Genomic DNA, 230,686 nt, shown 5'->3' with positions numbered 1-230,686 from the left:
TCAGCTTCGTCTTTCGCACGAACAGACAGGCTGATTGCGCGGTTTTTACGATCAACGCCGGTGAATTTAGCTTCAACTTCGTCGCCAACGCTCAGAACCAGAGTTGCATCTTCAACGCGGTCACGGGATGCTTCAGAAGCACGCAGGTAACCTTCAACGCCGTCAGCCAGTTCTACGGTTGCGCCTTTAGCGTCAACTGCAGTTACTTTACCGGTTACGATAGCGCCTTTCTTGTTCAGAGCAACGTAGTTGTTGAACGGATCTTCCGCCAGCTGTTTAACGCCCAGGGAGATACGCTCACGTTCTGCGTCAACCTGCAGTACAACTGCAGCGATTTCGTCGCCTTTTTTGTATTCACGAACTGCTTCTTCGCCTGCAACGTTCCAGGAGATGTCAGACAGGTGAACCAGGCCGTCGATGCCGCCGTCCAGGCCGATGAAGATACCGAAGTCAGTGATAGACTTGATTTTACCTTCAACACGGTCGCCCTTGTTGTGGGTTTCCGCGAACTGCTGCCATGGGTTAGATTTGCACTGCTTCAGACCCAGGGAGATACGACGACGTTCTTCGTCGATATCCAGAACCATAACTTCCACTACATCGCCAACGTTAACAACTTTGGACGGGTGGATGTTTTTGTTGGTCCAATCCATTTCGGAAACGTGAACCAGGCCTTCAACGCCTTCTTCGATTTCAACGAAGCAGCCGTAGTCGGTCAGGTTGGTCACGCGACCGGTCAGTTTGGTACCTTCCGGATAACGCTTAGCGATAGCTACCCACGGATCTTCGCCCAGCTGTTTCAGGCCCAGAGATACACGGGTACGCTCGCGGTCGAACTTCAGCACTTTAACAGTGATTTCGTCGCCAACGTTTACGATTTCGCTCGGATGCTTAACGCGTTTCCAGGCCATATCGGTGATGTGCAGCAGGCCGTCAACGCCGCCCAGATCAACGAATGCACCGTAGTCAGTGAGGTTCTTAACGATACCTTTGACTTCCATGCCTTCCTGCAGGTTTTCCAGCAGCTGATCGCGCTCTGCGCTGTTTTCGGATTCGATAACGGCACGACGAGAAACAACGACGTTGTTACGTTTCTGGTCCAGCTTGATGACTTTGAATTCAAGCTCTTTGCCTTCCAGGTGCAGCGTGTCGCGCACCGGACGAACGTCTACCAGGGAGCCCGGCAGGAACGCACGAATACCATTCAGCTCAACAGTGAAGCCACCTTTAACTTTGCCGTTGATAACACCGACTACAGTTTCAGCGTCTTCGTAAGCTTTTTCCAGCGTGATCCAAGCTTCGTGACGTTTAGCTTTCTCACGGGACAGCAGGGTTTCACCGAAGCCGTCTTCTACTGCATCCAGAGCAACGTCAACTTCGTCACCAACCTGGATTTCCAGCTCGCCCTGGGCGTTTTTGAACTGCTCAGCCGGGATGGCGGACTCAGATTTCAGACCAGCGTCAACCAGTACGATATCTTTGTCGATAGCAACAACAACACCACGAACGATGGAACCCGGGCGGGTTTCGATTTCTTTTAAGGATTCTTCAAATAGTTGAGCAAAAGATTCAGTCATGTTTAATCTTCAGGTTTCATATTTAACGTCCACCTGGCTCCGTGCCGGATGGGGTTGTTTAACATACCCGCTAACACTCCGTTGCTGCGGGGGTACTGCTATAATTCGGAGGCTCGCAACGCTTTGCCGCTTAACGGTTAAGCGATAGCCAGTTTTTCGCGCGCATATTGTAGCGCTTTTTCAATTACTTGCTCAATGCTTAGTTCAGTTGAATCGAGAACTAATGCATCAGCGGCCGGGACAAGCGGCGCCACGGCACGATTACGATCGCGATCGTCACGCTCTTTTATCTCGGACAAAAGACGTTCAAAGTTAACACTAAAACCCTTTTCCTGCAACTGTAGCAGGCGGCGCTGCGCGCGTTCTTCCGCCGACGCATCGAGGAAAATTTTAACCGGCGCATCAGGGAAAACAACGGTGCCCATATCGCGGCCGTCGGCAATCAGGCCTGGCTGCTCGCGAAAGGCGCGTTGACGGCGCAGCAGCGCTTCGCGAACGCGCGGGAAGGCAGCGACTTTCGAGGCGGTATTGGCCACTTCCTGGGTGCGGATCTCCGCACTCACATCCTCACCTTCCAGCACCACTTCCAGGTTGCCGTCAGCAGAAATAAAACGTACATCGAGATGAGCGGCCAGCGGAACCAGCGCCTCTTCTGACTCGACGTCAACATGATGATGTAAGGCCGCCAGCGCCAAAACGCGATAGATAGCGCCGGAATCCAACAGATGCCAGCCAAGCGCTTCCGCCATTGCCTTGCACAACGTGCCCTTACCCGCACCGCCAGGTCCATCAATGGTGATTACCGGAACATTTGCCGTCATCTTTATTCTCCTTTAGCAAGGCGCATGAATATAAACGCCGCGCATTATACGCATCAATGCGCCAGAAAGTGAGCATTGTGTGCAAATTACGGAATAGTAGAAATTAAATGTAGAAGAATTGCGCAATTATAGCGGGCTGGCGGAATACCAGCCCGGAAGATGACAAAGCTTTACCTTATCGGACGAGACAGAATTTACGCCAGGGTACTAATTCGCGCTAACTGCTCGAAATAGTCCGGGAACGTTTTCGCCGTACATTTCGGGTCAAGGATAGTGACTGGCGTTGCCGACAGCGCCACCAGCGAGAAGCACATCGCCATGCGGTGATCGTTGTAGGTACCGATTTCAGCAAATTTCAGCGTCTCAGGCGGCGTGATGCGAATATAGTCTTCACCCTCTTCCACTTCGGCGCCGACTTTACGCAGTTCAGTTGCCATCGCAAACAGACGATCGGTCTCTTTCACCCGCCAGTTGTAAATATTACGCAGCACCGTGGTACCTTTCGCAAACAACGCCGCGGTAGCGATGGTCATGGCCGCATCCGGAATATGGTTCATATCCATATCAACGGCATTCAACTCGCCGCGTGTACAGGCGATAAAATCGTCGCCCCAGACAACTGTCGCGCCCATTTTTTCCAGCACGTCGGCGAATCGAATATCGCCCTGTACGCTATTGCGGCCAATACCGGTCACTTTCACCGTACCGCCCTTAATAGCGCCGGCAGCGAGGAAGTAAGAAGCTGAGGAGGCATCGCCTTCCACCAGATAATCGCCCGGCGACTGATATTGTTGCCCACCGCGCACGACAAAGCGCTGATAGTTGTGGTTTTCAACGTTAACGCCGAAGGTTTTCATCAGGTGCAGCGTGATGTCGATATAAGGTTTAGATACCAGCTCGCCTTTAATCGCGATCGTCGTGTCCTGCGGCGCCAGCGGCGCAGTCATCAGTAAAGCGGTAAGGAACTGGCTGGAGACGCTGCCATCAACTTCCACCTGGCCGCCGTTGAAACCACCGCGCAGGCGCAGGGGCGGATAGTTTTCCTGCTCCAGATACTCAATTTGCGCGCCCCCCTGGCGTAACGCATCGACCAGGTGCCCTATCGGTCGCTCTTTCATTCGCGGTTCGCCGGTCAGCACAATATCGTTGTGGCCGAGGCACAACGCCGCTGCCAGCGGGCGCATCGCCGTACCAGCATTACCGAGAAACAACTCCAGCGCGCCGCTGGCCTGAAGCGGACCACCGTTGCCGGTGACTTCACAACGAGTGCGATCGGCAGACAAGGTGTAGTGAACTCCCAGGGCGTTAAGCGCATTGAGCATATGGCGAACATCATCGCTGTCCAGCAAGTTGGTCAGCACGGTGGTGCCGTGGGCTAATGCCGCCAGCAGCAAAGCGCGGTTAGAGACACTTTTTGACCCGGGTAGGTTTACGGTGCCATCAACGCGCGCAATGGGTTGTAACGTCAGGGATTCCATGAAACTCGACTCTCAAAAAAACAGAATAAAAACCCCGCAGACCGGCCGCGGGGATGAAAATAAGCGCTCAGCAATTAGCCGCGACGACGTTCGAAGTCCTGCATGAAGTCGGTGAGCGCCTTGACGCCGGCCAGCGGCATCGCATTGTAGATAGAAGCACGCATACCGCCCACCACGCGGTGGCCTTTCAGCGCATGCAAACCGGCCGCAAAAGACTCTTCAAGGAACAGTTTGTCCAGCGCGCTATCCGCCAGCTGGAACGGCACGTTCATCCGCGAGCGGTTGGCAGCGGCAACATCGTTACGATAAAAATCACTGTTATCAATCACGCCATACAGCAGGTCCGCTTTTTGGCGGTTGATTTTATCCATCGCGGCCACGCCACCCTGCTCTTTCAGCCATTTGAATACCAGCCCCGCCAGATACCAGGCGAAGGTCGGAGGCGTGTTAAACATTGAGTCATTGGCGTTCAGCACGGTGTAATCAAGAATTGATGGGCAGGCGACGCTGGCTTTACCCAGCAGGTCTTCACGCACGATAACCAGCGTCAACCCTGCCGGGCCGATATTCTTCTGCGCGCCAGCGTAAATCACGCCATAACGGCTGACGTCGATTTCATGGGACAGAATACTGGAGGAGTAATCCGCGGTGACGACGACATCTTTGTCAAAATTCGGCGTTTCGTGAATAGCGATACCATCGATGGTTTCATTTGGGCAGAAGTGCAAATAGGCCGCGCCCGGCGTCAACTGCCATTCGCTCATCGGTTTAACGGCTCGCAGGCCGTCAACGGTAGTTTTCGCATCGATAACGTTCGGCGTGCAGTATTTTTGCGCTTCTTTCACCGCACTTGCCGCCCAGTAACCGGCGTCCACATAATCTGCTGTCGTTTTATCACCCAGCAGATTTAACGGGATCCCGGCAAACTGTCCGCGACCGCCGCCATGACAGAACAACACTTTATAGTTGGAAGGGATATTAAGCAGATCGCGGAAATCCTGTTCTGCCGTTTCAGCCACCTGGATAAACTCCTTACCACGGTGGCTGATTTCCATTACCGACGTCCCCAGACCGTGCCAGTCGCACAGTTCCTGTTGCGCCAGTTTGAGAACTTCTGCCGGCAGCATTGCCGGGCCCGAACTAAAGTTATAGACCTGAGCCATTTCCCCTCACCACGTTGCTATATTGTCTGCACGCGAACCGTCGCGGGCATAAGTTATTCCTGTGGCTATCGGTTTTATCATTCAGTGACACACACCGCAACGAGTAAAACTAAGCGGCCCACAAACGAGGCCACCGTCACACAAAAGAATCAACCAGCTTGACGTCATTAAACCGACATAATCGCTGCGAGCAGATCGCTTTTTCCTCCCTCTTCCGCCGTCCATTCCGGATTTGGACTGACGGCATAAATAATTATCATCTACGTTCACAGGAAACGATCTCGCCGTAGCTCCCCCCGTCAACTCATTTAATACTTGAATATTATCTTAATTCTTCATGAATTATGTTTCCGCGAGAGCACCGTCATTTACCGTCGTATTTCCAGATCATTAAAATTTTCGAACCAGCCGATGAAGACTGGTATTAATCACTTTTAAAGGAATATTTATGCGTGAATTAACCTATAACGAAATGTCTGATGTGAGCGGCGGCTTTGGCCTGTTGTCCATTCCTGCGGCAGTTGGTTTACTGGTCAGCATTCCGACGATTGTCATCGGAGCGATAACCGGGCCCTTTACGCTGGGCGCAGGCTTCGCGGTAATGGCGGCAGGCATCGTCGGTACCAGTCTTGCCGGCGCGGCAATGATCGTTAGCATTTGTACGCCGATTCTGTAACTTGCTATGGCATGTGGAGTTTCTCCGCATGCCATTTACTTTTATGCATTGCCGCGGCTAACGACATAGCCACTTACCGGTAAAACCCGTATCATTGCGCATCCTGCCAACAATAAACGAATTGCTATGACCCAGACATTTATCCCCGGCAAAGATGCCGCCCTGGAAGATTCCATCGCTCGCTTCCAGCAGAAACTGCTCGACCTCGGATTTGATATCGAAGAGGCCTCGTGGCTGAATCCGGTACCACACGTGTGGTCCGTTCACATTCGCGATAAAGAGTGCGCGCTGTGTTTTACCAATGGTAAAGGCGCAACTAAAAAGGCGGCGCTGGCTTCCGCGCTGGGCGAATATTTCGAACGTCTGTCTACCAACTACTTCTTCGCGGACTTCTGGTTAGGCGATACCATCGCCAACGGTCCCTTCGTTCATTATCCGAACGAAAAGTGGTTCCCGCTGACGGAAGATGATGAAGTACCGGAAGGCCTGCTGGATGCCCGCCTGCGCGCCTTTTACGATCCGGACGATCAACTGACCGCCAGCATGCTCGTGGATCTGCAATCCGGCAACGACGAGCGCGGCGTCTGCGGCCTGCCGTTTACCCGTCAATCAGACGGCGAAACCGTCTATATTCCGATGAACATTGTCGGCAACTTGTACGTTTCCAACGGCATGTCAGCGGGTAATACCCCGAATGAAGCGCGCGTGCAGGGCTTGTCTGAAGTCTTTGAGCGTCATATCAAAAACCGTATCATCGCAGAGAGCATCAGCCTGCCGGAGATCCCGGCTGAAGTAATGGCGCGCTATCCGGGCGTCGTTGAATCTATCGCCAAACTGGAAGCCGAAGGTTTCCCGATCTTCGCCTACGATGGCTCTCTTGGTGGTAAATATCCGGTTATCTGCGTAGTCCTGTTTAACCCGGCTAACGGCACCTGCTTCGCCTCTTTCGGCGCCCATCCGGATTTCGGCGTGGCGCTGGAGCGTACTGTTACCGAACTGCTACAAGGCCGCAGTCTGAAAGATCTCGACGTCTTTACCCCTCCGACCTTTGATGACGAAGAAGTTGCCGAGCACGCCAACCTGGAAACTCACTTCATTGATTCCAGCGGCCTGATCTCCTGGGATATGTTTAAACAGGATGCCGACTATCCGTTCGTTGACTGGAATTTCTCCGGCACCACTGAAGAAGAGTTCGCCACCCTGATGGCTATCTTCAAAGCTGAAGATAAAGAAGTCTATATCGCCGACTACGAACATCTGAGCGTCTACGCCTGCCGGATCATCGTTCCGGGGATGTCCGATATTTATCCGGCGGAAGACCTGTGGCTCGCTAATAACAGCATGGGCGCACACCTGCGCGACACTATTCTCTCCCTGCCGGGTAGCGAGTGGGAAAAAGAAGATTATCTGGCGCTCATCGAGCAAATGGACGATGAAGGACTTGATGATTTCACGCGCGTCCGCGAACTATTAGGCCTGGCAACCGGCAAAGACAATGGCTGGTATACCCTGCGTATCGGCGAGCTGAAAGCGATGCTGGCCTTGGCCGGCGGCGACCTTGAACAGGCGTTGATTTGGACAGAGTGGACCATGGAATTCAATGCCTCCATCTTCAGCCCTGAGCGCGCCAACTATTATCGCTGCCTGCAAACGCTGCTGTTGCTTAGCCAGGAAGAAGAGCGCCAGCCGCTGCAGTACCTGAATGCCTTCATCCGTATGTATGGCGCGGATGCAGTAGAAGCCGCGAGCGCCGCTCTGAGCGGCGAAGCGCCGTTCTATGGCCTGCAGGCGGTCGATAGCGATCTGCACGCTTTCCCGGCGCATCAATCTTTACTGAAGGCCTACGAAAAGCTACAACGTGCAAAAGCGGCCTTCTGGGCCAAATAACCCTTTATAGGTAAAAAATAACGTACGGAGCCGACAGCGGCTCCGTTTTCTTATGATTTGTGCCAAAACCATGCCATTTTGTAGCCCATGAGTTAACTTTAAGTAAAAAACAATATTTGGTGATATTTAGATTGTTAATTTTAATAAAAATACTCCATTTTAATTAACCGTAAACAATGGTCACTCATGGAAATTTTCAACATTATTTGCAAATATTAAAATTTAGTTTTCCATTAAAAATCAAAAAGATAAGGCCACAACAGGCTAATTCCACACGCAAAATGGGCCTATGACTCCGGTAGGATATGATCTACATCAAATTCCCTTCTATAATGCTTTGTTAGTATCACACCGCCAACTTATATAAAGAGAGAGTTAGTGTGAAAGCTGACAACCCTTTTGATCTTTTACTCCCTGCCGCGATGGCGAAAGTCGCCGAAGAAGCAGGTGTCTATAAAGCGACGAAACATCCGCTGAAGACGTTTTATCTGGCGATTACCGCAGGTGTCTTCATCTCCATCGCTTTTGTGTTTTATATCACGGCGACCACCGGTACTGCCGCAATGCCTTTCGGGATTGCCAAACTTATCGGCGGGGTATGCTTCTCACTAGGTCTGATTCTTTGCGTTATCTGCGGTGCTGACCTTTTCACCTCTACCGTACTGATCGTCGTGGCGAAAGCCAGCGGGCGTATTACCTGGGGTCAGCTGGCAAAAAACTGGCTTAACGTCTATGTTGGAAACCTCATCGGCGCACTGCTATTCGTATTATTAATGTGGTTATCCGGCGAGTATATGACGGCCAACGGCGGCTGGGGCTTAAATGTTCTGCAAACTGCAGACCACAAAATGCACCATACGTTTATTGAAGCCGTCTGCCTGGGTATCCTGGCGAACCTGATGGTTTGTCTGGCTGTCTGGATGAGTTACTCCGGCCGCAGCCTGATGGACAAAGCGATGATCATGGTGTTGCCGGTTGCGATGTTTGTCGCCAGCGGCTTTGAACACAGCATCGCTAATATGTTTATGATCCCGATGGGTATCGTAATTCGCAACTTTGCAAGCCCGGAATTCTGGACCGCTATCGGTTCAACTCCGGAGAGTTTTTCTCACTTAACCGTTATGAACTTCATCACTGATAACCTGATTCCAGTCACTATCGGAAACATCATCGGCGGTGGTTTGTTGGTTGGGTTGACATACTGGGTCATTTACCTGCGTGGCGACGATCATCATTAATGGTTGTCTCAGGCAGTAAATAAAAAATCCACTTAAGAAGGTAGGTGTTACATGTCCGAGCTTAATGAAAAGTTAGCCACAGCCTGGGAAGGTTTTGCGAAAGGTGACTGGCAGAACGAAGTCAACGTACGTGACTTTATCCAGAAAAACTACACCCCATATGAAGGTGACGAATCCTTCCTGGCTGGCGCAACTGATGCGACCACCAAGCTGTGGGACAGCGTAATGGAAGGCGTTAAACAGGAAAACCGCACTCACGCGCCTGTTGATTTCGACACTTCCCTCGCATCCACCATCACTTCTCACGACGCGGGCTACATCGAGAAAGCGCTCGAGAAAATCGTTGGTCTGCAAACTGAAGCCCCGCTGAAACGTGCGATTATCCCGTTCGGCGGTATCAAAATGGTTGAAGGTTCCTGCAAAGCGTACAATCGCGAACTGGACCCGATGCTGAAAAAAATCTTCACCGAGTACCGTAAAACTCACAACCAGGGCGTTTTCGACGTATATACCCCGGACATCCTGCGCTGCCGTAAATCCGGCGTACTGACCGGTCTGCCGGATGCTTACGGCCGTGGTCGTATCATCGGTGACTATCGTCGCGTTGCGCTGTACGGTATCGACTTCCTGATGAAAGACAAATTCGCCCAGTTCAACTCGCTGCAGGCGAAACTGGAAAGCGGCGAAGATCTGGAAGCAACCATCCGTCTGCGTGAAGAAATTGCTGAACAGCATCGCGCGCTGGGTCAGATCAAAGAGATGGCGGCTAAATATGGCTACGACATCTCCGGTCCGGCGACTACCGCTCAGGAAGCTATTCAGTGGACCTACTTCGGTTACCTGGCCGCCGTTAAATCTCAGAACGGCGCGGCAATGTCCTTCGGTCGTACTTCCAGCTTCCTGGATATCTACATCGAACGTGACCTGCAGGCGGGTAAAATCACCGAGCAAGACGCGCAGGAAATGGTTGACCACCTGGTCATGAAACTGCGTATGGTTCGCTTCCTGCGTACCCCGGAATATGATGAACTGTTCTCCGGCGACCCGATTTGGGCAACGGAATCTATCGGTGGTATGGGCGTTGACGGCCGTACTCTGGTAACCAAAAACAGCTTCCGCTTCCTGAACACCCTGTACACCATGGGGCCGTCTCCGGAGCCGAACATCACCATCCTGTGGTCTGAAAAACTGCCGCTGAGCTTTAAGAAATTCGCCGCTAAAGTATCCATCGATACCTCTTCTCTGCAGTACGAGAACGATGACCTGATGCGCCCGGACTTCAACAACGACGATTACGCTATCGCATGCTGCGTAAGCCCGATGATTGTTGGTAAACAAATGCAGTTCTTCGGCGCTCGCGCTAACCTCGCGAAAACCATGCTGTATGCTATCAACGGCGGCGTTGATGAAAAACTGAAAATGCAGGTTGGTCCGAAATCTGAACCGATCAAAGGCGACGTCCTGAACTTCGACGAAGTTATGGAGCGCATGGATCACTTCATGGACTGGCTGGCTAAACAGTACGTCACCGCGCTGAACATCATTCATTACATGCACGACAAGTACAGCTACGAAGCCTCTCTGATGGCGCTGCACGACCGTGACGTTATCCGCACCATGGCGTGTGGTATCGCAGGTCTGTCCGTTGCTGCTGACTCCCTGTCTGCTATCAAATATGCGAAAGTTAAACCGATTCGTGACGAAGACGGTCTGGCTGTTGACTTCGAAATCGAAGGCGAATATCCGCAGTTTGGTAACAACGATGCTCGCGTCGATGACATGGCCGTTGACCTGGTTGAACGTTTCATGAAGAAAATTCAGAAACTGCATACCTACCGCAACGCTATCCCGACTCAGTCCGTTCTGACCATCACTTCTAACGTCGTGTATGGTAAGAAAACCGGTAACACCCCAGACGGTCGTCGCGCTGGCGCGCCGTTCGGACCAGGTGCTAACCCGATGCACGGCCGCGACCAGAAAGGTGCTGTTGCTTCTCTGACCTCCGTTGCTAAACTGCCGTTTGCTTACGCTAAAGATGGTATCTCTTACACCTTCTCTATCGTACCGAACGCGCTGGGTAAAGATGACGAAGTTCGTAAGACTAACCTGGCTGGTCTGATGGATGGTTACTTCCACCACGAAGCGTCCATCGAAGGTGGTCAGCACCTGAACGTGAACGTCATGAACCGCGAAATGCTGCTCGACGCGATGGAAAACCCGGAAAAATATCCGCAGCTGACCATTCGCGTATCTGGCTACGCGGTACGTTTTAACTCCCTGACTAAAGAACAGCAGCAGGACGTTATTACCCGTACCTTCACTCAGACCATGTAATTCCCTGTCTGACTGAAAAAGCGTACAATAAAGGCCCCACATCAGTGGGGCCTTTTTAACAAGTGATACCCTGCCCCAGCCTGCTTTGCCAGTTATCTATACTTTGGGTACCTGTCAAAACAGACTTAACACAGCCGGTTTGAGCTGTGCATCATAGGCCCTGGAGGGCCGAATCCGGAGATATCACCGCAATGTCAACTATTGGTCGTATTCACTCCTTTGAATCCTGTGGCACCGTCGATGGCCCAGGTATCCGCTTTATTACCTTCTTCCAGGGCTGCCTGATGCGCTGCCTTTACTGCCATAACCGCGACACCTGGGATACCCATGGCGGTAAAGAAATCACCGTTGAAGAATTGATGAAAGAAGTGGTGACCTATCGCCACTTTATGAATGCCTCCGGCGGCGGCGTCACCGCATCCGGCGGCGAGGCAATCCTGCAGGCGGAATTTGTTCGCGACTGGTTCCGCGCCTGTAAAAAAGAAGGCATCCACACCTGCCTCGATACCAACGGCTTCGTACGTCGCTACGATCCGGTGATTGACGAACTGCTGGAGGTCACCGATCTGGTGATGCTTGACCTCAAGCAGATGAACGATGAAATCCACCAGAACCTGGTGGGCGTCTCTAACCATCGTACGCTGGAGTTCGCGCAGTATCTGTCGAAGAAAGGGATTAACGTGTGGATCCGCTACGTGGTGGTTCCCGGCTGGTCTGATGATGACGATTCCGCGCATCGCCTGGGTGAATTTACCCGCGATATGGGCAACGTCGAGAAAATCGAACTCCTGCCCTACCACGAGCTGGGTAAACACAAATGGGTCGCGATGGGCGAAGAGTACAAGCTTGACGGCGTACATCCGCCGAAGAAAGAGACCATGGAGCGGGTGAAGGGTATCCTTGAGCAGTATGGTCATAAGGTGATGTACTAAACCGACAGCGGGCCGGAGGTGCTCTCACGACGGCCCGCAACTATAATAGAACCAATCCCGTCGATAACGCCACACTATGAACGCGATACCGTCTGCCCGCAGAAATATTCATTAATCAAAACGGACTACGCGCGGCCTTCGCCGCGCGCCAGATTGGTTACGCGTGTGCCACCGGCGTCGGGTGATGTCCGGCTTTGCGCAGCAGGGTCAGCAGATAGATAAACGATACGCTGGCGATCATGATAAACAGCAGATTATCCGAGAAGTTCTGCATCAACATCGCCGTCAGGGTCGGCCCCAGCAGGCTGCCGATGGTATAGCTCATCAGCAGCGCCTGGTTCATCGCTACCAGTTGATGGTGTTCAACCTTCTCGCAGGCCCAGGCCATCGCCACCGGATACAGGGTAAAACCCGAAGCGCCAAGCACAAAAAGCGCGGGAGCCATAGCAGCCTGGCTGAGCATCGCCAGACAGCCCAGAATGACCACAAAGACCTGCACGCGCAGCACCAGCAGACGGCCATAGCGGTCCGCCAGACGCCCTATTGGCCACTGCCCGAGGATCCCGGCGCTCACCATGACCGCCATCCAGAAACCAATACCGGAATCGCTGACGCCCTGGTGGTTCAGCCACAGCGGCATCAGGCCGTATAGTGAACCAAGCACGATACCGGAGATAATGCAGCCATTCACACCGTGGCGCGCCTGACGCAGTTTCAGCATCGGCCAGATACGTACCGTTTCATGCGGTTCGTCCGCCTGGCTCATAATACGCGTAAACAGCAGCGGCAATATTGCCGCCAGCGCCAGACCGGTAACCCACGGCAGCACGCTCATTAAATCGGTCGGTAATTTGCTGACCATCAGTTGACCCAACACGGTACCGACGTAATAGACCATCATGTATGCCGCCAGCAGTCGACCGCGGCTGCGGGAAGTACCGCTGCACACCAGGGCGCTTTCCACCACCACCCAGATCATCGCGCAGCCCACCCCGGCAATAAAACGCCAGCTCAGCCATGTCCAGAAGCCGAGCGTAATACCCAGGCCAACGCAGCCAACGGCAAAAATTAATGACGCCAGGTAATAGCTACGGTTAAACCCCAGACGTTTAATGACCCAACCGGCAAATAACGTGCCCACCAGGTTGCCGGTAAAATAAGAGGAGCCGACCATCCCAACCTGCCAGGTTGGCATATTTTCATGGGCGAGCCAGAGCGGGACAAGCGTATTTAAAACCGCGATTGCCAGCGTCAACAGAAGCAGGCCACAGAGCAACATTTGCACTGGGCGAGTGTAGATGGTCATGGGTGTTAACCGTGAGGAAGTTCAGATTTCGTGCGCATCATGACACCGCTGTAAACATTGTCAATCCGCCAGAATTCAGGCCTGACGCGGTTTTCAGGGCAACGATAGAAGTTTTTTATCCAGCGGAACGGTAACGGAATTATTCTTTATATTATTCCATTGTTTTTATTAATTTATTGGAAAACGAAGAAGGAAATATCAGTAGAAAAATTTCATCAATCAACCGCATTTTTTAATCACGCCGGAATAAACTTCCGGCGTGATTACTCGCGATTAACTGGCGATTGCCATACCGACGGTCATATGCAGACCATAGAATACGCCGCGACCAATCATCTCACCAACCAGCACCAGCGCAAACGCCAGGCCCAACAGCGGCAATGCGGGCTGATAACCTTTAAGCTGCGGTACAATCCAGCAGACCAGCGCCAGCACTAATGCGACCGTCCGCCATGCCATCAATGAACCATAATCCGGCACCAGCGCGGAAGCCTGTTGAATCGAACTATGGATAGTCGCCAACTCGCTGCCCTGGATTAGCGCGACGGTCACGCTAATCACCAACGCCACTAGCATAATCACCGGCAATAAACGCATCGCCCAACCATCTACGCCCGCGACACGCAGCAGCAGATAACCCAACAGCGGCCCGCCGAGAAACAGGGTCAGGAAGAAGTTGAGCGGCGTCCAGATGGTATACCAGGTGGGCACGGTATCGATGGTGTTATATACGCGGATCATCATCCAGACGAAGATGACGCCGAGGATCATGGTGACGACCAGCCACAGACTACGCAGCCCAGACGACAGTTTATTTACCACCGCCAGCAGCCAGCCAATACCACCGACGGCAAAGAAAAGCGCGCCGCTGGCTATTTCATTGCTTAACGATGATGCGCCAACGCGGTTCAGCGAATTGAACGCGCGCATAGGTGAACCAAGGTGCATGGTGGAGGCAATAAAGCCGATCCCCATCAGCACCCACAGCCCAAACATGCTCATTATCACCCGCTGCTGCTGCTCGCGCGAAAGTTCGCCCTTCATCAACGCCAGCGCGAGAACGATAAAGCCCCCGGCGACGCATTGGCCAAAGACCGTGAAAATCATCAACGGCCATTCATGCCATCCATTTCCCATTTCAGACCTCCTTCGGATTGGCCAGATAGCCGGTGGTATCCCCACACGGACGGCTGTTGGCGTTAGGTTTTATCACAATGCTCGGCCTGGTGAAGTGCGCTGAAGGCAGCGGCGCCACGGCGGCCAGCTGGCCGTGTTTTTCCCGCAGTTCGGCAATCGGCCCGAAGTCCAGCGCGCGTAGCGGGCAGGACTCGACGCAAATCGGTTTCTTGCCTTGTGCGACACGCTCGTGACAGCCGTCGCATTTGGTCATATGCCCTTCGGCGGCGTTGTACTGCGGCGCGCCATACGGGCAGGCCATATGGCAGTAGCGACAGCCGATGCACACCTCTTCATTGACCACCACAAAACCGTCTTCGCGCTTGTGCATCGCCCCGCTCGGGCAGACCTTGGTGCACGCCGGGTCTTCGCAGTGGTTACAGGCGATAGAGAGGTAATAGGCGAAAACGTTCTGATTCCAGACGCCGTTGTCCTCCTGCCAGTCGCCGCCGGCATACTCATAGATACGACGGAAGCTGACGTCCGGCGTCAGGTTCTTGTAGTCTTTACAGGCCAGCTCGCAGGTTTTGCAACCGGTGCAACGGGCGGAATCGATAAAAAATCCATACTGAGTTGTCATCGGTTACTCCTTACAGCTTTTCAACCTGGACGAGGTTGGTATGCGATGGGTTGCCTTTCGCCAACGGCGACGGACGTTGAGTCGTCAGCACGTTAATGCTGCCGGCCTGATCCACGCGTGAAGCGTCCGGGTTATACCAGGCGCCCTCGCCCAGCGCGACAACGCCCGGCATCATACGCGGCGTCACTTTCGCTTCGATATGCACTTCGCCGCGATCGTTGAAAATGCGAATGCGATCGCCGTTGGCGATGCCGCGTTTGTGCGCATCGATCGGGTTAATCCACATCTCCTGGCGGCAGGCTGCCTGCAGGACATCAACGTTGCCATAAGTTGAGTGGACGCGAGACTTGTAGTGGAAGCCCGTCAGCTGTAGCGGATATTTGGCGGACAACGGATCGTTGTAGTTTTCAAACCCCGGGGTGTAGATCGGCAGCGGATCGATCACATCGCCTTCCGGCAGTTCCCAGGTCGCGGCAATTTTGGCAAGCTCCTGGGAATAGATTTCGATTTTGCCCGATGGCGTAGTCAGCGGATTGGCCTGCGGATCTTCACGGAAGGCTTTATACGCCACATGATGCCCCTGCGGGTCACGCTGCTTGAAGATCCCCTGCTGGCGGAAAGTATCGAAATCCGGCAGTTCGGGAATCGCTTTACGCGACTGCTCATACAAATAGCGCATCCAGCCTTCCTGAGTGCGGCCTTCGGTAAACTTCTCCGCCACCCCCATGCGTTTCGCCAACTCGGTGGTCATCTCATAGATGGTTTTGCATTCGAAACGCGGTTTAATCGCCTGGTCGGCAAAGATGACGTAAGACATATTGCCGCAGGAGGCATCCAGCGCGAAGTCCATCTGCTCCGAGGCGGTACAGTCCGGCAGCAGAATATCGGCGTATTTCGCAGACGACGTCATGTGGCAGTCGATTACCACAATCATTTCGCACTTCTTATCGTCCTGCAGGATTTCGTGGGTGCGGTTGATCTCGGAGTGTTGGTTGATCAGGCAGTTACCCGCGTAGTTCCAGATCATCTTGATCGGTACATCGAGCTTATCTTTGCCGCGTACGCCATCACGCAGCGCGGTCATTTCCGGACCACGTTCAATCGCGTCGGTCCACATAAACATGGAGATGCTGGTCTCTACCGGGTTATCCAGCGTCGGCATGCGCTCGAAAGGCAGGCTATATGATCCTTCACGCGCGCCGCTATTACCGCCATTGATCCCAACGTTACCGGTCAGAATGGCGAGCATGGAGATGGCGCGGGTGGCGATTTCGCCGTTGGCGTGACGCTGCGGTCCCCATCCCTGGCTGATATACGCCGGCTTCGCCGTCGCAATCTCGCGAGCCAGTTTCACAATGCGCTCACGCGGGATCCCGGTAATGGTGGATGCCCACTCCGGCGTTTTAGCGATACCGTCGGAGCCCTGACCAAGGATGTAAGCTTTATAATGTCCATTAGCCGGCGCATCGGCAGGCAACGTTTTCTCGTCGTAGCCGACGCAGTATTTATCGAGGAAGGGCTGATCGACCAGATTTTCAGTAATCATCACCCACGCCAGCGCTGAAATGAGCGCCGCGTCGGTTCCCGGACGAATTGGGATCCATTCATCTTCACGCCCGGCTCCGGTGTCGGTATAGCGCGGATCGATAATGATCATGCGGGCATTGGATTTCTGCCGCGCCTGCTCAAGGTAGTAAGTGACCCCGCCGCCGCTCATGCGCGTTTCGCCAGGGTTATTGCCGAACAGCACCACTAACTGACTATTTTCGATATCCGACGGGCTATTGCCATCGGCCCAACCACCATAGGTGTAATTCAAACCAGCCGCAATCTGCGCCGATGAATAGTCGCCATAATGATTGAGATAGCCGCCGCAGCAGTTCATCAGACGAGCAATCAGGGTTTTACCCGGCGGCCAGGAACGAGTCAGAGTCCCGCCGAGCGTACCGGTTCCGTAGTTCAGATAGATAGATTCGTTGCCATAATCTTTAATCAGGCGCTGCATATTGCTGGCAATAGTGTCGAACGCCTCTTCCCAGCTAATTTGTTCGAATTTTCCTTCACCGCGTTTGCCGACGCGCTTCATCGGATATTTCAGCCGGTCGGGGTTATAGACGCGGCGGCGCATAGAGCGGCCGCGCAGACAGGCGCGAACCTGATGCAGACCGTCATAGTTATCGTCGCCGGTATTATCGGTTTCTACATACTTAATCGCGCCGTCAACCACGTGCATACGCAGCGGGCAACGGCTGCCGCAGTTAACGGTACAGGCGCTCCAGACCACTTTCTCACTGACTGGCGCCAGCGTATCAGCGGCGTGCGCAATACGCGTGAAGGGTAAGGTCAATGCGTTGCTGGCCATCGCCAGACCGCCTATCGCCGTGGTTTTCATCAAACCACGTCGGCTAACTTCGGCAGCCAGTAAAGCATCGGGGGCTTTGATTTTCATAGATACTCGCTTTGGTTGCTCACAATAAGCTGACAATCGTTATATAATTTTATATATATCGGATTTTATTGGCTTTTTATGCTGTATTAATCCAAAGGGAGTATCACCGGATTTACTGAGGGGATTATTGCCCGGTATCAATAAGGATATAAAAAAAGCGCCCGCAGGCGCTTTTAAGGAAAGAGCAGAAAAGATTACCCGATATACTCGAGGCCGCGCATATACGGGCGCAGGACTTCCGGGATCTCGATACGGCCATCGGCCTGCTGATAGTTTTCCATCACCGCAACCAGCGTACGGCCAACCGCCAGACCAGAACCATTCAGGGTGTGAACGAGACGAGTCTTTTTGTCGGACTTGCTGCGGCAACGCGCCTGCATACGACGCGCCTGGAAATCCCAGACGTTGGAGCAGGAAGAAATTTCGCGATAGGTATCCTGCGCCGGAACCCACACTTCGAGGTCATAGGTTTTACAGGCGCTAAAGCCCATATCACCGGAACACAGCGCTACCTTACGGTACGGCAGACCCAGCAGTTGCAGAACCTTCTCAGCGTGGCCGGTCATCTCTTCCAGCGCCGCCATAGAGTCTTCCGGACGTACGATCTGCACCATTTCAACTTTGTCGAACTGGTGCATACGGATCAGACCGCGAGTATCACGACCATAGGAACCCGCTTCAGAACGGAAGCACGGCGTATGGGCGGTCATTTTGATCGGCAGATCGTCTTCGTCGATGATTTCGTCGCGGACCAGGTTGGTCAGCGGCACTTCGGCGGTCGGAATCAACGCATAGTTGCTGCTATCGGCTTCTTCTTCCAGCGGACGAGTATGGAACAGGTCGCCGGCGAATTTCGGCAACTGGCCAGTTCCATACAGCGTGTCCTGGTTCACCAGATAAGGAACATAGTTCTCGCTATAGCCGTGCTGTTCGGTGTGCAGATCCAGCATAAACTGCGCCAGCGCGCGGTGCAGGCGGGCCAGTTGGCCTTTCATCACTACGAAACGGGAACCGGTTAGCTTAACGGCGGCGGCGAAGTCCAGCCCCCCGTGCATTTCACCCAGCGTAACATGGTCGCGCACCTCGAAATCGAACTGGCGCGGCGTACCCCAGCGGCTGACTTCAACGTTGTCGTTTTCGTCGCGGCCAACCGGCACGTCATCGTGAGGAATGTTCGGGATCGCCAACGCGATATCGCGAATTTCCGCCAACAGCGTTTCCAGCTCGGACTTTGCGGCATCCAGCTGTTCGCCAAGCTTGTTCACTTCCAGGCGTAATGGCTCGATATCTTCCCCGCGCGCTTTCGCCTGGCCAATGGATTTCGATCGGGAGTTACGCTCCGCCTGCAGGTTTTCGGTTTGAACCTGCAGAACTTTACGACGCTCTTCAAGAGCGCGCAGTTTATCTACATCCAGCTTAAAGCCCCGGCGTGCCAGTTTTTCTGCGACTGCGTCTGGCTCGGTACGCAGCAGATTGGGATCGAGCATGCTTATCCTGTGCTTATCGAATTTAAATAGGAAAAATGGCCGCAAACTACGGCCACGGAAATATAGGTAATAACCTTACCGCAACGCCACAATTAGCGGTAGCGTTTTATCTGGCTATTTTGATCCAGTTCGGCAAGCCAGGCGAGCTTTTCAGCGATTTTGCCCTCGAGCCCCCTGTTTGTTGGCTGATAATAGCGCGTTTGCGCCATTTCCTGCGGGAAATACTGCTCGCCGGCGGCGTAGGCGTTAGGTTCATCGTGCGCGTAGCGGTATTCCTGACCATAGCCCATCTCTTTCATGAGTTTGGTCGGCGCATTGCGTAAATGAACCGGCACGTCGTAATCAGGGCGATCGCGGGCGTCGGCCAGCGCAGCCTTAAAGGCGGTGTACACCGCATTACTCTTCGGCGCGCAGGCCAGATAAACAATAGCCTGAGCAATAGCCCGTTCGCCTTCTGCCGGCCCGACGCGGGTAAAACAATCCCACGCGGAAATGGCCACCTGCATAGCCCGGGGATCGGCGTTGCCGACATCCTCTGACGCGATAGCCAGACAACGGCGCGCAACATACAGCGGGTCGCCGCCCGCGGTAATGATCCGTGCGTACCAGTATAATGCCGCATCCGGGGCGCTACCGCGCACCGACTTATGTAACGCGGAAATAAGATCGTAAAAACGGTCGCCTTTATTATCAAAACGCGCGCTACGCTCGCCGGCAATTTCAGTAAGCAGTTCGGCTTTCAGCACTCGCTTGCCCGAATCGTCGCTTTCAGCCATATCGGCCATCATTTCTAACGTGTTCAACGCCCGACGCGCGTCGCCGTTGACCAGTTCGGCAATCGCCTTGCGAGTTTCATCTGGCAGGACAATATCTTGCCCGCCGTAGCCGCGCGCTTTATCGCCCATCGCCTGGTTAAGCACCTGCTCGATATCATCCGTGGTCAGCGACTTAAGTAAATAGACGCGGGCGCGGGAAAGCAAAGCGGAATTAAGTTCGAATGACGGGTTTTCGGTCGTCGCGCCAATAAAAGTAATGGTGCCATCTTCGATGTGCGGCAGAAAGGCGTCCTGCTGACTTTTATTGAAACGATGCACTTCGTCTACAAACAGGATAGTGCGCCGACCGGCGTTGCGGTTTTGCCGCGCGCGCTCGATAGCTTCGCGGATCTCTTTGACGCCAGAGGTGACGGCCGAGATACGTTCGACATCGGCATTGGCGTAGCGTGCAATCACTTCCGCAAGGGTAGTTTTACCGGTGCCCGGCGGCCCCCACAGGATCATCGAGTGCAGATGCCCGGCCTCAATCGCCCGCGGTAGCGGTTTACCCGGCGCCAGCAGGTGCTGCTGGCCAATGTACTGCGCTAAATTTTCTGGCCGCATACGGGCGGCCAGAGGTTGAAACGCGTTATCGGAAAAATCGAGCGAAAAGTTGCTCACATTCGCCTCTACTTACGTTGATCGTCCACCGTCACCCCTTGCGGCGGTGTAAAAGTGAACTTAGATGCGTCGACGGCGCCATTCTGCTGCGACTTCAGCTGGTAGCTGCTGCGCTGATCGTCTTGCTCAACAGCGCTGAACTGATGGATAGTGCCGTCACGGCCCACATTGATTGTGAACTGCTTCAGGTTGCCGTTACCGCTTTTCGGCGTCAGCACAAAATCATCGCCGTTTTGCTTGATGTTGTATTGCTGCCAGTCCGCTGACTGGTTGCGGGCGATCAGCATGAACGGCGTGTTGCTGGTCGCGTTTTTCAGCCAGGTCGCGGTTGCCTGCTCGACAAACGGGTTGTAGAACCACAGCGTTTTCCCATCCGATACCAGAATACTTTCATCCGGCTGGGTCATATGCCAGTTGAACAGATTCGGGCGTTTCACCCACAAATCGCCCTGCCCGTCCTGCACGGCATTGCCGCTTGCGTCGGTCACTTTCTGAGTGAAGCTGGCATGGAAGCTGCTAACTTTATCCAGACGGCTTTTTAAGTCGCCGGCAGCGTCTGCCCAAACCTGGCTTACCACGAAGCCAGACAATAATGCACAGGTGATGGCAAGTTTCTTCATTGTTGATCCTTATTGTGCGTCACTCCCGACGCGGGAGCCTGTTCTGTCTCTACTGTAGAGCCGTTGATAACAACGGAATAGCAGAACAGGCTGATTTTGCGCTTATTTACCGAACTTTGCACTTACTCGAAGGGCGGCGGCGCCAGGACTTCACGGTTACCATTATGGCCCTGCTCACTGACGATCCCCTGGGCTTCCATCTGCTCAATGATACGCGCCGCGCGGTTATAGCCGATGCGGAACTGACGCTGTACTCCGGAGATCGAGGCTTTGCGTTTCTCGGTCACGAAGTTGACCGCCTGGTCGAACAGCGGATCCAGCTCTTCGCCGCCATCAAAGCCGCCACTACCGCCTTCGCTTTCACTGTCGGAGGTAATGCCGTCAACATACTGCGGACGACCGCGCGCTTTCCAGTCCTGAACCACGGCGTGTACTTCCTGGTCACGGACAAACGCGCCATGCACGCGAACCGGCATCGTGGAGTTAGGCCCGGAATAGAGCATATCACCCATACCCAGCAGCGATTCTGCGCCGCCCTGGTCAAGGATGGTGCGCGAGTCAATCTTGCTTGATACGGTAAAGGCGATACGCGTCGGGATGTTGGCCTTGATAAGACCGGTAATCACGTCAACTGACGGACGCTGGGTCGCCAGCACCAGGTGAATACCCGCCGCGCGCGCTTTCTGCGCCAGACGCGCAATAAGCTCTTCTACCTTCTTACCGACGGTCATCATCAGATCGGCGAATTCATCCACCAGTACCACGATATACGGCAGTTTTTCCAGCACCGGATGTACGGCATCCATGCTGTCGCCCGGTTTCCAGTAAGGATCCGGGATCGGACGTCCCATACGCGCGGCTTCAGCGATCTTCTCGTTGTAGCCCGCCAGATTACGCACGCCCAGCGCCGACATCAGCTTATAACGGCGTTCCATTTCGTTGACGCTCCAGCGCAGCGCATTAGCGGCGTCTTTCATGTCGGTGACCACTTCCGTCAGCAGATGCGGGATACCTTCGTACACCGACAGCTCAAGCATTTTCGGGTCGATCATGATGAAACGCACGTCTTCCGGCTGCGCCTTGTAGAGCATGCTGAGGATCATGGCGTTCACGCCAACCGATTTACCAGAACCAGTGGTACCGGCAACCAGCAGATGCGGCATTTTCGCCAGATCGGCCACCACCGGATCGCCGGCGATATCTTTACCCAGCACCACGGTAAGCGGCGATGGGTTCTCGCGGAATTTCGGACAATCGAGCACTTCGCGCAGGTATACGGTCTGGCGTTTTTTGTTCGGTAATTCCAGGCCGACGTAAGGTTTACCCGGAATGACTTCCACCACACGCACCGCCACGGTCGACAGCGAACGCGCAAGGTCGCGCGACAGGTTAGAGATTCGCGCGGCCTTCACCCCAGGCGCGAGGTTCAGCTCGAAGCGGGTGATCACCGGGCCAGGCGAGTAGTTCACCACATCCGCTTTGATGCGGAAATCGGCGAGACGCGCTTCGACCAGGCGCGCCATCTGCTCAAGCGCAAAGGTATCAACAGGTTCAACTTCGCTCGGCGGCGGCGTCAGGAGATCCAGCGACGGCAGCGGAGTCGTCGGTCTTTGCAGCGGACGGCTGTCGCCGTTACGCATCAGCAATGGATGAATAAGGCTATCCTGTGGCTGCGGCGCGGGCGGCTGATAACCCTGCGGAGCAACCGGCTGTTGCTGCTGCACTGGCTGTTGAGCAGTCTGATAAGCCTGCGGCTGCGGCGCTACCGGCTGATGGTGTACGGGCGGCTGCGCAGGTTGATAACCCTGCTGCGGCGCGGCTGCCGGTTGTTGGTAGTGCTGAGCCGGTTGCTGGGGCTGCACTTCCGGCGTCGGCATAAACAGCGGCTCGCTCGGACCATCATTGACCAGCGTTTTCATCGGCGAGAACTCATAGTCCGCCGGTGAGAAAGGATTGGCTCCCGGCGGCTGCTCGCTGGCATAGCGCTGCTGCTGGGTCGCGGCAAACTGGCGAGCCAGTTCCGCTTCAGCGGCTGCGTCTTCGTCCTGCTCATCGCTTTCTGACTCCCAGGACTCGCCATAGCGCTGTTGCTGGGTTGCGGCAAACTGGCGCGCCAGCTCGTCTTGTTCCAGCGCATCGGCTTCTTCGTCGCTCAACGGCTCGTTATCGTAATGCTGTTCCAGCTCGGCCCGACGCGCGCGCTCTTCAGCAATACGCTGAGACGGCAGCTTAATGCCATAGGAAGCAAGCTCCCGACGCGTCGGCACGCGAACGCGATTCGGGCGCGGCAATTTCGGACCGATGCCTTCTTTAACCTGTACCCGCGGGCCGCTGGATGCCGGGCTGAAAACTGGCGCTGCGTCGGCGGCGGCTGACGCCGCTGAAGCGGCTGCGGCTGCGCTGCCAGACGTCGTGGCCTGATGAACGCCAGCGGCGACGGCGGTCACAGCGGCGGCATCGACGGACGGCACGGATGGGGCAGCCGGGGCGGTTATCGGTTTGGTTGCTACCGGGCTCGCCGGTTCAGGGATTGGCTGATACCAGGACTCCAGCAACTCACGCTCGCGCGCACGTTTCTCTTCGACTTCCTCGAAGTAGTACATCGGCGGGCGTTTAGTTTCTTCCTGAGGCGCTTCAGGCTCAGCGGCAGGCGCCGGTTCCTGATGGTAAACAGGCTGTTGAACAGCCGGTTCAGGCTGATAAACCGGCGGCTGCTGCGGCGCGTACTCAGGCTGATACACCGGTTGCTGCGGATGCGCAGTTTCCGGCTGGTAAACCGGCGGCTGCTGCGGCGCGTATTCCGGCTGGTACACCGGCTGCTGCGGATGCGCGGCTTCCGGCGGGTAAACCGGCGGCTGCTGCGGCGCGTATTCCGGCTGGTACACCGGTTGCTGCGGATGCGCGGCTTCCGGCGGGTAAACCGGCGGCTGCTGCGGCGCGTATTCAGGTTGATACACCGGCTGCTGCGGATGGGCGGCTTCCGGCTGGTAAACCGGCGGCTGCTGCGGCGCGTATTCAGGTTGATACACCGGCTGCTGCGGATGGGCGGCTTCCGGTTGATAAACCGGTGGCTGCTGCGGCGCGTATTCCGGTTGATACACCGGCTGCTGCGGATGGGCGGCTTCCGGTTGATAAACCGGTGGCTGCTGCGGCGCGTATTCCGGCTGATACACTGGTGGTTGCAGGTGGGCAGCCTCCGGTTGATATGCCTGCCCTGTCCCCTGCTCCGCCCATGCCTGCGGCACAGCTGCAGCGGCGGAAGCCGCGCCGATCGGGTCGGCAACCGTATGGCCATTCAGTAGTGGATCGTAAGGGTCTAAATCGCCAGGACGCGCAGCGCTGGCGCCTGAGAACAGGACATCATCGGCCGCGACAGGCGCGCCGCTGGCGCTATATTGTACGGCTTCCGCATCATCCATACGTTTACCGGAGAACAGTGCGGCATCCGTTTTACGCCCCATCGGGTTGGCGAATTTTTCCGCCAGACGCTTACGACGCGCTAACGCGCTACGCAAAATGCGGGCACGACGCGATTCCCGCGGCTGCGCGGTATCGTCGTCGTCTTCATCTTCATATTCTTCATCTTCATATTCGCCTTCATCAACCCAGGTATCGTCCCGACGGGTACGATTACTGGCAAAGGTCAAAATAGAAAGGATAGCGCCGCCGAGTTTCTCGGCAATGCTGACCCATGACCAGCCGGTGAACAGCGTTAAACCTGCGGCCCAGATGCATAGCAGAGCGATTGTACCGCCGCTGCTGTGCAGCAAAGGTTGCAATGTGGTGCTAAGCAGGCTGCCAATGACGCCGCCGGAGGCAAAGTACCAGATATCATCGGCGTTGATCGCCGCCAGACCGCAGGAGGTGAGAATGAGCGCCAGCGCGCCGATCAGGCGCAGCGAAACAGCAAAGTAATCGACGTATTCGTCATTTTCCTGATGACGCCATGCAAACCAGCAGCCGCCGATGATAATCACGGGGATGGTGTACGCCATTACGCCAAAGATGAAAAATAGCGTGTCCGCCAGCCACGCTCCGGGCATGCCGCCCAGATTATGGATAGGCTCATGCCAGGCGGTCTGTGACCAACTGGGATCGGATGGATTAAAGCTCAGTAATGCCGCCATCAGCCAGATGGCAAAAAGAGAGCAAAGGATGAGTAACGCCTCAAGAACGCGGCGCCCGCTGCTTAGCTTCGTTAGTTTGACTTCTTTGTCTTCGGTGTATTCCTGGCTCAAGAAAGGCTCTCCAGGTATCAGGCAATTTCCTGCCTGCTGCTAAAACGGACAACAGCGCCGGGTCTCCCCGGCACTGTTGCTGTATGGATTAACAGGAGTGTAATCAAACTACGTCGATTTTGCACCTGTTCCGTGTTAGCGCGTCTTGATTACCAGACGATTACTCTGCTTGACTTCTTCCATAACCACGTAGGTACGGGTGTCGTTTACGCCCGGCAGGCGCAGCAGGGTTTCGCCCAGCAATTTACGATACGCTGACATGTCCGGTACGCGGGTTTTCAACAGATAGTCAAAATCACCGGATACCAGATGACACTCTTGAATTTCTTCAAGTTTTTGCACTGCGGCGTTAAATTGCTCAAACACATCCGGCGCACCACGATTCAGAGTAATCTCAACAAATACCAGAAGTGATGCATCCAGATAATGCGGGTTGAGCAGCGCCGTATAGCCCTGAATAAAACCCTGTCTTTCCAGTCGACGCACGCGCTCAAGGCAAGGCGTCGGAGAAAGTCCCACCCGTTTGGAAAGCTCGACGTTGGAAATACGCCCGTCTTTTTGCAGTTCATTCAGAATGTTACGATCGATGCGGTCGAGATCTTTGCCAGGGCGTTTCTTGCTATCTACCATTATTATTGTCTCTCTGTATTCCTTCCCTACTCCTGTTCTGACTCTGCGCCTTCACTGCCAGAGCCCATCCCGTTATTACCCGTACGACGTTGAGTAACCCAGGGGTACGTGAGAAGCCCGTTGCCTGATGGCAGTCACCGACATCACGCATGGCGTCTGTCCACACCATGCGTAGATTTCGCTGACCCGGATAAAAATGGCATTTGCGTGCATGAACATTCGCCACACGCTAAACACTGCTTTTCTTCTTCCATGAATGTTTTCGCAAAAGCACAGGGGATTGTCAAAGCAAAACATCGATTTTTAGTACAAGATGCCAGATATTCATCATCAACCCCCTCTGAATCTCATGTTTTCATCTTATAATCAGGGCGCTAACAGTAGAATTAATTATATTTTCCGCTCGTTAAATCGCCAATTCATCGGCGGGTTCTATTGCACATATCGTTAACAAAATCGCTACGCTCTTTTTTTACGCCCGCAAATTCCCTACAATCCAGCGCAATGTATGCCAATAAAATATGGGGATCTCATGGGCACAGCCAAACACAGTAAACTGCTTATTCTAGGTTCTGGACCTGCAGGATATACCGCGGCGGTCTATGCTGCGCGCGCAAACCTGCAGCCGGTGCTGATCACCGGCATGGAAAAAGGCGGTCAGCTGACCACCACCACTGAAGTGGAAAACTGGCCAGGCGACCCAAACGATCTGACCGGTCCGCTGCTCATGGAACGTATGCACGAGCATGCCACCAAGTTCGAAACTGAAATTATTTTCGATCACATCAGCAGCGTCGATCTGCAGAACCGTCCGTTCCGCCTGGTCGGCGACAGCGGCGAGTACACCTGTGACGCGCTGATTATCGCTACCGGCGCTTCCGCCCGCTATCTGGGTCTGCCTTCTGAAGAAGCGTTTAAAGGCCGCGGCGTCTCTGCCTGCGCCACCTGCGACGGTTTCTTCTATCGCAACCAGAAAGTCGCGGTTATCGGCGGCGGCAACACGGCGGTTGAAGAAGCGCTGTATCTGTCCAACATTGCTGCTGAAGTGCATCTGATCCACCGTCGCGACTCCTTCCGCGCGGAAAAAATCCTCATCAAACGCCTGATGGATAAAGTGGAAAGCGGCAACATTGTCCTGCACACCGATCGCACACTGGAAGAGGTCACAGGCGACCAGATGGGCGTCAGCGGCCTGCGTCTGCGCGATACCAAAAACAGCGATAACGTTGAGACTCTGGAAGTTGCCGGCCTGTTCGTCGCCATTGGACACAGCCCGAACACCGCTATCTTTGAAGGTCAGTTAGCGCTGGAAAACGGTTATATCAAAGTACAGTCCGGCATCCACGGCAACGCCACGCAGACCAGTATCCCTGGCGTCTTCGCGGCAGGCGACGTGATGGACCATATCTACCGTCAGGCGATTACCTCCGCCGGTACCGGCTGTATGGCCGCACTGGACGCGGAACGCTACCTGGATGGTTTAGCTGACGCTTGCAAATAATCTTTACAAGTCAGTAACAAAGGTAAAGAAGGCGACGAAAAGTCGCCTTTATTTTTGCCTCGTTGTAACATTGCCGTGCCCAAAAATCTCATAACGACACCTGCTAAGCGCGCAATGAATAAAACCCGTCAACAAGAGTTAACCCGCTGGTTAAAAGAAAAAAGCATTATCTCCCGTCGCTGGTTGATGATTTCTCGCCTGCTGGGCGTCGTGAGCGGTCTGTTGATCGTCGCTCAGGCGTGGTTCCTGGCGCGAATACTTCACCGAATGATTATGGAAAATATCCCGGCGACGGCGCTGCTGCTGCCGTTTACCTTGCTGGCGCTGGTGCTGATCCTGCGCGCCTGGGTGGTGTGGCTACGCGAACGCGTCGGCTTCCACGCCGGCCAGCATATCCGTTATGAAATTCGCCGCCAGGTGCTGGACCGCCTTCAGCAGGCGGGCCCGGCCTGGATTCAGGGAAAACCCGCCGGCAGTTGGGCGACGCTCATCCTTGAGCAAATCGATGATATGCATGATTACTACGCGCGCTATCTGCCGCAGATGACGCTGGCCGCCTGCGTGCCGCTGCTAATTGTTATCACTATCTTCCCCAGCAACTGGGCTGCCGCGCTAATTTTGCTCGGCACCGCCCCGCTGATCCCGCTCTTTATGGCGCTGGTAGGGATGGGCGCCGCCGATGCTAACCGGCGTAACTTCCTCGCCCTCGGTCGCCTTAGCGGCCACTTCCTTGACCGCCTGCGCGGCATGGAAACGCTGCGCCTGTTCAACCGCGGCGAAGCGGAAATCAATAATATTCGCGACGCATCGCAGGATTTCCGCCAGCGGACGATGGAAGTCCTGCGTCTGGCCTTTCTTTCCTCCGGCGTGCTGGAGTTCTTTACCTCGCTTTCCATCGCGCTGGTGGCAGTCTATTTCGGTTTTTCCTACCTCGGCGAGCTCGACTTCGGACACTACGGCGTCGGCGTCACGCTGATGTCCGGTTTTTTAACCCTGATTCTGGCGCCGGAGTTTTTCCAGCCGCTGCGTGATTTAGGTACATTTTACCATGCCAAGGCGCAGGCCATTGGCGCCGCGGATAGCCTGAAGACCTTTATGGAAACTCCGCTGGCGCAGGCTCAAAGGGGCGAGAAAACGCTGAGCGATCATGAACTGATTCGCCTTGAAGCCCGCGATCTGATAGTCAAATCACCGGATGGCAAAACGCTGGCAGGCCCGCTTACTTTCACCCTGAACGCCGGAGAACGTGTGGTACTGGTTGGCCAGAGCGGCTCCGGTAAAAGCTCGCTGCTGAATACGCTGACCGGCTTTCTTCCCTATGAAGGTTCGCTACAGGTCAACGGCGTCGAGTTGCGCGATCTCGATGCTGAACGCTGGCGTCGGCTAATTAGCTGGGTCGGACAGAACCCGCAGCTGCCCGCCGCCACTCTGCGGGAAAACGTGCTGCTGGCGTGGCCAGAAGCCACGGAAGCGCAGCTACAGCTGGCCCTGGATAAGGCCTGGGTTAGCGAGTTTATCTCCCAACTGCCGCAAGGTATTAATACCCCGGTTGGCGATCAGGCTGGTGGCCTTTCGGTCGGCCAGGCCCAGCGAGTTGCCGTTGCACGCGCGCTGCTGGTACCGTGCCGCCTGTTGCTACTGGATGAACCAGCAGCCAGCCTTGATGCCCATAGCGAACAGCGTGTCATGCAGGCGCTATCTAACGCGTCGACCGAGCAGACCACGCTGATGGTCACTCACCAACTGGCAGGACTGGTCGACTGGGATGCTATCTGGGTAATGCAGAATGGTCAGATTGTCGAGCAAGGCGACTATGCGCAGCTTTCTGCCGCCGGCGGCGCGTTTGCCTCACTGTTAGCCCATCGCCAGGAGGAAATTTAAATGCGCGCACTATTACCCTATCTGGCGCTATACAAACGCCACAAATGGCTGCTGACTCTCGGCGTGGTGCTGGCTATCGTCACTCTTTTGGCAAGTATCGGGCTGTTGACGCTTTCCGGCTGGTTCCTGTCTGCCTCCGCCGTGGTCGGGGTCGCCGGCATTTACAGTTTTAACTATATGCTGCCCGCCGCGGGCGTTCGCGGCGCGGCGATTATTCGTACCGCCGGCCGCTACTTTGAGCGTCTGGTAAGCCACGACGCCACTTTCCGGGTATTGCAGCATCTGCGCGTCGCCACGTTTAGCAAACTACTGCCGCTCTCTCCCGCCGGGCTGGCGCGTTTTCGCCAGGGCGAGTTACTCAACCGCATCGTGGCTGATGTCGACACGCTGGATCATCTCTATCTGCGCGTGATTTCGCCGCTGGTTGGCGCGCTGGTGGTCATCCTGGTGGTAACCATCGGCTTAAGCGTACTTGACGTCACCCTGGCGCTGACGCTTGGCGGCATTATGCTGGCGACGCTACTCCTGCTGCCGCCGCTGTTTTACCGTGCCGGTAAACCGACCGGGGAGCAGATCACCCAGCTCCGCGGGCAGTATCGCCAGCAACTCACCTCCTGGCTACAGGGGCAAGCCGAGTTAATGCTGTTTAATGCCAGCGATCGCTACCGTAAACAGATGGAAAAAACGGAACAGCGCTGGCAAGAGGCGCAGCGCCGCCAGGCTGAGCTCACCGCCCTATCGCAGGCGCTGATGCTGCTGATTGGCGGCATCGCGGTGATCGCCATGCTGTGGATGGCATCCGACGGCGTTGGCGGTAATAGCCAGCCGGGGGCGCTCATCGCCCTCTTCGTTTTCTGCGCCTTAGCGGCATTTGAAGCGCTGGCACCGGTCACCGGCGCCTTCCAGCATCTCGGCCAGGTCATCGCGTCAGCGCGTCGCATTACGCAGATCACCGAGCAGCAGCCCGAAGTGACGTTCAGCCAGCAGGCGCCGCAAAGCATCTCCCGGGTAGCGCTTACCCTGGACGAGGTAACCTTCCGCTATCCGCAACAGTCGACACCGGCGCTGAACGATATTTCGCTACAGGTCGCGGCGGGTGAGCATATCGCCATTCTTGGCCGTACCGGCTGCGGTAAATCGACTCTGCTACAGTTATTGACCCGCGCCTGGGATCCGGCCAGCGGCCAGATTCAGCTAAATGGTCAGCCTCTTAGCGATCTGTCGGAAACGACTCTGCGCCAGGCGATGAGCGTCGTACCGCAGCGAGTACATCTCTTCAGCGCGACGCTGCGCGATAATCTGCTGCTTGCCGCGCCGCAGGCCAGCGACGGCGAGCTCAGCGATACGCTCAAGCGCGTCGGTCTCGACAAACTGCTGGAAGATGGCGGCCTGAATAGCTGGCTCGGCGAGGGCGGTCGTCAGCTTTCCGGCGGCGAGCTACGTCGACTGGCTATCGCCCGCGCGCTATTGCACAATGCGCCGCTAATGCTGCTTGATGAGCCTACCGAAGGCCTCGATGCGACAACGGAAAGCCAGATCCTTGATTTACTTAGCGAAGTGATGCGCGATAAAACCGTGTTGATGGTCACCCACCGCCTGCGTGGACTGGCGCGGTTTAATCAGATAATAGTCATGGACAACGGACAAATTATTGAGCAAGGTAGTCACGCAGAGCTGCTGGCGAAACAGGGCCGCTATTACCAGTTTAAGCAACGTCTGTAAGCTATTATTGTCAACAATTGCTGGTGCGTATTGAGGTCAAAAATGCGTCTGGTTCAGCTCTCTCGTGACTCTATCGCCTTCCCTTCCCCGGAAGGCGCCCTGCGTGAACCAAATGGCCTGCTGGCGCTGGGCGGCGATCTGAGTCCCGCTCGCCTGCTCATGGCCTATCAGCGCGGTATTTTTCCATGGTTTTCTCCCGGCGACCCTATTTTATGGTGGTCGCCCGACCCACGTGCCGTGCTGTGGCCGGAGCAATTCCACTTTAGCCGCAGCATGAAGCGCTTTCATCAACGCTCTCCCTATCGGGTGACGCTTAACCACGCCTTCGGCCAGGTTATCGAGGGCTGCGCCAGCCATCGTGATGAAGGCACCTGGATCACTCCCAGCATCGTTCAGGCCTATCACCAGTTACATGAACTCGGTCATGCTCATTCAATAGAAGTGTGGGATGAGGAGACGCTGGTCGGCGGCATGTACGGCGTGGCGCAGGGGGCGCTGTTTTGCGGCGAATCGATGTTCAGCCGGGCGGAAAATGCCTCTAAAACCGCGCTGATGATCTTCTGTCAGGCTTTTGCCCAGGATGGCGGTAGATTAATTGACTGTCAGGTACTTAACGCGCACACCGCCTCTTTAGGGGCGATTGAAATTCCGCGCCGCGATTATCTCGATTACCTTTCCGTATTACGCACCTACCGCTTACCGGAGCGATTTTGGGTACCACGGGTGCTATTTACCGGTAATGGATAAATGTTTTCAGCACATTTCTTAGCGTGGTGGTATAATTGCGCGGTAGAGTAGCTTCTGCCTGTTGCCCCGCCGCCGTTTGGGAATAATAAGAGTCAGATAACGCCCATCGTTCTGTCACTGCCCTTTACGTTTGCGCCTGTCATGTGGTTTCACCGCGTGTATTCCGGGCAATGCGCCAAAACTACTTCGGCGATTTATACCCGTCATGTTTTAAGCTACAGGCGCTGGCTGCGCGTAATTATTTATCGCCAGCCTGCGACGCGAACTGTTTTGGGTATACGTAAAACTTTACATACTTGATGAACTTCGGCATTATCTTGCCGGTTCAAAACTACGGTAGTGATACCCCAGAGGACTAGATGGCCAAAGAAGACAATATTGAAATGCAGGGCACCGTACTTGAAACGTTGCCTAACACTATGTTCCGCGTAGAACTGGAAAACGGTCACGTGGTAACTGCGCATATTTCCGGTAAAATGCGTAAAAACTACATCCGCATTCTGACGGGCGACAAAGTGACTGTTGAGCTGACCCCGTACGACCTGAGCAAAGGCCGCATTGTCTTCCGTAGTCGCTAATTGTTTCCGCCGCTAAGGCGTCAGATGCTGAAGGCCGGGCAATGCCCGGTCTTTTCATTTCTGCCTACCGCGCCGATTTACTCAGCCATCTCTTTAGCTATCGGTAGGGTATTGTTTAGCGCTTCTTTCGGCACATGGGCACTCAGTTTATCGACACCGATAAAGTCTGAGGCAAAGCCGGAATACACCATTAAGCCATAATCGGTAGTAATAGTTTTCTCCGTCATATAGTTTTGTGACTGGCTCATGGTGTTAATTTTCTTTCCCTTCTCCATTTTTACCAGCATTCCTGCCCCTTTGAGCAACAGGGCGCACGCGGGAATTTGCTCCTCTTTGCGTTTTTCCGCAGGCACATCGACGCTGCGAGAGTGCACATATTTATCCGAACCGGCGGGAAAATAAGCGTGATAGGTTGACTGCCCCGAGATTTTGACCAGGTAAAACGGGCTATCAGCACCGCTAAAGCGGTAGCTACCCGTCATATCCGGACATTGCGCCAGAGCATTAAAAGAAAGCAGCACCAGCGAGGCGCAGCACGACATTTTTGCACATTTCATCATTTCGTCCTTGTGGTTACATCCATCCGTTTTAACGCTAATAAAAAAAGACCGGGCTGTCACCAGCCCGGTCTTTATCACTGAACAATTCAGAATTTATTTAATGCGCCGCTTCCGGTTTGTGCTTTTGCGCGCTGTGGAAGCCGTAAGTCAGCACGTTATTAGCTTTATCCAGCTCAACGGTGACCTGACCGCCGTCCACCAGCGAACCAAACAGCAGCTCATTCGCCAATGGTTTCTTCAGGTTGTCCTGAATCACCCGCGCCATTGGACGCGCACCCATTGCCCGGTCATAGCCTTTCTCAGCCAGCCAGTCACGCGCTTCCTGACTCACTTCCAGCGACACGCCTTTCTGATCCAGCTGTACCTGCAGCTCGACGATAAACTTATCGACCACCTGATGGATCACGGTCGTAGAGAGGTGATCGAACCAGATGATGTTGTCGAGACGGTTACGGAACTCCGGCGTAAAGATCTTTTTGATCTCTTCCATCGCATCGGTACTGTTATCCTGCTGGATAAGACCAATCGATTTACGCTCGGTTTCACGCACCCCGGCGTTGGTGGTCATCACCAGCACCACGTTGCGGAAGTCCGCTTTACGGCCGTTGTTATCGGTCAGCGTACCGTTATCCATCACCTGCAGCAGGATATTGAAGACATCCGGATGCGCTTTTTCGATCTCATCAAGCAGCAGCACCGCGTGCGGATGTTTGATCACCGCATCGGTCAACAGCCCGCCCTGATCGAAACCGACGTATCCCGGAGGCGCGCCAATCAAGCGGCTAACGGTATGACGTTCCATATACTCAGACATATCAAACCGCAACAGCTCAATGCCCAGCGCTTTCGCCAGCTGCACGGTGACTTCGGTTTTCCCTACCCCGGTCGGCCCGGCGAACAAGAAAGAACCAACCGGTTTATGCTCATGGCCAAGCCCGGCACGCGCCATCTTGATCGCTTCAGTCAGCGCTTCAATCGCCTTATCCTGACCGAAGACCAGCATTTTCAGGCGATCGCCAAGGTTCTTCAGCGTATCGCGATCGCTGCGGGAGACGCTCTTCTCCGGAATACGCGCGATGCGCGCAACCACGGACTCGATATCCGCCACATTGACCGTTTTCTTGCGTTTGCTGACCGGCATCAGCCGCGCCCGTGCGCCCGCTTCGTCAATCACGTCAATCGCCTTATCCGGCAAATGACGATCGTTGATGTATTTCACCGCCAGCTCGACCGCCGCACGTACCGCTTTGGCGGTATAACGCACATCGTGGTGCGCTTCGTACTTCGGTTTCAAGCCGTTGATGATCTGCACCGTCTCTTCGACAGAAGGTTCGGTCACGTCGATTTTCTGGAAACGACGCGCCAGCGCGCGATCTTTTTCAAAGATGTTGCTGAACTCCTGGTAAGTCGTGGAGCCAATCACCCTGATCTTGCCGCCGGACAGCAACGGTTTGATAAGGTTAGCCGCATCAACCTGACCGCCCGAGGCTGCGCCTGCGCCGATGATGGTATGGATCTCATCGATAAACAGGATGCTATTGGTATCCTGCTCAAGCTGTTTCAGCAGCGCTTTAAAGCGTTTTTCAAAATCGCCGCGATATTTGGTCCCAGCCAGCAGCGAACCGATATCCAACGAGTAAATGGTGCAATCCGCCATCACTTCCGGTACGTCGCCCTGGACGATACGCCAGGCGAGCCCTTCCGCAATCGCGGTCTTGCCGACGCCGGATTCACCCACCAGTAGCGGGTTGTTCTTACGGCGGCGGCACAATACCTGTATGGCACGCTCCAGCTCTTTATCGCGGCCAATCAGCGGATCGATGCCGCCCACGCGCGCAAGCTGGTTAAGATTGGTGGTGAAGTTTTCCATACGATCCTCCCCGCCTGCTTGCTCTTCGTTACCCGGCTGGCTCGCGTTGTTTTCCGAAGGCTGGCTGGGCTCGTCTTTACGCGTGCCGTGAGAGATGAAATTCACCACATCAAGGCGGCTGACTTCATGTTTACGCAGCAGATAGGCGGCCTGCGACTCCTGCTCGCTGAAAATCGCGACCAGTACGTTGGCGCCGGTCACTTCGCTGCGACCGGAGGATTGGACGTGAAAAACCGCACGCTGCAGCACGCGCTGGAAGCTTAGCGTCGGCTGGGTGTCTCGCTCTTCTTCCGTTGCCGGAAGGACGGGAGTGGTCTGTTCGATGAAGGCTTCAAGTTCCTGACGCAAAGCGACCAGGTCCACGGAACAGGCTTCCAGCGCTTCGCGTGCCGAGGGGTTGCTGAGTAAAGCCAGCAACAAGTGCTCGACGGTCATAAATTCATGACGGTGCTCGCGCGCTCTGGCGAAAGCCATGTTTAAACTGAGTTCCAGTTCTTGATTGAGCATAGGCACCTCCCCCAATTTTCATGCCTGTAATCAGGCTTTCTCTAGCGTACACAGCAATGGATGCTCGTTCTCCTTGGCGTACTGGTTCACCATAGCGACTTTGGTTTCCGCAACTTCGGCGGTGAAAACGCCGCAAATCGCCTTACCTTCATAGTGAACCGTGAGCATCAGTTGCGTTGCACGTTCTACATCATAAGAAAAGAATTTTTGTAACACGTCAATAACAAACTCCATTGGAGTGTAGTCATCATTGACTAATATCACTTTATACATAGATGGTGGTTTAAGCGCATCACGAACTTCGTCTTCTACCAGTTGATCGAAGTCCAGCCAATCTCTCTTACTCATCGTCAATGTTCGTCATCGGTTGCTGTTGCCAACAGGCCGCGGCCTGTCGATGATCTGAGGTTATGCACGTTACAAATCTACAATAGATCATAGATAACTATCATCTATTGCTTCCATCCGCGACGCCTGTCACATTCCCCAGCAATAGCGTTAACTGCTTCAAATTTTGACGCATTTTTCACCGTCCACCCTCGTCAATTGCTTGACGCATTTCCGTATTTCTCTAAATTGTACTGGCGAGAGTTGGCGAGCAATTGTACAACTCGTGACTCCCCTACCGGTTCATTCCATCTTACTTATAAAGATTTACGAAGGATGTCGAAGTATGGAAATGGGTACTGTTAAGTGGTTCAACAATGCCAAAGGGTTCGGTTTTATTTGCCCTGAGGGCGGCGGCGAAGACATTTTCGCCCATTACTCCACCATCCAGATGGATGGTTACAGAACGCTAAAAGCCGGGCAATCCGTTCGGTTTGATGTTCACCAGGGGCCGAAAGGCAATCACGCCAGCGTGATTGTTCCTGTGGAAGCAGAAACGGCTGCATAACTCTTTTGCTTCATTGTGTACATCCTGCTAATAAAATGCCAGTCCTTCTGACTGGCATTTTTATCTCATTACTCCCGCGCCAACGCATCCACCGGGTCTAATCGCGCCGCATTACGCGCCGGCAACCAGCCAAACAGCACCCCGGTTAACGTCGAACACAAAAATGCGGTCAACAGCGCCAGCGGCGAAAAACCGATTTCCCAACCGGGTAAGAACAGTTGCAGAATGAACGCGATCATCAACGACAAACTCACTCCGATGGCGCCGCCCACCAGGCAAACCAGTACCGCTTCAATAAGAAACTGCTGCAGTACATCCCGGGCCCGGGCGCCAACCGCCATGCGGATACCGATTTCACGGGTGCGTTCCGTGACTGACACCAGCATGATATTCATTACCCCAATCCCGCCGACGACCAGCGCGATCACCGCCACCAGGGTCAGGAACAGCTGTAAAGTATGTGTGGTCCTTTCCGCCGTTTTCAAGATGCTGTCCATATTCCAGGTGAAAACATCTTTTTTGCCATGGCGGAGTTCCAGCAACCGCACCAGCTGCTGCTCAGCGGCGGCGCTATCGTAGCCCTCCTGCACGCGGACGGTTATCGAGTTAAGCCACGATTGCCCCATCACCCGTCCGGCCATAGTGGAATAAGGCAGCCAGACGCGGAGAATTTTGCTGCTGCCGAACATCGATTGTTTCTCATCGGCCACGCCGACAATCGTCGCCGGCATATTACCGACCAAAATCACCTCGCCGACCACTTTTGCTTTATGGGGGAATAACTGGCGACGGGCGTTGCTATCCAGCACCACCACCTGCGCCCGGCTATTCAGCTGCAGCTCATTGAACGTATTTCCCTCGCTGAACGTCATGCCGTAAACGTTGAAATATTGCGCGCCAACGCCTTCGGCGCTGGCAGCCACGTCGATGTTATTGGCGCGCAGGCGCAGGCTTTTCGATACCGCCGGCGTTGCGGAGCTCACCCACGGCTGTTTTTGAATCGCCAGCAGATCGTCATATTTTAACGCCTGCTGATAACGCGGATCGTCGTCGCCGAAATCTTTGCCGGGATAAACATCGATGGTATTGGTGCCAATGGCGCGAATATCGGCTAAGACCAACTGTTTCGCGGCATCGCCGACGACTACGATAGAGACTACCGAAGCGATACCAATGATGATGCCAAGCATGGTGAGCAGCGTACGCATTTTATTCGCCGCCATCGCCCGCCAGGCCATCACCAGCGCCTCGCGAAAACCACCGCTGAACTGACGCCAGATGGAAGGCTCCGCACGGTTTTCGGCGCGAAGCACGCCGCCTTTCTCCAGCGATAACGGCGGTGGGTTACGCACAATTTCACCGTCGCGCAGTTCGATGATTCTTTCGGCCTGCGCCGCGACCTGCGGGTCGTGGGTGACGATAATCACCGTATGCCCTTGCGCCTTAAGCTGATGCAGGATGGCCATGACCTCTTCGCCTGAGCGGCTATCCAGCGCCCCGGTCGGTTCATCGGCGAGAATCACCTCGCCGCCGTTCATCAGGGCGCGGGCGATACTCACGCGCTGCTGCTGGCCGCCGGAGAGCTGCGAAGGGAAGTATTCCGCCCGCTCGCCCAGCCCCAAACGAGAGAGCAAATCGCGCGCGCGTTCAAGGCGAACCCGTCGTTCTTTACCGGCATAGATGGCAGGAACCTCGACGTTTTGCGCCGCCGTCAGATGCGACAACAGATGGTAACGCTGGAAAATAAAACCGAAGTGCTCACGGCGTAGCCTGGCCAGTTCATCGCCGCTCAAATGCGCCACGTCGACCCCGGCAACCTGATAGGTGCCGCTGGTGGGCTTATCAAGGCAGCCAAGGATGTTCATCAGCGTTGATTTACCGGAACCGGAAGCCCCAACGATTGCCACCATTTCCCCGGCGGCAATACTGAGGGTGATGCCCTTTAGCACTTCAACTTCGCCGTCGCCCGAGGGGTAACTGCGGCGAATATCACGCAGTTCGAGCAGCGTCGTCATTTTGCCGCTCCGGGCGTGCTTTCGCTGATAATGACCTCATCGCCCTCTTCCAGCCCTTTCGCCACCGCCACATCGGTATCGTTACGCGCGCCGATAACAATTTCACGCTCTTTCACTTCCCCGTTGCGCAGCAGACGCACGTTGTAGCGGTTATCGCCGATGGCGTCGCCCAGCGCGCTGAGCGGAATAGTAATCACATTTTTCACTTCCGCCAGTTGGATATGCACCTGCGCGGTCATCTCAAGACGCAGGATCCCCTGCGGGTTAGGGACTTCAAAACGCGCATAATAAAATATGGCATCATTGACCTTTTCCGGCGTCGGCAGAATATCCTTCAGCGTACCTTCGTAACGGGTCAGGGGGTCGCCGAGTACCGTAAACCACGCCTTTTGCCCCGGCTTAAGATGGATTACGTCCGCTTCCGAAACCTGGGCCTTCACCAGCATGGTACTGAGGTCAGCCAGGGTCAGAATATTCGGCGCCTGCTGGGCGGCAATCACCGTTTGCCCCTGCAGGGTGGTAATTTGTGTCACTTCGCCGGACATCGGCGCCAGGATGCGCGTATAGTCGAGGTTGGTTTTCGCGGTGTCGAGGGTCGCCTGGTTGCGCTTGATCTGCGCCTCGATGGTGCCGATTTGCGCCTCTTTCACCGCCACATCGGTGGCGGCGGTATCCAGATCCTGGCGTGATACCAGCTGGCGCTGCGCCAACTGTTGCTGGCGCGCTAAGGTTACCTGCGCAAGCTTACGTTCGGCCTGCGCCTGTTTAAGCTGCGCCCGCAGCTCCATGAGCGTCGCTTCGACTTCTTTAATCTGGTTTTCAGCCTGCTCCGGGTCGATAACCCCCAGTAACTGGTCCTTCTGTACTTTATCGCCAATATTGACGCGCAGCGTCTTCAACTGGCCGCTGACCTGCGCGCCGACGTCGACTTTACGCAGCGCATCTAACTTGCCCGTCGCCAGTACGCTCTGCTGCAGATCGCTTTTACGCGCCACCAGCGTTTGATACTGCGGCAACGGCGCGTTCAGAATCCGCCACCCCCAGATAGCCGCAATAACCACCACCAGCGCCAACAGCCACCAGACTTTCCTGCGTTTTCCATTCAATGTCATAAAAAATTCCTGATCTATTCCCCGCAGCCCGGAGGATGATTCTAACGGAAGCGGCGGCGAACAGAAGCCAGAATTTTAGCAATGCTTAATGTTTATTGATGTTGGGCTGCGGCTTTGTCTTGCGGCGTAACATGGCACGGTTTTCGCCGCTGGGCTAATCAGCGCGCCCGCGCGCCAGCCACAGCACGCGGGAAAACATCTTTTTCAGCAACGTCGGGACGGCGTCAATTCCCCGCCGCCCAGCCTCCATCGCGACCTCTATCGCCAGATCGGGTTTCGATGAACGATGTATAGCTTTAGTGATCACCCGGCGCATGTTCATCGGCATATTATCCGGGATCTGCGCCACCCGATGATAAACATCGTCGAACCCCTGACGATACATAAAGTGTTCCATATCCATCGCCGGAAGCATGGTTAAGTGCACGCGTTCCAGTTCGTTATCGTTGTTGAGTAGCCCGCGCACCGTAGCGGCATACTTCTTACCGGCCTCATCGCCGTCAACCAGCACATGCCATTCAATCCCCATCCGGCGGGCGAATTTAATCAGCGGCTTAAGTCCGGACTGGGCAAACTCGATAACCTTCACCCCTTCAGCGTCGAAATGATGCCCGCACTGGCGCGCCAGTTCGTTGATAACCCAGGTTTCCGTTTCGCCTTCCACCAGCAACCAGCAGCGGGCGAACAGCGATGACGCGCGGTTGAAGCGAATGTGAAACGCAATGCGGCGACTATCTTCCGCATTCATCCCGCCGGGACCGAGCCGCCACGCCGAGACGCGGGACGATTCACGTACCAGCCGACACACCTGTTCAACCGGCGTTAACGACAAAAGTTCGCCGGAATTGGTTGTGGTGACTCGCTGCAACGGCAACAGATTCAGTAAATGCCAGGCGACCGAAAGCATGATCGGATGCAGACGCGTTTCCGGGTCCTCAATCAGCAGCAGCGGCCGCGCATCGCGATCGAGGCGGACGGTCCCCTTCGCCTGCAATAAAGTGGAGAACAACCCAAGCAGGATCACCCGGTGACTACGACCGCCGGGTTTATCAATCATTCGGTTAATAATATCGAGATAGCGCCAGCTGCGTTGTTCATCATGAGAACGTCGGCGCATCAGGCGATTGCGGCTTTGCGCGCTGCTCTGCTCGGCGAAATAATGTTCTAGCAGTTGCACCATCGCCGACAGCCCTTCGCGGATTTGCCCATCGGTGAGATTTTGCGGGTGATTGACCAGCTCGCGGGAGAGAAAATCCAGCTGCCGGGCGGTAATTTCAATTTGCGGTGAATGCGGCACGGTACCGTTGTGAATTCGGCGCATAAAGCGGGCGTCGCGCAGGCGCAGCACCGGCATCAGGCGTACCAGGTGGCGCGCCAGATCGTCAATATCATGCAGCTCCAGCGCCTCTCCCTGGCAGTTAATAAAACTACGCAGGGTCATCACGCTGCCGTCATCCGCCAGCTCGCCCTCAAGGCGATAGAAAATACGCTGATAGCCGTCATCGCACGGCACCCAGCAATCGCTAAGCGGACGAAAGCGGCGCACGCGATGGCGCCCGGGTTCATTCTCGCGGAAAGTTAAAATGATATGTAGATGATGCTCCCGCCCCTGAATATCGCCGGGGGGAAACCAGAAGTCATCGCGCACGAAATGGTACAGGTCAAACTCAGGCGATAAAAGCAGCGTCAGAGCGTCCAGCAGGCTGGATTTACCCCATGCGTTTTCGCCGATTAGCACATTGTTTTGCTCGAGCATCAACGATAAACGGTTGATACCGCGAAATCCGACGATCTCTACACGCTCAAGATGCATATCCCCTCCGCCTGGCCCACATTCTCCTTCAGTAATCAGCAGTATAGCGAGGCGCAGACGACATGGCACCCCCTGCTTCCCACGCCGACAATGGAATCCAGAAGCAAATGAGTTTGTAAGGTATCGGCTCTTGATTTCATATAATTAATAAATTAATTCATCTTCGGTAGTAGTTTATTTTTCAGCGTTGTGTTCTACACTTGCATAAATCATGCATGGTGAAAGGAAAATCATCTCATTGCTCTAAATCAAATTACATCAATTTATTTAACTAGTCCGAGGGTGGCGTTCGTCCCTAAAATAGCGACGCTTTATTTTTATCGTCATCCTTTGCGTCGATAAATAAAGACCGGCACGTCATAACGTGTTCGTTTACATTATTATTTGAGGTGGTTATGTTCAGAAAATTAGCAGCAGAGTGCTTCGGCACATTCTGGCTCGTATTCGGCGGCTGCGGCAGCGCAGTGCTGGCAGCAGCGTTCCCGGAATTGGGAATTGGTTTTGCCGGCGTCGCCCTGGCCTTCGGTTTAACCGTATTAACCATGGCTTTTGCCGTGGGTCATATTTCCGGCGGTCACTTTAACCCGGCGGTAACTTTAGGTCTGTGGGCCGGCGGTCGTTTCCCGGCTAAAGACGTCATCGGTTATATTATCGCCCAGGTGGTCGGCGGTATTATTGCCGCCGCGGTGCTGTACGTTGTCGCCAGCGGTAAAGCCGGTTTTGACGCTGCCGCGAGCGGCTTCGCTTCAAACGGTTTCGGCGAACACTCCCCGGGCGGCTACTCGATGCTGTCCGCTATCGTTATCGAAATCGTGCTGACCTGCGGATTCCTGCTGGTTATCCACGGTGCGACCGATAAAAACGCCCCGGCGGGCTTTGCGCCGATCGCCATCGGCCTGGCGCTGACCCTCATTCACCTGATTAGCATTCCGGTCACCAACACGTCCGTAAACCCGGCGCGTAGCACCGCGGTCGCTATCTTCCAGGGCGGCTGGGCGCTGCAGCAGCTGTGGCTGTTCTGGGTGATGCCAATCATCGGTGGTATCCTCGGCGGCGTGCTGTACCGCACCCTGCTCGAAAAACGCGACTAATCCTCGCAAGAAGCCCGGCGATGCCGGGCTTTTTCTTTTTGCCGACAGCTTTACTCGGCCTGGCGAATTGGGTAGTGTCATTGGCGCTATTCTTAATTTGCAAGGACCTTGCCGTTCATGTTTTCGGGACTATTAATCATTCTGCTGCCGTTGATTGTCGGCTATCTGATTCCTCTGCGTCACCCTTCCGCACTGAAACTGATTACCCGGCTGCTTAGCTGGATTGTTTACGTCATCCTCTTTTTCATGGGGATTAGCCTTGCCTTCCTCGATAATCTCAGCAGCAATCTGTTATCAATACTGCATTACTCCGCGGTTAGCATTGTGGTAATTATTCTGTGCAATATTGCAGCACTGCTATGGCTGGATAAAAAAATGCCGTGGCGGGTTAAGCATCGTCCTGAAAAATTACCCTCGCGCCTGGCGATGGCTCTCGAGTCGCTGCAGCTGCTTGGCGTCGTGCTAATTGGTTTTCTGCTGGGGTTAAGCGGCCTCTCTTTTTTACAACATGCGACCGAAGCCAGCGAATATACTTTAATTTTCTTATTATTCCTTATCGGTATTCAGCTACGTAATAATGGAATGACATTACGGCAAATAGTCCTTAATCGTCGTGGCATGATTGTCGCGGTAGTGGTCGCAGCCAGTTCATTATTTGGCGGAGTGATTAATGCCCTTATTCTTGGTCTGCCCATTAAAACCGGTCTGGCGATGGCGTCCGGATTCGGCTGGTACTCCCTTTCGGGGATCCTGATGACCGAATCCTACGGCCCGGTCATAGGCAGCGCCACATTCTTTAACGATCTGGCCCGTGAGCTGCTGGCTATTATGCTGATCCCGGGCATGGTAATGCGTAGCCGCTCCACCGCGCTTGGGCTGTGCGGCGCAACCTCGATGGACTTTACTCTGCCGGTGCTACAGCGCTCCGGCGGCGTGGAAATCGTGCCTGCAGCCATCGTACACGGTTTTATCCTCAGCCTGCTGGTGCCGGTGCTGATGGCGTTCTTCTCAGCCTGATCCCCCTGTGGCGGTAGATCCCTACCGCCAAAATTGCGCTAAATCAATCTCCCTTTAAGTTGTATCAGAAATACCTTTTCTCCGTACAGACACAGGCATAACCTTAAACATGTATCTAAAATATAACTTTAAAGGGTGTGATCATGTTTTGTGTGCAATGTGAACAAACTATCCGTACGCCGGCAGGAAATGGCTGTTCTTACGCGCAGGGTATGTGCGGTAAAACCGCTGAAACCTCCGATTTGCAGGATCTGCTGATTGCTTCGCTGCAGGGGCTCTCCGCATGGGCCGTTAAGGCACGTGAATATGGCATCATCGATCATGAGGTGGATAATTTCGCCCCGCGCGCGTTCTTCTCTACTCTGACCAACGTGAACTTCGACTCGCCGCGTATCGTCGGCTACGCCCGTCAGGCGATCGCGATGCGCGAGGCGTTGAAAGCGCAATGCCTGAATATTGACGCCAACGCCGCCGTCGACAGCCCGGTCGCCGATCTGCAGCTGGTTAGCGATGATCTGGGCGATCTGCAACGTCAGGCGGCGGACTATACGCCAAATAAAGACAAGGCCGCGATCGGTGAAAATATCCTCGGCCTGCGCCTGCTGTGCCTGTACGGCCTGAAAGGCGCTGCGGCCTATATGGAACACGCGCACGTGCTCGGCCAGTACGACAACGACATTTACGCCCAGTACCATAAAATCATGGCGTGGCTGGGGACCTGGCCTGCCGATATGAACGCTCTGCTGGAATGTTCGATGGAAATCGGCCAGATGAACTTCAAAGTGATGAGCATCCTCGACGCCGGTGAAACCACGAAATATGGCCACCCGACGCCGACTCAGGTCAACGTTAAAGCCACCGAAGGTAAGTGCATCCTGATCTCCGGCCACGATCTGAAAGATCTTTATAACCTGCTGGAGCAGACCGAAGGTACCGGCGTTAACGTCTATACCCACGGCGAAATGTTGCCGGCGCACGGTTATCCGGAACTGCGTAAGTTCAAACACCTGATCGGCAACTACGGCAGCGGCTGGCAGAACCAGCAGGTTGAATTCGCCCGCTTCCCGGGCCCCATCGTAATGACCTCCAACTGCATCATCGACCCGACCGTCGGCGCTTACGACGATCGCATCTGGACCCGCAGCATCGTCGGCTGGCCGGGCGTCAACCATCTGGAAGGCGAAGATTTCTCCCCGGTTATCACCCAGGCGCAGCAAATGGCCGGCTTCCCGTATAGCGAAATCCCGCATCTGATCACCGTCGGCTTCGGCCGCCAGACGCTGCTCGGCGCGGCGGATACGCTGATTGATCTGGTCAGCCGTGAAAAACTGCGCCACATCTTCCTCGTCGGCGGCTGCGACGGCGCGCGCGGCGAACGTAACTACTTCACTGATTTCGCCACCAGCGTACCGGACGACTGCCTGATTTTAACCCTCGCATGCGGTAAATATCGCTTCAACAAACTGGATTTCGGCGATATCGAAGGCTTGCCACGTCTGGTCGATGCCGGTCAGTGTAACGATGCCTACTCGGCGATTATTCTCGCGGTAACGCTGGCGGAAAAACTGGGCTGTGGCGTAAACGATCTGCCGCTGTCGTTGGTGCTCTCCTGGTTCGAACAAAAAGCCATCGTCATCCTGCTGACGCTGCTGTCGCTCGGGGTGAAAAACATCGTCACCGGCCCAACCGCGCCTGGCTTCTTCACCCCGGACCTGCTGGCTGTCCTCAACGAGAAGTTCGGTCTGCGTTCCGTCACTACCGTAGAACAAGATATGCAGCAGTTGCTGAGCGCATAAGGAGTCACCGCATGACAATGCCAACTCAACAGTGCCCGTGGCGAATGCAGGTTCATCATATTCAGCAGGAAACGCCGGACGTATGGACGATTTCGTTGCTGTGCCACGACTATTATCCCTATCGTGCCGGGCAGTACGCGCTGGTTAGCGTGCGCCATTCGGCGGATACGCTGCGCGCCTATACGCTCTCCTCAACGCCCGGGGTCAGTGAATACATTACGCTGACCGTTCGTCGTATTGACGATGGCGCAGGCTCACAGTGGTTAACCCGCGATGTGAAACGCGGCGACTATATCTGGCTGTCGGATGCGATGGGCGAATTTACCTGTGAAGATAAAACAAGCGATCGTTTTCTGATGCTGGCCGCCGGCTGCGGCGTGACGCCGATTATGTCGATGCGCCGCTGGTTGGCGAAGTACCGCCCGCAGGCGGATGTGCAGGTTATCTTTAACGTGCGTTCGCCGAAGGATGTGATTTTTGCCGAAGAGTGGCGTCAATACCCGGTCACGCTGGTGGCGGAAAACGACGCGACGCCGGGCTTTATCGCCGGGCGCCTCACTCGCGAGCTGTTGCAAAGCGTGCCGGATTTAGCCAGCCGTACCGTGATGACCTGCGGCCCGGCGCCTTATATGGAGATGGTGGAACAGGAAGTGACGGCGCTTGGCGTGACGCGTTTCTTTAAAGAGAAGTTCTTTACCCCGGTGGCGGAAGCCGCTTCCGACGGATTGAAATTCACTAAGCTGCAGCCGGCGAAAACGTTCTACGCGCCGGTCGGCACCACGTTGCTGGAAGCGCTGGAAAGCAATAAGGTACCGGTGACCGTCGCCTGCCGCGCTGGCGTCTGCGGCTGCTGCAAAACCAAAGTGGTTGCCGGCGAATACAGCGTTACCAGCACCATGACGCTGACCGATGCGGAAATCGCCGACGGCTACGTGCTGGCCTGTTCCTGCCACCCGCAGAGCGATCTGGTTCTCGCCTGAGGTCAAAATCCCCGGTGGCGCTAGCGCTTGCCGGGGCTACAGGGCCGTAGATACTGTTATCGGTTTGCAACGGTTTTGGTCGGGGAAAACATGTGCTTTGTGTTAATTCTGAGCACATTGCGCTCCGATATTTCTTCTGCGTTATGCCCCTCATGGCGCAGGGAGCGTACAGGGGGCGGCCAGTCGCCCCCGCCCCCTGTACCCCCGGGCTCTGGCCGCCAAAATCGCCACTTCGTGGTACCTTCGACTTATCCCTGCAGGCTTCGGGTCGGGCCGAGGCAGCGTCCTTGCAAAACACGGCCCTCAGCCCGCATCCATGCGGGCTGCCCCGGCCTTCCGGGAACGTCTCAGCGATTTTGAGGCCGCCAACACCGACAGTTTCAGCCAGCATGGTGAATAAATTAAAGGCAGGCCGCACTGTTATCGGTTTGCAACTTTTTTAAGGGTTTTCCCGGACGCGGCGCGTTGCGCCTTCTCCGGGCTACCAAATCGCATCGTGCTGTAGCCCCGGTAAGCGCTAGCGCCACCGGGGGATTTTGAGATCACCAGCACCAATAGTGTCAGCCAGCGTGGTGAATAAATTAAAGGCAGGCCGCACGGACCGTAGGCCGGATAAGGCATTAATGCCGCCATCCGGCACTTTTTTACCGCCAGGCCGACTGACCGGCCAACGAATACCGCCCAGCCCCTAATAGCGCAATCGCCAACGCGGCGATAAAGAAATAGACCAGGCTTTCAATCGCCCATGCGCCGACGGCATCCAGCGCGAAAGTTTTACCCGTCCCGACCATCAACCAGGCGACCGCCATGGTGAACGCCAGCACCAGCGCCGCCGGGCGCGTCAAGACGCCAAGAATAAGTAAACAAGGCGCGACGACTTCCCCCACCAGCACGCCGTAGGCAATGAACCCCGGTAGCCCTTTCGCGACCAGCATCCCGCTAATGCCATCCACGCCGTCGATTAGCTTATGCAGACCGTGAAACAACATTAAGCCGCCAACGGCAAGTCGTAACAAGAGTTTACCGGCATCTTCATGCGATAGCGTTTTATTTACTGTGTTTAACAATCCCTTAACCATTTGATGTGCTTCCTGTTTTACACCCTATGTGTTCCCAGAGTATGCGCAATATTCCGCCAATAAAACCAGCGAAAAACAAGGGGCAATCGGCAACGCGACCTGTAGTTTCATCTAAGCTTGATAGCGTTATCACAAAAAGGAGATGGAAAACCATGAAACAGACCGTGGCGTCATATATTGCAAAAACCCTTGAACAAGCTGGCGTGAAACGTATTTGGGGCGTAACCGGGGATTCCCTCAACGGCTTGAGCGACAGTTTAAACCGCATGGGGACCATCGAATGGATGCCGACCCGGCATGAAGAGGTTGCCGCCTTTGCCGCCGGTGCCGAAGCCCAACTCACCGGCGAGCTGGCGGTCTGCGCCGGTTCCTGCGGGCCGGGCAACCTTCATCTGATTAACGGTTTGTTCGATTGCCATCGCAACCACGTACCGGTGCTGGCCATCGCCGCCCATATTCCCTCGAGCGAAATCGGCAGCGGTTATTTCCAGGAAACCCATCCACAAGAGCTGTTCCGCGAATGCAGCCACTACTGCGAGCTGGTCTCCACTCCGGAGCAAATTCCGCAGGTGTTGGCTATCGCCATGCGTAAGGCGGTCATTAACCGCGGCGTTTCGGTAGTTGTGTTGCCCGGCGACGTAGCGCTGAAACCGGCTCCGGAAAGCGCCAGCAGCCACTGGTATCATGCGCCGCAGCCCACGGTCACCCCGGCGGACGAAGAGCTGCACAAGCTGGCGCAGCTTATCCGTTACTCGAGTAATATTGCCCTGATGTGCGGCAGCGGCTGCGCCGGCGCGCACCAGGAGCTGGTGGAGTTTGCGGCGAAAATTAAGGCCCCTATCGTCCATGCTCTGCGCGGCAAAGAGCACGTCGAATACGATAATCCTTACGATGTTGGCATGACCGGGCTTATCGGCTTCTCTTCCGGTTTCCATACCATGATGAACGCCGACACGCTGATCCTGCTCGGCACCCAGTTCCCCTATCGCGCGTTCTATCCCACCGACGCCAAAATTATCCAGATCGACATCAACCCCGGTAGCATCGGCGCGCACAGTAAGGTGGATATGGCGCTGGTGGGCGATATCAAATCGACCCTGAAAGCGCTGCTGCCGCTGCTGGAAGAGAAAACCGATCGCCGCTTTCTCGATAAAGCGCTGGAGGACTATCGCGAAGCGCGTAAAGGGCTTGACGATCTCGCCAAACCCAGCGAGAAAGCGCTCCATCCCCAGTATCTGGCGCAGCAGATTAGCCGCTTTGCCGACGACGACGCGATCTTTACCTGCGACGTCGGTACCCCTACCGTCTGGGCGGCGCGCTATCTGAAAATGAACGGCAAACGCCGCCTGCTGGGTTCGTTTAATCACGGCTCGATGGCCAACGCCATGCCGCAGGCTATTGGCGCCAAGGCGACCGCGCCGCATCGCCAGGTCATCGCGATGTGCGGTGATGGCGGCTTCAGCATGCTGATGGGTGACTTTTTATCGCTGGCGCAGATGAAGCTGCCGGTAAAAATCGTCATTTTTAATAACAGCATTCTCGGCTTCGTGGCGATGGAGATGAAAGCCGGCGGCTATCTGACCGATGGAACCGAACTGCACGACACCAACTTCGCCCGCATTGCCGAAGCCTGCGGGATCAAAGGGATACGCGTCGAGAAAGCCTCTGAGGTTGATGAGGCGCTGCAGACCGCCTTTAGCACCGACGGTCCGGTATTAGTCGATGTAGTTGTCGCTAAGGAAGAGCTGGCGATCCCGCCGCAAATTAAGCTGGAGCAGGCTAAAGGCTTTAGCCTGTATATGCTGCGCGCGATCATCAGCGGACGCGGAGACGAAGTCATTGAACTAGCGAAAACCAACTGGCTCAGGTAAAACAATGCTATCACCCTGAATCAGAACAAGGATATGCCGTGATAGATCTTCGCAGTGATACCGTAACCCGCCCCGGGCGCGCCATGCTGGAGGCCATGATGGCCGCCCCGGTCGGGGACGATGTGTATGGCGACGACCCGACCGTCAATGAACTCCAGCGCTATGCCGCTGAGCTCGCAGGTAAAGAGGCGGCGCTGTTTCTGCCTACCGGCACCCAGGCCAACCTCGTTGGCCTGCTTAGCCACTGTCAGCGCGGCGAAGAGTACATCGTCGGCCAGGGCGCGCATAACTATCTGTATGAAGCCGGCGGCGCTGCGGTGCTGGGCAGCATTCAGCCGCAGCCGATCGATGCCGCGGCGGACGGTTCGCTACCGTTGGATAAAGTGGCGGCCAAAATAAAGCCCGACGATATCCATTTCGCCCCCACCCGCCTGTTAAGCCTGGAGAACACGCACAACGGTAAGGTGCTGCCACGCGGCTATCTGCAAGAGGCCTGGGCGTTCACCCGCCAGCGCAATCTGGCGCTACACGTCGATGGCGCGCGTATCTTCAACGCCGTTGTAGAGTACGGCTGCGAGCTGCGCGATATCGCGCAGTACTGCGATTCGTTCACCATTTGCCTGTCAAAAGGGCTCGGTACGCCGGTCGGTTCTCTGCTGCTGGGCAACGAAGCGTACATCCGCCGCGCCATTCGCTGGCGTAAAATGGTCGGCGGCGGGATGCGTCAGGCAGGCATTCTGGCCGCCGCCGGTCTGTATGCTCTGCAGAATAACGTTTCCCGTCTGCAGGAGGATCACGACAACGCCGCGTGGATGGCGGAACAGCTTCGCGCCGTCGGCGCTGACGTGATGCGCCACGACACCAACATGCTGTTCGTGCGCGTCGGTGAGGAGCAGGCTCGGGCGCTCGGCGAATTCATGCAGGCCCGCGGCGTGTTGATCAACGCCTCGCCTGTCGTGCGTCTGGTCATGCATCTCGATGTTAACCGCCAGCAGTTGACGGAAGTGGTCGGTCACTGGCAAGCCTTTTTACAACGCTAAGGAGTCAGGCGTGTCGCAATCTATTCTGGTGCTTGGCGCCAGCGGCTATATTGGCCAGCATCTGGTGCGCGAATTAAGCGCGCGAGGTTATCCGGTGTTGGCGGCGGCACGCCATATCGACAGGCTGCAGAAGCTCGATCTTCCCGGCGTCACCTGCCACGCTATCGACCTCAATCAGCCGCAGGATCTCCCTGCTCTGCTTCGCGGGGTCGATACCCTTTACTACCTGGTGCATGGCATGGGCGAAGGCGGTGATTTCATCGCTCATGAACGCCGGGTCGCCGTTAACGTGCGCGATGCTTTGCGTCAGACGCCGGTGCGCCAGGTGATATTTCTCAGCTCGCTGCAGGCTCCGGCGCAGGAGCAGTCCGACCATCTGCGCGCCCGCCAGGTGACGGCCGATGTTCTACGCGAGTCAGGGATCCCCGTCACCGAGTTACGGGCGGGTATCATCGTCGGCGCCGGATCCGCCGCTTTTGAAGTAATGCGCGACATGGTTTACAACCTGCCGGTGCTGACGCCGCCGCGCTGGGTTCGATCGCGCACCACGCCCATCGCGCTGGAAAACCTGCTCTACTATCTGGTGGAGTTACTCAACCATCCGGCCCGTGAACACCGCGTTTTCGAGGCCGCCGGCCCGGATGTTCTCAGCTATCAGCAGCAGTTCACCCATTTTATGGCGGTCAGCGGTAGGCATCGCCTGTTGATCCCTATCCCCTTTCCGACCCGCTGGATTTCGGTGTGGTTCCTGAACGTTATCACCTCGGTGCCCCCCACCATCGCTAAAGCACTAATTCAGGGGCTCAAGCACGATCTGATCGCCGACGATCGTTCGCTACGCGCGCTGATCCCGCAAACCTTGATTCCCTTCGATCAGGCGGTGCGTCGTACCCTGAAAGAGGAAGAACAGCTGGTGAACTCCAGCGACTGGGGCTACGACGCCCAGGCTTTCGCCCGCTGGCGGCCGGAGTATGGCTATTACCCCAAGCAGGCAGGCTGCACCGTTAGCACCCGGGCGAGCCGTAAGGCGCTGTGGCGAGTGGTGAACCAAATCGGCGGCAAAGAGGGGTACTTCTTCGGCAATATCCTGTGGAAAATCCGCGGCGCCATGGATCTGCTGGTCGGCCACCGCCTGGCCAAGGGGCGACCGCGGCATGACTATCTGCAAACCGGCGATACGGTCGACAGTTGGAAAGTGATTATTGTGGAAGAAGAACAACAGTTAACCCTATTGTTTGGCATGAAAGCTCCCGGTCTTGGTCGTTTAAGCTTTACCATTCGCGATAAAGGCGACCATCGCGAGCTCGACGTTCGCGCCTGGTGGCATCCACACGGCATGCCTGGCCTGTTCTACTGGCTGCTGATGATCCCGGCGCATCTGTTTATTTTTCGCGGCATGGCGCGACGCATCGCCCGCCAGGCCGAGCAAATCACAGGCAAAAACGAAGATTAAGCGTTATTCTTTCATGATTCTCATTGCATACTCGGGAGAATCACGGAAAAATGCGCACGAAATTCTTTTCTGGGACAGTAGATTGATATGAAGGTACTGGTTACCGGTGCGACCAGCGGATTAGGCCGTAATGCGGTGGAATATCTGCGCAACAAGGGCATCAGCGTGCGAGCAACCGGGCGCAACGAAGCGATGGGTAAGCTTCTGAGCAAAATGGGCGCGGAATTTATTCCTGCTGATCTAACCGAACTGGTCTCTTCGCAGGCTAAAGTGATGCTCGCCGGTATCGATACGCTATGGCACTGTTCCAGCTTTACCTCGCCGTGGGGAACCCAGCAAGCCTTCGATTTAGCCAACGTTCGCGCAACGCGCCGCCTTGGCGAATGGTCCGTGGCCTGGGGCGTACGCAATTTCGTCCATATTTCATCACCTTCGCTCTATTTCGATTATCACCACCATCGCGATATTCAGGAAGATTTCCGCCCGCACCGCTTCGCCAATGAATTCGCCCGCAGCAAGGCGGCCAGCGAAGAGGTTATCAATCTGTTGGCGCAGGCGAACCCGCATACCCGCTTTACGATATTGCGCCCGCAAAGCCTGTTCGGGCCGCATGATAAGGTCTTTATTCCGCGAATGGTGCAGATGATGCGCCACTACGGCAGCGTGCTCCTGCCGCGCGGCGGTAACGCGCTGGTGGATATGACCTACTACGAAAATGCGGTGCATGCGATGTGGCTGGCCAGTCAGCCGCAGTGCGACCACTTACCTTCCGCGCGGGCGTGGAATATCAGCAACGGCGAGCCGCGGACGCTGCGTAGCATTGTGCAGAAGCTTATTGACGAGCTGAGCATCAAGTGCAGAATCCGTTCGGTGCCCTATCCGATGCTGGATATTATCGCCCGTAGCATGGAGCATTTCGGTAATAAATCGGCAAAAGAACCGGCCTTCACCCATTACGGCGTCTCAAAGCTCAATTTCGACTTTACCCTCGATATCTCCCGCGCCCAGCAGGAACTTGGTTATCAGCCGATCGTTACCCTGGATGAGGGCGTTTCGCGCACCGCAGCGTGGTTAAAAGACCACGGTAAACTGCACGATTAAAACCGTCGATTACGGCAGCAAACCATCCTGTTTGCTGCCAAATGTTCACCCCTGCCCATATTTTTCCAGCAACGCCTCGGCGATGGCCTGCGTTTGCGCATCGGCCACGCCGTCCCAGCGTGATGGCCTGAAGTGCATCTGGAAAGCCATGATCACCCGTTTTTGCTGCGCCGGGGTCATCTCCGGAGTGACCTGATAGCCGTAGCGCGACAGCAGGTCTAACAATTCGCCGCGATCGACCGGCTGCCAGCTCGGGCGCCCTTGCAGATAAAAGGCGACACGCGCATCATCGGGCCAGGCACCAATCCCCTGCTGCGCCAGCGCTCGCCACGGGAACAGCGGGCCGGGGTCGTCCTTACGCTGCGGCGCGATATCAGCATGGGCGACGACGTTCTGCGGCTGAATGTGATAGCGGGCGATGATATCTTTCGCCAGCGGGATAAGCGCTGCAATTTGCGCTGGATTAAATGGGGTAAAACTTTTTATATCGCCGTTTTTTTGCCAGCCGCGATTTTCCAGCTCAATACCAATCGACGTATCGTTGATCCGCGTACTGCCGCGCCAGAAGCTGATGCCGGCGTGCCAGGCTAAATCTTCCTCCGGCACCAGTTGCCAGATACGCGGTTTACCGTGGCGCAGCGGCGGCTGCTCGGGAATTAAATAGTGCGAACTGACCTCTTTATCGGTCAGGGTCGCCAACGAGACATCAAAGTTATCGGCGGTATAGTGAATGACCAGGACCTTAATACGAGGATAAGCCGCCTGCGCCGGATGACGGGTATCCAGCTGATAACCCTGTTTGTCGACAATGCCCTGCTCCTGCGCACAGCCTGCCAGCAGCAACGCGGCAAGCGCAAGCTGGATAATGCGCTTTCCTAATAAGACCATCGATTACGCCCTTCTTGCTTGGCTTTATACAGCGCCGCATCCGCCTGCGCGATCAACTCTGAAGGCGGGGTGCCTCCCTCTGAAGCGACAATCCCCATACTGACCGTCACCAGCGGCCCAACATCGGATTTGGCATGCGGCAGCGCCGCTTCGCGAATTTTCTGTTGGATCCGCTGCGCCACCGCCGTAGCGCTATCTAATGATTGCAGCGGCAGGACAATCACAAACTCCTCGCCGCCATAGCGCGCCACCATATCATCCTGCGCGCGCACCGACATCTTCAGCACTGAGGCGATGCAGGAGAGGCAGTAATCACCGGCCTGGTGACCGTAGTGGTCGTTATAACGTTTAAAAAAGTCGACATCGAGAATGATCAGCGCCAGCGGCTCTTTCCGTTCCCAGGCCTGAGCCAAAAAATTGTCCAGCGCCCGACGGTTAGCCGTCGCCGTCAACGCATCCTGATTAGCCATGTTTTCCAGCCGGTTAATCAGTTGCATATTCTCCTGATGGGTATTCCAGGCTTCATCATACCAGCGCTGTAATATCTGACGGCCGTATACCATAATAGCGGTACAAATTACCCAAAGAATTAAAAAACGTAAATCGACGCCGTGATGTATTTGCACCCCAGCGAGTAATGAAGTACCCCATAAAGGAACAAGGTAAGCTACAAGGCCCACCGGGAAATAATAGAGCGCGGCAAGACCGGTGGTCATTAAAATAACCAGCAGCGGCCAGGCGAACGGCAGCGACCATAAAATGATGAAACAGTAACTACTCATCGCCCAACATAAGCTGAGGATCAATAAGATAGCAGAAATCACTTTAGTGGCATAAATACCACTTAATATTCGCCCGGAGATAACCATCACGCAAAGCGCCAGCGAGAAAACGATAATGACCCCAAGCGCCATCTCCAGATAAGGGATAATATCTGGATTAGTCAATCTTTGATGATTGAACTCGGTGAACAGAACGTTGCGGAAGATGACCATCAAGGCAAAGGCAATATTGACGAACGCCAGCCACGGCATGCTGCGCGACAGCGCGTGTTTTTGCACATTTTCGCGACTGGCCCACAGCATCGTTCGATTTTCGCGCGGATCCAGCCGTTGTTCTGTCGGCATAGCTACTCCTTTTTCAGCATCTGGACAATGCGTTAAGCTGCCCGCGGTAACTTTTCTATATGATAAACCATCAATCCGGGAATGTCTGTTGCCGGCCGCTTCAGCCACTCGCCGCTTAACGTCATTTTCAGCTAACGACAGATGAAAAAGATCTTACGCCCCGATACAGTCTATTGCGCAATAAAAAGCAAGCGTTATCAATGAGAACCACGTCATCTTTTCTTTAAAAAATCGTTAATTAAAGGTCATAAAAATGCAGCATTTCGCTTGAAAAAAAGACGGGCTTGATTCAATCTGATGGCGCTCATTGGTTAGTTAAAACAAGGGCATGATGATAGCAAGATAAACAATGGAGATTAATAATATGAAATATGCAGCTTTAGTGGCAGGTGCAGCATTGTTTTTAACCGCGAACGCATTTTCTGCAGAAATTCTGAGCAAAGAAGATTTCGCTAAAGTACAGGGTCAATACCACAAAATTGGTACCATCTCCTCTACCGGTCAAACTGCGCCAAGCGATGCGCGCGAAGAACTGATCAAAAAAGCCGATGAAAAAGGCGCTGACGTTGTGGTTCTCTCTTCCGGCAATACCGATAAGAAACTGCACGTATCCGCGAATATCTATAAGAAGAAATAATTAGTTTTTCCCATTATAAGAGCATTATCATCTGAGGATGATAATGCTTCTTTTTAATTTTCCTGCGAACATTTATTTTTATACGCCTTTCTCATTTACCATCCGCGACTAGTCATATCAAATATGCGCCTTCATCAGGATGCTAATCCGGATAACGTCTAAAATAGTTAATCCACTCCGTTATCGGACTCGCAATATATCCCCCTGGACTATCAGTATAAATTCGACGCCAAAAAGAGATGTCCTCTATACTTTTGGGCATAAGAAGATGCTCGCGTTTAAATTACCGCAGGTGGCAAATGAAAAAAATCGCATTTCTTATTTCTGGGTTGCTCTGCTCTGGCTTTACCCATGCCAGCGCGCTCTATTTTTATGAAATCGGCACCGAAGACGTCGGCCTGGCAGGCGCAGGCCAGGCCGCCCGCGCGCAGGATGCCTCCACCATCGTCACCAACCCTGCCGGCATGACCCGGCTGCCGGATCATATGTTTACCGGCGGCGCACAGGTCATGGGCGGCGATGTCCCGTACCAGATGAATAATGACCACGGCGGTAATAGTCCTGGTAACGTGATGAATCTGTTCCCTAACGCCAGCGGCTTTTATGCGCAGAAAATCAATGATGAGGTGTATGCCGGGATCGGTCTGTACGGCAACTACGGTTTAGGCATTGATTTTGGCAACTGGGCCGGCGACCGGCTGATCAAAAAAAGCACCATGGTGGCGATGACGCTGAGCCCATCGCTGGCATGGAAACTTAACGATCGGCTCTCTGTCGGCGCCTCCGCCAACCTGAACTACGGTTATTTGTCGCTAACGCGCAACGTCGACGGCAATGACGAGAAAGATAAAGATTATGATTGGGCGATGAGTTACCGCCTGGGTTTGCTGATGCAGTTGACCGACCAGACCCGCGCCGGCATCACCTGGAACAGTAAAACCGATTATGACTTTAACGTTAAGGGGAAAGCGCGTTTCCCTAATTTACCGAACGTCTCATATGATCTACCGATTTCCGCCCAGGTCCGCGCGCCGCAGCAGATTATGCTCAGCCTGGTGCATGACATCAATAAACAGTGGTCGGTCATGGGCGATCTCGGCTGGCAGGACTGGAGCCAGTTCGGCAGCCCGCAAATCACCGTTGCCGGTCACGAAAGTAGTAAAAATAACCGCCTGAAGGACTCCTGGCATACCGCCGTCGGCGTACAGTACCGGCCGACCGAGCAGTGGCGTCTGAACGCCGGCGTCGGGTTCGACAGCACGGTTTATGATTCACAAAGCGACACCGCGCTCTCGCTGCCGACCGGCGATGAGTGGCGCTTCGCCACCGGCGCGCAATACCAGATAACCCCGGCCAGCAATATCGGCGTCGCAGTCTCTTATCTGCACATGCAATCTTCCCACGTAAAATCACCGGAACTCATTGCCGGCAGCTACGATCGCCCTTATCTGTGGTTCGCCAGCGTCAACTATAGTTATCAGTTCTGATACGCCGGCTGCCCGCACAAGAGGCGCGGGCAGCCGATGGTCGTTGTCACATCAAGGTCTTAGCTCTTTGCGTCAAGTACAATTGGCGCGCTTACGCTATGCTTTAGCAGAATCTAACAACGTAGTGAGTTCATAAGGAAATCATCATGCGCTACAACATTCTTGCACTTGTTTTGCCTTGCGCACTGGCGCTGAGCGCCTGTACCACCGTGACCCCGGCTTATAAAGACAACGGCACCCGCAGCGGTTCCTGCATCGAGGGCGGCCCGGACGAGGTAGCGCAGCAGTTCTATGATTATCAAATCCAGCACCGAAATAACGATCTCACCGCGCTGCGCCCGTATCTGAGCGACGATCTGGCTAAACTGCTGAACGACGCCCGTCAGGATCCATCGCGTAACGCGCTGCTGCAATCAAATCCATTCTCGAGTAGTTCCACCCCGGCGGATAGCGCCGACGTCGCCAGCGCCTCGACCATCCCGAACCGCGATGCGCGCAATATTCCGCTGCGCGTCGAATTGAAACAGGGTACGCAGAGCTGGAAAGATGAAGTGCTGATGATTCAGGAAGGCCAGTGCTGGGCGGTTGACGATGTCCGCTACCTTGGCATAAACAGCCACGCTCCGGCGGGTACGCTGCGTCAGAGTCTTGAGAAACGCTGATTTCGGCGTTAAAGCCACCCCGCTGAAACGATAACCCCGGTAAAATGTCGGTATTCCGTGCGGTAATGCCGACATTTGTTCCCCCCTACCACACGAACCCATATTTTGTGCTAACTTTAGTGATAAATGTGGTTTACATTTAACTTTTAACGCATAAATATTGCATAACTATTCTGTCAAAGGTACTATTTGCGGCCTCAATAGCTATTCGTATCAGACTGCCCAGATGAGTATTAAACTAAACGGCATTAATTGCTTCTACGGCGCGCACCAGGCGCTGTTCGACATCACGCTGGATTGCCCGCAGGGGGAAACGCTGGTGCTCCTCGGCCCAAGCGGCGCCGGTAAAAGCTCGCTGCTTCGCGTACTCAACCTGCTGGAGATGCCGCGTTCCGGTACCTTAAACATCGCCGGTAATCAATTCGACTTCACCAAAGCGCCGTCTGACAAAGCTATTCGCGAGCTGCGCCAGAATGTCGGGATGGTCTTCCAGCAGTACAACCTGTGGCCACACCTGACCGTGGTGCAAAACCTGATCGAAGCCCCGTGCCGCGTGCTGGGATTAACCAAAGATCAGGCGCTGGCGCGCGCCGAAAAACTGCTCGAGCGTTTACGCCTTAAACCTTACAGCGACCGCTATCCGCTGCATCTGTCAGGCGGTCAACAGCAGCGCGTAGCGATTGCCCGCGCGCTGATGATGGAGCCTCAGGTGCTGCTATTTGATGAACCCACCGCCGCGTTGGATCCGGAAATCACTGCCCAGATCGTCAGCATCATTCGCGAACTGGCGGAGACCGGAATCACCCAGGTTATCGTTACCCACGAAGTGGAAGTGGCGCGTAAAACCGCCAGCCGCGTGGTGTATATGGAAAACGGGCATATCGTTGAGCAAGGGGATGCTAACTGCTTCACGCATCCGCAAACCGACGCCTTTAAAAACTATCTTTCACATTGATGTTTTCGGGGAAATAACGATGAAAAAAGTACTGATTGCCGCTCTGCTCGCGGGCATGAGCCTTTCCGCTACCGCAGCCCAGACCATCCGTTTCGCCACCGAGGCCTCCTACCCTCCGTTTGAGCTGGTAGACGCCAACAACAAAATCGTCGGCTTTGACGTCGATCTGGCTAACGCGCTGTGCAAAGAGATGGACGCGACCTGCACCTTTACTAACCAGGCTTTCGATAGTCTGATCCCAGGGCTGAAATTCCGCCGCTTCGACGCCGTCATGGCCGGTATGGATATCACCCCTGAGCGTGAAAAACAGGTGCTGTTCAGCACCCCGTATTATGAAAACTCGGCGCTGTTCGTCGGCCAGCAGGGCAAGTTCACCGGCATTGACCAGCTTAAAGGCAAAAAAGTTGGCGTGCAGAACGGCACTACCCACCAGAAATTCATCACTGATAAGCATCCGGAAATCACCACCGTTCCTTACGACAGCTACCAGAATGCCAAACTGGATCTGCAAAACGGCCGCATTGACGCCGTCTTCGGCGACACGGCGGTAGTGACCGAATGGCTGAAGAGCAATCCGAAGCTGGCGCCAGTGGGTGATAAAGTGACGGATAAAGACTACTTCGGTACCGGCCTCGGCATTGCGGTTCGTCAGGGCAATACCGAGCTGCAGCAGAAATTTAATGCTGCGCTGGAAAAAGTGAAGAAAGATGGGACGTACCAGACCATCTATAGCAAATGGTTCCAGAAGTAACGCTGAATGAACGAATTTTTTCCATTAGCAAGCGCCGCCGGGATGACCGTCGGCCTTGCCGTTTGCGCGCTGGTCATCGGCCTGGTGCTGGCGATGCTTTTCGCCGTGCTGGAGTCGGTGAAATGGCGTCCTGTGGCATGGCTGGCGACCGGCATCGTCACGATTTTACGCGGCCTACCGGAAATTCTGGTGGTGCTGTTTATCTACTTTGGTTCCTCACAGCTGCTGCTGACGCTGTCTGACGGTTTTACTCTCAATCTTGGGTTTGTGCAGATTCCGGTACAGATGCAAATTGAGAATTTCGACGTCAGCCCGTTCCTCTGCGGCGCCATTGCGCTTTCCCTACTGTATGCAGCCTATGCCTCGCAGACCCTGCGCGGCGCCTTGAAAGCGGTGCCGCAGGGGCAGTGGGAATCCGGACAAGCGCTGGGTTTGTCGAAGGCGGCGATATTCTTTCGCCTGGTGATGCCGCAGATGTGGCGCCATGCTCTGCCGGGTCTGGGCAACCAGTGGCTGGTGCTGCTGAAGGATACCGCGCTGGTCAGCCTTATCAGCGTCAACGACCTGATGCTGCAAACCAAAAGTATTGCTACCCGTACTCAGGAGCCGTTTAACTGGTACATCATTGCGGCAGCGATTTATCTCGTCATCACCCTGTTGAGTCAATACATCCTCAAGCGTATTGACCAGCGTGCGACGCGCTTCGAACGGAGACCAGGTTGATGCTCGATTACTTACCCGAACTGCTGAAAGGGCTGCATACCAGCCTGACGCTGACCGCGGCATCGATCGTCGTGGCGCTGATCCTGGCGCTGATCTTTACCATCGTCCTGACGTTAAAAACGCCGGTGGTGGTGTGGATCGTCCGCGGCTATATCACCCTGTTTACCGGGACGCCGCTGCTGGTGCAGATCTTCCTGATCTACTACGGGCCAGGACAGTTCCCGTCATTGCAGAATTACCCGGTGCTGTGGCATCTGATTTCTGAGCCCTGGCTGTGCGCGCTGATCGCCTTATCGTTAAACAGCGCGGCTTATACTACCCAGCTGTTCTACGGCGCCATCCGCGCCATTCCGGACGGCCAGTGGCAGTCCTGCAGCGCGCTGGGGATGAGCAAGAAGGATACGCTGGCGATTCTGCTACCGTATGCTTTTAAACGCGCCCTCTCCTCGTACTCTAACGAAGTGGTACTGGTCTTTAAGAGCACCTCGCTGGCTTACACCATCACCCTGATGGAAGTGATGGGTCATGGCCAACTGCTGTACGGGCGCACCTATGACGTGATGGTCTTCGGCGCAGCCGGTATCATTTATCTGGTGGTGAACGGCCTGCTGACGCTGCTGATGCGTCTGGTGGAAAGAAAAGCGCTGGCCTTCGAGCGTCGTAACTAACATTACGAAATGCATAAACAGTAAATAATGAAACGGGTAAGTGCCAATGCTTACCCGTTTTTTTTATAACCAATAAAATAAACATACAACTTTATTGCATATAAATTCATTTAATGGCATTGTGAACTTCAGCCGTAAACCGGCACAACATCATAAGATTGACCGACGGGAGTCCCACTATGAAAAAGTTAGTTCTGGCCGCTCTGCTTAGCTCTTTCGCCTTTGGCGCCGCTGCCGCGGAAAAAATCAGCTTTGGCGTTTCCGCGACCTATCCGCCATTTGAATCCATGGATGCGAATAACCAGATTGTCGGTTTCGATCTCGATCTGGCTAAAGCGCTGTGTAAGCAAATGCAGGCCGACTGTACTTTTACCAACCACGCTTTCGACAGCCTGATCCCGGCGCTAAAATTTAAAAAGTATGATGCGGTAATTTCCGGCATGGACATCACGCCTGAGCGTAGCAAACAGGTTGCGTTTACCGACCCGTACTATGCCAACTCGGCGCTGGTGATCGCCAAAAAAGACGCGTACCACTCTTTTGATGACCTGAAGGGTAAGCGTATCGGCATGGAAAACGGCACCACGCACCAGAAATACCTGCAGGATAAGCACCCGGAAGTCAAAACCGTCGCTTACGATAGCTATCAGAATGCCATTATCGACCTGAAAAACGGCCGTATCGATGGCGTCTTCGGCGATACCGCGGTGGTCAACGAATGGCTGAAGACCAACCCGCAGTTAGGCGCGGCGACGCCGAAAGTGACCGACCCGCAGTACTTCGGTACCGGTCTCGGCATTGCGGTGCGCCCGGATAATAAAGCGCTGCTGGAAAAACTCAACGCCGCGCTGAAAGCGATTAAAGCTGACGGAACCTACCAGAAAATTAGCAACCAGTGGTTCCCGGAGTAAGACCTGCGCTTCCCGGCTTACGGCGCAACCGCCTGAGCCGGGTCAAACGGCAACGCTCCCCCTTACAGCGGCAGGGTAAACTGGAAACAGGCCCCTGCCGGTACTTCCAGCAGGCGAATATCGCCCCCGTGCAGTTGCAGCATCCGCCGAACAATCATCAACCCCAGCCCGCCTCGTGAGGCGCTCTGCTGCCCCGGTTCCAGTACCGATGGCCGCTCAAACAGATTGGCCCGTAATTCACCGGCGACGCCCGGGCCGCTATCGGCCACCTCAACCACCACCTGCGTCCCCTGCAGGCGCGACGACAGACGAATTTCACCCCCGTGCGGAGTATGGCGAATGGCGTTATCCAGCAGATTGGTTAATACCCGCTCCATCATCGAAAGATCCGCCTCAACCAACGGCAAACCTGACGCCAATTCCAGGCGCAGACGGATTTCGCGGGTGGCAATCGCCAGATCGAATTTTTGCGCCACGTCCTGAATCAGCTCGGCAAGGATAAACTTTTCCGGCTGCGGCTTAATACCGCCATGTTCAAGGCGCGCCAGCTCAAATAGCTGTTGTGAGAGATGACGAACTTTATTTCCCTGGCGTAGCGCGATATTCAGATACTGCTTGCGCTCCTGCGCCGTCAGGCGATCATCCTTAAGCGATAGCGTCTCCAGATACCCCAGCAGCGAAGTCAGCGGCGTACGCAGGTCATGCGAAATATTGGCAATAAACTCCCGGCGCTGACGATCGCTATCGGCCAGCCGATCCCACTGCCCGGCGATCTGCTGCGCCAGTTCGATAAAACGGTTATGCAGCAGCGCCACTTCATTTCCGGGATACGGGTCCGGCGCCTGCGCCGCCAGCGCTTTGATTGCGCGAATGCTGTCGCTATCCCCCGCCGCCACCAGCGCCGTCAGCTGGCGTACCGGGCGCGTTACCCAGTACCACGCCAGGCCGCCGGCCAACAGGCCAAATAGCACCACCAGCAGCAGGGTCCATAGCAGCAAGCTCCACAGCGTCTTCTGCCAGGCGCTCTGCGCCAGTTCATTAAACGTTTCGCCCTGCAGAATAATATAAAGATAGCCACGTAGCTGGCCGTCAAGGCGTAGCGGCGCGGCGCTAAACACTTTTTGCTGGTCCATGCTGCGGGGATCGTCGCCATAAATCGGCCACGCGCCGCCGGAGAGAAACGCCTGCACCGGTGCCATGGCAATGCGCTGGCGTTTAATGTGCCCCGGCGGCGCGGCATCCGCCAGCAGCTCGCCATCCGGCGAAACGAGGTACAGCTCGACGCTTGGGTTAAACACCATCAGACGGTCAAATAGTGGTTTCAATGCCGCGCGATCGACCTCGCCGCGGGCGTTGAGCAGCGGCTCGCGAGCGGCAATCTGCTGCGCCAGCCCGGCGGAAAGCCGCTGCACCATGACGTTACCGTACTGCGCGCTGCTATAGAGCTGGAGCAGGCAGACGGAGAGCGCGCACAGCAGCAGCAAGCCGATAAACACCAACGACAGCCGTTGGCTGAGGCTGAGTCGGCGGATCATGACTGCGCCCCGGCGCTGTAGGGGGCAAATTTATAGCCCTTCCCCCAGACGGTAAGAATAATGTCCGGCTCTGCCGGGTCGCGCTCTATTTTCGTGCGCAGACGATTAATATGCGTGTTGACCGTATGTTCATAGCCTTCATGCTGATAGCCCCAGACGCTATCCAGCAGCGCCAGGCGCGAAAAAACTTCGCCGGGATGGCGGGCAAAGTAATAGAGCAGATCGAATTCGCGCGGCGTGAGATCCACCAGTTCACCGCGTAGCCTGACTTCCCTGGACAGCGGGTCGATATTCAGGCCGTGGCAGGCGATACGTCCAGCATCCATCAAGAGATTTTGTCCCATCGCTTCCTGACGGCGGAACACCGCCTTCACCCGGGCAATCAGCTCCAGTAGGGAAAAAGGTTTCGCCAGATAATCATCGGCGCCCATCTCCAGCCCCTGCACGCGTTGGGTTTCGCTGGAACGGGCGCTAATAATAATCACCGGCAGATAGCGCGTTTGCTGGCGGATGCGGCGGCAAATCTCCAGCCCGTCGACGTTGGGCAACATCAGGTCAAGAATCACCGCGTCCCAGACGCCGTTATCCAACTGGCGCAGCGCCTGCGCGCCGTCCGCTTCATGCACGATTTGATACCCTTCATCCTGCAGATTCAGGCGCAACAAAGCCGCGATATCATCATCATCTTCCACCAGCAGGATTTTTTTACTCATCAGATTCGCTCCACGAATTTCACGCTCGTTTCATAAAGCTTACCCGATTTCAGCCGCTTAAAGAGTTCACATTTTGTTTAAACTTCACGAACCAGCAGCGTCAGCACTTCATAATGCGCGGTATGTGGGAACATATCGAACAACTGTACACGCTCAACGCGATAGCCCTGCAGACGGTCAATATCTGCGGCCATTGTCCGGGCGTTACAGCTCGAGTAAATGATATACGGCGGCGCCATGCGGCTTAGATAATCGCACAGTTCGGCGCCGATGCCGCGCCGCGGCGGGTTGACCAGCACCAGCTGTGGAATATCGTCTTCATGCGTCGCGAATTGCGTGGAATCCAGCGCCTGAAAATGGAGATTGCTTAACCCCAACTGGGCCGCGGATTGCTTCGCGCAGGCGATGGCTTCCGGAGCGATTTCGATACCGGTAAGGCGCATCTGCGGGGTGGCGCAGTGCAGACCAAAACCGCCGACGCCGCAAAACAGATCCCACATGTGGTTGACCGGCAGCGCGCGCACCCAGTCGCGGGCGGTAGCGTAGAGCTGGCTCGCCACCGTCGGGTTGGTCTGGAAAAAGCTTTGCGGGCGGATCCACAGCGGTACGCCGTTAAAGTTCTCCGCCAGCGCCGGTTGATCGCTGAGGAAAATCTCCTGCTCCCCTTCCATGATAGCCATGTGCACGGGCTGAATATTGGCGGTAATCACCTTAAGCTGCGGCAACTGCTGCTGCAGCCACGGCAGCGCGGCGCGCAGTTGTGCAAGCTTATCCGCAGAGCGCAGGACGAAACGCAACATCATGCCGCCCTGCTGGCTTTCGGTCAGCAGCAAATACTTCAGCTCGCCGCGCTTGCGGGCAACGTTATAGGGGGTGAGTCCGGCGCGGGCGATAAACGGCTTCAGCGCGGCGAAAACCGGCGCGAAACTCGGCGGGTACAGCGGGCAATCGGTGAGATCTTCCGGCGTGCCATCGCGATGCAGCATGCCGAGCAGCGGGCGCTCTACGCTACCGCTTACGACCATTTTCGCTTTGTTGCGAAACGCCGTCTCCGGACCTGAGACCGGAGCAAGCCATGTCATCACCGGCTGACCCGCCAGCAGTTCGCGCAGGTTCGCCATTTTATCGGCGAGCTGTTGCGTCAATGGCAATTCCAGCCACTGACAGGAACGGCAGCGGCCCGCGTCGTAAAGTGCGCAGTGCATAAGAAGACCTTCAAAAAAACCGGGGCGGGGATTGTATCACCGTTATTGCAAGCGGAAAAACCGTCGGCACGACGCCGGGATAAACAATAGCGCCAGCACCAGCAGATCCGGCAGCTTCTGCAGAAACAGCGCATGGAGAATTTCCCGCTTTGACTCCCCGGCCACGCTGAACAGTTCCGGATAGCCATAGCCAATCGAAGCCGCCCACAGATAAGAGATGACGATAATTTGCGTCAGCAGGTAGAGCCAGCGCGCCCAGTTACGGCCTTTCACCAGCGAAAAGGCGCACCAGATCTCGATAAACACCAACGCCAGACTCGCCAGAAACACCAGCGTCAGGGCCCAGGTTTGCACGCTACGATGGATAAAATCGGCAATTCCCTGCACGCCAAGCTGATTGAGGATCATTAACAGGTCGAGACCGCGAATTAAGATAATAGCAAAGGCCGCCACCTGTACCAGCACAGGGACGTTAAGACGAGCATGAGACGATCGAGTTTTTGTAAACAATCCCAACGTAAAGTCATCCATGAAAACGGCGCCACGTGTGCGGCGCCGATAATAGGCTCTGTTAGCGATTTTAGTGGGTTCAGCCCCTTCTTGCACGCTGGATATCGCGCACGCGCTGCTTTTCTGCGCGAGCCATTAAATACCAGGCGATAAAACCGACAATTCCCACCACGCCGAGGATTAAGGTCGCCAGGGCGTTAATTTCCGGGTTAACGCCCATCCGCACGCTGGAGAAGACCAGCATCGGCAGCGTTGTCGCCCCCGGCCCGGAAACGAAGCTGGCAATCACCAGATCATCAAGCGACAAGGTAAAGGCCAGCAACCAGCCGGAAATGACCGCCGGCATAATCATCGGCAAGGTTATCACGAAGAACACCTTCAGCGGCGCGGCGCCGAGATCCATCGCCGCCTCTTCGATTGACCTGTCCAGCTCGCGCAGACGTGAAGAGATCACCACCGACACGTAGGCGGTACAGAAGGTGACGTGCGCCAGCCATATCGTCAACATGCCGCGATCCGATGGCCAGCCGATGGAATGCCCCAACGCGACGAACAGCAGCAGCAGCGACAGCCCGGTAATCACATCGGGCATCACCAGCGGCGCGGTGATCATAAAAGCAAAACCGTTGGAACCGCGAAAACGGCCAAAACGCACCAGCACCACCGCGGCAATCGTACCGAGGATCGCCGCCGCCGTCGCCGCACAGGCGGCAATGGTCAGGCTTAACCCCACCGCGCTCATCATCGCGTCATCATGAAACAGCTCGCTATACCAGCGCGTCGACCACCCCGCCCATACCGTCACCAGCTTCGAACTGTTAAATGAATAGATAACCAGCATCAGCATCGGCGCATACAGAAAGGTAAAACCGAGCACGAGGATCAGAATTCGCCATGGCGAACGTACTACCGGTAAGTCATTCATCCATGATCCCCCATCTGTTTTTGCTGATGTTTGTGGAACCACATGATCGGCACGATCAACAGCAGCAGCATCACAATCGCCACCGCCGATGCTACCGGCCAGTCGCGGTTATTAAAGAACTCCTGCCACAGCACGCGGCCAATCATAATGCTGTCAGGTCCGCCGAGCAGCTCCGGGATGACGAACTCGCCCACCGCCGGAATAAACACCAGCATCGAGCCGGCGATAATGCCGCCTTTCGTTAACGGAACAATCACCTGGAAGAAGGTCTTTAACGGCCGGGCGCCGAGATCCAGCGACGCTTCCACCAGCGAATAGTCGATACGCGTCAGCGCGGTATAAATCGGCAGCACCATGAACGGCAGGTAGGCGTAAACGATACCGATGTACACCGCCAGGTTGGTATGCAAAATCTCCAGCGGTTGATCGATAACTCCAAGCCATAACAGGAAGTTATTGAGCACCCCGTTGCTTTTCAGCAGCCCCATCCAGGCGTAAACGCGAATGAGGAATGAGGTCCACGAAGGTAATATCACCAATAGCAGCAGGATATTGCGCGTCGAGGGCTTGCTATGCGCCACCGCCCACGCCAGCGGATAGCCCAATAGCAGACAGCAAAAGGTGGAAATTGCCGCCACCTGCAGCGACTGCAGATAAGCCTCAAAGTACAGCGGATCGTCGGTCAGCTGCAGGAAGTTGCCGAGATTAAGCGTCAACGTCAATTGACCGTCGGCCCACGACAGTAACTCGGTATAGGGCGGGATCGCCCGCGCCATTTCGGCCAGGCTGATTTTAAAAACGATCAGGAATGGCAGTAAAAACAGCAGGATTAACCACAGATACGGCAGCGCAATCACCAGCTTACGCCCGTGGGCCATCTGCTGGCGCGCCAGCCACAGGGCAAAACCGCCGGGCTTTTTGCCGCCGGCTGGAGGTTCTAATGTGCTCATCGCCCTCTCCTTACACCGTCAGAACAACGCAGCTATCGGCGTCCCAGCACAAACGAACTTCATCACCCCAGGTCGGCATGCCTTTGCGATGGCGATGTTCGTTTTGCAGCTGGGCGCTAATCATCTGCCCGCTTTTCAGACGGACATGATAGATAGACAGATCGCCGAGGTAGGCAATATGGATAACCTCGCCTACCGCAAAGTTAAAGCCGTCCGCTGGCGGTTCGTCGCAGAGCATGATTTTCTCCGGACGCAGCGCCACCCAGACCGGCACGTTATCCACCACCGAGGCATCCGGATCGACTTTCAGCGGATGCACCAGCCCCGGCGCATTCAGTACCAGACCATCTTCCAGTCGCTCTTTGACCAGCCCTTCGAAGACGTTTACCGAACCGATAAACTCGGCGCTATAGCGGGTCGTCGGATGTTCATAGATCTCCTCCGGCTCGCCTATCTGCACGAACTTTCCGCGGTTCATGATGGCGATACGGCCCGCCATGGTCATCGCCTCTTCCTGGTCATGGGTGACCATCACGCAGGTGACGCCGACGCGCTCAAGAATATCCACCACCTCAAGCTGCATCCGGTCGCGCAGTTTTTTATCCAACGCGCCCATCGGTTCATCAAGCAGCAGCAGTTTCGGCCGCTTCGCCAGGCTTCGCGCCAGCGCCACGCGCTGGCGCTGGCCACCGGAAAGCTGGTGCGGCTTGCGTTTGGCGAACTCCTGCATATGCACCAACGCCAGCATCTCCTGGACGCGGGCGTTAATCTCCGCCTTCGGCAGCTTGTCCTGCTTGAGACCAAAGGCGATATTTTGCTCAACAGTCATGTGGGGAAACAGCGCGTAAGACTGGAACATCATATTGATCGGCCGCTGATACGGCGGCACGCGCGCCAGGTCGACGCCATCCAGCACAATCTGCCCGGCGGTGGGCAACTCAAAACCTGCCAGCATGCGTAGCAACGTCGATTTACCGCAGCCGGACGCGCCCAGTAAGGCAAATATTTCACCTTTATAAATAGTGAGATTGACATCATCGACGGCGTGTTGCCCATCGAAGGATTTGGTTAAATTACGGATTTCCAGCAGCGGGGTCAGCGCTTTGGGGGCTTTCGCCTGTGGGCGGGGCATTGCGTCATTCACTCGGGTGCTCTCCGGCAAATACAATCACCGTATGGCCCGGTTGCCATACATTCTTCAGTTCTATGTTCACCAGCGAACAGTCGGTCAGGCCTTTACAGGCCCGGCGTACCGGCCTGATGGCGTTATTTTCCGCTTTTCACTTTGGTCCACGCGCGGGTGCGCACGCGGTCAATCTTCGGATCCTGCACCTTGAGGGTGAACAGCTTGGCGAAGACATCCTCCGGCGGGTAAATCGCCGGATTGTTGCGGATGTCGGCGCTGACCAGCGGCGTCGCTTCTTTGTTGCCGTTAGCGTAGTAGACGTGATCGCTGATGTGGGCGATGACCTCCGGGCGCAGCAGATAGTTCAGGAACTGATAGGCTTCGTCTTTATTTTTGGCATCCGCCGGCATGGCGAAGACATCAAAGAAGGCCAGCGCCCCCTCTTTCGGAATAAAGTAGGAGATATTGACGCCGTTCTTCGCCTCTTTCGCCCGGTTCGCCGCCTGCCAGACATCGCCCGCCCAGCCGATAGCGACGCAGATATCGCCGTTTGCCAGGTCATTAATATATTGCGAAGAGTGGAAGTAACGGATATTGGGCCGCAGCTTCAACAGCAGATCGGTTGCCGGTCCGGTGTAATCATCGGCTTTGGTGCTGTTTGGATCTTTGCCGAGATAGTTCAGCACCGTCGAGAAAATCTCTTCGGGGGCATCAAGGAAGGAGACGCCGCAGCTTTTCAGCTTCTCAAGGTTTTCCGGTTTGAGCACCAGATCCCAGCTGTTCAACGGTACGTCTTTACCCAGCGCCGCTTTCACTTTATCGACGTTATAGCCGATGCCGGTAGTCGCCCACATGTACGGCATCGCATATTTGTTATCGGGATCGTGACGCGCCACCAGTTGTAAAACTTTCGGGTCGAGGTTTTTCCAGTTCGGGAGTTTACTTTTATCCAGCGGCTGGAACACTCCGGCCGCCAGCTGGCGTTCAAGGAAGCTTGCCGATGGCACCACCAGATCGAACCCGGTGCTGCCGGCCATTAATTTACCTTCCAGCACCTCGTTGGAATCAAATACGTCATACACCACTTTAATACCGGTCTCTTTTTCAAAATTGGCGACCGTGTCCGGCGCAATATAATCAGACCAGTTATAGACGTGCAGCGTTTTTTGTTCCGCTGCGAGCGAGCCGGCAGAAACGGCCATCAGCGCACCCGTAATCACACCTGTTAACCATTTTTTACCCAAGGCGGTCATATCTGTATTTCCTTCTCAAGGCCCGTTAATTCACGGACGCAATAGACGAACCTGAACGCATGCAAGAATCATGCATATTTTTCATTGCCTGAGATAAGGAGAGGAAACCTCTCCCTGATTGGCTGCCCGCAAATGGACGCCTCGCCAGAATAACTGTAGCCAGAATAAGAGGATATAGCCCAGGCAAAAAAACGCCCTGGATCATATTTCCAGCCAATAAAGGTCTACGAGATAAAAGCGAAGCGCTAAAACAGCAGTGAATAATTCTTTAAATGAGGGTTTGTGACAGAATAAATAAGCAACCGCCGTCGCAGCGGCTGCTTTTATTAGTTAGTGCAGAAAATGGTATTGCACTTCTTCGGCTGCGGCCTCTTCTTCCTGCTCTTCCGCTTTATATAGCAGCTGATTGGCGCCGGCTTCCAGAATGACCATCGAGACCTGCTCTTCGCTCTGGCGGAAGAACCAGGCAAACTGTTCGAGAGTGACGCCCGCGCCAACGGGCAGCGCCTGGCAGACCACCAGCTTCGGCAGGTTATCATCCTGAATATCAAGGAACGCTTTTACGGTCAGCGAACTGGCGTTGATCGCCGACAGGTCCGCCGACAGCGGCAGCAGCGCAGAAGGCTTCACTTCCGCCAGCGCCGAAAACAGCACCACGTTGTCCAGCAGGTCGATTTTGGCATCGAAAATACCGTCGAAATTCTGCATATGCGGCAGGTGCAACGCCTGGCAGGAGTCGCACTCAAAAAAACTGATGCCTAACTCGTCGAGCCAATGACGTAACGTATCAAGACCCGGAACGACCAGTGAATCCATAGTGCCTGTGACCTCTTGCTGGATAAAAAACGACGCATAGCTTACGCAAAAAATGCGTCGCATTCCATGAAAGGATAACGAAGTGACGCTACCCTCCCATTTTTAGACAATATCCAGGCGTGGCCTGGCGCTCGATCCACGCGATCATTCGCCCGGCAATATCGACGTGAGTGGTGGTTTCAATCCCTTCCAGCCCCGGCGAGGCGTTAACTTCCATCACCAGCGGGCCGCGGTGGGCGCGCAGAATATCCACGCCTGCCACGTCCAGACCCAGCGTTTGCGCCGCTTTAATCGCCATCTCCCGCTCCTGATCGCTAAGCGTGGCCGTAGTGGCGACGCCGCCGCGGTGCAGGTTAGAGCGAAAATCGCCCTCCTTCGCCCGCCGTTCAATCGCCGCCACCACCTCATCGCCAACCACCAGGCAGCGGATATCGCACCCTTTTGCCTCAGCGATATATTCTTGCACCAGAATGTGCGCATTGAGACCCCGGAAGGCGTCAATCACGCTTTCCGCCGCCTGTCGCGTTTCCGCCAGCACCACGCCGATCCCCTGCGTCCCCTCGACTAACTTCACCACCAGCGGCGCGCCGCCGACCATCGCGATCAGATCGCTGGTGTCGTCCGGCGAGTGGGCAATACCGGTGACCGGTAGATCGATTCCCTGACGCGCCAGCAGCTGCAACGAGCGCAGCTTATCGCGGGCGCGGGTAATCGCCACCGACTCGTTTAGCGGATAACTGCCCAGCAGCTCGAACTGCCGCAGCGCGGCGGTGCCGTAATAGGTGATGGCCGTGCCGATACGCGGAATGACTGCATCAAAATGGGGCAACTGTCGCCCTTTGTAGTGAATTGAGGAGGCAACCGGGCTGACGCTCATATAGCAGGAGAGCGGATCGAGGATCTCGACCTGATGCCCGCGTTTTTGCGCGGCTTCACGCAAGCGGCGGCAAGAATAAAGCGTTCCATCCCGGGATAATATAGCGATTTTCACCCAACACCTCTTAGAAAATAACTGGCAACCAGCACTCTGCGTTTGCAGGGTGAAGTGTATAGGGAATCAGCGCGTTGCCCAGCCCTGTTTATGCAAATAGTCGAGAATAAACGGCCGGCTCTCTTTGATGATGGTGCGGCGGATATGGTCGCTCCAGGTATCGCGGCGGGTATTACTGCCGCGCGACAGATAATAATCCGCCAGCTGTTCGTCATACTGCGCCAGCACCTGTTGATCAAGCGGCTGGTAGTGATTCTCATGCACCAGCATCGCAGGCGGAATACGCGGCTTAACCTGCGGGTCGTCAGCAGGCCAGCCAAGGCACAGGCCAAACAGCGGTAAAACGTGTTTCGGCAGCTGCAGCAGCTCGGTTACCGCGTCAATGTTATTGCGCAGGCCGCCAATATAAACGCCGCCTAATCCCAGGGATTCCGCGGCGATTAAGGCATTCTGCGCCATTAGCGCGGTGTCGACGACGCCCAGCAGCAGCTGTTCAGCCAGCCCCAACTGCGCTTGTGGGCAAATTTGCAGGTGGCGGTTGAAATCGGCGCAGAACACCCAAAACTCCGCCGCCTGCGCCACGTGCTGCTGGCCGCCGGTCAACGGAACCAGCTGCTCACGCAGCTGCGGGTCGGTAATGCGAATAATCGAGGTACATTGTAAAAAACTGGAGCTGGACGCCCCTTGCGCCCCGGCGATGATCGCCTCACGCTGTTGGTCGCTAATCGGCGCGTCGGTAAAATGGCGGATGGAACGGTGGTGGCGCAGCAGATCAATGGTCGGCGTCATGGCGTTTTTCTCTTTCGGACGGGGTAGAAGATGAGGTCTTATTATCGGTCAACTGCGGCGCGACAATTTTCGCTATTCGCCACATTAAGGCTATCGCCGCCGGGATCATCAGCAGGATCCCGGCAAAGATCATGATAAGCGCCGCCGTCGGGCTGGCAAACGGCGCCGGCAGCTGAACATAGTGGTTCAACGACAGCCAGGCCAGCGTCAGCAGCGCCATGCCGACGAGCTCAACAATCAGAATGCTTTTGGGTAATGCGGCAGGCGATCGCATAACGCTCCTCAATATACTCATGCCACGCGCATCGCTGGCGCGTCTGTGTAGGGTCTTGCAGCAGATGATATTTATCAAGCATAACCCGCAACCATCGCTATAAAAGGTAAAACCTGCTTTCCCTTGTTAACGGAACGCGGCATCATAGCCACATTCGCCATCCGGCTGAGATTTAAGGAGAGAAGCATGTTTACCGTTATTTTTGGTCGCCCAGGTTGCCCGTATTGCGTTCGCGCCAAAGAGCTGGCCGAGAAACTGAGCAACGAGCGCGATGACTTCAGCTATCGCTACATTGATATCCACGCGGAAGGCATCAGCAAAGCCGATCTGGAAAAAACCGTCGGTAAGCCGGTAGAAACCGTACCGCAGATTTTCGTCGATCAGAAACACATCGGCGGCTGCACGGATTTCGAAGCCTGGGCGAAAGAGAATCTCGGCCTGTTCGCTTGAGAATTTTTACTCTTCCGTTGAGTGCCTGCGTCTGGCGTCCAGCCAGACGCAAATAAATAAAAAGCATAGCGCCCCAAGCGCGCACCAGAACACCGCGCTAAATAACCACGCCAGTTCTTGCCAGAACGATCGATGAGTAATAAAGAACATCCGCATCACCACCAAACAAACCGGTGCCGCCAGCATGGCGCCAATCAGCGGACGTATGACGCGCCGGCCGGGGGATAAGCAGCTCGCCACCGCCCCAGGCAGCACAAAGAAAAGCAGCCCAAGCTCGGGGTTGCCCGTTTGCCGAAAAGCCCCTTTCATATGCAGCAACAGCGATAAACAGACCACAATAAACAGAAAGAACCCACAAATTATACCGGCCCACGCGCGCTCAGATTTCACGACATCCTCCTGATTTCGCCTCTAACTATCTTTCACTTCATCCAGTCAGAAATAGCATTCTGGCAGTCCATGCTTATAACGCTCCCGTCAGAGTAAAACGATTGTGACTAGCCGCAGCAACCAGGAAAGATTAAACTAGCGGCACTGTTTTATCGGTATTAACGGGATGCCAGAATAACGTTCGGCATAGTGCGAACGCTTGAGCAACCTTAGACCAAAAAACCATTTCCTTCAACAACTTACTAGTAAACGAGAAGTTGGCTTTCGTGAATATAAACGTCGCAGATTTGTTAAACGGGAATTACATCCTGTTATTGTTTGTTGTACTCGCACTGGGTCTTTGCCTGGGGAAACTTCGCCTCGGGTCAGTACAACTTGGTAATTCCATTGGCGTTTTAGTCGTTTCTTTATTATTAGGTCAGCAGCACTTCGCCATTAACACTGATGCGCTAAATCTTGGCTTTATGCTGTTTATTTTCTGCGTCGGCGTCGAAGCGGGCCCCAACTTTTTTTCGATTTTTTTCCGCGACGGCAAAAACTATCTGATGCTGGCGCTGGTGATGGTGGCCAGCGCGATGTTAATCGCTATGGGGCTGGGCAAATTGTTTGGCTGGGACATCGGCCTGACCGCCGGGATGCTGGCGGGCGCTATGACCTCCACCCCGGTGCTGGTGGGCGCTGGCGATACCCTACGCCACTTTGGCCTGCCCAGCGATCAGCTGGCGCAGTCGCTTGACCACCTGAGCCTCGGCTACGCCCTGACCTACCTGGTTGGCCTGGTGAGCCTGATCGTCGGCGCGCGCTATATGCCGAAGCTGCAGCATCAGGATCTGCAGACCAGCGCCCAGCAGATCGCCCGCGAGCGCGGTCTGGATACCGACTCCAAGCGTAAAGTCTATCTGCCGGTTATCCGCGCCTACCGCGTCGGCCCGGAATTGGTCGCGTGGGCGGACGGCAAAAATCTTCGTGAGCTGGGGATTTACCGCCAGACCGGCTGCTATATCGAGCGTATTCGTCGTAACGGTATCCTGGCGAACCCGGATGGCGACGCGGTACTGCAGATGGGCGACGATATCGCGCTGGTTGGCTACCCGGACGCCCATGCCCGCCTCGACCCAAGCTTCCGTAACGGTAAAGAGGTGTTTGACCGCGACCTGCTCGATATGCGTATCGTCACCGAAGAGATTGTGGTTAAGAATCATAACGCCGTCGGCCGCCGCCTGGCGCAGCTGAAGCTGACCGATCACGGCTGTTTCTTAAACCGGGTGATCCGCAGCCAGATTGAGATGCCAATCGACGATAACGTGGTGCTCAATAAAGGCGACGTGCTGCAGGTGAGCGGCGACGCCCGCCGCGTAAAAACCGTCGCTGACCGCATCGGCTTTATTTCGATTCATAGCCAGGTGACCGATCTGCTGGCTTTCTGCGCCTTCTTTATCGTCGGCCTGATGATCGGCATGATCACCTTCCAGTTCAGCTCGTTCAGCTTCGGCATCGGTAACGCCGCCGGCCTGCTGTTCGCCGGCATTATGCTTGGCTTCCTGCGTGCCAACCATCCGACCTTCGGCTATATCCCGCAGGGCGCATTGAACATGGTTAAGGAGTTCGGTCTGATGGTGTTTATGGCCGGGGTCGGCCTGAGCGCCGGCGCGGGTATTAATAACGGTCTGGGCGCCATTGGCGGGCAAATGCTGGCCGCCGGCCTTATCGTCAGCCTGGTGCCGGTGGTGATCTGCTTCCTGTTCGGCGCCTATGTGCTACGCATGAACCGCGCGATGCTGTTCGGCGCGATGATGGGCGCGCGTACCTGCGCCCCGGCGATGGAAATTATCAGCGATACCGCACGGAGCAATATTCCCGCGCTCGGCTACGCTGGCACCTACGCTATCGCCAACGTGCTGCTCACCCTTGCCGGTACGTTGATCGTCATCATCTGGCCGGGCCTTGGCTAGCCCCGGCCGAAAATTTTTAACTTTTTCGCAAAAAAATCGGTGATGAACAGAACTTTTTCCCAGGACGTCAGTCATAACTAGTGCCACTGCTTTTCTTTGATGTCCCCATTTTGTGGAGCCCATCAACCCCGCCGTTTAGGTTCAAGGTTGATGGGTTTTTTGTTGCCTGAAGTTCAGCTTCCTTAGAATCAACCTCTTAGCAGACAACTCGTTCCTGAATGGCGATGACCTTCCCGTGAAAACCGCACACGTCTTAACAGCAGTATCTGGTCTTGCTTTCTCCTCGCAGAAAAGCGCTTCCTCAACGTCCGATAGTTACTGCTATTGAATTGACGTACTTATCCTGCTATGTAAAAACGTAGTGTTGATACTTTACTTCTACTGATAAGGAATTCAGATGTTAACTCAAAGTCTTATTAATATATTCAGTAAAGAAATGATAGGGACGATTATTGCCGCCCTGCCCATCATAAAAGCCATTTTAAATTACTTAAACAAACCTTTAGATGACATCGATGATATATATATAAAAGCCAAATTAAGCACATGGAGAATTCGCTTTTTCATGATCAAAATATCGACAAAGGAGATACCCAGACTGACTCGCGCAAATGTGATATTGTTTTCTGTCGTGTTATTATTTCTTTTAGCCAGTTTCGCAACCAGTTCATATTATGGCGTCAAGCTATTACAAATACGTCCGGGCTGGACATCTTTAATTCTTAAAGAAACGGATGAATGGTTTTTAATCTCGGAAACAGAAGCATCAGAACACGCATTCCATCCCTCGTGGCATCTCACAGAAAAAAGCTGTATCTCTGGCGAGGCCACGCAACTGGCAAATGAAAAAACTATAACACCACAACTAGGGAAATTTATTTGTGAATCCTTCACCAATACAGATGACAAAAACAAAATAAAGAAATCCATTAAAGATACCACTCACAATAAACCTATCATCACCTTTCTCATCTCGATCATTACCGTTGGCTGCATATGGTTCATAATTAGCTTAATATTGACGTTAATATATACTCTCAGACTTAAAAAATTCATTATCCGGGAGCATGAAAAAGCCTATGACTATCTAACATAGCACTCCAACCTTTAGCTTAGGGGGTGAGAACTCTGTTACATTTGTCATTTGCACGATGTATATTACCAGTTCCGGTAATATTGTTACTGGAACTGCAGAGCCTATCATCCTGTGATAATTGTTGATATTATTATCCGCAACGATTAACAGGTATATCGGTTGAAGGTAAAACATGATTGATGTACAGCAGGAACAAAAACTTCAGGAGCACGGTTTTACCAGCAAAGAGATCAATGTGCTGCGTAAAGGACTTGAGAGTCCACAACGTAAAGATCAAAGCCTGCAGGCCTTGTTGGAAGAACTGAGGCGTCGTTTTTACATGTCCTGTATCATCATCATTGCCCTGCTTATCTTTTGCAGCTACGCGACGCTGACTAATAATACCGGTAATGGGCTGGCTTACTTTACTGTGACTGCAGTTTGCTGCGCCTTTGCACTATTAGCAACACCTTACCCGCTTTCATGGAAAGCGATAACATTCTTAAGAAAGAAACTCTACCCAAATTAATTTAACAAGCAGTTTTTTCATTAGTACGATACGTTCTCCCTATGTTGTATAACTGATATGTCCTCAACATGCCACTTAAATATCCCCTCTTAAATAATCGGCGATAAAGCTTATCAAGCACACCAGCGTAAAACAGATGGCGAAACCACCCAGCTTGAATAACCAGCCATCCAGAGCAACAAAACAAACAAAAGCGGCGATAGAGAAGCTGCCCGTTCCGACAGCTTCAAACATATTGATTGCATGAATGCAGATCTTTTTACAAACATAGCTTGAAGAGAATCTTTTCGGTTTCATTGGCTCTCTCTTATCCCTGCATCAGGTAACCCAAGGCTAATCGAAAGCATGCTCATCATCCAGTAATAATTTAATTTTTTTCACCATTAAATCAACATGTTAAATAAACCACTAATAAAAAAATCAATCGTTAAATGTCAGCTTTTCACCCTTGCGAAGTCTATTTTTTCACCCATACTTTGCTGATCCACTCCCACATAAGGCGCTCTCCATGTTGCTTAAAGATAAGACCGTGGTAATTTTCGGCGGCAGCGGCGCGATTGGCCGCGCGGCGGCGCTCGCCATGGCGAAAGAAGGCGCACAGATCTTTCTGGCCGCCCGGCAGGCGGATAAGCTGGAAAAGGCAGCGGCTGAGGTTCGCGCAGCTGGAGGTATCGTCGAGACTCTGCAACTGGATGTGCTGGATGGCGGGCAAACCGCCGGGCAGGTGGCCAACCTGGCCGGGCGAACCGGCGGGATTGATATCGTAGTTAATGCCACCGGCTTTCTCCACGATCAGGGAAAAACGCTGGCACAATTATCCCTTGCCGAGTATCGCCAGGGTTTTGTCCCCTTTCTTGATGCCCAATTTACTATTGCTAAGGCTGTAGCGCCGTGGATGGGTGGCGAACGCGAGGGCGTCATAATTACCACTATTCCTCCTTCCGCGACGATGGCCGTTCCTGGACACCTTGGCCATATCGTCGGCTGCGCCGCAATGGAAGCCTTTATCAAAGCGCTGGCCAGCGAACTGGGGGCGAAAAATATCCGCGTGCTCGGCGTGCGGTCACACGCGATAGCGGATGCGGTGCTGGCGGGTTCTTATACTGCCGAGGTGTTTGCGCCTAAAGCGCAGGCGCTGGGCTTGAGCGTCGAACAGTGGCTGGGTGGTGCGGCGCACGGCACGATGCTACAGCGGTTGCCGACGCTCGCGCAGATAGCCGGGGTCATCACCTTTCTCGCCTCACCGTCGGCGGCGGCGATGACCGCCACGGTGGTTAACGTCACCGCGGGGGCGACGCTTAGCTAGCGCTATTCTCCCCCGCCAGCCGCCCGACCATCAGGCGAATGGCCGCTTTCGACAGCGGCGCGCTATCGGTCACGAAGTGTAGCGTCATCCCCTCGATAAACGCATCCAGCCCGCGCGCCGTCGCCGGTTCGAACCACTGCTCCAGCGTCTGCTGGCTGCGCAGCATCCAGCTCTGCATGACCGCTTTCAGCGCCGGTCGGCTGCTGCAAAACGCGTATAGCTGGTACATTAACTCCATATTGCGCGCGGTGGTCACCTGGGCGCTGAAGATAAGTTCGGCGATAGCGTCGCAGGCCTGCTCGCGGCTCCCTACGCCGTTGAAGAATTGCTGATACTGCGCCGACATTTCGACGGTGAAGTTACGAAACGCTTCCTCAATCAGCGCCTCAATACCGCTAAAATAATAGGTCAGCGAGCCCAGCGGTACCCCGGCGCAGCTGGCGATTTTACGGTGCGTCACCGCGTGAATACCGTGCGCGGCGATGGTATCCAGCGTCGCCTGCAGGATGCGCTCGCGCCGCTGCGGATCGTTCGGTCTGCGGGTCATCGGTGTGTTTTTTCCCCTCTGTGCGCTATGCAGGTCAAGCGATAGCGGAATGTGTACAAATGTACACAACCTTGCTACTGTTGTCTGCAACTCTTCTTTCTCGGGCGTTTATGGATGACGGCGCAAACTTCTCGCAAAGCCCTCCAGCTTCGGCTGTGGGCGCTATTTATGTTCTTTTTTATCCCCGGCTTATTGATGGCCTCCTGGGCCACCCGTACGCCCGCGATTCGCGATTTACTAACCCTTTCCACTGCTGAGATGGGGATGGTGCTGTTTGGCCTGTCGATCGGTTCGATGAGCGGCATTCTCTGTTCTGCATGGCTGGTTAAACGCTTCGGCACCCGTAAAGTTATCCGCACCACCATGTTATGCGCCGTGGCGGGCATGCTGGTGCTAAGCCTCGCGCTGTGGCTCGCCTCCGCGCCGCTGTTCGCCTTCGGGCTGGCTATCTTCGGCGCCAGCTTCGGCTCGGCGGAAGTGGCGATTAACGTCGAAGGCGCCGCCGTTGAACGGGAAATGAATAAAACTGTGCTGCCGATGATGCACGGTTTTTATAGCTTCGGCACCCTGGTGGGCGCCGGCATCGGTATGGCGGTGACCGGTTTTGGCCTGCCCGCCGCGCCGCATATTCTGATCGCCGCGCTGGTAGCGATTGCTCCTATCCTTATCGCCATTCGCGCCATCCCCGACGGTACCGGCAAAAACGCCGCCGAATCCGCCCATAGCGAGGCCAAAGGCCTACCGGTCTGGCGCGACGCGCAGCTATTGCTGATCGGCGTAATCGTTCTGGCGATGGCCTTTGCCGAAGGTTCCGCCAACGACTGGCTGCCCCTGCTGATGGTCGACGGCCATGGCTTTAGCCCCACTTCCGGTTCGCTGATTTACGCCGGTTTCACCCTCGGCATGACCCTCGGCCGCTTCACCGGCGGCTGGTTTATCGACCGCTACAGCCGCGTCGCCGTGGTACGCGCCAGCGCGGTAATGGGCGCGCTGGGCATCGGGCTGATTATTTTTGTCGACAGCACCTGGGTCGCTGGGGTATCGGTACTGCTGTGGGGGCTCGGCGCGTCGCTTGGTTTTCCGCTCACCATTTCCGCCGCCAGCGATACCGGCCCGGATGCGCCTAAACGCGTGAGCGTCGTGGCGATTACCGGCTATCTGGCTTTTCTCGTCGGGCCGCCGCTGCTGGGCTTCCTTGGCGAACACTTTGGCCTGCGTAGCGCCATGATGGTAGTACTGGGACTAGTCATGGTGGCGGCGCTGGTAGCCCGCGCGGTAGCTAAACCGCAGCCCGAACCTGTGATGGAGAATAGCTAATGAGCATCAAACTGATTGCGGTAGACATGGACGGCACCTTTTTAAGCGATGCCAAAACCTATAATCGCCCACGTTTTCTGGCGCAGTATCAGCGCATGCGCGAACAGGGCATTCGCTTCGTGGTCGCCAGCGGCAACCAGTATTACCAGCTGATATCGTTCTTCCCGGAGCTGGTCGATGAAATCGCCTTCGTCGCCGAAAACGGCGGTTGGGTTGTAAGCGGTAAAGAGGATATCTTTAACTGCCAGCTGCCGACGACGCATTTCAACGCCGTCGTCGACCACCTGCAAACGCTGCCGCATATCGAAATTATCGCCTGCGGCAAACGCAGCGCCTATACGCTCAATAGCTATAACGACGAGCTAAAAGCGGTGGCGGCGAAGTACTATCACCGTCTCGAACTGGTGGATGATTTTAACCATCTCGATGACGCGATCCTCAAATTCGGCCTGAACGTGCCGGATCATCTGATTCCGCAAATTCAGCCGAAGCTACACGCGGCGCTGGGCGATATGGTTACCGCCGTCGCCACCGGTTACGGCAGTATCGATTTAATCATCCCTGGCGTGCATAAAGCCAACGGCCTGCGCATTTTGCAGGAGCGCTGGGGTATTGATAATCATGAAGTGGTGGCCTTCGGCGATAGCGGCAATGATATTGAAATGTTGCAGCATGCCGGCTTTGGCTTCGCCATGGCGAATGCCAAAGCGGAGGTCAAAACCGTCGCCAGCCATCATGCGCCGCATAATAACGAAGAAGGCGTATTGCAGATTATCGATAAGGTATTGAATCGCGAAGCGCCGTTCGCCTGATGAATCCCCGGATGCCTTTGGGCATCCGGGTTTGCTACGTATCACGCCTGCTGCGAACTGCCGACGCTTTTATCTTTCAGGAAGTAAATAATCAGCCCCAGCCATAGCACCCCGCCCAGCAGGTTAAACAGGCTGAACAGGCCGTTACCGCCAAGCTCATAAGCATGCTTGCTAAGCTCAATGCCCACGGTAAAGATCAGCATCTGCAGCATGCCCATCGCCGCCGAAACCGTTCCTTTACTCATCTCGCTGGCGAACAGCGTTAAGCGCACCAGCCCGGCGTTAGCCAGACCAATCCCGAAAGCGTAGAAGCTCAGACCGGCGGTCATCCACAGATAAGCATGGGACGAGACGACCGTGGCCGCCGCCGACAGAAGCAGGCCAAACATTATCGGCCAGCCGCCCATAATAATCAGCGAGCGTACCGAACGGCGTGAAGTCAGACGCGCCAGTACCAGGTTGCCGGCGATCAGCGCGCCGAAAATCGGCACCTGCAGCATACCGTACTCATAGCTGGTGGCCTGCTCGCCGCTAATAATAATGACCGGCGATTGCGCAATCCACGCCAGCAGCGGCAGGCTAACAAAACCGGTCGCCAGCGCCCCGGCGACAAAGCGCAGGTTTTTCAACACCAGACGATAGTCGCGCCCCAGCTCTTTTACCGACAGTTTTTCCCCCATCCGCGTCGCCGTTTCCGGCATCGCCCGCTGTAGCCCGACAAAGGAGATGGCCGCCAGCACGGCGAACAGCACGAACATCATCTCCCACGGCAGCATATGCACCCAGGCGGCGCCGACCAGCGGCCCGAGCAGCGGCGCAATCAGCGCGACGTTAGCCATCAGGGCGGTGATTTTGATACACACCGCCTCCTCAAACGACTCCTGGATAGCCGCATATCCCACCGCGCCGATAAAGCACAGGCTGATGCCCTGCAGGAAACGCAGCAGGGTAAATTGCTCAATGGTTTGCGCCAGCAGCGTCGCCAGACAGGTGACGATAAACCACACCACCCCGGTCAGCATCACCGGGCGGCGGCCAATACGATCCGACAGCGGCCCCAGCAGCCACTGCAAAAACATCCCCCCCGCCAGATAGGCGGTCATAGAGGTGGGGACCCACTCATTGCCGACCTGAAACTCCTGCACCACCGCGAGCATACCCGGTTGGATCATATCGTTGCCGATATAGGTGGAGAATTCATATAACACAAGGCACAGCGGGAACAGCAACGCCTGACGACCGAGGCGTTTACCTGATAGCGAATAATTCTGCATGCAATCTCTTAATTAAAAAAAAATCGCGCAAAGTTTAATGAAAGTCGACCCGTGGAGATAGTGAATTGTGAGTGACAATGAAAAATATCGCCAGCCCGCAGTCCGGCATGAAACGAATATTTATATTTCGTTTATGTTTCAATGAGATTACAGCCGATATACTTGCTATGGCGAAATACCGGCAAGGGCATCTCACGGCTATATTTCGTAACAAACTGATAATTAAGACAATGCTGCTTTACCCCATCGTTACCTTTCAATAAGGTGAGCGGCTTATTGCTATCGTAACCAGAGACTGGAAGCATGCTGGAAAATATCAACTACGCGCTGTTTGCCCTGATTAACGCCACCCCGGCCTCCTCGTGGTGGGCAATTGAGGTCGCCACGTTTATTGCCAAAGACTTAATTATCATTGTGCCGCTGCTGGTGGTGGCGCTGTGGCTGTGGGGGCCAAACCAGCGTCAACTGGTATTCAAGGTCATGCTGGCCCTGGCCCTGGGCCTGTCTATTTCGTGGGTTATCGGTCATCTGTTTCCGCATGACCGGCCGTTTGTTGACGGCGTCGGCTACAATTTCCTGCATCATGCGGCGGATGACTCATTCCCAAGCGATCACGGCACCGTCATCTTTACCTTCGCGCTGGCGTTTTTGTTCTGGCACCGCGTGTGGTCCGGCGTGCTGCTGCTGGTCATCGCTTCGGCGATTGCATGGTCACGCGTCTATCTGGGAGTACACTGGCCGCTGGATATGTTGGGCGGGCTGCTGGCCGGCATGTGCGGCTGCCTTGGCGCGCAACTGCTGTGGCAGAGCGGCGGTCATGGCCTCTACCAATGGCTGCAGCGCCTGTATCGTCTCTGCTTCTCGCTGCCGATTCGTAAAGGCTGGGTACGCGGCTAACGTCTGACAGGTGACGAACCCCTCGCCGCCGGGTAAAATCAAGCTGACGCCCTGCCCTTGCAGGGCGATTTTAGCTCAGAGGGTATATGGAAACTCGTCGTGACGAACGCATTAACCAGCTCATTCAGGCACTCAAGCGCAGCGATAAACTTCACCTGAAAGAAGCAGCTTCGCTGCTTGGCGTATCAGAAATGACCATTCGTCGCGATTTGAACGGCCACAGCGGCCCTGTGGTGCTGTTGGGCGGTTACATCGTGCTGGAACCGCGTAGCGCCACGCACTACCTGCTGAGCGATCAGAAAACCCGTCTGGTGGATGAAAAGCGCCGCGCTGCGCGCCATGCCGCCGGGCTGCTTGAAGCGCATCAGATGGCCTTTTTTGACTGCGGCACCACCACGCCATGGATAATCGACGCCATCGATAACGAGCTGCCGTTTACCGGCGTGTGCTACTCGTTAAATACCTTTCTCGCCCTGCAGGAAAAACCGCTGTGCCGCGCTATTCTGTGCGGCGGCGAATTCCACGCCAGCAATGCCATCTTTTTGCCGCTCAGTCTGCAGGATACCCTGAGCCACCTCAGCCCGGATATCGCCTACTATTCTGCCGCCGGTATCGACTGCGAGCAGGGAGCGACCTGCTATAACCTGGAAGAGCTGCCGGTGAAACACTGGGCCATGAATAATGCTCGCTACCATGTGCTGGTGGTCGATCATAGCAAGTTTGGCAAAGTGCGGCCGGCGCGGATGGGGGAGTTATCGCGTTTTGACGTCATCGCCAGCGACGTTCGTCCGGATGACGACCTGCTAGCGATGGCAAAAGAAAAGCAAATATCACTGCTGTACTAACCGCGCCCCGTCGGGCGCGGTCTGTCTGTTAAGAGAACCAGCTGCCGAACCAGCCGTGCAGTTTCATCAGCACGAAGTCGACCATGCGGCTGAAGAAGCCGCCCTCTTTCACTTCTTCCATAACGATCAGCGGGCGCTGTTCGATGGTTTTGTCATTGAGCTTAAAGTCGATGGTGCCCACCACCTGCCCTTTCGCCAGCGGCGCGGTGAGCTGCGGTTCCGTCAGGCTGTAGCTCGCTTTCAGGTTTTTCAACTGTCCGCGAGGAATGGTCACCGAACCGGCTTCGCCGGCGCCCAGTTTGACTTCATTACTGTCGCCGAACCATACGCGCTGGGAAATAAAGGTGGCATCCGGTTTGATTGGGGTGACGGTTTCATAGAAACGGAAGCCCCAGGTCAGCAGTTTTTCGGACTCGTTAAAGCGGATACGGTCGGTTTTAGTGCCCAGCACCACCGCGATAAGGCGCATATCGCCCTGCGTTGCGGAAGAGACCAGGTTGTAACCCGCGCCGGCGGTGGTGCCGGTTTTCACGCCATCGGCATTGAGGTTGGTGCTCCACAGCAGACGGTTGCGGTTGGGCTGGCGGATTTTATTGAAGGTGAACTCTTTTTCTTTGTGTACCGCGTACTCTTCCGGCACATCATGAATCATTGCTTTGGTCAGCAGCGCCATGTCGCGAGCGGTGCTGAACTGCCCCGGCGCATCCAGGCCGTGGACGGTTTTAAAGGTGGTGTTAGTCAGGCCGATTTTCTGCGCGTAGCCGTTCATCAGGTTGACAAACGAATCCTGGCTGCCGGCGACATAATCCGCAATGGCGATGCTGGCATCGTTACCAGACTGGATTATCACGCCCTTATTGAGGTCTTCAACCGATACCTGCATGCCTGGCTTCAGGAACATCACCGAGGAGCCGCGCAGCGCCGGGTTGCCCGTGGCCCACGCATCGCGACCGACGGTGACCGTATCGGTCAGTTTGATTTTGCCTGCTTTCAGCGCCTGGCCTACCACGTAGCTGGTCATGATTTTGGTCAGGCTGGCCGGGTCGAGTTTCTCGTCGGCGTTGCCTTCACTCAATACTTTGCCGCTGGCATAGTCCATCAGGATCCAGGCTCGCGCATCAATCGATGGCGCATCCGGAAGTTGATCCGCCGCCTGCACCGCAGGGGCCACGAGAAGTAAAAGCGCGCAGCCTGCCGCGAGGCCGCGAAGGGAAAAAGCATCATGCGTCATAAGAGCCACCCAAGTATCCTTTCCAAACAAAATATGCCGCAACACTCTTGCCGCACAGCACAAGGCGGTGAGTAAAGCGTACAAATGACCTTAAAGAAACAGCGAGTTGGTAAAGTTTTTAAAGTTTACGCAATAACGCCGCTGCCTGCTGAAAACAAGGCAATTTTTTTGATCGTGATTGCCTTAATATTAACTTTATTCCAACATGATTGCTCACCATGTTGCAACGGCGATTAAATAACATGCAGGAGCGGATATGATTACGTTATGGGGCAGAAATAACTCGACCAACGTGAAGAAAGTACGCTGGGTGCTGGCGGAACTGGATCTTCCTTATCAGCAGATTCTGGCGGGGCTGGAGTATGGTCTCAATCACGACCCGGAGTATCTGGCGATGAACCCGAACGGCCTGGTGCCGCTACTCAAAGACGATACCAATGGGCTGGTGCTGTGGGAATCCAACGCCATTATTCGCTATCTTGCCGCTCAATACGGGCAAAACCGGCTGTGGGTAGAGTCGCCTGCGCAGCGCGCGCAGGGGGAAAAATGGATGGACTGGGCCAATGCCACGCTGTCGCCGGCGCACCGTCCGGTATTAATGGGGCTGGTCAGAACGCCGCCGGCCCAGCGCGATCCGGCAGCAATCGACGCGGGGATTAACGCCTGCGAAGGGCTGTTCGCCATGCTCGACGATGAACTGGCGAAGCATGCCTGGCTCTCCGGCGATGAGTTCGGCCTTGGCGATGTTGCGGTGGCGCCGTTCGTTTATAACCTGCTGTCCATCGTCGACAGCTGGCAGCCGCGGCCCCATCTACAGCGCTGGTACCAGCAAATCCAGCAGCGTCAGGCCTTCCGCGATGTGGTCATGATCCCGGTTACCTGAGGGCTCACTCCGGGCTGACCTTGAGCAGTTCACCGTCAGGCTCGTCGGTTAACAGGTACAGGTAACCGTCGGGCCCGACGCGCACATCACGAATGCGTTTGCCGCGATCTTTTAATAGCCGCGTCTCCTCGCTGAGAGTATTGCCGTCAACCGAGAGCACAATCAAAGATTCATCCTTCAGCGCGCCGATAAACAACTTATGTCGCCACTGCGGGAAAGTCGGCGCGTTGTAAAACGCCATGCCGCTCAGCGCCGGGGAAACGGGCCAGACATGCAGCGGCGCCTCGGTATTCGGCGCGCTCTTTCCTTTAGCTTCCGGGATAGGTTGGCCGCTATAGTTAATGCCGTGCGTCGCCAGCGGCCAGCCGTAGTTTTTCCCGGCCTGGGGAATATTGATCTCATCGCCGCCGCGCGGGCCGTGCTCGTTCAGCCACAGCGTATCGCTCCACGGATTCATCGCCATTCCCTGCGGGTTGCGAACACCGTAAGCCCAAATCTCCGGTCTGATGCCTGTACGGCCGACGAAAGGATTATCTTTGGGTATTGTCCCCTGGTCAGTCAGGCGCACGACTTTTCCCTGCAGTTTATCGAGATCCTGCGCCGTCGGGCGCTGATTGTTTTCACCTAAACCAATAAACAGATGCCCTTTGCCATCAAAGACCATCCGCCCGCCAAAATGATTGCCAGTGGAGAGCTTCGGCTGCTGGCGGAAAACGGTTTTAAAATCTTCCAGGGTTTGCAGGTCGGCGCTGAGGCGGCCGTACCCCACCGCGGTACCCGCTTTGCCGTCCTCGCCCGCTTCGGCATAGCTCAGCCATACCCGGCGCGACTGAGCAAAGTCCGGCGCCAGCACCACATCCAGCAGGCCGCCCTGACCGTTGGCCCACACCTTCGGCACGCCGCGAATGGGCGCCGATAATCCTTTATCGAGATGCCAGCGTTTAAGTTCGCCGCCGCGCAGGGTAATCAGCACGCCTTCATTGTCCGGCAGAAATGCCAGTGACCAGGGGTGGTCGAGGTTATCCTGCAGCACCTCAACGCGCGGGGCGGCCATCGCCGCCATGGGCAGCAGCACAGTCATGAGAGTTATTTTGAGATATCGACGCATGGCGCACTCCTTTCGTCAGCATTGCTGATAAGGGTAGCCAGCGTGGCCAGCCAGGCAGGGATTTTTACATAAACTTTAACAGGGGGAGTCGCCTCCCCCTGGATTCAGGCGTGGGCAATTGGCGCGGATTTATTCAGAATGTGAATATTCATCGTCAATCCCGACAGACAGCGTTCTAGCTTCTCTACGTTAACGGCAATATAAGCCGGGCAATCATGATGCCCGCTCATCAGGCAAACCGCCGCCGAAGCGACGGACTCGCCGGCAAGGCGGAAGGCTTCCATCTCTTCCGGCGCGATGGCGTGCTGCAAACGCGGCGCGTGTACGCGCAGTTCATGGCATAGCTCAAACAAGTTATCACGCAGATGGTCATTTTCGCTGACTGACATATAGCCTTTCGCTTTACGAAGCTGGAGATAAGCCGCCAGATCGATATTGGTATTAATCAGCTTATTCAAAAGGTTAGTGTAACGTCTGTCAACGCTCATCACGGTCCTCCTCTGTCGTCCATTACCATAATCATAGTATGGTCATTTTTTGCGCGGAATTATGAGCAAGGTCAATAATCCCACAGCAATTAACATTATTTACAATGTTACAACTTCAGAGGCCACGCCGCGTTGTTCATCTCACCAGCGGCTGGTTCATCAACTTTTCCAGCACCTTCAGCGGTGAATACTGCGGATTATGCATCGCGCTCACCGGCAGTTGGAAAGTCTGTTCCAGCATAAACTGGCCGCCCATCGCCGCGTGCGGCGTTTGATCGGAAAAGCAGATCCAGGTACTCCCGGCGGCAAACTCTACCGCCTGCTGTACGCCGTGCTGTTGATATTCCGGCGTACTTTTCATTTTGTCGTGCAACGCCAGCATCAGATGATCGTAATGGCTACGTTTGCTTTTGGTGATCCCCACCGCCGACTGCAGCCAGCTGGCGAACGGCGACCACGGTTTCAGCGTCGGCAGGAAGCGCGCAGCGAGCGTTTCAAAATGTTCGCCGGTGCGCCACAAACGCGGCTCACCGTGCGGATTGATGTTGCAAAATACGCGCAGAATGCGATCGCCATAAACCGGGCGCGACGGGAAAGCGTCGACGTGCAGGCGGGTATCATCTTTACGCCACGAGGTCGTGTCGCGCCAGGCGGTTATCGGATGCAGCCGCAGGCTGGTTTGCGGGCGATAAAGCGCTTCGCGATATCCGGGCAGTAGCGCATCAATCAGGCGCAACGTGGATTGATAGTAACGTTCGGTCAGCTGCAGTACCGCCGGGGCTTTCGCCGCGTCCGCTACGCCTTTAATTTCACGCTTTTGCGGCTGGTAGCTAATGTTCTTACGCTTCGGCGATACTAAATCGGTATTGAGTAATTCGCGCTCTTCGGCAGTCAGCGAAAAATCCAGATTCGGTAAATAGAGGACGTTGCCCTCTTCCAGCGAATGCTGAATTGACGATGGCTGCGGCGGAATATCCAGATGGGTAAAGGGTAATGTCGTGAGGGCCAGCGGACTGCTCGTGGTCATTGTTATGCTCCTTGCCGCATGGGTTTTATCAGTTTTGGCTCCGGCCATCGGCAAGGTTAACAGAATGTTATTAAACGTAAGGTCAATGTAAATGAGATAATGGTTTTGAATACCATGGCCGAGTTTTTTTGCCGTAAAGCTTTTTCATCATTCATCGCCCCCTGGCTATACTCTTTTTCGCAAAGATCTGTAGAATTCCTGCCCTGACCATTCCAATAAATGAACATTTTTTAAGCTATGAGCAATGTCACGCACCAGCCGAAAATCGGCTTCGTCTCCCTGGGCTGCCCGAAAAACCTGGTAGACTCAGAACGTATCCTCACCGAACTGCGTACCGAAGGGTATGACGTGGTTCCCAGCTACGACAACGCCGATATGGTTATCGTCAACACCTGCGGCTTTATCGACAGCGCCGTGCAGGAGTCGCTTGAAGCGATCGGCGAAGCCTTAAAAGAAAACGGCAAAGTGATCGTTACCGGCTGCCTCGGCGCGAAAGAAGATCAAATCCGCGAAGTGCATCCGAAGGTGCTGGAAATTACCGGTCCGCATAGCTACGAGCAGGTGCTGGAGCACGTTCACCACTATACGCCGAAGCCGAAGCATAACCCGTTCCTCAGCCTGGTGCCGGAACAGGGCGTCAAGCTGACGCCGCGCCACTACGCGTACTTGAAAATCTCGGAAGGCTGCAACCATCGCTGCACCTTCTGCATTATCCCGTCAATGCGCGGCGATCTGGTGAGCCGTCCGATTGGCGAAGTGCTGGCGGAAGCCAAACGCCTGGCGGACGCCGGGGTGAAAGAGCTGCTGGTCATTTCGCAGGACACCTCCGCCTATGGCGTTGATGTCAAGCACCGTACCGGTTTCCACAACGGCATGCCGGTGAAAACCAGTATGGTCAGCCTGTGTGAAGAGCTGGCGAAACTCGGCATTTGGGTGCGTCTGCACTACGTCTATCCGTACCCGCACGTTGACGATGTGATCCCGCTGATGGCGGAAGGCAAGATCCTGCCGTATCTCGACATTCCGCTGCAGCACGCCAGCCCGCGCATTCTGAAACTGATGAAGCGCCCGGGTTCCGCAGATCGTCAGCTGGCGCGTATTAAACAGTGGCGCGAGATCTGCCCGGATCTGACCCTGCGTTCCACCTTTATCGTCGGTTTCCCGGGCGAAACGGAAGAAGATTTCCAGATGCTGCTCGACTTCCTGAAAGAAGCTCGCCTCGATCGCGTGGGCTGCTTTAAGTACAGCCCGGTTGAAGGCGCCACCGCCAACGAACTGGCGGATCAGGTACCGGAAGAGGTGAAAGAAGAGCGCTGGAACCGCTTTATGCAGCTGCAACAGCAGATTTCCGCCGAGCGTCTGCAGGAAAAAGTGGGCCGCGAAATTATGGTGCTGGTCGATGAAGTCGATGAAGAAGGCGCGATTGGCCGCAGCATGGCCGATGCCCCGGAAATCGACGGCGCGGTCTATCTGAACGGTGAAACCAACGTTAAACCGGGCGACGTACTGCGGGTGAAAGTCGAGCACGCCGACGAATACGACCTGTGGGGTACCCGGGTCTAATCCCGCTTCCCGGATAGCGGCTTGCGCCTTATCCGGGCTACCTCTTTCCCCATGGCTGCTGAAACTGCCGCCGTTGGTGGCCTCAAAATCGCTGAGACGTTCCCGGAAGGTCGGGGCAGCACGCATGGATGCGGGCTGAGGGCCGTGTTTTGCACGGACGCTGCCTCGGCCCGACCCGAAGCCTGCCGGGATAAGTCGAAGGTACCACGAAGTGGCGATTTTGGCGGCCAGAGCCCGGGAGTACAGAGGGCGGCGGCGACTGGCCGCCCTCTGTGCGCTCCCTGCGCCATGAGAGCCATAACGCAGAAGAAATATCGGGAGCGCAATGTTCTCGGAAACAGCACAGGACAACCCTTTGTCCTGGAGCGAAACAGCTGCAAGCCGATAACAGTATCTACCAACTTTGCTACCGCCGTGCTCGTCCCCTACCCCTTTATCTTCGGATCCAACGCATCGCGCAGGCCGTCGCCCAATAGATTAAACGCCAGCACCGTCAGGAAAATGGCGATCGCCGGGAATAACGCCACATGCGGCGCCATCACCATATCCGCGCGCGCTTCATTCAGCATCGCCCCCCACTCCGGCGTCGGCGGCTGCGCGCCAAGGCCAAGGAACGACAGGCTGGCGGCGGAGATAATCGACACGCCGATGCGCATGGTAAAATAGACCACTATCGACGATACCGTACCGGGCAAAATATGGTTGAACAGAATAGTCGTGTCGCTGGCGCCAATACTGCGCGCCGACTCAATAAACGTCTGCTGCTTCAGCACCAGCGTATTGCCGCGCACCAGGCGGGCGAACGCCGGAATTGAGAATATCGCCACCGCGATAATCACGTTGGCCATCCCACTGCCCATCACCGCCACCACCGCAATCGCCAGCAGAATGCCGGGGAAGGCAAACAGCACGTCGCAGATGCGCATGGTGATGCGGTCCCACCAGCCTTCGTAGTACCCGGCCAGCAGGCCGAGCACGGTGCCAATCAGCGCGCCAATCAGCACCGCCAGTACCCCGGCGGCCAGCGAAATCTGCGCGCCGACCAGCACCCGGCTGAAAATATCGCGCCCCAGCGAATCGACGCCGAACCAGTGCACCATTGATGGCCCTTCGTTCAGGCGGTCGTAATCGAAATAGTTTTCCGCGTCATACGGCGCTATCCACGGCGCGATAATCGCGACGACAATCAGCAGCAACACAAATATCCCCGCCGTCATCGCCACCGGCTGGCGACGAAAACGCCGCCAGAACTCATGCCACGGCGTGCGGATCTGTCCGGGCTTAACGCCCGGCATGGCGTTGATAACCGCTTCCCTTCTCCAGTTGAGCAATCGCACCTTACTTGTACCTGATAGCCGGGTTAATGGCGGCATACAACACGTCCACCACTAAGTTGATAAGAATGAACTCCAGCGAAAATAGCAGCACTTCCGCTTGAATCACCGGGTAGTCGCGCATCTCCACGGAATCGACCAGCAGTCGCCCAAGCCCCGGCCAGTTGAAGACCTTCTCCACCACAATGGAGCCGCCGAGCAGAAAACCGAACTGCAGACCCATCATGGTCACTACCGGGATCATCGCGTTGCGCAGACCATGCTTCAACACCACCAGCGTTTCGCTCACCCCTTTAGCCCGTGCGGTACGCATGTAATCCTCATGCAGCACGTCAACGAACGACGCGCGGGTAAAGCGCGCCATCACCGATGCCACCGCGGCGCCCAGGGTCAACGACGGTAGAATATAGTGCCGCCAGCTGTCGGCGCCGACCGTCGGCAACCAGCCCAGCTCAACGGAAAAGACCTGCATCAGCAGCATGCCGAGAGCGAACGCCGGGAAGGAGATACCGGTTACCGCCAGCGCCATCCCCAGCCGATCCGGCCAGCGATTGCGCCACACCGCCGCGGCGATGCCCGCCGCCATGCCGAACAGCACCGCCCAGCTCATGCTGGCAAGCGTCAGCCACAGCGTCGGCATGAAGCGGCTGGCGATTTCGCTGGTCACCGGGCGGCGCGAAGCCATCGAGATACCGAAATCACCCTGCAATACATTGGTGATGTAGTGCCAGAACTGCACGTGCAACGGCTGATCGAGCCCCAGCTGTTGGCGTACCATCGCCACCACCTGCGCATCGGCTTCCGGCCCGGCGATCAGCCGCGCCGGATCGCCCGGCAGCATATGCACAAACAGGAACACCAGCACGGCGACGATAAACAGCGTCGGAATGAGCCCCAGCAGGCGCTTCAGAACGTAATTCAGCATCGTCCCCTCCCATTTCGGCAGAGGGAACGCGTGAGCATAAGCACTATCACTGCGTCAGATCCGCCTGCTCGAAGCTAAAACCGGTATCCGGCTGAATATAAAACCCGGTCAGGTTTTTGCTATGCGCCGACACCAGCTTTTCCACCACCAGCGGCACCCACGGCGACTCTTTCCAGATAATGTCCTGCGCATCTTTATAGAGTTTGGTCTTCTGTTGCGCATCGGTCGTTTTCAGCGCCTCGCTCAGGTCTTTATCGACCTGCGGATTGCTGTAAAACGCGGTGTTAAACAGGGTCGGCGGCCAGTTTTGTGAGGCGAAAAGCGGCGACAGCGCCCAGTCGGCTTCGCCAGTCGACGCTGACCAGCCGGTGTAGAACATCCGCACCCCGCTCTCTTTCTGCCCCTTGCCTTCAACCTGCGCCGCACGCTGTCCGGCATCCATCGCCGTCACCTGCGCTTTAATACCCACCTGCGCCAGCTGCTGCTGGGTAAACTGCAGTACCTTCTGCGCGGTGCTGTGATTATGCGATGACCACAGCGTGGTGCTGAAGCCGTTAGGGAAACCGGCTTCTTTCAGCAACTGACGGGCTTTCGCCGGGTCGTAAGGCCATGCGGTGTAAGTCTGAGCGTAGGCAATAGAAGGCGGCACGACGCCGGTCGCCGGGGTGGCGTATCCGGCAAACGCGACCTTAACCAGCGCCTGACGGTTAATCGCATAGTTAATGGCTTCCCGCACCTTCGGATTATCGAACGGCTTCTGCGTTACGTTCATGCTGATATAGCGCTGCATAATCGACGGGCTGGCCACCAGCTCCAGCTTGCTGTTTTTCGCCAGCAGCGGCGCCTGCTCGTAAGGGATCGGGAAGGCGAACTGCGCCTCGCCGGTCTGCAGCATCGCCGCACGGGTGTTATTATCGACTACCGGGCGCCAGGTAATGGAATCCAGCTTCGGCAGCCCCGGCTGCCAGTAACCGTCAAACTTGCTGACCTTGACGAAATCGGTCTGATTCCAGGTGTCGAGCTTATACGGCCCGGTACCTACCGGGTGGAAGCCGATCTCCTTGCCATATTTTTTCAGCGCCGCTGGCGAAATCATCGCCGTCGCCGGATGGGCAAGGATATTGATAAACGCCGAGAACGGTTGTTTGAGCGTGATTTTGACCGTCGTCGGATCCACCGCCTCGGTGCTGGCGATATTCTTGTACAGGTTATAGCGTTTGAGATGGTTATCCGGATTGCTGGCGCGGTCGAGATTCGCTTTCACCGCCTCGGCGTTAAAATCGGTGCCATCCTGGAATTTCACCCCGCTGTGCAGCTTGATGGTATACACCAGCCCATCCGCCGAAACGGTATAACTTTCCGCCAGCACGTTTTGCAGCTTCATCTCTTTATCAAGGCCGAACAGGCCTTGATAAAACGACTTCGCCACCGCCTGCGATAAGGTATCGTTCGCGTCATAGGGATCGAGGGTCGTGAAGTTGGAACCGACTGCCACTACCACATCTTTCGCGGCGAAGGCCGGCGTCGCCGCCAGCGCCGAGGTGATGCCAAGCGCCAGTAGCCATTTGCGTGTAACAGGTTGAGTCATGTTGTTATGCTCCTGCAAGAGTGCGTTAGGTTGTTATCGGCTCAGTACATCGGCGGGCTCGCGGGCGACATAATGTCCCGGCGCTACCAGCTGTAACGGCGCGCTGTCGATTTCTTCTCCCGGTTTATAGATATTCCTCGGCAACTCGTCAGAGAGCAATACGCGCTGCGGTTGACGATGCGCCGGGTCGGCGACCGGCACCGCCGCCATCAGTTTACGGGTGTAAGGATGCTGCGGGTTCTCAAACACGGCGCGACGCGGGCCAATCTCCACAACCCGCCCGCGATACATCACCGCTACGCGGTGGCTGATGCGCTCCACCACCGCCATGTCATGGGAAATAAACAGAAATGCGATGCCCATTTCACGCTGTAAATCGAGCAGCAGATTAATAATCTGCGCGCGAATCGACACGTCCAGCGCCGACACCGACTCATCGGCGATCACCACTTTCGGATTGAGCGCCAGCGCACGGGCGATACAGATACGCTGCCGCTGGCCGCCGGAAAACTCATGCGGATAACGCCACGCGTGTTCCGCCTCCAGCCCCACGCGCTGCAGCAGCCAGCCGACGCGTTCGCGAGCCGCGTCTCCCTCCAGCAGACCATGCACGCGCAGCGGCTCCATAATGGAATACCCGACCGTCTGCCGCGGATCGAGCGAGGCGTAAGGATCCTGAAAAATAAACTGAATATCGCGGCGCAGCGTCTGCAGTTTGCCGCCGGACAGCGCATCAATACGCTGGCCGTTAAAGGTGATGCTGCCGCCCTGCGCTTCCACCAGCCGCAGCAGCGCCCGCCCGGTAGTCGATTTACCGCAGCCTGATTCGCCGACCAGCGACAGCGTTTCGCCCGGCCACAGATCGAAACTCACTTTTTCCACCGCGTGTACTTCGCGGGTGACGCGGTTGAGAATACCGCCGCGGATCGGGAAACGCGCGACCAAATCGCGCACCTGTAAAATCGGTTTGCCGGCGACCACGGTATTCTGTTCCGGCTGCTGGGTCACACCGTCGTTGAGCAGCGGGAAGCGCCGCGGTAAATCGCTGCCGCGCATTGAGCCGAGCTTCGGCACCGCCGCCAGTAGCGCCCGGGTATAAGGGTGCTGCGGGGCGCGAAAAATATCGTCGACGCGCCCGCTTTCTACGGCTTCGCCGCGATACATCACCAGCACGCGATCGGCGATCTCCGCCACCACGCCCATATCGTGAGTGATAAACATCACCCCCATCGCCATCTCTTTTTGCAGCGCGGCGATAAGCTGTAGGATCTGCGCCTGAATCGTGACGTCCAGCGCGGTGGTGGGTTCATCGGCAATCAGTACCGCTGGGCGACACGATAACGCCATGGCGATCATCACCCGCTGGCGCATGCCGCCGGAAAGCTGATGCGGATAGCGTGAAAGCATCGCTGCCGCTTCCGGAATGCGCACCCGCTCGAGCATCTTTTTGGCTTCCCGCAGCGCCTCGTCACGCCGTAGCCCCTGATGGAGACGGATAGATTCGGCAATCTGTTCGCCGATGGTGAATACCGGGTTCAGCGAGGTCATCGGCTCCTGAAAAATCATCGCCACGTCCGCGCCGCGAACCTGACGCATCTGCCCCGCCGTTTGTGCATTAATATCAATCACCTGACGGTTGCGTCGACGTAGCAGCAACGCCTCGCTGCTGACCTCGCTGACCGCCTCGTCGAGCAGGCGCATCAGCGCCAGGGCGGTCACTGATTTTCCGGAACCGGACTCGCCGACGATAGCCAGCGTCTCGCCGCGGCGAAGGCTGAACGACAGGTTACGCACCGCGGAAACGCGCTGCCGCTGCTGGCTAAAGGCGACGTTAAGATCGCGTACCACCAGCACATCGTCTTCATCAATTTCATGACTTTGCGGCAAGCTCGCTTCTCCTTTTATTCGCGATAAATTCCAATCGTCGGCGTATCGCCCGCATAACACCACGCCCGGTACATACCTTCGCTATTGAAAGGCAGCACGACATTCCCCTCGCGGTCGATGGCGATAAGGCCCCCGCTGCCGCCCAGCGCCGGCAGTTTTTCCTGCACCACCCGCTCGCAGGCCTCAAATAGGCTGAGGTTGCCGTACTCCATCAACGCTGAAATGTCGTAAGCGGCGAGCGTGCGCATGAAGACTTCGCCGGTGCCGGTGCAGGAGACCGCGACGCTGGCATTATTGGCATAGCAGCCCGCGCCCGGCAGCGGGCTGTCGCCGACGCGACCGGGCAGTTTATTGGTCATTCCGCCGGTGGAGGTCGCTGCCGCCAGATTACCCGCCAGGTCCAGCGCCACCGCGCCAACGGTCCCCATTTTGTGGCGTTCGTCGAGCGGCGCGGCATGGTGGTCGAGAATAATCTCGCCGCCCTCTTTCGCCTGCTGCAACTGCAGAAGCCGCTCGGTGGTAGAAAATAACTCGTTTTCAACCAGCGCCATCCCGCGCGAGGCGACAAACTTTTCCGCCCCTTCGCCGATAAGCAGCACGTGCGGACTTTCTTCCAGCACCATACGCGCCGCCAGCACCGGGTTACGCAGATGCTTTACGCCCGCGACCGCGCCGGCCTGCAGGCTATAGCCATCCATCACGCAGGCATCCAGTTCGTGCGTTTGATCGTGGGTAAACACGGAACCTATTCCAGCGTTAAATAGCGGGCACTCTTCCAGCAGACGTACCGCTTCGGTCACCGCATCCAGTGCGCTGGCGCCTGCTGCCAGCATTTTTTGTCCGCTATCGACGATGGCCGACAGCGCGGCTACATACTCGCGTTCGCGCTCCGGCGACATCTGCGCTCGGCTAATTGCGCCGGCGCCGCCGTGGATTGCTATTACCGCCTTACCCATTCGATCTTTCCTTTGCCATAAACTCTATAGATATCATTATACTGACTAACCTTTTATACATTTTTTGAATATAGAAAGAGCATCCGGTGATGTAAAGCCTCGTACCGCAGCGGCATACAGTCGCCGGCGCTTTTCTGCCATAATAGGCGTTTTCGACGTTTTGCCAGCAGGAGTAACCCATGGATTTTACCGCCGGACTGATGCCGCTCGACACAGCCCTGACTCAGATGCTCGACCGTATTTCGCCGCTGCAGGCCACGGAGACCCTGCCGCTGCTGCAGGCCTTTTCGCGCGTAACCGCCCATGATGTCGTTTCGCCGCTGGACGTACCCGGTTTTGATAATTCGGCGATGGACGGCTATGCCGTGCGCCTGGCCGATGTCGCCGACGGCGCGGCGCTGCCGGTTGCCGGTAAGGCCTTTGCCGGCCAACCGTTCCACGATGCCTGGCCGGCGGGCACCTGTATCCGCATCATGACCGGCGCGCCGGTGCCTGAAGGCTGCGACGCCGTGGTTATGCAGGAAGAAACGGAACAAAGCGATGCGGGCGTGCGCTTCATTGCGCCGGTGAAAGCCGGGCAAAATATACGCCGTCGCGGCGAAGATATCGCCAACGGCGCGGTAGTATTCCCGGCAGGGACTCGTCTTACCGTTGCGGAACTGCCGGTGCTGGCGTCGCTGGGCATAGCTGAAGTTGAGGTGCTGCGTAAAGTGCGCGTCGCGGTCTTCTCGACCGGCGATGAGCTCCAGCTGCCAGGCCAACCGCTCGGCGACGGCCAGATCTATGATACCAACCGCCTGGCGGTACATTTGATGCTCGAACAGCTGGGCTGCGAGGTGATCAACCTCGGTATTATTCCTGACGATCCGGCGAAGCTGCGCGACGCCTTTATCGCTGCCGACCAGCAGGCAGATGTAGTGATCAGTTCCGGCGGCGTCTCCGTGGGCGAAGCCGATTACACCAAAACCATCCTCGAAGAACTGGGCGAGATCGGCTTCTGGAAGCTGGCGATTAAGCCGGGTAAACCGTTCGCCTTCGGCAAGCTCAGCAACAGCTGGTTCTGCGGCCTGCCGGGCAACCCGGTTTCCGCCACCTTAACCTTCTATCAACTGGTTCAGCCGCTGCTGGCCAAGCTCTCCGGCAATCGCGGCCAAACCCAGCCGATGCGTCTGCGCGTGCGCGCCGCCAGCCGGTTGAAAAAATCGCCGGGCCGCCTCGACTTCCAGCGCGGCGTGCTGCAGCGCAATCCGGAAGGCGAACTGGTGGTGAGCACCACCGGGCATCAGGGTTCGCACATTTTCAGCTCATTCAGCCTCGGTAACTGCTTTATCGTACTGGAGCGCGAACGCGGCAACGTCGAAGCGGGCGAATGGGTCGAAGTCGAGCCCTTTAATCATCTGTTTGGGGGGCTGTAATGGCCGTTGAGCTGAGCGACGAGGAGATGCTGCGCTATAACCGGCAGATCGTGCTGCGGGGGTTTGATTTCGACGGTCAGGAGCGGCTAAAAGCCGCTCGCGTACTGGTCGTCGGCCTCGGCGGGCTCGGCTGTGCCGCCGCTCAATATCTGGCGGCGGCCGGGGTGGGTCAGCTCACGCTCGTCGATTTCGATACCGTTTCGTTATCCAATCTACAACGCCAGACGCTGCACAGCGACGCGACCATCGGCCAGCCGAAGGTCGATTCCGCCCGCGATGCGCTGGCGCGCATTAACCCGCACGTTCGACTGGTCGCCATCAATGCAATGCTGGATGACGCGGCGCTGGCAACGCAGATTGCCGATCACCATCTGGTACTGGACTGTACCGACAACGTTGCTATTCGCAATCAGCTTAACGCCGGCTGCTTCCAGCACAAAACCCCGCTGGTCTCCGGCGCGGCGATTCGTATGGAAGGGCAAATCAGCGTCTTTACCTATCAGGACGGCGAGCCATGCTATCGCTGCCTGAGCCGCCTGTTCGGCGAAAACGCCCTCACCTGCGTCGAAGCCGGGGTGATGGCGCCGCTGGTCGGCACTATCGGTTCGCTGCAGGCCATGGAGGCGATTAAACTGTTGACCGGTTACGGCACCCCCGCCAGGGGAAAAATCGTGATGTATGACGCGATGACCTGCCAGTTTCGCGAAATGAAGCTGATGCGCCACCCCCAATGCGAGGTGTGTGGTTCACGCTAATTCCAGCCGCCGGCGAGGCAGGTCGCCGGTTATTTTGTGAACCACGCCGTTCTTTTTCTCCCCCTCTCTACTACCCACTCTGATTGTTGATTTGCGTCAATACAGCTTTCATTCGAAAGTTATTTAATCTTCATATGCAAATAAGAGGGTAAATCATGATCTTCAACATCCAGCGCTACTCCACCCATGACGGCCCGGGGATCCGTACCGTCGTATTCCTTAAAGGCTGTTCGCTGGGCTGCCGTTGGTGTCAGAACCCGGAAAGCCGCGCCCGCAGCGAAGACCTGCTGTACGACGCGCGGCTGTGTCTTGCCGGCTGCGAGCTGTGTCAGCAGGCGGCGCCGGAGGTGATTACCCGTACTCTGGACGGCCTGATTATCCATCGGCAAAACGTCAACGACGACCATATCGCCGCGCTACGCGACTGCTGCCCCACTACCGCGCTGACGGTCTGCGGCGAGGAAAAAAGCGTGACGGAAATTATGGCGACGGTGCTGCGCGATAAACCGTTTTACGATCGCAGCGGTGGCGGCATCACCCTTTCCGGCGGCGAGCCCTTTATGAACCCGACGCTGGCGCAGGCGCTGTTCGAAGCCAGCCATCAGGCGGGCATTCACACCGCCGTGGAAACCTGCCTGCACGTACCGTGGAAGTACATTGAACCCTCTTTACCGTTTGTCGATCTGTTTCTGGCCGACCTGAAGCACGTCGATGACGCCGTCTTCCAGCAGTGGACCGACGGCAGCGCCCGCCGGGTGCTGGATAACCTGCAGCGCCTGGCGCAGGCAGGGAAAAAAATCATCATTCGCGTCCCATTAATTCAGGGATTTAACGCCAGCGAAGCCGACATTACCGCGATTACCGATTTTGCCGCCGACCGTCTTCAGGTCAGCGAAATCCATTTCCTGCCGTACCACACGCTGGGAATGAATAAATACCAACTACTCAGTCAGCCCTATACCGCACCGGACAAACCGCTGGCCGCTCCAGAGCTGCTGGCCTTTGCGCAGCAGTACGCGCAAAGCAAAGGTTTAACGGCGACCCTACGAGGATAACTTATGACCACCTTAAAACTGGATACTCTGAGCGCCCGCATTCAGGCGCATAAAATGGCGCTGGTGCATATCGTTAAGCCGCCGGTTTGTACCGAGCGCGCCCAACACTATACCGCCGCCTATCAGCAACATCTCGATAAACCGATCCCGGTACGTCGCGCGCTGGCGCTGGCCCATCACCTGGCGGAACGCACTATCTGGATCAAGCACGATGAGCTGATCGTCGGCAACCAGGCCAGCGAAGTTCGCGCCGCGCCGATTTTCCCGGAATATACCGTCAGTTGGATTGAGAAAGAGATCGACGATCTCGCCGACCGTCCGGGCGCCGGCTTCTCGGTCAGCGAAGAGAATAAGCGCGTATTACATGAAGTCTGCCCATGGTGGCGCGGGCAGACCGTTCAGGACCGCTGCTACGGCATGTTTACCGATGAACAAAAAGCGCTGCTCGCTACCGGCATTATCAAAGCCGAAGGCAACATGACTTCCGGCGACGCCCACCTGGCGGTCAACTATCCGCTGCTGCTGGAAAAAGGGCTCGACGGCATGCGCGCGAAGGTCGCTGAGCGCCGCTCGCGTATTAATCTGACGGTGCTGGAAGATCTGCACGGCGAACAGTTCCTGAAGGCGATCGATATCGTGCTCGCGGCAGTGAGCGAACACTGCAAACGCTTCGCTACGCTGGCGCGCGACATGGCGGCGCAGGAGCCGCGTGAATTGCGCCGCGACGAGCTGCTGGCGATCGCCGAAAACTGTGAAATTATCGCCCACGAGCCGCCGAAAACCTTCTGGCAGGCGCTGCAGCTCTGCTACTTCATTCAGTTGATCCTGCAGATTGAATCCAACGGCCACTCGGTCTCTTTTGGCCGCATGGACCAGTACCTCTATCCATACTACCGCCGCGACGTTGAACTGCAGCAATCGTTGGATCGCGAACAGGCCATTGAGCTGCTGCATTGCTGCTGGCTGAAGCTGCTGGAGGTCAACAAAATTCGCTCCGGATCGCATTCCAAAGCTTCTGCCGGTAGCCCGCTGTACCAGAACGTCACCATCGGCGGGCAAAATCTGGTCGACGGTCAACCGCAGGACGCCGTCAACCCGCTGTCGTATGCGATCCTCGAATCCTGCGGCCGCCTGCGCTCGACCCAGCCGAACCTCAGCGTGCGTTACCACGCCGGGATGAGCAACGACTTCCTCGACGCCTGCGTGCAGGTGATCCGCTGCGGTTTCGGCATGCCGGCGTTTAATAACGATGAAATCGTCATCCCGGAATTTATCAAGCTCGGCATTGAGCCGCAGGACGCCTACGATTACGCCGCTATCGGCTGTATCGAAACCGCGGTCGGCGGCAAATGGGGCTATCGCTGCACCGGCATGAGCTTTATTAACTTCGCGCGGGTGATGCTGGCGACGCTGGAAGGCGGCCGCGATGCCACCAGCGGCCAGGTGTTCCTTGCCCAGCAACATGCGCTATCGAAAGGTAACTTCGCTAACTTCGACCAGGTGCTGGAAGACTGGGATACTCAGATCCGCTACTACACCCGTAAATCCATCGAGATTGAGTACGTTGTCGATACCATGCTGGAAGAGAACGTCCACGATATTCTCTGCTCGGCGCTGGTCGATGACTGCATCGAACGGGCGAAAAGCATCAAGCAAGGCGGCGCGAAGTATGACTGGGTTTCCGGTCTGCAGGTCGGGATTGCCAACCTCGGCAACAGCCTGGCGGCGGTGAAAAAACTGGTCTTCGATCAGGGCGTCATCGGCCAGCAGGAGCTGGCGAAGGCGCTGGCGGAAGATTTTGCCGGCCTGACCCATGAGCAGTTACGTCAGCGCTTGATCAACGGCGCGCCGAAGTACGGTAACGATGACGACAGCGTCGACATTCTGCTGGCCCGCGCCTATCAGACCTATATCGACGAGCTGAAGCAGTACCATAACCCGCGTTACGGCCGCGGCCCGATTGGCGGTAACTATTACGCCGGTACGTCGTCTATCTCCGCTAACGTCCCGTTCGGCGCGCAGACCATGGCGACGCCGGATGGCCGTAAAGCGCACGCGCCGCTAGCGGAAGGGGCCAGCCCGGCCTCCGGTACCGATCACCTGGGGCCAACGGCGGTTATCAGTTCGGTAGGTAAATTGCCGACCGGCGCGATCCTCGGCGGCGTGCTGCTCAACCAGAAGCTGAATCCTTCCACGCTGGAGAACGAGTCTGATAAGCAAAAGCTGATGGTGCTGCTGCGCACCTTCTTCGAGGTGCATAAAGGCTGGCATATCCAGTACAACATCGTGTCACGCGAAACGCTGCTGGAAGCCAAGAAACACCCTGACCAGTACCGCGATTTAGTGGTCCGCGTCGCCGGATACTCGGCGTTCTTCACCGCCCTGTCGCCGGATACCCAGGACGACATCATCGCCCGTACCGAGCATACGCTGTAAGGAAAATACCCGGCCGGCGCTGCGCTGAGCCGGGTTACTGCTTCCATGCCCGGTAGCTACGCTGACGGGCATGCTGATGAATAGGTAACTTTCATTCGAAATAAATTTGTGCTCCCCATCACATTGTAATTAGAATGTTACTGGTCGAAGTTAAGCCAGGAGCACCTCTTATGACCGTTAAAGTTATCGTCACCGATATGGACGGAACTTTTCTCAATGACGCCAAGCAGTATGACCGCCCGCGTTTCCTCGCGCAGTTTGCGCAGCTTAAACAGCAAGGTATTGAATTTGTTGTCGCCAGCGGCAACCAGTACTATCAGCTGATCTCATTTTTCCCGGAAATTCGCGAGCAGATTTCATTCGTCGCAGAAAACGGCGCTCTGGTTTACGAGCATGGCAAACAGTTGTTCCACGGCGAACTGACCCGTCACGAGTCGCAGGTGGTGATTGGCGAACTGCTGAAAGATCCGCAGCTCAACTTTGTCGCCTGCGGCCTGCAAAGCGCATACGTGAGCGATAAAGCCCCGGACGCTTTTGTTGAGCTGATGTCGAAGCACTACCATCGTCTGCAGCGGGTAAGCGATTACCATCGCATCGACGATACGCTATTCAAATTCTCCCTCAACCTGCCTGATAGCGATATCCCGCAGCTTATCGATAAATTGCACGTCTCGCTGGATGGGATCATGAAGCCGGTCACCAGCGGCTTTGGCTTTGTCGATTTGATTATCCCCGGCCTGCATAAAGCCAACGGCATCAGCCGTCTGCTCAAACGCTGGAACCTTTCGCCGCAGCAATGCGTAGCAATTGGCGACAGCGGCAATGACGCCGAAATGTTAAAACTGGTGAAATATGCTTTTGCTATGGCCAACGCTGCCGACAGCATCAAAGCCATCGCCGGTTTCACCACCGATGACAATAACCACGACGGCGCGTTGAAGGTGATTCAGGCCGTTCTCGATAAGACCTCCCCTTTCAACGACTGATCCTGTGCCGGGGTATCCGCCCCGGCTTTTCCATTTTTGCGCCGCTGCATAATTTTAAACTTGCATTAACTCTAATTTAACTTAAATTAACGTTTGTAAGATTTAATACTTTCGAATGAAAGATACAGCGAGGTGATTATGGCTGCTCTCCCTACCCACGAAACATTACCTGCCGACCATAAAGCGGCGATTCGCCAGATGAAACAGGCCCTACGCGCGCAAATCGGCGATGTTCAGTCAGTGTTCGATAAACTCTCGGCGCGTATCAGCGAGCGTCTGGACGAGATTAACGCCCTGAAAGCCGCAGGCCAGGAGGTCTGGCCGACGATCCCGTTTAGCGATATCGCCCAGGGGAAAGTGAGCGATGCGCAGCGTGAGGCGATTAAGCGCCGCGGTTGCGCGGTTATCAAAGGCCACTACCCGCGCGAACAGGCGCTGGCCTGGGATAACGCGATGCTGGAATACCTGGATCTGAACCATTTCGACGACGTTTACAAAGGGCCTGGCGACAGCTTCTTCGGCTCGCTGGAGGCTTCGCGCCCGGAGATCTATCCGATCTACTGGTCGCCCTCGCAAATGCAGGCGCGCCAGAGCGATGAAATGGCGGCGGTACAATCCTTCCTTAATCGCCTGTGGCGCTTCGAACAGGACGGCAAACGCTGGTTCGATCCGGATGTCAGCGTGATTTACCCTGACCGCATCCGCCGCCGCCCGCCGGGAACCACGTCAAAGGGGCTGGGCGCGCATACCGATTCCGGGGCGCTCGAGCGCTGGCTGCTTCCCGCCTATCAGCAGGTTTTCGCCAACGTCTTTAATGGCAATATCGACGCCTACGATCCGTGGGACGCGGCTCACCGTACCGAAGTGGAAGAGTACACCGTCGATAACACCACCAAATGTTCGGTGTTCCGCACCTTCCAGGGCTGGACGGCGCTGTCGGACATGATCCCCGGTCAAGGGCTACTGCACGTGGTGCCGATCCCGGAGGCGATGGCTTACGTACTGCTGCGTCCGCTGCTGGATGATGTGCCGGAAGATGAACTGTGCGGCGTCGCGCCGGGCAAGGTGTTGCCTATCTCTGAGCAATGGCATCCTTTGCTCATCAAAGCGCTAAGCTCGATTCCCGCTCTAAATGCCGGTGATTCCGTCTGGTGGCACTGCGATGTCATTCACTCGGTCGCGCCGGTGGAAAATCAACAGGGCTGGGGCAACGTCATGTACATCCCAGCCGCGCCGATGTGCGAGAAGAATCTTGCCTATGCGCAGAAGGTAAAAATCGCCCTGGAAAAAGGCGCCTCGCCGGGGGATTTCCCGCGTGAAGATTACGAATGCGACTGGCAGGCGCGCTTCACCGTGGCCGATCTTAACGATCACGGCAAACGCGCATTGGGCATGAAGATCTAATCATCATACAGACCTTGCTGTTCTACGGCGGTATGGCTCTTGCCTGGCCGGATCCGCCGCACCGAATCGCGTACCACCAGGGCGCCGTGCAGCAGCAGCGAGCCGTGCGGCGCTTCCGGGCGCAGCAGACGCTGCTGCAAAAGATGCACCGCCTCGCTGCCGAGCTCATCCCGCGGCACATGAATCGCCGTTAGCGGCACGTCCTGAATCGCCGCCAGATTAAAACCGTCGATACTCATCACCGAGACATCCTGCGGCACCCGCAGGCCTCGTTTTTGCAGCGCGCTGACGGTACCGGCGGCCATAAAATCGCCGCCCACCAGAAACGCCGTCGGCATCGGGCGCCCCTGTAAAGCATCGAGCCAGGCCCCGACCTGCTCTTCCGTTTCTCGGGCGCTAAAGTTGGCGACGCTAATCAGGTCGCGGCTACCGGTAAACCGCAGGTTGCGCGCGCGCCATGCCTCTTTAATACCCACCAGCCGTAGCTCCATGGTATAGCGGCGCAGGCACATCACGTTCATTACCGCCTGATGGCCCATATCAAACAGATAACGAGCGGCGCACTGGCCAATCAGCCGATGGTCAGGCGCAATGGAGGGGAGACGCATTCCCTCATCCCGGCAGTTGATTAATACACAAGGTTTGCCAAGATCCGCCACCAGCGCGTGGATATGCCGATCGTCGATCCCCAGCAACACCGCCGCCTGGGTATCGGTCTCGTTCATGCGGGCCAGAAACAGATTGGCGTCGCTGTCGTTTTCTTCCAGCGCGCAATAGCGCAGACGCACTTCATGCGGCGCCAGCGCGTTATTGATACTCTGGATGACGCGGTAGTAGAAGATATCTGAGCGTTCGTCGAAGGCCCGCTGCGGCGCAAAAATCAGCAGATTATTCAACAGTAGCCGCCCGGCGGCCAATCCCTGCATCACCCCCAGCTCGCGGGCGCAGGCCAATACCGCCTGACGGGCCTTTTCGCTGGTATTCGCTTTTCCGGCTAAGACGCGCGAAACCGTACTGGCTGACAGCCCGGTGCGGGCGGCAATTTCGGCGACTCGCAGCTTTTTATCCATTCTGTGATCCAGCTCCAATTCAAAAATGAAAGAATTTTCATAGTCGCCAAACCCTGACCAACAAGCAAATACTCCGGCAAATTATGAGAACTCCGTCATCTCATGAAAAATTTTGCATAAATAGCGCTACTGCCCGCCGCCTTTCTCCCTTATTTTGAATTGGTCCAATATCTTCCATACTAGTTATACCAATAGATATTGAAATAAAAACAAATAATTCAAATGGTTAGAACTATTACGTGACGACTCCGCGGCTGAAGCGTCACTTCCCCCTACAACGTCTTGTGGAGAGTTCTATGAGTCAAGGCCTCAACAATGATATGGCAGTCAGCAAAACGCGTCGGGTGGTGAAAAACCTGCGCTGGTGGGTGCTGGTGCTGTTTTTACTTGGCGTCACCGTCAACTACATCACACGCAACTCGCTGGGGATTATTGCCCCGGAACTGAAAGCCACTCTCGGTATTACCACCGAGCAATATTCGTGGATCGTCGGCGCATTTCAGCTGGCTTATACCATCTTTCAACCGCTGTGCGGCTGGCTTATCGACGTCATCGGGCTCAAGCTGGGCTTTATGGTTTGCGCCACATTGTGGGCAGTAGCCTGTATCGCGCACGCCGGAGCAGGCAGCTGGCTGCATCTGGCTATTTTACGCTTCTTTATGGGCGGCGCGGAGGCGGCCGCCACCCCGGCTAACGCTAAAACCATCGGCGAGTGGTTCCCGAAATCCGAACGGCCGATCGCCGCCGGCTGGGCTGGCGTCGGCTTCTCTATCGGCGCAATGCTGGCGCCGCCTATCATCTACTTCGCCCACGCTTCCTTCGGCTGGCAGGGCGCGTTTATGTTTACCGGCGTGCTGGCGCTGCTGTGGGTCGTGCTGTGGTGGGCGTTCTACCAGAGCCCGGAAAAACACCCGAATCTCAGCCAAAGCGAGCTGGAGTACATCAAGCAGGACAACGAAGCGCCGCCGGTGAAGCTGCCCTTTTTTACCGCGCTAAAAACCGTCTCGAAGAACAAACGTTTCTACGGTATCGCCATCCCCGCTTTTATGGCCGAGCCCGCCTGGGCGGTGCTGAGCTTCTGGGTGCCGCTGTACCTGGCGAAAGAGCACGGTATGGATCTTAAGCAGATAGCGATGTTCGCCTGGCTGCCGTTCCTCGCCGCCGATCTTGGCAGCGTGGTCAGCGGCTACCTCACCCGCCTGTACGTCCGTTGGTTCGGCTGTACGCGAGTCAACTCGGTCATCGCCAGTTCCGTTACCGGCGCGTTTCTGATGATCTCGCTGGCGCTGGTCGCTATTACCCGCGATCCCTATATCACCATCATCCTGATCTCCATTGGCGGTTTCGGCCACCAGATCATCTCCTGCATGCTCAGCGCGCTGGTGGTGGAGTCTTTCGACAAGGGACAAATGGCGACGGTCAACGGTATGCGCGGTTCCGCGGCATGGATCGCCAGCTTCCTGTTCTCATTATTAATCGGGGTGACCGCCGACAAAATCGGCTTCAACCCGCTGTTTATCGCCATGGGGTTCTTTGACCTGATTGGCGCCGTTTTCCTGGTGGCATTTATTGCTGAACGTCGCGCCAAGCGCGCCTGAGAGTGGATGTAAAATATGAAGACGTTGAAACACTGGAGTTTGCACCAACAGCTGGAGCATCACGTTGAATTGACCGTTGATGGTCAGCACACTTTGTGTCTGTACGTGCTGGAAGAGAATTTATTCCGCGTCCTGCTGAAGCGCCAGGGCCAACTGGCGCTGGATCGCACCTGGAGTATCGCCCCGCAGCAGGATGTGCCGTGGGAAGGCCGCGCGCGGGATGACCTCAGCGGTTTTAGCCTCCCGGCCTGGCAGATGACCAAAGAAGATGACGCGCTGACCATCGCCACCAGCCAGCTGCGCGTCACCGTCCACCAGCCGCTTTGGCTGGAGTGGAGCTATCGCGACGACGCCGGCGAGTGGCAGACGCTCGCCAATGACCGCCCAACCAGCGCCTATCTGGCAAATGCCCACGGGGATGGCGTCGCCCATTATCTCAGCCGTCGTAAAGATGAGCGTTTCTATGGTCTGGGTGAAAAGGCCGGCGACCTGCAGCGTAACGGTAAGCGCTACGAAATGCGTAACCTCGATGCCATGGGCTACAACGCCGTCAGCACAGACCCGCTGTATAAACATATTCCGTTTACCATCACGCAGCGCAGCGATATCAGCTACGGCCTGTTCTATGACAACCTGAGCAGCTGCTGGCTGGATCTGGGTAACGAAATCGACAACTACCACACCGCCTATCGCCGCTGGCAGGCGGAAGCCGGCGACATCGATTATTACCTGTTTACCGGTAAGCAGGTGCTGGATGTGACCAAGGCGTTCGTCCGTCTGACCGGTAAAACCCTCTTTGGGCCAAAATGGAGCCTCGGCTACAGCGGCTCGACGATGCACTATACTGACGCGCCGGATGCGCAAAATCAGCTGATGAATTTTATCCGCCTGTGCGAGCAGCATGCGATCCCCTGTGATTCGTTCCAGCTCTCTTCCGGCTATACCTCAATCAACGGCAAGCGCTACGTCTTTAACTGGAACTACGACAAGGTGCCGCAGCCAAAAGTGATGAGCCAGTCGTTCCACGATGCCGGGCTGAAACTGGCTGCCAATATCAAACCGTGCCTGCTGCAGGATCACCCGCGCTATGGCGAAGTGGCGGAACGCGGCCTGTTTATTCGCGATTCGCAAACCGATGCGCCGGAGCGCTCCAGCTTCTGGGACGATGAAGGTTCGCATCTCGACTTCACCAACCCGCACACCGTGGCCTGGTGGCAGGAAGGCGTAACCACCCAGCTACTGGAGATGGGTATCGATTCGACCTGGAACGATAACAACGAATATGAGGTATGGGACGGCGAAGCCCGCTGCTACGGCTTTGGCCGCGAAATCGCCATTAAGCATATTCGTCCGGTGATGCCGCTATTGATGATGCGCGCCTCGCTGGAAGCGCAGCAGCGCTTTGCGCCGCAAAAGCGCCCGTATCTGATCTCCCGCTCCGGCTGCGCCGGGATGCAGCGCTACGTACAGACCTGGAGCGGCGACAACCGCACCAACTGGGATACGCTGCGCTATAACACCCGAATGGGATTAGGGATGAGTCTCTCCGGGTTGTTTAACGTCGGCCATGACGTCGGCGGTTTCTCCGGCGATAAACCCGAGCCAGAACTGTTCGTTCGCTGGGTGCAAAACGGCGTGATGCATCCGCGCTTTACCATTCACTCGTGGAATGACGACCAGACGGTCAATGAACCCTGGATGTATCCGGAAATCACCCCGGCGATCCGCTCAGCCATCGAGCTGCGCTACCGTCTACTGCCCTATTTGTACACCCTGTTATGGCAGGCGCATGCCGATGACGAACCCATGCTGCGCCCGACCTTCCTCGATCACCAGCACGATACCCAGACCTTCGCCGAGTGTGATGACTTCATGCTGGGGCGCGATCTACTGGTAGCAAGCGTGGTCGAGCCCGGCGCCCGTCAGCGCCAGCTGTGGCTGCCCGATAATCAGGACGGCTGGTACGATTTTTACAGCCACCAGTGGTTTGCCGGCGGTCAGTGGGTAACGCTGGACGCGCCGCTGGAAAAACTGCCGCTGCTGGTCCGTGCCGGCGCCGGTCTGCCGCTCAGTGAACGTATCAGCCACGTCGATGCGCAAAAAGACGATCGTCGCGAACTGCAGTTGTTCCCGCTGAAAGGTACCGGCTCAACCCGCGGTCTGTTGTTTGAAGACGACGGTGAAAGCTGGGGCTATAAAGAAGGTGATGCGCTATGGCTGGAGTGGGAAATGACCTGCAGCGCCAACAGCATAAACCTGAATATCAATGCTCGCGGCAACTATCGCCCGGCGTGGAAAGCCTTGAAGCTGTCATTACCGGCGGGAGAAAAACGGCAACTGCTGGTGAATGGCGTCGAAGGAACGGAGTGGATGCTCTGACCAAGGCCCGCTGAAACCGCCGGTATTGGTGGTCTCAAAATCCCCGGTGGCGCTACCGCTTACCGGGGCTACAACACTGTGCGGTTTGGTCGCCCCGTAGGTCGGGTAAGGCGTTAGCCGCCACCCGACAAAAAACGGCACCGCGGGTAGATACTGCTATCGGTTTGCAACGGTTTTGGTCCGGGAAAAACAGTTGTTTTGTATTAATTCAGAGCCTATTGCGCTCCCGAAATGTCTTCTGCGTTATGGCTCGCATGGCGCAGGGAGCGCACAGAGGGCGGCCAGTCGCCGCCGCCCTCTGTACTCCCGGGCTCTGGCCGCCAAAATCGCCACTTCGTGGTTCCTTCGACTTATCCCTTCAGGCTTCGGGTCGGGCCGAGGCAGCGTCCGTGCAAAACACGGCCCTCAGCCCGCATCCATGCGGGCTGCCCCGGCCTTCCGGGAACGTCTCAGCGATTTTGAGGCCACCAACACCGGCAGTTTCAGCCAGCGCGGTGAAGACATTAAAGGCTGGTCGCAAGGACCGTAGGTCGGGTAAGGCGTTAGCCGCCACCCGACAAAAAAACGGTACCTCGGATTACCCGGGTAAGGCGCAGCCGCTACCCGGGTAACGGAGAGGGATTACTCGATACCTTTACTGCGCAGGTAATCTTCGTAGTTGCCGCTGAAATCGATTACGCGTTCCGGAGTAATCTCCAGTACGCGAGTCGCCAGAGAACTCACGAACTCACGGTCGTGAGAAACGAAAATCAGGGTGCCCTGATACATTTCCAGCGCCATGTTCAGCGATTCGATCGATTCCATATCCAGGTGGTTAGTCGGTTCATCCATCACCAGGATATTCGGTTTCTGCATCATCAGCTTACCGAACAGCATGCGACCTTTCTCGCCACCGGAAAGTACTTTCGCCGGCTTTTTAATATCGTCCTGGCTAAACAACAGACGACCAAGGATACTGCGTACCGCCTGCTCGTCATCGCCTTCCTGTTTCCACTGACTCATCCAGTCAAAGACCGTCAGGTCATTCTCGAAATCTTCGGCATGATCCTGCGCGTAGTAGCCGATACGGGCGTTTTCGGACCACTTAACGGTACCGTTGTCCGCTTCCAGTTCGCCAACCAGCGTTTTCAGCATCGTTGATTTACCGACGCCGTTGGTCCCCAGTACCGCCAGCTTTTCGCCGACTTCCAGCAGCAGATTAACCCCTTTGAACAGCGGGCCGTTATCAAAACCTTTCGCCAGCGCTTCCACTTCCAGCGCGTTACGGAACAGTTTCTTATCCTGTTCGAAGCGAATGAACGGGTTCTGACGGCTGGAGGCTTTCACTTCATCCAGTTTAATTTTATCAATCTGACGAGCGCGAGAGGTCGCCTGACGCGATTTTGAAGCGTTGGCGCTAAAGCGGCTAACAAAGGCCTGCAGGTCGGCAATTTGCGCTTTCTTCTTGGCGTTATCGGCCAGCAGACGCTCACGCGCCTGGGTCGCCGCGGTCATATATTCGTCATAGTTGCCCGGATACACGCGCAGTTCGCCGTAATCGAGATCCGCCATATGGGTGCAGACCATGTTCAGGAAGTGACGGTCGTGCGAAATGATGATCATGGTGCTGTCACGTTCGTTCAGCACCTGCTCCAGCCAGCGAATAGTATCGATGTCGAGGTTGTTCGTCGGTTCATCGAGCAGCAGGATATCCGGATTGGAGAACAGCGCCTGCGCCAGCAGGACACGCAGTTTCCAGCCCGGCGCGACTTCGCTCATCGGGCCGTAATGTTGCTCCACGGGAATACCGACGCCGAGCAGCAGTTCGCCGGCGCGCGCTTCGGCGGAGTAACCGTCCATCTCGCCGTATTTTACTTCCAGGTCGGCCACTTTATAGCCGTCTTCCTCGCTCATTTCCGGCAGCGCGTAGATGCGATCGCGCTCTTGCTTCACTTCCCACAGCTCGCCGTGGCCCATGATAACCGTATCCAGCACGGTGAACTCTTCGAAGGCAAACTGATCCTGGCGCAGCTTACCGATGCGCTCGTTCGGGTCGAGAGACACGTTGCCCAGCGTCGGCTCAAGATCGCCGCCGAGGATCTTCATAAACGTGGATTTGCCGCTGCCGTTGGCGCCAATCAGGCCGTAGCGGTTGCCGCCGCCAAATTTGACGGAGATGTTTTCAAACAGCGGCTTACTGCCAAACTGCATGGTGACGTTGCTGGATACTAGCACGAGGATATCCTGAAAATAGAGAATTAGGGATGTGATGAACCAGACATTATGCCAGCAAATGGTTCACTTTTCACGGACTGCGGTAAAAAGCCCGCCAATAACTATGCTATGGTCAGGGTTTTACCGCAAAATGACCGATTGCTAAGACATAATAATTATCCGCAATTCAGAGGGAATTTATGACCACCCGCACCAGCCATCCTGCATTTATCTCGCTTCAAGGCGGCATCAACTTTCGCGATCTCGGCGGTCAACGCGCGGCCGATGGCCGGCGCGTACGTTCTGGCAAACTGCTGCGCTCGGGTTCGCTGCACAACATGACGCCGGAGGATCTCAATCATCTCAGCGCTATTCCGCTGAGCCGGGTGCTGGATTATCGCGATCCGACAGAGGTCAATCGCAGCCCGGACCGGCTAAATCGCGAAGCCTTCTACCTCAACGCTCCGGCCAATCCGCTTTCCAGCAGCGTCAATGCGAAAGTCACCGAGTTTAACGCCGCGACCCTCAACACCATGGACGGCGAGCAGTTTATGCTACAGCTCTACCGTCAGTTGCCGTTTGATAACGCCGCCTATCGCCAGTTGACTCAGTGGTTGATGGAACCTTTCGACGGCGCGCTACTGCAGCACTGCGCGGTTGGTAAAGACCGTACCGGCGTCGGCTGCGCCCTAACGTTGTTCGCGCTCGGCTGCGATAGCAATACGGTCATGGAAGAGTATCTGCTGACCCAGGGGATGCTGGCGCAGGTCGAAGGATTCCTGCTCGACACCTTCGGCGAAGGCCTTAATGATAACGGACGTAAAAATCTCGCCGCCATCATGACCGTCCAGGAGTCGTATCTGGCGACCGCGTTGTCCAGCATTGAACAACGTTACGGTCATGTCGACCGCTGGCTGGAGCAGGAATATCGCCTGACGCCGCAGGCGCGCGAAGCGTTACAGTCGCGGCTGCTGGAAGATTAATCCGCGTTTCGATAACCAGACAATTCGCCGTGAAAGCGGCGCGTAGCGCACTACACTAGTAGCAACAGGAAAAAATTGTGATTTCGTACACATCTGATTTACCTGTTTATCGGAAAGCACATATAATGCGCTCCCATCTACTATCTGAATATCTAACAAGGCCCGTGTGGCGTTGACACCGCGCACGACATGAAGAATATGAAATTATCGACACTCTTAGCGGCAGCCTTCGCCATCGTGGGCTTTTGCAACACAGCTTCAGCTGTTACCTATCCTCTGCCGACCGACGGCAGCCGTCTGATTGGCCAGAACCAGGTCATTACTATTCCAGACGATAATAAACAGCCGTTGGAATATTTCGCTGCCAAATACCAGATGGGTCTGTCCAACATGCTGGAAGCGAACCCGGGCGTGGATACCTACCTGCCGAAAGGCGGCACCGTGCTGAATATTCCGCAACAGCTGATTCTGCCGGACACCGTGCATGAAGGTATCGTCATCAACAGCGCCGAGATGCGTCTGTACTACTACCCGAAAGGCACCAATACCGTGATCGTACTGCCGATCGGTATCGGCCAGTTGGGCAAAGATACGCCGATCAACTGGACGACCAAAGTTGAACGTAAGAAAGCGGGCCCGACCTGGACCCCGACGGCGAAAATGCACGCCGAATACGCCGCGGAAGGCAACCCGCTGCCGGCAGTCGTGCCAGCAGGCCCGGATAACCCGATGGGCCTGTACGCGCTGTATATCGGTCGTCTTTACGCCATCCACGGTACCAACGCCAACTTTGGTATCGGCCTGCGCGTGAGCCACGGCTGCGTGCGTCTGCGTAACGAAGACATCAAATTCCTGTTTGAGAACGTGCCGGTCGGCACCCGCGTGCAGTTTATCGATGAGCCAGTGAAAGCCACGACCGAACCGGATGGCAGCCGCTACGTCGAAGTACACAACCCGCTGTCGACCACCGAAGCGCAGTTCAAAGGCGGCGAAATCGTGCCTATCAGCCTGACTCAGGCCGTGCAGTCGGTGACCAGCCAGCCTGACGTTGACCAGAGCGTAATGGATCAGGCGATCCAGAACCGTTCAGGGATGCCGGTGCGCCTGAACTAATTTCAGCTAGCACATGAAAACGGCGGGCCAGGTGCCCGCCGTTTTTTTATCTGCTCAACCGTAACCTTGCTAAGTGCAGCGCCAGCAGGGCAAATCTTCCCGCTAGCCGTTATTGACCAGAATGACCCCGCCATGATCGTAGCGGTAGTGGCAGTGCGCGTACTCCAGCGGCGTACCATCTTCCAGATAAATCACCTGCTCAACCTCCAGCACCGGATCGGTCGGCTCGCAGTTAAGATGTAATTTATCCAGATCATCCGGCTTCTTCGCCCGCACCACCCGATAAGACCCCATCAGCTTCAGCCCCAGCGTCTCCTGCACGTAACGAAACACCGAACTCTGCAGATGGCTTTTATTGAGCCCCGGCACCAGCGCCACCGGCATTACCGTAAGATCCAGCGAGACCGGCTCGCCGTTAAGCAACCGCAGGCGGACGAAGTCATACACCGGCGCATCGGCGTCGATCAGCAGCGAACTTTGCTCCTTCTCGCTGGGAAAACGCAGCTCAAAGCGCAGCACTTCGCTTTGCACCTCGCCAAGATGCTCCCAGGTTTTAGTGGCGCCAAAATAGTCGCTGCCGGGCAGTTCCCACTGCGATAGCTGGAGGAAATTTTTCCGTACAAAGGTACCCTGACCTTTGCGGGTGTAGATAAGACCCTCGACAATCAGCTGACGCATTGCCTGCTGGATGGTCATCCGGCTGGTATTGAACTCTGCCGCCAGCGCAAACTGGTCGGGTAACGGCGCGCTGGCAGGATACTGCTGGCTAATGATCCGCTTTTTTATTTCCCGCGCGATATTAAGATACTTCGCCGTCATTCTCCGATCCTTTAACATTTTGTGAATGGCTGGCGGGCGGCATACACCGCCCGCTCGCCGTTACATCTCTTCGCCATTACTGTGGATAACCCGCTTCAGCCACGCGTAGCTTTTCTTAGGTACCCGCTTGAGATCCTTAAGATCGTGGTTTTCACGATTGACGTACACCACGCCGTAGCGTTTACGCATGTCGCCCTGCGAGCTAAGAATATCGATTAATCCCCAGCCGAGATAGCCTATTACCTGCGCCCCGTCTTCAAACATTGCCGCTTTCATGGCGTTAATATGATCACGGTGATAGGCAATACGATAATCATCGGCGACCGGGTTTTCGCCGTCCCAGGATTCGATTACCCCGATACCGTTTTCAATCGGGAAGACCGGCAGCCGCCAGTCATTGTAATAGCGGGTAATGATCATGCGGAATCCCAGCGGATCGATCTGCCAGTTCCATTCCGTCGCTTTCAGGTACGGATTGTCCTGGTTGCCGAATAACATGTAGTTGTTCACCGCCGTACCCGGCGGAATCGCGTCGCTATTGAGCGCGCGGCTGGCGTAGTAGCTGAATGCCAGATAGTCGACCTTCACCGTCGCCATCAGCGCGATATCTTCAGGGCGATAGATATCGTCAAAGCCTTCACGGGCGACAAAATGCATCACTTCCGGGCTATAACCCTCGCCCGCGTAGGCGCGCAGCAGGTTCTGGTTTAAAAACTCGTCCAGTTGCTGGGCGCACAGAATATCGCGCGGCTTACAGGTCGCCGGATAGACCAGCGCATGGGCCAGCATTCCGCCCATCAGACACTGCGGTTTGGCCTGATGGAGATAGTCGGTGAGATGGACGTGGGCCATCATCACGTGGTGCTGGATCTGGTAAAGCTCGCGCAGCGTTTTATCGCCACGCAGATAGCCGGTGATCAGAAAAGCCTCCGGCGAATGGTAAAGATTCTGTTCGTTGAAGGTCAGCCAGTACTTCACCTTATCGCCGTAGCAGTCGATCATCTTCTGACCGTAGCGGATAAAGGCGTCCATTACCCGGCGGTCGGTAAAACCGTTGTAGCGCTCCGCCAGCGACAAGGGCATATCGAAGTGATAGAGGCAGATCATTGGTTCAATACCGCGGGCAATGAGCTCATCAATAAACTGATGGTAGAACGCAATCCCCTCTTCATTGAACTCGCCATCACCCTGCGGGCAGACGCGGCTCCAGGCTATCTGGAAGCGATAGCAGTTCATGCCAAGATCCTGCATTAAATCGAAATCTTCGCGGAAGCGATGGTAAGAGTCGGTCGCCACCTTCCAGTCCGAGGCGAACTCCGACGGTTCACGGATATCGTACACCGACATCCCTTTCCCCCCTTCATTCCACGCTCCTTCGGTCTGCATGCTGGAGACCGAATTGCCCCATAAAAAATCGGCCGGTAGTTTGTCTTTCATGGTTCGCCTCTGTATATGACTAGTCATTTAAAAGTTATGACTAGTCATATACAGAAAAACCACCGCCGAAGCAAAAGCAGGATCGTTTTCTGTGAGCCATACAAACAAAAAAGATCGCCGCAAGCGGCGATCTTTATAAGCACGGAAAAAACGGCGTTACTGCGCGTCAAGCTGCTTACGGCGATATTCCCCCTGGCGCTCCAGCATCCAACCCGGATACTCGCGCGGCAGCGCGCTGACCGCGTCAAGCTGGCGTAACTCATCTTCACTCAGGCGAATAGCGGTGGCCGCAATATTATCCTGCAACTGTTCGGCCCGTTTGGCGCCAATAATAACGCTGGTAACCGCCGGCTGATGCAGCAGCCACGCCAGCGCAATCTGCGCCACCGACACCCCTTTCGCTTCGGCTATCACCTGCATGACATCAATGCAGTCAAAGGCGCGATCTTTATTCACCGGCGGGAAGTCAAACTCCAGGCGACGACCGCCCGCTTCCGCCTGCCCATCGCGGCGATATTTACCGCTCAGCAGACCGCCCGCCAGCGGGCTCCAGACCATCAGGCCGAGACCTTCGCTTTGCATCATCGGCACCAGTTCGCGCTCCAGGTCACGCCCGGCAATCGTGTAGTAAGCCTGCAGAGAAGCAAAGCGCGAGAGCCCAAGGCGTTCCGCGATGCCCAGCGCTTTGGCGATTTGCCAGGCCGCCCAGTTAGAAACGCCGATGTAGCGCACGTGCCCCTGCTGCACCAGCGTATCCAGCGCCGACAGCGTCTCTTCGATAGGCGTCGCCGGATCGAAGCCGTGCAATTGGTAGAGATCGATATGATCGAGCTGCAGGCGGCGCAGGCTCTCTTTCACGCTGCCCATGATGTGATAGCGGGAGCTGCCGCGCGAGTTCACCCCGGCGGTGCCGGTTTCGCCGAACACTTTAGTCGCCACCACCACGTTTTCACGCGGTATCTTCAGGTTCTTTAACGCCTGGCCGGTGATCTCCTCCGAGCGTCCTTCTGAATAGACGTTGGCGGTATCGATGAAGTTGATGCCCGCATCCAGCGCGCTCCCCACCAGCTGTTCGGCTTCCGCCTGGCGCAACTGGCCGATTTTTCCCCACATCCCCTCTTCGCCGCCGAAGGTCATGGTGCCAAGGCACAGCTCAGAGACAAACAGGCCGGTATTTCCCAGTTTTTGATAACGCATAGCAGTGTCCTCATTCGGATGATTAACGTCAGCCAGATAGTTATAGCCCGAGCGTCGTCATCGCGAATGGGGTGTTCCTGCCCGTTTCTTGCCCAATCCTCTGAAAATCAGCGCCACAGCGCGAGCAAGGCGTAACCGGTGAGCGCCGCCCAGATCAGCAGCGGAATGGAATAAAGATGAAAGCGCCACCAGATCCGGCGGTCGCCGGCCATCCGCAGCGCAATCAGATTCGCCAGCGATCCGGGCAGCAGGCCAAAGCCGCCGACGTTCACCGCCCAGGCTAATAACATCGTTGGCGGCACGTAGTTGAGCAGCAAAATAGTCGACGGCACGTTGCTGATAAACTGCGACAGTCCGATTGCCGTCAGCCACAGCCCGCCGGGAGAGAGCTGGCCGACGCCGTTCAGCCACTGCTGCAGCACCGGCAGCTGCGTCAGCAGGTGAACGTCGATAAACATCGCCATAAACACCAGCAGCAGCGACCAATCGACGTTGATAATCACCGCTCGCGCCAGCAACAGGAATCCGACGGCAATGAGCGCCAGCCCCCACAGCTCCTGTTTCATCTCCAGCGCCGCCAGAAAGACAAGGTAGAAAGCAAGACAGCTCCACACCAGCTTCGGCCGCCACTCCGGCGCTTTGTCGCTACTTTGATAATTGAGCCGCGCGGCGGGGAAACAGCACCAGCATAGCACCAGCAGGGTAAGCATCATCGCCGCCGCCAGCGGCAGCATCTGGCCGATAAAAGCGAGGAAAGACAGCCCGGAGCGCCCCCACAGTAAGATATTCTGCGGATTGCCGATGGGTGTTAATAAAGAGCCGGCGTTAACCGCCAGCGCTTCAAAAATTATCAGCCGGTTGACCGGGATGGCGCACCATTTTTTTAGCGTCAAGGTGAGCGGAACGACAATGAACAGGGCGACGTCGTTGGTCAGAAAGGTGGAAAGTAGCGCGGCAGCCAGCACCATAAAGATGGCCAGCTGGCGTTCGGTGACGAAACGGCGCGCCATTTTGCGCCCCAGCACATCAAAATAGCCGCTCAGTTCAATCCCTTTGGTCAGCAGCATTAGCCCGCTGAGAGTAATAATAGTGTGCCAGTCGATAGCCTGTCCCCAGCGCTGAGGCGCGAAAGGAACGAACAGGCTAAGGATAACGGCGATAAGTAACAAAAGATGCAGGAAACGGTCACGGGCAAGCGACTGCACAAAAGGGAGATTCATTCTGCGTGTAATCTCTGGGTAAACAGCTTGAATTGCGCCAGCGTTTCTTCGCTAACGTGGTGTTCCATTCCTTCCGCATCGCGGCGGGCAATCTCCGGACTCACGCCAATCGCCAGCAGAAAGTTTTCCACAATCTGATGACGCTCGCGGCTTTCATGGGCCAGCTTCTCCCCCTCCGGGGTTAAGAAGATCCCGCGCCAGGGGATCTGTTCGATCAAGCCGACGCTCGCCAGACGTTTAAGCATTTTCGCCACCGTCGGCTGCGAAACGCCAAGACGCGCAGCCATATCCACCTGGCGCGCCTCGCCCACTTCGTTAATCAGATCGGAAATCAGCTCCACATAGTCATCAATCAGCTCGCGGCGATGCGCTTCGCGCACCTGACGGAACCCCTCTACGTGTTCTTCGACATTAACCAGCTGCGTCACTTTTTTAGTTATGGGCTTACCTGCGCGACGGTTCATTGTGCTTCCTCGTTGGTGTGACGCATCAAGCATCATATAAAAGGATCCACATTGTAATGGATTGCGCTCATAGCACAAAAAATTAACGTTTTAGCCATAGCTATAAAATATAGCCTGTGCTATATCTGTATGTAATGCAAACAGCCATCACGGATTTGACGGCGCGAAAAGGCAGGAGGAATAACCATGAACGAATTCAAGAGGTGCTTAAACGTGTTTAGCCATTCACCCTTCAAAGTACGCTTAATGCTGATCGGCATGCTGTGCGACATGATCAACGGCAAACCGCAGCAGGACAAACCTAAACATTAACGCGGCGTCGCGGTACGCCGCTTCATTTTTTTGTCATCTTTCCCCGCTAACCTATCTGGTTACCTCGCCTTTCAGCGCTTTTTTCAAGTTTTGTAAGCTTTCTCGCAAAACAATCTGTTATGAACAGTTGACCTTACCATTCGCAGGCCCTATCGTTTGTCAGCCCTGCCACTACTGCGGCTCGCAGAGACCCTCTTCACGCACTGTCCAGCAGGTTTTACCCCCTTGATGCCAGGGGACGAACATGGCGTCTTGTTGATTACGAATTATGAATGTCACTCTGAAAGAAACGCTGGCCGCCCGCAGACTGGCCCTGAACCCGTGGACAGGATTCTACTTTTTACAGTCGCTGTTGATTAATCTGGCGCTTGGGTATGAATTTAGCTTGCTCTATACCGTTGCGTTTACCTGCGTACTCCATCTGCTTTGGCGCACCTTCCCGCGCGTTCAAAAAGGGGTAGTTGGCCTCTTTTCCCTGCTGGCCGCGATGTACTATCCCTTCGGCCAGGCTTACGGCGCGCCAAACTTCAATACGCTGCTGGCGCTGCACGCCACGAATGTTGAAGAGTCGACGGAAATTCTCACTATTTTCCCGTGGTACAACTATTTGCTGGCGGTATTCATCTTCGCTCTCGGCGTCATTGCCGTACGGCGCAAACCGCAGCCGCCCGCGCGCCTTGGCAAAGTGGAATATCTGGGACTGCTGTTTAGCATCGGCATCTTTTTCCTGCAGCCTGTGCAGAATCTGGCCTGGGGCGGCGTCTTTAAAGTCATTGATAGCGGTTATCCCGCCGTGCGCTTCATAAAAGACGTGATCGTTAATAACAACGAAGTGCTGGATGAACAGGCGCGGATGGCGCAGTTGGCTAACATGAAAGATAGCTGGCACGTGCTGGCGGTGAAGCCGAAGTACCATCTCTATGTCGTGGTGATTGGCGAGAGCGCGCGCCGCGATGCGCTTGGCGCGTTCGGTGGCCACTGGGACAACACGCCGTTCGCCAGCTCGGTCAACGGCTATCTGTTTAAAAACTACGTGGCCGCCAGCGGCTCCACGCAGAAATCGCTTGGCCTGACCCTCAACCGGGTGGTTGACGGTAAACCCCAGTATCAGGACAACTTCGTCACCCTCGCCAACCGCGCGGGCTTCCAGACCTGGTGGTTCTCCAATCAGGGACAAATTGGTGAATACGACACCGCTATCGCTAGCATCGCCAAACGTGCCGATGAGGTGCAGTTCCTGAAAAACGGTGATTTTGAAGCCAATAAAAATACTCAGGATGAGCAACTGCTGAAACTGACCGAGCAAGTCTTATCAGTCGAGCGCAGCCAGCCGCAGCTGATCGTATTGCATATCATGGGCTCGCACCCGCAGGCCTGCGATCGTACCAAAGGCAAATACACCACCTTTGTGCAGTCAAAGGAGACCTCATGCTATCTCTACAGCGTGACGCAAACCGACGCGCTGTTGGCGAAGCTCTACGGTCAGCTGCAGAATTCCGGCAGCACTTTCTCGCTCACCTATTTTTCCGATCACGGTCTGGCGTTTAAAGAGCGCGGTAAAGCGGTGCAATATCTCGCCCATGATGACAAATATCAACAGAACTTCCAGGTGCCGTTTATGGTGCTCTCCAGCGACGATAAAGCGCATAAGATGATTAAAGCCCGCCGCTCGGCGAATGATTTTCTCAGCTTCTTCGCGCAGTGGACCGGGATCAGCGCGCAGGAAATTACCCCGCGCTATCGCTTTATCTCAGAACAGAAAGCCGGACCGGTGTATATCACCAATTTCCAGTTACAGAAGGTGGACTACAACCATCTGGGCAGCGACGAGTTTACCGTCAACTAAACGGCATCGCCGAATCACAGGCAAAAAAAATCCGCCCCTTGAGGCGGATTTTTTATATCACCGAAGTGATTAGAAGCGGTAACCTACACCGGCAATCCAGGTGCCGACGTCAACGTTACGAATACGAGACTGCTCGTAGGAGAAGTCCAGGGCAACGTTTTCGATCGGGTTGAACTGCATACCAGCGCCGTAAGAGAAACCGTAGTCGCTCATGTCGGATTTCTGGTTCGGGAAGTTGTTGTTCTGGAATTTACCGTAGCCAACACCGATTACGCCGTAGATGCTCGCCCAGTCGTTCAGACGGTAAGCCGGACCAGCGGTGATGCCGTAGTACTGACCTTTGTTGTAAGTACCGTTGCTGGTGTTGTCTTTTTCGGTGTAGGTGAAGGAACCGATAACGCCCAGCGGGTTGTTATCTTGCTCGTAACGGTACTTAAGGTTGAAACCGCCTGCTTTGTTGGCTTTACCCTGCATGTCGCTCTGAGCGTAACCACCGGTAACGGTAGAAGTTGCAGCGAAAGCAGTAGTACCTACGGATGCAGCCAGAACAACGGCCAGTGCTGAAAGACGTGCAATTTTATTCATAACCACCTCAAATGTGTTTCTAATAAGTCCTAAGTCTTAAATATATCAAAAACTTTTGGGAAACTCTTTTGACTTTACATTGTCTAACATACTTTTTCATGTAAGCAAAAGTTTCCACGATTTCGTAACAATCTGGAAATCAAACACTTTTCGCGCAAAAAGTGCTTAACGATTACCAGCAGCAAACGCTGCGCATCCAGATTATTCTTAGCCGTGAAGGCATTCCCCTACGTATTTTACGCCATTGTACTGTTTTTCCACCCTCTTTTTTCAACAATCGCTAAACCGTTAAGCGGTTATTCCAGTACACTGGAACCTTTACCTCTTTTGACAAACCCTGACAGGAGAAAGGATGCCCGGCTCGTCCCGTAAAGTTCCGGCGTGGTTGCCGATACTGGTTATTTTGATCGCCATGGTCTCGATTCAGAGCGGTGCATCGCTGGCGAAATCGCTCTTCCCGTTGATTGGCGCACCGGGCGTCACCGCTTTGCGCCTGACGCTCGGCACTTTAATTTTAGTCGTTATTTTTAAGCCGTGGCGACTACGTTTTGCCCCGCAGCAGCGGCTGCCGCTGTTCTTTTACGGCGTGGCGCTAGGGGCGATGAACTATCTCTTCTATTTATCGCTGCAGCGGATCCCGCTCGGCGTCGCGGTCGCGCTGGAGTTCACCGGGCCGCTGGCGGTGGCGCTCTTCGGTTCACGCCGCCCGCTTGATTTCGTCTGGGTGGCGCTGGCGGTGCTCGGGCTGTGGTTCCTGCTGCCGCTTGGGCAAAACGTAGGGGAAGTGGATTTAGTCGGCGCGCTGTTCGCGCTCGGCGCCGGCGCATTCTGGGCGGTCTATATTCTTACCGGCCAGCGCGCGGGCGAAGAACACGGCCCGGCGACGGTGGCCATGGGCTCGCTCATCGCGGCGGTGATTTTTGTGCCCATCGGTATCGTCCAGGCCAGCGATACGCTGCTGCAATGGTCGCTGCTGCCGCTGGGGCTTGGCATCGCCATTCTCTCCACCGCCCTGCCCTACTCGCTGGAAATGATCGCCCTGACGCGGATGCCCACCCGCACTTTCGGCACGCTGATGAGCATGGAGCCGGCGCTGGCGGCGCTGTCGGGAATGGTGTTCCTCGGCGAGACGCTGACCCTGACGCAAACTCTGGCGTTAGGGGCGATTATCATCGCCTCAATGGGTTCGACGCTGACCATGCAGCGGCAAAGCAAAATCGAGAAAGTCGATATAAATTAAGATTTTGTTACCGCACTGGCTCGCGTTCATAGCGAGCCAGCTATTTACTTTTAATTATCTGATTTTATAAATCTTTTTAAATAGCCAACAACTCTGCGCTATCGGACTGATATGGACAGCCGATGCCTCATATCCAATATCCCTTGCTATAATTAGTCCCGAAGTCATTTGGGACAAACGCTCTACATAATTCAAATTTGAAGTATGACGAGTATCAATATCAAGAGGATATGAAACTATGAGTACCGCAAAACTGGTTAAAACTAAAGCGTCTAACCTGCTCTATACCCGTAACGATGTCGCAGACAACGAGAAGAAAGCTACCGTTGAGCTGCTGAATCGCCAGGTGATCCAGTTCATCGACCTGTCGCTGATTACCAAGCAGGCCCACTGGAATATGCGCGGTGCCAACTTTATTGCCGTTCATGAAATGCTGGATGGTTTCCGCACTGCGCTCACCGATCACCTTGATACGATGGCTGAACGTGCCGTTCAACTGGGCGGCGTCGCTCTGGGCACCACTCAGGTCATCAACAGCAAAAGCCCGCTGAAAAGCTACCCGCTGGATATTCACACCGTTCAGGAACATCTGAAAGAACTGGCCGACCGTTATGCCATCGTGGCCAATGATGTGCGTAAAGCGATCAGCGAAGCGAAGGATGAAGACACCGCCGATATCTTTACCGCGGCTTCCCGTGACCTGGATAAATTCCTGTGGTTCATCGAAGCGAATATCGAATAAATGTCCGCAGCCGTCAGCGCCCGCTGGCGGCATTTTCCATTTCTCCCACGCTTCCCCCCGTAATCGCTTAGCTCGCCCTCTTTTGGTGCACCACCTTGTACACAATACGTACTAAAGTAAAACAATTGTAATAATCACCTCACACAATCGTTACAGCAAGATTGTTTTCCCATCAGGGTTTGCGTTAAAAATGCTCTGGTTATTCGCTACGTTTATATTGCACCAAAATGACGCCCTGTTACGGTGCATTTGCCTTATCGGATAACCGAAATTGTGCAAGTGATATGAAAGCTCCTGTTGAAAAACAATGGCTTGTAAAACTGGCACGATTTTTTCATTAGGCTACACGTTCTCGCAGGGGCTCGTCCCGTGGATAAAAAAGGAAATACTATGAAGTCTGTATTAAAAGTGTCACTGGCTGCACTGACCCTGGCTTTTGCGGTTTCGTCTCACGCCGCAGATAAAAAACTGGTAGTCGCCACCGATACGGCGTTTGTTCCGTTTGAATTTAAGCAAGGTGATAAATACGTCGGCTTCGATATTGACCTGTGGGCCGCGGTCGCCAAAGAGCTGAAACTGGACTACACCCTGAAACCAATGGACTTCAGCGGCATCATTCCCGCGCTGCAGACCAAAAACATCGATCTGGCGCTGGCGGGGATCACCATCACCGACGAGCGTAAAAAAGCAATCGACTTCTCCGACGGCTACTACAAAAGCGGCCTGCTGGTGATGGTGAACGCGAAAAACAATGACATCAAAGACGTGAAAGATCTGAACGGCAAAGTGGTCGCCGTGAAGAGCGGCACCGGCTCCGTTGATTATGCGAAAGCCAACATCAAAACCAAAGATCTGCGCCAGTTCCCGAACATTGATAACGCCTATATGGAACTGGGCACCGGCCGCGCTGACGCGGTACTGCACGACACGCCAAACATCCTGTACTTCATTAAAACCGCCGGTCAGGGCAAGTTCAAAGCGGTAGGCGAATCGCTGGAAGCGCAAAGCTACGGTATCGCCTTCCCGAAAGGCAGCGACGAACTGCGCGAAAAAGTGAACGGCGCGCTGAAAACGCTGCGTGAAAACGGCACCTACAACGAAATTTACAAAAAATGGTTCGGTACTGAACCAAAATAATAATTAGGCCTACTTCTCGCGGCCAATCCGCCGCGGGCTCCACGGCGCCAGGGTTTCATTCCCCGGCGCCGTATTCGCAGAGGCTTTCTCTGCTTTCGACACGGTAACAGTAACAGGAACACATTATGCAGTTTGACTGGAGTGCCATCTGGCCCGCCATTCCTATTTTGCTGGAAGGCGCCAAAATGACGCTGTGGATTTCGGTCCTCGGCCTGGTTGGCGGCCTTATCATCGGTCTGGTGGCCGGTTTCGCCCGCTGTTTCGGCGGTTGGATAGCCAACCACGTCGCGCTGGTATTTATTGAAATCATCCGCGGCACGCCAATTGTGGTGCAGGTGATGTTCATCTACTTCGCGCTACCGATGGCGTTTAGCGACTTACGCATCGACCCATTCACCGCCGCGGTGGTGACCATCATGATCAACTCCGGCGCCTATATCGCGGAAATCACCCGCGGCGCGGTGCTGTCCATCCACAAAGGCTTCCGCGAAGCGGGTCTGGCGCTGGGGCTCTCCCGTCGCGAAACTATCCGCCACGTGATCCTGCCGCTGGCGCTGCGTCGTATGCTGCCGCCGCTCGGTAACCAATGGATTATCAGTATCAAAGATACGTCGCTGTTCATCGTTATCGGCGTCGCCGAACTGACCCGTCAGGGCCAGGAAATTATTGCCGGCAACTTCCGCGCGCTGGAAATCTGGAGCGCCGTCGCCGTCATTTATCTGATCATCACCCTGGTGTTGAGCTTCATTCTGCGTCGTCTTGAAAGAAGGATGAAAATCCTGTGATTGAATTTAAAAACGTTTCCAAACACTTTGGCCCGACTAAAGTGCTGCACGATATCGATCTGAAGATCGACAAAGGTGAAGTGGTCGTGATCATCGGGCCGTCCGGATCCGGTAAATCCACGCTGCTGCGCTGCATCAACAAACTGGAAGAGATCACCAGCGGCGATCTTATCGTCGATGGCCTGAAGGTGAACGACCCGAAAGTTGACGAGCGCTTAATTCGCCAGGAAGCCGGAATGGTATTCCAGCAGTTCTATCTGTTCCCGCACCTGACGGCGCTGGAGAACGTGATGTTCGGCCCGCAGCGCGTGCGCGGCGCGTCGAAGGCGGCGGCGGAAACGCTGGCGAAAGAGCTGCTGGCGAAGGTGGGTCTCGCGGAACGCGCGCACCACTATCCATCCGAACTTTCCGGCGGTCAGCAGCAGCGCGTCGCCATTGCCCGCGCGCTGGCGGTGAAACCGAAAATGATGCTGTTTGATGAGCCGACGTCGGCGCTTGACCCGGAACTGCGCCATGAAGTGCTGAAAGTCATGCAGGACCTGGCCGAAGAAGGCATGACGATGGTCATCGTAACCCACGAAATCGGCTTTGCTGAAAAAGTGGCGTCGCGGCTGATCTTCATCGATAAAGGCCGCATCGCCGAAGACGGCGACCCGCAGGTTCTGGTTAAGAACCCGCCAAGCCCGCGTCTGCGCGAGTTTTTACAGCACGTAGCCTGATGCGCCCGGCTCTCCCCGGCAAGGGGAGAGCCGCTTTCCAGATTCATCCCAACGCTCCTCCTCGTCTGACCCCTTCTATACTTAGCAGTTTGAGATGCAATGGAGGCGCCCATGCCGTGGATCCTACTGTTGCTCGCTGCGCTGTGGATTTCTCCGCTGTCGGCGGCGTCATTGCCCGGCATACCGGCGGCGACAACCGACAAAAGCACAGCCAGCGAGCCTGACCTCGAACAGAAAAAAGCCGCCTGGGCGGCATTAGCTGACGTGCTGGATAATCCGCAGTCGCGGCAGGAGTTAATCGATGAGCTGCGTAAAGCCGCCGCCACCCAGCCGCCTGCCGCCGCCCCCACGCTGACCCCGCCAGAAGTTAAAGACGAGCAAACCGTTCTGGAAAGCGTGACGGAAGTAAGTCGTCAGTATAGCGAGCGCCTGTCGTCGCGGTTTTCTCAGCTATGGCGCAATATCACCGGCTCACCCCATAAGCCTTTCCATGCCGATGCGTTTCGCAATGCCGCTGGCGACTTCCTGCTGCTGGCCGGGCTGGTATTTGCCTTCTGGTGGTTAGTACGCCTGGCGGCGCTGCCGCTTTATCGCAAAATGGGCCATTGGGGAAGGCACAAAAACCGTGAGCGCAATAACTGGCTGCAGTTACCGGCCACCATTGCTGGCGCTTTCATCATCGACCTGCTGCTGCTGGCGCTAACGCTGTTTATCGGGCAGCTGTTAAGCGATCGTTTAAACGGCGGCAACCGCACCATTGCTTTTCAACAAAGCCTGTTTCTTAACGCCTTCGCGCTGATCGAGTTTTTTAAAGCCATCCTGCGAGTGATTTTTTGCCCACGGATTGCCGATTTACGCCCCTTCAATATCAGCAACGAACACGCAACGTACTGGAACTTACGCCTCAGCGCCTTGAGTAGCCTGATTGGTTACGGGCTGATCGTAGCGGTGCCGATTATCTCCAATCAGGTTAACGTGCAGATTGGCGCGCTGGCCAACGTCATCATAATGTTGTGCATTACGGTGTGGGCGCTGTATCTGATTTTCCACAACAAAAGCGCCATCACTCAGGGGCTTATCCATCTTGCCGACCGCTCGCTGCCCTTCTTCAGCCTGTTTATTCGCGCTTTTGCGCTGGTCTGGCACTGGCTGGCCTGCGCTTACTTTATCGTGCTGTTCTTCTTTTCGCTCTTTGACCCCGGCAACAGCCTCAAATTTATGATGGGCGCGACGCTACGTAGCCTGGCTATTGTCGGCGCCGCGGCGCTGGTATCCGGTATTTTGTCACGCTGGATAGCCAAAACCATCACCCTGTCGCCAGAAACGCAACGCCACTACCCGGAGCTGCAAAAGCGGCTCAACGGCTGGATCTCCGCCTCGCTGAAAGCCGCGCGGATCCTGACGGTATGCGTGGCGGTGATGCTGTTGCTGAGCGCTTGGGGACTGTTTGATTTTCAGCAATGGCTACACAATGATGCCGGGCAAAAAACGGTAGATGTCCTGATTCGTATCGCGCTAATCCTGTTCTTCTCCGCCGTCGGCTGGACCCTACTGGCAAGCCTGATTGAGAACCGCCTGTCATCGGACATTCATGGACGCCCGCTGCCCAGCGCTCGCGCCAGAACGCTGCTGACGCTGTTTCGCAACGCGCTGGCGGTGGTCATTACCACCATAACGATAATGATCTTATTGTCGGAAGTCGGGGTGAACATCGCGCCGCTGCTGGCGGGCGCCGGGGCGTTAGGGTTGGCCATCTCTTTCGGCGCCCAAACGCTGGTCAAAGATATTATTACCGGCATCTTTATCCAGTTTGAGAACGGGATGAACACCGGCGATCTGGTGACCATCGGGCCATTAACCGGCACGGTGGAACGGATGTCGATCCGCTCGGTGGGCGTGCGCCAGGATACCGGGGCGTACCATATTATTCCCTGGTCTTCGATAACCACCTTCGCCAACTTTGTGCGCGGGATCGGTTCGGTGGTCGCCAACTATGATGTCGACAGGCAGGAGGACCTGGATAAAGCCAATCAGGCGCTGAAGGCGGCGGTAGACGATCTGATGGCGCAGGAGGAGATCCGCGGGCTGATTATTGGCGAACCGTCGTTCGCCGGGCTGGTAGGGCTGAGCAATACCGCGTTTACCTTACGCGTCAGCTTTACGACGCTGCCGCTGAAGCAGTGGACGGTACGCTTTGCCCTCGATACCCAGGTGAAGCAGCATTTCGACCGCGCCGGCGTGCGCGCGCCGGTACAAACCTGGCAGGTATTGCCGCCGCCGGGCAACACAAACCCGGCGGCAGAGACTTAAAATGGACGGCGGCGCTTTGCGTCGTCCATAAAACTCCAGGCGATAAAGCGGCTCTGTTTCTGCCCCTGCGCCATCTCTTTTTTCACCACTTTCACCGCGCCGACTTCGGTCAGCAGGCGATACAGCGGCGGCAAATTATCGCCGCGGGAGACCAGCGAGGTAAACCATTTAACCTGGCGGCCGAACTGCTGGCTTTCGCGGATCATTTGCGAAATAAAGGCCACTTCGCCGCCTTCACACCATAGTTCCTGCTGCTGGCCGCCAAAGTTCAGTACGCTATCTTCCCCCAGCCCCAGATTACGGCGTTTACGCTCGCCGCCGGCACGCGCGCTGGCGGCGGAGTCGTGGAATGGCGGGTTGCAGAGGGTCGCATCATAGGTTTCATTCTTATGAATAATCCCGGTAAAGATTGCCTGACCCTCTTTCTGACGACGCAGACGAATTTGCCGCGTCAGTCCTGGGTTGCCGTTAATAATCGCCTGGGCGCTGACAAAGGCCTGCGGATTCACTTCACTACCGGTGAAGCGCCAGCCGTATTCATGCGCGCCAATCAGCGGATAGATGCAGTTCGCGCCGGTACCGATATCGAGAATGGTGGCATTTTTCGGGATCTCGCCGCTATCCTGCGCCAGCAGGTCGGCCAGATGGTGGATGTAGTCCGCGCGTCCCGGCACCGGCGGGCACAAGAAGCCGTCAGGAATATCCCAGTGTTTTACCGCGTAAAAGTGCGCCAGCAGCGCCTTATTCAGCGCCTTCACCGCCAATGGGTTAGCAAAATCAATGGTTTGTTCACCGGCCGGATTCAGGGTGATGTAGCTTTGTAGCTCGGGATGAGTCTGGCACAACGCTGGCAAATCATAGCGTTGGTGATGGCGGTTACGCGGGTGCAACCCCGGCTTTTCGGCTTTCATGGCAATCTCCTTTCAACAGCCGCGTAAGATACCCGTTGACGGCGGCGCGGTAAATAAGGGAGTCTGGATATCTTCTTATTTCGCTTTCTGGTGCTCTATGTACTTCTATCAACCTGCCGAAGGCCACGGCCTACCGCACGACCCGCTGAATGCCATCGTCGGGCCGCGCCCCATCGGCTGGATCGCTTCGCTCGATAGCGCAGGGCAACGTAATCTCGCCCCCTACAGCTTCTTCAACTGCTTTAACTATCGGCCGCCGATCATCGGTTTCGCCAGCGGCGGCTGGAAAGACAGCGTGCAGAACATTGTTGAAACAAAAGAGTTTGTCTGGAATCTGGCTACCCGGCCACTCGCCGAAGCGATGAATGAAACCTCCGCCTCCATTCCGCGTCATGAAGATGAATTCCTGCGCGCCGGATTAACCGCCGCGCCGAGCCGGATCGTCCGCGCCCCGCGCGTGGCGGAAAGCCCGGTCCACTTCGAATGCCGCCTGTCGCAGTGTATTCAGTTGACGCGCGCCAGCGGCGAAGCCATTGATAGCTGGCTGGTACTGGGAGAAGTGGTCGCCGTACATATTGATGAGTCGCTGCTGGAAGACGGGATCTATCAAACCGCGAAAGCGCAGCCGATTTTACGCGCCGGCGGGCCAACCGCCTACTACAGCATTGATGAAAGCCAGCGCTTCGATCTAACCCGTCCGGACGCTCGCTGACCGCGAATCCCGACGCGCCGTACCTCACCGCACCGGGTTCGCATCAACAGGTGCGGTGAGACAAAAAGCCATTGTTTGCCCGCCGGTTATACCCTGATTCTCTTCGCGAAACGGCCTATACTTGAGGTATGTCCCATGCTGTTAATGAGGATATACCCATGAAAACATCTCTGCTCTCGCTGCTCTTTATCGCGCTTGCCGCCCCCTCCTCCTATGCCCTGGCCGACACGCCTGAATCTGCGCTTACCCAGACCGGTCCGCTTCGCCCGTCCGGCACCGTATCCGCCTCCGGCGCCAGCACCCTTGACGATTTGCAGGCCCAGTTGGCGCAAAAAGCCCACCAGCAGGGCGCGCTCGCCTGGAGAATTAACGCCGCCGGCGGCGGTAATAAATTGGCGGGAAGCGCGATAATTTATAAATAGCGCGCTTGATGCACTAAGCCTGACGGGGCGAAAAACACCCACTTCGACCCGTGGAATATCATGCTTTCTGCCCTTTATGTATAAATAATGCAGCCCATGTAAACAAATGTATTTATTTTTTTATAAATGAGTGATAAAAATCCGCTGTTGTTTGATAATGGTTATCAAAATCATTATCAAACGCATTGCTATTGTTAAGAACACCTGCAGTGGTCGAAACGAGACAGACTCCGTTTACGGTCGCATCGGCAAAGCGCCCCACCCTGGCAGACGTTAATTGGCGCATCTCATTTCCGCCAATACAACGATGTTGGGAAACAGGGCCAAATTAAAACTATAAGTTGCTCATGGATATGGAAAAAAATAACAATCTCCCTTTTAGCAGTTTCCGTTCACTGACGATTTTCACCGGTTTATGCCTGAGCCTCTCCCCGACGGGTCAGGTACTGGCGGCAGACAGCAATGAACAGAAAGGCGGCGAAACCCTGGTCGTTGAAGCGCAAACGCCATCGCTGTATGCGCCAACGCATTCCGCTGACCCAAAATTCTCCCGCCCCATCGCCGACACCACCCGCACCGTCACGGTGGTATCAGAGCAGGTCATGAAGGACCAGGGCGTCACTAACCTGACCGATGCGTTGAAAAACGTGCCGGGCGTGGGCGCCTTCTTCGCCGGCGAAAACGGTAACTCCACCACCGGCGACACCATCTATATGCGCGGCGCCGATACCTCCAACAGTATCTATGTCGACGGCATTCGCGATATCGGCAGCGTCACTCGCGATACCTTTAATACCGAGCAGGTTGAAGTGATTAAAGGGCCATCGGGTTCCGACTACGGCCGCAGCGCGCCAACCGGATCGATCAACATGATCAGCAAACAGCCGCGTCTGGATTCCGGGATCGATGCTTCCGCCAGCGTCGGCAGCGCGTGGATGCGCCGCGGCACCCTCGATATCAATGAAGCCATTGGCGATACCAGCGCCGTGCGCCTGAACCTGATGGGAGAGAAAACCCACGATGCCGGCCGCGATAAAGTTAAAAATGAACGTTACGGCATCGCGCCATCCGTCGCCTTTGGTCTCGGCACTGAGAATCGCCTGTACCTGAACTATCTGCACGTCACCCAGCACAATACACCGGACGGCGGTATTCCAACCATCGGCCTGCCGGGCTACTCGGCGCCAAACACCGCCACCGATGCGCTGAACCACTCTGGTAAAGTCGCAACCAGCAACTTCTACGGTACGGACTCTGATTACGACGACTCGACCACCGATACCGTGACCATGCGTTTCGAACACGATATCAATGACAACGCGACGATCCGCAACATCACGCGCTGGTCGCGGGTGAAACAGGATTACCTGATGACCGCGGTCATGGGCGGCGCGTCAAACATTACTCAACCGGATCCCAATAACGTCAATACCTGGACCTGGTCACGTCTGGCAAACACCAAAGACACCAGCAACAAGATCCTAACCAACCAGACCAATCTGACGAGCAAATTTTTCACCGGATCCGTCGGCCATGACGTCAGCGCCGGGGTAGAATTTACCCGCGAAACGCAGACTAACTACGGCGTCTATCCGATCACCCCGCCGGCGGTGAATATCTATCATCCGAATAGCGATATTTCGATCGGCGGCCTGAACCGCAGCGGCGCTAACGCCAACGGTCAGACCGATACCTTCGGCCTGTACGCTTTCGATACTCTGCAGATCACCCGCGATTTTGAGCTGAACGGCGGTATCCGCCTCGATACCTATCAAACCAAATACGATAGCGCCAGCCTGTGCGGCGGCAGCGGTCGTGGAGCCATCGCCTGCCCGACCGGCGTCGCTAAAGATACGCCGGTCACCACCGTGGACACCTCTACCAGCGGCAACCTGGTCAACTGGAAAGCCGGCGCGCTGTATCATCTGACTGATAACGGCAATGTGTACGTTAACTACGCAATCTCGCAACAACCGCCGGGCGGTAGCAACTTCACCCTCGCCCAAAGCGGCAGCGGCAATAGCGCCAACCGCACCGACTTCCAGCCGCAAAAAGCGAAGACCAGCGAACTGGGCACCAAGTGGGAACTGATGGATAAGCGCCTGCTGCTGACCGCGGCGCTGTTCCGCACCGATATAGAAAACGAGGTCGAACAAAACGACGACGGTACTTACTCGCAGTATGGTAAGAAGCGGGTCGAAGGCTATGAGATTTCACTGGCCGGTAATATTACCCCGGACTGGCAGGTTATTGGCGGTTACACCCAGCAGCATGCGACGATCCGTGAAGGCGCCGATGCCGCTCAGGATGGCACCAGCTCAATGCCGTATACGCCGGAACACGCCTTTACCGTCTGGAGCCAGTACCAGGCCACCGATGCCCTCTCCGTCGGAGCCGGCGCCCGCTACATTGGCAGCATGCACCGTGGCAAAGATGGCGCGGTTGGCACGCCGTCCTACACCGAAGGCTATTGGGTAGCGGATGCGAAAATGGGCTATCGGGTTAATCGCAATCTCGACCTGCAACTGAACGTGTATAACCTGTTTGATACCAATTACGTCGCGTCTATTAACAAGAGCGGCTATCGTTATCACCCGGGCGAGCCACGCACTTTCCTGTTAACTGCTAACGTGCATTTCTAATCGATGCGGGGCGGAAACGCCCCGTTTTCTCAGGAGCTTGAGCCATGATGTACCATATCCCCGCCGTCCTGACGCCTCAGGAAGTCGCCGAATTCGCCGCTCAGCTACAGCAGGCCGAGTGGGTTGACGGCCGCGTGACCACCGGCGCCCAGGGGGCGCAGGTAAAAAACAATCAGCAGGTCGATACGCGCAGCGCGTTATACGGCGAGCTACAGGCTAAGGTCCAGGCGGCGCTGAACCGCAGTTCGCTGTTCTTCGCCGCGGCGTTACCCAAAACGCTCTCCACCCCGCTGTTTAACCGCTACCAGCAGCAAGAAACCTACGGTTTTCACGTCGATGGCGCGGTACGCAGCCACGGTCAGGGCGGCTGGATGCGCACCGACCTCTCCGCCACCCTGTTCCTTAACGATCCGCAAAGCTACGACGGCGGCGAACTGGTGGTCAATGATACCTATGGCCAGCACAAGGTAAAATTGCCGGCCGGCGATCTGGTGCTCTATCCTTCAAGCAGCCTGCACTGCGTAACTCCAGTCACCTCCGGCGAACGCATCGCCTCTTTTCTATGGATCCAGTCGATGATCCGCGACGATAAGCGTCGCGCAATGCTGTTCGAGCTCGATGGTAATATTCAGAAGTTAAAGAGCCGCCACGGCGAGAGCGATGAGGTGCTGTCGCTTCTCAACCTGTACCACAACCTGCTGCGGGAATGGTCGGAAATCTAAGCAACCTAAACCTTGTCTGGTCATTTTTTGCCCCCATCTTTTCTATACTTTAAACAGATATTGAGATGAGGAGCACATCATGGCGTCAGGTTGGGCAAACGATGGGGCCGTACAGGATCAAATCGACAGCACGGTAAACGATGCCGTTGCCCGCGCCCGTAGCGAGCTGCCAAGCGGTGAGAGCAACAAATTTTGTGAAGAATGCGCAGAGCCGATTCCCGAGGCCCGGCGCAAGGCAATTCCCGGGGTCAGATACTGCGTGAAGTGCCAACAGGATAAAGATTTACATAACAATACATATTCAGGATATAATCGCCGTGGTTCCAAAGATAGCCAGCTACGCTGACCTTCCTTTACCGTTCATTACCGCCGATCGCGTTATCTTTTCGCGCACGTTTTTTGGCGAAAAAAGTGGCAAAATGTGCCTTTAGTTGCCATGGCAATTAGTTTACCCCTCGCCCGCGGCAATAGCGGAAAATAATTTATTAATATTCAATAAATTATTCATTATTCAAAAAATTCGATGAAGACTGTGAATTTCCTTCGATTTTATCTCGCGGCAAAAAACGTGATACTTATCACATCGACGGAACATCGTCCTCTACAGAACATAATGCGAGAAATTAATCATGAAAAATATCAAATACGCTGCCGCTGCTATCGCCCTTTCCGCTCTGTCCTTCGGCGCATTCGCCGCTCAGCCGGTAACCCCGTCACAGGCAGAAAGCATGAATAAAATCGGTGTTGTTTCCGCTGAAGGCGCAACGACGCTGGATGGTCTGGAAGCCAAACTGGCTGCTAAAGCAGATGCCGCTGGCGCAACCGGCTACAGCATCACCTCCGCTAACACCAACAACAAAGTTAGCGGTACCGCGGTTATCTACAAATAATCGCAGCAACACTCTGAAATGCCACTGAATTAACCCTGAAAAGACCTTTTAAATACCCTTGTTTGCCCGTCCGAGCCACCGGACGGGCTTTTTTTTGTCCGTTTACCAGCGTTCGGCAACCTGCGCCAGACCATGGGCGAGCGAAGTCGCCTGACCGGTGGCGACCAGGCAGCAGGCGAGCTGAATTTTCAGCGACTGCGGAACCGGCTCGCTACCGCTCACGCAGCGCTCAATCCAGCGCGCGGTAACTTCGGGATCTTTAGATTCCGGCAGCGCCACCTTGTCCTGCTGGCTTTCATCGGCTCGCTCATGCAGCGCTCGCGTCCCCGCCGCATCAATGAGATTGATTTGCGGACAACGCTGCGGATTGGCGTAAACCTCACCTTCGGTACCGTGCATCAATAGCGCGCGTCCGCCGATTTCAGTAAAGAACTTCGCGACCTTATCGACGTATTCCGGATGCGAGACGCTCGACAGACGCAGCGCGGCATCTTCGGCAAATGGCGTCGCCAGCTTAGCCAGGGTATGTGCGCTGTTACGCACCCCCATCCGCCAGCGCAGCGCCAGCTGCTTTTCCAGCGGCGGACACAGTGCGCCAATCGGAATATAGACGGGTTCATGGCCGTCGAGACGCGCCTGAGCCTGCCCGGCATGGGTCGTCGCCGGGATCCCCATGAGCTCAAAGATGGTTTCCGTCAGGACGCGAGTAGGGTCATGGCTGACGCCGTGCACCACTACCGGAAAGCCCATTTTATGCAACAGCACCGCCAGCAGCGGCGTCAGGTTGGCCTGTTTGCGCGCGCCGTTATAGCTGGGAATGACGATAGGCATCGGTTTAGCAACCGGCGGCGTCAGGCGGATAGTCTGTAGCTGCATCGCCTCATAGAAGCCCTGCATTTCCGCTTCGCCTTCGCCCTTGATGCGCAGCGCGATGAGGATCGCCCCCAGCTCCAGTTCGCCGACTTCGCCGTTTAACATCCGCGTATACAGCGCGCGGGCCGTTTCCCGATCCAGATCGCGAGCGTGATTCTTTCCACGCCCGACTTCTTTGATGATTTTGGTGTAATCCATCGACTTGCTCCCTCCAGCGGTATGCTTTGCCGACCGGACCGCTTAGCGGCGTCGGCGACGCGTCTGTTTTGCTTTGCTTTTTACTATAACCTCGGGAACGCCCGGCTGCTCTATAGGAAATACCGGTAGCGCATTTAACAAGCGCGCGCCGTAGTTTTTGGTCAGCAGCCGCTTGTCGTAAATAACGACTTCGCCCCAGCACTGATGGCTACGGATCAGGCGCCCAACCTGCTGAATCAGGTTGAAAGAAGCGCTTGGCAGGCTTTGCACCTCAAAGGGATAGCGGTTCAGGCTTTTCAGCCACTCGCCTTCGGTAATCACCACCGGGCTGTCGATTGGCGGGAAGGCGATTTTATGGATATGGACCTGGCTTAGCAGCTCGCCTTTTAAATCCAGCCCTTCGGCGAAGGACTGCAGGCCGACCAGCACGCTGCGCTCGCCGCCTTCAATGCGCTTACGATGCAGCTCCACCAGCCGATAACGCGGTTGGTCGCCCTGAACCAGCAGCAGTAAGCGCAGATCGGTAACATGCTCAAGGAATCGCTGCATCGCCCGTCCGCTGGCAAACAGCACCAGCATCCCCGGATGCTTTTTGCTCTCGACCTGCTCGCGGAAAAAGGCCGCCATTTCGGCAATATGCTGCTCTTCGTTATCAATCGTCGGTTCATAGCGCATCTGGGGAATAATAATTTTCCCCTGCTCGACGTGATTAAACGGGGAATCCAGCGCCACAAAACGATCGCCAGCTTTCTCTTTCAGCCCGCTCATCTCCTGCAGACGCGAGAAGCTGTTCAACGAACGCAGGGTCGCCGAGGTAACGACAATATGCGGCACGCTGCGCCACAGCAGGCGTTCGAGCTGATCGCTGACGCGGATACCGACGCAGTGGAACCAGACATGTATCTGGCCGTCGCGGACATCGCGGGTCGCCCATTTGGTTACCGGCGCGCCGGAGGACTGCGCCAGCGACGCCAGCCGCCACAACTTGCTCTGGCTTTCAAACATACCGAGCGCCCGGTTCATCTGCAGCAGAATACGATGCAAACGCACCACATCGTGGCTGCCGGTCTTTTCGCTGAGGTCGTTCAGGAACAGCTCCGCCAGCCCGCGTAGCATTTCGGTGAGCTTCGCCAGCCGCTGGCAAATTTCCATCACCTCCTGCGGTAGTTCGCCCATCGGGAAACGATGTTCCGCCTCCTGAGCTGCAGGCATATAGAGATTGAGAATATTGTTCAGCGAGGCGATAAGCTCATAGAGCTCTTCACAGTGTTCGTTGAGACGCTCGGGGTTAGCCAGCGGCGGCGTCGTCTTCGGACGAAACTGCTCCATGCAGGTCGCCACCAGTTTGCTGAACAGATCCAGCTGCAGCCGGTACCAGGGAGCGGTTATCTCAGCGCTCATCTCTAAGGCGTCGCGGGCGACATCCGGCAGATGATGGCCTTCGTCGAGCACCAGCAGCAGGTTTTTCGGCTCCGGCAGCACCGCTTCGCTCTCCATCGCCGCCATCACCAACGCATGGTTGGCCACCACCACTTCCGCCTCCTGAATTTCCCGTCGCGCGACGAAGAATGGGCATTCACGATAATAGTGGCAGTTACGGTTAAGACAGCTGGCTTTATCGGTGCTCAAACGCCCCCATAGGGCATCATCAATGGGCTTATCGGTATGGTCGCGCAGGCCATCCCATTTATAGCCGTCGAGATCGGTTTTCAGCGTCGCGCACAGCTTTTGTTCGGCCTGGTTTTTTGGCGTCAGATCGTCATCAAGGAACGCCAGCAGGTCCTGCTGCGTCGCCTCGGTGCTGGCCAGCGCCGTCAGATTACGCGGGCAAACGTAGCGCCCGCGGCCAAAGGCGGCGGTAAAGCGCAGGTCGGGAATGATCTTACGCAGCAGCGGCAGATCTTTACTGTAGATTTGATCCTGCAAAGCGACGTTGGCGGTGCTGACCACCAGCGTTTTTTGTTCTTCTCGAGCGATGGCGATCCCGGGGATAAGGTATGACAGCGTTTTACCGACGCCGGTCGGGGCTTCGATAGCCAGATGCCGCCCCTCTTCCCCCGCGAGCGTTTTCGCCACATCGGCAATCATCTGCCGCTGCGGGGCTCGGGGGATAAAGTCCGGGATCTGTTCCTGAAGCGCCTTATACCAGGCGGCGATTTGCGCTTTTAGCGCAGCGGTCAAAGCCATGAGAAAACCTGAATACTGTATAAACAGCCACTATTGTGCCATTTTTAGCGGCCCGGAGGTATTGCTTTCTACTGAGTGTGGAAGCGTGCTCGATAAAACGCGATGCAAAAAGCAAAAAGAACGGCCCGCCGCCGCGCAAGCGGACAGACGGGCCGTTTTGAGCCTGGACGCGCTGCCGCAGCCCAGGTATCAGCGTATTACTCGCCGGCAGGTTTACGCGGGCGACGACGGCGCGGCGGTTTACCGTCCTGGGCGCGCGCCTTCGGCGCTTCGCCATCCTGACGGCGCGGCGCAGCCTGCTGGCTACGACCCTGGTTTTGGCCCTGACCGCTGCGGCCCTGACCCTGACCACGGCCACCGCCGCTACGCTGCTGACGGCCGTTTTGAATCGGCTCCGCTTTAATTGACGGATCCGGCTCATAACCGGCAATAGCAATACGCGGGATCTCTTTTTTCAGCAGACGCTCGATATCACGCAGCAGCTTGTGCTCATCAACGCATACCAGCGACAGCGCTTCGCCGGTCGCCGCCGCGCGGCCGGTACGACCGATACGGTGGACATAATCTTCCGGCACGTTCGGCAGCTCGTAGTTCACCACGTGCGGCAGCTCTTCAATATCAAGGCCGCGGGCGGCGATATCGGTCGCTACCAGCACGCGAATGCCGCCGGATTTAAAGTCGGCCAGCGCGCGGGTACGCGCGCCCTGGCTCTTATTTCCGTGGATAGCGGCGCTGCGGATACCGTCTTTATTCAGTTGCTCGGCTAAATGGTTGGCGCCGTGCTTGGTACGAGTAAAGACCAGCACCTGCTGCCAGTTGCCTTCGCCAATCAGCTGCGAGAGCAGTTCACGCTTACGTTTCTTATCCACAAAGTGAACGTGCTGGGTGATCTGCTCAGAGGCGGTGTTGCGGCGCGCCACTTCAACTTCCAGCGGGTTATGCAGCAGTTTTTCCGCCAGGGCTTTGATCTCGTCGGAGAAGGTAGCGGAGAACAGCAGGTTTTGACGACGCGGCGGCAGTTTAGCCAGCACGCGGCGGATGTCGTGGATAAAGCCCATGTCCAGCATGCGGTCGGCTTCATCCAGAATCAGCACTTCAACTTTATCGAGGCTAACCGCATTCTGATGTTCGAGATCCAGCAGACGGCCCGGGGTGGCGACGAGGATATCGACGCCGCCGCGCAGTTTCATCATCTGCGGATTAATGCTTACGCCGCCGAAAACAACCAGCGAGCGGATATTCAGATACTTGCTGTAGTCGCGGACGTTCTCGCCCACCTGCGCCGCCAGCTCGCGGGTCGGCGTCAGGATCAGCGCGCGAACCGGGCGACGGCCCTTCGCGTGCGGCTCGTTCTGAATCAGACGTTGCAGCAGCGGCAGCGTAAAACCAGCGGTCTTACCGGTACCGGTCTGGGCGCTGGCCATCAGGTCGCGACCCTGCAGTACAGCCGGGATCGCCTTCTGCTGGATAGGGGTCGGCTCAACGTAGCCCTGCTCGGCGACGGCGCGCAGGATATCGGGATTCAGGCCAAGGGAATCAAAAGACATAACAACTCCGAACCGCCCCGGCCCGTTTAAGGGCGTAGTTTTCAGGGAGATTATTGCGATAGAGATGGCAAAAACCACAATGCCATGAAGGGGCGCAGTTTAGCAGATTTTGTGACGAACCGCATAAAATATCCCCGGAGGATTTAGCGGCAAAATAATGCTCGCCCGCGCGGCGTTATCTTCAGTATTCATCATTCTGGACAGATATGCGAATCACCTCTATTCTTAATCAATCGATTGATTAATTTTTTAGAGTGCGATGAACAGTACTTCCGTCACCAGTAAAGGCGAACAAGCCAAAAGCCAGCTTATCGCCGCCGCCATCGCGCAATTCGGCGAATATGGCCTCCATGCGACGACCCGCGATATCGCCGCGCAGGCCGGGCAAAATATCGCCGCTATCACCTATTATTTCGGTTCGAAAGACGACCTGTATCTCGCCTGCGCGCAGTGGATCGCCGACTGTATCGGCGAGAATTTCCGCCCGCATGCCGAAGCGGCCGAAGCCCTGCTCGCCCAGACGCCCCCCGACAAACCGGCGCTGCGGGAATTGATTCTGCGCAGCTGCCGCGATATGAGTCTGCTGCTGACCCAGGACGACACGGTCAACCTCAGCAAATTTATCTCTCGCGAGCAGCTCTCCCCTACGGCGGCTTACCAGCTTATCCACCAGCAGGTTATCGCCCCGCTACATAGCTATTTGACGCGGCTTATCGCCGCCTGGACCGGGCGCGATGCCAACGATACGCAAATGATTCTGCACACCCACGCCCTGCTTGGCGAGGTGCTGGCCTTCCGCCTCGGGCGGGAAACCATTTTACTGCGTACCGGCTGGGCGCAGTTCGATCAACAAAAGGCTGAACAAATTTTTCAGGTGATTACCTGTCATATCGATTTCATTCTGCAAGGGTTAGCGCAAAGGAGCCTGGGATCATGAAAAAACCCGTCGTCGTTCTACTGGTCGTCATCGTGCTCGCCGCGATCGGCGGCGCCTGGTGGTGGTATCAAAGCAGCCAGGCGAAAGATCTCACTCTCTATGGCAATGTCGATATTCGCACTGTGAATATGAGCTTCCGCGTCGGCGGACGGCTGGCAACCCTGAACGTCGATGAAGGCGATGAAATTCGCCGCGGGCAAACCCTCGGCGAACTTGACCGCGCGCCGTATGAGAACGCGCTGCAGCAGGCGCAGGCCAACGTCTCCACCGCCCAGGCGCAGTACGATTTGATGATGGCGGGCTACCGTGCCGAAGAGATTGCGCAGGCGGCGGCCGCGGTTAATCAGGCGCAGGCCGCCTGGGTCTATGCGCAGAATTTTTATCAACGTCAGCTCGGCCTGCGCGCCAGCAGCGCGATTTCAGCCAACGACCTCGAAAACGCCCGTTCTTCACGCGATCAGGCGCAGGCGACCCTAAAATCGGCGCAGGACAAACTGCGTCAATATCGCGCCGGTAACCGCCCGCAGGAAATTGCCCAGGCCAAAGCCAGCCTTGAACAGGCGCAGGCGGCCCTGGCGCAGGCCAAACTGGACCTGCACGATACCGTACTGACCGCGCCATCCGACGGTACCCTGATGACCCGAGCCGTAGAGCCCGGCACCATGTTGAACGCCGGCGGCACGGTGTTGACGCTATCGTTAACCCATCCGGTTTGGGTACGCGCCTACGTTGACGAGAAAAACCTTGGCCAGGCGCAGCCGGGGCGCGAAGTACTGCTGTATACCGATAGCCGGCCGAACAAGCCCTATCATGGTAAAATCGGCTTTGTCTCCCCCAGCGCCGAATTCACGCCGAAGACCGTGGAAACACCGGATTTGCGTACCGATCTCGTCTACCGCCTACGCATCGTGGTGAACGACGCCGACGGCGCGCTGCGTCAGGGCATGCCGGTCACCGTCTCCTTCAGCAACGGAAACGGGCATGAGTAAGGACGCGATAACTTTAACCGGACTGACACGCGGTTTTCCCGGTATGGACCGACCCGCGGTCGCGCCGCTGAACTGTACGATTCACTCAGGCTACGTCACAGGGCTCGTCGGCCCCGATGGCGCGGGTAAAACCACCCTGATGCGAATGCTGGCCGGTTTACTTAAGCCTGATGAGGGCAGCGCCAGCGTTATCGGCTTCGATCCGCTCAAGGACGACAGCGCGCTGCACGCGGCGCTCGGCTATATGCCGCAGAAATTCGGCCTGTATGAAGATCTGACGGTGATGGAAAACCTGAACCTGTACGCCGATCTGCGCAGCGTCACCGGCGAGGCGCGGAAGAAAATATTCGAGCGCCTGCTGGAATTCACTTCTCTTGGCCCTTTCACCGGGCGATTAGCCGGCAAACTCTCCGGCGGCATGAAGCAAAAACTGGGGCTCGCCTGTACGCTGGTAGGCGATCCGAAAGTGCTACTGTTAGATGAGCCCGGCGTCGGAGTCGATCCTATCTCGCGCCGCGAGCTGTGGCAGATGGTCCACGAACTGGCCGGCGACGGCATGCTTATTTTGTGGAGCACCTCTTATCTCGATGAAGCCGAGCAGTGCCGCGATGTGCTGCTGATGAACGAAGGTAAATTGCTTTACCAGGGCGAACCGAAGGCGCTGACGCAAACCATGGCCGGGCGCAGCTTTCTGGTCTCCAGCCCGCAGGAAAACAACCGCCGTCTGCTGCAGCGAGCGCTGAAACTCCCGCAAATTAGCGATGGCGTGATTCAGGGCAAATCGGTGCGTTTGATTCTGAAAAAGGAAGCCCGCATTGATGAAGTTCAGCAACATAACGACATGCCGCCGCTACAGGTGGCCGAAACCGCGCCGCGTTTTGAAGACGCCTTTATCGACCTGTTAGGCGGCGCCGGAACCGCCGAGTCGCCGCTGGGAGAGATTATTCATCACGTGGACGGCAGCAAAGACGAAACGGTCATTGAAGCACGGTCGTTAACGAAAAAGTTTGGTGATTTCGCCGCCACCGATCACGTCGATTTCCAGGTTAAGCGCGGTGAGATTTTCGGCCTGCTCGGGCCCAACGGCGCCGGTAAATCCACGACCTTCAAAATGATGTGCGGCCTGCTGGTGCCGACCGACGGAAAAGCGCTGGTGCTGGGGATGGATCTCAAGGTTAGCTCCGGTAAAGCGCGCCAGCATCTGGGCTACATGGCGCAAAAATTCTCGCTGTATGGCAACCTCAGCGTCGAGCAGAACCTGCGTTTTTTCTCCGGCGTTTACGGCCTACGCGGCCGGGCGCAAAATGAAAAAATCGCGCGCATGAGCGATGCCTTCGGCCTGAAAAGTATCGCCAGCCACGCCGCCGATGAGCTACCGCTCGGCTACAAGCAGCGGCTGGCGCTGGCCTGCTCGCTGATGCATGAACCCGACATCCTGTTTCTCGATGAACCCACCTCCGGCGTCGACCCGCTTACTCGCCGCGAATTCTGGCTGCATATCAACAGCATGGTCGATAAAGGGGTTACGGTGATGGTGACTACCCACTTTATGGATGAGGCGGAATACTGCGACCGCATCGGGCTGGTCTACCACGGTAAGCTTATCGCCAGCGGCACGCCGGACGCGCTGAAGGCGCAGGCGGCGAATGACAGTCAGGCGGATCCCACCATGGAACAGGCGTTTATTACCCTGATTAACCAATGGGACAAGGAAAACGGTCATGAGCAATAGCATTCTCTCCTGGCGACGGGTTCGCGCGCTGTGCGTCAAAGAGACCCGGCAGATCGTCCGCGATCCCAGCAGTTGGCTGATTGCGGTGGTGATCCCGCTACTCCTGCTGTTTATCTTCGGCTACGGCATTAACCTCGACTCCAGTAAACTGCGGGTCGGCGTATTGCTGGAACAGCAGAGCGAAGAGGCGCTGGACTTTGTCCATACCATGACCGGCTCGCCCTACATCGACGCCACCGTCAGCGATAATCGCCAGCAGTTGATTGAGCTGATGCAGGCCGGGCGCATTCGCGCGATGGTCGTCATTCCCGTCGATTTTGACCGTCAGATGGCCCGCGCCGGCGCCAATGCGCCGATTCAGTTGATTACCGACGGCAGCGAGCCTAACACCGCTAACTTCGCGCAGGGCTACGTCGAAGGTATCTGGCAGATCTGGCAACAGCAGCGGGCGGAAGACCGCGGTGAAACCTTTGAACCGCTTATTGACGTGCAGATGCGCTACTGGTTTAACCCAGCGGCCATCAGTCAGCACTTTATTATCCCCGGCGCAATTACCATCATCATGACCGTGGTCGGCGCGATATTGACCTCGCTGGTGGTAGCGCGCGAATGGGAACGCGGCACCATGGAAGCGCTGCTATCCACCGAAATCACCCGCGCCGAACTGCTGCTGTGCAAGATAATTCCCTACTATTTCCTTGGCATGCTGGCGATGTTGCTGTGTATGCTGGTATCGGTATTTATTCTCGGCGTGCCCTATCGCGGCTCGCTGCTAATTTTGTTTGTCATCACCAGCCTGTTTTTGCTCAGTACGCTGGGAATGGGGCTACTGATCTCGACCATTACCCGCAACCAATTTAACGCCGCGCAGGTCGCGTTGAACGCCGCTTTTTTACCGTCGATTATGTTGTCGGGGTTTATTTTCCAGATAGACAGTATGCCGGCGGTGATCCGCGCGGTGACCTACGTGATCCCGGCGCGTTATTTCGTTAACACCCTGCAAAGCCTGTTTCTGGCGGGCAATATTCCAGTGGTGCTGCTGGTGAACGTGCTGTTTTTGATTGCTTCGGCGGTGATGTTTATCGGCCTGACGTGGCTTAAAACCAAACGGCGTCTGGATTAACCCTGGCGCTCGAATTTTGCCCGGTGGCGCTACGCTTAACGGGCCTACGATAGGTTTCGGTCGCCCGGGTCCGACATGAGGAAGGTTCTATGTTTCATCGTTTATGGACATTAATCCGCAAAGAGCTGCAGTCGCTGCTGCGCGAACCGCAAACGCGGATGATTTTAATCATGCCGGTGCTGATTCAGGTACTGCTGTTTCCCTTTGCTGCCACGCTTGAGGTGACCAACGCTACCATCGCTATCTATAACGAAGATAGCGGCCGCCATGCGGTGGAGCTCACCCAGCGCTTTGCCCGCGCAAAGGCCTTTACCCACGTCCTGCTGCTGAAAAGCCCGCAGGCGATCCAGCCGACCATCGATGAACAAAAAGCCCTGCTCGTGGTGCGCTTCCCGGCAGATTTCTCGCGTAATCTCGACAACTACCAAACCGCCCCGCTACAGATACTGCTCGACGGGCGTAACTCCAACAGCGCGCAAATCGCCGCTAACTATCTACAGCAGATTGTTAAAAACTATCAGCAGGATCTGCTGCAGGACAAAGCGAAACCGAACAACAGCGAACTGGTGGTGCGCAACTGGTACAACCCGAATCTCGACTATAAATGGTTCGTGGTGCCGTCGCTAATCGCCATGATCACCACCATCGGGGTGATGATCGTCACCTCGCTGTCGGTGGCACGCGAGCGCGAACAGGGTACCCTCGATCAGCTGCTGGTTTCACCGCTCGCCACCTGGCAAATCTTCGTTGGCAAAGCGGTACCGGCGCTGATAGTCGCCACGATGCAGGCGACTATCGTGCTGGCAATCGGCATCTGGGCCTATCAGATCCCATTTGCCGGCTCGCTGCTGCTGTTCTATTTCACTATGCTGATTTACGGACTCTCGCTGGTGGGTTTTGGCTTATTGATTTCTTCGCTGTGTTCAACTCAGCAGCAGGCATTTATCGGCGTGTTCGTCTTTATGATGCCGGCGATTCTGCTTTCCGGCTACGTTTCACCGGTAGAAAACATGCCGCAGTGGCTGCAGGACATCACCTGGATCAACCCTATCCGGCACTTTACCGATATCACCAAACAAATTTATCTGAAGGATGCGAGTCTGAAGATTGTATGGGGAAGTTTGTGGCCGCTATTGGTGATAGCGGCCACCACCGGCTCAGCGGCGTATGCGATGTTCCGAAGAAAGATTGCCTAGTTTTTTATCTTTCGCCAGCAGCGATACCACCGCCGGGCCTGCCAGTATGACCAGCCCGGCGAGGGCCAGCAGCAGGTTGTTGTGCAGCACGCGCGACAACAACCAGAGCACTATCATGGCGGCGCCGAAGTACCAGGTTGTGGTGAGCTCCTCAAGGAAGTCCCCCACGTCGCGCCAGCGCGCTTCATGGTGACGCTGTAAAAACAGCATCGCCAGCAGGGTGACGCCGTACAGTACGCACAGCCCTAATCCGACGCGCACCAGCGCGCCGCTCATCCAACCCATCACCAGTACTGCCACGACCAGTAGATGCAACATAATCTGCCAGCAACTAAGACCTGTTGCGACGCGTACACGTTGTTGCCACTTCATGGCTTCTCTCCTGAAGGATTTTTCTCTGCTACTCAGAGTACCGCACTTTACGGAAAATTCCGTATCACCGCATCTTTTTGTGACGTCTACTACACTATTTTATTCAGGAAAGTGACATTAACTGGAGAATTATGGCTGAGCCAACGTCGCGAATTTCGGTGAACGTGCTGACAATTAACACTCATAAAGGCTTTACGGCGTTTAATCGGCGTTTTATTTTGCCCGAACTGCGCGAGGCCGTTCGCAGCGTCAGCGCCGACATAGTTTGCCTACAGGAAGTGATGGGCGCGCACGAAGTGCACCCTTTGCATATCGAAAACTGGCCTGACACCACCCATTACGAGTTTCTTGCCGACACCATGTGGAGCGATTACGCCTACGGGCGCAACGCGGTCTACCCCGAAGGCCATCACGGCAATGCGGTACTGTCGCGCTTTCCCATTGAATACTATGAAAATCGCGATATCTCAGTCGGCAATGGCGAAAAACGCGGCCTGCTTTACTGTCGCATCGTACCTCCGCGCAGCGGCGTGACGATCCACGTCATCTGCGTGCATCTCGGTCTTCGCGCGCACCAGCGGCAGGCACAGCTAACGATGCTGGCGGAGTGGGTCAATACGCTACCGGCAGACGATCCGGTGGTAGTAGCTGGTGATTTCAACGACTGGCGCCAGCAGGCTAATCAGCCCTTAAAAGCGCAGGCGGGGCTTGAAGAGATTTTTACTCGCGCCCGCGGGCGGCCGGTGCGCACCTTTCCGGTCGCTTTTCCGCTGCTGCGCCTCGATCGTATTTACGTTAAGAATGCTCATGCCAGCCATCCGAAGGCGCTGGCTCTTAAACACTGGCGGCATCTGTCCGATCATGCGCCCCTGAGCGTGGAGATACATCTGTGAAATGTCGCTGGCAGGAAGGCAATCGTATTACCCTACTGGAGAATGGCGACCAGTATTATCCGGCGTTATTCGCCGCCATTGGCCGCGCGCAGCGCAAGGTGATCCTCGAATCCTTTATCTGGTTTGAAGATGAGGTGGGCTGGCGCCTGCATGCGGTGCTGCTGAAAGCCGCCCGCCGCGGTATTCAGGTGGAAGTGCTGCTCGACGGCTACGGCTCGCCTGATCTCAGCGATGAGTTTGTTGGCGAACTCACCGCCGCTGGCGTGGTCTTCCGCTACTACGATCCGCGCCCCCGGCTAATGGGTATGCGTACCAATTTATTCCGCCGCATGCATCGAAAAATCGTGGTGATTGACGACACAACGGCGTTTGTCGGCGGCATCAACTACTCTGCCGAGCACATGAGCGATTACGGTCCGGAGGCGAAACAAGATTATGCCGTGCAGGTTGAGGGGCCGGTGGTGCTCGATATTCTACAATTCGAGCTGGAGAACCTGCCCACCAGCGAGGCAGCCCGCCGCTGGTGGCGTCGCCGTCGCCATCAGCCGGAAATTAACCAAACCCCTGGCGAAGCGCAGGCGCTATTTATCTGGCGCGATAATCACGAACATCGTGACGATATTGAACGTCACTATCTGAAGATGCTGACCAGCGCCCGCCGCGAGGTCATCATCGCCAACGCCTATTTCTTTCCCGGCTACCGTCTGCTGCACGCCATGCGCAATGCCGCCCGGCGCGGCGTACGGGTCAAGCTGATTGTCCAGGGCGAGCCGGATATTCCGATTGTTAAGTTTGGCGCCCATCTGCTGTACCACTACCTGATTAAAGGCGGCGTTCAGGTGTATGAATACCGCCGCCGTCCGCTGCATGGCAAGGTAGCGCTGGCGGACGACCACTGGGCCACCGTCGGTTCCAGTAACCTCGACCCGCTGAGCCTGTCGTTGAATCTGGAGGCCAACCTGATTATCCACGACCGCGAGTTCAACCAGACCCTGCGCGATAACCTCAACGGCCTTATCGCCAGAGATTGCCAGCAGATAGATAAGTCTATGCTGCCAAAACGCAACTGGTGGCGGCTCGGCGTCAGCGTGCTGGCCTTCCACTTTCTGCGCCACTTCCCCGCCTGGGTCGGTTGGCTGCCGGCGCATACCCCGCAGTTGGCCAGGGTCAGCCCGCCGGTGCAGCCGGAAATCGAAACCCAGGACCGGGTAGAAACGCAAACCAGAGACAATCCGCTATGAGCAAATCGCATCCCCGCTGGCGGATGGTGAAAAGAGTGCTGACCGTGCTCTTTTTTATCGCCGTTATCGTATTGCTGGTGATTTACGCGCAAAAGGTCGACTGGCAGGATGTATGGAAGGTTATCCGCGGCTACGATCGTCTGGCGCTATTTAGCGCCGTTGGGTTGGTTATCGTCAGCTACCTGATTTATGGCTGCTACGATCTGCTCGGGCGAGCCTGGTGCGGCCATAAGCTGGCAAAAAAACAGGTGATGCTGGTGTCGTTTATCTGCTACGCCTTTAACCTGACGCTGAGTACCTGGGTCGGCGGGATCGGAATGCGCTATCGGCTATACTCGCGGCTGGGGCTGAACGGCAGCACCATTACCCGTATTTTCTCGCTTAGCATTACCACTAACTGGCTGGGCTATATTCTGCTGGGCGGCGTCATATTCACCGCGAATCTGGTGACGCTGCCGCCGCACTGGTACATTAGCCAAACCACGCTACGTATTATTGGCGGCGTTCTGCTGCTTTTTACCCTGCTCTATCTTTTCGCTTGCGCCTTCGCTAAACGCCGCCACATGACGATTAAGGGGCAGCGGCTGGTGCTGCCCTCTTTTCGTTTCGCTCTACTACAGATAGGGATTTCGGCGGCGAACTGGATGGTGATGGGGGCGATTATCTGGCTGCTCCTGGGCAGCGAGATTAACTATTTTCTGGTGCTGGGCGTGCTGCTGGTGAGCAGTATCGCCGGCGTTATCGTTCATATTCCCGCCGGAATTGGCGTGCTGGAGGCGGTGTTTATCGCCATGCTCTCCGGCGAGTCGATTTCGAAGGGGGCGATAATCGCCGCTCTGCTGGCGTGGCGCGCGCTGTACTATTTTCTGCCGTTGCTGCTGGCGACCGTCGCCTATCTGGTGCTGGAGAGTCGGGCGAAAAAGCTGCGGCAGAAGAACGAACGCAAGCTGGCCCGCGGATGAAACGGCCCGGTTGCGCTTACCGGGCGACATTTTTGCGGATTGCCTGGATTGGTAGCCCGGATAAGGCGCATCGCGCCGCTATCCGGGATAACATTAACGGCGGTTGCCGAAGATACGCAGCAGCATCAGGAACAGGTTGATGAAGTCCAGATACAGCGTTAAAGCGCCGAGAATCGAATATTTACGCAGCGTGGCGCTATCGCGGGTATCAATCTGCTCGCCGATGTTTTTCAGCTTCTGGGTGTCGTAGGCGGTCAGGCCGACAAACACCACCACACCAATGTAAGTCACCGCCCACATCAGCGCTTCGCTCTTCAGCCACAGGTTAACCAACGACGCCAGCACGATACCAATCAGCCCCATAAACAGCATGCTGCCGAAGCCGCTCAGATCGCGCTTGGTGGTGTAACCATACAGGCTCATCGCGCCGAACATCCCGCCGGTCACCACAAAAGTGCTGGCGATAGACGAATAGGTATAAACGATAAAGATGCTCGCTAACGTTAGTCCGGTCAGCGCCGAATAAAGCATAAATAGCGTTGTCGCCATGCCCGCGCTTAAGCGCTGCACCATCCCCGAGAGCACAAACACCAGCGCCAGTTGGGCGATAATCAGCCCGAAGAAAGTGATTTTGCTTGAAAAGACGAACATCATGACCGCCGGGGTATTCGCCGCAAACCACGCGATAAACGCGGTTAACAACAATCCGACCGTCATCCAGCCGTAAACCTGCGCCATATAGGTCTGCAGGCCGCTGCGGCTCTGAACAATTGAATCGGAACGAGGGAATCTGTCCATGACTATCTCCTGATTAACAAGTTTCTCTCAGTAAGCGTATCACACTACCAGCGCTCTGCCGCCTGATGATCGCTGTCGCGGGCATCGACCCAGCGTTCGCCTTCCGGCGTCGCCTCGCGTTTCCAGAACGGCGCGCGGGTTTTCAGGTAATCCATAATGAACTCGCCGGCGGCGAAGGCGCTGCCGCGGTGGGCGCTGGTCACGCCAACGAAAACAATCTCTTCGCCCGGCCACATTTCGCCAATGCGATGGATAACCGTCACCCGGCCAAGCGGCCAACGCTCCCGCGCCTGTTCGACGATTTCCGCCAGCGATTTCTCGGTCATGCCCGGATAGTGCTCCAGCGTCAGCGCTTTCACGCTGTCGCCGAGATTGTGATTACGCACTTTGCCGGTGAAGGTGACCACCGCGCCGTCTTCATCGCGCTCGGCCAGCCACGGATACTCATCACCGACGCAAAAGCGCGCCGGGCTAACCACGATACGAGTTTGCGTCATCTTAGCCCCCGGTCACCGGCGGGAAAAACGCCACTTCGTCGCCGCTCGCGACCGGATGGTCAAACGAGGTCAGCGTCTGGTTGACTGCCGCCAGCAATTTTCCCTCTTCCAGCGCCAGCGCCCAGCGGTCTCCGCGCGCGGCAAGCTGCTGACGCACGGCTTCAACGGTCGGCAATTCGCTGGCGTCGAGAGTCAGGGTATCGGTGCCAACCAGTTCGCGCACCTGGGCAAAAAACAGGACGTTAATCATGGGCTTCCTCCACCTTAAAATCGCCGGACTTACCGCCGCTTTTCGCCAGCAGACGTACCGGGCCAATCACCATATCTTTCTGTACCGCTTTACACATATCGTAGATGGTCAGCGCGGCAACCGAGGCCGCGGTCAGCGCTTCCATTTCTACGCCGGTTTTACCGGTCAGGCGGCAGAGTGACTCAATGCGCACGCGGTTATGTTCCGGCTGCGCCTGCAGGTTCACTTCTACTTTGCTGAGCATCAGCGGATGACACAGCGGGATCAGCTCCCAGGTACGTTTCGCTGCCTGGATCCCGGCGATACGCGCGGTGGCGAACACATCGCCTTTATGGTGGCTGCCGTCAATGATCATCGCAAGCGTTGCGGCCTGCATTTCAACGTAAGCCTCAGCGCGCGCCTCGCGCACCGTTTCCGCTTTGGCGGAAACGTCAACCATGTGGGCTTCGCCCGCGGCGTTAATGTGGGTCAGTTGTGACATAAACTATTTCTTTAAATGAGGAATGAAGTTGCACGGGCGAGTGCGCGCATCCAGCTGCGGCGCGATAATATTGTCCCACGCGGTGGCGCAGGCCTTAGTCGAGCCCGGCATGGCGAAAATCAGCGTGCGGTTGGCAACGCCGGCAACGGCGCGGGACTGCAGCGTCGAGGTGCCAATCTCTTCAAACGAAAGCATACGGAACACTTCGCCAAAACCTTCGACCTCGCGGTCAAACAGCGGCAGCAGCGCTTCCGGCGCCTGATCGCCGTCGGTAAAACCGGTACCACCGGTGATCAGCACCACCTGCACCTCATCGCTGGCAATCCACGCCGAGACCTGGGCGCGAATCGCGTAGCGGTTCTCTTTCACAATCGCCTTATCGACGAGGGTATGTCCCGCTTCGTGCAGCGCATCGCGCAGCCAGTGGCCGGAGGTATCGTCCTCTTCGCCGCGGCGGTTGGAAACGGTAAGAATAGCAATACGGGTCGGGATAAACTCAGCGCTAGCCTGGCTCATCTGAATGCTCCTTTCGAAAACGATTATCCGCCAATATACGATAGATTCTGCGTAATACCGGTGTTGCCCTGGTGCAGGAAATGGGTCTGCTTTTTATGGGTTAAGGCTTCGGCTATCCGCGCTTCCAGCTCGGCCTGCTGCTCGTCCTCGGCCATCAGGTCGCGCAGATCTACGCCGCCTTCGCCAAACAGACACAGGTGCAGTTTGCCAACGGATGAGACGCGAAGACGGTTACAGGTGGCGCAGAAGTCTTTTTCATAGGGCATGATCAAGCCGATTTCGCCGGCGTAATCCGGATGGCAAAAGACCTGGGCCGGGCCATCGCTTCGCTGACGGATCTGGTGGATCCAGCCGCGACGCAGCAGTTCATCGCGCAGCACCATGCCGGAAATGTGGTGACGGCGGAACAGGTCGCTGCCCTCGCCGGTTTCCATTAACTCAATAAAACGCAGCTGAATACGACGTGGTTTGATCCACGCGAGGAAGGTGTCGAGCTGGTGATGGTTGACATCACGCATCAGCACGGTGTTGACCTTAACCTTTTCAAAACCGGCGGCAAAGGCGGCGTCAATACCGTCCATCACCTGCTGGAATTTATCCTGACCGGTAATGGCATGGAACTGGCGAGCGTCGAGGCTATCGACGCTGACGTTTATCGCCGTCAGCCCGGCATCGCGCCAGCGTTCGACATCGCGAGCCAGACGGTAACCATTGGTGGTCACCGCGATCTGACGAATCGCGCTGTTTTCACGCACGGCGGCAATAATCTCGGTAAAGTCGCGACGTAAAGAGGGTTCGCCGCCGGTAAGGCGGACTTTTTCCGTGCCAAGGGCGGAAAAAGCGCGCGTCACGCGGCGCACTTCGTCTACGCTAAGAAAGCCCTTGTTGGTCACGGCGCCGGGCTTGTAGCCATCCGGCAGGCAGTAGGTGCAACGAAAGTTACACACGTCGGTAATCGACAGGCGCAAGTAATAAAACTTACGCGCAAATGCATCAGTAAGCTGTGAGGCCATATACACCTTTCCAAGTACGGGAGGCGTGGTCATTTCTTTCCACGCCCTGGCGACAGCGCGGCTGCCGCGGCCAGAGCACCATATCTTGCGACACAGGTACTAAGGCTAGAGTGTTAGTTGGTTATGCCGATAGTAGCGCTTTCACGATGGTTTCGCCATTTTCATTTTCGCTATATAATCATCTATATATCGCTAATATCTTGCATTTTCAGTACAGAATAGCCAAAAATCACACTTTAACATTGATATCGGTCAGTTTGACGGAAACCGGGCATTATCTTTTAGGGGTAGATCGGATACGCTAAACCCGAACATTGAACAGAAGGAATTCGTATGCGCAATCGCACTTTCGCCGATCTGGACCGCGTCGTCGCCCTTGGCGGAGGCCATGGTCTGGGGCGGGTGATGTCGTCGCTCTCGTCGCTCGGCTCGCGCCTGACCGGCATCGTGACCACCACCGATAACGGCGGATCAACGGGGCGAATTCGCCGCTCGGAAGGGGGGATCGCCTGGGGCGATATGCGCAACTGCATTAATCAATTAATCGCCGAACCCAGCGTCGCTTCAGCAATGTTTGAGTACCGTTTTGGCGGCAATGGCGAGCTTTCCGGACATAACCTCGGAAATTTGATGTTAAAGGCGCTGGATCACCTGAGCGTACGGCCTTTAGAGGCCATCAATTTGATCAGAAATCTGCTTAAAGTAGATGCTTTCCTGATCCCGATGTCGGAACAACCGGTCGATCTGGTGGCGCTCGATCATGAAGGCCATGAAGTTTATGGTGAAGTGAATATCGATCAGTTGGATCACGTGCCTCAGGAACTGATGCTCAGCCCACCGGTGCCGGCGACTCGCGAAGCGGTTGAGGCCATCGCCGAGGCCGATCTGATCCTGATTGGGCCCGGAAGCTTCTACACCAGCCTGCTGCCCATTTTACTGCTCGACGAAATGGCCCAGGCGCTGCGGCGGACCCCGGCGCCCATGGTGTTTATCGATAACCTGGGTAAGGAACATAGCCCAGCCGCCAATCTGACGCTGGCGGACAGAATTACTATTCTGGAACATTACGTCGGCAAAAAAGTGATTGATGCCGCCATCGTCGGGCCGAAAGCCGATGTTAAGGGTATGGAAGAACGACTGGTGATTCAAACCGCGCTGGATGCCAGCGATGTCACCTATCGGCATGACCGCGTACTGCTTCGCCAGGCGCTGGAGCAGGCTATTCAGGCATTAGGTTAATCCTCAAGCGGCACTATTTTAAACAAGACTACGCCTCAGATTAAAATCTTAAGGTTGTCTTAAAATATCGCTGTCAACATAACGAGCATCTCCTACTACGGGTATTCGTTATGTCGTTTATTTCTTTACGTCGGCCGGTACTCGGCCGCACGGCTTATTTGATTCTCTTTGCCTGTTATATCGGTATCTTTCTTAACCTGGCCTTTTATCGCCAGGTTTTCCCGCTACTGCCGGTAAACAATCTCCATAACTGGCTGGTTTTCCTCAGTATGCCGATCGTGGCGATTAGCGTGATGAACATCATCACCACCCTCGCCTCGTTCTTAAAACTCGACCGGGTGGTCATCAGCCTGTTTATTCTGCTGAGCGCCTCGGCGCAGTACTTTATCTGGACCTTCGGCGTGGTGATCGATCGTTCGATGATCGCCAATATCTTCGATACGACACCTGCGGAAAGCTTTGCTCTGCTGTCGACGAAAATGGTCATCATACTGGGCCTCTCCGGGCTATTGATGGTTCTGGTCGCCTGGTGGATTAAAGTTCGTAAACCGGCCTCTTTCTGGCGCGGCGCGGCGATGCGCCTGCTCAATATCGCCGTTTCAGCACTGCTGATTGTGCTGGTGGCGGCGCTGTTCTACAAAGATTACGCCTCGGTGTTCCGTAACAATAAAGAGCTGGTGAAATCGTTAAGTCCCTCCAACAGCATTGTGGCGCTGAACTCATGGTATGCGCATAACCGGATGGACAACCTGCCGCTGGTGAAGATCGGCGAAGATGCCAAACAGAAAGCGGTGATGCATAACGGCGCGCGTAAAAATCTGACCATCGTGGTGCTGGGAGAAACCTCGCGCGCCGAGAATTTCTCGCTGGGCGGTTACGATCGCGAAACTAACCCACGCCTGAAGCAGGACGACGTGGTGTACTTCCCGAAAACCACCTCCTGCGGCACCGCGACCGCGGTTTCCGTCCCCTGCATGTTCTCCAATATGCCGCGCGCGCATTACGATGAAGAACTGGCGCACCATCAGGAAGGCGTTCTGGATATTCTTCAGCGCGCCGGTGTACAGGTGCTGTGGAACGACAACGATGGCGGCTGTAAGGGCGCCTGTGACCGCGTACCGCACCAAAACGTCACCAACCTGAACCTTAGCGGCCAGTGCATTGATGGCGAGTGCTACGATGACGTGCTGTTCCATAATCTTGATAGCTATATCGATAATTTACAGCAGGATGGCATTATCGTTCTGCACACCATTGGTAGTCATGGCCCGACCTATTACAACCGCTACCCGGCTGAATTCAAAAAATTCACCCCAACCTGCAATACCAATGAAATCCAAAGTTGTACGCAACAACAGTTGACCAATACCTATGACAACACCATTTTGTATGTCGACTATGTGGTTGATAAAGCGATAAAATTGCTGCAATCAAAACAAGATAGATTTACCACCAGTCTGGTGTATTTATCTGACCACGGCGAATCGCTGGGTGAAGATGGCGTGTATCTGCATGGCCTGCCTTACTCAATTGCGCCGGACACGCAAAAACACGTGCCGATGCTGCTGTGGCTGTCGCCGGATTACCAGCAACGCTATGGCGTATCCAGCCAGTGTTTGCAACAACAGGCGAAGACGAACGATTATTCACAAGATAATCTGTTTTCTACCCTGCTTGGCCTGCTCGGGGTAGACACCCGCGAGTATCAGGCAAAAGACGACCTTTTAACGCCATGTAGAGAGACCGGCAGATGAAAATCTTAGTCATTGAAGACGATGCGCTCCTGTTACAAGGGTTAATCCTGGCCATGCAAAGCGAAGGCTATGTCTGCGATGGCGTCGCCACCGCGCACGAAGCCGCGCTGTCGCTAGCCAGCAACCATTACAGTCTGGTGGTGCTCGACCTGGGCCTGCCGGATGAAGACGGTCTGCATTTCCTGGCGCGTATGCGCCGGGAGAAATTCACCCAGCCGGTGCTCATCCTCACCGCCCGCGATACCGTGGGCGACCGCATCAGCGGGCTGGATACCGGCGCAGATGATTACCTGGTGAAACCTTTCGCGCTGGAAGAGCTCAACGCCCGCATTCGCGCGCTGCTGCGTCGTCATAATAATCAGGGCGATAATGAGCTGACCGTCGGCAACCTGCGCCTTAATGTTACCCGTCGTCAGGTGTGGCTGGCCGGCGAATCGCTGGAGCTGACGCCAAAAGAGTATGCCCTGCTCTCGCGCCTGATGATGAAGGCCGGCAGCCCGGTGCATCGCGAAATTCTCTACAATGATATCTACAGCTGGGATAACGAACCGGCCACCAATACCCTCGAAGTGCATATTCATAATCTGCGCGACAAGATTGGTAAAGCGCGGATCCGCACCGTCCGCGGCTTTGGCTACATGCTGGTGAATAATACGGAGTCAGAATAACGCTATGGCACTGTTTGCGACCGAAACCTGGACCATGCGCCACCGCCTGCTGCTGACCATCGGCGCGATTCTGGTGGTCTGCCAGCTGATCAGCGTATTTTGGCTATGGCATGAAAGCAAAGAGCAAATCCAGCTGCTGGTTGCCAGCGCCATTGAGGGTCATAACAATCAAAGGCACGTCGAGCATGAGGTACGCGAGGCGGTCGCCAGCCTGCTGGTACCCAGCCTGCTGATCATCGGGCTGGCGCTGTATATCAGCCTGGTGGCGGTGAAGAAAATCACCCGCCCGCTATCAAATCTGCAGAGCGAGCTGGAAAGCCGGACGCCGGATAATCTGCAACCCATTATTCTGCAGGAGTCGGTGCCGGAAGTGACCGCAGTGACTATGGCGATTAACCAACTGGTGTCGCGGCTGACCATGACGCTCGATCGCGAGCGTCTGTTTACCGCCGACGTCGCCCACGAACTGCGTACCCCTCTTGCCGGGCTGCGCCTGCATCTGGAACTGCTGGCGAAGGTTCACGGCGTCAGCGTTGATCCCTTAATTCAACGTCTCGATCAGATGACCAACAGCATTTCTCAGCTGCTACAACTGGCGCGCGTTGGGCAGTCGTTTTCCGCCGGCAGTTACCAGCAGGTTCATTTGCACGAAGATGTGGTGGAGCCTCTACAGGATGAGCTGAAAACAATGCTCGAAGCGCGCCAGCAGACGCTGGAGATAGAAAGCGGCGCAGGCGAGGATCTCATTTCCGGAGATGCGACGCTGGCGCGGGTGATTTTACGCAATCTGGTGGAGAATGCGCACCGTTATAGCCCCGCGGGATCGAAGATTAAGATTTCGGTAAAACCGGGAAATACGCCGATTCTGGCAGTAGAAGATGAAGGGCCGGGCATTGATGAGGCCAAGAGCGGCGAACTGAGTAAAGCGTTTGTCCGCATGGACAGCCGCTATGGCGGAATAGGCCTCGGTTTAAGCATTGTCACCCGCATCGCTCAACTTCACGATGCGCAATTCTTTTTACATAACCGCCAGCCCGGGCCGGGCGTCCGCGCCTGGGTGCTGTTCCCACGCAGTTCGCGTCAGAAGGTTAATACCCATTGATGTAAGAAGGCGATCACAATCACAAAGGCGGTCGCAATGGCCAGATATTCACGGTTGGTCAGTTTTTGCATGGCGCTATCCTCATTAAACTGAGGATAGTTTGGCTGAAGAAAATTAAGCCAACATTAAGACCCTAAGATAATAGCGTGACGGCAATTGCAAATTACGCATTGCCGTCATTTTTTAACCGTTCCTCGTATCGCCCTTACGATGCCGCAATAAACAGTTCGCGTAGCTGATGCAATTGATCGCGAATCTGTGCCGCTTCCTCAAACTCAAGGTTCTGCGCGTGCTGCATCATTTGCCCTTCCAGCTCGTGGATCTTCTGCTGCAGCGCTTTCGGCGTCAGTTCGACGCTATCGGCTTCCACCGGAGAACGGGCTTTACCGCGGCCTTTGGCTTTGGTCTTCGCGATGTTCTGACCCAGCGCCAGAATATCGACCACTTTCTTATTAAGCCCCTGCGGCACAATACCGTGCTCTTCGTTATAACGCTGCTGCTTCTCGCGGCGGCGTTCGGTTTCACCGATCGCCTTCGCCATCGATGGCGTGATTTTATCGCCGTAAAGGATCGCCTTGCCGTTAACGTTACGCGCCGCGCGGCCGATGGTCTGGATAAGCGATCGCTCGGAACGCAGGAAGCCCTCTTTATCGGCATCAAGTATCGCCACCAGCGATACTTCCGGCATATCCAGCCCTTCGCGCAGCAGGTTGATACCCACCAGCACGTCGAACTCGCCAAGACGCAGATCGCGAATAATTTCCATGCGCTCGACGGTATCGATATCGGAGTGCAGATAGCGCACCCGCTCGCCGTGCTCTTCCAGGTATTCGGTTAAATCTTCCGCCATGCGTTTGGTCAGCGTCGTCACCAGTACGCGCTCATTAATCGCCGCACGGGTACGGATTTCAGATAACAGATCGTCGACCTGCGTCGCCACCGGACGCACCTCGATGACCGGATCCAGCAGCCCGGTTGGGCGGACGACCTGATCTACCACCTCATCGCCGGATTTTTCCAGCTCATAGGCGCCCGGCGTCGCCGAAACGTAGATAGTCTGCGGCGCCAGCGCTTCAAACTCTTCGAACTTCATCGGCCGGTTATCCAACGCCGACGGCAGGCGGAAGCCATACTCCACCAGCGTCTCTTTACGCGCCCGGTCGCCGCGGTACATACCGCCGATTTGCGGGATAGTCACGTGCGATTCATCGATAACCAGCAGGCCATCCGCCGGCAGGTAGTCGAACAGCGTCGGCGGCGGCTCGCCCGGCCCGCGGCCGGAGAGAAAGCGCGAGTAGTTCTCAATTCCCGAGCAGTAGCCCAGCTCGTTCATCATCTCGAGGTCGAATTGAGTGCGCTGGCTCAGCCGCTGCTCTTCAAGCAGTTTGTTGTTCGCCAGCAGTACCTTGCGGCGGTCAGCGAGCTCGTCTTTGATCTCTTCCATCGCCTGAACGATACGCTCGCGCGGCGTAACGTAGTGGGTTTTCGGATAGATGGTATAGCGTGGAATGGACGATTCAACGTGGCCGGTCAGCGGGTCAAACAGCGATAGCCGTTCGACCTCTTCGTCAAACAGTTCAATACGCAGCGCGATATCATCGGATTCCGCCGGGAAGACATCGATAACTTCGCCGCGCACGCGGAAAGTGCCGCGCTGGAAGGCCTGATCGTTGCGGGTGTATTGCAGTTCGGCCAGCCGGCGCAGGATCGCCCGCTGGTCGATCAGCATGCCGGTGGTCAGGTGCAGCATCATCTTCAGATACAGATCCGGATCGCCAAGACCGTAGATGGCGGAAACCGAAGCCACCACCACCACGTCGCGCCGTTCGAGCAGCGCTTTGGTGGCCGACAGACGCATCTGCTCAATGTGTTCGTTCACCGAGGCGTCTTTTTCGATAAAGGTATCCGAGCTCGGAACGTAGGCTTCAGGCTGGTAATAATCGTAATAGGAGACAAAATACTCCACCGCATTCTCGGGAAAGAACTCTTTCATCTCGCCATACAGCTGCGCCGCCAGGGTTTTGTTCGGCGCCAGCACCATCGTCGGGCGCTGTAAATCAGCGATAACGTTGGCGATGGTGAAGGTTTTCCCCGAACCGGTTACCCCAAGCAGGGTCTGATGCGCAAGGCCATCTTCCAGCCCCTCTTCCAGGCGGCGGATGGCTTCGGGCTGATCGCCGGAAGGACGGAATGCGGAGTGCAGCTTGAACGGTTTGCTCATATTTCAGGACCTGAAGATGGGATTGGCCAGCAGGTGTTTAATTCTACCCTTCAGTTTGACTTTTGCCAATAAATAATACTGGATATAAAAACAGTATCGCATTATTGTATGGCGGTAAACGGACGCGTTGTACTCTGACGGCGGGCGTAAAATGCGCGCTTTGCGGAATAATCCACCAGCCTGTGTGGTTATCCCCAGAAACATTTATCATTTAACATTTGTCAAGCAAGGTAATGAATCTTTTATGGCAGCCGGTGACACTTTTCTGACAGCCATTGCTTTTATTTAACTTACTGAAATAAAACATAATTTACCAAAAGACGGGTTTCGCGCCAATTTGCTCGCAGGCCGCGTACTCTCTAGCTTACCGCAAGTTTTCTAACTCTAATACACAAGGTTATCCACAGGAATAGTGGATAACTGTCTGCAGGCCGCGAGGTCTGCCACCCGGCAGAAAAGTCTCATCGGACCAAAGCCCGCGGCTAAAAAAAATTATCGAATTTTTTTTGATATTTATCAGCTAAAGACGGCTGGATTTTTTGCGTTTTCTGGACCACATTTCATCGTCCTGTCAACAAAAAATAGAGCCGTCTCGCAGGCTTATGCGGGATTATTGCAGTGGGCTCAGATTCAGGTACTGCGCGAGATCCTGACGTTGCGATGCGTCGGCAAGCCAGGGAATTTCCCCCAGCAGCGGCGCTGGCAATACCCGCGTTAAGGTTTGCAGATATTCGCGATGGCGTTTACCCGGCGGCTGGATATCATTGGCGATCCAGCCCACGAGCGGCAGCCCTGCCTTGCGTACCGCCTGGGCGGTGAGCATCGCGTGATTGATGCAGCCAAGCTTAACGCCGACGACTAAAATCACCGGCAGTTGTTCCTGCTGCGCCCAGTCGGCGAAGGTCAGGGTTTCCGAGAGCGGCGTAAACCAGCCGCCCGCCCCTTCCACCAGCACCCAATCGGCCAGGCGTTCCAGCTCGCGTAAGCCGCAGGAAAGCGTGGTCGCGGCGATTGGTCGTCCTTCATCGGCGCTAATAATATGCGGCGAGGTCGGCTCGGCAAAGGTATAAGGGTTAACCTGTTCATAGCGCAGCGCTACCCGGCTATTGCGCTGCAGGGCCAGCGCATCTTCATTGCGTAACCCGTGTGCGGTCAGGTCGCTACCGGAAGCCACCGGCTTATAGCCCGCGGTGTTAAATCCCAGCTGATTCGCCGCCTGCAGCAGCGCGCTGCTGGCGACCGTTTTACCGACTTCAGTATCGGTTCCGGTAACGAAGAAACGTTTAGTCACGTTCAATGACTCCTGTAAAAAGATGATACGTCAGCGGGCACTGGCCCTGCTGTTGCGGCCAGGCCAGCTGCAGTTCGCGCAGCTTGCCGCGGCTAAGCGGCGCAGACGACCGCCCCTGGTGTAAATGGGTGGCGCCAATGCCCTTTAGCGAGCGCATGGCGCTTAACGCGTCGGCGAACGGTAAGCTAATCTGATGCACCACGCCTTCGGCGCGCAGGCCGCTCAGCGCCGCCCTTGCCGCCTGTTCGCTGAGAAAACGGTTAGCATGGGGATGGTCGTCGACCGCCCGCCACGCTTGATTGAGTTCCGGTAGCGATCCGGCGAGCAACGTGGTGAACGCTACTCGCCCGCCGGGCCGCACCACCCGGTACAGCTCGCCGATTGCCGCGCTTAGTTCGTCACACCACTGTACCGCCAGGTTACTCCATGCCAGATCGAAGCAGGCATCCGGCAGCGGCAGCGCTTCGATATCGCCCTGCAGATAATGCTGCGCGGCGTCGTTGCGTTGCGCCTGCGCCAGCATCCCGGCGGAGAGATCCAGCGCGGTAACTTCGCTTCCCGCTTCGCGCCAGTAACGGCTCATGCTGCCGGGGCCGCAGCCGGCATCGAGCACCCGGGAAAAATCGCTCCTCGCCAACTGGCGCAGCAACAATTCAGCGCTGCGGCGCTGCAGCTCATCATGTTGCGTATAGCCGCTGGCCGCCCGACCAAACGCCGCGGCCACAGCCTGCTTATTCACCGTGGCCATGCAGCACCTCCAGTAAACGCGCAATGTCCTCGGCCTGATGAGCGGCAGTCAGAGTCAGGCGCAGACGCGCGCCGCCGGCGGGAACCGTCGGCGGGCGAATGGCGGTAGCCCAACAGCCGGCCCCGCGTAGGCTGGAGGCCAGGGCCAGCGCTCGCGCGTTGTCGCCGACAATCAGCGGCTGAATCGCGCTCCGGGAATCGGTCAGCCCCAGCGCAACATCGCCCATTCCTGCACGGAAGTGACGGATGCGGGCGGTCAGGGTTTCCCGCCGCTGCTGGCCCTCATCGCTACGAATGACCCGCAGGGCCGCGCTCAGCGCCACCGCCTGCGCCGGCGGCATCGCGGTGCTGTAGATAAGATGACGGGCAAACTGCAGCAGATAGTCGGCCATCGATTCATTGCACAGTACCGCCGCGCCGCTCACCCCAAACGCCTTGCCGAAGGTGACCACCAGCAGCTCCGGACGAACCGCCTGCGTATGACAGCTTCCGCGCCCTTCATCGCCAATCGCCCCGATTCCGTGAGCATCATCAACCAGTAATAATGCTCCGGTGCTGCGGGCTGCCGCCTGAATGTCAGCCAGCGGCGCGCTGTCGCCGTCCATGCTGAAAATCCCTTCGGTAACGACTAACTGCTGGCCGTCCAGCGGTTTCGCCAGCAGTTGAGCGAGCTGTTGCGGGTCATTGTGGGTAAAGCGGCGCAGCTGCGCCGGGCTGAGGCTTGCCGCCTCCAGCAGGGAGGCATGGCTCAGGCGATCGGCCACAATCCGATCGTCTTTTTCCGCCAGCGCGGCAATCAACGCCTGATTCGCGGCAAAGCCGGAGATAAACAGCAACGCGCGCGGATAGCCCAGCCAGTCGGCAAGTTCCTCTTCCAGCGCGCGATGCACCTCGCTATAGCCGCTAACGTGGCCCGACCCGCCGGAACCGACGCCATAACGTTCCGCCCCCTGCTGCCAGGCGGCGATAATCGCGCCATGCTGGCTCAGGCCGAGGTAGTCATTACTGGAGAAGTTGAGCCAGCGCTCCCCTTCACGCTCCAGCCAGCGTCCGGCGCCGTGGCTTACCGGCAGGCGGCGGCGTAAAGCCTCCGCCGCCCGCCGTTCATCCAGTGCCCGATCGATTCGTTGCTGCCAACTCATAGCGCCGCCGCGTTGTAGTATTCCTCTGTGTCGGGGGTAAGTAAGGCCTGCTCCAGGCGCTGCTGCTGCTCATTATCGCCTTCCAGCACCGCCGTCTGCTGCGGATTGATCCCCAGCTTGCGGAACAGCTGCAGGTCTTTATCTTCTTCCGGGTTAGGCGTCGTCAGTAGCTTGCAGCCATAGAAAATCGAGTTCGCCCCGGCCATAAAGCACATCGCCTGAGTCTGCTCGTTCATCTGCTCGCGCCCGGCGGAGAGACGCACGTAGGAGGTAGGCATCATGATGCGCGCAATAGCGATCGTGCGGATGAAATCGAAGGCGTCGACATCGTCGTTATCCGCCAGCGGCGTACCTTTGACCTTCACCAGCATGTTGATCGGCACGCTTTCCGGCGGCGTTGGCAAATTGGCCAGCTGCAGCAGCAGCCCGGCGCGATCGTTCACGGTTTCCCCCAACCCGACAATGCCGCCGGAGCACACTTTAATCCCGGCATCGCGTACCTTATCCAGCGTATCCAGACGTTCCTGATAGGTACGGGTGGTGATGATGTTGCCGTAAAATTCCGGCGAGGTGTCGAGGTTATGGTTGTAGTAATCCAGCCCCGCGCCGGCCAGACGCTGTGCCTGACTATCGGTAAGGGTACCGAGCGTCATACAGGACTCCAGCCCCAGCGCCTTGACGCCTTTCACCATCTGTTCCAGGTACGGCATATCGCGGTCGTTGGGGTTCTTCCACGCCGCGCCCATGCAGAAACGGGTCGAGCCGGCGTTTTTCGCCTGACGCGCCGATTCCAGCACCTGCTCGACTTCCATCAGGCGCTCGGATTCAAGGCCGGTTTTGTAGCGTGCGCTTTGCGGGCAATATTTACAGTCTTCCGGACAAGCGCCGGTTTTAATCGATAGCAACGTACTGACCTGCACCTGACGCGGGTCAAAATGCTGACGGTGGATTTGCTGCGCTTCAAATAGCAGATCGATGAGCGGTTTATTAAATAACTCAGTAACTTGCGACATTGTCCAGCGTGCGTGGTGAGCCATTAGCCTCTCCAAAGGGTTTTGTTAATTTACGGTTCGGTTTATACTCGTAAACCTAAATGTTTTCAAAATGGTTTACAAGTCGCTTATGACACTGGACGATCTCGCTTTCGATCGGCGCCACATCTGGCACCCCTACACCTCTATGACTTCCCCCCTGCCGGTCTACCCGGTGGTTTCCGCCCACGGTTGCGAGCTGTCCCTCGCCGGCGGCGAACAGCTGGTTGACGGCATGTCCTCCTGGTGGGCGGCGATCCACGGCTACAATCACCCGCGCCTGAATGCGGCGATGAAAGCGCAGATCGACCAGATGTCGCACGTGATGTTCGGCGGGATCACCCATCCGTCGGCGGTGGCGCTCTGCCGCCAGCTGGTGGCGATGACGCCGGAATCGCTGGAGTACGTTTTCCTCGCCGATTCCGGTTCGGTGGCGGTAGAAGTGGCGATGAAAATGGCGCTGCAGTACTGGCAGGCTAAAGGCCAACCGCGCCGTCGTTTCCTGACCTTCCGCAACGGCTATCACGGTGACACCTTCGGCGCGATGTCGGTCTGCGATCCGCAGAACTCGATGCACAGCCTGTGGCAGGGCTATCTGCCGGATAACCTGTTTGCCCCCGCGCCGCAAAGCCGCTTCGACGGCGAGTGGGATGAGATGGATATGGTGCCGTTTGCCCGCCTGATGGCCGCGCATCGCCACGAAATCGCCGCGGTGATCCTCGAACCGGTAGTCCAGGGCGCCGGCGGGATGCGCATGTACCATCCGGAGTGGCTAAAGCGAGTGCGTAAAATGTGCGACCGGGAAGGGATTTTGCTGATCGCCGATGAGATTGCCACCGGCTTTGGCCGTACCGGCAAACTGTTCGCCTGCGAGCATGCCGGTATCTCCGCCGATATTCTGTGTCTGGGTAAAGCGCTGACCGGCGGTACCATGACCCTTTCCGCCGCCATCACCACCCGAACGGTAGCTGAAACCATCAGCGATGGCGAAGCCGGCTGCTTTATGCACGGCCCCACCTTTATGGGCAATCCGCTGGCCTGCGCGGTGGCAAGCGAAAGCCTGCGCCTGCTGGAGAGCGGCGAATGGCAACAGCAGGTGGCGGCGATTGAAGCCCAGCTGAAGGCCGAGCTGGCTCCGGCGCGCGAGTCAGAATGGGTCGCCGACGTGCGCGTACTCGGCGCAATTGGCGTGATTGAAACCCGTCATCCGGTCAACATGGCCGCTCTGCAGCGCTTTTTCGTTGAGCAAGGGGTATGGATCCGCCCGTTTGGCCGCCTGATTTATCTGATGCCACCGTACATCATCAGCCCACAACAGCTGACTCGCCTGACCCGTGCGGTCAATATGGCGGTACAAGAAGAAACATTTTTTAGCGAATAAACAGCGGAATTGCGCCGTCGGGAAGGCTACACTTCTTTGTTAATCAGCGCATTATCAATGAGGATGAAGCATGAAACTGACCAGTCACGATCTGCAAGACGGCGGCAAGCTGCCTAATCGTCACGTATTCAACGGTATGGGGTACGATGGCGATAATCTTTCGCCGCATCTGATGTGGGACGACGTTCCCGCAGGAACCAAAAGCTTTGTCGTCACCTGCTACGACCCGGATGCGCCGACCGGTTCCGGCTGGTGGCACTGGGTGGTAGCCAACCTGCCTGCCGATACCCGGGTTTTACCGCAAGGGGCCGGTTCCGGTCAGGCGGAGCTACCGGAAGAGGCCATTCAGACCCGCACCGATTTTGGTAAGGCCGGCTACGGCGGCGCCGCGCCGCCGAAGGGTGAAACCCACCGCTACATTTTTACCGTACACGCGTTGGATATCGATAAGATTGATATCGACGCCGAGGCGAGCGGCGCGATGGTCGGCTTTAATGTCCATTTCCATTCGCTCGCCAGCGCTTCCATCACCGCCCTGTTCAGTTAATTATCCCCCCGGATAGCGGCTTGCGCCTTAGCCGGGCTACTCGCTATGGTCAGTGCCATTTGTAGCCCCGGTAAGCGCAGCGCCACCGGGGAAATTGACCTTACTGTTCAGTGGCCACCTGCAACGCGGTTTTACGCACGCGCGCGTACCACACCACCGTCAGCAGCCCCAGCCACACCAGCCCGGCTAACAGCGCCACGCGCGTCTCTTCCACCATTCCCAACACGGCGATTACCAGCCCCATAAACAGTAGCGTCAACAGCGGGCCAACCGGCCAGAAGGGGATCGGGAATTCGATCTTACTGCGCTCTTCAGCCGACAAACCGCGGCGCATCGAGAAATGAGAGAGCAGGATCATCAGCCACACCCAGACGGTGGCGAACGCCGCCAGCGAGGCAATCAGGACAAATACCTGTTCCGGCATCAGATAGTTAAGCACCACCGCCACCAGCAGCGCCACGCCCATCACCACGACCGTCATCCAGGGTACGCCGTTGCTGGCGATCCGCTGGAAGCACTTCGGCGCCAGCCCCTCTTTCGACATACCGTACATCATGCGTCCGGCGCCAAAAATATCGCTGTTAATCGCCGAGATACTGGCGCTAATCACGATGATATTCAGCACGGTCGCCGCCGCCGGGATCCCGAGACCATCGAAGATCAGCACAAACGGACTGCCCTGCTCGCCAAAACTATTCCACGGGAAGATCGCCATCAGCACCGCCAGGGTGCAGACGTAAAACAGAATAATACGCAGCGGAATAGTGTTGATGGCCTGCGGGATGACCTTCTTCGGGTTCTGCGCTTCCGCCGCGGTGACGCCGATAATTTCCACGCCGCCGAAAGCGAACATCACGATGCCAAGGGAAGCGATGATCCCCTGCCAGCCATTTGGCGCAAAGCCGCCGTGGCTCCACAGATTTTCCAGCCCGGTGGCCGGGAAACTATGGCCAAAGCCAAAGAAGATGATCCCCGCGCCCGCCGCCATCATGGCGATAATCGCTACCACTTTAATCAGCGACAGCCAGAACTCCATCTCGCCGAACACCCGCACGTTGCACAGGTTCATCGCGCCAATAAAGAAGATGATGCTGAGGATCCAGATCCAGCGCGGCACATCGGGATACCACAACCCCATATAGATACCGAATGCGGTGACGTCGGCCAGCGCCACGATCACCATTTCAAAGGTATAGGTCCAGCCGGTAATAAATCCGGCCAGCGGCCCAAGATACTGGCGGGCGTAGCTGCCGAAAGAGCCGGAAACCGGATTGCGCACCGCCATTTCACCCAGCGCGCGCATCACCATAAAGACCGCCGCGCCGCCTATCAGATAGGCCAGCAGTACCGCCGGCCCCGCCGCCTTAATGGCGGAGGCCGAACCGTAGAACAGCCCGGTGCCGATAGCGGAACCGAGCGCAATAAAACGAATGTGTCGGGCATTCAGCCCGCGCAGCAGATGCGGTTTGTGTTGTTGTTGCATATACAGGTGTCCTGGTTTTTTTATATGACGACAAATATGCGATGTAGGACGGCCGGGGGGATGACATCCCCCCGACGCGGGTACAGAGAACAACGGTGATTAATTCAGGCCAGGCAATACGGCAGGCAGCAGACGCGTCAGGTGACGTGCGGCCAAAAGCTCGGTGGCATTTTCAATATCAGGAGCGAAGAAACGGTCTTGGGTATAATGCGGCACGCGTTCGCGCAGCAGATGACGCGCCTCTTCCAGCAGCGGACTGGTGGTCAGTCCTTCGCGCATATCCAGCCCCTGCGCCGCCGCCAGCCACTCGACGGCCAGCACCCCACGGGTGTTTTCCGCCATCGCCCACAGGCGACGACCGGCAGCCGGCGCCATCGAGACGTGGTCTTCCTGGTTCGCGGAAGTTGGCAGGCTGTCAACGCTATGCGGGTGCGACAGCGCTTTGTTTTCACTGGCTAAAGCCGCCGCCGTGACCTGAGCAATCATAAAGCCGGAGTTGACGCCGCCATTTTTGACGAGGAACGGCGGCAGCTGCGACATATGGCTGTCCATCATCAGCGCGATACGGCGCTCGGAGAGCGAGCCGATTTCCGCGATCGCCAGCGCGATATTATCCGCCGCCATCGCTACCGGTTCGGCATGGAAGTTACCGCCGGAGATGACGTCATTTTCGGCGGCAAAGACCAGCGGGTTATCGGAGACCGCGTTCGCTTCGGCTAACAATACTTCCGCCGCCTGACGAATCTGCGTCAGGCAGGCGCCCATCACCTGCGGCTGACAGCGCAGAGAGTACGGATCCTGCACCTTGGCGCAGTTATGGTGCGACTGCGAAATCGCGCTGTCATCGGTCAACAGATGGCGATACAGCGCCGCCGCATCAATCTGGCCACGCTGGCCGCGCACCTCGTGAATACGTGCGTCGAACGGACGACGCGAACCCAGCGCCGCTTCGGTGGTTAACGCTCCGCAAACGACCGCGGAGGCGAACAGATCTTCGGCTTCGAACAGGCCGCGCAGCGCAAAAGCCGTCGACGCCTGGGTGCCGTTCAGCAGCGCCAGACCTTCTTTCGCCGCCAGGGTAATCGGCTCCAGCCCCGCCTGACGTAACGCTTCCGTCGCCGGCAGCCATTCGCCGCCGCGTACCCGCGCTTTGCCTTCGCCAAGCAGCGTCAGCGACATATGCGCCAGCGGCGCGAGGTCGCCGGAGGCGCCGACGGAACCTTTCGCCGGGATCCACGGTGTCACGCCGGCATTGACCAGGCCAATCAGCGCCTGGATCACGCTCAGGCGGATCCCGGAGAAGCCGCGGGACAGGCTGTTAATCTTCAGCACCATAATCAGGCGCGCCAGGTCATCGTCCAGCGGCTCGCCAACGCCCGCCGCATGGGATAACACCAGCGAACGCTGCAGATTCTCCAGATCTTCCGTCGAGATACGGGTCTGCGCCAGCAGGCCAAAACCGGTGTTAATACCGTAGGCGGTCCGCCCTTCGGCAAGGATGGCGTTAACGCAGGCCACGCTCTCATCGATTGCCGCAAACGCGCTGCTATCGAGGGTGATGTTCAGCGGGTGGCTGTAAACGTCGCGGAGCTGCGACAGGCTCAGTTGCCCCGGAATTAGCGTTAAAGATTTCATTTAGCGTTCCCCTGCGTTGCCGCAACCATCGGAAGATTCAGACCCTGTTCCGCCGCACATTCAATGGCGATATCGTAACCCGCATCGGCATGACGCATCACACCGGTCGCCGGGTCGTTATGCAGGACGCGAGCGATACGCGCCGCCGCTTCATCGGTACCATCACAGACGATAACCATCCCGGAGTGCTGCGAGAAGCCCATGCCTACGCCGCCGCCGTGGTGCAACGACACCCAGGTCGCGCCGCTGGCGGTGTTAAGCAGTGCGTTGAGCAGCGGCCAGTCGGATACCGCATCCGAGCCGTCTCGCATGGCTTCGGTTTCGCGGTTCGGGCTGGCGACGGAGCCGGAATCAAGGTGATCGCGGCCAATCACGATCGGCGCGGAGACTTCGCCGCTACGCACCATTTCGTTAAAGGCCAGCCCCAGCTTCTGCCGCCACTCCAGACCTACCCAGCAGATACGCGCAGGCAGTCCCTGGAAGCTGATGCGCTCGCGCGCCATATCCAGCCAGTGGTGCAGATGCTTATCATCTTTAATGATCTCTTTCACTTTCGCGTCGGTTTTGTAGATATCCTGCGGATCGCCGGACAGCGCCACCCAACGGAACGGGCCGATACCACGGCAGAACAGCGGGCGGATATACGCCGGCACGAAGCCCGGGAAATCGAAGGCGTTGCTGACGCCCATTTCCTGCGCCATCTGGCGGATGTTGTTGCCGTAGTCGAAGGTCGGTACGCCCATTTCATTAAAGGCCAGCATCGCCTGAACGTGGTCGGCCATCGAGCGTTTGGCCGCCAGAATAGTGCCCTGCGGATCGGATTCGGCTTTCTGCTGATACTCTTCCCAGCTCCAGCCTTTCGGCAGATAGCCGTGCAGCGGGTCGTGGGCGCTGGTCTGGTCGGTGACCATATCCGGGCGCACGCCGCGTTTCACCAGTTCCGGAACGATATCCGCGGCGTTGCCGCACAGCGCGATGGAGATAGCGCGGCCTTCGGCGGTATATTTTTTGATGCGCGCCAGGGCGTCATCCAGAGAAGTGGCCTGTTCATCCACGTAGCGGGTACGCAGACGGAAATCGATGCGGCTCTGCTGACATTCAATGTTCAGCGAGCAGGCGCCTGCCAGCGTCGCGGCCAGCGGCTGCGCGCCGCCCATACCGCCCAGACCGGCGGTTAACACCCAGCGGCCTTTCAGGCTGCCCTGATAGTGCTGGCGACCGGCTTCGACGAAGGTTTCGTAGGTGCCCTGTACGATGCCCTGGCTACCGATGTAGATCCAGCTGCCGGCGGTCATCTGGCCGTACATCGCCAGCCCTTTGGCATCCAGTTCGTTGAAGTGTTCCCAGGTGGCCCAGTGCGGAACCAGGTTGGAGTTAGCGATCAGCACGCGCGGCGAGTTTTCATGCGTTTTAAATACGCCGACCGGTTTACCGGACTGCACCAGCAGGGTCTCATCGCTTTCCAGGTTTTTCAGCGCCTTCACGATAGCGTCATAGCATTCCCAGTTGCGCGCAGCGCGACCAATACCGCCATAGACCACCAGCTCATGCGGGTTTTCGGCGACATCGGGATCGAGGTTGTTCATTAACATACGCAGCGGCGCTTCGGTCAACCAGCTCTTGGCGGTCAGCGTCGTGCCTCTCGGGGCACGTACGTCCAGCTGGCGATATTTGCTTTGCGACATCGGGGTTTCTCCTGACAATTAACGTTGTGTACGTAGATACATATACTTGTCTATACAACTCTACGCAAGCCAGGATTTAACAGAAATGATACAATTTTGTTATATTGCGTCAGCAATCACGTTTTGCTGACGCCAGGGTAAATTACGAGCTGAAATGGCCCTGCAGGCGGTAGCGCGCGCCGGGGAACAGCAGGCGAGCGTGTGAGACAATATGCGTCGTCGACCAGGTGCGGCGGCGAATAAGCAGACAGGGATCGTGCGGCATGATGCGCAGCAGCGCGCACTCTTCTGACGTCGCCTGCACCGCCTCGACGATATGTTCGCCTTCGGTTAACGGCGCGATGAGCGACAGATAATCATGCGGCGTGGTGGCGGTGTAATCCTGTAGTAGATAGTCCGGCACCACCGCGGCATTGACGCAGCGATCTTCAATTTGTACCGGGACCTCGTTTTCGAAATGCACCATCAGCGAATGGAAGATACGCGTGCCTTCGGCGACGTTGAGCGCCTCCGCCTGGATAACGTCCGCTTCGGTCTCCTCTAAAAGCAGCACCTCGCAGCGGTGCTGGTGACGGCGGGAGGCAATCTCATCGGCTATGCTGCGCACTTCAAACAGCGCCGACTGCCCTTTCGGCTCGGCGACGAAGGTACCGACTCCCTGTAGCCTCACCAGCAAGCCTTCATCCGTCAGTTCGCGCAGCGCGCGGTTGATGGTCATGCGGCTGAAGCCGAACTGGGCGACCAGTTCAGCCTCCGAGGGAATTCGGTCGTGCGGACGCCACTCGCCGCGGTGGATCTTTTCGCTGATCGCCTGCTTCACCTTTTCATAGAAAGGCGCGGGCGCGGAACGAGGTTGTTGTGCAAACATGGCCTGGCTTTCCTTATGCGTAATAAGCGGAGCGGCGAAACGAAAATAATAGCGCGGATCGCTAGCGCCACCAATGGGCGATTTGCCATGCCAGACGGGCCGCCGCGCGGGCGCCCTGTCCGTCGATGTCAAATTGCGGATTAAACTCGACCAAATCCACCGCCTGTAGCTTACCGCTGCGGCACAACGGCTCTACGATCCGCAGCAGGGTCGCCAGCGGCACGCCCAGCGCCGCTGGCGCGGAAACCGCCGGCATTTCGCGCGCCGGCAGCACGTCGAGATCGATAGTCAGATACAGACGGTCGAATTGCGCGATATTGCGCTCAAGCTCCGGCAACACGCGAGTTTCGAAGGCCTCCAGCACCTCCAGATCCTCAACGATAGCCACCTGGCGGCGCGCCGCTTCATCCCACAGCGCCTGGGTGTTCGCCGCCCGGCTCACGCCGATGCAGGTATAGTGAAAACCTCGCTGCTGCGCCTCACACTCCAGCGCCAGCTGGCGGAACGGCGTCCCGGAGCTGGCGCATTCGGCAAAGCGTAAATCCAGATGCGCGTCGAGATTAATAATGCCCACGTTTTCGCCCGGGAAGGCATCCAGTACCCCAGCGCCGTGGCCGAAGGCCGTCTCGTGGCCGCCGCCCAGCACCAGCGTGCGTTTGCCGGCGCGTTGACAGGCGGCCACCGCCTCCCGCAGCGCCTGATGCGCGGCTTCTAACTGTTCACCGTCGACGCTAATCGTGCCCATATCCACGCAGCGGTCATGGCCCTGATGGCTGGCCATATTGGCCAACGCCCGGCGTAGCGTTTCCGGACCATGTCCGGCGCCGGTACGACCTTTATTACGCCGTACGCCTTCGTCGCAGGCGAAGCCGAGCAGCGCGATATCGCCGGGCATCTCCTGCGGCGCGAAGCGTTCCGCGCGGGCGATGGTCTGGAACAGGCGCAGCGCATTGGGCGCTTCCGCGCTATCATCACGCCCCTGCCAAAGGTTGGCGGGCGTAGCTTGCCACAGCATCATTGCAGTTCTCCTCGTACCACGCGCCCCCAGAGCGGCGCGCGCCCCGGCTCATACACCATCTCGACCGGGTGCTCGGCATCCCAGATAGCGAAGTTTGCGACAAAGCCCGCCGCCAGCTGACCATGACTCTCCTGTCGCCCCAGCGCCCGCGCGGCATGGCGAGTCACCCCGGCCCAGGTCTCCTCCGGCGTTAAACCAAACTTGACGCAGGCCATGTTCATCGCCAGATGCAGGCTAGCGAAGGGGCTGGTGCCCGGGTTGAAATCAGTCGCCACCGCCATCGGCACCTGGTACTTGCGCAGCAGTTCCACCGGCGGTTTGCGGGTTTCGTTAAGGAAGTAAAACGCGCCGGGGAGCAGCGCTGCCACGGTGCCGCTTTCGCGCATCGCCGCCACGCCCTCTTCCGTCAGATACTCGATATGGTCGGCGGAAAGCCCGTGATAGCGGCTCACCAGCTGAGCGCCGCCCAACGACGAGAGCTGCTCAACGTGGCCTTTTACCGGAATGCCCAGCGCCTGCGCGGCCTGAAAGACGCGCTCGGTTTGCTGTGGGCTGAAGCCGACGTTTTCACAGAAGACGTCAACGCTTTCAAACAGTCCCTCTTGCCACAGCGTCGGCAGTATGGTCTCGCAGACCAGCGAGATATAGCCATCGGCGTCGCCATGATATTCCGGCGGCGTGGCGTGGGCGGAGAGCAGCGTCGCCGACAGTTCTACGCCATTGTCGTCGGCCAGTTGTCGGGCGACCCGCAGCATTTTGCGTTCGTTTTGCAGATCGAGACCGTAGCCTGATTTAATCTCCAGCGTTGTCACCCCTTCACGCAGCAGGCGAGCAAGACGCGGCTGCGCCAGCGCCAGTAGTTCTGCTTCGCTGCTTTCGCGCGTGGCGCGCACGGTGGAGTTAATGCCGCCGCCGTTGGCGCTGATGGTTTGATACGACACGCCGTTCAGCCGCTGCTCCCACTCCTGCGCCCGGCTACCGCCAAAAATCAGGTGAGTGTGGCAGTCAATGAGGCCCGGCGTCAGTAGCCGGCCTTGGAGGTCGATACGACGCCCCGCCGGGGCATCAGCATCGTCGACGATCGCCTCAATGCGGCCGTTACGCACCAGCAGCGCATGGCGCTCCAGCAGGCCGTACGGTTGGGAATAATCAGGGTTCAGGGTGGCGAGACGCGCGTTTCGCCAGATAACGAGTTCAGAGGTGGCTTCAGTCATAGCGTTCAACTTGTCATGGGTTGTATAGACATTTATTTTCATAACGCCGGTAATGTCAATAAAAGCGCGGGTAAATGTTATTTTTTTGTGACTACAGACGTTCCACTGTCACCAGGTATTGCGTAAAGAAGTGAAGTTTTTGAACTGGCATCTTCCCGTTTCGTTCAAGTTAGTATAAAACAGCAGGTTTTAAAGGACTTATACCCTGTCGCGCACAAAGGGTATGTAACTTTGCATATTATCGCCCGGAGCAACATGAACACATATTCCGTTTCCCGTCTGGCGCTGGCGCTGGCCTTCGGCGTGACGCTGTCCGCCTGTAGCTCGACGCCTGCCGATCAAAAGCCCTCAACGCAGACTGCACCGGGCAATACCGCACGGCCAATTCTTAGCGCCGATGAAGCGAAAAACTTCACTCAGGCAGCTTATTTCCAGTCGCTGACGCCGAATGCCGCCGCCTGGACGCCATCCGCGATCAGCCTGCCGGCACAGCCTGATTTCATCGTCGGCCCGGCGGGCGCCCAGGGCGTGACCCACACGACTATTCAGGCCGCGGTCGATGCGGCGATTGCCCGTCACTCCGCGCGTCGCCTGTTCATCGCCGTTATGCCGGGCGAATATGCGGGTACCGTCTATGTGCCTGCCGCGCCAGGCGCGCTGACCATTTATGGTACCGGTGAAAACCCTGCCGACGTCAAAATCAGCGAAGCGATTGATTCCGAAATGGACCGCAATAGCTGGCGTCACCTGGTCAATCCGGGCGGCAAATACATGCCGGGCAAGCCCGCGTGGTATATGTTCGACAGCTGCCAGAGCAAATCCGCCGCCACCGTGGGCGTGATGTGTTCCGCGGTCTTCTGGTCGCAGAATAATGGCCTGCAGCTGCAGAACCTGACTATCGCCAACAATCTCGGCGATAGCGTCGATGCCGGTACCCACCAGGCGGTGGCGTTGCGCAGCGATGGCGACCAGGTGCAGATCAACAAGGTCAACATTCTTGGCCGCCAGAACACCTTCTTTGTGACCAATAGCGGCGTGCAGAACCGTCTGCAGGACAACCGTCAGACCCGCACGCTGGTGACCAATAGCTATATTGAAGGCGATGTGGATATCGTTTCCGGTCGCGGCGCGGTGGTATTCGATAATACCGATTTCCGCGTCGTGAACTCGCGTACGCAGAAAGAAGCCTACGTTTTCGCACCAGCAACGCTGAAAAGCATGACCTACGGCTTCCTGGCGACCAATAGCCGCTTCACCGCGTCCGGCGATAACGTCGCGCAGCTTGGCCGCGCGCTGGACGTCGACGGCAACAGCAATGGCCAGGTGGTGATTCGCGATAGCGTCATCAATGAAGGCTTTAATATTGCTCAACCATGGGCGGCGGCGGTCGGTTCTAACCGCGCTTTCAGCGGTAACGTTGGCGCGCAGGATGATAAAGGCAACCCGCAGCGTAACCTTAACGACAACGGCTTCAACCGCATGTGGGAATATAACAACCGCGGCGTGGGCAGCTTTGTGGTTGCCGCTCCGAAACAGTAATATTATCGGCCCGCGCTCTCCCCAGGCGCGGGTTTTTCTTGTTAACGCATACTCTCACCACAACCCCAATTAATAATTTTCGCCAACGGCGAATAAATCCTCCCGCTCGCGCGTTTACTCCTCAGAACCGACAACGCGATGCTTTATCGCGTCTCTCGCCCTCCTGGAGGTCACCATGAACGCACAAATTTCTCCCATCAGGCGCTTAGTCGTTCCGGCGCTGCTATTTTTGTTATATACCCCGGCGGCGTTGGCCATGGGCGATAACAGCCCGAGCAAACAAACCCCGGATTGCCCGAGCGGTCAGGCCTACGACAGCGTGAGCCAAAAATGCGTTCCGCAAAAAACCAGCAGCCTTAGCGATGAAGATAAAACCAATTATGCCTGGCATCTGGCGAAAAAAGGGGAATATCAGGCCGCGCTTAACCTGCTGGATACGCTGCACAACGCCAATACGCCTGAGGCGTGGAACTATCGCGGCTACGCCACACGTAAGCTCGGCAGAACCGATGAAGGAATTGGCTATTATCAGCGGGCGCTGGCGCTGAAACCGGACTACGCGAAAGCCCGCGAATACCTTGGCGAAGCATGGATGGTTAAAGGACGCCCCGATCTGGCTAAGCAGCAGCTGGCGGCGATTGCCGGCATTTGCGGCCAAAGCTGCGAAGAGTACCGCGATCTTCAGTCGGCAATAAACGGACATCCTGAATCCTGATAGTCGTGATTCGCCAGAATCAATAAGGATAAGAACATCGCTAACCGTATCGTTGATAGCCAACTGGCCGCCCATCTTCCTCGCCTGTGGCGCTACGGCCTCGTACTCTCGCACAACCGCGACGTCGCCGAGGAACTGGTGCAGGCCACCTGCCTTCGCGCGCTCGAAAAGAGCGCGCAGTTTACCCCCGGCACCCGCATCGACAGGTGGCTATTTTCCATTTTGCACTCAATCTGGATTTCAGAGCTGCGCGCCCGCCAGGTCCGCCTCGGCCAGGGGTTTGTCGAGTGTGAGGAGCTGGCCGCCCCCGAGCCGGGCGAACAGGACGATACGCGGTGGCGCTATCGGCAACTTATGCTGCAGGTTAATCAACTGCCCGAGGCGCAGCGTAATGCCGTCTTTTTGGTGTATGTCGAGGGGTTTAGTTATCAGGAAGCCGCTGAGACGCTATCGGTACCTATTGGCACCATTATGAGTCGGCTGGCCGCCGCGCGGGAAACGCTGGCCAAAACGCCGGCGATTTCCTCCCCGGCGCAGGAGAAACGCTCATGAACCCTATTCGCTTTTCCCCACCCTGGCAGGACGAGGCCATTGTCGCCTGGCTTGATGGCGAAATGTGCGCGGAGGACGCCCGCCGTTTTAGCGAAACCTTTGCCCGCGACCCGCAGCTCGCCAACCGCACCGCCACGTTGATGAATAATCATCAGCCTTATCAACATGCTTTCGCCGCCCTGCTTGATGAAGCGCCCGTGGCGCGGATGCAGGCGAAACTGGCGCCCTATCTCGCCGCGCCGGAAAGTGAAGCGCAAAATCAGGCGCGCTTCAGCCGCCGCGCGCTGATCGCCGCCTCACTGGGCCTGTTGATTATCGGTAGCGCAACAAGTTACTTCTGGCGGCCTGCGCCGCAGGAGGACGATGACGAGAATATTCGCCGTCTTGAAGCCCAGTACATGTCGCTATATAGCGCGGAAACCGTGGCCGATGTTGATAATTCACCCGAGATGATCGACCGTGGCCTGCGTCGTTCGGCGCAGGATACAGGACTGTTGCTAGAACGACGCCAGCTCGCCTTGCCTGAGGCGGAGCTGAAAATGGTCCGTATGCTGCGCTACGAAAGTACCTCGATCACGCAAATTCTCTGGCTGCATACCGGTTACGGCCCGGTCGCGCTGTGTATTTCACCCGCCGCCCGGGAAACCGCCTCGCCGCCGCAAAATGAGCAGCGTCAGGGCATGAACCTGCGCTGGTGGCGCCACGGCGGCTACCAGTTTGCGTTGATCGGCCGTATGCCGACCCCCGCGCTCAACGATGCGGCGCACACCCTGCTGCAGGCGATAGTTTAAGCCTTCGCCTGCGGCACCCAGACCAGTTTGTTAACCGCGAAACCGAGCTCAGCGGCCAGGGCAAGGTACTGTTGTCGGATGTGGGACGGAATATCCGGGGTGCGCGAAAGCAGCCATAAATAGTCGCGGTTAGGCCCACTCACCAGCGCGTATTGATAATCCTCGTCGAGCGCGATCACGTTATATCCGCCATAGAAGGGACCGAAGAACGAGACTTTCAGCGCTGCCGTGGTGGAAGCGCCGGTGAAATAGGCTTTGCCTTCGCTTTCGCGCCAGCGGTTGTTTCGCGGGTCAAATCCTCGATTAAGTACGCGAATGCCGCCGTCATCACGCATGCTGTAAGTTGCCGTTACCTGCTGCAGACCTCGTTCGAAACGGTTTTCCAGGCGCGCGACTTCATACCAGCGCCCCAGATAGCGGCTGGCGTCAAAATGGTTTATCGGTTTTACTCCGTGAGGCGGCGTGGGAGTCTTACAGGCGACTAACGCCAGCGATACCGCAACCCCGGTCAGAATTGGCCATAGTTTCATCGCATTCCCTCCTTTTTCTCTTTCCTGGCAGACAAGTATAACCCCGCGCAGAGAGCATTCGTCGTTTTTCAGAGAGATTTACCGCCTGGACTGTACAAGAAAGAAGAAAATAAAAATCATATATATCAATAATATAAACAAAAACACATTAACCCATCGCTAATTTGTACAAATTAATTCGCAGAAATTTGTACAACTTTTCCCTGAGCGTCTATAGTTGACGGGTAGCTCGATTTTACGCGCGCGCTCGGGTCAGCACTCTGCGCCAACGCCGCGGTTATTTTGAGGTGGTTCCTGCTTTACCGTTGCCTGTCCGCAATGTTTTGGCGTAAACGATGTGCAAATCGTTTACGCCAGCGGCTTTTATTTATCGCGTGGGAGATTCAGGGTTATGCATATCAAAAATACGATCCCTGTGCAGTTTATAGCTAACTGCGCATTGCTGAAAAACATTGAAAATAGCTTATTGCAGGAAAATAAAACCGTGGATGACCTTCAATTAATTAGCGAGATTAATCAACGGTTACAAACAGAAAGTAATGAAATCCTTGCCGACCTCTATTTACAGGCGCTGGATATTCTGCGCTGTGGTGTTCATCATTAATCCGTCCATCCGCTTCGTGGAGACCAAAATGTTCAGTAAACACACGCACATTTGTTCCGAACGCTATGACCTGTGGATTGACAACCACTATCTTCTGAGCGGCATCAGCCTCATTCTGCGTACGCTGCCAGAAAGATGCTTCAGTAAAAAACATGTCTTTTTTACCAGCGACAGTTATTTTTCGGTATTACAGCATAAATACAATCGCCGGGAGACGGTTTTTGTTTTATTAACTGAAGGCAACGATCTTAATTTCCTTAGCGAACTGCCAATGTTACGCATCCCCGCCAGATCGACCCCTGCTGAATTAAAAACATTTCTCAATCAACCGACCCGATATTATAAATCGCATACTTCTCCTGGCGAACTGATACAGTTTACCGAGCGAGAAAAGAAAGTCATTCAGCTCATCAGTAATGGCGAAGCCATTGCCAGTATTGGTCGCTCGCTAAACTTGCATATTAAGACTATTTATCAAATCCGCTTGAATCTGATAAAAAAACTTGGCTGCAGCGGCAGGACAGATTTCTTTAATATCAGCCGTAGCGAAACATTTAAGTCCTGGAGTCAAATCCATCTGTAAGCGCGCGTGGCGTGAGCAAACAGAAACCTGCCTCACTTAAAAGGCAGGTTTTTTTATTCGTTACCGTGGAAGTGAATACTGAAACCCTGTTCCTGCCAGTGGCCCAGCAGCTCCAGTTGCAGCGGCGAAGCGGGGCGCCCGGTCCAGACGAAGATATGTTGCCCAGGAAACAGCTCCGGGCGAGGAGATTCTAACGGTTCCGCCAGCACGTTGACGTGCCAGCCACGCTGAGAAAGGCGCCAGGCTTCCAGCCATAGGCCGGTGCGGTCTTCATTCCCCCACCCCACCAGCAGCGTCTCCTTACCATTTTTTTTACGCGATTCCGCTAAAAACAGCGCCACGCAATCAATCAATATGCCATCCAACATGCTACTAATGACCATTGAGGTATTTTGATCGAGTTTCAGCCGCTGGCGCACCGGCGCGAACAGGCTATCAAGCAGGGTGTCGACGGGATGCTGATGGCTTAATGCGGTGATTTTGGCGCGGATTTTTGCCGGCTGCATATAGCGCAGGATACTCATCATCTCTTCCTGCAACTGTGCGGATTCGTCACGGGCGGCAGGTAGCTGGCCTTCAAGCAGCGCCTTCACTTTGCCCACTGAAACGCCACGCTCTATCCAGCGCTTAATTTCTTCGATTCGCTGAATATCTTCTTCATCAAACTGACGGTGCCCGCCTTCGCTACGCTGCGGTTTCAGCAAACCATAACGCCGCTGCCAGGCTCGAAGGGTGACCGGATTGATTCCGCAACGCTCGGCTACTTCACCGATACTGTAAAAAGCCATAAGCCGCCTTTTCTCAACCTGATACTTTAGCGCCTAAACTAACGAATTTAGGCATACTGTACAACTCTCTTTTCTTGTACAGATAAAGATATCAGGTTGTAGCTCACAGCTTGCGGGAAAAAGGATGAAAGTGCGTTTACGCTATCTCAGAGTGGATCATATTTTCCCCGGCCAGGCGATAGCCGGCAGGCCACCCAGTCGCGGACTGGCAAACAGATTTCCCTGAAAATGAGAAATACCCGCCGCCTCCAGCCACATCCACTCCTCCGCCTGCTCAACGCCAACCACCGATACGGAAATTTCCAGCGAGTGACAGCATTTAATAATCGCCTGCACGATAGCCTGACGCGGCCCGTCACGATGGATATTGCGGATCAGCTGCTGATCAATTTTAATTCGATCCGGTTGATAGTGCGCCAGCAGCGATAGCCCGGCAAAACCGGCGCCAAAGTGATCGATAGCGACGCGAATTCCCGCCCCCTTCAATTTGCGTACGGCATCGGTAAACTCATCCATTCGCGAGATCACTTCACGCTCGGTGAATTCAACAATAATCTGTTCCGGGATCAGATCGTTGCGCTGAATTTCCGTTAGCAGAAATGGCACCGCATCCGCCACTTTCACCAGCGTCATCGGCAGCAGGTTGATGGTCAGCGTACGTTCACGCAGGCCTAATTTACCGGCAATGGCCAACGCAACCCGTTTACATTGCAAATCCGCGACGTAAACCTCATCGCTGGACAAACCGGCAAAATAGGCCGCAGGCGGCTCTCCGTCAACGGTGCGTAGCAGCGCTTCCCAGGAGACTATTTCACAGGCAAAAGGGTCAACCACCGGCTGAAAAGCAAAACAGCATGATTCAGCGCGGTCGATACAGGGCGCGGCCGGGTAAAACGAGCTCTCATCAGCAGTAAAATCCCAGCTATCAGCTGACGGAATTTCATAATAATTCTCTTTTTCCGTCGCTTCGACAAAGGTACGGAAAAAATGTAGCGCCCGGTCGTCGTAAGTCAGCTGATATTTTGTCGTCCCCTTATCCAGCACGTTCTGTAATACCGCGTCGCGATCGTGTTCCCTTAAATCAAACAGCTCCATGCCGACCTTACCAAAGCGGCGAGACGGCGCGTAATCGCACAAAAGCTCCACCAGATTGTAATGACGCGGGTCCGCGCAAATATGCCGATAGATTTGCTGTACGTTTTCTTCCGGTCCCTCAATGAGTTGGAAGAAATGCGTACCGTTAAAAAGTAAAATACCGGTGACATCCGCCTGACCATTTCTCTCGTTAGCCGCAGCAACCATCGACTCGAGCGATTTGAATGAGACATCGTCGCAGATATGGCTGCGATAAATGATGGTGGTGAGCATAGCGATTCCAGATGAGAGGTATAAGCATTCACAGTAGCAGTTACTGTTCGATACGTCTTGCGAAACAAGTATTTATATTAACAAAAATTGAACACACAACGCCGCCAGGCCGTATAATCTTGTACAAGCTGTCACGCTTAGAATCCTCATCGCAATTTTACACAAAATAAAAAAACAACAAATTTATCGTTAGTTTTCAACAAACTATACTCCAATCACAATTTATTGCGCAACACGCTATGTACAAGTTAAAGATTATTGTATAAGTTTACTCACAGTTAACAGATGAGTGAAATTAAAGGAGCGCATATGCAGCAGAATGGTTACATTCCAGATACAGCGAACGCGATAGCCCAGTATTTCAACAAAGCATCGTTACCTTCCCAGCAGGAGACGCTGGGCGAAATCGTGATGGACATACTCACCGAAGGGCGGCATTTAAACCGCAAAGCGCTCTGCACCAAGTTACTGAGCCGTCTTGACGTCGCACGAGCTCCGGAAGAAGAAAATCATTATCAAACGTTGATTGGCCTGCTGTTTGAGCGTCAGGAGTAAACGCTGACTGTCGGCCTGCACCTGACCTGGCTTACAGGAACAACGAGGCATGCAGAGGGACGATGATGAAAAGCAGTCGATCAGAACGGGTTAGCGATGAGATTATTGGCGAGGCGGTTTTATCCCTTCTTAAAACAAACCGGCCAATTAATATTCCGACGCTGCTAGTCAAACTTCGGTTAATGCAGGCAGCGGAAACGAACCACCAGCGAAGGAATGCAATTATTGCCGTTATTGATGAAATTAGCGTCAGACTCACGACGCGCGGCAATCACGCTCCGGTCATTAAAAAGATTAACGGCCAGTGGGAAAACAGAGCCGTTGTTGTGGATGGTAACGTCGAACCGACGGGTAAAAAAATACACTGATCCCCAATCAAGTTTAATAAACAAGTGAGAATATGATGAGACAGACTATGCATCAGCAATCAGATATTTACGCAGGACTGCAGGATAGAGCGCTCTCAGAATATTTCCGCGCCGCCGGAGATAAATTAGTCGATGAATCTGCGGTAATGTCGCTGGCAATCGACAGCATCCTCAGCTCAGATGGGCATCTGAGCAATAAGGCGCTTATTTTATGGTTGATCAATGCCCTGGAAACCACCGATAACGTGGTCACCGCGGATGTGATTCGCAAGACGCTGGAAATTGTCGTCGGCTATACGATGGATGATATTTAAGCCTGTCAGTCCGAATAAAAAAACCTCGCGGCGCGAGGTTTTTTTATTCCATCAGTAGCACATTAATGCGCGTTAACCACTACCCACATCGGTCCCTGACCAACGGCATAACGCCCTTTCTCTTTTAACAGCCCCTGCTCGCCGGCAATTTCATATACTGCGATATGATGCGATTTCTGCCCGGCGGCAATCAAATACTTACCGCTGTGATCGAGATTAAAGCCGCGCGGCTGCGCTTCGGTCGGCTGATAGCCTTCAATAGACAGTACGCTACCGTCTTCAGAAACGCTGAAGATGGTAATAATGCTGGCGGTACGATCGCAGGCATAAAGATGGCGGCCATCCGGCGTAATATGAATATCCGCAGCCCAGCGCACGCCGGTGAAATCTGGCGGCATCATATCCAGCGTCTGCACGCACTCAATTTTCCCGTGCGGATCTTTAAGCTCCCACACGTCAACGGAGCTGTTCAGTTCATTCACACAGTAGCCGTACTGCTGGTTCGGATGGAACACCATATGCCGCGGACCGGCGCCTTCAACGGTAGTGACTTCCGCCGGCTCCTGTGCGGCCAGATAGCCGTCGTCGCTCAGGTTAAACAGGCAAATACGATCCTGCTTCAGCGCCGGTACCCATAGCGTGCGGTTGTCCGGCGAAATATTGGCCGAGTGACAGCCTTCCAGCCCCTCGACGACGGTGACCGTTTCGCCCGGCAGGCCGTCAATCAATGGCGTCACGCTCACGCAACCCTGATTGTAGGAAGCGCTAAAAACAAAACGGCCCTGATGGTCGGTGGAGATATGCGTCGGGCTCCCCGGCAGCGCGGCTTCACCGGCGAAAGTCAGCGCGCCATTATCTGGCGCAATGCGGTAAGCCAGGACGCGAAACTCCGGACGAACGCCGACATAGAGATACTCTTTGTTCGGGCTTACCACCATCGGCTGCACCTGGCCCGGGGCATCAACAACCTGAACCAATGTCAGATTTCCCTCAGCATTGAGGCTCCAGACGTGAATCTGATGGCTCTCCGGGCTGGCGGTATATACGGTTTGTTTCATGACTACTCCTTTCCTCACTGCTCGTGAAACTGCTCGTGGACATCGTTATACATTTCATCCGGCGCGCGACGCAACGATGAATGGTATAGACGTTTTTAACGGTAGATGCTGAAAAATTTGCCCCTGAGACGAAGCCGTGTACCATCATGGCAGACAACTTTTCATCATTTACCGGAACCAACACATGACCTCACGCGTGATCGCCCTCGATTTAGACGGCACCCTACTGACCTCGAAAAAAACGATTCTTCCGGCGTCGCTCGATGCGCTGGCTCGCGCCCGGGAGGCTGGATATCAGGTGATCGTCGTAACCGGCCGACATCACGTCGCTATCCATCCTTTTTATCAGGCACTGGCTCTCGATACACCTGCAACTTGTTGTAATGGTACCTATTTGCATGTGTCGCATGATTTACAACATTCGATAAGACATTGAAAATTCAGACCTGAACTACCAAAGCACCTACCTAATGATGGTAACAATTTTGACGTAAATGTTAAGCATTGTACTATCGAATATCTCCCTACCGAAACATAGCGAATCTGGACATGAACTATAAAGTAATCGCCCTTGATCTGGACGGAACACTACTAACACCCGAAAAAAAAATCCTTCCCGAATCGTTAACTGCCCTACAGAAAGCTCAAAACGCGGGGGCAAGAGTAATAATCGTAACTGGGCGACATTATGTAGCTATTCACCCTTTTTATCAGGCATTAGCTCTTGATACACCTGCAATATGTTGCAATGGTGCTTTATTGTACGATTATTGCCAAAACACAGTAATTGACTCAGATCCATTGCAAGCAGAACAAGCCACAAAATTGATTGCCATGCTCGATAGTTATAGTGTTCATAGTTTGATGTATGCCGATGATGCCATGTTCTACCAAGAACCAACGGGGCATATTGTCCGTACAGAAAATTGGGCTAAATCTCTTCCAGCGTCACAACGTCCAATCTTCAAACAAGTCCCCTCTCTTAGTGAAGTATCGCAAAATGTTGATGCTATCTGGAAATTCGCCCTTACTGATTCTGATACTGAAAAACTACATAGCTTTGGTCAGATCGTAGAGCGTGAGCTTGGTCTTGCTTGTGAATGGTCTTGGCATGACCAAGTAGACATAGCACAAGCCGGAAATAGTAAGGGTAAACGCCTTGCACAATGGGTAGAATCACAAGGTTTATCTATGAGCCAAGTAATAGCCTTTGGCGATAATTTCAACGATTTAAGCATGTTGAAAAATGCTGGTTTGGGTGTTGCTATGGGTAACGCCGTTGATGAAGTAAAAGCCAGTGCTGATTTAGTAATAGGGGACAATACAGAGACTGGTATTGCTCAAATAATTAACCAATATTTTTAAAATCAAGTAATGTGATATACATCTTGTTATGGCGGTAAAAATTATAAATTTGTACCGTCATAATCTACTAACACACTTTCACATATAACCTTTGTACCGTTCCATTCATCTTTGTAAATGCTCGTATCGATACCCACACCAGGATGCAATTCTAAACCAGTGTCATTAATAAAACGTAGGTACTTAGTAGATGAGTAAGTTACTATACTAGCAATACATATGTATCAAGGAGAATGCATTGGATACTACAGAACAGATAAATGGATATTACTTCGATGGGAAGTCAAATCTAAGCGAAAGTGAACTGTTGTTTTGGCTACTCATGGATGAGAGTTATAAACAGTTTGGTGATTTGCTGGATTACTTCGCGTGGGGCTCAATGATTCTTAGTCTTCCTCTTGTTCCAGTACGGGGCAAGGTAGACTATCGGCGTGCAACTAGAGGTACAAGCCCACTCTCCCTGGTTTTTCGTAAGGTGTTCACTGGTTCCTTTGAGACACGTAAGAAAACACTTACTATTAAGTCGATACTCCGCAAGGATTGGGCATACACTACCAGTATTGGCGGCTACATTGGACGTTGGGTACCGTGGATTGGTGTTATGATCACTGTTTACGATATTGGTGTCATTACTACTAATGTCGTTCACCGTTATCGATTAATTACGGGGAAATAGGCATGGATATTGATGCTACTGTTCACAGACTGATCGAAAAGCACTTTTGGAAGATGGACAATGATACATCACTGAGTGATGGTGATAATGTAGTGCTTCCAGAAGATATGGACTCATTTCTAAATGACTACTCTCAATCATTGCATGTAGATATCCAGAGTTTTAAATTTCGTCGCTATTTTCCTAATATTGGTATTTGGTTTCTGCCAAACGCTATCCTTCCTGAATACCTCAAAACAGACCACCACAAACCAGAACCATTGACGGTACAAATGTTTATTGAAAGTGCTAAAGCTGGAAAATGGATTTATGATTAAGATAATTATTTCTGTATCATTTATCTTTTATTATTACTAAGTATCATCACTCATGATATTTTGGAATAACATACTGCTTTCTACCGTTCTTTTATTATTCATTGTAGCTATAGTTACATTTATTAAAGTTTTAGCTTATGGAACTGGTATTACAAACTTGATTAGTACTATCGAGGTAGGTAGCCTTACAGATATCATCAGTTCTTTGAGTTCCCTCGGTACTCTAGTAATTGCTTATCTCGCGTATAAATCGGCTCCACTATGGATTCGTGAAAAGCAAAATGAAGAAGGTTTCAATCATGTTAGCTCGATGCTTAGAGACTATGATAGCATTGTTTTGGAATTGCGTAATATTTACTGGGATGTGTTCCCTGGTGCTATTACTGTTTCTAATCAACAAGAAATAAGGAATAAAATTAATAAATGTACTGAAAATTATTTCTCATTAGAATCAAAACTTAAAGCTTGTAAAAGATGGAAAATCGAGTACCCACTTGAAGTAGAGACGCACTTCAAAAAAATTCTTGATTTTTATTCAAAGGCATTAGACGTTGCTGCCATCCAGCAGTTTGGTGATTATAATAGGGCATATCAATTGCAACAACATTTAACTGGTATACGAGATGAGATTATCAATGATAGAGATTTTTTTCTTCGTGATATCGATCATATTTTTAAATTCCAAAAATAAAAGCAGCACAGCTACGTGATACAACAACCCGGCTCAATAGTACTATATTATTAGCTGCTAATAGTAAGGACAATACAAGTTCCACAATAGAGAGGTGATAAAATTAATAATCTCTGAACTGAACTAAAAAATGTTATAATGAATTTATTTAAATTAACCGAATACGGATGATCATGATTTTACCTCAATACGAACCTCGAACTGGAACAATCCCTGCCAAAACTGTTTATGAGATATCTCTAAAATATCAGTTCAATAAGTTAATATATTTTTGCGAAAAATTTAATATCCTATTGACTCAGCCGCGAGAAACTCATTATTTAGAGACAGAATGCCATTACTATTTTGATGCTATTATTAACAATGCAGCATCTCTAGCAGAATATTATCTCCCCTGCGTAATTTACTCGATCATAGGAACTGTTCTTCCTGAGCCAATAGCTCCAAGATTTGATGGATTTAGAAAAAACATAGACAAAAAAGGTTATGATAAAGCTAAGTTTGAATTATTTGAACACTATCAACTTTCTGTTTTATTAAAATCCAGAGATGACTTTAGAGAAGTATATGCACAACGTTGCAATGATACATTTGATCGTTCCATTAAATTCTTAATTAATGGTGACTACGAAATTATATTTACCTTGAATAACTACATTAAGCATAACGCAATGAATTTTAGTTATGCTCCTCGTATTATAACAAATAGTGGTAATATAAAAAACTTCCCTTACCTCAGATTTGAACCCGATCAAAATTTCATGCTTGGTGATTCTACTCTTAAAAGATTACTGCTTGAGGATTACAATAAAATAAAATCAGAAAATGAAGAGTTTTATATATGCGAAGATAAGTTCTTTAAAACAGGTGAATTAGGATCCCTTTTATTTCTTAACAACAAAAAAATCACCTATACTAAAGGTAATAGTTCAGCAGGCGTCACATCAGAAAGCCTATTACGTTTAATTTATCAACTCTCAAGGAATATACTTGAAAGTATGACGGAAAGCGTAAAAGGTTCTGATATATCCATCTTTGATGAATATACTACCCTCCTAGATAAAATTACTGAACTAGAGCATAACTCATAACTTAATCAATATCATGCATGGTAAGTAACTTATTTGGAGAGGAAAGTTTCACCTCTCCATTCTCCCTTCACATGGTTTGCCCAATGCATAAAGTAGTAGATAAGTCATTAATAATTAAAAAAACTCATTTTGTCCCGATCATTTTAGTAATTAACCTATTATATAACCCAATGGCCGGGACATTTTGAATGTTATCACTCGCTGATCTGTATCGCCAACGTCGCAACCTTGGTGTAGAATCAGTATTTGTTCCTTCCTATAGCACAGAGACTGTATGACCAAACAAGATTGGATAATGCAACTTCGCCGTTGTATTTGTATTGAAACACTCGATAAAGTCATTGATAAAAACAAGTATGAACTTTCTAATGATGAGTTAGAAACTTTCTATTCAGCCGCTGATCATCGGCTGGCAGAACTCACTATGGGTAAATTGTATGATAAGATTCCCGCTAGTGTGGAAGTACGTTAAATGAAATGGACTAATAGAATAATCACCGGACTTGTTATAGTACTACTCACTCTTTTAGTACTGCTTTTGATCAGTACTATCTACTACAGCACAGATAAGAAAATGGAACTAGGCTCATTAACAGATTGGATTAGTGCAGGTGCAAACATCTGTATGGCTGGGGCTGCTCTTTATGCCGGGGCTAAGGCTATTAACTTCTTTAGAGCACAAGCAATTGATCATGCTCAAAACCTTTTGGCTAGATTTAATGATGTGAAAGTTGATATTGAAATGTTCCATTTTGATTTATTAAAAGAAACAACATGCAAGGTGGAACACCTTTATAATGCGAAAGAAAATACCAATCAAGACATTAATATTTCCAGTGTAGAATTGAATAATTTAGATAATAGATTGAGAGATCTACGTAAACAATCAATGAATTTTCTCACTTTACTTAATAGTACTAAACGCTTTGGTTATACAATGAAAGAAGAATACAGGGGAACACTTAAAATGAAAGTAAGTGAATATTGCAATGCCGCTGTTGAACACTTAGCTTACTACAAAAAAGATACTGATGTTATTGCAGCATCAATTTTATTAAATGAATTAAAACATCTTAACAATGACCAAAGCGTGAAATTGAATGAGTTAAAAGACAATCTTCATTCGACCTATTTGTTGCTTGATGATAACATTGAGAATATATTCACATTTAAATAATTCTTTTTGTCCCTTGCACTAGATATTGTGCAAGGGACAAAATCACAAATGATGGTTAGTCTTTCTTACATCTTAAATCGGTGCTAACCTGACCATCAGGACTATTATATAAGTTTCCGTAGTACCAACCATCATCATTTAGTTCATTGTTAATAATCATTTCAAAGTATGGAACATGATTTATGTCTGTCATATAATAGTAAGAGCCATATGGCACAGGTGGCGACTGCGTAACACTTTAATATAACGGCTTCGCCAATCAGTATTGCTATCGCTTTTAAGAAGAAGTATATCAGTACTGAAGTAATGGCTTTAGCCTTTCCATCTCTTGACCTTCTTCACTCCAGAATAAGATCCCCAAACAAGTATTTCTCTAAATCAGGTACTAGAAAACAAAAACAAGAAAGTATCAGATCTCTAGAAGTCAATGAAAAACCATTTTATTGTATTTGTCGCAGTTGCCGGAGGCGACGGCGAAAAGCCAAATAAAAACGATCTTATCTTAATTTTTAAAGGGCTGACGTAAGGCAGACCTTCAAGAAATGAGATATGGACAGTAGCCCCTGCGGGCAGTTTAAACCATTTATTACAACACATATTATATCTTTAATAGGTAGGAAAACCACTGTAACCCGCATTCTACCGTAGTGGTTTTCCTACCACCTTAATCATCACTTACGCTTTAAATAATCCATTATTAGCTTTGGTTCAACCCCATTTGCCAATAGATTATCCAGGTACTGTTTAACTGAATCATCCAGTACCGGAACCTTAATCAATTTCTCAATGTTCATACTTGCCTCTCTACATGCTTTTCCATAATTTTCAATACTAGCCCTACCTAATAATTTCAATCCTTCAAATTCGGTACTAAACCATTTCAACCATTGGATGTTAACGAAACCATCCGAATCAAGCATACTATTACGAATGTATTTGATATCTTCATTACTAAATTTATTAATTACCTTTGAAAGATATGTTTCTGTAATGAATTCATTAATGCATTTACCAACATTTTCATTTGTCAGTACTGATACCTTTCTTAATGCATCTAATACGTATCTTACTTTTATTCCCTTAGTATTACCGAAATTAGATTTATCGGTACTGCTTAGAATAATCGCTTTGTACTTGTTGGACAATCTTGAATAGGACTTACCATTTAGAAATGTAACGACATTCGAATTATCACGTGTTGCTTTTGGTCTAGCCATAAATACCTCCGTAGTTTGTTATATTTTTTACTCCATGTTGCCAGTACTGAATTATCCGCAGTACTGGCATTTTTTATTTGATGAAAAACTTACTCATTGCACTATCTACTAATTTTTTATAGCCTTTATTACGGTTATATTCGCGTGTTACAATTCGTAGATTTGAAATATCATTATTATGAATATTACCATCCTCATGATCCACTTCAAAACCTTCGGGAATTTGGCCTTTATAATCCATGACCATTAACCATTTATGGATTGGATAATTGAATAGTTTACCATCAATTGTTAGACATAATTGTTTATATCCATTACCAGTACCATCATAGTTTTTATTGTTTGGTGTTAAAACTCTATCAGTTCCAGTACTGATATTACGAACAAGTCCACCATTTTTATAAATTTCAAAATTTCCAGTGGAAAAATAACTTCCATTATCTTTATAACTGAAAGTATGAATTGTTACTACACCATCCTTTGTTGTGTGTTTTAGACCAATGTTCATAATTTACTACTCCATGTAAACAACGAATCATTCCATTTGATTCGTATACGCTATGTGATTACGGCTGCGTATTAAGCCTTTTTACTACTAAAATTTAATATTGAATATTATTGCCCCTATTAGTAATCCACATAAAAACATAATCATCTTTTCATCGCCTCCTGAATTAGTTTATCAATTACCTTACTAATTCCCCCATTGTCCTTTAACCATTGTAATACATGTGGTGATACTACCATGTTAATACGTTCTGTCTTAGTTGGTTTACCTCTACTCATTTCAAGTATCTCCATTAATTTATAATTACATAAGTATTTAGTACCAATATAAAAAAACACGTCATAATGCCGCTGTTATCTACACTATAGGAAATTTATTTCGTTTTGTTCAAAATTATTTTATTCAGACATAAAAAAGCCGGATATATCCCGGCATTGATTTATTCATTGAATAATCGTTTCTGCAATTTCTTACAGTATTCAACCTTCGGTAATAGTTCTTTCGGTACTTCCTGACCATTCATCACATATGTAGTAATGAGATGGGACAATCTACCGCATTGCTTCCATTCGGCATTATCGCGGATATCCTGTCCTGTGACGGCACATACTGGTGCATTCTCTCCATTGGGGTATACACTCCCGGTTGCCTTAGAACACTTCCCATAATCAATTACAGGAGGTTTCATATACTCCGGTACTGGCTTCTGTTGTACCTTAACTGGTTCGGGTTTGTTGAATACATGAGTACCAACCACAATAGGTTGTCCTGCACAACCACATAACAATAGGGTAAGTATTAGTAATTTTTTCATAGGATACCTGTGCTTTTAAATGTATTGATGTTAGTTGGTTTTTTATCTTCTTCCGTAATCACATCACCATGTGAGGTGTATGCACTTCCATCCTTGCCAACTTCGAGGACAAAGTATACGCCCTCCTTCTTGGAGATCCCCAAACGATGGAATGTAGTATTACCACCACGATAGTGTATATCGACACTGTACTTATTTTTATCTATATGATGGAACTCCAAACGCTCTATAAGCTTCTGTAGCTCGCTCTCGATGGCATTACGTAGTTCGTATTCGGATGTGTCAAAGATGCTCTCATTGACGCTTACAAGCTCTTCTACGTTGATATGAATATCACGTAGTGCACCAATCTTGGCTTGTACTTCATCTAATGCTTCCTCTGCCTCTGCAATACCTTCGCGGTAGGTCGGATTCACCTTCTTACCTGCCGCCTTTGCCGTCTTAATCTTTTCATCATAAAATGCTACATCGCGTAATAGCTCGACTTCCTGCAATCTTAGTAGTTCCAATTCACTATTGTTATCACTCTTTACAAGTGTATCGAAGTTCAATCCCTTAATATGTTGGATTATCCCCTTTTCCAGTACCGAATAGTTCATTGACTTGGTATCGCAAATACCATCCTTTTCATTAATACATCGCAGGTAGTTATATGTATCAATCTTTCCATTACTTCTACGAGCATTCACGATATTGTTATACATTGCCCCGCCACATTTACCACATCGACATATAGTCGAGAAAATGGAATTTTTTACATATTCACCATCGTCATTTGTAGTGGTATGTGAATTGCCTACCGAATCTTTCACCTTACGATTCGAACTTAGTAACTTCTGGATGATCTCATAATCTTCGATAGTAATGATCTGCTCGTATACCATTTCATAGATACGTTCGTGATCTTCCTTTTCTCGCTTGAATGGACGTCCATATGAATCAATATCATCTACCATCTTATTCTTCTGAATCTCTACCAATCCTGTAACACTTCTATTCTGGAGTAGTTTATGTACGGATGCAGTATTCCATTCCTTAAGATAGTGATGATTTGCATTCATATGTTTGGCGATATCCTCACATGACATTCCGCCCTTACGAAGTCCAATAATGATCTTAATTGCACTTGCCGAATCAATTACCCCCGCCGCACCCAATCCATCTACAACCTTCTGTACTGATAATTTTGTCCACATGTACGGGAAGTATTCACCATCTTCATTTAATTTCTTGGCAATCAATCCACATGATAAACCAGACTTATAATGATTAAATGCTTTCAGTACCGTAACGGTATGTTTATTGGCCTTATATTGATTATTCTCAATATCGATCCAATATGGTGTTCTTTCGGTGATTACAGTACCAGTTGCCAATGCAATATCCCGACGGCGTTTCCATCCCTTGGCAATTCGTTCGCTCTTTTGTTGTGATTCTTCATTAGCCAATTGGGAGTATACGGATAGGATGATTGGATTGTTATTCACGATCATATTCATTCGTACTAGATGAATCTGAATACCACCCTTATTCATGAGACGTAGGATATCTTCCATTGCCTCATTCGTTTTCTTGCGGCTGATACGGTCTATTGCCTCCACTACGAGATGTGATCCCCAATAGATACCCGTAATGGCTTCCTGGTACCATCTACTTATCTCCCCCGAACGCAAGTTGGTCCCATCGTAAGCACTAATTCCACGGTCCACCATTTCTACGATTTCGTGTTTATCCAGTCCATTATTCTGTATGTAGTTTTTGATGTCCTGCTCTTGGCGGTCGAGACCACCGCCGGATAACTGTTCCTAACTAGATACACGGCTGTAAATGAATGTCTTGATCATCGTGGCTAACTCCCGGATAAAGCTGTATATTTCTCTGGTCGGACCATATTGTTATTTTGGAAAATGGTCAACTCCTTTGTATGATTATCATGCAAAAAAGGTTCTCGAGTCCGATCCGATGCCGGTGGATAAAGCCCTCAGCCTGACCAACATGCTCGCCGAACACGATATTCACGGTCTGATGTACGTCGATAACGCCATGCTTTATGAACGTCCGACCGGCCACGTGATCCGCACCACTAACTGGGCGCAGTCGTTGCCGGTTGAACAACGCCCGGTTTTCACCCAGGTGGATTCTCTGGCGCAGGCGGCGCGTGAAGTACAAGCGGTATGGAAATTCGCCCTTACCGACGAAAATATCCCGAAACTGCAGGCCTTCGCGCAGACCGTCGGCCAGAAACTGGGCCTGGAATGCGAATGGTCGTGGCACGATCAGGTTGATATCGCCCGCGCCGGCAATAGTAAAGGCAAACGCCTGGCGCAGTGGGTCGCCGCGCAAGGATTATCCATGCAGGACGTTATCGCTTTTGGCGATAACTACAACGACCTCAGCATGCTGGAAGCCGCCGGGACCGGCGTGGCGATGGGTAACGCGGTTGAGGAAGTAAAAGCGCGGGCCAAGGTGGTGATCGGCGAAAACGAAACCACCAGCATCGCCGACTTTATCAATCGTAACTTGCTGTAATCAGGCCGCGATCGACACGCTCTTAATTTGCGCATACAGCCACTGGCCTGGGCTGACACCCAGGTCATCCCGCGCCCACGGGCTAATTCGCGCCCATAGCGTTTTGCCGCTGACCGTAAGCTGTACCTCAATCTGACCGTTGGTTTCCACGCAGCCAACAACCTGTGCGCGCAGAATATTCCGGATACTGGTCTGTCGCGGATGCTCCAGCACCAGCGACACATCCGACGCCTGAATACGAATACGCGCCGCTTCGCCCGGCTCCCGCGCCAGTTGATTAACCCATAGTTGCTGATCGCCCAGCGCCAGCGCGGTCATCGCATATTGCGGATGCTGCGCGATCACCGAGACGTTAAGAATTGTGCTCTGCTGCTCCTGCGGCAGCCAAGGATGCATCACGCTGCTGCTCCAGACCGTTTCGAGATCGCCAAACGCCTTCACTTTCCCCGCCTCCAGCACCAGCACGTTATCGGCCAGGTGCTGAATTTCATCGAGCGAGTGGCTGACATATAGCATCGGGATATGGATCTCGCGCGCCAGTCTCTGTAAATAGGGGAGTAATTCGCGCTTGCGCGGAATATCCAGCGAGGCCAGCGGCTCATCCAGCAGCAGCAATTCCGGCGCGGTCAACAGGGCGCGGCCAATCGCCACCCGCTGTTTTTCCCCGCCAGACAAACTACCGGGCAGTCGTTCAAGCAGGTGCTCAATGCCCAACAACGCCACCAGCTTATCAAATTGCGCGGCCATGCTTTTGGCCATCCCATATTTCAGGTTGCCGCGCACTTTATAGTGAGGAAACAGCCGCGCGTCCTGAAACACATAGCCGATGCGCCGCTTCTCCGGCGCCAGGCAGATGCGCTGTCGCGCGTCATTGAGTACCCGACCATTGAGCACAATGCGCCCCTGCTGCGGCTGCGTCAGCCCGCCGATCGCATTAATCAGCGAGGTTTTGCCCGCGCCCGAGACGCCGAAAATTGCGGTAATGCCGCTGGCGGGCAAGGTTTCATGTACTTCAAGACAGTGGTTGCCCAGCGTCTGGCTAAAATCGAGCTCCAGCATAGTTATTTTCCCATCCGCTTACGGCTAAGGCGCGCCAGCCATTCGGAGACCAGCAGCGATACCAGCGCCAGGACAATAGAGATGATGCACAACCGCGCGGCGGCGCCTTCGCTGCCTGGCGTTTGAATCAGGGTATACATCGCGGAAGGAATCGTGCGCGTTTCGCCAGGAATGTTTGAGACAAAGGTGATCGTCGCGCCAAACTCCCCCAGCGAACGGGCGAAGGCCAGCACCGTACCGACAATAATGCCCGGCAGAGTCAACGGCAGCGTGATGGTGAAAAATACCCGCCAGCGATTAGCCCCGAGGGTGCGCGCCGCCTGTTCAAGCTTTACGTCCACCCCTTCAAGGGCGAGGCGAATCGCCCGCACCATCAGCGGGAATGACATCACCGCCGCCGCCAGTACCGCCCCCCGCCAGCTGAAGGCGAAAGTCAGACCAAACCAGTCGTATAACCAACTACCGATAAAGCCGCGTCGCCCCATGGAAATCAGTAGCAGATAGCCGACCACCACCGGCGGCAGCACCAGCGGTAGATGTATAATACTATCGAGTAACGCTTTGCCGGGAAAATGGCGGCGCACCAGCAGCCAGGCGAAAAAGATCCCAAAAGGTAAGCTGCAAACCACCGCCAGGGATGAAACTTTCAGGCTCAGCAGTACCGCCTGCCATTCGGGATCGCTTAAAATCATTGCTGTGTGGTGAATCCGTAACGTTTAAAGATAGCCGAGGCTTCCGGGCCTTTGAGGTAGTCGTAAAACGCGGTTACGGTAGCATTTTTATGCCCATCAACGATAGCCAGCGGATACTCGACTTTTTTGTGCGAATCCTCCGGGAAGGTGCCCACCACTTTAACCCCCTTGCTGGCGACGGCATCAGAGCCGTAGACGATGCCCAGCGGCGCTTCGTTGCGCTCCACCAGCGCCAGCGCTCCGCGCACATCTTCTGCCGGCGCGAGCTTCGGCGACAACGTCTCCCAGGCACCCAGTTTCTGCAGCGCTTCTTTCGCGTAAATCCCCGCCGGCACGTGATCCGGATCGCCGACCGCCAGACGCCCGCCTTGCAGCAGGCTGACCCAGTCGGTTTTATCATTAATGGCGATATCGCCGCGATCGCTGGCTTTCGGCGCCACCACCACCAGGCTATTGCCCAGCAGCGTGGTGCGGGAAGCCGTATCGATTGATTTTTTGTCTACGGCATAGTCCATCCATTTCTGATCCGCAGAAATAAATAGATCGGCAGGCGCGCCGGCTTCAATCTGGCGCGCCAGCGTAGAGGAAGAGGCAAAGGAAGAAACCACCTCGACATGACGCTCTTTTTTATACGCCTGGGCGATATCCTGCATAGCGTTAGTTAACGACGCCGCGGCAAAAACGGTTATTTTGCCGTCCTGCGCCAGCGCATGACCAGAAACGCAGAGCGTTAATACCGCCCCGGTGAGAAAACGCGACCATTGACCTGCCATTGGAAACTCCTGCTTATTCGTTATGTAATAAATAATATAACGACTATGGTGAGAATTTCACAGCGCCAATTAAGGGTAATCAGGATGAGGACAAAAGAAAACGCCCGGCGGGCCGGGCGTTGGGGAAATCAGTGGTTTTGCTGGCTGCTGTCTTTATGACCGGCGCCGGAGAAAAGGTTGAACACTTCACCGAGACCGTAAATCAGACCGAGGATGACCGCCATCACCACAGGTACCATGACGACAGCAAATACCAGACTTTTCAACAGCTCTAACATGGTTGGCTCCAGATAGTACGAATATTTCATTGTAACCATTTTGGCCGGAAAAACACGCCCCATTTGTGCGGTGCCTCGCCGCCGCGGCAGATGGCTGTTGCAAGATAGGCGCTATCGTTCACAATACGCTTTTTACGTCAGGAATTGATTATGCAGGCCGAAATCCTTCTTACGCTTAAACTTCAGCAGCGCCTGTTCGCCGATCCTCGCCGGATCGCCCTACTCAAGCAGATCGATCGGACTGGCTCAATTAGCCAGGGGGCGAAGAACGCCGGTATCAGCTATAAAAGCGCATGGGATGCGATCAACGAAATGAACCAGCTCAGCGAGCAGTCGCTGGTCGACCGCGCCACCGGCGGTAAAGGCGGCGGCGGCGCGGTGCTGACCCGCTATGGCCAGCGGTTGATTCAGTTGTACGATCTGTTGGCGCAGATTCAACAAAAAGCCTTCGACGTACTAAGCGACGATGACGCCCTGCCCCTCGACAGTTTGCTGGCGGCGATTTCCCGCTTCTCGTTACAAACCAGCGCCCGCAACCAGTGGTTCGGCACCATCACCGGTCGCGACCACCAGCAGGTACAGCAACATGTCGACGTGCTGCTGGCGGACGGCCAAACCCGTTTTAAAGTCGCCATTACCGCACAAAGCGCCGACCGTCTCGGGCTCGATGAAGGCCAGGAAGTGCTGGTGTTGCTGAAAGCGCCGTGGGTCGGCATCACGCTGGATCACGCCGTGGCGCAGCAGGCGGACAACCAGCTTACCGGGCGCATTAGCCACATTGAACGCGGCCCGGATCGGTGTGAAGTCATCATGGCGTTGCCGGATGGGCAAAACCTGTGCGCCACGCTGTCAACGGCGCAAATTGACGGTTTGCAGGAGGGCGCGCAGGCGATCGCTTACTTCAATGCCGATCGCATCATTCTGGCCACCTTATGCTAATGGCATTGACTTTATTGCCGTGAAGACGTATCCCTGAAGTACAACGCTGCAAAAAGTGGGATACACAATGTCATCATTGCAAATTTCGCAAGGCACGTTTCGCCTTAGCGATATAAAAACCTTACATATCGATCGCCTCACGCTACGTGCTGGCGAAAGCTGGGCTTTCGTCGGCAGTAACGGTAGCGGTAAATCGGCGCTGGCCAGAGCGCTGGCCGGCGAACTGACTCTACTCAACGGGCAGCGCGAAAGCACATTTCAGCGTACGACTCGCCTCTCCTTCGAACAGCTGCAGAAACTGGTCAGCGACGAGTGGCAACGCAACAACACCGATATGCTTAGCCCCGGCGAAGAAGACACCGGACGCACTACCGCAGAAATCATCGAAGATGAAAAACGCGACCCGGAACGCTGTGCCCGGCTGGCGGAGCAGTTTGGTATTAGCCACCTGCTGACGCGGCGCTTTAAATATCTGTCGACGGGCGAAACCCGCAAAACGCTCCTCTGTCAGGCGCTGATGAGCGATCCCGACCTGCTGATCCTCGACGAACCGTTTGATGGCCTGGATGTCGCTTCTCGCCAACAGTTGGCCGACCTGCTGGCCAGCCTGCATCAGGATGGCATCACCCTGGTACTGGTTCTCAACCGCTTTGATGAGATCCCGGAGTTTATTGAATATGCCGGCGTGCTGGCGGATTGCACGCTGAGCGAAATCGGCGAGAAACAGGCCTTACTGCAACAGGCGCTGATTGCCCAACTGGCGCACAGCGAGAAGCTTACTGGCATGACGCTCCCGGAACCGGATGCTCCCGCCGCGCGACACGATTTAGCGGAGAACGCTCCGCTTATCATTCTTAACGACGGCACGGTATCGTATAACGATAAAGCGATCATTAATCAGCTAAGCTGGACGGTGAATCCCGGCGAACACTGGCAAATTGTCGGTCCCAACGGCGCGGGCAAATCCACATTGCTGAGCCTGATCACCGGCGACCATCCGCAGGGTTACAGCAACGACCTGACGCTGTTTGGCCGCCGCCGCGGCAGCGGCGAGACCATCTGGGATATCAAAAAACATATTGGCTATGTCAGTAGCAGCCTGCATCTGGAATACCGCGTCAGCACTAACGTGCGTAACGTGATCCTTTCCGGCTATTTTGATTCGATCGGCATTTATCAGGCGGTCTCTGATAAACAGCACAAGCTGGTCCAGCGCTGGCTGGATATTCTGGGCATTGATAAACGCACCGCCGACGCCCCGTTCCATAGTTTGTCGTGGGGACAGCAGCGGCTGGCGCTGATCGTTCGCGCGCTGGTTAAACACCCGACCTTACTGATACTCGATGAACCTTTACAGGGTTTAGATCCGCTGAATCGTCAACTGGTACGTCGTTTCGTTGATGTTTTGATTGGCGAAGGGGCCACGCAGCTGCTGTTTGTATCGCATCATGCCGAAGATGCCCCTGACTGCATTACCCACCGTCTGGAGTTTATTCGTAGTGGAGACGGTTACACTTACCACCTCGGCACACTGGCAGAATAGCGCTATACAGGGGTCTGCGGATCCCTGTATTTTTTCAGAGAAATAACCAAGAATCACAACAACTAACTGTTTTATAAAAGATTATATAAAATCAGTCTTAATGTTGCACCAAGTGTAAACGATTCCACTATTTTAGCCTGTGTCACACTTTTGCCTTCTTTGGTATGCTATCTTCTTCTCACACGATAAGCCTATTGGAGCGAATCATGAAAGTACTGGTCACAGGTGGTAGCGGTTACATTGGAAGTCATACTTGCGTACAGCTGCTGCTGCAGGGACATGATGTGATTATTCTCGACAATCTCTGCAACAGTAAACGCAGCGTATTGCCGGTCATTGAACGTCTCGGCGGCAAGAAAGCCACCTTTGTCGAAGGCGATATTCGTAATGAAGCGCTGATGACGGAAATTCTGCACGATCACGCCATTGAAGCGGTGATCCATTTTGCCGGCCTGAAAGCCGTCGGCGAGTCCGTCGCCAAGCCGCTGGAATATTACGACAATAACGTCACCGGTACACTGAAATTAGTTTCCGCTATGCGCGCAGCCGGCGTTAAAAACTTTATTTTTAGCTCCTCCGCGACCGTCTACGGCGACCAGCCAAAGATCCCTTATGTTGAAAGTTTCCCGACCGGTACCCCGCAAAGCCCCTACGGTAAAAGCAAACTGATGGTTGAGCAGATCCTCGCCGACCTGCAGAAAGCCCAACCGGACTGGAGCATCGCGCTGCTGCGCTACTTCAACCCGGTCGGCGCGCATCCATCAGGCGATATGGGCGAAGATCCGCAGGGTATCCCGAACAACCTGATGCCGTATATCGCGCAGGTTGCCGTCGGCCGTCGCGAATCACTGGCGATTTTCGGTAACGACTACCCGACCGAAGACGGCACCGGCGTGCGCGACTACATCCACGTGATGGACCTCGCCGACGGCCACGTCGCCGCCATGGAAAAACTGGCGAATAAAGCCGGCGTGCATATCTACAACCTTGGCGCAGGCGTCGGCAGCAGCGTGCTGGACGTGGTCAACGCCTTCAGCAAAGCCTGCGGTAAACCGATTAATTATCACTTCGCGCCGCGCCGCGATGGCGATCTCCCAGCCTACTGGGCTGATGCCGCCAAAGCCGACCGCGAGCTGAACTGGCGCGTGACGCGCAACCTTGACGAAATGGCGCAGGACACCTGGCACTGGCAGTCCCGTCATCCGCAGGGTTATCCGGACTAATCGCCTAAAGGAAAGGCTCTAAGGAAATACCATGACGCAATTTAACCCCGTCGACCATCCGCACCGTCGTTATAACCCGTTAACCGGGCAGTGGATTCTGGTTTCACCGCATCGTGCCAAGCGCCCCTGGCAAGGGGCGCAGGAGACGCCGGCAAAACAAACGTTGCCCGCGCACGATGCGGATTGTTTCTTGTGCCCGGGTAATACCCGCGTCACCGGCGACACTAACCCGAATTACACCGGCACTTACGTGTTTACCAACGATTTTGCGGCATTGATGACCGATACGCCGGACGCCCCGGAGAGCGACGATCCGCTGATGCGCTGCCAAAGCGCGCGCGGCACCAGTCGGGTTATCTGCTTCTCGCCAGACCACAGCAAAACGCTGCCGGAACTGAGCATTGAAGCACTGGAAGGCGTGGTTAAAACGTGGCAAGAGCAGACCGCGGACCTTGGGAAAAGTTACCCCTGGGTCCAGGTCTTCGAAAATAAAGGGGCGGCGATGGGCTGCTCCAACCCGCACCCTCACGGCCAGGTTTGGGCCAACAGCTTCCTGCCTAATGAAGCGGAACGTGAAGACCGTCTGCAAAAAAAATATTTCGCTGAGCAGGGTTCACCGATGCTGGTGGATTATGTGCAACGCGAACTGGCCGACGGCAGCCGTACCGTTGTAGAAACCGAACACTGGCTGGCCGTGGTCCCCTATTGGGCAGCCTGGCCCTTTGAGACGCTGCTGCTGCCAAAAGCGCATATTCAGCGCCTGACCGATTTAACCGCAGCCCAGCGCCACGACCTGGCGCTGGCGCTGAAAAAGCTGACCAGCCGTTACGACAACCTGTTCCAGACCTCCTTCCCCTACTCCATGGGCTGGCACGGCGCGCCGTTTAATAACGAAGATAATCAACACTGGCAGCTGCACGCTCACTTTTACCCGCCGCTGTTGCGCTCCGCCACGGTGCGCAAATTTATGGTCGGTTACGAAATGCTAGCCGAAACCCAGCGCGATCTCACGGCGGAACAAGCCGCCGAAAAGTTACGTGCCGTTAGCGATATCCATTTTCGTGAATCAGGAGTTGAACAATGAGTCTGAAAGAGAACACCCAGGCGCTGTTTGCTGAACAGTTTGGCTACCCTGCCAGTCACGTCATTCAGGCGCCGGGCCGCGTCAACCTGATTGGCGAACATACCGATTACAACGATGGTTTCGTGCTGCCGTGCGCCATTGACTATCAAACCGTAGTCAGCTGCGCGCCGCGTTCCGACCGTATCGTGCGGGTCATTGCCGCCGATTATGACAACCAGCGCGACGAGTTTTCCCTCGATGCGCCCATCGTTAGCCACGACACCCAACAGTGGTCAAACTACGTCCGCGGCGTGGTCAAACATCTGCAAAAGCGCAATAGCCACTTCGGCGGCGCCGATCTGGTCATCAGCGGCAACGTACCGCAGGGCGCGGGGTTAAGCTCCTCGGCGTCGCTGGAAGTCGCCGTCGGCACCGTGTTCCAGCAGCTGTATCATCTGCCGCTCGACGGCGCGCAAATCGCCCTTAACGGCCAGGAAGCGGAAAACCAGTTCGTCGGCTGTAATTGCGGCATTATGGACCAGCTTATTTCGGCGCTGGGTAAAAAAGATCATGCGCTGCTGATCGACTGCCGTACCCTTGGCACCAAAGCGGTGTCGATGCCGAAAGGCGTCGCGGTGGTGATTATCAACAGCAACTTTAAACGCACGCTGGTGGGCAGCGAATACAACACCCGCCGCGAACAGTGTGAAACCGGCGCGCGTTTCTTCCAGCAGCCCGCTCTACGTGACGTTGAGCTTGCGCAGTTTAATGCCGTGGCCCACGAGCTGGATCCGATTGTGGCGAAACGCGTGCGTCATGTATTAACCGAAAACGCTCGTACCGTTGAAGCGGCGAAGGCGCTGGCAAACGGCGACCTGCAGCGCATGGGCGAACTGATGGCGGAGTCTCACGCTTCCATGCGCGATGATTTTGAAATCACCGTACCGCAAATTGATACGCTGGTTGAGATTGTCAAAGAGGTTATCGGCGACAAGGGCGGCGTGCGGATGACCGGCGGCGGCTTTGGCGGCTGTATCGTTGCCCTGATGCCGGAAGCATTGGTTGAAAAAGTACAGCAGGCGGTAGCCGCTCAGTATGAAGCGAAAACCGGCATTAAAGAGACTTTTTACGTCTGCAAACCATCCCAGGGAGCCGGCCAATGCTAACGCCAACCCGCGAACTCGCGCCCGACGGACAGCCGTGGAACGTGATAACGCTGCGTAATAACGCCGGGATGACCGTAACGGTGATGGACTGGGGCGCGACGCTACTCTCCGCGCAAGTGCCCCTTGCCGATGGCAGCCTGCGCGAAGCGTTACTTGGCTGCGCCACGCCGCAGCAATATCGCCAGCAGGCGGCATTTCTGGGCGCGTCCGTCGGCCGCTACGCTAACCGTATCGCCAACAGCCGCTTCACGCTCGATGGCGAAATCGTGAATTTAACCCCGTCGAACGAGGCCGGCCACCAGCTCCACGGCGGGCCGGACGGCTTCGACAAGCGCCGCTGGCAAATTGTCAGCCACGACGACAGCCAGGCGCTATTTGCGCTCGACTCCGCCGATGGCGATCAGGGCTTCCCGGGCCATCTGCAGGCAACCGCGCGCTATCGCCTGACTGACGATAATCGTATCGCCATTGAGTACCGCGCCACAGTTGATAAGCCCTGCCCGGTCAATATGACTAACCATGTCTATTTTAATCTCGACGGCGTGCAGGGCGATGTGCGCCACCACCGCCTGCAGATCTTCGCCGATCAGTATCTGCCGGTAGAGAGCGACGGTATTCCGTATGGCGATTTGCGCGACGTGGAGTACACCAGTTTTGATTTCCGCGCGCCGAAGGTGCTTGCCGGAGAGTTTCTTGCCGATGCTGACCAGCAAAAAGTGAAAGGTTACGATCACGCCTTTCTGCTGCAGGCCAAAGGCGACGCCCGCCAGCCGGCGGCGCATGTCTGGTCGCAGGATGAAAAGCTACAGCTGACGGTGTATACCTCGGCCCCGGCGCTGCAGTTTTATTCCGGTAACTATCTCGGCGGCACGCCATCGCGCGGCAGTCAACCTTACGGCGACTGGCAAGGGCTGGCGCTGGAGAGCGAGTTCCTGCCGGACTCCCCCAATCATCCGCACTGGCCGCAGCCAGATTGCGTATTACGGCCCGGCGCCGAGTACGTTAGCCTGACGGAATATCAGTTGATCGCCAGATAACGCCATAGCCCTCCCTGCGGAGGGTTTTTTTTCGCCTTTTTGCTGTAATTTGCACCGTTGAAAGACAAAAAGCTAACCTGTGTTTTACAAGCATCTTACACTGCGTCACTATTTTCGCTATGGTTAGGGATAAGCATTGCCGTGAGGTAAATCACGGCAATATAATGAGAATAGTTATCAATCAATAAACACATACACCACAGTAGTCGGGTTGCGTGTAGGAGGAGTAAGAGAATGGCTGTAACTAAGCTGGTACTAGTCCGTCACGGCGAGAGCCAATGGAACAACGAAAACCGTTTCACCGGTTGGTACGACGTTGACCTGTCTGAAAAAGGCGTTAGCGAAGCGAAAGCGGCGGGTAAACTGCTGAAGGAAGAAGGCTTCAGCTTTGATTTTGCTTATACCTCCGTGCTGAAACGTGCCATCCACACCCTGTGGAACGTGCTGGACGAACTGGATCAGGCCTGGCTGCCGGTTGAGAAATCCTGGAAACTGAACGAACGTCATTACGGCGCGCTGCAGGGCCTGAACAAAGCCGAAACCGCCGAGAAGTATGGCGACGAGCAGGTTAAACAGTGGCGTCGCGGCTTTGCCGTCACCCCGCCGGAACTGACCAAAGATGACGAACGTTATCCGGGCCACGATCCGCGTTACGCGAAGCTGACCGATGCGGAACTGCCGACCACCGAGAGCCTGGCGCTGACCATCGACCGCGTCGTACCTTACTGGAACGAAACCATTCTGCCGCGCCTGAAAAGCGGCGAGCGCGTCATTATCGCCGCTCACGGTAACTCCCTGCGTGCGCTGGTGAAATACCTCGACAACATGGGCGAAGACGAAATCCTCGAACTGAACATCCCGACCGGCGTACCGCTGGTGTATGAGTTCGATGAAAACTTCAAGCCGATCAAACACTACTACCTGGGCAATGCTGACGAAATCGCTGCGAAGGCCGCGGCCGTCGCCAACCAGGGTAAAGCGAAGTAATACGCAACTGAATTATTTCGGCAACAAAAAAGCGTGGAATTTTCCACGCTTTTTTGTTTTTAGCTATCGCTGGCGCAACGCGAAGGCAGCCAGCGATGGCAAAGCACAGGCTAGCCGCGGCGCGCTTTAACCGCATCCGCCAGCTGGCGCAGGATGGTCTCGGTATCTTCCCAGCCGATGCAGGCGTCGGTCACGCTCTTGCCGTAGGTCAGCGGTTCGCCGCTTTCCAGGCTCTGATTGCCTTCCACCAGGTGGCTTTCAATCATCACACCCATAATCGCGTTTTCACCGCCGGCAATCTGCTGGCACACGTCGGCGCCGACTTCCATCTGCTTTTTAAACTGCTTGCTGGAGTTAGCGTGGCTGAAGTCGATCATGATTTGCGCCGGCAGACCGGCTTTTGCCAGACCCACTTTAACTTCGGCAACGTGCTGAGCGCTATAGTTCGGCTCTTTACCGCCGCGCAGAATGATATGGCAATCGCTGTTGCCGCTGGTGTTCACAATAGCGGAATGGCCCCACTTCGTTACCGATAAGAAACAGTGCGGCGCGCCAGCTGCGTTGATCGCATCGATAGCGACCTTGATGGTGCCATCGGTGCCATTTTTGAAGCCAACCGGGCACGAGAGGCCGGAAGAGAGTTCACGGTGCACCTGGGATTCAGTGGTACGCGCGCCGATTGCGCCCCAGCTCATCAGGTCCGCCACATATTGCGGGGTGATCATATCAAGGAACTCGCCCGCCGCAGGCAAACCGATGTCGTTGATTTCCAGCAGCAGCTTACGCGCGATACGCAGCCCGTCGTTGATGCGGAAGCTGTTATCCATATGCGGATCGTTAATTAGCCCCTTCCAACCGACGGTGGTGCGCGGTTTTTCAAAATAGACGCGCATAACGATTTCCAACTCGCCTTTGAGCGCTTCACGCAGCGTCAGCAGGCGGCTGGCGTACTCTTTCGCCGCGGCAGGGTCGTGAATAGAGCACGGACCAATTACCACCAGCAGACGATCGTCGTTGCCTTTGAGGATGTTGTGGATCGCTTTGCGAGCATGTGCAACGGTATTGGCAGCATTTTCGGTAGCGGGGAATTTTTCCAGGAGCGCAACGGGAGGTAATAATTCGTTGATCTCTTTAATGCGTAAATCGTCGTTCTGATAATTCATCTTCTTTCCAGGCGTTGCCATACTTATACAATGAAATGCAATCCTTCCAATCTATCTCTTCGGTCAAAAAGTGTAAACGTGATTTTACACTGACGATGGAATAATCCTGGAATTAGGGAAAAATACGCCATAAAGTAGCGAAATCCCGCCAGCCAACTACAATTTTTAACTGCAACATCCAATTAAATGTTTATTTTCAGTATTATATTTTAAATCCTCACGCTAAGGCGGAGTGTTAAACCATAGCACCGCAGATCCCTGGCACATCTCTGTTGGCCGCGTTTAGCCAACAAATCGACTAAGCAGGAGTATCCGATGAATATGAATAAACTCACAGCCCTACTTATCACCGCCACCTTAAGCTTAGCCAGCGGCGCCGCACTGGCCGCCGATAGCGGCGCGCAATCGAACAACGGCCAGGCCAATTCCGCCGCTGATGCCGGACAGGTTGCGCCCGATGCCCGTGAAAACGTGGCGCCTAATAATGTCGATAACGACAAAATTAACTCCGGTGGCACCATGCTTCACCCTGATGGTTCGACGATGAATCATGACGGAATGTCGAGCGACGAGGTCCATAAAAACAGCATGTGCAAAGATGGACGCTGTCCGGATACGGATAAAAAAATGGAAAGCGGCAATGGTATGAACCACGATGCCAGCAAAACGGATGGCACTACGCAGTAATTGAAACGGGTAAGAAAAGGGATCGAGGTGACCAACGTTCACCTCGATCCCTTTGTTCGCTGAATTTCGGTAAGATGTCATAGTGTAATAATGATAACTATTAAAGGATGACATCATGGCGCATGCACATTCACCGACCCCTGCTGGCGAAAACAGTAACGCCAACCGGCTGCTTTGGGCTTTTATCGTAACCGCCGGTTTTATGATTATTGAGGCCATCGGCGGCGTCATTTCCGGTTCGCTGGCCCTGCTGGCCGATGCCGGACATATGCTCACCGACTCCGCCGCCCTCCTGTTCGCTCTGCTGGCGGTACGCTTCTCCAGCCGGCCGCCAAATAGCCGCCACACCTTTGGCTGGCTGCGTTTAACCACTCTCGCCGCCTTCGTCAACGCCATCGCCCTGGTAGTCATTACCATTTTCATCTTCTGGGAAGCGGTACAGCGTTTTAACCATCCGCAGCCGGTCGCGGGAAAAACCATGATGGTTATCGCCGTCGCCGGACTGTTGGCCAATATTCTCGCCTTCTGGATCCTGCATCGCGGCAGCGCCGAAAGTAATCTTAACGTTCGCGCGGCGGCGCTACATGTACTGGGCGATTTGTTGGGTTCCGTCGGCGCCATCGTGGCCGCTATCGTGATTCTGATGACCGGCTGGACGCCGATTGACCCGATCCTCTCGGTGCTGGTGTCGTGTTTAGTGCTGCGTAGCGCCTGGCGGCTGCTGCAGGAGAGTATGAATGAGCTGCTGGAAGGGGCGCCGCGCTCGCTGGATGTCGAAGCATTAGGCCGCGATCTACGCCGCTCGATACCTGAAGTCCGCGACGTTCATCACGTTCACGTCTGGCTGGTAGGGGAAAAACCGGTGATGACGCTACATGTACAGGTCGTGCCGCCACACGATCATGATGCGCTACTTGATAGCATCCAGCATTTTATTGAGCATAAATATGAAATTGAGCATGTGACGGTACAGATGGAGTATCGCCCCTGCAGCGGCCCGGAATGCCACCTGAATCTGGCGCATTCCGGACATGAGCATCATCATCACCATTAACGTGAAAGCGCGTGAGAACCTCGCTCACGCGCGCTGTTAATCCACATCCGGCTGCCGTTCAGGGCAATGAACGTGAGCAGCAAATACTCCAGCGACATCGCGTACACGCCCTGCAGAGCGAAAATCACCACGCTGATGACGTTGATGATCACCCACAGCAGCCAGTTCTCCACGTATTTACGCGTCATCAATACCATCGCGGCAATCGACAGCACCATCATGCAGGAATCCCAGAATGGGAAAGCATCGGGTTCCAGCGTCGGCATCGCCACCTGTAGCCCGAGCATTTGCATCAGGTTGACGGCGATGCGGGTCAGGAAGGCAAATACCGGGTTAATAAACACCGTCATCAGGCCGATAGCCACTACGCAGCCTGCCAGCCAGGCCAGCGCTTTTGGCAGCGGCAGCCAGCGAATTTTCAGTTCCGCTTCGTTATCGCTGGTCTGCCTTGACCACGCGTACCAGCCGTAAACGTTCGCCGCGAAGAAAAACAGCTGCAGCAGCAGGCTGGCGTACAGCTGGATCTGGAAGAAGATGATCGCAAAAAGCGTTACGTTCACCAGGCCGAAGGCATAGTTGCTGATTTTTTCCAGGCTCGCCAGCCAGATGCACAGCAGGCCGGCGATGGTCCCCACCGCCTCAATCCACGACAGATCGTAGCCGCCGGCGCCGATCGGTATATGCACTAAAATATTCTGCGTACTGAAAAAATCCATTTTATCCCCTAAGCGTAACGCGACGCGGTAATGAGTTATCCCCGTAGTGTAGCCGCAAATTCCAGCATACGGTTAAGCGGAATTAATGCCCCGGCACGCAGTTTGGCGTCGACGTGAATTTCGTGTTCAATGCCGCCCTGCTCTAACCCTTGCGCTATCGCTTTCAGGCCGTTCATCGCCATCCACGGACAATGGGCGCAGCTGCGACAGGTTGCGCCCTCACCTGCCGTAGGCGCTTCCAGCAGCTCTTTTTCCGGTACCGCCTGCTGCATTTTATAGAAGATCCCGCGATCGGTGGCCACGATAAGCTGGCGCTGCGGCAGGCTTTTCGCCGCGGCAATTAATTGGCTGGTTGATCCTACCGCATCCGCCATGTCGACAATCGCCTGCGGTGATTCCGGATGCACCAGGATCGCCGCATCGGGGTAGAGCCCCTTCATGCGCGCCAGCGCCTGGGTTTTGAATTCATCATGGACGATGCAGGCGCCCTGCCAGCACAACACGTCGGCCCCGGTCTGGCGCTGTACATAGCGACCAAGATGGCGGTCCGGCGCCCAAAGTATCTTTTGTCCGAGGCTATCGAGATGTTCAATCAACTCCACCGCGATGCTGGAGGTCACCACCCAGTCGGCGCGCGCTTTTACCGCCGCTGACGTATTGGCATAGACCACCACGGTGCGATCCGGGTGAGCATCGCAAAACGCATTAAAGTCATCAATGGGACAGCCGAGATCCAGCGAGCACTCCGCATTCAGCGTCGGCATAAGGATGGTCTTTTCCGGACTAAGAATTTTGGCCGTTTCGCCCATAAAACGCACTCCGGCAACCAGCAGCGTGGAGGCCGGGTGACGCGCGCCAAAACGCGCCATTTCCAGCGAGTCGGCAATACAGCCGCCGGTCTCTTCGGCCAGTTGCTGAATTTCAGGATCGGTGTAGTAATGCGCCACCATCACGGCGTCGCGTTCACGCAGCAGGCGTTTAATTTTCTCGCGGTAAAACGCTTTTTCGTCACGGTTCAACGGTTGTGGTTTTGGCGGGAAAGGATAAATCGCCGTTTCAGGATCAAACATTACGCTCATCATGCAATCTCGTTTTACTGGCTTAACTTTGAAACCGTAAATATCGCTATGTATCGCCTTAATACGGTTTCTGTGTTTTATATGCTAAACAAGATAGCCGATCGCAAGCGAAATGTCGTGATGAATTTTGTATTCCCCGGGGACGATGCTGCGCATCTTCCCGGGCTACCGGTTCGTGCCTTATTGAGCCACGGCAAGCGTAGTGCGAACATGGAGTCGATTGTAGAGAATGACGCATAGCAAAAAGGCGCCTTTAGGGCGCCTTTTTACATTGGTGGGTCGTGCAGGATGACTCGGCTTCGCCTCGCCCTACGGGCCGTTGCTGACGCAACGTTATCCTTCACGTTCAACATCAAAGTTCAATGTTGAATGGTGGGTCGTGCAGGATTCGAACCTGCGACCAATTGATTAAAAGTCAACTGCTCTACCAACTGAGCTAACGACCCCTTGCGGGACTTTACTGCTGTAATCATTCAGGATGGTGGGTCGTGCAGGATGACTCGGCTTTGCCTCGCCCTACGGGCCGTTGCTATCGCAACGTTATCCTTCACGTTCTACCAGAAACCACCGTTAAAGATTGGTGGGTCGTGCAGGATTCGAACCTGCGACCAATTGATTAAAAGTCAACTGCTCTACCAACTGAGCTAACGACCCTAAGGGTGTTACCTGAAAGATTTTGTACTCGGCACCATCATTTTAGATGGTGGGTCGTGCAGGATTCGAACCTGCGACCAATTGATTAAAAGTCAACTGCTCTACCAACTGAGCTAACGACCCGAGTGGTGGGTGATGACGGGATCGAACCGCCGACCCCCTCCTTGTAAGGGAGGTGCTCTCCCAGCTGAGCTAATCACCCGAAACTGCGCTGGATACTACCGATACTGCTTCCACCAGAACGATTGGTGGGTCGTGCAGGATGACTCGCTTCGCTCGCCCTACGGGCCGTTGCTGAAACAACGTTATCCTTCACGTTTAACACCGAAGTTCGATGCTAAAGATGGTGGGTCGTGCAGGATTCGAACCTGCGACCAATTGATTAAAAGTCAACTGCTCTACCAACTGAGCTAACGACCCGGTGGTGGGTGATGACGGGATCGAACCGCCGACCCCCTCCTTGTAAGGGAGGTGCTCTCCCAGCTGAGCTAATCACCCGATACTGCGCTGGATACTTCTACTAAGTGGTGGGTCGTGCAGGATTCGAACCTGCGACCAATTGATTAAAAGTCAACTGCTCTACCAACTGAGCTAACGACCCACTCTGGCGTCGCTTTGGGCTTGTTCGATATCCCTTGGCAACGGCGGCATATATTACTGATTTCAGATTTCAGCGCAACTAAAATTTCGATAAAGATCACTTAACTGCTTGGGATTCGCGCGACAAGACCAGAAATAACGCGATTTCTGGTCATGCCATAATCAACCCAGGGCGTTAAGACGTTTTTGCGCTTGTTTCGCACCATCGGTGCCAGGGAATTTGCTGACCACCTGCTGGTAAACCGCTTTCGCTTTCGCGGTGTCGCCTTTGTCCTGCATGATGACGCCGACTTTAAACATCGCATCCGGCGCTTTCGGGGATTTCGGATAGTTTTTCACCACCGAGGCAAAATAGTATGCCGCATCGTCTTTTTTCCCCTTATTGTAGTTCAACTGTCCGAGCCAGTAGTTGGCGTTCGGTTGATAAGTTGAATCCGGGTACTTCTTGACGAAGTTCTGAAACGCCACCATCGCGTCATCCTGGCGGGACGAATCTTTTACCAGCGCAATAGCCGCGTTGTAATCGGTGTTGGCATCCCCGGTCATCGCTGGCGCCCCAGAAGAGGCCACCGGCGCTGTACTGGCGGTAGCCGAACTCTGATCGCCGGAAGATGACTGAGCCTGCGCCTGCGCGCCTGCTGCCGCTGCTCCGCCACCGCTCGTCAGCCCGTCGATCTGTTGCAGAATCTGCTTCTGGCGTTCGACAATCTGATTGAGCTGATACTGATTTTCCTGAATCTGACCGCGCAGGGAATCAATATCGCTTTGGTTATCGGAGAGCTGTTGCTGGAGTTGGGTTAAAAGCTGGCTGTGAGCATTGGAAATACGCTCAAGTTGAGTGACGCGGTCTTCGACCGAGCCTGAGCCGACACTACTGATTGGCGCCTGAGCAAAAGCGGCCCAGGGGGCCGCTATGCCAACCAGTAACGACAGACTCAATAAATGATGTCTGAAGTTACTGCTCATGCAATTCTCTTAGTAAACCAGTACGGCGCGACGGTTTTTGGCATATGCCGCTTCGTCATGACCCAGTACTGCAGGTTTTTCTTTACCGTAAGAAACGATGGAAATCTGGTCAGCAGAAACACCTTTGCCCTGCAGATACATCTTAACGGCGTTAGCACGACGCTCACCCAGAGCGATGTTGTATTCCGGAGTACCGCGCTCATCCGCGTGACCTTCTACGGTCACTTTGTAGGACGGGTTGCTACGCAGGAAGTTAGCGTGCGCATCCAGCATTGCAGCGAAGTCAGAACGGATATCGTACTTGTCCAGATCGAAGTAAACGATGTTGTTCTGCTGCAGCTGCTGCATCTGCAGACGCGCTTGCTCTTCGGAAGACATGTTGCCGCCGTTACCGTTAGCGTCCATACCAGTGCCGGCACCCAGCATGCCTTCACCGCTCTGGTCGTTGCTGGCGTTCTTGTTGGAAGAACACGCCGCGATTGCCATAACCGGCAGAGCGATCATCAGCCCTTTCAGCACTTTGTTCAGTTGCATTTCTTTGATTCCTTTAATAATCAATTATTTATTATCACAGATACGGCGACCAGGCAGGGAATTTTACCTGTCCATCAGTTGCCGGAAGACGCGCTTTGAAACGCCCATCTGTAGAAACCAGATTCAGCACGGATCCCATCCCCTGAGAAGAGCTGTAGATTACCATAGTGCCGTTAGGTGCCAGACTTGGCGTTTCATCTAAAAACGTTGATGACAGAACCTGCACACCACCCGCTTCCAGATCTTGCTTAGCAATGTGTTGCTGACCGTTGGCCGAGCTTACCATTACCATAATTTTACCATCAGCGCTGACGTCAGCATCCTGGTTCTGCGAACCTTCCCAGGTAATACGCTGCGGCGTACCGCCGTTGATGTTGACTTTATACACCTGAGGACGGCCAGCCTGGTCGGAAGTAAATGCCAGGTTCTGGCTATCCGGGAACCAGCTCGGTTCGGTGTTATTGCTGCGACCGTTAGTCACCTGACGAATCTGGCCGGAGCCGAGGTCCATCACGTACAGGTTCAGGCTACCGGTTTTCGACAGTGCGAATGCCAGTTTGCTGCCATCCGGCGAGAAGGCCGGCGCGCCGTTGTGCTGCGGGAAGGAAGCAATCTGACGGACTGCGCCATTCGCCAGCGTCTGGACTACCAGCGCAGAACGGCCGCTTTCGAAGGTCACATAGGCCAGTTTAGAACCGTCCGGAGACCATGCCGGCGACATCAGCGGCTGCGATGAACGGTGAACCAGGAACTGGTTGTAGCCATCGTAGTCAGAAACGCGCAGCTCATACGGGAACTGGCCGCCGTTGGTGCGAACCACGTAAGCGATACGGGTACGGAAAGCGCCTTTAATCCCGGTCAGCTTTTCGAATACCGCGTCGCTGGCAGTATGTCCGGCATAACGCAGGTACTGCTTGGTCACTTTGAAAGAGCCTTGCGACAGGATGGTACCCGGCGCACCGCCGGTATCCACCAGCTGATAGGCAACCTGGTAAGAACCGTCAGGGTTTGGCGTCACCTGGCCTACGACCACGGCGTCAACGCCAAGCGCGGACCATGCCGCAGGCTGCACTTCCTGAGCGCTACCCGGCTGCTGAGGCAGGCGCGAGCGATCCAGCGGATTAAACTTACCGCTATTGCGCAGGTCAGCCGCTACCACGCCGCCAATATCTTCAGGCGCAGCGCCCGGGCCAGCCCACTGGAATGGCACCACACCGATGGGGCGCGCCGAGTCCACCCCTTGGGTGATCTCGATGCGTACTTCTGCGTGCAGCACCGCCGCCCACAGCATCAAAAAACCAAATGCTACTCGTAATGCCTGCTTCATCATATCTCCCTTATCCGGGCGGAAAGCCCACGATAATTTAGCAGAATGTTAACAAACCCAAATACACAAAACTACCAAAACCCTGTGACTACCATAGATTGTTTTTCCCCGCTTGCACGGGGAAAAACGATTACAGTTTAAAGTCTAGTGTGGCATTTTTTATTTTCTCATAAACAGCCTGACTTGGCGGTTTAGGAATACTCGCAGTACGTGCTGCCGTTAATGCCGCCTGACACAGCGCTGGGTCGCCTCCTTCAGAGGTGATATCCTTCAATGTACCGTCAGGCCTAAGATTGATATGCAACACGCAACGCTTGCCTTGATAGAGGCTGGCATCATACAGGCGGCTTTGAATAGCCATTTGTATTTGCTTTGCGTATGCGCTGATATCAGCGCCCGTAGCCCCACCGTTGGCGCCAGAGGCGCCGCTATCTTTCGATGGCTGGCCATTGCCTTTAGCTCCACCGCCGGTTTTCGGCGCATTCTTACCTGAGCTCAGGTCACCGAGCAGATCGTCAACACCGCTTGCTTCTTTAGCTGCAGCGGCTTTCTTGGCCGCGGCGGCCTTCGCGGCTGCGGCTTTGGCCGCTTTATCAGCCGCCGCTTTTTCTGCGGCGGCTGCTTTGGCGGCAGCGGCTTTTTCGGCAGCTGCGGCTTTTTCAGCAGCGGCCTTCTCGGCGGCTGCTTTTTCCGCGGCAGCTTTCTGGGCAGCGGCTTTTTCAGCGGCGGCCTTTTCTGCCGCAGCCTGTTTCGCCGCTTCCTGCTGAGCTTTCTTCTCGGCCTGCTGCTGCGCCTTCTTCTCTGCTTCCTGCTGAGCTTTTTTCGCCGCTTCCGCTTCGGCTTTCTTCTGCGCATCCGCGGCGGCTTTCGCCGCTTCGGCTTCCGCCTGCTTCTTGGCGTCGGCTGCCGCTTTGGCAGCCGCCTTAGCGGCAGCCGCTTCCGCGACTTTCGCCTGGGCATCGGCCTTCGCTTTGGCATCGGCGGCGGCTTTGGCGGCAGCTTCCTGCGCCTCTTTAGCCTGGGCATCCGCTTTCGCTTTTGCCGCGGCGGCAGCCTTGGCTGCGGCCTCTTCAGCCTGTTTCTGCTGTTCTTTCGCTTCTTTCGCCGCTTCCTGCGCCTGCAGACGTTCTTGTTCCATTTGCTTCAGGCGTTCCTGCTCGGCAGCCTGTTTTTCCCGCAGTTCCTCGGCCTGCTGCTGAGCCTGCTTTTCACGCTGTTCGGCCGCGCGACGCGCGCTGGACTGCTGTTGCTGCTGGCGGTTGTAGTTGTTGACTACCGCGCCAGGATCGACCATCACCGCATCAATGGACGAACCTCCGCCGCCGCCGGAAGTATCCAGATGCTCATCGAACGAACTCCAGATCAGTAGCGCAATCAGAATGATGTGCAGCACCACTGAAACTATGATCGCTCGTTTAAGCTTATCGTTTTGTTCGGTTGCCTTTGACACTATCGGTTCCCAAAAACTGTTCGCCTGTTGCCGCTTAAAAGCAGCGGCGGAATGCTATCGATATCCACCGCCGCTCGCTTCGCGGGCCGATTAAATAGGCTTGGTCATTAAGCCAACCGATTTAACCCCTGCGCTATGCAACAGGTTAAGCGCTTTAATAATTTCATCGTAAGGCACATCTTTCGCGCCGCCGATAAGGAACACCGTCTTCTCATTCGCTTCGAGTCGGCGCTTCGCTTCAGCAATGACCTGCTCCGGCGGCAGTTGGGACAACGTTTCCTGACCGACTTTCACGCTGTACTGCCCTACTCCGGAGACTTCAACGATAACCGGTGGTTCATCGTTGCTTTTCACCGCTTGCGACTCCGTGGCGTCCGGCAGATCGACTTCCACGCTCTGCGTAATGATCGGCGCTGTCGCCATGAAGATCAGCAACAGCACCAACAGGACATCCAGCAGCGGAACGATGTTAATCTCGGACTTCAGTTCGCGACGTCCGCGTCCACGTGCTCTGGCCATGGCTTACCCCTTATTGCTTTCGCTGCTGGTAAACGCCTGACGGTGCAGAATGGCGGTGAACTCTTCCATAAAGTTGTCGTAGTTCAGTTCAAGTTTGTTCACGCGCTGGTTCAAACGGTTGTAGGCCATAACCGCCGGGATGGCGGCGAAAAGACCGATTGCCGTGGCGATCAGCGCTTCCGCGATCCCCGGCGCAACCATCTGCAGCGTCGCCTGCTTCACCGCGCCGAGGGCGATAAAGGCGTGCATGATCCCCCAGACGGTACCGAACAGGCCGATATACGGGCTGATGGAACCCACGGTGCCAAGGAACGGAATATGCGTTTCCAGCGTTTCCAGTTCGCGGTTCATCGAGATACGCATCGCGCGCGACGCCCCTTCGACAATCGCTTCCGGCGCATGGCTGTTGGCGCGATGCAGACGCGCGAACTCTTTAAAGCCGCTGTAAAAAATCTGCTCGGAACCGGCGAGGCTATCGCGACGGCCCTGGCTCTCCTGGTACAGGCGAGACAGTTCAATGCCGGACCAGAACTTATCTTCAAACGCTTCGGCTTCGCGGCTGGCGGAATTGAGGATACGCGTTCTCTGAATAATAATAGCCCAGGAAGCGATAGAAAAACCAATCAAAATCAACATGATAAGTTTAACCAGAAGGCTCGCCTTCAGGAACAAATCAAGGATATTCATGTCAGTCACTGCTTAAACTCCGCGACAATAGACTTGGGAAGCGCACGAGGCTTCATTAAGAGTGGATCAACGCACACAATGAGAACTTCAGCTTCGTTCAAAACTGTATTCTCGGCGTTGACGATTCGCTGCGTGAAAACCAAAGAGGTGCCTCGCATCGAGGTAATTTCCGTCTGGATTTCGAGCATGTCGTCGAGTCTGGCGGGCGCAAAATACTCCAGCGTCATTTTGCGAACGACAAAGGCAACTCGTTCAGCCAACAGAACCTGCTGACTGAAGTGATGGTGGCGCAGCATCTCTGTGCGTGCTCTTTCATAAAAAGCGACGTAACTGGCGTGGTAAACCACACCACCGGCATCGGTATCTTCGTAGTAGACCCGGACCGGCCATCGAAACAGCGTTGTATTCACTTTACATCCCGGTAATGCAAAAAAAGAGTAGTGCTTTCAAACTTCGCTACTATACGCGCGGGAATCGTGGTTTGGAATGGGAGAAAGTAAACGGCGAGTAAATTTTTATGGGCTTATGCAAGCCCATGCGGTTAACAGACTTCTCTTATACTCTTATCTTTCAAAAGAAGAAAAAGATCAGGCCTGCAAAGAGAACAATATCAGCGATAAGCGGACAGAAAATCCCCTGCCAGTGCACGGCTTTCGGACGGAAGCCCACACCGTGAATGACGCCGGCGCACACCGCCCACATCAGCAAGAAACCATGCCAGATTTCAAGCCCACTGGTCTTCGCCGCAAAGCGCGACGGATCCCAGAAGATGCAGCCTGCCAGCAGCAGCGCCATTAATAAGGAAAGCGCCCTTAACGGGCGCTTGTCCATCATCGCGTAAAGGGTCGCGATAATTTTCATCAATGCTCTTCTTTACCTGCTTTGGTTGCTTCCACGTGCTCAAGCGCCAGCGCGGTAATCACCCCAAAGGCACAGGCAAGCAGCGTTCCCAAAATCCATGCGAAGTACCACATATATAGCTCCTTACCTTAGTACAGCGAGTGGGTGTTCTTTTCGATGTCTTCGCGGGTAATGCGGCCAAACATCTTCCAGTAACACCAGGTGGTGTAGCCGAGGATAATCGGCACAAACACGATAGCCACGTAGGTCATCACATTCAGCGTCAGCTGGCTGGAGGTGGCATCCCACATCGTCAGGCTCGCATTCAGCATCGTGCTGGACGGCATGATGAACGGGAACATCGCGATACCCGCGGTCAGGATGATGCAGGCCAGCGTCAGCGAGGAGAACAGGAACGCCATGGCGCCTTTATCTGCTTTTGTTGACGCGACGGTCAGCAGCGGCAGCACCACGCCCAGGGCAGGAATGGCCCACAGCGCTGGCATGTTGTTAAAGTTCACCATCCACGCGCCGGCTTCACGCGCCACTTCTTTGGTCAGCGGGTTAGACGGGCCGGTATGATCCAGCACCGATTTCACCACGTAGCCGTCGATGCCGTAGTAGACCCAAACGCCCGCCAGCGCGAAGCAGACCAGCGTCACCAGCGCCGCCACCGTGGAGACGGTACGGGTGCGCAGGTGCAGTTCGCCTACGGTACGCATCTGCAGGTAGGTCGCGCCCTGCGTCAGGATCATCGCCACACTGACGATACCGGCCAGCAGACCAAACGGGTTCAGTAGCTGGAAGAAGTTGCCGGTGTAGTACAGACGCAGATACTCATCGATATGGAACGGTACACCCTGCAGCAGGTTGCCGAAAGCCACGCCGATTACCAGCGGCGGCACAAAGCTCCCCACGAAGATGCCCCAGTCCCACATGTTACGCCAGCGGGTATCTTCAATCTTAGAACGGTAGTCAAAGCCCACCGGACGGAAGAATAAAGATGCCAGCACCAGAATCATCGCCACATAGAAGCCGGAGAACGCGGCGGCGTACACCATCGGCCAGGCAGCAAACAGCGCGCCGCCGGCGGTGATGAGCCACACCTGGTTTCCGTCCCAGTGCGGGGCGATGGAGTTGATCATGATTCGACGCTCGGTGTCATTACGACCGAGGAAACGGGTGAGCATGCCCACCCCCATGTCGAAACCGTCGGCGACGGCGAAGCCAATCAGCAGAACGCCGATCAGTAGCCACCAGATTAAACGCAATACTTCATAATCGATCATTTGACGACTCCTGTCTTAGCGTGCCGACTGAATAGCCGCGGAGGACTGTTCAAAGTGATAGCGACCCGTTTTCAGGCTGCTCGGTCCTTTGCGGGCAAACTTGAACATGAGGAACAGTTCAGCCACCAGGAACAGCGTATACAGACCGCAGATCAGCAACATCGAGAAGATCAGATCGCCCGCGGTCAGCGACGAGTTCGCCACCGCGGTTGGCAGCACTTCACCAATCGCCCACGGCTGACGGCCATACTCGGCAACAAACCAGCCCGCTTCAACGGCAATCCACGGCAGCGGCAGGCCGAAGAACGCGGCGCGCAGCAGCCATTTTTTCTCGCCAATACGGTTGCGAATCACGGTCCAGAAAGAGGCGCCGATAATCAACAGCATCAGTACGCCGCACGCCACCATGATACGGAAGGCGAAGTACAGCGGCGCTACGCTCGGAATAGAGTCTTTGGTCGCTTTGGCGATCTGCTCTTCCGTGGCGTCAGCGACGTTCGGGGTATAGCGCTTGAGCAGCAGACCATAACCGAGGTCTTTCTTAACGTTATTGAACTGATCGCGAACCGCCTGGTCAGTCGAACCGGCGCGCAGCTGTTCCAGCAGCGCATAGGCTTTCATCCCGTTACGAATACGCTCTTCATGCTGCGCCATCAGATCTTTCAGGCCGATAACCGGCTTATCCACCGAGCGGGTAGCGATGATACCCAGCGCGTATGGGATCTGGATGGAGAAGTGGTTGGTTTGCGCTTCCTGGTCGGGAATACCAAACAGGGTAAAGGCAGCCGGCGCCGGCTGGGTTTCCCATTCCGCTTCAATCGCCGCCAGTTTGGTTTTCTGCACGTCACCCATTTCGTAACCGGACTCATCGCCGAGGACGATAACGGAGAGGATAGCGGCCATACCAAAGCTTGCAGCAATCGCGAAGGAGCGTTTAGCAAAGGCGAAATCACGGCCTTTAAGCATGTACCAGGAGCTGATGGCAAGGATGAACATCGCGCCAGTCACATAGCCGGAAGCCACGGTGTGGACGAATTTAACCTGAGCAACCGGGTTCAGGACCAGCTCGGAGAAGCTGACCATCTCCATACGCATGGTTTCAAAGTTGAAATCCGATGCGATCGGGTTCTGCATCCAGCCGTTGGCCACCAGGATCCACAGCGCGGAGAGGTTAGACCCCAGAGCGACCAGCCAGGTCACCGCCATGTGCTGAACTTTACCCAGACGATCCCAACCGAAGAAGAACAGACCTACAAAGGTAGATTCGAGGAAGAAGGCCATCAGACCTTCAATGGCCAGCGGCGCACCGAAGATATCGCCCACATAGTGAGAGTAGTAAGACCAGTTAGTCCCGAACTGGAACTCCATGGTCAAACCGGTTGCGACACCCAGAGCGAAGTTGATACCAAACAACTTGCCCCAGAACTTGGTCATATCTTTATAAATCTGTTTGCCGGAAAGGACGTAGACCGTTTCCATGATGGCCAGCAGGAACGCCATACCGAGCGTTAGCGGCACAAAAAGGAAGTGGTACATCGCGGTCAAGGCAAACTGTAAGCGCGACAGTTCGACTATATCTAACATCATGACTCCTTGCTCATCGCATGAAGACTCCGAGAACGAACCCAATAATTCAGGTTCATACGCATGCCCCAATACAAAATTATTTGCTCCCTGGTACGTTACTGCTCATCTGGCGATGAAACAGTGCCCTCGCAAAGGTTACAAATACGTTAACGAAAAAACCAAATGATTCTCTAATATATTACGCCGCAATAACCTTACAATAAATAGGATTTTATTGTTCCAGCTTTACATTTTTCGACGGTGATCAATATATAGCGAAAATGCCCGGAATAGGCCAATTTGATTTGCGACAATTTAACGTTTTTTGGTGATTTTTTCCAAGGATTAAGCATTGATATAAATCAATTTTTTCTTCTTATGTTAATTATGTGGCGCAATAAAGAATAACGGTGAAATTGATGTTAAAAATGTGTTTAAAGTCTGCCGCTAGCGGTTACTAAAAAGGGGGAAATGAGAATTATAGGTAATATAATTTTAACTTTAACCAATTTAAGGCAAGAAATGATGCGATCCTAATAATGTTAGACCGGTCACACTATTTTTCCCAATCGAAATGCAAAAAAATAACGTCTGCGTTTTCCTGTTTATTTTCACATAAAATTAACCACCTCCCCTCCCCCGGACAAGCGGCGAGTGATTATTCCCAATAATATTCATCAAATCAATAGAATAGCGTTTTTTAACGTAAGAGAGCGCCTGCGGCTGACGACAAGGCAAAAAAAAGGCCACCTGACGGTGGCCAACCATGTCGAAATCGGACATTAGTCTGCTCCTGAGAGCAGTGAGGGTTTACTTGATGATAGCTTTCAGCGCTTCGCCGATATCCGCCAGGCTGCGAACGGTTTTCACACCGGCCGCTTCCAGCGCAGCAAATTTCTCATCAGCAGTACCTTTACCGCCAGCGATGATGGCGCCTGCGTGGCCCATACGCTTGCCTTTCGGCGCGGTAACGCCCGCGATGTAGCCGACAACCGGCTTAGTCACGTGCTCTTTAATGTAAGCTGCCGCTTCTTCTTCCGCGCTGCCGCCGATTTCACCGATCATGACGATCGCTTCGGTCTGCGGGTCTTCCTGGAACATTTTCAGGATATCGATGAAGTTGGAGCCCGGGATCGGGTCGCCGCCGATACCGACGCAGGTAGACTGGCCAAAGCCATAGTCGGTGGTCTGCTTAACCGCTTCATAGGTCAGGGTACCGGAACGAGAAACGATGCCCACTTTACCCGGCTTGTGGATGTGACCCGGCATGATGCCGATTTTGCATTCGCCCGGAGTGATAACGCCCGGGCAGTTCGGGCCGATCATGCGAACGCCAGCTTCGTCCAGCTTCACTTTCACGGTCAGCATATCCAGGGTCGGGATACCTTCAGTGATAGTGATAATCAGCTTAATGCCCGCGTCGATAGCTTCCAGAATGGAGTCTTTGCAGAACGGCGCCGGAACGTAGATGACGGTCGCAGTCGCGCCGGTGGCTTCTACGGCTTCACGGACGGTGTTAAATACCGGCAGGCCCAGGTGAGTGGTGCCGCCTTTACCTGGCGTTACGCCGCCAACCATCTGAGTGCCGTAAGCGATCGCTTGTTCAGAGTGGAATGTACCCTGGCTACCGGTAAAGCCCTGGCAGATAACCTTGGTGTCTTTATTAATTAAAACTGACATTATTTCCCCTCCACTGCGGCAACAACCTGCTGTGCTGCGTCCGTCAGACTTTTCGCTGCAATAATATTCAGGCCGCTGTCAGCCAGTTTTTTCGCGCCCAGTTCGGCGTTGTTACCTTCGAGACGTACAACAACCGGTACGTTAACACCCACTTCTTCAACCGCGCCGATGATGCCGTCTGCGATCAGGTCGCAACGAACGATACCGCCGAAGATGTTAACCAGAACCGCTTTAACGTTGTCGTCAGAGAGGATGATTTTGAACGCTTCGGTTACGCGCTCTTTGGTGGCGCCGCCGCCAACGTCGAGGAAGTTAGCCGGTTCGCCGCCGTGCAGCTTAACGATGTCCATGGTGCCCATCGCCAGGCCTGCGCCGTTAACCATGCAACCGATGTTGCCGTCGAGAGCAACGTAGTTCAGTTCCCACTGCGCCGCCTGAGCTTCGCGCGGATCTTCCTGAGACTGGTCGCGCATTTCACGCAGATCCGGCTGGCGGAACAGCGCGTTGCCGTCAGCGCCCAGTTTGCCGTCGAGGCAGATCAGGTCGCCCTGCTTGGTGATAACCAGCGGGTTGATTTCGATCAGCGCCAGATCGCGCTCCAGGAAGATGGTCGCCAGACCCATGAAGATCTTGGTGAACTGCTGAACCTGTTTGCCTTCCAGACCCAGTTTGAACGCCAGTTCACGACCCTGGTAAGGCATCGGGCCCGCCAGCGGATCGATAGCGATCTTGTGGATCAGGTGCGGGGTTTCTTCCGCCACTTTTTCGATTTCCACGCCGCCTTCGGTAGACGCCATGAACACCACGCGACGGGAGCTACGGTCAACAACCGCGCCCAGATACAGCTCTTTATCAATGTCGGTCGCCGCTTCAACCAGAATCTGGTTTACCGGCTGGCCGTTAGCATCTGTTTGGTAAGTCACCAGGCGTTTGCCCAGCCAATGCTCAGCAAAAGCGCGAATCTCTTCTTTGCTCTTAACTACTTTCACACCGCCCGCTTTACCGCGGCCACCAGCGTGAACCTGACATTTCACTACCCACGGACCCGCGCCGATTTTTGAAGCGGCTTCTTCTGCTTCACGCGGAGTAGTACAGGCATAACCCACCGGCGCCGGTAAGCCATAGCGGGCAAAAAGTTGTTTTGCCTGATATTCATGTAAGTTCATGTGTTCAGTCCATCCTTCAGGTAATAATTATCTTTAAACCTGTAGGCCTGATAAGACGCGCAAGCGTCGCCATCAGACATCTCATCAACGCCGGATGGCGGCGCGAACGCCTTATCCGGCCTACGGTAGGTAATACTCTTACTGACTACACGTCCAGCAGCAGACGAGTCGGATCTTCCAGCAGCTCTTTAATCGCTACCAGGAAGCCTACCGATTCACGTCCATCGATCAGACGGTGGTCGTAGGAGAGCGCCAGGTACATCATCGGCAGAATTTCTACCTTGCCATTCACCGCCATCGGACGGTCTTTAATGGCATGCATACCCAGGATGGCGCTCTGCGGTGGGTTGATGATCGGCGTGGACATCAGAGAACCGAATACGCCGCCGTTGGTAATGGTGAAGTTACCGCCGGTCAGGTCATCTACGGTCAGCTTGCCGTCACGGCCTTTCACTGCCAGCTCTTTAATATTCTTTTCGATATCCGCCATGCCCAGCAGGTCAACGTCACGCAGAACCGGAGTCACCAGGCCGCGCGGCGTAGAAACTGCCATGCTCACGTCGAAGTAGTTGTGATAAACCACGTCATCGCCATCGATGGAAGCGTTCACTTCCGGGTAGCGTTTCAGCGCTTCAACCACCGCTTTCACGTAGAAGGACATGAAGCCCAGACGGATACCGTGACGTTTTTCGAACGCTTCGCCGTACTGCTTACGCAGATCCATAATCGGCTTCATGTTGACTTCGTTGAACGTCGTCAGCATGGCGGTAGAGTTTTTCGCTTCCAGCAGACGCTCGGCAACGCGTTTGCGCAGACGGGTCATCGGTACGCGTTTTTCAGAGCGGTGGCCCAGTTGCGCAACCGGCGCCGCAGCAGCGGCTGGCGCTTTCGCTTCAGCTTTCGCCGGCGCGCTCGCCAGATGCTTCTCAACGTCTTCGCGGGTCAGACGGCCGCCAACGCCGGTGCCTTTAATCGCCGCCGCGTCGAGGCTGTGTTCAGCCAGCAGACGACGGATAGCCGGGCTAAGCGCGTCGTTGCTTTGCTCTTCCAGAGACGCTTGCTGACGCTGAGCCGGGGTGGACTCTTTAGTATCAGCTTTCGCATCAGCGGCTTTACCGGCGCTGTTGCCTTCACGCAGGCGGCCCAGAATCTGACGAGACAGCACGGTGGCGCCTTCGTCTTCCAGTACTGCATCCAGAATGCCGTCCGCTGATGCCGGTACTTCCAGTACCACTTTGTCAGTTTCGATTTCGACCAGAACTTCGTCGCGGACTACCGCGTCGCCCGGTTTTTTGTGCCAGGTGGCGACGGTTGCGTCAGCTACGGACTCAGGAAGGTCGGGAACCAGAATATCTACGCTACTCATTGTGTATCCTTTAATTAATCGACGTTCAGCGCGTCATTGACCAGATCTTGTTGCTGTTTCTGGTGAACGGACATATACCCTACCGCCGGAGAGGCGGAGGCCGGGCGGCCTGCATAACGCAGAGAGGCCCCAAATGGAACTACTTCACGAAGGTGGTGCTGGCTGCAGTACCATGCGCCCTGGTTGAGCGGCTCTTCCTGGCACCAGACAAAATCGTGGACGTGCGAATAAGCTTTCAGCGCTTCCTGCACCGCCTGATGCGGGAACGGATAGAGCTGTTCGATACGCACGATGGCGACATCTTTTTGCTCGTTTTTACGGCGCTGTTCCAGCAGGTCGTAGTAAACCTTACCAGAGCACAGTACGACGCGTTTCACGGCTTGCGGATCGAGCTCGTCGATTTCGCCGATAGCCGGCATAAAGGTGCCGTTCGCCAGTTCATCCATGCTGGAAACCGCCAGCGGGTGGCGCAGCAGAGATTTCGGCGACATCACCACCAGCGGACGGCGCATACCGCGCAGCGCCTGACGACGCAGCATGTGGTAAACCTGTGCCGGAGTGGACGGTACGCAAACCTGCATGTTCTGCTCAGCGCACAGCTGCAGATAGCGTTCCAGACGCGCGGAGGAGTGCTCCGGGCCCTGCCCTTCATAGCCGTGCGGCAGCAGCATCACCAGGCCGCACATCCGGCCCCATTTCTGCTCGCCGGAGCTGATGAACTGGTCAATAACGACCTGCGCACCGTTGGCGAAGTCGCCGAACTGCGCTTCCCAGATGGTCAGGGTGCGTGGTTCCGCGGTGGCGTAACCGTATTCGAACGCCAGCACCGCTTCTTCAGACAGCACGGAGTCCCAGACGCGGAACTGGCCCTGGCCGTTGTGTACGTTCTGCAGCGGCGTATAGGTAGAGCCGTTGCTCTGGTTATGGATAACCGCATGACGGTGGAAGAAGGTACCGCGACCGGAGTCTTCGCCGGACAGACGTACCGGAATCCCTTCGTCAACCAGGGTGGCGTACGCCAGGTTTTCCGCCGCGCCCCAGTCGAACGGCTTCTCACCGGCGGCCATCAGCTGGCGGTCGCCGTAGATTTTCGCTACGCGAGACTGCATCTCAACGGTTTCCGGCACCGTACTGATGCGTTTGGCCAGCTCTTGCAGGCGTTTTGGCTCAACTTTATCCGGGTAGCTCTCATCCCACTCATGGTTGAGGTACGGAGACCAGGTAAAGGAGTGCATGTTCATCGGACGCCACTCTTCTACCACGCAATCGCCGGCATCCAGCGCATCGCGGTAGAGGTTAACCTGTTCGGTAGCGTCTTCCAGCGTCGCGACTTTGTCCTGCTCCAGCTTGTCAGCGTAGATTTTGCGCGGAGTCGGATGCTTTTTGATTTTCTGGTACATCAGCGGCTGGGTTGCGCTCGGCTCGTCGGCTTCGTTGTGGCCGTGACGGCGGTAGCACACCAGGTCGATGAAGACATCGCGTTTGAAGGTATTACGGAAATCCAGCGCCAGACGGGTAACAAAAGCGACCGCTTCCGGGTCATCCGCGTTAACGTGGAAAATCGGTGCCTGAACCATCTTACCGATATCGGTGCAGTACGGCGTAGAACGCGCATCCAGCGGGTTGGACGTGGTGAAGCCAACCTGGTTGTTGATAACGATGCGCACGGTACCGCCCACTTCGTAACCACGCGCTTTGGACATGTTCAGGGTTTCCTGAACTACGCCCTGGCCGGCTACCGCGGCGTCGCCGTGGATGGTGATTGGCAGAACTTTGTTGCTGCTCGGCTCGTCCAGACGATCCAGACGGGCGCGTACGGAGCCGATAACCACCGGGCTGACGATTTCCAGGTGCGACGGGTTAAACGCCAGCGCCAGGTGAACCAGACCGCCTTCGGTTTCCATATCGGAAGAGAAGCCCATGTGGTACTTCACGTCGCCGGTGCCGAGGTGTTCTTTATGTTTGCCCGCGAATTCGTCAAACAGGTCCTGCGGTTTTTTACCCAGCACGTTGACCAGTACGTTCAGACGACCACGGTGCGCCATGCCCAGCACCACTTCACGGGTGCCGCTCTTACCGGCGTGACGGATGATCTCTTTGAGCATCGGGATTAACGCATCGCCGCCTTCCAGCGAGAAGCGTTTCGCGCCCGGGAATTTGGCGCCGAGGTAGCGCTCCAGGCCTTCCGCGGCGGTCAGTTCGCTCAGGAAGCGCTTTTTCTCTTCCGCGGTGAAGCTCGCTTTGCCTGCTACTGACTCAATGCGCTGCTGGATCCAGCGTTTTTCTTCAGTAGAGGTGATGTGCATGTATTCCGCGCCGATGGAGCCGCAGTAGGTTTGCTTAAGCGCCGCGATCAGGTCGCCCAGCTTCATCGTGTCTTTTCCGATGGCGAAAGAACCTACGTTATAGCTTTCCTGGAAATCGGCCTCGGTGAGATCGTGGTAAGCCGGATCGAGATCCGCCACTCTCTCTTGCTGCCACAGTCCCAGCGGATCGAGATTCGCCTGCTGGTGACCGCGGAAGCGGTATGCGTTGATGAGCTGCAGGACTTTAACCTGCTTCACATTGGTATCAGGGTCGGATATCGAAGAAGTGTAACGTGAGGCATCCTTCGCCAGTCGACGGAAATAATCACGTGTTTTCGAATGAAATTGATCCGGTTTAACTCCGGTGCCAGGTAACTGCTGGAACATCGAACGCCAGTTGGCGTCAACAGAGTCAGGATCGGTTAAGAAGTCTTCATAGAGCTGTTCTATCCAGCTCTGGTTCGAACCAGAGAGGTAAGAAGAGTCCAGCCAGGCTTTCATTGCGCCGTTCTGCATCGTGATCCCTTAAGCATTTTTATGCTTATTTCGCCGTAGAAACTACCACGCACACCGAGTGCACGTGCCGGGGTTCACTTGTTGCGGACGAGTTGTGGTTTCTATCCGCTAAGGAACCTTTAAAAACTGTCTAACTATCAGGGGCAGTTTTTAGAGGTTTCCTGCTATCTCTATTGCCTGATGGCGCTTCGCTTATCAGGCCTACGCATTACTGGTACATATTTGGCGGTTTTTAAAGATTTCCTGCTATCTGTCCCCCGGCGGCGCTAACGCTTGCCGGGGCTACTGCTTTGGTAGCCCGGATAAGCGCAAGCGCCATCCGGGACAGACCGTGTTGCTTACGCGCTGCGCTGCAACAGCATCGACTTAATATGGCCGATGGCGCGCGTTGGGTTCAATCCCTTAGGACAAACACTGACGCAGTTCATAATGCTGTGACAGCGGAATACGCTGAAAGCATCGCTCAGACCTTCCAGACGCTCGCTGGTTTCGGTATCGCGGCTGTCGATCAGGAAGCGATACGCGGCCAGAAGGCCTGCCGGGCCGATGAACTTGTCCGGGTTCCACCAGAACGACGGGCAAGAGGTCGAACAACATGCGCACAGAATACACTCGTACAGACCATCGAGTTTCTCGCGCTGCTCAGGCATCTGCAGATGCTCGCGAGCCGGAGGATTTTGCCCATTATTCAATAAGTAAGGCTTGATCTTCTCATATTGTGCGTAGAATTGCCCCATGTCTACCACCAAATCGCGGATAACCGGCAATCCAGGCAGCGGACGGATAACAATTTTCTTACCCGGCTGATTCAGCGCGGAGATCGGCGTGATGCACGCCAGACCATTTTTACCGTTCATGTTCAGACCATCGGAACCGCACACCCCTTCACGGCAGGAGCGGCGGAACGACAGCGACGGATCTTTTTCTTTCAGCTGGATAAGCGCATCCAGCAGCATCATGTCGCGACCTTCTTCCGCATCGAGGGTGTAATCCTGCATATGCGGAGCGTCGTCAACATCCGGGTTATAGCGATAAATTGAAAACTCGAGTTTCATATTCCTGTCTCCGCATTAATAAGTACGAATCTTCGGCGGGAATGCCGGACGCAGTTTCGGTTCCATGTTGACCGCTCGACGCGTCATGGATTCCGACTCTGGCAGATACAGGGAATGGCACAGCCAGTTTTCATCATCACGTTCCGGGAAGTCGAAGCGGCTATGCGCGCCGCGGCTTTCGGTACGGAAGTTAGCGGATACCGCCGTGGAATACGCGGTTTCCATCAGGTTATCCAGCTCCAGACACTCGACGCGCTGGGTATTGAACTCGCTGGAAGTGTCGTCCAGGCGCGCATTTTTCAGACGCTCACGGATCTCTTTCAGCTGTTCCAGACCTTTATGCATCGCGTCGCCTTCACGGAAGACCGAGAAGTTATGCTGCATACATTCCTGCAGCGCTTTGCGGATAGCGACCGGGTCTTCGCCGGAACGGGTGTTGTTCCAACGGTTGAGGCGGTCCAGGGAAGCTTCGACATCGGACTCGCTGGCAGCGCGCAGCGCGCCCTGCTCGGCGATGGATTCCTGCAGATGCAGACCCGCCGCGCGGCCGAAGACCACCAGGTCCAGCAGCGAGTTGCCGCCCAGACGGTTGGCGCCGTGTACCGATACGCAGGCGATTTCGCCAACGGCGAACAGGCCCGGGATCACCACATCTTCGCCCTTCTCGTTCACGGTCAGCGCCTGGCCAGTTACTTTGGTCGGAATACCGCCCATCATGTAGTGGCAGGTTGGGATAACCGGAATCGGTTCTTTAACCGGGTCAACGTGGGCAAAGGTACGAGACAGTTCAAGAATGCCCGGCAGACGGGATTCCAGCACTTCTTTACCCAGGTGATCCAGTTTCAGCTTAGCGTGCGGGCCCCACGGACCATCGCAGCCGCGGCCTTCGCGGATTTCGATCATGATGGAACGCGCCACCACGTCACGACCCGCCAGGTCTTTCGCGTTCGGCGCATAACGCTCCATGAAGCGCTCGCCGTGTTTGTTCAGCAGGTAACCGCCTTCGCCGCGGCAACCTTCGGTGACCAGCACCCCTGCCCCGGCGATACCGGTCGGGTGGAACTGCCACATTTCCATATCCTGCACCGGAACGCCCGCGCGCAGAGCCATACCGACGCCGTCGCCGGTGTTGATGTGGGCGTTGGTGGTGGATTGATAAATACGGCCTGCGCCGCCGGTCGCCAGCACGGTAGCGCGGGCTTTGAAGTACACCACTTCACCGGTTTCGATGCACAGTGCGGTACAACCAACCACCGCGCCGTCCTGGTTTTTCACCAGATCGAGGGCATACCATTCGGAGAAGATAGTGGTGTGGTTTTTCAGGTTCTGTTGATACAGGGTGTGCAGCAGCGCGTGACCGGTACGGTCGGCCGCCGCCGCGGTGCGTGCCGCCTGCTCGCCGCCGAAGTTTTTCGACTGGCCGCCAAACGGACGCTGATAAATACGGCCGTCATCAAGACGGGAGAACGGCAGGCCCATATGTTCCAGCTCAAGAATCGCTTCCGGGCCGGTCTTACACATATATTCGATGGCGTCCTGGTCGCCGATATAGTCCGACCCTTTTACGGTGTCGTACATGTGCCATTCCCAGTTATCTTCATGGGTATTACCGAGCGCGACGGTGATGCCACCCTGCGCGGAAACGGTATGGGAACGGGTAGGGAAAACTTTAGAGAGCAGCGCACAGGTCTGTCCGCTCTGGGAAATCTGCAGCGCCGCGCGCATACCTGCGCCGCCGGCACCAATTACAACTGCATCAAATTCTCTGACTGGCAATTTCATTACACACCCCACACCACAACAAATCCATAAAGAACGTAAGCCACCAGCGCCACAACGATAATCAGTTGCAGAACTAAGCGCACGGCCAGTGGTTTAACGTAGTCCGTCAACACCTGCCACATACCGATCCAGGCGTGAATCAGGATGGAAACGAGAGCCAGCAGGGTAAAGACTTTGGTGAACGCGGAGGAGAAGAATCCGGTCCAGATTTCCCAGGAGATCTCACCGGAGGTGGCGAAGAAGCCAACCATGTAGATGATGTAGAGGGTCAGAACGATGGCGGTAGCACGGACCAGAATAAAGTCATGTACGCCGTTGCGTCCCAGTGCTGAGGCGTTGCTTACCATACGAGGACTCCTGCGAGAAGTGAAAGCACGACAGTAATAACAAAAGAAATTTTGGCGGAGCGTGTCCCTGCTTCGAGGGTTTCTTCCAGATAGCCAAAGTCCATCAGCAGATGGCGGATACCGACAACGGCGTGGTAAGCCAGCGCGGTGAGGATGCCCC

The 230,686-nt window shown here is 55.1% G+C and carries 213 protein-coding genes, 7 tRNA genes, 5 pseudogenes and 1 riboswitch (2 of these 226 only partly in view); of the genes and pseudogenes, 104 read left to right on the top strand and 121 right to left on the bottom strand.

The genetic code is table 11. From position 1 onward, the window contains the following. From rpsA to serC, 4 genes are all read right to left on the bottom strand, one after another. On the bottom strand, nt 1–1,577 hold the 5' portion of the coding sequence (gene rpsA, locus PGR09_RS03570; RefSeq protein ID WP_015367470.1) for a 30S ribosomal protein S1. 97 nt of this gene lie to the left of the window's left edge; the window shows 1,577 of its 1,674 coding nt (coding positions 1–1,577); its start codon is at nt 1,575–1,577; its stop codon lies beyond the left edge, outside the window. A 137-nt stretch (nt 1,578–1,714) separates the two neighbouring features. Beyond that, entirely contained in the window at nt 1,715–2,398 is a 684-nt protein-coding gene (gene cmk / locus PGR09_RS03565) for a (d)CMP kinase (RefSeq protein ID WP_045395738.1), read from the bottom strand. A gap of 194 nt (nt 2,399–2,592) precedes the next feature. Then, the gene (aroA, locus tag PGR09_RS03560) at nt 2,593–3,876 is read right to left on the bottom strand and encodes a 3-phosphoshikimate 1-carboxyvinyltransferase (protein WP_047045592.1); all 1,284 of its coding nucleotides are present in this window, start codon (nt 3,874–3,876) and stop codon (nt 2,593–2,595) included. Between the two features lie 74 nt (nt 3,877–3,950). Beyond that, nucleotides 3,951–5,039, bottom strand: coding sequence for a 3-phosphoserine/phosphohydroxythreonine transaminase (serC, locus tag PGR09_RS03555; RefSeq protein WP_045395743.1), 1,089 nt, complete (start codon nt 5,037–5,039; stop codon nt 3,951–3,953). Nucleotides 5,040–5,487: 448 nt separating this feature from the next. Here serC and PGR09_RS03550 point away from each other — a divergent pair, with 448 nt between their 5' ends. The 5 genes from PGR09_RS03550 to pflA all read left to right on the top strand — a co-directional run bounded on the left by PGR09_RS03550 (nt 5,488) and on the right by pflA (nt 12,106). Further along, nucleotides 5,488–5,715, top strand: coding sequence for a hypothetical protein (locus PGR09_RS03550; RefSeq protein ID WP_045395746.1), 228 nt, complete (start codon nt 5,488–5,490; stop codon nt 5,713–5,715). 126 nt (nt 5,716–5,841) lie between these two features. Beyond that, the gene (gene ycaO, locus PGR09_RS03545; RefSeq protein WP_430915794.1) at nt 5,842–7,602 is read left to right on the top strand and encodes a 30S ribosomal protein S12 methylthiotransferase accessory factor YcaO; all 1,761 of its coding nucleotides are present in this window, start codon (nt 5,842–5,844) and stop codon (nt 7,600–7,602) included. 380 nt (nt 7,603–7,982) lie between these two features. Beyond that, nucleotides 7,983–8,840 (top strand): formate transporter FocA, encoded by an 858-nt coding sequence (gene focA, locus PGR09_RS03540; RefSeq protein WP_015367477.1) that lies wholly within the window; start codon nt 7,983–7,985, stop codon nt 8,838–8,840. Between the two features lie 51 nt (nt 8,841–8,891). Beyond that, the gene (gene pflB, locus PGR09_RS03535; RefSeq protein WP_015367478.1) at nt 8,892–11,174 is read left to right on the top strand and encodes a formate C-acetyltransferase; all 2,283 of its coding nucleotides are present in this window, start codon (nt 8,892–8,894) and stop codon (nt 11,172–11,174) included. A gap of 191 nt (nt 11,175–11,365) precedes the next feature. Then, nucleotides 11,366–12,106 (top strand): pyruvate formate lyase 1-activating protein, encoded by a 741-nt coding sequence (gene pflA / locus PGR09_RS03530; protein ID WP_015367479.1) that lies wholly within the window; start codon nt 11,366–11,368, stop codon nt 12,104–12,106. Nucleotides 12,107–12,263: 157 nt separating this feature from the next. Here pflA and PGR09_RS03525 read toward each other — a convergent pair whose 3' ends face one another. The 9 genes from PGR09_RS03525 to lrp form a co-directional block, all read right to left on the bottom strand. Further along, nucleotides 12,264–13,412, bottom strand: coding sequence for an MFS transporter (locus tag PGR09_RS03525; protein WP_045375649.1), 1,149 nt, complete (start codon nt 13,410–13,412; stop codon nt 12,264–12,266). A 273-nt stretch (nt 13,413–13,685) separates the two neighbouring features. Beyond that, nucleotides 13,686–14,549 (bottom strand): dimethyl sulfoxide reductase anchor subunit family protein, encoded by an 864-nt coding sequence (locus PGR09_RS03520; RefSeq protein ID WP_315709819.1) that lies wholly within the window; start codon nt 14,547–14,549, stop codon nt 13,686–13,688. Between the two features lies 1 nt (nt 14,550). Beyond that, nucleotides 14,551–15,168 (bottom strand): DMSO/selenate family reductase complex B subunit, encoded by a 618-nt coding sequence (locus PGR09_RS03515; protein ID WP_315709817.1) that lies wholly within the window; start codon nt 15,166–15,168, stop codon nt 14,551–14,553. A 10-nt stretch (nt 15,169–15,178) separates the two neighbouring features. Further along, nucleotides 15,179–17,617 (bottom strand): dimethylsulfoxide reductase subunit A, encoded by a 2,439-nt coding sequence (gene dmsA, locus PGR09_RS03510; protein WP_045396232.1) that lies wholly within the window; start codon nt 17,615–17,617, stop codon nt 15,179–15,181. Between the two features lie 194 nt (nt 17,618–17,811). Beyond that, nucleotides 17,812–19,104 carry a serine--tRNA ligase gene (gene serS / locus PGR09_RS03505; RefSeq protein ID WP_015367484.1) on the bottom strand — a complete coding sequence of 431 codons (1,293 nt, stop codon included), beginning with the start codon at nt 19,102–19,104 and terminating at the stop codon, nt 17,812–17,814. A 92-nt stretch (nt 19,105–19,196) separates the two neighbouring features. Continuing rightward, complete coding sequence (gene rarA, locus PGR09_RS03500; protein WP_045396235.1) at nt 19,197–20,540, bottom strand: replication-associated recombination protein RarA; 1,344 nt, start codon at nt 20,538–20,540, stop codon at nt 19,197–19,199. Between the two features lie 8 nt (nt 20,541–20,548). Continuing rightward, a complete protein-coding gene (gene lolA / locus PGR09_RS03495; protein WP_015367486.1) occupies nt 20,549–21,160 on the bottom strand; it encodes an outer membrane lipoprotein chaperone LolA in 612 nt (203 codons plus the stop codon). A gap of 122 nt (nt 21,161–21,282) precedes the next feature. Then, nucleotides 21,283–25,398: a DNA translocase FtsK gene (ftsK, locus tag PGR09_RS03490; RefSeq protein ID WP_430915793.1), complete on the bottom strand. Its 4,116-nt coding sequence runs from the start codon at nt 25,396–25,398 to the stop codon at nt 21,283–21,285. A gap of 135 nt (nt 25,399–25,533) precedes the next feature. Next, complete coding sequence (lrp, locus tag PGR09_RS03485) at nt 25,534–26,028, bottom strand: leucine-responsive transcriptional regulator Lrp (RefSeq protein WP_000228469.1); 495 nt, start codon at nt 26,026–26,028, stop codon at nt 25,534–25,536. A 532-nt stretch (nt 26,029–26,560) separates the two neighbouring features. Here lrp and trxB point away from each other — a divergent pair. From trxB to infA, 5 genes are all read left to right on the top strand, one after another. Next, nucleotides 26,561–27,529, top strand: coding sequence for a thioredoxin-disulfide reductase (trxB, locus tag PGR09_RS03480; protein WP_045396241.1), 969 nt, complete (start codon nt 26,561–26,563; stop codon nt 27,527–27,529). A gap of 114 nt (nt 27,530–27,643) precedes the next feature. After that, complete coding sequence (gene cydD, locus PGR09_RS03475; RefSeq protein ID WP_047049029.1) at nt 27,644–29,410, top strand: heme ABC transporter permease/ATP-binding protein CydD; 1,767 nt, start codon at nt 27,644–27,646, stop codon at nt 29,408–29,410. Next, nucleotides 29,411–31,132: a heme ABC transporter ATP-binding protein/permease CydC gene (gene cydC / locus PGR09_RS03470; RefSeq protein ID WP_045396247.1), complete on the top strand. Its 1,722-nt coding sequence runs from the start codon at nt 29,411–29,413 to the stop codon at nt 31,130–31,132. Nucleotides 31,133–31,174: 42 nt separating this feature from the next. Continuing rightward, complete coding sequence (aat, locus tag PGR09_RS03465; protein WP_045396250.1) at nt 31,175–31,879, top strand: leucyl/phenylalanyl-tRNA--protein transferase; 705 nt, start codon at nt 31,175–31,177, stop codon at nt 31,877–31,879. A 359-nt stretch (nt 31,880–32,238) separates the two neighbouring features. Continuing rightward, nucleotides 32,239–32,457: a translation initiation factor IF-1 gene (gene infA / locus PGR09_RS03460; RefSeq protein ID WP_001040187.1), complete on the top strand. Its 219-nt coding sequence runs from the start codon at nt 32,239–32,241 to the stop codon at nt 32,455–32,457. Nucleotides 32,458–32,534: 77 nt separating this feature from the next. Here the strand turns inward: infA and PGR09_RS03455 are convergent, their stop codons facing one another. Genes PGR09_RS03455 through clpS form a run of 3 tightly spaced genes read right to left on the bottom strand, consistent with a single transcriptional unit; the run spans nt 32,535 to nt 35,742 of the window. Beyond that, nucleotides 32,535–33,095, bottom strand: a complete 561-nt coding sequence (locus PGR09_RS03455) for a hypothetical protein (protein ID WP_131631709.1) — start codon at nt 33,093–33,095, stop codon at nt 32,535–32,537. A 19-nt stretch (nt 33,096–33,114) separates the two neighbouring features. Next, the gene (gene clpA, locus PGR09_RS03450) at nt 33,115–35,394 is read right to left on the bottom strand and encodes an ATP-dependent Clp protease ATP-binding subunit ClpA (protein WP_015367493.1); all 2,280 of its coding nucleotides are present in this window, start codon (nt 35,392–35,394) and stop codon (nt 33,115–33,117) included. A gap of 30 nt (nt 35,395–35,424) precedes the next feature. Next, nucleotides 35,425–35,742, bottom strand: coding sequence for an ATP-dependent Clp protease adapter ClpS (gene clpS / locus PGR09_RS03445; RefSeq protein WP_015367494.1), 318 nt, complete (start codon nt 35,740–35,742; stop codon nt 35,425–35,427). A gap of 325 nt (nt 35,743–36,067) precedes the next feature. Here clpS and cspD point away from each other — a divergent pair, with 325 nt between their 5' ends. Then, entirely contained in the window at nt 36,068–36,289 is a 222-nt protein-coding gene (cspD, locus tag PGR09_RS03440) for a cold shock-like protein CspD (protein WP_015367495.1), read from the top strand. Between the two features lie 68 nt (nt 36,290–36,357). Here the strand turns inward: cspD and macB are convergent, their stop codons facing one another. The 3 genes from macB to PGR09_RS03425 all read right to left on the bottom strand — a co-directional run bounded on the left by macB (nt 36,358) and on the right by PGR09_RS03425 (nt 41,229). After that, nucleotides 36,358–38,304, bottom strand: a complete 1,947-nt coding sequence (gene macB, locus PGR09_RS03435) for a macrolide ABC transporter ATP-binding protein/permease MacB (RefSeq protein ID WP_430915792.1) — start codon at nt 38,302–38,304, stop codon at nt 36,358–36,360. Continuing rightward, nucleotides 38,301–39,416, bottom strand: a complete 1,116-nt coding sequence (gene macA / locus PGR09_RS03430; RefSeq protein ID WP_045396263.1) for a macrolide transporter subunit MacA — start codon at nt 39,414–39,416, stop codon at nt 38,301–38,303. Before macA ends, macB begins: the two co-directional genes overlap by 4 nt. A gap of 154 nt (nt 39,417–39,570) precedes the next feature. Beyond that, nucleotides 39,571–41,229, bottom strand: a complete 1,659-nt coding sequence (locus tag PGR09_RS03425) for an ATP-dependent endonuclease (protein ID WP_045396265.1) — start codon at nt 41,227–41,229, stop codon at nt 39,571–39,573. 395 nt (nt 41,230–41,624) lie between these two features. Here PGR09_RS03425 and aqpZ point away from each other — a divergent pair, with 395 nt between their 5' ends. The 4 genes from aqpZ (at nt 41,625) to hcr (ending at nt 46,113) form a co-directional block, all read left to right on the top strand. Further along, nucleotides 41,625–42,320 carry an aquaporin Z gene (gene aqpZ / locus PGR09_RS03420; RefSeq protein WP_015367500.1) on the top strand — a complete coding sequence of 232 codons (696 nt, stop codon included), beginning with the start codon at nt 41,625–41,627 and terminating at the stop codon, nt 42,318–42,320. Between the two features lie 117 nt (nt 42,321–42,437). After that, nucleotides 42,438–43,337, top strand: a complete 900-nt coding sequence (locus tag PGR09_RS03415) for a lysine exporter LysO family protein (protein ID WP_047065549.1) — start codon at nt 42,438–42,440, stop codon at nt 43,335–43,337. 143 nt (nt 43,338–43,480) lie between these two features. Beyond that, nucleotides 43,481–45,133 carry a hydroxylamine reductase gene (gene hcp / locus PGR09_RS03410; RefSeq protein WP_045396269.1) on the top strand — a complete coding sequence of 551 codons (1,653 nt, stop codon included), beginning with the start codon at nt 43,481–43,483 and terminating at the stop codon, nt 45,131–45,133. An 11-nt stretch (nt 45,134–45,144) separates the two neighbouring features. Further along, nucleotides 45,145–46,113 (top strand): NADH oxidoreductase, encoded by a 969-nt coding sequence (gene hcr / locus PGR09_RS03405; protein ID WP_047049043.1) that lies wholly within the window; start codon nt 45,145–45,147, stop codon nt 46,111–46,113. A 644-nt stretch (nt 46,114–46,757) separates the two neighbouring features. Here the strand turns inward: hcr and PGR09_RS03400 are convergent. Next, nucleotides 46,758–47,192, bottom strand: coding sequence for a DoxX family protein (locus PGR09_RS03400; protein WP_430915791.1), 435 nt, complete (start codon nt 47,190–47,192; stop codon nt 46,758–46,760). A 152-nt stretch (nt 47,193–47,344) separates the two neighbouring features. Between PGR09_RS03400 and poxB the strand changes: the two genes are divergently transcribed. The 4 genes from poxB (at nt 47,345) to PGR09_RS03380 (ending at nt 52,657) form a co-directional block, all read left to right on the top strand. After that, complete coding sequence (gene poxB / locus PGR09_RS03395; RefSeq protein WP_045396281.1) at nt 47,345–49,063, top strand: ubiquinone-dependent pyruvate dehydrogenase; 1,719 nt, start codon at nt 47,345–47,347, stop codon at nt 49,061–49,063. A gap of 38 nt (nt 49,064–49,101) precedes the next feature. Continuing rightward, entirely contained in the window at nt 49,102–50,103 is a 1,002-nt protein-coding gene (gene ltaE, locus PGR09_RS03390) for a low-specificity L-threonine aldolase (RefSeq protein WP_045396282.1), read from the top strand. A gap of 10 nt (nt 50,104–50,113) precedes the next feature. Continuing rightward, a complete protein-coding gene (locus PGR09_RS03385) occupies nt 50,114–51,556 on the top strand; it encodes an SDR family oxidoreductase (RefSeq protein WP_047049050.1) in 1,443 nt (480 codons plus the stop codon). 87 nt (nt 51,557–51,643) lie between these two features. Then, complete coding sequence (locus tag PGR09_RS03380) at nt 51,644–52,657, top strand: NAD-dependent epimerase/dehydratase family protein (RefSeq protein WP_047049052.1); 1,014 nt, start codon at nt 51,644–51,646, stop codon at nt 52,655–52,657. Between the two features lie 45 nt (nt 52,658–52,702). On the opposite strand, the gene PGR09_RS03375 is transcribed toward PGR09_RS03380, so the two are convergent. Beyond that, a complete protein-coding gene (locus PGR09_RS03375; protein WP_045396293.1) occupies nt 52,703–53,545 on the bottom strand; it encodes an N-acetylmuramoyl-L-alanine amidase in 843 nt (280 codons plus the stop codon). After that, nucleotides 53,533–54,672, bottom strand: a complete 1,140-nt coding sequence (locus tag PGR09_RS03370) for a GGDEF domain-containing protein (RefSeq protein WP_045396296.1) — start codon at nt 54,670–54,672, stop codon at nt 53,533–53,535. Before PGR09_RS03370 ends, PGR09_RS03375 begins: the two co-directional genes overlap by 13 nt. A 364-nt stretch (nt 54,673–55,036) precedes the next feature. On the opposite strand from PGR09_RS03370, the gene yahO reads away from it, so the two are divergent. From yahO to artJ, 8 genes are all read left to right on the top strand, one after another. After that, nucleotides 55,037–55,309 (top strand): DUF1471 family periplasmic protein YahO, encoded by a 273-nt coding sequence (gene yahO, locus PGR09_RS03365; RefSeq protein WP_045396302.1) that lies wholly within the window; start codon nt 55,037–55,039, stop codon nt 55,307–55,309. A 299-nt stretch (nt 55,310–55,608) separates the two neighbouring features. Further along, on the top strand, nt 55,609–56,796 hold the full coding sequence (locus tag PGR09_RS03360; RefSeq protein WP_047078252.1) for an OmpP1/FadL family transporter: 1,188 nt from the start codon (nt 55,609–55,611) through the stop codon (nt 56,794–56,796). Nucleotides 56,797–56,942: 146 nt separating this feature from the next. Further along, nucleotides 56,943–57,458, top strand: coding sequence for a lipoprotein (locus tag PGR09_RS03355; RefSeq protein ID WP_045396309.1), 516 nt, complete (start codon nt 56,943–56,945; stop codon nt 57,456–57,458). A 226-nt stretch (nt 57,459–57,684) separates the two neighbouring features. Beyond that, a complete protein-coding gene (artP, locus tag PGR09_RS03350) occupies nt 57,685–58,413 on the top strand; it encodes an arginine ABC transporter ATP-binding protein ArtP (RefSeq protein ID WP_045396312.1) in 729 nt (242 codons plus the stop codon). 19 nt (nt 58,414–58,432) lie between these two features. Continuing rightward, nucleotides 58,433–59,164, top strand: a complete 732-nt coding sequence (gene artI, locus PGR09_RS03345) for an arginine ABC transporter substrate-binding protein ArtI (protein ID WP_015367516.1) — start codon at nt 58,433–58,435, stop codon at nt 59,162–59,164. 6 nt (nt 59,165–59,170) lie between these two features. Continuing rightward, nucleotides 59,171–59,887, top strand: coding sequence for an arginine ABC transporter permease ArtQ (gene artQ / locus PGR09_RS03340; protein WP_015367517.1), 717 nt, complete (start codon nt 59,171–59,173; stop codon nt 59,885–59,887). Then, nucleotides 59,887–60,555 carry an arginine ABC transporter permease ArtM gene (gene artM / locus PGR09_RS03335; RefSeq protein WP_015704859.1) on the top strand — a complete coding sequence of 223 codons (669 nt, stop codon included), beginning with the start codon at nt 59,887–59,889 and terminating at the stop codon, nt 60,553–60,555. The genes artQ and artM overlap by 1 nt, the downstream gene beginning before the upstream one ends. Nucleotides 60,556–60,734: 179 nt before the next feature. Continuing rightward, on the top strand, nt 60,735–61,466 hold the full coding sequence (gene artJ / locus PGR09_RS03330; RefSeq protein WP_015367519.1) for an arginine ABC transporter substrate-binding protein ArtJ: 732 nt from the start codon (nt 60,735–60,737) through the stop codon (nt 61,464–61,466). A gap of 62 nt (nt 61,467–61,528) precedes the next feature. On the opposite strand, the gene PGR09_RS03325 is transcribed toward artJ, so the two are convergent. The 12 genes from PGR09_RS03325 to PGR09_RS03270 form a co-directional block, all read right to left on the bottom strand. Beyond that, on the bottom strand, nt 61,529–63,001 hold the full coding sequence (locus PGR09_RS03325; protein WP_063415068.1) for a sensor histidine kinase: 1,473 nt from the start codon (nt 62,999–63,001) through the stop codon (nt 61,529–61,531). After that, entirely contained in the window at nt 62,998–63,714 is a 717-nt protein-coding gene (locus PGR09_RS03320; RefSeq protein ID WP_015704857.1) for a response regulator transcription factor, read from the bottom strand. Before PGR09_RS03320 ends, PGR09_RS03325 begins: the two co-directional genes overlap by 4 nt. A 77-nt stretch (nt 63,715–63,791) precedes the next feature. Then, on the bottom strand, nt 63,792–64,919 hold the full coding sequence (gene rlmC / locus PGR09_RS03315; protein ID WP_047049062.1) for a 23S rRNA (uracil(747)-C(5))-methyltransferase RlmC: 1,128 nt from the start codon (nt 64,917–64,919) through the stop codon (nt 63,792–63,794). A 42-nt stretch (nt 64,920–64,961) separates the two neighbouring features. Next, nucleotides 64,962–65,450 (bottom strand): YbjO family protein, encoded by a 489-nt coding sequence (locus PGR09_RS03310; RefSeq protein WP_045396319.1) that lies wholly within the window; start codon nt 65,448–65,450, stop codon nt 64,962–64,964. Between the two features lie 58 nt (nt 65,451–65,508). Continuing rightward, entirely contained in the window at nt 65,509–66,354 is an 846-nt protein-coding gene (gene potI, locus PGR09_RS03305) for a putrescine ABC transporter permease PotI (protein ID WP_430915790.1), read from the bottom strand. Continuing rightward, complete coding sequence (gene potH / locus PGR09_RS03300; RefSeq protein ID WP_015367525.1) at nt 66,351–67,304, bottom strand: putrescine ABC transporter permease PotH; 954 nt, start codon at nt 67,302–67,304, stop codon at nt 66,351–66,353. Before potH ends, potI begins: the two co-directional genes overlap by 4 nt. A 10-nt stretch (nt 67,305–67,314) precedes the next feature. Further along, the gene (gene potG / locus PGR09_RS03295; protein ID WP_015367526.1) at nt 67,315–68,448 is read right to left on the bottom strand and encodes a putrescine ABC transporter ATP-binding subunit PotG; all 1,134 of its coding nucleotides are present in this window, start codon (nt 68,446–68,448) and stop codon (nt 67,315–67,317) included. A 122-nt stretch (nt 68,449–68,570) separates the two neighbouring features. Further along, nucleotides 68,571–69,683 carry a spermidine/putrescine ABC transporter substrate-binding protein PotF gene (potF, locus tag PGR09_RS03290; protein ID WP_032711260.1) on the bottom strand — a complete coding sequence of 371 codons (1,113 nt, stop codon included), beginning with the start codon at nt 69,681–69,683 and terminating at the stop codon, nt 68,571–68,573. Between the two features lie 330 nt (nt 69,684–70,013). Next, entirely contained in the window at nt 70,014–70,499 is a 486-nt protein-coding gene (locus PGR09_RS03285) for a YbjN domain-containing protein (protein WP_015367528.1), read from the bottom strand. 88 nt (nt 70,500–70,587) lie between these two features. Then, nucleotides 70,588–71,490: a 30S ribosomal protein S6--L-glutamate ligase gene (gene rimK, locus PGR09_RS03280; protein ID WP_015367529.1), complete on the bottom strand. Its 903-nt coding sequence runs from the start codon at nt 71,488–71,490 to the stop codon at nt 70,588–70,590. A 66-nt stretch (nt 71,491–71,556) separates the two neighbouring features. After that, a complete protein-coding gene (gene nfsA / locus PGR09_RS03275; protein WP_047049066.1) occupies nt 71,557–72,279 on the bottom strand; it encodes a nitroreductase NfsA in 723 nt (240 codons plus the stop codon). Then, nucleotides 72,263–72,553 carry a YbjC family protein gene (locus PGR09_RS03270; RefSeq protein WP_045396326.1) on the bottom strand — a complete coding sequence of 97 codons (291 nt, stop codon included), beginning with the start codon at nt 72,551–72,553 and terminating at the stop codon, nt 72,263–72,265. Before PGR09_RS03270 ends, nfsA begins: the two co-directional genes overlap by 17 nt. 186 nt (nt 72,554–72,739) lie before the next feature. On the opposite strand from PGR09_RS03270, the gene PGR09_RS03265 reads away from it, so the two are divergent. Further along, a complete protein-coding gene (locus PGR09_RS03265; protein ID WP_045396328.1) occupies nt 72,740–73,003 on the top strand; it encodes a GrxA family glutaredoxin in 264 nt (87 codons plus the stop codon). A gap of 6 nt (nt 73,004–73,009) precedes the next feature. Here PGR09_RS03265 and PGR09_RS03260 read toward each other — a convergent pair whose 3' ends face one another. Continuing rightward, a complete protein-coding gene (locus PGR09_RS03260) occupies nt 73,010–73,393 on the bottom strand; it encodes an inner membrane protein YbjM (protein WP_015367534.1) in 384 nt (127 codons plus the stop codon). A 266-nt stretch (nt 73,394–73,659) separates the two neighbouring features. On the opposite strand from PGR09_RS03260, the gene PGR09_RS03255 reads away from it, so the two are divergent. The 3 genes from PGR09_RS03255 to PGR09_RS03245 all read left to right on the top strand — a co-directional run bounded on the left by PGR09_RS03255 (nt 73,660) and on the right by PGR09_RS03245 (nt 76,949). Continuing rightward, nucleotides 73,660–75,345 carry an aspartate:alanine antiporter gene (locus PGR09_RS03255; protein ID WP_015704851.1) on the top strand — a complete coding sequence of 562 codons (1,686 nt, stop codon included), beginning with the start codon at nt 73,660–73,662 and terminating at the stop codon, nt 75,343–75,345. Between the two features lie 397 nt (nt 75,346–75,742). After that, a complete protein-coding gene (locus PGR09_RS03250) occupies nt 75,743–76,441 on the top strand; it encodes a DUF6216 family protein (RefSeq protein WP_430915789.1) in 699 nt (232 codons plus the stop codon). A gap of 172 nt (nt 76,442–76,613) precedes the next feature. Then, nucleotides 76,614–76,949 carry a hypothetical protein gene (locus PGR09_RS03245; RefSeq protein WP_045396334.1) on the top strand — a complete coding sequence of 112 codons (336 nt, stop codon included), beginning with the start codon at nt 76,614–76,616 and terminating at the stop codon, nt 76,947–76,949. Between the two features lie 75 nt (nt 76,950–77,024). Here PGR09_RS03245 and PGR09_RS03240 read toward each other — a convergent pair whose 3' ends face one another. Next, nucleotides 77,025–77,246, bottom strand: coding sequence for a hypothetical protein (locus PGR09_RS03240; RefSeq protein ID WP_063415072.1), 222 nt, complete (start codon nt 77,244–77,246; stop codon nt 77,025–77,027). A gap of 211 nt (nt 77,247–77,457) precedes the next feature. On the opposite strand from PGR09_RS03240, the gene PGR09_RS03235 reads away from it, so the two are divergent. Next, a complete protein-coding gene (locus tag PGR09_RS03235) occupies nt 77,458–78,255 on the top strand; it encodes an SDR family NAD(P)-dependent oxidoreductase (protein WP_430915788.1) in 798 nt (265 codons plus the stop codon). On the opposite strand, the gene PGR09_RS03230 is transcribed toward PGR09_RS03235, so the two are convergent. Further along, nucleotides 78,248–78,802: a TetR/AcrR family transcriptional regulator gene (locus PGR09_RS03230; protein WP_045396344.1), complete on the bottom strand. Its 555-nt coding sequence runs from the start codon at nt 78,800–78,802 to the stop codon at nt 78,248–78,250. The two genes, PGR09_RS03235 and PGR09_RS03230, sit on opposite strands and share 8 nt — an antisense overlap. Nucleotides 78,803–78,916: 114 nt before the next feature. Between PGR09_RS03230 and PGR09_RS03225 the strand changes: the two genes are divergently transcribed. Continuing rightward, on the top strand, nt 78,917–80,119 hold the full coding sequence (locus tag PGR09_RS03225) for an MFS transporter (RefSeq protein ID WP_045396346.1): 1,203 nt from the start codon (nt 78,917–78,919) through the stop codon (nt 80,117–80,119). Continuing rightward, nucleotides 80,119–80,931: a Cof-type HAD-IIB family hydrolase gene (locus PGR09_RS03220; RefSeq protein ID WP_430915787.1), complete on the top strand. Its 813-nt coding sequence runs from the start codon at nt 80,119–80,121 to the stop codon at nt 80,929–80,931. Before PGR09_RS03225 ends, PGR09_RS03220 begins: the two co-directional genes overlap by 1 nt. Nucleotides 80,932–80,972: 41 nt before the next feature. Here the strand turns inward: PGR09_RS03220 and kdeA are convergent, their stop codons facing one another. Beyond that, nucleotides 80,973–82,205, bottom strand: coding sequence for a multidrug efflux MFS transporter KdeA (kdeA, locus tag PGR09_RS03215; RefSeq protein WP_015367543.1), 1,233 nt, complete (start codon nt 82,203–82,205; stop codon nt 80,973–80,975). A 303-nt stretch (nt 82,206–82,508) separates the two neighbouring features. Between kdeA and ybjG the strand changes: the two genes are divergently transcribed. Together ybjG and deoR are read left to right on the top strand one after the other, a co-directional pair. Next, entirely contained in the window at nt 82,509–83,102 is a 594-nt protein-coding gene (gene ybjG, locus PGR09_RS03210) for an undecaprenyl-diphosphate phosphatase (protein WP_430915786.1), read from the top strand. An 86-nt stretch (nt 83,103–83,188) separates the two neighbouring features. After that, complete coding sequence (deoR, locus tag PGR09_RS03205; protein ID WP_047064993.1) at nt 83,189–83,947, top strand: DNA-binding transcriptional repressor DeoR; 759 nt, start codon at nt 83,189–83,191, stop codon at nt 83,945–83,947. Between the two features lie 28 nt (nt 83,948–83,975). Here the strand turns inward: deoR and dacC are convergent, their stop codons facing one another. Beyond that, nucleotides 83,976–85,178 (bottom strand): serine-type D-Ala-D-Ala carboxypeptidase, encoded by a 1,203-nt coding sequence (gene dacC, locus PGR09_RS03200; protein ID WP_045396363.1) that lies wholly within the window; start codon nt 85,176–85,178, stop codon nt 83,976–83,978. A 256-nt stretch (nt 85,179–85,434) separates the two neighbouring features. Between dacC and PGR09_RS03195 the strand changes: the two genes are divergently transcribed. Beyond that, nucleotides 85,435–86,061: a glutathione S-transferase family protein gene (locus PGR09_RS03195; protein ID WP_045396367.1), complete on the top strand. Its 627-nt coding sequence runs from the start codon at nt 85,435–85,437 to the stop codon at nt 86,059–86,061. A 4-nt stretch (nt 86,062–86,065) separates the two neighbouring features. Here the strand turns inward: PGR09_RS03195 and PGR09_RS03190 are convergent, their stop codons facing one another. The 3 genes from PGR09_RS03190 to PGR09_RS03180 form a co-directional block, all read right to left on the bottom strand. After that, nucleotides 86,066–87,169, bottom strand: a complete 1,104-nt coding sequence (locus tag PGR09_RS03190; protein WP_289577073.1) for a PQQ-dependent sugar dehydrogenase — start codon at nt 87,167–87,169, stop codon at nt 86,066–86,068. Nucleotides 87,170–87,273: 104 nt separating this feature from the next. After that, on the bottom strand, nt 87,274–87,657 hold the full coding sequence (bssR, locus tag PGR09_RS03185) for a biofilm formation regulator BssR (RefSeq protein WP_430915785.1): 384 nt from the start codon (nt 87,655–87,657) through the stop codon (nt 87,274–87,276). Nucleotides 87,658–87,793: 136 nt separating this feature from the next. Continuing rightward, complete coding sequence (locus PGR09_RS03180) at nt 87,794–88,684, bottom strand: Kdo hydroxylase family protein (protein ID WP_045396376.1); 891 nt, start codon at nt 88,682–88,684, stop codon at nt 87,794–87,796. Nucleotides 88,685–88,921: 237 nt separating this feature from the next. Between PGR09_RS03180 and rimO the strand changes: the two genes are divergently transcribed. Further along, a complete protein-coding gene (rimO, locus tag PGR09_RS03175) occupies nt 88,922–90,247 on the top strand; it encodes a 30S ribosomal protein S12 methylthiotransferase RimO (RefSeq protein ID WP_047049075.1) in 1,326 nt (441 codons plus the stop codon). Nucleotides 90,248–90,672: 425 nt separating this feature from the next. Here rimO and gsiD read toward each other — a convergent pair whose 3' ends face one another. Genes gsiD through iaaA form a run of 5 tightly spaced genes read right to left on the bottom strand, consistent with a single transcriptional unit; the run spans nt 90,673 to nt 96,937 of the window. Beyond that, nucleotides 90,673–91,584, bottom strand: coding sequence for a glutathione ABC transporter permease GsiD (gsiD, locus tag PGR09_RS03170; RefSeq protein WP_045395003.1), 912 nt, complete (start codon nt 91,582–91,584; stop codon nt 90,673–90,675). Between the two features lies 1 nt (nt 91,585). After that, nucleotides 91,586–92,506 carry a glutathione ABC transporter permease GsiC gene (gene gsiC / locus PGR09_RS03165; protein ID WP_020079290.1) on the bottom strand — a complete coding sequence of 307 codons (921 nt, stop codon included), beginning with the start codon at nt 92,504–92,506 and terminating at the stop codon, nt 91,586–91,588. 46 nt (nt 92,507–92,552) lie between these two features. Then, entirely contained in the window at nt 92,553–94,094 is a 1,542-nt protein-coding gene (gene gsiB, locus PGR09_RS03160; protein WP_316422481.1) for a glutathione ABC transporter substrate-binding protein GsiB, read from the bottom strand. A 33-nt stretch (nt 94,095–94,127) separates the two neighbouring features. Then, on the bottom strand, nt 94,128–95,981 hold the full coding sequence (gene gsiA, locus PGR09_RS03155; protein WP_430915784.1) for a glutathione ABC transporter ATP-binding protein GsiA: 1,854 nt from the start codon (nt 95,979–95,981) through the stop codon (nt 94,128–94,130). 14 nt (nt 95,982–95,995) lie between these two features. After that, the gene (gene iaaA, locus PGR09_RS03150) at nt 95,996–96,937 is read right to left on the bottom strand and encodes a beta-aspartyl-peptidase (protein ID WP_430915783.1); all 942 of its coding nucleotides are present in this window, start codon (nt 96,935–96,937) and stop codon (nt 95,996–95,998) included. Between the two features lie 179 nt (nt 96,938–97,116). On the opposite strand from iaaA, the gene moeA reads away from it, so the two are divergent. The 6 genes from moeA to PGR09_RS03120 all read left to right on the top strand — a co-directional run bounded on the left by moeA (nt 97,117) and on the right by PGR09_RS03120 (nt 104,988). Beyond that, complete coding sequence (gene moeA / locus PGR09_RS03145) at nt 97,117–98,352, top strand: molybdopterin molybdotransferase MoeA (RefSeq protein WP_047049084.1); 1,236 nt, start codon at nt 97,117–97,119, stop codon at nt 98,350–98,352. Then, nucleotides 98,352–99,107: a molybdopterin-synthase adenylyltransferase MoeB gene (gene moeB, locus PGR09_RS03140; RefSeq protein WP_047049086.1), complete on the top strand. Its 756-nt coding sequence runs from the start codon at nt 98,352–98,354 to the stop codon at nt 99,105–99,107. Before moeA ends, moeB begins: the two co-directional genes overlap by 1 nt. A 155-nt stretch (nt 99,108–99,262) precedes the next feature. Then, nucleotides 99,263–100,162, top strand: coding sequence for a glycyl-radical enzyme activating protein (locus tag PGR09_RS03135; RefSeq protein ID WP_430915782.1), 900 nt, complete (start codon nt 99,263–99,265; stop codon nt 100,160–100,162). 3 nt (nt 100,163–100,165) lie between these two features. Beyond that, a complete protein-coding gene (locus tag PGR09_RS03130; protein ID WP_047049089.1) occupies nt 100,166–102,598 on the top strand; it encodes a formate C-acetyltransferase/glycerol dehydratase family glycyl radical enzyme in 2,433 nt (810 codons plus the stop codon). Nucleotides 102,599–102,768: 170 nt separating this feature from the next. Then, entirely contained in the window at nt 102,769–103,584 is an 816-nt protein-coding gene (locus PGR09_RS03125) for a Cof-type HAD-IIB family hydrolase (RefSeq protein ID WP_045395017.1), read from the top strand. A gap of 138 nt (nt 103,585–103,722) precedes the next feature. Next, entirely contained in the window at nt 103,723–104,988 is a 1,266-nt protein-coding gene (locus tag PGR09_RS03120; RefSeq protein WP_396279822.1) for a DUF1479 domain-containing protein, read from the top strand. On the opposite strand, the gene PGR09_RS03115 is transcribed toward PGR09_RS03120, so the two are convergent. Next, nucleotides 104,985–106,058, bottom strand: coding sequence for a LacI family DNA-binding transcriptional regulator (locus PGR09_RS03115; protein WP_430915781.1), 1,074 nt, complete (start codon nt 106,056–106,058; stop codon nt 104,985–104,987). The genes PGR09_RS03120 and PGR09_RS03115 overlap by 4 nt on opposite strands. 296 nt (nt 106,059–106,354) lie before the next feature. Between PGR09_RS03115 and PGR09_RS03110 the strand changes: the two genes are divergently transcribed. Together PGR09_RS03110 and PGR09_RS03105 are read left to right on the top strand one after the other, a co-directional pair. Then, a complete protein-coding gene (locus PGR09_RS03110) occupies nt 106,355–107,656 on the top strand; it encodes an MFS transporter (RefSeq protein ID WP_045374148.1) in 1,302 nt (433 codons plus the stop codon). Nucleotides 107,657–107,671: 15 nt separating this feature from the next. Continuing rightward, the gene (locus tag PGR09_RS03105; protein WP_047049098.1) at nt 107,672–110,035 is read left to right on the top strand and encodes a glycoside hydrolase family 31 protein; all 2,364 of its coding nucleotides are present in this window, start codon (nt 107,672–107,674) and stop codon (nt 110,033–110,035) included. A 621-nt stretch (nt 110,036–110,656) separates the two neighbouring features. Here the strand turns inward: PGR09_RS03105 and PGR09_RS03100 are convergent. Further along, nucleotides 110,657–112,249, bottom strand: a complete 1,593-nt coding sequence (locus tag PGR09_RS03100; RefSeq protein WP_015367567.1) for an ABC-F family ATPase — start codon at nt 112,247–112,249, stop codon at nt 110,657–110,659. Between the two features lie 179 nt (nt 112,250–112,428). Here PGR09_RS03100 and PGR09_RS03095 point away from each other — a divergent pair, with 179 nt between their 5' ends. Beyond that, the gene (locus PGR09_RS03095; RefSeq protein ID WP_063414778.1) at nt 112,429–113,211 is read left to right on the top strand and encodes a tyrosine-protein phosphatase; all 783 of its coding nucleotides are present in this window, start codon (nt 112,429–112,431) and stop codon (nt 113,209–113,211) included. Between the two features lie 198 nt (nt 113,212–113,409). Next, nucleotides 113,410–114,324, top strand: a complete 915-nt coding sequence (gene ldtB, locus PGR09_RS03090; RefSeq protein WP_015367569.1) for a L,D-transpeptidase — start codon at nt 113,410–113,412, stop codon at nt 114,322–114,324. A 102-nt stretch (nt 114,325–114,426) separates the two neighbouring features. Here ldtB and PGR09_RS03085 read toward each other — a convergent pair whose 3' ends face one another. The 5 genes from PGR09_RS03085 to mntR all read right to left on the bottom strand — a co-directional run bounded on the left by PGR09_RS03085 (nt 114,427) and on the right by mntR (nt 119,461). Then, complete coding sequence (locus tag PGR09_RS03085; protein ID WP_045395027.1) at nt 114,427–115,143, bottom strand: GntR family transcriptional regulator; 717 nt, start codon at nt 115,141–115,143, stop codon at nt 114,427–114,429. Nucleotides 115,144–115,203: 60 nt separating this feature from the next. Further along, nucleotides 115,204–116,580: a glycoside hydrolase family 1 protein gene (locus PGR09_RS03080; protein WP_047049103.1), complete on the bottom strand. Its 1,377-nt coding sequence runs from the start codon at nt 116,578–116,580 to the stop codon at nt 115,204–115,206. A 156-nt stretch (nt 116,581–116,736) separates the two neighbouring features. After that, nucleotides 116,737–117,777 carry an aldo/keto reductase gene (locus tag PGR09_RS03075; protein WP_032712937.1) on the bottom strand — a complete coding sequence of 347 codons (1,041 nt, stop codon included), beginning with the start codon at nt 117,775–117,777 and terminating at the stop codon, nt 116,737–116,739. Nucleotides 117,778–117,884: 107 nt separating this feature from the next. Continuing rightward, nucleotides 117,885–118,997: an anion transporter gene (locus PGR09_RS03070; protein WP_045395033.1), complete on the bottom strand. Its 1,113-nt coding sequence runs from the start codon at nt 118,995–118,997 to the stop codon at nt 117,885–117,887. Beyond that, nucleotides 118,994–119,461, bottom strand: coding sequence for a manganese-binding transcriptional regulator MntR (gene mntR, locus PGR09_RS03065; protein ID WP_015367574.1), 468 nt, complete (start codon nt 119,459–119,461; stop codon nt 118,994–118,996). The genes PGR09_RS03070 and mntR overlap by 4 nt, the downstream gene beginning before the upstream one ends. Before the next feature lie 186 nt (nt 119,462–119,647). Between mntR and mntS the strand changes: the two genes are divergently transcribed. Continuing rightward, on the top strand, nt 119,648–119,773 hold the full coding sequence (gene mntS / locus PGR09_RS03060) for a manganase accumulation protein MntS (RefSeq protein ID WP_045395034.1): 126 nt from the start codon (nt 119,648–119,650) through the stop codon (nt 119,771–119,773). A 268-nt stretch (nt 119,774–120,041) separates the two neighbouring features. Next, the gene (locus PGR09_RS03055; protein WP_430915780.1) at nt 120,042–121,619 is read left to right on the top strand and encodes a phosphoethanolamine transferase; all 1,578 of its coding nucleotides are present in this window, start codon (nt 120,042–120,044) and stop codon (nt 121,617–121,619) included. A 69-nt stretch (nt 121,620–121,688) separates the two neighbouring features. Here PGR09_RS03055 and ompX read toward each other — a convergent pair whose 3' ends face one another. Then, nucleotides 121,689–122,204: an outer membrane protein OmpX gene (ompX, locus tag PGR09_RS03050; RefSeq protein WP_015367577.1), complete on the bottom strand. Its 516-nt coding sequence runs from the start codon at nt 122,202–122,204 to the stop codon at nt 121,689–121,691. Between the two features lie 352 nt (nt 122,205–122,556). Here ompX and rhtA point away from each other — a divergent pair, with 352 nt between their 5' ends. The 6 genes from rhtA to ybiO all read left to right on the top strand — a co-directional run bounded on the left by rhtA (nt 122,557) and on the right by ybiO (nt 129,137). Then, a complete protein-coding gene (gene rhtA / locus PGR09_RS03045) occupies nt 122,557–123,444 on the top strand; it encodes a threonine/homoserine exporter RhtA (RefSeq protein ID WP_045364611.1) in 888 nt (295 codons plus the stop codon). Nucleotides 123,445–123,682: 238 nt separating this feature from the next. Continuing rightward, nucleotides 123,683–124,186 carry a DNA starvation/stationary phase protection protein Dps gene (dps, locus tag PGR09_RS03040; RefSeq protein ID WP_015367579.1) on the top strand — a complete coding sequence of 168 codons (504 nt, stop codon included), beginning with the start codon at nt 123,683–123,685 and terminating at the stop codon, nt 124,184–124,186. A gap of 390 nt (nt 124,187–124,576) precedes the next feature. Continuing rightward, complete coding sequence (gene glnH / locus PGR09_RS03035) at nt 124,577–125,323, top strand: glutamine ABC transporter substrate-binding protein GlnH (RefSeq protein WP_015367580.1); 747 nt, start codon at nt 124,577–124,579, stop codon at nt 125,321–125,323. 125 nt (nt 125,324–125,448) lie between these two features. Continuing rightward, nucleotides 125,449–126,108 carry a glutamine ABC transporter permease GlnP gene (gene glnP / locus PGR09_RS03030; RefSeq protein WP_045364618.1) on the top strand — a complete coding sequence of 220 codons (660 nt, stop codon included), beginning with the start codon at nt 125,449–125,451 and terminating at the stop codon, nt 126,106–126,108. Then, complete coding sequence (gene glnQ, locus PGR09_RS03025; protein WP_045395036.1) at nt 126,105–126,827, top strand: glutamine ABC transporter ATP-binding protein GlnQ; 723 nt, start codon at nt 126,105–126,107, stop codon at nt 126,825–126,827. Before glnP ends, glnQ begins: the two co-directional genes overlap by 4 nt. A 111-nt stretch (nt 126,828–126,938) precedes the next feature. After that, the gene (gene ybiO, locus PGR09_RS03020) at nt 126,939–129,137 is read left to right on the top strand and encodes a mechanosensitive channel protein (protein ID WP_430915779.1); all 2,199 of its coding nucleotides are present in this window, start codon (nt 126,939–126,941) and stop codon (nt 129,135–129,137) included. Here the strand turns inward: ybiO and rlmF are convergent. Continuing rightward, nucleotides 129,134–130,048, bottom strand: coding sequence for a 23S rRNA (adenine(1618)-N(6))-methyltransferase RlmF (gene rlmF / locus PGR09_RS03015; protein WP_430915778.1), 915 nt, complete (start codon nt 130,046–130,048; stop codon nt 129,134–129,136). The two genes, ybiO and rlmF, sit on opposite strands and share 4 nt — an antisense overlap. Before the next feature lie 97 nt (nt 130,049–130,145). Here rlmF and PGR09_RS03010 point away from each other — a divergent pair, with 97 nt between their 5' ends. Both PGR09_RS03010 and PGR09_RS03005 read left to right on the top strand, forming a co-directional pair. Beyond that, a complete protein-coding gene (locus tag PGR09_RS03010; protein WP_047078435.1) occupies nt 130,146–130,760 on the top strand; it encodes a flavin reductase family protein in 615 nt (204 codons plus the stop codon). Nucleotides 130,761–130,918: 158 nt separating this feature from the next. Continuing rightward, entirely contained in the window at nt 130,919–131,182 is a 264-nt protein-coding gene (locus PGR09_RS03005; protein ID WP_072251435.1) for a DUF1471 domain-containing protein, read from the top strand. 112 nt (nt 131,183–131,294) lie between these two features. Here PGR09_RS03005 and PGR09_RS03000 read toward each other — a convergent pair whose 3' ends face one another. After that, on the bottom strand, nt 131,295–131,468 hold the full coding sequence (locus tag PGR09_RS03000; protein ID WP_155958909.1) for a hypothetical protein: 174 nt from the start codon (nt 131,466–131,468) through the stop codon (nt 131,295–131,297). 67 nt (nt 131,469–131,535) lie between these two features. Between PGR09_RS03000 and PGR09_RS02995 the strand changes: the two genes are divergently transcribed. The 4 genes from PGR09_RS02995 (at nt 131,536) to ybiJ (ending at nt 135,436) form a co-directional block, all read left to right on the top strand. Further along, the gene (locus tag PGR09_RS02995; RefSeq protein ID WP_430915839.1) at nt 131,536–133,824 is read left to right on the top strand and encodes a catecholate siderophore receptor Fiu; all 2,289 of its coding nucleotides are present in this window, start codon (nt 131,536–131,538) and stop codon (nt 133,822–133,824) included. Between the two features lie 44 nt (nt 133,825–133,868). Beyond that, on the top strand, nt 133,869–134,546 hold the full coding sequence (ybiX, locus tag PGR09_RS02990) for a PKHD-type hydroxylase YbiX (RefSeq protein WP_047049122.1): 678 nt from the start codon (nt 133,869–133,871) through the stop codon (nt 134,544–134,546). A 79-nt stretch (nt 134,547–134,625) separates the two neighbouring features. Continuing rightward, complete coding sequence (locus PGR09_RS02985) at nt 134,626–134,892, top strand: DksA/TraR family C4-type zinc finger protein (protein ID WP_047049124.1); 267 nt, start codon at nt 134,626–134,628, stop codon at nt 134,890–134,892. 283 nt (nt 134,893–135,175) lie between these two features. After that, complete coding sequence (gene ybiJ / locus PGR09_RS02980) at nt 135,176–135,436, top strand: DUF1471 family protein YbiJ (protein ID WP_047049127.1); 261 nt, start codon at nt 135,176–135,178, stop codon at nt 135,434–135,436. A 102-nt stretch (nt 135,437–135,538) separates the two neighbouring features. On the opposite strand, the gene ybiB is transcribed toward ybiJ, so the two are convergent. The 3 genes from ybiB to rhlE all read right to left on the bottom strand — a co-directional run bounded on the left by ybiB (nt 135,539) and on the right by rhlE (nt 140,241). Next, nucleotides 135,539–136,507: a DNA-binding protein YbiB gene (gene ybiB, locus PGR09_RS02975; RefSeq protein WP_063414764.1), complete on the bottom strand. Its 969-nt coding sequence runs from the start codon at nt 136,505–136,507 to the stop codon at nt 135,539–135,541. Nucleotides 136,508–136,549: 42 nt separating this feature from the next. Then, nucleotides 136,550–138,694, bottom strand: a complete 2,145-nt coding sequence (gene dinG / locus PGR09_RS02970) for an ATP-dependent DNA helicase DinG (protein WP_213797526.1) — start codon at nt 138,692–138,694, stop codon at nt 136,550–136,552. Nucleotides 138,695–138,891: 197 nt separating this feature from the next. Beyond that, a complete protein-coding gene (rhlE, locus tag PGR09_RS02965) occupies nt 138,892–140,241 on the bottom strand; it encodes an ATP-dependent RNA helicase RhlE (protein ID WP_063414760.1) in 1,350 nt (449 codons plus the stop codon). A gap of 259 nt (nt 140,242–140,500) precedes the next feature. Here rhlE and cecR point away from each other — a divergent pair, with 259 nt between their 5' ends. The 5 genes from cecR to PGR09_RS02940 all read left to right on the top strand — a co-directional run bounded on the left by cecR (nt 140,501) and on the right by PGR09_RS02940 (nt 146,218). Beyond that, nucleotides 140,501–141,178: a transcriptional regulator CecR gene (gene cecR, locus PGR09_RS02960; RefSeq protein WP_045395044.1), complete on the top strand. Its 678-nt coding sequence runs from the start codon at nt 140,501–140,503 to the stop codon at nt 141,176–141,178. Beyond that, nucleotides 141,175–142,167, top strand: coding sequence for a secretion protein HlyD (gene hlyD, locus PGR09_RS02955; RefSeq protein WP_045395045.1), 993 nt, complete (start codon nt 141,175–141,177; stop codon nt 142,165–142,167). Before cecR ends, hlyD begins: the two co-directional genes overlap by 4 nt. Next, a complete protein-coding gene (locus tag PGR09_RS02950) occupies nt 142,160–143,899 on the top strand; it encodes an ATP-binding cassette domain-containing protein (protein WP_045395046.1) in 1,740 nt (579 codons plus the stop codon). The genes hlyD and PGR09_RS02950 overlap by 8 nt, the downstream gene beginning before the upstream one ends. Then, complete coding sequence (locus PGR09_RS02945) at nt 143,889–145,022, top strand: ABC transporter permease (RefSeq protein ID WP_042895141.1); 1,134 nt, start codon at nt 143,889–143,891, stop codon at nt 145,020–145,022. The genes PGR09_RS02950 and PGR09_RS02945 overlap by 11 nt, the downstream gene beginning before the upstream one ends. An 89-nt stretch (nt 145,023–145,111) precedes the next feature. Beyond that, a complete protein-coding gene (locus PGR09_RS02940) occupies nt 145,112–146,218 on the top strand; it encodes an ABC transporter permease (RefSeq protein WP_320483045.1) in 1,107 nt (368 codons plus the stop codon). Here PGR09_RS02940 and PGR09_RS02935 read toward each other — a convergent pair. Then, entirely contained in the window at nt 146,180–146,590 is a 411-nt protein-coding gene (locus PGR09_RS02935; protein ID WP_047049141.1) for a YbhQ family protein, read from the bottom strand. The genes PGR09_RS02940 and PGR09_RS02935 overlap by 39 nt on opposite strands. A 131-nt stretch (nt 146,591–146,721) precedes the next feature. Between PGR09_RS02935 and PGR09_RS02930 the strand changes: the two genes are divergently transcribed. The 3 genes from PGR09_RS02930 to PGR09_RS02920 are packed head-to-tail and all read left to right on the top strand — an operon-like array spanning nt 146,722 to nt 149,686. Continuing rightward, nucleotides 146,722–147,483 (top strand): endonuclease/exonuclease/phosphatase family protein, encoded by a 762-nt coding sequence (locus PGR09_RS02930; RefSeq protein WP_047049144.1) that lies wholly within the window; start codon nt 146,722–146,724, stop codon nt 147,481–147,483. Continuing rightward, entirely contained in the window at nt 147,480–148,724 is a 1,245-nt protein-coding gene (gene clsB, locus PGR09_RS02925; protein ID WP_015704806.1) for a cardiolipin synthase ClsB, read from the top strand. The genes PGR09_RS02930 and clsB overlap by 4 nt, the downstream gene beginning before the upstream one ends. Next, nucleotides 148,721–149,686 carry a lysylphosphatidylglycerol synthase domain-containing protein gene (locus PGR09_RS02920; RefSeq protein WP_063414756.1) on the top strand — a complete coding sequence of 322 codons (966 nt, stop codon included), beginning with the start codon at nt 148,721–148,723 and terminating at the stop codon, nt 149,684–149,686. Before clsB ends, PGR09_RS02920 begins: the two co-directional genes overlap by 4 nt. Before the next feature lie 93 nt (nt 149,687–149,779). Here the strand turns inward: PGR09_RS02920 and PGR09_RS02915 are convergent, their stop codons facing one another. The 6 genes from PGR09_RS02915 to moaA form a co-directional block, all read right to left on the bottom strand. Beyond that, nucleotides 149,780–150,484, bottom strand: coding sequence for a Bax inhibitor-1/YccA family protein (locus PGR09_RS02915; protein WP_045395050.1), 705 nt, complete (start codon nt 150,482–150,484; stop codon nt 149,780–149,782). 44 nt (nt 150,485–150,528) lie between these two features. Then, a complete protein-coding gene (moaE, locus tag PGR09_RS02910; protein ID WP_032707649.1) occupies nt 150,529–150,981 on the bottom strand; it encodes a molybdopterin synthase catalytic subunit MoaE in 453 nt (150 codons plus the stop codon). A 1-nt stretch (nt 150,982) separates the two neighbouring features. Continuing rightward, nucleotides 150,983–151,231, bottom strand: coding sequence for a molybdopterin synthase sulfur carrier subunit (gene moaD / locus PGR09_RS02905; protein ID WP_015367604.1), 249 nt, complete (start codon nt 151,229–151,231; stop codon nt 150,983–150,985). Next, complete coding sequence (gene moaC / locus PGR09_RS02900; protein ID WP_047049152.1) at nt 151,224–151,712, bottom strand: cyclic pyranopterin monophosphate synthase MoaC; 489 nt, start codon at nt 151,710–151,712, stop codon at nt 151,224–151,226. The genes moaD and moaC overlap by 8 nt, the downstream gene beginning before the upstream one ends. A 3-nt stretch (nt 151,713–151,715) precedes the next feature. After that, nucleotides 151,716–152,228, bottom strand: a complete 513-nt coding sequence (gene moaB, locus PGR09_RS02895; RefSeq protein ID WP_045395052.1) for a molybdenum cofactor biosynthesis protein B — start codon at nt 152,226–152,228, stop codon at nt 151,716–151,718. Nucleotides 152,229–152,251: 23 nt separating this feature from the next. Continuing rightward, nucleotides 152,252–153,241: a GTP 3',8-cyclase MoaA gene (gene moaA, locus PGR09_RS02890; protein WP_059304916.1), complete on the bottom strand. Its 990-nt coding sequence runs from the start codon at nt 153,239–153,241 to the stop codon at nt 152,252–152,254. Next, a riboswitch (molybdenum cofactor riboswitch) is annotated at nt 153,229–153,366 on the bottom strand. (Overlaps the previous gene by 13 nt.) Before the next feature lie 208 nt (nt 153,367–153,574). On the opposite strand from moaA, the gene yvcK reads away from it, so the two are divergent. The 4 genes from yvcK to pmrB all read left to right on the top strand — a co-directional run bounded on the left by yvcK (nt 153,575) and on the right by pmrB (nt 158,004). Further along, on the top strand, nt 153,575–154,480 hold the full coding sequence (gene yvcK, locus PGR09_RS02885) for a uridine diphosphate-N-acetylglucosamine-binding protein YvcK (protein WP_045395054.1): 906 nt from the start codon (nt 153,575–153,577) through the stop codon (nt 154,478–154,480). 110 nt (nt 154,481–154,590) lie between these two features. Continuing rightward, on the top strand, nt 154,591–156,234 hold the full coding sequence (gene eptA / locus PGR09_RS02880; RefSeq protein ID WP_047049158.1) for a phosphoethanolamine transferase EptA: 1,644 nt from the start codon (nt 154,591–154,593) through the stop codon (nt 156,232–156,234). Continuing rightward, nucleotides 156,231–156,902, top strand: coding sequence for a two-component system response regulator PmrA (pmrA, locus tag PGR09_RS02875; protein WP_032705592.1), 672 nt, complete (start codon nt 156,231–156,233; stop codon nt 156,900–156,902). The genes eptA and pmrA overlap by 4 nt, the downstream gene beginning before the upstream one ends. A 4-nt stretch (nt 156,903–156,906) precedes the next feature. Further along, nucleotides 156,907–158,004, top strand: a complete 1,098-nt coding sequence (gene pmrB, locus PGR09_RS02870) for a two-component system sensor histidine kinase PmrB (RefSeq protein ID WP_047049161.1) — start codon at nt 156,907–156,909, stop codon at nt 158,002–158,004. Between the two features lie 205 nt (nt 158,005–158,209). Here the strand turns inward: pmrB and uvrB are convergent, their stop codons facing one another. From uvrB to bioB, 5 genes are all read right to left on the bottom strand, one after another. After that, on the bottom strand, nt 158,210–160,225 hold the full coding sequence (uvrB, locus tag PGR09_RS02865) for an excinuclease ABC subunit UvrB (RefSeq protein ID WP_045395058.1): 2,016 nt from the start codon (nt 160,223–160,225) through the stop codon (nt 158,210–158,212). A gap of 610 nt (nt 160,226–160,835) precedes the next feature. Beyond that, on the bottom strand, nt 160,836–161,516 hold the full coding sequence (bioD, locus tag PGR09_RS02860; RefSeq protein ID WP_315709698.1) for a dethiobiotin synthase: 681 nt from the start codon (nt 161,514–161,516) through the stop codon (nt 160,836–160,838). Next, nucleotides 161,509–162,264 (bottom strand): malonyl-ACP O-methyltransferase BioC, encoded by a 756-nt coding sequence (bioC, locus tag PGR09_RS02855; protein ID WP_213797530.1) that lies wholly within the window; start codon nt 162,262–162,264, stop codon nt 161,509–161,511. The genes bioD and bioC overlap by 8 nt, the downstream gene beginning before the upstream one ends. Further along, nucleotides 162,248–163,405 carry an 8-amino-7-oxononanoate synthase gene (gene bioF, locus PGR09_RS02850; RefSeq protein ID WP_430915777.1) on the bottom strand — a complete coding sequence of 386 codons (1,158 nt, stop codon included), beginning with the start codon at nt 163,403–163,405 and terminating at the stop codon, nt 162,248–162,250. The genes bioC and bioF overlap by 17 nt, the downstream gene beginning before the upstream one ends. Continuing rightward, the gene (bioB, locus tag PGR09_RS02845) at nt 163,402–164,442 is read right to left on the bottom strand and encodes a biotin synthase BioB (protein ID WP_032714117.1); all 1,041 of its coding nucleotides are present in this window, start codon (nt 164,440–164,442) and stop codon (nt 163,402–163,404) included. The genes bioF and bioB overlap by 4 nt, the downstream gene beginning before the upstream one ends. A gap of 85 nt (nt 164,443–164,527) precedes the next feature. Here bioB and bioA point away from each other — a divergent pair, with 85 nt between their 5' ends. Next, nucleotides 164,528–165,817, top strand: coding sequence for an adenosylmethionine--8-amino-7-oxononanoate transaminase (gene bioA, locus PGR09_RS02840; RefSeq protein WP_430915776.1), 1,290 nt, complete (start codon nt 164,528–164,530; stop codon nt 165,815–165,817). A 70-nt stretch (nt 165,818–165,887) separates the two neighbouring features. Then, complete coding sequence (locus PGR09_RS02835; protein WP_015367619.1) at nt 165,888–166,364, top strand: kinase inhibitor; 477 nt, start codon at nt 165,888–165,890, stop codon at nt 166,362–166,364. Between the two features lie 100 nt (nt 166,365–166,464). Here the strand turns inward: PGR09_RS02835 and PGR09_RS02830 are convergent, their stop codons facing one another. The 6 genes from PGR09_RS02830 to hutI all read right to left on the bottom strand — a co-directional run bounded on the left by PGR09_RS02830 (nt 166,465) and on the right by hutI (nt 174,309). Continuing rightward, nucleotides 166,465–167,847, bottom strand: a complete 1,383-nt coding sequence (locus PGR09_RS02830) for an amino acid permease (RefSeq protein ID WP_015367620.1) — start codon at nt 167,845–167,847, stop codon at nt 166,465–166,467. Between the two features lie 99 nt (nt 167,848–167,946). Continuing rightward, nucleotides 167,947–169,482, bottom strand: a complete 1,536-nt coding sequence (hutH, locus tag PGR09_RS02825; protein WP_015367622.1) for a histidine ammonia-lyase — start codon at nt 169,480–169,482, stop codon at nt 167,947–167,949. Then, nucleotides 169,479–171,167: a urocanate hydratase gene (gene hutU / locus PGR09_RS02820; RefSeq protein ID WP_015367623.1), complete on the bottom strand. Its 1,689-nt coding sequence runs from the start codon at nt 171,165–171,167 to the stop codon at nt 169,479–169,481. Before hutU ends, hutH begins: the two co-directional genes overlap by 4 nt. Before the next feature lie 142 nt (nt 171,168–171,309). Next, entirely contained in the window at nt 171,310–172,035 is a 726-nt protein-coding gene (locus tag PGR09_RS02815) for a histidine utilization repressor (protein ID WP_045395067.1), read from the bottom strand. A 61-nt stretch (nt 172,036–172,096) separates the two neighbouring features. Continuing rightward, nucleotides 172,097–173,053 (bottom strand): formimidoylglutamase, encoded by a 957-nt coding sequence (hutG, locus tag PGR09_RS02810; RefSeq protein ID WP_047049171.1) that lies wholly within the window; start codon nt 173,051–173,053, stop codon nt 172,097–172,099. Next, nucleotides 173,050–174,309 (bottom strand): imidazolonepropionase, encoded by a 1,260-nt coding sequence (gene hutI / locus PGR09_RS02805; protein WP_316422467.1) that lies wholly within the window; start codon nt 174,307–174,309, stop codon nt 173,050–173,052. Before hutI ends, hutG begins: the two co-directional genes overlap by 4 nt. Nucleotides 174,310–174,522: 213 nt before the next feature. Here hutI and PGR09_RS02800 point away from each other — a divergent pair, with 213 nt between their 5' ends. The 4 genes from PGR09_RS02800 (at nt 174,523) to PGR09_RS02785 (ending at nt 177,864) form a co-directional block, all read left to right on the top strand. Continuing rightward, on the top strand, nt 174,523–175,806 hold the full coding sequence (locus tag PGR09_RS02800) for a putative acyl-CoA thioester hydrolase (RefSeq protein WP_045395070.1): 1,284 nt from the start codon (nt 174,523–174,525) through the stop codon (nt 175,804–175,806). A 175-nt stretch (nt 175,807–175,981) separates the two neighbouring features. After that, nucleotides 175,982–176,521 (top strand): tetratricopeptide repeat protein, encoded by a 540-nt coding sequence (locus PGR09_RS02795; RefSeq protein WP_047049178.1) that lies wholly within the window; start codon nt 175,982–175,984, stop codon nt 176,519–176,521. 18 nt (nt 176,522–176,539) lie between these two features. After that, nucleotides 176,540–177,073: an RNA polymerase sigma factor gene (locus tag PGR09_RS02790; protein WP_430915838.1), complete on the top strand. Its 534-nt coding sequence runs from the start codon at nt 176,540–176,542 to the stop codon at nt 177,071–177,073. Further along, complete coding sequence (locus PGR09_RS02785) at nt 177,070–177,864, top strand: anti-sigma factor family protein (protein WP_430915775.1); 795 nt, start codon at nt 177,070–177,072, stop codon at nt 177,862–177,864. The genes PGR09_RS02790 and PGR09_RS02785 overlap by 4 nt, the downstream gene beginning before the upstream one ends. On the opposite strand, the gene blc is transcribed toward PGR09_RS02785, so the two are convergent. After that, complete coding sequence (gene blc, locus PGR09_RS02780; protein ID WP_045395074.1) at nt 177,861–178,394, bottom strand: outer membrane lipoprotein Blc; 534 nt, start codon at nt 178,392–178,394, stop codon at nt 177,861–177,863. The genes PGR09_RS02785 and blc overlap by 4 nt on opposite strands. A gap of 391 nt (nt 178,395–178,785) precedes the next feature. Here blc and PGR09_RS02775 point away from each other — a divergent pair, with 391 nt between their 5' ends. Together PGR09_RS02775 and PGR09_RS02770 are read left to right on the top strand one after the other, a co-directional pair. Beyond that, nucleotides 178,786–178,998 (top strand): hypothetical protein, encoded by a 213-nt coding sequence (locus tag PGR09_RS02775; RefSeq protein WP_047064959.1) that lies wholly within the window; start codon nt 178,786–178,788, stop codon nt 178,996–178,998. Nucleotides 178,999–179,026: 28 nt separating this feature from the next. After that, nucleotides 179,027–179,581 (top strand): helix-turn-helix transcriptional regulator, encoded by a 555-nt coding sequence (locus tag PGR09_RS02770; RefSeq protein ID WP_045395089.1) that lies wholly within the window; start codon nt 179,027–179,029, stop codon nt 179,579–179,581. A 53-nt stretch (nt 179,582–179,634) separates the two neighbouring features. Here PGR09_RS02770 and PGR09_RS02765 read toward each other — a convergent pair whose 3' ends face one another. Then, on the bottom strand, nt 179,635–180,369 hold the full coding sequence (locus PGR09_RS02765; protein WP_015704784.1) for a MerR family transcriptional regulator: 735 nt from the start codon (nt 180,367–180,369) through the stop codon (nt 179,635–179,637). 156 nt (nt 180,370–180,525) lie between these two features. Continuing rightward, nucleotides 180,526–181,737 carry a diguanylate phosphodiesterase gene (locus PGR09_RS02760; RefSeq protein WP_047049188.1) on the bottom strand — a complete coding sequence of 404 codons (1,212 nt, stop codon included), beginning with the start codon at nt 181,735–181,737 and terminating at the stop codon, nt 180,526–180,528. A gap of 309 nt (nt 181,738–182,046) precedes the next feature. Between PGR09_RS02760 and ycgZ the strand changes: the two genes are divergently transcribed. The 3 genes from ycgZ to PGR09_RS02745 all read left to right on the top strand — a co-directional run bounded on the left by ycgZ (nt 182,047) and on the right by PGR09_RS02745 (nt 182,974). Then, nucleotides 182,047–182,292, top strand: a complete 246-nt coding sequence (ycgZ, locus tag PGR09_RS02755; protein ID WP_015367637.1) for a regulatory protein YcgZ — start codon at nt 182,047–182,049, stop codon at nt 182,290–182,292. Between the two features lie 65 nt (nt 182,293–182,357). Continuing rightward, nucleotides 182,358–182,660 (top strand): hypothetical protein, encoded by a 303-nt coding sequence (locus PGR09_RS02750; protein WP_430915774.1) that lies wholly within the window; start codon nt 182,358–182,360, stop codon nt 182,658–182,660. Between the two features lie 47 nt (nt 182,661–182,707). Next, entirely contained in the window at nt 182,708–182,974 is a 267-nt protein-coding gene (locus PGR09_RS02745; RefSeq protein ID WP_045395077.1) for a biofilm development regulator YmgB/AriR family protein, read from the top strand. Between the two features lie 62 nt (nt 182,975–183,036). Here PGR09_RS02745 and pgl read toward each other — a convergent pair whose 3' ends face one another. Then, nucleotides 183,037–184,032, bottom strand: a complete 996-nt coding sequence (gene pgl, locus PGR09_RS02740) for a 6-phosphogluconolactonase (protein ID WP_015367640.1) — start codon at nt 184,030–184,032, stop codon at nt 183,037–183,039. Between the two features lie 184 nt (nt 184,033–184,216). On the opposite strand from pgl, the pseudogene PGR09_RS02735 reads away from it, so the two are divergent. From PGR09_RS02735 to PGR09_RS02700, 8 genes and pseudogenes are all read left to right on the top strand, one after another. Further along, nucleotides 184,217–184,441 (top strand): annotated as a pseudogene (locus tag PGR09_RS02735) (HAD-IIB family hydrolase); the annotation flags it as partial. A gap of 140 nt (nt 184,442–184,581) precedes the next feature. Beyond that, complete coding sequence (locus PGR09_RS02730) at nt 184,582–185,397, top strand: pyridoxal phosphatase (protein ID WP_315709692.1); 816 nt, start codon at nt 184,582–184,584, stop codon at nt 185,395–185,397. A gap of 238 nt (nt 185,398–185,635) precedes the next feature. Then, nucleotides 185,636–186,073, top strand: a complete 438-nt coding sequence (locus tag PGR09_RS02725; protein WP_315709691.1) for an STM2901 family protein — start codon at nt 185,636–185,638, stop codon at nt 186,071–186,073. Between the two features lie 2 nt (nt 186,074–186,075). Further along, nucleotides 186,076–186,390, top strand: a complete 315-nt coding sequence (locus tag PGR09_RS02720) for a DUF1493 family protein (protein ID WP_315709690.1) — start codon at nt 186,076–186,078, stop codon at nt 186,388–186,390. Between the two features lie 52 nt (nt 186,391–186,442). Then, entirely contained in the window at nt 186,443–187,081 is a 639-nt protein-coding gene (locus PGR09_RS02715) for a hypothetical protein (protein ID WP_315709689.1), read from the top strand. Nucleotides 187,082–187,254: 173 nt separating this feature from the next. After that, nucleotides 187,255–188,172, top strand: coding sequence for a hypothetical protein (locus tag PGR09_RS02710; RefSeq protein ID WP_430915772.1), 918 nt, complete (start codon nt 187,255–187,257; stop codon nt 188,170–188,172). Nucleotides 188,173–188,446: 274 nt separating this feature from the next. Continuing rightward, nucleotides 188,447–188,648 (top strand): annotated as a pseudogene (hha, locus tag PGR09_RS02705) (hemolysin expression modulator Hha). Then, nucleotides 188,645–189,349, top strand: a complete 705-nt coding sequence (locus tag PGR09_RS02700; RefSeq protein WP_315709686.1) for a hypothetical protein — start codon at nt 188,645–188,647, stop codon at nt 189,347–189,349. Before hha ends, PGR09_RS02700 begins: the two are co-directional and overlap by 4 nt. A gap of 671 nt (nt 189,350–190,020) precedes the next feature. Here the strand turns inward: PGR09_RS02700 and PGR09_RS02695 are convergent. The 5 genes and pseudogenes from PGR09_RS02695 to PGR09_RS02675 form a co-directional block, all read right to left on the bottom strand. After that, on the bottom strand, nt 190,021–190,566 hold the full coding sequence (locus tag PGR09_RS02695; protein WP_315709685.1) for a hypothetical protein: 546 nt from the start codon (nt 190,564–190,566) through the stop codon (nt 190,021–190,023). 73 nt (nt 190,567–190,639) lie between these two features. Further along, the gene (locus PGR09_RS02690; protein ID WP_315709684.1) at nt 190,640–191,074 is read right to left on the bottom strand and encodes an HNH endonuclease signature motif containing protein; all 435 of its coding nucleotides are present in this window, start codon (nt 191,072–191,074) and stop codon (nt 190,640–190,642) included. Between the two features lie 439 nt (nt 191,075–191,513). Then, a complete protein-coding gene (locus PGR09_RS02685) occupies nt 191,514–191,888 on the bottom strand; it encodes a hypothetical protein (RefSeq protein ID WP_315709683.1) in 375 nt (124 codons plus the stop codon). Continuing rightward, complete coding sequence (locus PGR09_RS02680; protein WP_315712734.1) at nt 191,885–193,084, bottom strand: recombinase family protein; 1,200 nt, start codon at nt 193,082–193,084, stop codon at nt 191,885–191,887. The genes PGR09_RS02685 and PGR09_RS02680 overlap by 4 nt, the downstream gene beginning before the upstream one ends. Before the next feature lie 201 nt (nt 193,085–193,285). Continuing rightward, nucleotides 193,286–193,663: pseudogene (locus tag PGR09_RS02675) on the bottom strand (recombinase family protein); the annotation flags it as partial. 139 nt (nt 193,664–193,802) lie between these two features. Between PGR09_RS02675 and PGR09_RS02670 the strand changes: the two are divergent. Then, a pseudogene (locus PGR09_RS02670) lies at nt 193,803–194,417 on the top strand (pyridoxal phosphatase); the annotation flags it as partial. On the opposite strand, the gene modC reads toward PGR09_RS02670, so the two are convergent. From modC to PGR09_RS02650, 4 genes are all read right to left on the bottom strand, one after another. Beyond that, nucleotides 194,418–195,476, bottom strand: a complete 1,059-nt coding sequence (gene modC / locus PGR09_RS02665; protein ID WP_045395080.1) for a molybdenum ABC transporter ATP-binding protein ModC — start codon at nt 195,474–195,476, stop codon at nt 194,418–194,420. 2 nt (nt 195,477–195,478) lie between these two features. Then, nucleotides 195,479–196,168, bottom strand: a complete 690-nt coding sequence (modB, locus tag PGR09_RS02660; protein WP_015367643.1) for a molybdate ABC transporter permease subunit — start codon at nt 196,166–196,168, stop codon at nt 195,479–195,481. After that, nucleotides 196,165–196,941, bottom strand: a complete 777-nt coding sequence (gene modA, locus PGR09_RS02655) for a molybdate ABC transporter substrate-binding protein (RefSeq protein WP_316422461.1) — start codon at nt 196,939–196,941, stop codon at nt 196,165–196,167. Before modA ends, modB begins: the two co-directional genes overlap by 4 nt. Before the next feature lie 128 nt (nt 196,942–197,069). Beyond that, nucleotides 197,070–197,219 (bottom strand): AcrZ family multidrug efflux pump-associated protein, encoded by a 150-nt coding sequence (locus tag PGR09_RS02650; protein ID WP_045395091.1) that lies wholly within the window; start codon nt 197,217–197,219, stop codon nt 197,070–197,072. Nucleotides 197,220–197,369: 150 nt separating this feature from the next. Here PGR09_RS02650 and modE point away from each other — a divergent pair, with 150 nt between their 5' ends. The 7 genes from modE (at nt 197,370) to gpmA (ending at nt 205,177) form a co-directional block, all read left to right on the top strand. Beyond that, a complete protein-coding gene (modE, locus tag PGR09_RS02645) occupies nt 197,370–198,158 on the top strand; it encodes a molybdenum-dependent transcriptional regulator (protein WP_430915771.1) in 789 nt (262 codons plus the stop codon). Between the two features lie 67 nt (nt 198,159–198,225). Beyond that, nucleotides 198,226–199,701 carry a molybdate ABC transporter ATP-binding protein ModF gene (gene modF, locus PGR09_RS02640; RefSeq protein ID WP_045395083.1) on the top strand — a complete coding sequence of 492 codons (1,476 nt, stop codon included), beginning with the start codon at nt 198,226–198,228 and terminating at the stop codon, nt 199,699–199,701. 206 nt (nt 199,702–199,907) lie between these two features. Continuing rightward, nucleotides 199,908–200,924: a UDP-glucose 4-epimerase GalE gene (gene galE / locus PGR09_RS02635; protein WP_045364697.1), complete on the top strand. Its 1,017-nt coding sequence runs from the start codon at nt 199,908–199,910 to the stop codon at nt 200,922–200,924. 31 nt (nt 200,925–200,955) lie between these two features. Then, nucleotides 200,956–202,008, top strand: a complete 1,053-nt coding sequence (gene galT, locus PGR09_RS02630) for a galactose-1-phosphate uridylyltransferase (protein WP_047049199.1) — start codon at nt 200,956–200,958, stop codon at nt 202,006–202,008. After that, the gene (galK, locus tag PGR09_RS02625) at nt 202,005–203,153 is read left to right on the top strand and encodes a galactokinase (RefSeq protein WP_045395085.1); all 1,149 of its coding nucleotides are present in this window, start codon (nt 202,005–202,007) and stop codon (nt 203,151–203,153) included. Before galT ends, galK begins: the two co-directional genes overlap by 4 nt. Then, a complete protein-coding gene (gene galM / locus PGR09_RS02620; RefSeq protein WP_430915770.1) occupies nt 203,147–204,190 on the top strand; it encodes a galactose-1-epimerase in 1,044 nt (347 codons plus the stop codon). Before galK ends, galM begins: the two co-directional genes overlap by 7 nt. Before the next feature lie 234 nt (nt 204,191–204,424). Further along, on the top strand, nt 204,425–205,177 hold the full coding sequence (gene gpmA / locus PGR09_RS02615; RefSeq protein WP_015367652.1) for a 2,3-diphosphoglycerate-dependent phosphoglycerate mutase: 753 nt from the start codon (nt 204,425–204,427) through the stop codon (nt 205,175–205,177). A gap of 110 nt (nt 205,178–205,287) precedes the next feature. On the opposite strand, the gene aroG is transcribed toward gpmA, so the two are convergent. Next, nucleotides 205,288–206,340, bottom strand: coding sequence for a 3-deoxy-7-phosphoheptulonate synthase AroG (gene aroG, locus PGR09_RS02610; RefSeq protein WP_289577183.1), 1,053 nt, complete (start codon nt 206,338–206,340; stop codon nt 205,288–205,290). 315 nt (nt 206,341–206,655) lie between these two features. Here aroG and PGR09_RS02605 point away from each other — a divergent pair, with 315 nt between their 5' ends. Further along, nucleotides 206,656–207,027 (top strand): YbgS-like family protein, encoded by a 372-nt coding sequence (locus tag PGR09_RS02605; RefSeq protein WP_047049202.1) that lies wholly within the window; start codon nt 206,656–206,658, stop codon nt 207,025–207,027. 115 nt (nt 207,028–207,142) lie between these two features. Continuing rightward, nucleotides 207,143–208,081 (top strand): CDF family zinc transporter ZitB, encoded by a 939-nt coding sequence (gene zitB / locus PGR09_RS02600; protein WP_047078419.1) that lies wholly within the window; start codon nt 207,143–207,145, stop codon nt 208,079–208,081. On the opposite strand, the gene pnuC is transcribed toward zitB, so the two are convergent. Next, nucleotides 208,078–208,797, bottom strand: a complete 720-nt coding sequence (pnuC, locus tag PGR09_RS02595) for a nicotinamide riboside transporter PnuC (protein ID WP_015367656.1) — start codon at nt 208,795–208,797, stop codon at nt 208,078–208,080. The genes zitB and pnuC overlap by 4 nt on opposite strands. A gap of 35 nt (nt 208,798–208,832) precedes the next feature. Continuing rightward, nucleotides 208,833–209,876, bottom strand: coding sequence for a quinolinate synthase NadA (gene nadA / locus PGR09_RS02590; RefSeq protein WP_047049507.1), 1,044 nt, complete (start codon nt 209,874–209,876; stop codon nt 208,833–208,835). Between the two features lie 48 nt (nt 209,877–209,924). Between nadA and PGR09_RS02585 the strand changes: the two are divergent. Then, nucleotides 209,925–210,063: pseudogene (locus PGR09_RS02585) on the top strand (hypothetical protein). A gap of 183 nt (nt 210,064–210,246) precedes the next feature. On the opposite strand, the gene PGR09_RS02580 reads toward PGR09_RS02585, so the two are convergent. The 27 genes from PGR09_RS02580 to sdhC all read right to left on the bottom strand — a co-directional run. Next, nucleotides 210,247–210,322 (bottom strand) — tRNA-Lys (locus PGR09_RS02580). A gap of 132 nt (nt 210,323–210,454) precedes the next feature. Further along, nucleotides 210,455–210,530, bottom strand: a tRNA-Lys gene (locus PGR09_RS02575). A 47-nt stretch (nt 210,531–210,577) separates the two neighbouring features. Beyond that, nucleotides 210,578–210,653, bottom strand: a tRNA-Lys gene (locus PGR09_RS02570). 3 nt (nt 210,654–210,656) lie between these two features. After that, a tRNA-Val gene (locus tag PGR09_RS02565) sits at nt 210,657–210,732 on the bottom strand. Nucleotides 210,733–210,874: 142 nt separating this feature from the next. Beyond that, nucleotides 210,875–210,950, bottom strand: a tRNA-Lys gene (locus PGR09_RS02560). Between the two features lie 2 nt (nt 210,951–210,952). After that, a tRNA-Val gene (locus PGR09_RS02555) sits at nt 210,953–211,028 on the bottom strand. Nucleotides 211,029–211,055: 27 nt separating this feature from the next. Then, nucleotides 211,056–211,131, bottom strand: a tRNA-Lys gene (locus PGR09_RS02550). A gap of 161 nt (nt 211,132–211,292) precedes the next feature. Next, nucleotides 211,293–212,096 (bottom strand): cell division protein CpoB, encoded by an 804-nt coding sequence (gene cpoB, locus PGR09_RS02545; RefSeq protein WP_063414732.1) that lies wholly within the window; start codon nt 212,094–212,096, stop codon nt 211,293–211,295. A gap of 9 nt (nt 212,097–212,105) precedes the next feature. Further along, nucleotides 212,106–212,630 carry a peptidoglycan-associated lipoprotein Pal gene (gene pal, locus PGR09_RS02540; protein ID WP_002895068.1) on the bottom strand — a complete coding sequence of 175 codons (525 nt, stop codon included), beginning with the start codon at nt 212,628–212,630 and terminating at the stop codon, nt 212,106–212,108. Nucleotides 212,631–212,664: 34 nt separating this feature from the next. Next, nucleotides 212,665–213,957, bottom strand: a complete 1,293-nt coding sequence (gene tolB / locus PGR09_RS02535; RefSeq protein WP_015367659.1) for a Tol-Pal system beta propeller repeat protein TolB — start codon at nt 213,955–213,957, stop codon at nt 212,665–212,667. 130 nt (nt 213,958–214,087) lie between these two features. Next, nucleotides 214,088–215,407 (bottom strand): cell envelope integrity protein TolA, encoded by a 1,320-nt coding sequence (gene tolA, locus PGR09_RS02530; protein ID WP_348876995.1) that lies wholly within the window; start codon nt 215,405–215,407, stop codon nt 214,088–214,090. Nucleotides 215,408–215,497: 90 nt separating this feature from the next. Next, complete coding sequence (gene tolR, locus PGR09_RS02525) at nt 215,498–215,926, bottom strand: colicin uptake protein TolR (protein ID WP_015367661.1); 429 nt, start codon at nt 215,924–215,926, stop codon at nt 215,498–215,500. A gap of 3 nt (nt 215,927–215,929) precedes the next feature. Further along, nucleotides 215,930–216,622, bottom strand: coding sequence for a Tol-Pal system protein TolQ (gene tolQ / locus PGR09_RS02520; protein ID WP_015704769.1), 693 nt, complete (start codon nt 216,620–216,622; stop codon nt 215,930–215,932). Beyond that, nucleotides 216,619–217,023 (bottom strand): tol-pal system-associated acyl-CoA thioesterase, encoded by a 405-nt coding sequence (gene ybgC, locus PGR09_RS02515; RefSeq protein WP_004859689.1) that lies wholly within the window; start codon nt 217,021–217,023, stop codon nt 216,619–216,621. The genes tolQ and ybgC overlap by 4 nt, the downstream gene beginning before the upstream one ends. Nucleotides 217,024–217,183: 160 nt before the next feature. Then, nucleotides 217,184–217,474, bottom strand: a complete 291-nt coding sequence (gene ybgE, locus PGR09_RS02510; RefSeq protein WP_015367664.1) for a cyd operon protein YbgE — start codon at nt 217,472–217,474, stop codon at nt 217,184–217,186. Continuing rightward, the gene (cydX, locus tag PGR09_RS02505; RefSeq protein ID WP_004100325.1) at nt 217,474–217,587 is read right to left on the bottom strand and encodes a cytochrome bd-I oxidase subunit CydX; all 114 of its coding nucleotides are present in this window, start codon (nt 217,585–217,587) and stop codon (nt 217,474–217,476) included. The genes ybgE and cydX overlap by 1 nt, the downstream gene beginning before the upstream one ends. Before the next feature lie 15 nt (nt 217,588–217,602). Beyond that, nucleotides 217,603–218,742 carry a cytochrome d ubiquinol oxidase subunit II gene (gene cydB, locus PGR09_RS02500; RefSeq protein ID WP_047049210.1) on the bottom strand — a complete coding sequence of 380 codons (1,140 nt, stop codon included), beginning with the start codon at nt 218,740–218,742 and terminating at the stop codon, nt 217,603–217,605. Between the two features lie 15 nt (nt 218,743–218,757). Further along, nucleotides 218,758–220,326 (bottom strand): cytochrome ubiquinol oxidase subunit I, encoded by a 1,569-nt coding sequence (cydA, locus tag PGR09_RS02495; RefSeq protein ID WP_047049214.1) that lies wholly within the window; start codon nt 220,324–220,326, stop codon nt 218,758–218,760. A gap of 603 nt (nt 220,327–220,929) precedes the next feature. Beyond that, nucleotides 220,930–221,091 (bottom strand): hypothetical protein, encoded by a 162-nt coding sequence (locus PGR09_RS02490; protein ID WP_080758832.1) that lies wholly within the window; start codon nt 221,089–221,091, stop codon nt 220,930–220,932. Nucleotides 221,092–221,118: 27 nt separating this feature from the next. Further along, nucleotides 221,119–221,988 carry a succinate--CoA ligase subunit alpha gene (gene sucD / locus PGR09_RS02485; protein WP_015367669.1) on the bottom strand — a complete coding sequence of 290 codons (870 nt, stop codon included), beginning with the start codon at nt 221,986–221,988 and terminating at the stop codon, nt 221,119–221,121. Next, nucleotides 221,988–223,154 carry an ADP-forming succinate--CoA ligase subunit beta gene (gene sucC / locus PGR09_RS02480; protein WP_015367670.1) on the bottom strand — a complete coding sequence of 389 codons (1,167 nt, stop codon included), beginning with the start codon at nt 223,152–223,154 and terminating at the stop codon, nt 221,988–221,990. Before sucC ends, sucD begins: the two co-directional genes overlap by 1 nt. Nucleotides 223,155–223,299: 145 nt before the next feature. Then, a complete protein-coding gene (gene odhB / locus PGR09_RS02475; RefSeq protein WP_020079338.1) occupies nt 223,300–224,520 on the bottom strand; it encodes a 2-oxoglutarate dehydrogenase complex dihydrolipoyllysine-residue succinyltransferase in 1,221 nt (406 codons plus the stop codon). Nucleotides 224,521–224,534: 14 nt separating this feature from the next. After that, nucleotides 224,535–227,342, bottom strand: coding sequence for a 2-oxoglutarate dehydrogenase E1 component (gene sucA, locus PGR09_RS02470; protein WP_047049217.1), 2,808 nt, complete (start codon nt 227,340–227,342; stop codon nt 224,535–224,537). A 338-nt stretch (nt 227,343–227,680) separates the two neighbouring features. Beyond that, complete coding sequence (gene sdhB / locus PGR09_RS02465; RefSeq protein ID WP_020079339.1) at nt 227,681–228,397, bottom strand: succinate dehydrogenase iron-sulfur subunit SdhB; 717 nt, start codon at nt 228,395–228,397, stop codon at nt 227,681–227,683. Between the two features lie 15 nt (nt 228,398–228,412). After that, nucleotides 228,413–230,179 (bottom strand): succinate dehydrogenase flavoprotein subunit, encoded by a 1,767-nt coding sequence (gene sdhA, locus PGR09_RS02460; protein WP_032707635.1) that lies wholly within the window; start codon nt 230,177–230,179, stop codon nt 228,413–228,415. After that, nucleotides 230,179–230,526 carry a succinate dehydrogenase membrane anchor subunit gene (sdhD, locus tag PGR09_RS02455; RefSeq protein WP_015367674.1) on the bottom strand — a complete coding sequence of 116 codons (348 nt, stop codon included), beginning with the start codon at nt 230,524–230,526 and terminating at the stop codon, nt 230,179–230,181. The genes sdhA and sdhD overlap by 1 nt, the downstream gene beginning before the upstream one ends. Then, nucleotides 230,520–230,686, bottom strand: partial view of a succinate dehydrogenase cytochrome b556 subunit gene (gene sdhC / locus PGR09_RS02450; RefSeq protein ID WP_020079340.1) — the end only. Its footprint extends 238 nt past the window's final position; 167 of the gene's 405 nt are visible here — the last part of the coding sequence; the start codon falls outside the window, past its right edge — the gene reads right to left on this strand; the stop codon is at nt 230,520–230,522. Before sdhC ends, sdhD begins: the two co-directional genes overlap by 7 nt.

This window comes from Klebsiella sp. 141251, assembly GCF_050600725.1.
GTDB lineage: Bacteria > Pseudomonadota > Gammaproteobacteria > Enterobacterales > Enterobacteriaceae > Klebsiella > Klebsiella aerogenes.
This window is presented reverse-complemented; position numbering and strand designations above follow the sequence as displayed.

What these genes read in the sequence shown, in the direction of transcription:
- cmk (WP_045395738.1), bottom strand. Translation starts at nt 2,398, where the DNA reads ATGACGGCAAATGTTCCGGTAATCACCATTGATGGACCTGGCGGTGCG.
- aroA (WP_047045592.1), bottom strand. Translation starts at nt 3,876, where the DNA reads ATGGAATCCCTGACGTTACAACCCATTGCGCGCGTTGATGGCACCGTA.
- serC (WP_045395743.1), bottom strand. Translation starts at nt 5,039, where the DNA reads ATGGCTCAGGTCTATAACTTTAGTTCGGGCCCGGCAATGCTGCCGGCA.
- PGR09_RS03550 (WP_045395746.1), top strand. Translation starts at nt 5,488, where the DNA reads ATGCGTGAATTAACCTATAACGAAATGTCTGATGTGAGCGGCGGCTTT.
- ycaO (WP_430915794.1), top strand. Translation starts at nt 5,842, where the DNA reads ATGACCCAGACATTTATCCCCGGCAAAGATGCCGCCCTGGAAGATTCC.
- pflB (WP_015367478.1), top strand. Translation starts at nt 8,892, where the DNA reads ATGTCCGAGCTTAATGAAAAGTTAGCCACAGCCTGGGAAGGTTTTGCG.
- pflA (WP_015367479.1), top strand. Translation starts at nt 11,366, where the DNA reads ATGTCAACTATTGGTCGTATTCACTCCTTTGAATCCTGTGGCACCGTC.
- PGR09_RS03525 (WP_045375649.1), bottom strand. Translation starts at nt 13,412, where the DNA reads ATGACCATCTACACTCGCCCAGTGCAAATGTTGCTCTGTGGCCTGCTT.
- PGR09_RS03520 (WP_315709819.1), bottom strand. Translation starts at nt 14,549, where the DNA reads ATGGGAAATGGATGGCATGAATGGCCGTTGATGATTTTCACGGTCTTT.
- PGR09_RS03515 (WP_315709817.1), bottom strand. Translation starts at nt 15,168, where the DNA reads ATGACAACTCAGTATGGATTTTTTATCGATTCCGCCCGTTGCACCGGT.
- dmsA (WP_045396232.1), bottom strand. Translation starts at nt 17,617, where the DNA reads ATGAAAATCAAAGCCCCCGATGCTTTACTGGCTGCCGAAGTTAGCCGA.
- serS (WP_015367484.1), bottom strand. Translation starts at nt 19,104, where the DNA reads ATGCTCGATCCCAATCTGCTGCGTACCGAGCCAGACGCAGTCGCAGAA.
- lolA (WP_015367486.1), bottom strand. Translation starts at nt 21,160, where the DNA reads ATGAAGAAACTTGCCATCACCTGTGCATTATTGTCTGGCTTCGTGGTA.
- lrp (WP_000228469.1), bottom strand. Translation starts at nt 26,028, where the DNA reads ATGGTAGATAGCAAGAAACGCCCTGGCAAAGATCTCGACCGCATCGAT.
- trxB (WP_045396241.1), top strand. Translation starts at nt 26,561, where the DNA reads ATGGGCACAGCCAAACACAGTAAACTGCTTATTCTAGGTTCTGGACCT.
- cydD (WP_047049029.1), top strand. Translation starts at nt 27,644, where the DNA reads ATGAATAAAACCCGTCAACAAGAGTTAACCCGCTGGTTAAAAGAAAAA.
- cydC (WP_045396247.1), top strand. Translation starts at nt 29,411, where the DNA reads ATGCGCGCACTATTACCCTATCTGGCGCTATACAAACGCCACAAATGG.
- aat (WP_045396250.1), top strand. Translation starts at nt 31,175, where the DNA reads ATGCGTCTGGTTCAGCTCTCTCGTGACTCTATCGCCTTCCCTTCCCCG.
- infA (WP_001040187.1), top strand. Translation starts at nt 32,239, where the DNA reads ATGGCCAAAGAAGACAATATTGAAATGCAGGGCACCGTACTTGAAACG.
- clpA (WP_015367493.1), bottom strand. Translation starts at nt 35,394, where the DNA reads ATGCTCAATCAAGAACTGGAACTCAGTTTAAACATGGCTTTCGCCAGA.
- clpS (WP_015367494.1), bottom strand. Translation starts at nt 35,742, where the DNA reads ATGAGTAAGAGAGATTGGCTGGACTTCGATCAACTGGTAGAAGACGAA.
- cspD (WP_015367495.1), top strand. Translation starts at nt 36,068, where the DNA reads ATGGAAATGGGTACTGTTAAGTGGTTCAACAATGCCAAAGGGTTCGGT.
- macB (WP_430915792.1), bottom strand. Translation starts at nt 38,304, where the DNA reads ATGACGACGCTGCTCGAACTGCGTGATATTCGCCGCAGTTACCCCTCG.
- macA (WP_045396263.1), bottom strand. Translation starts at nt 39,416, where the DNA reads ATGACATTGAATGGAAAACGCAGGAAAGTCTGGTGGCTGTTGGCGCTG.
- PGR09_RS03425 (WP_045396265.1), bottom strand. Translation starts at nt 41,229, where the DNA reads ATGCATCTTGAGCGTGTAGAGATCGTCGGATTTCGCGGTATCAACCGT.
- aqpZ (WP_015367500.1), top strand. Translation starts at nt 41,625, where the DNA reads ATGTTCAGAAAATTAGCAGCAGAGTGCTTCGGCACATTCTGGCTCGTA.
- PGR09_RS03415 (WP_047065549.1), top strand. Translation starts at nt 42,438, where the DNA reads ATGTTTTCGGGACTATTAATCATTCTGCTGCCGTTGATTGTCGGCTAT.
- hcp (WP_045396269.1), top strand. Translation starts at nt 43,481, where the DNA reads ATGTTTTGTGTGCAATGTGAACAAACTATCCGTACGCCGGCAGGAAAT.
- hcr (WP_047049043.1), top strand. Translation starts at nt 45,145, where the DNA reads ATGACAATGCCAACTCAACAGTGCCCGTGGCGAATGCAGGTTCATCAT.
- PGR09_RS03400 (WP_430915791.1), bottom strand. Translation starts at nt 47,192, where the DNA reads ATGGTTAAGGGATTGTTAAACACAGTAAATAAAACGCTATCGCATGAA.
- poxB (WP_045396281.1), top strand. Translation starts at nt 47,345, where the DNA reads ATGAAACAGACCGTGGCGTCATATATTGCAAAAACCCTTGAACAAGCT.
- PGR09_RS03380 (WP_047049052.1), top strand. Translation starts at nt 51,644, where the DNA reads ATGAAGGTACTGGTTACCGGTGCGACCAGCGGATTAGGCCGTAATGCG.
- PGR09_RS03375 (WP_045396293.1), bottom strand. Translation starts at nt 53,545, where the DNA reads ATGGTCTTATTAGGAAAGCGCATTATCCAGCTTGCGCTTGCCGCGTTG.
- PGR09_RS03370 (WP_045396296.1), bottom strand. Translation starts at nt 54,672, where the DNA reads ATGCCGACAGAACAACGGCTGGATCCGCGCGAAAATCGAACGATGCTG.
- yahO (WP_045396302.1), top strand. Translation starts at nt 55,037, where the DNA reads ATGAAATATGCAGCTTTAGTGGCAGGTGCAGCATTGTTTTTAACCGCG.
- PGR09_RS03360 (WP_047078252.1), top strand. Translation starts at nt 55,609, where the DNA reads ATGAAAAAAATCGCATTTCTTATTTCTGGGTTGCTCTGCTCTGGCTTT.
- PGR09_RS03355 (WP_045396309.1), top strand. Translation starts at nt 56,943, where the DNA reads ATGCGCTACAACATTCTTGCACTTGTTTTGCCTTGCGCACTGGCGCTG.
- artP (WP_045396312.1), top strand. Translation starts at nt 57,685, where the DNA reads ATGAGTATTAAACTAAACGGCATTAATTGCTTCTACGGCGCGCACCAG.
- artI (WP_015367516.1), top strand. Translation starts at nt 58,433, where the DNA reads ATGAAAAAAGTACTGATTGCCGCTCTGCTCGCGGGCATGAGCCTTTCC.
- artQ (WP_015367517.1), top strand. Translation starts at nt 59,171, where the DNA reads ATGAACGAATTTTTTCCATTAGCAAGCGCCGCCGGGATGACCGTCGGC.
- artM (WP_015704859.1), top strand. Translation starts at nt 59,887, where the DNA reads ATGCTCGATTACTTACCCGAACTGCTGAAAGGGCTGCATACCAGCCTG.
- artJ (WP_015367519.1), top strand. Translation starts at nt 60,735, where the DNA reads ATGAAAAAGTTAGTTCTGGCCGCTCTGCTTAGCTCTTTCGCCTTTGGC.
- PGR09_RS03325 (WP_063415068.1), bottom strand. Translation starts at nt 63,001, where the DNA reads ATGATCCGCCGACTCAGCCTCAGCCAACGGCTGTCGTTGGTGTTTATC.
- PGR09_RS03320 (WP_015704857.1), bottom strand. Translation starts at nt 63,714, where the DNA reads ATGAGTAAAAAAATCCTGCTGGTGGAAGATGATGATGATATCGCGGCT.
- rlmC (WP_047049062.1), bottom strand. Translation starts at nt 64,919, where the DNA reads ATGCACTGCGCACTTTACGACGCGGGCCGCTGCCGTTCCTGTCAGTGG.
- PGR09_RS03310 (WP_045396319.1), bottom strand. Translation starts at nt 65,450, where the DNA reads ATGGATGACTTTACGTTGGGATTGTTTACAAAAACTCGATCGTCTCAT.
- potI (WP_430915790.1), bottom strand. Translation starts at nt 66,354, where the DNA reads ATGAATGACTTACCGGTAGTACGTTCGCCATGGCGAATTCTGATCCTC.
- potH (WP_015367525.1), bottom strand. Translation starts at nt 67,304, where the DNA reads ATGAGCACATTAGAACCTCCAGCCGGCGGCAAAAAGCCCGGCGGTTTT.
- potF (WP_032711260.1), bottom strand. Translation starts at nt 69,683, where the DNA reads ATGACCGCCTTGGGTAAAAAATGGTTAACAGGTGTGATTACGGGTGCG.
- PGR09_RS03285 (WP_015367528.1), bottom strand. Translation starts at nt 70,499, where the DNA reads ATGGATTCACTGGTCGTTCCGGGTCTTGATACGTTACGTCATTGGCTC.
- nfsA (WP_047049066.1), bottom strand. Translation starts at nt 72,279, where the DNA reads ATGACGCCGACCATTGATCTGCTGCGCCACCACCGTTCCATCCGCCAT.
- PGR09_RS03270 (WP_045396326.1), bottom strand. Translation starts at nt 72,553, where the DNA reads ATGCGATCGCCTGCCGCATTACCCAAAAGCATTCTGATTGTTGAGCTC.
- PGR09_RS03265 (WP_045396328.1), top strand. Translation starts at nt 72,740, where the DNA reads ATGTTTACCGTTATTTTTGGTCGCCCAGGTTGCCCGTATTGCGTTCGC.
- PGR09_RS03250 (WP_430915789.1), top strand. Translation starts at nt 75,743, where the DNA reads ATGTTAACTCAAAGTCTTATTAATATATTCAGTAAAGAAATGATAGGG.
- PGR09_RS03245 (WP_045396334.1), top strand. Translation starts at nt 76,614, where the DNA reads ATGATTGATGTACAGCAGGAACAAAAACTTCAGGAGCACGGTTTTACC.
- PGR09_RS03240 (WP_063415072.1), bottom strand. Translation starts at nt 77,246, where the DNA reads ATGAAACCGAAAAGATTCTCTTCAAGCTATGTTTGTAAAAAGATCTGC.
- PGR09_RS03235 (WP_430915788.1), top strand. Translation starts at nt 77,458, where the DNA reads ATGTTGCTTAAAGATAAGACCGTGGTAATTTTCGGCGGCAGCGGCGCG.
- PGR09_RS03230 (WP_045396344.1), bottom strand. Translation starts at nt 78,802, where the DNA reads ATGACCCGCAGACCGAACGATCCGCAGCGGCGCGAGCGCATCCTGCAG.
- PGR09_RS03225 (WP_045396346.1), top strand. Translation starts at nt 78,917, where the DNA reads ATGACGGCGCAAACTTCTCGCAAAGCCCTCCAGCTTCGGCTGTGGGCG.
- PGR09_RS03220 (WP_430915787.1), top strand. Translation starts at nt 80,119, where the DNA reads ATGAGCATCAAACTGATTGCGGTAGACATGGACGGCACCTTTTTAAGC.
- kdeA (WP_015367543.1), bottom strand. Translation starts at nt 82,205, where the DNA reads ATGCAGAATTATTCGCTATCAGGTAAACGCCTCGGTCGTCAGGCGTTG.
- ybjG (WP_430915786.1), top strand. Translation starts at nt 82,509, where the DNA reads ATGCTGGAAAATATCAACTACGCGCTGTTTGCCCTGATTAACGCCACC.
- deoR (WP_047064993.1), top strand. Translation starts at nt 83,189, where the DNA reads ATGGAAACTCGTCGTGACGAACGCATTAACCAGCTCATTCAGGCACTC.
- dacC (WP_045396363.1), bottom strand. Translation starts at nt 85,178, where the DNA reads ATGACGCATGATGCTTTTTCCCTTCGCGGCCTCGCGGCAGGCTGCGCG.
- PGR09_RS03195 (WP_045396367.1), top strand. Translation starts at nt 85,435, where the DNA reads ATGATTACGTTATGGGGCAGAAATAACTCGACCAACGTGAAGAAAGTA.
- PGR09_RS03190 (WP_289577073.1), bottom strand. Translation starts at nt 87,169, where the DNA reads ATGCGTCGATATCTCAAAATAACTCTCATGACTGTGCTGCTGCCCATG.
- bssR (WP_430915785.1), bottom strand. Translation starts at nt 87,657, where the DNA reads ATGAGCGTTGACAGACGTTACACTAACCTTTTGAATAAGCTGATTAAT.
- PGR09_RS03180 (WP_045396376.1), bottom strand. Translation starts at nt 88,684, where the DNA reads ATGACCACGAGCAGTCCGCTGGCCCTCACGACATTACCCTTTACCCAT.
- rimO (WP_047049075.1), top strand. Translation starts at nt 88,922, where the DNA reads ATGAGCAATGTCACGCACCAGCCGAAAATCGGCTTCGTCTCCCTGGGC.
- gsiC (WP_020079290.1), bottom strand. Translation starts at nt 92,506, where the DNA reads ATGCTGAATTACGTTCTGAAGCGCCTGCTGGGGCTCATTCCGACGCTG.
- gsiB (WP_316422481.1), bottom strand. Translation starts at nt 94,094, where the DNA reads ATGACTCAACCTGTTACACGCAAATGGCTACTGGCGCTTGGCATCACC.
- iaaA (WP_430915783.1), bottom strand. Translation starts at nt 96,937, where the DNA reads ATGGGTAAGGCGGTAATAGCAATCCACGGCGGCGCCGGCGCAATTAGC.
- moeA (WP_047049084.1), top strand. Translation starts at nt 97,117, where the DNA reads ATGGATTTTACCGCCGGACTGATGCCGCTCGACACAGCCCTGACTCAG.
- moeB (WP_047049086.1), top strand. Translation starts at nt 98,352, where the DNA reads ATGGCCGTTGAGCTGAGCGACGAGGAGATGCTGCGCTATAACCGGCAG.
- PGR09_RS03135 (WP_430915782.1), top strand. Translation starts at nt 99,263, where the DNA reads ATGATCTTCAACATCCAGCGCTACTCCACCCATGACGGCCCGGGGATC.
- PGR09_RS03130 (WP_047049089.1), top strand. Translation starts at nt 100,166, where the DNA reads ATGACCACCTTAAAACTGGATACTCTGAGCGCCCGCATTCAGGCGCAT.
- PGR09_RS03125 (WP_045395017.1), top strand. Translation starts at nt 102,769, where the DNA reads ATGACCGTTAAAGTTATCGTCACCGATATGGACGGAACTTTTCTCAAT.
- PGR09_RS03120 (WP_396279822.1), top strand. Translation starts at nt 103,723, where the DNA reads ATGGCTGCTCTCCCTACCCACGAAACATTACCTGCCGACCATAAAGCG.
- PGR09_RS03115 (WP_430915781.1), bottom strand. Translation starts at nt 106,058, where the DNA reads ATGGATAAAAAGCTGCGAGTCGCCGAAATTGCCGCCCGCACCGGGCTG.
- PGR09_RS03110 (WP_045374148.1), top strand. Translation starts at nt 106,355, where the DNA reads ATGAGTCAAGGCCTCAACAATGATATGGCAGTCAGCAAAACGCGTCGG.
- PGR09_RS03105 (WP_047049098.1), top strand. Translation starts at nt 107,672, where the DNA reads ATGAAGACGTTGAAACACTGGAGTTTGCACCAACAGCTGGAGCATCAC.
- PGR09_RS03095 (WP_063414778.1), top strand. Translation starts at nt 112,429, where the DNA reads ATGACCACCCGCACCAGCCATCCTGCATTTATCTCGCTTCAAGGCGGC.
- ldtB (WP_015367569.1), top strand. Translation starts at nt 113,410, where the DNA reads ATGAAATTATCGACACTCTTAGCGGCAGCCTTCGCCATCGTGGGCTTT.
- PGR09_RS03085 (WP_045395027.1), bottom strand. Translation starts at nt 115,143, where the DNA reads ATGACGGCGAAGTATCTTAATATCGCGCGGGAAATAAAAAAGCGGATC.
- PGR09_RS03080 (WP_047049103.1), bottom strand. Translation starts at nt 116,580, where the DNA reads ATGAAAGACAAACTACCGGCCGATTTTTTATGGGGCAATTCGGTCTCC.
- PGR09_RS03075 (WP_032712937.1), bottom strand. Translation starts at nt 117,777, where the DNA reads ATGCGTTATCAAAAACTGGGAAATACCGGCCTGTTTGTCTCTGAGCTG.
- PGR09_RS03070 (WP_045395033.1), bottom strand. Translation starts at nt 118,997, where the DNA reads ATGAATCTCCCTTTTGTGCAGTCGCTTGCCCGTGACCGTTTCCTGCAT.
- mntR (WP_015367574.1), bottom strand. Translation starts at nt 119,461, where the DNA reads ATGAACCGTCGCGCAGGTAAGCCCATAACTAAAAAAGTGACGCAGCTG.
- mntS (WP_045395034.1), top strand. Translation starts at nt 119,648, where the DNA reads ATGAACGAATTCAAGAGGTGCTTAAACGTGTTTAGCCATTCACCCTTC.
- PGR09_RS03055 (WP_430915780.1), top strand. Translation starts at nt 120,042, where the DNA reads ATGAATGTCACTCTGAAAGAAACGCTGGCCGCCCGCAGACTGGCCCTG.
- ompX (WP_015367577.1), bottom strand. Translation starts at nt 122,204, where the DNA reads ATGAATAAAATTGCACGTCTTTCAGCACTGGCCGTTGTTCTGGCTGCA.
- rhtA (WP_045364611.1), top strand. Translation starts at nt 122,557, where the DNA reads ATGCCCGGCTCGTCCCGTAAAGTTCCGGCGTGGTTGCCGATACTGGTT.
- dps (WP_015367579.1), top strand. Translation starts at nt 123,683, where the DNA reads ATGAGTACCGCAAAACTGGTTAAAACTAAAGCGTCTAACCTGCTCTAT.
- glnH (WP_015367580.1), top strand. Translation starts at nt 124,577, where the DNA reads ATGAAGTCTGTATTAAAAGTGTCACTGGCTGCACTGACCCTGGCTTTT.
- glnP (WP_045364618.1), top strand. Translation starts at nt 125,449, where the DNA reads ATGCAGTTTGACTGGAGTGCCATCTGGCCCGCCATTCCTATTTTGCTG.
- ybiO (WP_430915779.1), top strand. Translation starts at nt 126,939, where the DNA reads ATGCCGTGGATCCTACTGTTGCTCGCTGCGCTGTGGATTTCTCCGCTG.
- rlmF (WP_430915778.1), bottom strand. Translation starts at nt 130,048, where the DNA reads ATGAAAGCCGAAAAGCCGGGGTTGCACCCGCGTAACCGCCATCACCAA.
- PGR09_RS03010 (WP_047078435.1), top strand. Translation starts at nt 130,146, where the DNA reads ATGTACTTCTATCAACCTGCCGAAGGCCACGGCCTACCGCACGACCCG.
- PGR09_RS03005 (WP_072251435.1), top strand. Translation starts at nt 130,919, where the DNA reads ATGAAAACATCTCTGCTCTCGCTGCTCTTTATCGCGCTTGCCGCCCCC.
- PGR09_RS03000 (WP_155958909.1), bottom strand. Translation starts at nt 131,468, where the DNA reads ATGCGCCAATTAACGTCTGCCAGGGTGGGGCGCTTTGCCGATGCGACC.
- PGR09_RS02995 (WP_430915839.1), top strand. Translation starts at nt 131,536, where the DNA reads ATGGAAAAAAATAACAATCTCCCTTTTAGCAGTTTCCGTTCACTGACG.
- ybiX (WP_047049122.1), top strand. Translation starts at nt 133,869, where the DNA reads ATGATGTACCATATCCCCGCCGTCCTGACGCCTCAGGAAGTCGCCGAA.
- PGR09_RS02985 (WP_047049124.1), top strand. Translation starts at nt 134,626, where the DNA reads ATGGCGTCAGGTTGGGCAAACGATGGGGCCGTACAGGATCAAATCGAC.
- ybiJ (WP_047049127.1), top strand. Translation starts at nt 135,176, where the DNA reads ATGAAAAATATCAAATACGCTGCCGCTGCTATCGCCCTTTCCGCTCTG.
- ybiB (WP_063414764.1), bottom strand. Translation starts at nt 136,507, where the DNA reads ATGGATTACACCAAAATCATCAAAGAAGTCGGGCGTGGAAAGAATCAC.
- dinG (WP_213797526.1), bottom strand. Translation starts at nt 138,694, where the DNA reads ATGGCTTTGACCGCTGCGCTAAAAGCGCAAATCGCCGCCTGGTATAAG.
- rhlE (WP_063414760.1), bottom strand. Translation starts at nt 140,241, where the DNA reads ATGTCTTTTGATTCCCTTGGCCTGAATCCCGATATCCTGCGCGCCGTC.
- cecR (WP_045395044.1), top strand. Translation starts at nt 140,501, where the DNA reads ATGAACAGTACTTCCGTCACCAGTAAAGGCGAACAAGCCAAAAGCCAG.
- hlyD (WP_045395045.1), top strand. Translation starts at nt 141,175, where the DNA reads ATGAAAAAACCCGTCGTCGTTCTACTGGTCGTCATCGTGCTCGCCGCG.
- PGR09_RS02950 (WP_045395046.1), top strand. Translation starts at nt 142,160, where the DNA reads ATGAGTAAGGACGCGATAACTTTAACCGGACTGACACGCGGTTTTCCC.
- PGR09_RS02945 (WP_042895141.1), top strand. Translation starts at nt 143,889, where the DNA reads ATGAGCAATAGCATTCTCTCCTGGCGACGGGTTCGCGCGCTGTGCGTC.
- PGR09_RS02940 (WP_320483045.1), top strand. Translation starts at nt 145,112, where the DNA reads ATGTTTCATCGTTTATGGACATTAATCCGCAAAGAGCTGCAGTCGCTG.
- PGR09_RS02935 (WP_047049141.1), bottom strand. Translation starts at nt 146,590, where the DNA reads ATGAAGTGGCAACAACGTGTACGCGTCGCAACAGGTCTTAGTTGCTGG.
- PGR09_RS02930 (WP_047049144.1), top strand. Translation starts at nt 146,722, where the DNA reads ATGGCTGAGCCAACGTCGCGAATTTCGGTGAACGTGCTGACAATTAAC.
- PGR09_RS02920 (WP_063414756.1), top strand. Translation starts at nt 148,721, where the DNA reads ATGAGCAAATCGCATCCCCGCTGGCGGATGGTGAAAAGAGTGCTGACC.
- PGR09_RS02915 (WP_045395050.1), bottom strand. Translation starts at nt 150,484, where the DNA reads ATGGACAGATTCCCTCGTTCCGATTCAATTGTTCAGAGCCGCAGCGGC.
- moaE (WP_032707649.1), bottom strand. Translation starts at nt 150,981, where the DNA reads ATGACGCAAACTCGTATCGTGGTTAGCCCGGCGCGCTTTTGCGTCGGT.
- moaD (WP_015367604.1), bottom strand. Translation starts at nt 151,231, where the DNA reads ATGATTAACGTCCTGTTTTTTGCCCAGGTGCGCGAACTGGTTGGCACC.
- moaC (WP_047049152.1), bottom strand. Translation starts at nt 151,712, where the DNA reads ATGTCACAACTGACCCACATTAACGCCGCGGGCGAAGCCCACATGGTT.
- moaB (WP_045395052.1), bottom strand. Translation starts at nt 152,228, where the DNA reads ATGAGCCAGGCTAGCGCTGAGTTTATCCCGACCCGTATTGCTATTCTT.
- moaA (WP_059304916.1), bottom strand. Translation starts at nt 153,241, where the DNA reads ATGGCCTCACAGCTTACTGATGCATTTGCGCGTAAGTTTTATTACTTG.
- yvcK (WP_045395054.1), top strand. Translation starts at nt 153,575, where the DNA reads ATGCGCAATCGCACTTTCGCCGATCTGGACCGCGTCGTCGCCCTTGGC.
- eptA (WP_047049158.1), top strand. Translation starts at nt 154,591, where the DNA reads ATGTCGTTTATTTCTTTACGTCGGCCGGTACTCGGCCGCACGGCTTAT.
- pmrA (WP_032705592.1), top strand. Translation starts at nt 156,231, where the DNA reads ATGAAAATCTTAGTCATTGAAGACGATGCGCTCCTGTTACAAGGGTTA.
- pmrB (WP_047049161.1), top strand. Translation starts at nt 156,907, where the DNA reads ATGGCACTGTTTGCGACCGAAACCTGGACCATGCGCCACCGCCTGCTG.
- uvrB (WP_045395058.1), bottom strand. Translation starts at nt 160,225, where the DNA reads ATGAGCAAACCGTTCAAGCTGCACTCCGCATTCCGTCCTTCCGGCGAT.
- bioC (WP_213797530.1), bottom strand. Translation starts at nt 162,264, where the DNA reads ATGGCCACGGTGAATAAGCAGGCTGTGGCCGCGGCGTTTGGTCGGGCG.
- bioF (WP_430915777.1), bottom strand. Translation starts at nt 163,405, where the DNA reads ATGAGTTGGCAGCAACGAATCGATCGGGCACTGGATGAACGGCGGGCG.
- bioB (WP_032714117.1), bottom strand. Translation starts at nt 164,442, where the DNA reads ATGGCTCACCACGCACGCTGGACAATGTCGCAAGTTACTGAGTTATTT.
- bioA (WP_430915776.1), top strand. Translation starts at nt 164,528, where the DNA reads ATGACACTGGACGATCTCGCTTTCGATCGGCGCCACATCTGGCACCCC.
- PGR09_RS02835 (WP_015367619.1), top strand. Translation starts at nt 165,888, where the DNA reads ATGAAACTGACCAGTCACGATCTGCAAGACGGCGGCAAGCTGCCTAAT.
- PGR09_RS02830 (WP_015367620.1), bottom strand. Translation starts at nt 167,847, where the DNA reads ATGCAACAACAACACAAACCGCATCTGCTGCGCGGGCTGAATGCCCGA.
- hutH (WP_015367622.1), bottom strand. Translation starts at nt 169,482, where the DNA reads ATGAAATCTTTAACGCTAATTCCGGGGCAACTGAGCCTGTCGCAGCTC.
- hutU (WP_015367623.1), bottom strand. Translation starts at nt 171,167, where the DNA reads ATGTCGCAAAGCAAATATCGCCAGCTGGACGTACGTGCCCCGAGAGGC.
- PGR09_RS02815 (WP_045395067.1), bottom strand. Translation starts at nt 172,035, where the DNA reads ATGTTTGCACAACAACCTCGTTCCGCGCCCGCGCCTTTCTATGAAAAG.
- hutG (WP_047049171.1), bottom strand. Translation starts at nt 173,053, where the DNA reads ATGATGCTGTGGCAAGCTACGCCCGCCAACCTTTGGCAGGGGCGTGAT.
- hutI (WP_316422467.1), bottom strand. Translation starts at nt 174,309, where the DNA reads ATGAAAATAAATGTCTATACAACCCATGACAAGTTGAACGCTATGACT.
- PGR09_RS02800 (WP_045395070.1), top strand. Translation starts at nt 174,523, where the DNA reads ATGAACACATATTCCGTTTCCCGTCTGGCGCTGGCGCTGGCCTTCGGC.
- PGR09_RS02795 (WP_047049178.1), top strand. Translation starts at nt 175,982, where the DNA reads ATGAACGCACAAATTTCTCCCATCAGGCGCTTAGTCGTTCCGGCGCTG.
- PGR09_RS02785 (WP_430915775.1), top strand. Translation starts at nt 177,070, where the DNA reads ATGAACCCTATTCGCTTTTCCCCACCCTGGCAGGACGAGGCCATTGTC.
- blc (WP_045395074.1), bottom strand. Translation starts at nt 178,394, where the DNA reads ATGAAACTATGGCCAATTCTGACCGGGGTTGCGGTATCGCTGGCGTTA.
- PGR09_RS02775 (WP_047064959.1), top strand. Translation starts at nt 178,786, where the DNA reads ATGCATATCAAAAATACGATCCCTGTGCAGTTTATAGCTAACTGCGCA.
- PGR09_RS02770 (WP_045395089.1), top strand. Translation starts at nt 179,027, where the DNA reads ATGTTCAGTAAACACACGCACATTTGTTCCGAACGCTATGACCTGTGG.
- PGR09_RS02765 (WP_015704784.1), bottom strand. Translation starts at nt 180,369, where the DNA reads ATGGCTTTTTACAGTATCGGTGAAGTAGCCGAGCGTTGCGGAATCAAT.
- PGR09_RS02760 (WP_047049188.1), bottom strand. Translation starts at nt 181,737, where the DNA reads ATGCTCACCACCATCATTTATCGCAGCCATATCTGCGACGATGTCTCA.
- ycgZ (WP_015367637.1), top strand. Translation starts at nt 182,047, where the DNA reads ATGCAGCAGAATGGTTACATTCCAGATACAGCGAACGCGATAGCCCAG.
- PGR09_RS02750 (WP_430915774.1), top strand. Translation starts at nt 182,358, where the DNA reads ATGAAAAGCAGTCGATCAGAACGGGTTAGCGATGAGATTATTGGCGAG.
- PGR09_RS02745 (WP_045395077.1), top strand. Translation starts at nt 182,708, where the DNA reads ATGCATCAGCAATCAGATATTTACGCAGGACTGCAGGATAGAGCGCTC.
- pgl (WP_015367640.1), bottom strand. Translation starts at nt 184,032, where the DNA reads ATGAAACAAACCGTATATACCGCCAGCCCGGAGAGCCATCAGATTCAC.
- PGR09_RS02730 (WP_315709692.1), top strand. Translation starts at nt 184,582, where the DNA reads ATGAACTATAAAGTAATCGCCCTTGATCTGGACGGAACACTACTAACA.
- PGR09_RS02720 (WP_315709690.1), top strand. Translation starts at nt 186,076, where the DNA reads ATGGATATTGATGCTACTGTTCACAGACTGATCGAAAAGCACTTTTGG.
- PGR09_RS02715 (WP_315709689.1), top strand. Translation starts at nt 186,443, where the DNA reads ATGATATTTTGGAATAACATACTGCTTTCTACCGTTCTTTTATTATTC.
- PGR09_RS02710 (WP_430915772.1), top strand. Translation starts at nt 187,255, where the DNA reads ATGATTTTACCTCAATACGAACCTCGAACTGGAACAATCCCTGCCAAA.
- PGR09_RS02700 (WP_315709686.1), top strand. Translation starts at nt 188,645, where the DNA reads ATGAAATGGACTAATAGAATAATCACCGGACTTGTTATAGTACTACTC.
- PGR09_RS02695 (WP_315709685.1), bottom strand. Translation starts at nt 190,566, where the DNA reads ATGGCTAGACCAAAAGCAACACGTGATAATTCGAATGTCGTTACATTT.
- PGR09_RS02690 (WP_315709684.1), bottom strand. Translation starts at nt 191,074, where the DNA reads ATGAACATTGGTCTAAAACACACAACAAAGGATGGTGTAGTAACAATT.
- PGR09_RS02685 (WP_315709683.1), bottom strand. Translation starts at nt 191,888, where the DNA reads ATGAAAAAATTACTAATACTTACCCTATTGTTATGTGGTTGTGCAGGA.
- PGR09_RS02680 (WP_315712734.1), bottom strand. Translation starts at nt 193,084, where the DNA reads ATGTGGACAAAATTATCAGTACAGAAGGTTGTAGATGGATTGGGTGCG.
- modC (WP_045395080.1), bottom strand. Translation starts at nt 195,476, where the DNA reads ATGCTGGAGCTCGATTTTAGCCAGACGCTGGGCAACCACTGTCTTGAA.
- modB (WP_015367643.1), bottom strand. Translation starts at nt 196,168, where the DNA reads ATGATTTTAAGCGATCCCGAATGGCAGGCGGTACTGCTGAGCCTGAAA.
- modA (WP_316422461.1), bottom strand. Translation starts at nt 196,941, where the DNA reads ATGGCAGGTCAATGGTCGCGTTTTCTCACCGGGGCGGTATTAACGCTC.
- PGR09_RS02650 (WP_045395091.1), bottom strand. Translation starts at nt 197,219, where the DNA reads ATGTTAGAGCTGTTGAAAAGTCTGGTATTTGCTGTCGTCATGGTACCT.
- modE (WP_430915771.1), top strand. Translation starts at nt 197,370, where the DNA reads ATGCAGGCCGAAATCCTTCTTACGCTTAAACTTCAGCAGCGCCTGTTC.
- modF (WP_045395083.1), top strand. Translation starts at nt 198,226, where the DNA reads ATGTCATCATTGCAAATTTCGCAAGGCACGTTTCGCCTTAGCGATATA.
- galE (WP_045364697.1), top strand. Translation starts at nt 199,908, where the DNA reads ATGAAAGTACTGGTCACAGGTGGTAGCGGTTACATTGGAAGTCATACT.
- galT (WP_047049199.1), top strand. Translation starts at nt 200,956, where the DNA reads ATGACGCAATTTAACCCCGTCGACCATCCGCACCGTCGTTATAACCCG.
- galK (WP_045395085.1), top strand. Translation starts at nt 202,005, where the DNA reads ATGAGTCTGAAAGAGAACACCCAGGCGCTGTTTGCTGAACAGTTTGGC.
- galM (WP_430915770.1), top strand. Translation starts at nt 203,147, where the DNA reads ATGCTAACGCCAACCCGCGAACTCGCGCCCGACGGACAGCCGTGGAAC.
- gpmA (WP_015367652.1), top strand. Translation starts at nt 204,425, where the DNA reads ATGGCTGTAACTAAGCTGGTACTAGTCCGTCACGGCGAGAGCCAATGG.
- aroG (WP_289577183.1), bottom strand. Translation starts at nt 206,340, where the DNA reads ATGAATTATCAGAACGACGATTTACGCATTAAAGAGATCAACGAATTA.
- PGR09_RS02605 (WP_047049202.1), top strand. Translation starts at nt 206,656, where the DNA reads ATGAATATGAATAAACTCACAGCCCTACTTATCACCGCCACCTTAAGC.
- zitB (WP_047078419.1), top strand. Translation starts at nt 207,143, where the DNA reads ATGGCGCATGCACATTCACCGACCCCTGCTGGCGAAAACAGTAACGCC.
- pnuC (WP_015367656.1), bottom strand. Translation starts at nt 208,797, where the DNA reads ATGGATTTTTTCAGTACGCAGAATATTTTAGTGCATATACCGATCGGC.
- nadA (WP_047049507.1), bottom strand. Translation starts at nt 209,876, where the DNA reads ATGAGCGTAATGTTTGATCCTGAAACGGCGATTTATCCTTTCCCGCCA.
- cpoB (WP_063414732.1), bottom strand. Translation starts at nt 212,096, where the DNA reads ATGAGCAGTAACTTCAGACATCATTTATTGAGTCTGTCGTTACTGGTT.
- pal (WP_002895068.1), bottom strand. Translation starts at nt 212,630, where the DNA reads ATGCAACTGAACAAAGTGCTGAAAGGGCTGATGATCGCTCTGCCGGTT.
- tolB (WP_015367659.1), bottom strand. Translation starts at nt 213,957, where the DNA reads ATGAAGCAGGCATTACGAGTAGCATTTGGTTTTTTGATGCTGTGGGCG.
- tolR (WP_015367661.1), bottom strand. Translation starts at nt 215,926, where the DNA reads ATGGCCAGAGCACGTGGACGCGGACGTCGCGAACTGAAGTCCGAGATT.
- ybgE (WP_015367664.1), bottom strand. Translation starts at nt 217,474, where the DNA reads ATGAAAATTATCGCGACCCTTTACGCGATGATGGACAAGCGCCCGTTA.
- cydX (WP_004100325.1), bottom strand. Translation starts at nt 217,587, where the DNA reads ATGTGGTACTTCGCATGGATTTTGGGAACGCTGCTTGCCTGTGCCTTT.
- cydB (WP_047049210.1), bottom strand. Translation starts at nt 218,742, where the DNA reads ATGATCGATTATGAAGTATTGCGTTTAATCTGGTGGCTACTGATCGGC.
- cydA (WP_047049214.1), bottom strand. Translation starts at nt 220,326, where the DNA reads ATGTTAGATATAGTCGAACTGTCGCGCTTACAGTTTGCCTTGACCGCG.
- PGR09_RS02490 (WP_080758832.1), bottom strand. Translation starts at nt 221,091, where the DNA reads ATGTCCGATTTCGACATGGTTGGCCACCGTCAGGTGGCCTTTTTTTTG.
- sucD (WP_015367669.1), bottom strand. Translation starts at nt 221,988, where the DNA reads ATGTCAGTTTTAATTAATAAAGACACCAAGGTTATCTGCCAGGGCTTT.
- sucC (WP_015367670.1), bottom strand. Translation starts at nt 223,154, where the DNA reads ATGAACTTACATGAATATCAGGCAAAACAACTTTTTGCCCGCTATGGC.
- odhB (WP_020079338.1), bottom strand. Translation starts at nt 224,520, where the DNA reads ATGAGTAGCGTAGATATTCTGGTTCCCGACCTTCCTGAGTCCGTAGCT.
- sucA (WP_047049217.1), bottom strand. Translation starts at nt 227,342, where the DNA reads ATGCAGAACGGCGCAATGAAAGCCTGGCTGGACTCTTCTTACCTCTCT.
- sdhB (WP_020079339.1), bottom strand. Translation starts at nt 228,397, where the DNA reads ATGAAACTCGAGTTTTCAATTTATCGCTATAACCCGGATGTTGACGAC.
- sdhA (WP_032707635.1), bottom strand. Translation starts at nt 230,179, where the DNA reads ATGAAATTGCCAGTCAGAGAATTTGATGCAGTTGTAATTGGTGCCGGC.
- sdhD (WP_015367674.1), bottom strand. Translation starts at nt 230,526, where the DNA reads ATGGTAAGCAACGCCTCAGCACTGGGACGCAACGGCGTACATGACTTT.